At 64.0% G+C, this 230686-nt stretch carries 183 protein-coding genes, 4 tRNA genes, 3 other RNA genes and 5 pseudogenes; 63 read left to right on the top strand and 132 right to left on the bottom strand.

Features of this window, described 5'->3' with window-relative positions; genetic code table 11:
* Positions 1-22 precede the first annotated feature (22 nt).
* The 5 genes from EO156_RS20460 to uvrB all read right to left on the bottom strand — a co-directional run bounded on the left by EO156_RS20460 (position 23) and on the right by uvrB (position 5613).
* Complete coding sequence (locus EO156_RS20460) at positions 23-433, bottom strand: TcpQ domain-containing protein (protein WP_005914237.1); 411 nt, start codon at positions 431-433, stop codon at positions 23-25.
* A 333-nt stretch (positions 434-766) separates the two neighbouring features.
* On the bottom strand, positions 767-2440 hold the full coding sequence (locus EO156_RS20455; RefSeq protein WP_005920253.1) for a type IV secretory system conjugative DNA transfer family protein: 1674 nt from the start codon (positions 2438-2440) through the stop codon (positions 767-769).
* 36 nt (positions 2441-2476) lie between these two features.
* A complete protein-coding gene (locus tag EO156_RS20450) occupies positions 2477-2719 on the bottom strand; it encodes a hypothetical protein (RefSeq protein ID WP_005920251.1) in 243 nt (80 codons plus the stop codon).
* 703 nt (positions 2720-3422) lie between these two features.
* Positions 3423-3497: transfer RNA gene (locus EO156_RS20445), tRNA-Val, on the bottom strand.
* A gap of 94 nt (positions 3498-3591) precedes the next feature.
* On the bottom strand, positions 3592-5613 hold the full coding sequence (uvrB, locus tag EO156_RS20440; RefSeq protein WP_016848701.1) for an excinuclease ABC subunit UvrB: 2022 nt from the start codon (positions 5611-5613) through the stop codon (positions 3592-3594).
* Between the two features lie 138 nt (positions 5614-5751).
* Here uvrB and EO156_RS20435 point away from each other — a divergent pair, with 138 nt between their 5' ends.
* A complete protein-coding gene (locus EO156_RS20435) occupies positions 5752-6294 on the top strand; it encodes a GspH/FimT family pseudopilin (protein ID WP_016848700.1) in 543 nt (180 codons plus the stop codon).
* Positions 6295-6338: 44 nt separating this feature from the next.
* On the opposite strand, the gene EO156_RS20430 is transcribed toward EO156_RS20435, so the two are convergent.
* The 12 genes from EO156_RS20430 to grxD form a co-directional block, all read right to left on the bottom strand.
* Positions 6339-6415 (bottom strand) — tRNA-Asn (locus EO156_RS20430).
* A 60-nt stretch (positions 6416-6475) separates the two neighbouring features.
* Entirely contained in the window at positions 6476-6883 is a 408-nt protein-coding gene (locus tag EO156_RS20425) for a type IV pilin protein (RefSeq protein WP_005920246.1), read from the bottom strand.
* 32 nt (positions 6884-6915) lie between these two features.
* Complete coding sequence (locus EO156_RS20420) at positions 6916-10662, bottom strand: PilC/PilY family type IV pilus protein (RefSeq protein ID WP_005920244.1); 3747 nt, start codon at positions 10660-10662, stop codon at positions 6916-6918.
* Positions 10663-10672: 10 nt separating this feature from the next.
* The gene (locus EO156_RS20415) at positions 10673-11200 is read right to left on the bottom strand and encodes a PilX N-terminal domain-containing pilus assembly protein (protein WP_005914246.1); all 528 of its coding nucleotides are present in this window, start codon (positions 11198-11200) and stop codon (positions 10673-10675) included.
* Between the two features lie 2 nt (positions 11201-11202).
* Positions 11203-12363, bottom strand: coding sequence for a PilW family protein (locus EO156_RS20410; RefSeq protein WP_016848697.1), 1161 nt, complete (start codon positions 12361-12363; stop codon positions 11203-11205).
* A gap of 5 nt (positions 12364-12368) precedes the next feature.
* Complete coding sequence (gene pilV, locus EO156_RS20405) at positions 12369-12848, bottom strand: type IV pilus modification protein PilV (protein WP_005920241.1); 480 nt, start codon at positions 12846-12848, stop codon at positions 12369-12371.
* Positions 12845-13363 carry a Tfp pilus assembly protein FimT/FimU gene (locus EO156_RS20400; RefSeq protein ID WP_005914249.1) on the bottom strand — a complete coding sequence of 173 codons (519 nt, stop codon included), beginning with the start codon at positions 13361-13363 and terminating at the stop codon, positions 12845-12847. The genes pilV and EO156_RS20400 overlap by 4 nt, the downstream gene beginning before the upstream one ends.
* Positions 13364-13487: 124 nt before the next feature.
* The gene (gene ppnN / locus EO156_RS20395) at positions 13488-14873 is read right to left on the bottom strand and encodes a nucleotide 5'-monophosphate nucleosidase PpnN (protein WP_016848695.1); all 1386 of its coding nucleotides are present in this window, start codon (positions 14871-14873) and stop codon (positions 13488-13490) included.
* A gap of 106 nt (positions 14874-14979) precedes the next feature.
* A complete protein-coding gene (locus EO156_RS20390) occupies positions 14980-18204 on the bottom strand; it encodes a TonB-dependent receptor (RefSeq protein WP_011051760.1) in 3225 nt (1074 codons plus the stop codon).
* A gap of 627 nt (positions 18205-18831) precedes the next feature.
* The gene (locus EO156_RS20380; RefSeq protein WP_003485603.1) at positions 18832-19431 is read right to left on the bottom strand and encodes a YhgN family NAAT transporter; all 600 of its coding nucleotides are present in this window, start codon (positions 19429-19431) and stop codon (positions 18832-18834) included.
* The gene (locus tag EO156_RS20375; RefSeq protein WP_016848694.1) at positions 19428-20171 is read right to left on the bottom strand and encodes an SDR family NAD(P)-dependent oxidoreductase; all 744 of its coding nucleotides are present in this window, start codon (positions 20169-20171) and stop codon (positions 19428-19430) included. Before EO156_RS20375 ends, EO156_RS20380 begins: the two co-directional genes overlap by 4 nt.
* Positions 20168-20488, bottom strand: a complete 321-nt coding sequence (gene grxD / locus EO156_RS20370; protein ID WP_003485599.1) for a Grx4 family monothiol glutaredoxin — start codon at positions 20486-20488, stop codon at positions 20168-20170. Before grxD ends, EO156_RS20375 begins: the two co-directional genes overlap by 4 nt.
* 121 nt (positions 20489-20609) lie before the next feature.
* Between grxD and EO156_RS20365 the strand changes: the two genes are divergently transcribed.
* Positions 20610-21188 carry a Fe-Mn family superoxide dismutase gene (locus tag EO156_RS20365; RefSeq protein ID WP_016848693.1) on the top strand — a complete coding sequence of 193 codons (579 nt, stop codon included), beginning with the start codon at positions 20610-20612 and terminating at the stop codon, positions 21186-21188.
* Positions 21189-21328: 140 nt separating this feature from the next.
* Here the strand turns inward: EO156_RS20365 and EO156_RS20360 are convergent, their stop codons facing one another.
* Positions 21329-22474: a 5-(carboxyamino)imidazole ribonucleotide synthase gene (locus EO156_RS20360; RefSeq protein ID WP_016848692.1), complete on the bottom strand. Its 1146-nt coding sequence runs from the start codon at positions 22472-22474 to the stop codon at positions 21329-21331.
* Positions 22471-22974 carry a 5-(carboxyamino)imidazole ribonucleotide mutase gene (gene purE / locus EO156_RS20355; protein ID WP_003485592.1) on the bottom strand — a complete coding sequence of 168 codons (504 nt, stop codon included), beginning with the start codon at positions 22972-22974 and terminating at the stop codon, positions 22471-22473. The genes EO156_RS20360 and purE overlap by 4 nt, the downstream gene beginning before the upstream one ends.
* A 58-nt stretch (positions 22975-23032) precedes the next feature.
* Here purE and EO156_RS20350 point away from each other — a divergent pair, with 58 nt between their 5' ends.
* The 3 genes from EO156_RS20350 to EO156_RS20340 all read left to right on the top strand — a co-directional run bounded on the left by EO156_RS20350 (position 23033) and on the right by EO156_RS20340 (position 25301).
* Positions 23033-23302, top strand: a complete 270-nt coding sequence (locus tag EO156_RS20350) for a Trm112 family protein (protein WP_003485590.1) — start codon at positions 23033-23035, stop codon at positions 23300-23302.
* Entirely contained in the window at positions 23299-24186 is an 888-nt protein-coding gene (gene nadC, locus EO156_RS20345) for a carboxylating nicotinate-nucleotide diphosphorylase (RefSeq protein WP_016848691.1), read from the top strand. Before EO156_RS20350 ends, nadC begins: the two co-directional genes overlap by 4 nt.
* Before the next feature lie 62 nt (positions 24187-24248).
* Positions 24249-25301, top strand: a complete 1053-nt coding sequence (locus EO156_RS20340; RefSeq protein ID WP_016848690.1) for a DUF2272 domain-containing protein — start codon at positions 24249-24251, stop codon at positions 25299-25301.
* A gap of 223 nt (positions 25302-25524) precedes the next feature.
* Here the strand turns inward: EO156_RS20340 and pnp are convergent, their stop codons facing one another.
* From pnp to tpiA, 25 genes are all read right to left on the bottom strand, one after another.
* Positions 25525-27639, bottom strand: a complete 2115-nt coding sequence (gene pnp / locus EO156_RS20335; RefSeq protein ID WP_016848689.1) for a polyribonucleotide nucleotidyltransferase — start codon at positions 27637-27639, stop codon at positions 25525-25527.
* A 168-nt stretch (positions 27640-27807) separates the two neighbouring features.
* Positions 27808-28068, bottom strand: a complete 261-nt coding sequence (gene rpsO, locus EO156_RS20330; RefSeq protein WP_003485583.1) for a 30S ribosomal protein S15 — start codon at positions 28066-28068, stop codon at positions 27808-27810.
* A 156-nt stretch (positions 28069-28224) separates the two neighbouring features.
* Complete coding sequence (gene truB / locus EO156_RS20325) at positions 28225-29151, bottom strand: tRNA pseudouridine(55) synthase TruB (protein ID WP_016848688.1); 927 nt, start codon at positions 29149-29151, stop codon at positions 28225-28227.
* Positions 29152-29230: 79 nt separating this feature from the next.
* Complete coding sequence (gene rbfA / locus EO156_RS20320; protein ID WP_005914265.1) at positions 29231-29623, bottom strand: 30S ribosome-binding factor RbfA; 393 nt, start codon at positions 29621-29623, stop codon at positions 29231-29233.
* A gap of 140 nt (positions 29624-29763) precedes the next feature.
* Complete coding sequence (gene infB, locus EO156_RS20315) at positions 29764-32478, bottom strand: translation initiation factor IF-2 (protein WP_029829186.1); 2715 nt, start codon at positions 32476-32478, stop codon at positions 29764-29766.
* Positions 32479-32573: 95 nt separating this feature from the next.
* Positions 32574-34085: a transcription termination factor NusA gene (gene nusA / locus EO156_RS20310; RefSeq protein WP_005914268.1), complete on the bottom strand. Its 1512-nt coding sequence runs from the start codon at positions 34083-34085 to the stop codon at positions 32574-32576.
* A 4-nt stretch (positions 34086-34089) separates the two neighbouring features.
* Positions 34090-34680, bottom strand: a complete 591-nt coding sequence (gene rimP, locus EO156_RS20305) for a ribosome maturation factor RimP (RefSeq protein ID WP_005914269.1) — start codon at positions 34678-34680, stop codon at positions 34090-34092.
* A gap of 197 nt (positions 34681-34877) precedes the next feature.
* Positions 34878-34954 (bottom strand) — tRNA-Met (locus EO156_RS20300).
* A gap of 199 nt (positions 34955-35153) precedes the next feature.
* Complete coding sequence (nuoN, locus tag EO156_RS20295) at positions 35154-36614, bottom strand: NADH-quinone oxidoreductase subunit NuoN (RefSeq protein WP_003485567.1); 1461 nt, start codon at positions 36612-36614, stop codon at positions 35154-35156.
* A gap of 36 nt (positions 36615-36650) precedes the next feature.
* A complete protein-coding gene (locus EO156_RS20290; protein WP_005914270.1) occupies positions 36651-38153 on the bottom strand; it encodes an NADH-quinone oxidoreductase subunit M in 1503 nt (500 codons plus the stop codon).
* A 20-nt stretch (positions 38154-38173) separates the two neighbouring features.
* A complete protein-coding gene (nuoL, locus tag EO156_RS20285; protein WP_005914271.1) occupies positions 38174-40318 on the bottom strand; it encodes an NADH-quinone oxidoreductase subunit L in 2145 nt (714 codons plus the stop codon).
* Positions 40319-40325: 7 nt separating this feature from the next.
* Positions 40326-40631, bottom strand: a complete 306-nt coding sequence (nuoK, locus tag EO156_RS20280) for an NADH-quinone oxidoreductase subunit NuoK (protein ID WP_005914274.1) — start codon at positions 40629-40631, stop codon at positions 40326-40328.
* Positions 40628-41290 (bottom strand): NADH-quinone oxidoreductase subunit J, encoded by a 663-nt coding sequence (locus EO156_RS20275; RefSeq protein ID WP_016849582.1) that lies wholly within the window; start codon positions 41288-41290, stop codon positions 40628-40630. The genes nuoK and EO156_RS20275 overlap by 4 nt, the downstream gene beginning before the upstream one ends.
* Positions 41291-41294: 4 nt before the next feature.
* On the bottom strand, positions 41295-41783 hold the full coding sequence (nuoI, locus tag EO156_RS20270) for an NADH-quinone oxidoreductase subunit NuoI (protein ID WP_003485557.1): 489 nt from the start codon (positions 41781-41783) through the stop codon (positions 41295-41297).
* 3 nt (positions 41784-41786) lie between these two features.
* Complete coding sequence (gene nuoH / locus EO156_RS20265) at positions 41787-42878, bottom strand: NADH-quinone oxidoreductase subunit NuoH (protein WP_011051773.1); 1092 nt, start codon at positions 42876-42878, stop codon at positions 41787-41789.
* Entirely contained in the window at positions 42875-45109 is a 2235-nt protein-coding gene (gene nuoG / locus EO156_RS20260; protein ID WP_016849581.1) for an NADH-quinone oxidoreductase subunit NuoG, read from the bottom strand. Before nuoG ends, nuoH begins: the two co-directional genes overlap by 4 nt.
* Positions 45106-46440 (bottom strand): NADH-quinone oxidoreductase subunit NuoF, encoded by a 1335-nt coding sequence (gene nuoF / locus EO156_RS20255; RefSeq protein ID WP_016849580.1) that lies wholly within the window; start codon positions 46438-46440, stop codon positions 45106-45108. Before nuoF ends, nuoG begins: the two co-directional genes overlap by 4 nt.
* A 3-nt stretch (positions 46441-46443) precedes the next feature.
* Positions 46444-46971, bottom strand: coding sequence for an NADH-quinone oxidoreductase subunit NuoE (nuoE, locus tag EO156_RS20250; protein ID WP_003485548.1), 528 nt, complete (start codon positions 46969-46971; stop codon positions 46444-46446).
* A complete protein-coding gene (locus EO156_RS20245) occupies positions 46968-48275 on the bottom strand; it encodes an NADH-quinone oxidoreductase subunit D (protein WP_003485545.1) in 1308 nt (435 codons plus the stop codon). Before EO156_RS20245 ends, nuoE begins: the two co-directional genes overlap by 4 nt.
* A complete protein-coding gene (locus EO156_RS20240; RefSeq protein ID WP_003485543.1) occupies positions 48272-49024 on the bottom strand; it encodes an NADH-quinone oxidoreductase subunit C in 753 nt (250 codons plus the stop codon). The genes EO156_RS20245 and EO156_RS20240 overlap by 4 nt, the downstream gene beginning before the upstream one ends.
* Positions 49025-49060: 36 nt before the next feature.
* The gene (locus EO156_RS20235) at positions 49061-49615 is read right to left on the bottom strand and encodes an NADH-quinone oxidoreductase subunit B (protein WP_005914280.1); all 555 of its coding nucleotides are present in this window, start codon (positions 49613-49615) and stop codon (positions 49061-49063) included.
* Positions 49606-49962: an NADH-quinone oxidoreductase subunit A gene (locus tag EO156_RS20230; RefSeq protein ID WP_003485539.1), complete on the bottom strand. Its 357-nt coding sequence runs from the start codon at positions 49960-49962 to the stop codon at positions 49606-49608. The genes EO156_RS20235 and EO156_RS20230 overlap by 10 nt, the downstream gene beginning before the upstream one ends.
* 102 nt (positions 49963-50064) lie before the next feature.
* Positions 50065-50149, bottom strand: a tRNA-Leu gene (locus EO156_RS20225).
* Positions 50150-50198: 49 nt separating this feature from the next.
* Positions 50199-50672, bottom strand: coding sequence for a preprotein translocase subunit SecG (gene secG, locus EO156_RS20220; protein ID WP_005914281.1), 474 nt, complete (start codon positions 50670-50672; stop codon positions 50199-50201).
* A gap of 33 nt (positions 50673-50705) precedes the next feature.
* On the bottom strand, positions 50706-51461 hold the full coding sequence (gene tpiA, locus EO156_RS20215; protein ID WP_003485534.1) for a triose-phosphate isomerase: 756 nt from the start codon (positions 51459-51461) through the stop codon (positions 50706-50708).
* A gap of 112 nt (positions 51462-51573) precedes the next feature.
* Between tpiA and EO156_RS20210 the strand changes: the two genes are divergently transcribed.
* Positions 51574-52374: an SDR family NAD(P)-dependent oxidoreductase gene (locus EO156_RS20210; protein WP_016849578.1), complete on the top strand. Its 801-nt coding sequence runs from the start codon at positions 51574-51576 to the stop codon at positions 52372-52374.
* A 202-nt stretch (positions 52375-52576) separates the two neighbouring features.
* Here the strand turns inward: EO156_RS20210 and EO156_RS20205 are convergent, their stop codons facing one another.
* The 10 genes from EO156_RS20205 to trpB form a co-directional block, all read right to left on the bottom strand.
* Positions 52577-53005 (bottom strand): group 1 truncated hemoglobin, encoded by a 429-nt coding sequence (locus EO156_RS20205; RefSeq protein ID WP_005914286.1) that lies wholly within the window; start codon positions 53003-53005, stop codon positions 52577-52579.
* Positions 53005-53877 (bottom strand): DUF3034 family protein, encoded by an 873-nt coding sequence (locus EO156_RS20200; RefSeq protein WP_016849577.1) that lies wholly within the window; start codon positions 53875-53877, stop codon positions 53005-53007. Before EO156_RS20200 ends, EO156_RS20205 begins: the two co-directional genes overlap by 1 nt.
* On the bottom strand, positions 53874-56240 hold the full coding sequence (locus EO156_RS20195; protein ID WP_005914288.1) for an EAL domain-containing protein: 2367 nt from the start codon (positions 56238-56240) through the stop codon (positions 53874-53876). The genes EO156_RS20200 and EO156_RS20195 overlap by 4 nt, the downstream gene beginning before the upstream one ends.
* The gene (locus EO156_RS20190) at positions 56237-56920 is read right to left on the bottom strand and encodes a methylamine utilization protein (RefSeq protein ID WP_016849576.1); all 684 of its coding nucleotides are present in this window, start codon (positions 56918-56920) and stop codon (positions 56237-56239) included. The genes EO156_RS20195 and EO156_RS20190 overlap by 4 nt, the downstream gene beginning before the upstream one ends.
* Before the next feature lie 206 nt (positions 56921-57126).
* On the bottom strand, positions 57127-58065 hold the full coding sequence (locus tag EO156_RS20185) for a 2-oxoglutarate and iron-dependent oxygenase domain-containing protein (protein ID WP_016849575.1): 939 nt from the start codon (positions 58063-58065) through the stop codon (positions 57127-57129).
* A 123-nt stretch (positions 58066-58188) separates the two neighbouring features.
* Positions 58189-59538, bottom strand: a complete 1350-nt coding sequence (gene glmM / locus EO156_RS20180; protein ID WP_016849574.1) for a phosphoglucosamine mutase — start codon at positions 59536-59538, stop codon at positions 58189-58191.
* Positions 59535-60422 carry an acetyl-CoA carboxylase, carboxyltransferase subunit beta gene (gene accD, locus EO156_RS20175; RefSeq protein WP_003485520.1) on the bottom strand — a complete coding sequence of 296 codons (888 nt, stop codon included), beginning with the start codon at positions 60420-60422 and terminating at the stop codon, positions 59535-59537. The genes glmM and accD overlap by 4 nt, the downstream gene beginning before the upstream one ends.
* A gap of 264 nt (positions 60423-60686) precedes the next feature.
* Positions 60687-61493 (bottom strand): tryptophan synthase subunit alpha, encoded by an 807-nt coding sequence (gene trpA / locus EO156_RS20170; protein ID WP_005914293.1) that lies wholly within the window; start codon positions 61491-61493, stop codon positions 60687-60689.
* Between the two features lie 43 nt (positions 61494-61536).
* A complete protein-coding gene (locus EO156_RS20165) occupies positions 61537-61917 on the bottom strand; it encodes a hypothetical protein (protein WP_016849573.1) in 381 nt (126 codons plus the stop codon).
* 44 nt (positions 61918-61961) lie between these two features.
* Complete coding sequence (trpB, locus tag EO156_RS20160) at positions 61962-63179, bottom strand: tryptophan synthase subunit beta (RefSeq protein WP_016849572.1); 1218 nt, start codon at positions 63177-63179, stop codon at positions 61962-61964.
* Between the two features lie 105 nt (positions 63180-63284).
* Between trpB and EO156_RS20155 the strand changes: the two genes are divergently transcribed.
* The gene (locus tag EO156_RS20155) at positions 63285-64211 is read left to right on the top strand and encodes a LysR family transcriptional regulator (RefSeq protein WP_016849571.1); all 927 of its coding nucleotides are present in this window, start codon (positions 63285-63287) and stop codon (positions 64209-64211) included.
* A gap of 178 nt (positions 64212-64389) precedes the next feature.
* Here EO156_RS20155 and EO156_RS20150 read toward each other — a convergent pair whose 3' ends face one another.
* The 9 genes from EO156_RS20150 to prmB form a co-directional block, all read right to left on the bottom strand.
* Positions 64390-65058, bottom strand: a complete 669-nt coding sequence (locus EO156_RS20150; protein WP_003485511.1) for a phosphoribosylanthranilate isomerase — start codon at positions 65056-65058, stop codon at positions 64390-64392.
* Positions 65055-65828, bottom strand: coding sequence for a tRNA pseudouridine(38-40) synthase TruA (gene truA, locus EO156_RS20145; protein ID WP_003485510.1), 774 nt, complete (start codon positions 65826-65828; stop codon positions 65055-65057). The genes EO156_RS20150 and truA overlap by 4 nt, the downstream gene beginning before the upstream one ends.
* Before the next feature lie 174 nt (positions 65829-66002).
* On the bottom strand, positions 66003-66410 hold the full coding sequence (locus tag EO156_RS20140) for a VOC family protein (RefSeq protein WP_016849570.1): 408 nt from the start codon (positions 66408-66410) through the stop codon (positions 66003-66005).
* Complete coding sequence (locus EO156_RS20135; RefSeq protein WP_029829196.1) at positions 66407-68338, bottom strand: FimV/HubP family polar landmark protein; 1932 nt, start codon at positions 68336-68338, stop codon at positions 66407-66409. The genes EO156_RS20140 and EO156_RS20135 overlap by 4 nt, the downstream gene beginning before the upstream one ends.
* 428 nt (positions 68339-68766) lie before the next feature.
* Positions 68767-68843, bottom strand: a non-coding RNA gene (locus EO156_RS20130) — sX9 sRNA.
* Positions 68844-68893: 50 nt separating this feature from the next.
* Positions 68894-69919: an aspartate-semialdehyde dehydrogenase gene (locus EO156_RS20125; protein ID WP_016848677.1), complete on the bottom strand. Its 1026-nt coding sequence runs from the start codon at positions 69917-69919 to the stop codon at positions 68894-68896.
* A gap of 83 nt (positions 69920-70002) precedes the next feature.
* Entirely contained in the window at positions 70003-71076 is a 1074-nt protein-coding gene (locus tag EO156_RS20120) for a D-glycerate dehydrogenase (protein ID WP_016848676.1), read from the bottom strand.
* Positions 71069-72172, bottom strand: a complete 1104-nt coding sequence (gene aroC, locus EO156_RS20115) for a chorismate synthase (protein WP_011051786.1) — start codon at positions 72170-72172, stop codon at positions 71069-71071. Before aroC ends, EO156_RS20120 begins: the two co-directional genes overlap by 8 nt.
* Before the next feature lie 10 nt (positions 72173-72182).
* The gene (gene prmB / locus EO156_RS20110; protein WP_005920215.1) at positions 72183-73109 is read right to left on the bottom strand and encodes a 50S ribosomal protein L3 N(5)-glutamine methyltransferase; all 927 of its coding nucleotides are present in this window, start codon (positions 73107-73109) and stop codon (positions 72183-72185) included.
* A gap of 80 nt (positions 73110-73189) precedes the next feature.
* On the opposite strand from prmB, the gene EO156_RS20105 reads away from it, so the two are divergent.
* Positions 73190-73840, top strand: a complete 651-nt coding sequence (locus tag EO156_RS20105; RefSeq protein ID WP_005914307.1) for an SCO family protein — start codon at positions 73190-73192, stop codon at positions 73838-73840.
* The gene (gene asd / locus EO156_RS20100) at positions 73837-74679 is read left to right on the top strand and encodes an archaetidylserine decarboxylase (protein WP_011051788.1); all 843 of its coding nucleotides are present in this window, start codon (positions 73837-73839) and stop codon (positions 74677-74679) included. Before EO156_RS20105 ends, asd begins: the two co-directional genes overlap by 4 nt.
* Positions 74680-75082: 403 nt before the next feature.
* Here the strand turns inward: asd and EO156_RS20095 are convergent, their stop codons facing one another.
* Entirely contained in the window at positions 75083-76666 is a 1584-nt protein-coding gene (locus tag EO156_RS20095; protein ID WP_016848675.1) for a transglycosylase SLT domain-containing protein, read from the bottom strand.
* 292 nt (positions 76667-76958) lie between these two features.
* Here EO156_RS20095 and EO156_RS20085 point away from each other — a divergent pair, with 292 nt between their 5' ends.
* Positions 76959-78464 (top strand): helicase HerA-like domain-containing protein, encoded by a 1506-nt coding sequence (locus EO156_RS20085; RefSeq protein WP_016848674.1) that lies wholly within the window; start codon positions 76959-76961, stop codon positions 78462-78464.
* 53 nt (positions 78465-78517) lie between these two features.
* Here the strand turns inward: EO156_RS20085 and nudK are convergent, their stop codons facing one another.
* Complete coding sequence (gene nudK / locus EO156_RS20080; protein ID WP_016848673.1) at positions 78518-79138, bottom strand: GDP-mannose pyrophosphatase NudK; 621 nt, start codon at positions 79136-79138, stop codon at positions 78518-78520.
* A 354-nt stretch (positions 79139-79492) separates the two neighbouring features.
* Between nudK and EO156_RS20075 the strand changes: the two genes are divergently transcribed.
* Positions 79493-80767, top strand: a complete 1275-nt coding sequence (locus tag EO156_RS20075) for a DUF4013 domain-containing protein (RefSeq protein WP_016848672.1) — start codon at positions 79493-79495, stop codon at positions 80765-80767.
* A gap of 137 nt (positions 80768-80904) precedes the next feature.
* Here the strand turns inward: EO156_RS20075 and EO156_RS20065 are convergent, their stop codons facing one another.
* Positions 80905-82371, bottom strand: coding sequence for a rhomboid family intramembrane serine protease (locus EO156_RS20065; protein WP_016848671.1), 1467 nt, complete (start codon positions 82369-82371; stop codon positions 80905-80907).
* A gap of 110 nt (positions 82372-82481) precedes the next feature.
* Here EO156_RS20065 and greB point away from each other — a divergent pair, with 110 nt between their 5' ends.
* Positions 82482-82988, top strand: a complete 507-nt coding sequence (gene greB / locus EO156_RS20060; RefSeq protein WP_003485476.1) for a transcription elongation factor GreB — start codon at positions 82482-82484, stop codon at positions 82986-82988.
* 321 nt (positions 82989-83309) lie between these two features.
* On the opposite strand, the gene rimO is transcribed toward greB, so the two are convergent.
* Positions 83310-84710: a 30S ribosomal protein S12 methylthiotransferase RimO gene (gene rimO, locus EO156_RS20055; protein ID WP_016848670.1), complete on the bottom strand. Its 1401-nt coding sequence runs from the start codon at positions 84708-84710 to the stop codon at positions 83310-83312.
* Between the two features lie 173 nt (positions 84711-84883).
* On the opposite strand from rimO, the gene EO156_RS20050 reads away from it, so the two are divergent.
* Complete coding sequence (locus EO156_RS20050; protein WP_313905335.1) at positions 84884-85249, top strand: helix-turn-helix transcriptional regulator; 366 nt, start codon at positions 84884-84886, stop codon at positions 85247-85249.
* A 153-nt stretch (positions 85250-85402) separates the two neighbouring features.
* Here the strand turns inward: EO156_RS20050 and EO156_RS20045 are convergent, their stop codons facing one another.
* The 11 genes from EO156_RS20045 to EO156_RS20000 form a co-directional block, all read right to left on the bottom strand.
* Positions 85403-85636, bottom strand: coding sequence for an AbrB/MazE/SpoVT family DNA-binding domain-containing protein (locus EO156_RS20045; protein WP_016848667.1), 234 nt, complete (start codon positions 85634-85636; stop codon positions 85403-85405).
* A gap of 272 nt (positions 85637-85908) precedes the next feature.
* Positions 85909-87090 (bottom strand): hypothetical protein, encoded by a 1182-nt coding sequence (locus tag EO156_RS20040; protein ID WP_016848666.1) that lies wholly within the window; start codon positions 87088-87090, stop codon positions 85909-85911.
* 72 nt (positions 87091-87162) lie between these two features.
* Positions 87163-90924, bottom strand: a complete 3762-nt coding sequence (locus EO156_RS20035; RefSeq protein WP_033482774.1) for an SbcC/MukB-like Walker B domain-containing protein — start codon at positions 90922-90924, stop codon at positions 87163-87165.
* The gene (locus EO156_RS20030; protein ID WP_016848664.1) at positions 90921-91610 is read right to left on the bottom strand and encodes a DUF4194 domain-containing protein; all 690 of its coding nucleotides are present in this window, start codon (positions 91608-91610) and stop codon (positions 90921-90923) included. The genes EO156_RS20035 and EO156_RS20030 overlap by 4 nt, the downstream gene beginning before the upstream one ends.
* A 6-nt stretch (positions 91611-91616) precedes the next feature.
* Entirely contained in the window at positions 91617-92615 is a 999-nt protein-coding gene (locus EO156_RS20025) for a Wadjet anti-phage system protein JetA family protein (protein WP_016848663.1), read from the bottom strand.
* Entirely contained in the window at positions 92509-93069 is a 561-nt protein-coding gene (locus EO156_RS24205; RefSeq protein ID WP_197687822.1) for a Wadjet anti-phage system protein JetA family protein, read from the bottom strand. The genes EO156_RS20025 and EO156_RS24205 overlap by 107 nt, the downstream gene beginning before the upstream one ends.
* A gap of 156 nt (positions 93070-93225) precedes the next feature.
* Entirely contained in the window at positions 93226-94995 is a 1770-nt protein-coding gene (gene herA / locus EO156_RS20020; protein WP_016848661.1) for an anti-phage-associated helicase HerA, read from the bottom strand.
* On the bottom strand, positions 94992-96224 hold the full coding sequence (locus EO156_RS20015) for a DUF4297 family anti-phage-associated protein (protein WP_016848660.1): 1233 nt from the start codon (positions 96222-96224) through the stop codon (positions 94992-94994). Before EO156_RS20015 ends, herA begins: the two co-directional genes overlap by 4 nt.
* A 37-nt stretch (positions 96225-96261) precedes the next feature.
* Entirely contained in the window at positions 96262-98946 is a 2685-nt protein-coding gene (locus tag EO156_RS20010) for an AAA family ATPase (protein WP_016848659.1), read from the bottom strand.
* Positions 98943-100067, bottom strand: coding sequence for a DNA repair exonuclease (locus EO156_RS20005; protein WP_016848658.1), 1125 nt, complete (start codon positions 100065-100067; stop codon positions 98943-98945). Before EO156_RS20005 ends, EO156_RS20010 begins: the two co-directional genes overlap by 4 nt.
* A 264-nt stretch (positions 100068-100331) precedes the next feature.
* The gene (locus EO156_RS20000; RefSeq protein ID WP_016848657.1) at positions 100332-101663 is read right to left on the bottom strand and encodes a hypothetical protein; all 1332 of its coding nucleotides are present in this window, start codon (positions 101661-101663) and stop codon (positions 100332-100334) included.
* Between the two features lie 917 nt (positions 101664-102580).
* On the opposite strand from EO156_RS20000, the gene EO156_RS19985 reads away from it, so the two are divergent.
* The 4 genes from EO156_RS19985 to EO156_RS19970 all read left to right on the top strand — a co-directional run bounded on the left by EO156_RS19985 (position 102581) and on the right by EO156_RS19970 (position 104643).
* A complete protein-coding gene (locus EO156_RS19985; protein WP_003486902.1) occupies positions 102581-103243 on the top strand; it encodes a dienelactone hydrolase family protein in 663 nt (220 codons plus the stop codon).
* Complete coding sequence (locus tag EO156_RS19980; RefSeq protein ID WP_005912999.1) at positions 103240-103674, top strand: HIT family protein; 435 nt, start codon at positions 103240-103242, stop codon at positions 103672-103674. Before EO156_RS19985 ends, EO156_RS19980 begins: the two co-directional genes overlap by 4 nt.
* Positions 103675-103701: 27 nt before the next feature.
* Positions 103702-103869 carry a DUF5668 domain-containing protein gene (locus EO156_RS19975; protein ID WP_003486900.1) on the top strand — a complete coding sequence of 56 codons (168 nt, stop codon included), beginning with the start codon at positions 103702-103704 and terminating at the stop codon, positions 103867-103869.
* Positions 103870-104457: 588 nt separating this feature from the next.
* A complete protein-coding gene (locus EO156_RS19970; protein ID WP_003486896.1) occupies positions 104458-104643 on the top strand; it encodes a DUF5668 domain-containing protein in 186 nt (61 codons plus the stop codon).
* 156 nt (positions 104644-104799) lie between these two features.
* On the opposite strand, the gene dcd is transcribed toward EO156_RS19970, so the two are convergent.
* Positions 104800-105369 (bottom strand): dCTP deaminase, encoded by a 570-nt coding sequence (dcd, locus tag EO156_RS19965; RefSeq protein ID WP_005912996.1) that lies wholly within the window; start codon positions 105367-105369, stop codon positions 104800-104802.
* A 96-nt stretch (positions 105370-105465) separates the two neighbouring features.
* Positions 105466-106317: an iron-sulfur cluster carrier protein ApbC gene (apbC, locus tag EO156_RS19955; RefSeq protein WP_005912994.1), complete on the bottom strand. Its 852-nt coding sequence runs from the start codon at positions 106315-106317 to the stop codon at positions 105466-105468.
* Between the two features lie 336 nt (positions 106318-106653).
* Here apbC and EO156_RS19950 point away from each other — a divergent pair, with 336 nt between their 5' ends.
* Together EO156_RS19950 and EO156_RS19945 are read left to right on the top strand one after the other, a co-directional pair.
* Entirely contained in the window at positions 106654-109644 is a 2991-nt protein-coding gene (locus EO156_RS19950) for a TonB-dependent receptor (protein ID WP_016848655.1), read from the top strand.
* 363 nt (positions 109645-110007) lie between these two features.
* On the top strand, positions 110008-113100 hold the full coding sequence (locus tag EO156_RS19945; protein WP_016848654.1) for a TonB-dependent receptor: 3093 nt from the start codon (positions 110008-110010) through the stop codon (positions 113098-113100).
* Positions 113101-113208: 108 nt separating this feature from the next.
* Here EO156_RS19945 and EO156_RS19940 read toward each other — a convergent pair whose 3' ends face one another.
* Positions 113209-114804: an NAD(P)/FAD-dependent oxidoreductase gene (locus tag EO156_RS19940; RefSeq protein ID WP_016848653.1), complete on the bottom strand. Its 1596-nt coding sequence runs from the start codon at positions 114802-114804 to the stop codon at positions 113209-113211.
* A 449-nt stretch (positions 114805-115253) separates the two neighbouring features.
* On the opposite strand from EO156_RS19940, the gene EO156_RS19935 reads away from it, so the two are divergent.
* The 3 genes from EO156_RS19935 to EO156_RS19920 all read left to right on the top strand — a co-directional run bounded on the left by EO156_RS19935 (position 115254) and on the right by EO156_RS19920 (position 122042).
* Positions 115254-117356, top strand: a complete 2103-nt coding sequence (locus EO156_RS19935) for a M13-type metalloendopeptidase (RefSeq protein ID WP_016848652.1) — start codon at positions 115254-115256, stop codon at positions 117354-117356.
* 386 nt (positions 117357-117742) lie between these two features.
* Entirely contained in the window at positions 117743-119842 is a 2100-nt protein-coding gene (locus EO156_RS19925) for a M13 family metallopeptidase (protein WP_016848651.1), read from the top strand.
* A 184-nt stretch (positions 119843-120026) separates the two neighbouring features.
* Positions 120027-122042 (top strand): M13 family metallopeptidase, encoded by a 2016-nt coding sequence (locus tag EO156_RS19920; protein WP_003486881.1) that lies wholly within the window; start codon positions 120027-120029, stop codon positions 122040-122042.
* A gap of 219 nt (positions 122043-122261) precedes the next feature.
* Here the strand turns inward: EO156_RS19920 and EO156_RS19915 are convergent, their stop codons facing one another.
* From EO156_RS19915 to EO156_RS19890, 6 genes are all read right to left on the bottom strand, one after another.
* On the bottom strand, positions 122262-122957 hold the full coding sequence (locus EO156_RS19915; RefSeq protein ID WP_003486879.1) for a rhomboid family intramembrane serine protease: 696 nt from the start codon (positions 122955-122957) through the stop codon (positions 122262-122264).
* Between the two features lie 40 nt (positions 122958-122997).
* Positions 122998-123405, bottom strand: coding sequence for an MGMT family protein (locus tag EO156_RS19910; protein WP_033480569.1), 408 nt, complete (start codon positions 123403-123405; stop codon positions 122998-123000).
* A 440-nt stretch (positions 123406-123845) separates the two neighbouring features.
* Complete coding sequence (gene gorA / locus EO156_RS19905) at positions 123846-125216, bottom strand: glutathione-disulfide reductase (protein WP_003486876.1); 1371 nt, start codon at positions 125214-125216, stop codon at positions 123846-123848.
* Entirely contained in the window at positions 125213-126463 is a 1251-nt protein-coding gene (locus EO156_RS19900) for an FAD-dependent oxidoreductase (RefSeq protein WP_033482838.1), read from the bottom strand. Before EO156_RS19900 ends, gorA begins: the two co-directional genes overlap by 4 nt.
* A 7-nt stretch (positions 126464-126470) precedes the next feature.
* Positions 126471-127715: a DUF418 domain-containing protein gene (locus tag EO156_RS19895; RefSeq protein ID WP_016848649.1), complete on the bottom strand. Its 1245-nt coding sequence runs from the start codon at positions 127713-127715 to the stop codon at positions 126471-126473.
* A gap of 235 nt (positions 127716-127950) precedes the next feature.
* Complete coding sequence (locus tag EO156_RS19890; protein WP_003486870.1) at positions 127951-128430, bottom strand: peptidylprolyl isomerase; 480 nt, start codon at positions 128428-128430, stop codon at positions 127951-127953.
* Positions 128431-128539: 109 nt separating this feature from the next.
* On the opposite strand from EO156_RS19890, the gene EO156_RS19885 reads away from it, so the two are divergent.
* Together EO156_RS19885 and EO156_RS19880 are read left to right on the top strand one after the other, a co-directional pair.
* A complete protein-coding gene (locus tag EO156_RS19885; protein ID WP_029829207.1) occupies positions 128540-129082 on the top strand; it encodes a C40 family peptidase in 543 nt (180 codons plus the stop codon).
* A gap of 109 nt (positions 129083-129191) precedes the next feature.
* On the top strand, positions 129192-129941 hold the full coding sequence (locus EO156_RS19880; protein WP_003486867.1) for a C40 family peptidase: 750 nt from the start codon (positions 129192-129194) through the stop codon (positions 129939-129941).
* 207 nt (positions 129942-130148) lie between these two features.
* Here the strand turns inward: EO156_RS19880 and EO156_RS19875 are convergent, their stop codons facing one another.
* The 3 genes from EO156_RS19875 to EO156_RS19865 form a co-directional block, all read right to left on the bottom strand.
* On the bottom strand, positions 130149-130640 hold the full coding sequence (locus tag EO156_RS19875) for an acyl-CoA thioesterase (RefSeq protein ID WP_003486865.1): 492 nt from the start codon (positions 130638-130640) through the stop codon (positions 130149-130151).
* Between the two features lie 233 nt (positions 130641-130873).
* Positions 130874-131710 carry a class I SAM-dependent methyltransferase gene (locus EO156_RS19870; RefSeq protein ID WP_016850436.1) on the bottom strand — a complete coding sequence of 279 codons (837 nt, stop codon included), beginning with the start codon at positions 131708-131710 and terminating at the stop codon, positions 130874-130876.
* Between the two features lie 9 nt (positions 131711-131719).
* Positions 131720-133060 carry a dicarboxylate/amino acid:cation symporter gene (locus EO156_RS19865; RefSeq protein WP_016850437.1) on the bottom strand — a complete coding sequence of 447 codons (1341 nt, stop codon included), beginning with the start codon at positions 133058-133060 and terminating at the stop codon, positions 131720-131722.
* 143 nt (positions 133061-133203) lie between these two features.
* Between EO156_RS19865 and EO156_RS19860 the strand changes: the two genes are divergently transcribed.
* The 5 genes from EO156_RS19860 to EO156_RS19835 all read left to right on the top strand — a co-directional run bounded on the left by EO156_RS19860 (position 133204) and on the right by EO156_RS19835 (position 139295).
* Positions 133204-134910 (top strand): alkaline phosphatase, encoded by a 1707-nt coding sequence (locus EO156_RS19860; protein WP_029996341.1) that lies wholly within the window; start codon positions 133204-133206, stop codon positions 134908-134910.
* A gap of 348 nt (positions 134911-135258) precedes the next feature.
* Complete coding sequence (gene tilS, locus EO156_RS19850) at positions 135259-136581, top strand: tRNA lysidine(34) synthetase TilS (RefSeq protein ID WP_016849599.1); 1323 nt, start codon at positions 135259-135261, stop codon at positions 136579-136581.
* 31 nt (positions 136582-136612) lie between these two features.
* Entirely contained in the window at positions 136613-136873 is a 261-nt protein-coding gene (locus EO156_RS19845; protein ID WP_003486852.1) for an exodeoxyribonuclease VII small subunit, read from the top strand.
* 1 nt (position 136874) lies between these two features.
* Positions 136875-137750: a polyprenyl synthetase family protein gene (locus EO156_RS19840; RefSeq protein ID WP_016849600.1), complete on the top strand. Its 876-nt coding sequence runs from the start codon at positions 136875-136877 to the stop codon at positions 137748-137750.
* 456 nt (positions 137751-138206) lie between these two features.
* A complete protein-coding gene (locus EO156_RS19835) occupies positions 138207-139295 on the top strand; it encodes a M35 family metallo-endopeptidase (protein ID WP_016849601.1) in 1089 nt (362 codons plus the stop codon).
* Positions 139296-139364: 69 nt separating this feature from the next.
* Here EO156_RS19835 and EO156_RS19830 read toward each other — a convergent pair whose 3' ends face one another.
* Together EO156_RS19830 and pmbA are read right to left on the bottom strand one after the other, a co-directional pair.
* Entirely contained in the window at positions 139365-139832 is a 468-nt protein-coding gene (locus EO156_RS19830; protein ID WP_016849602.1) for a DUF4870 domain-containing protein, read from the bottom strand.
* Between the two features lie 318 nt (positions 139833-140150).
* The gene (gene pmbA / locus EO156_RS19825; RefSeq protein ID WP_016849603.1) at positions 140151-141518 is read right to left on the bottom strand and encodes a metalloprotease PmbA; all 1368 of its coding nucleotides are present in this window, start codon (positions 141516-141518) and stop codon (positions 140151-140153) included.
* A gap of 147 nt (positions 141519-141665) precedes the next feature.
* On the opposite strand from pmbA, the gene yjgA reads away from it, so the two are divergent.
* Entirely contained in the window at positions 141666-142247 is a 582-nt protein-coding gene (yjgA, locus tag EO156_RS19820; RefSeq protein ID WP_005912958.1) for a ribosome biogenesis factor YjgA, read from the top strand.
* Between the two features lie 169 nt (positions 142248-142416).
* Here the strand turns inward: yjgA and tldD are convergent, their stop codons facing one another.
* Positions 142417-143862: a metalloprotease TldD gene (gene tldD, locus EO156_RS19815; protein ID WP_003486839.1), complete on the bottom strand. Its 1446-nt coding sequence runs from the start codon at positions 143860-143862 to the stop codon at positions 142417-142419.
* A gap of 99 nt (positions 143863-143961) precedes the next feature.
* Between tldD and EO156_RS19810 the strand changes: the two genes are divergently transcribed.
* Positions 143962-144714: a DUF6065 family protein gene (locus EO156_RS19810; RefSeq protein WP_005912956.1), complete on the top strand. Its 753-nt coding sequence runs from the start codon at positions 143962-143964 to the stop codon at positions 144712-144714.
* A gap of 15 nt (positions 144715-144729) precedes the next feature.
* Here the strand turns inward: EO156_RS19810 and EO156_RS19805 are convergent, their stop codons facing one another.
* From EO156_RS19805 to EO156_RS19795, 3 genes are all read right to left on the bottom strand, one after another.
* Positions 144730-148650, bottom strand: coding sequence for a YhdP family protein (locus EO156_RS19805; protein WP_029829214.1), 3921 nt, complete (start codon positions 148648-148650; stop codon positions 144730-144732).
* A 169-nt stretch (positions 148651-148819) separates the two neighbouring features.
* Complete coding sequence (gene rng, locus EO156_RS19800) at positions 148820-150319, bottom strand: ribonuclease G (RefSeq protein WP_003486835.1); 1500 nt, start codon at positions 150317-150319, stop codon at positions 148820-148822.
* Positions 150319-150891, bottom strand: a complete 573-nt coding sequence (locus tag EO156_RS19795) for a Maf-like protein (protein ID WP_016850257.1) — start codon at positions 150889-150891, stop codon at positions 150319-150321. The genes rng and EO156_RS19795 overlap by 1 nt, the downstream gene beginning before the upstream one ends.
* Positions 150892-151029: 138 nt before the next feature.
* On the opposite strand from EO156_RS19795, the gene EO156_RS19790 reads away from it, so the two are divergent.
* The 3 genes from EO156_RS19790 to EO156_RS19780 all read left to right on the top strand — a co-directional run bounded on the left by EO156_RS19790 (position 151030) and on the right by EO156_RS19780 (position 156212).
* Positions 151030-151764, top strand: coding sequence for an SIMPL domain-containing protein (locus EO156_RS19790; RefSeq protein ID WP_016850256.1), 735 nt, complete (start codon positions 151030-151032; stop codon positions 151762-151764).
* A 351-nt stretch (positions 151765-152115) separates the two neighbouring features.
* Positions 152116-155226, top strand: coding sequence for a TonB-dependent receptor (locus EO156_RS19785; protein ID WP_003486829.1), 3111 nt, complete (start codon positions 152116-152118; stop codon positions 155224-155226).
* 380 nt (positions 155227-155606) lie between these two features.
* Positions 155607-156212 carry an energy transducer TonB gene (locus EO156_RS19780; RefSeq protein ID WP_016850255.1) on the top strand — a complete coding sequence of 202 codons (606 nt, stop codon included), beginning with the start codon at positions 155607-155609 and terminating at the stop codon, positions 156210-156212.
* 78 nt (positions 156213-156290) lie between these two features.
* Here EO156_RS19780 and rlmH read toward each other — a convergent pair whose 3' ends face one another.
* Positions 156291-156761: a 23S rRNA (pseudouridine(1915)-N(3))-methyltransferase RlmH gene (gene rlmH / locus EO156_RS19775; RefSeq protein ID WP_003486825.1), complete on the bottom strand. Its 471-nt coding sequence runs from the start codon at positions 156759-156761 to the stop codon at positions 156291-156293.
* A gap of 121 nt (positions 156762-156882) precedes the next feature.
* On the opposite strand from rlmH, the gene EO156_RS19770 reads away from it, so the two are divergent.
* A complete protein-coding gene (locus EO156_RS19770) occupies positions 156883-158418 on the top strand; it encodes an alkaline phosphatase PhoX (RefSeq protein ID WP_016850254.1) in 1536 nt (511 codons plus the stop codon).
* Positions 158419-158574: 156 nt separating this feature from the next.
* Here the strand turns inward: EO156_RS19770 and rsfS are convergent, their stop codons facing one another.
* From rsfS to EO156_RS19740, 6 genes are all read right to left on the bottom strand, one after another.
* Entirely contained in the window at positions 158575-158988 is a 414-nt protein-coding gene (gene rsfS, locus EO156_RS19765) for a ribosome silencing factor (RefSeq protein WP_005912943.1), read from the bottom strand.
* A gap of 56 nt (positions 158989-159044) precedes the next feature.
* Positions 159045-159914: a nicotinate-nucleotide adenylyltransferase gene (gene nadD / locus EO156_RS19760; RefSeq protein ID WP_029829218.1), complete on the bottom strand. Its 870-nt coding sequence runs from the start codon at positions 159912-159914 to the stop codon at positions 159045-159047.
* Entirely contained in the window at positions 159911-160939 is a 1029-nt protein-coding gene (holA, locus tag EO156_RS19755) for a DNA polymerase III subunit delta (RefSeq protein ID WP_005919407.1), read from the bottom strand. The genes nadD and holA overlap by 4 nt, the downstream gene beginning before the upstream one ends.
* A gap of 22 nt (positions 160940-160961) precedes the next feature.
* Positions 160962-161606: an LPS assembly lipoprotein LptE gene (gene lptE / locus EO156_RS19750; RefSeq protein WP_005912936.1), complete on the bottom strand. Its 645-nt coding sequence runs from the start codon at positions 161604-161606 to the stop codon at positions 160962-160964.
* 577 nt (positions 161607-162183) lie between these two features.
* Complete coding sequence (gene leuS, locus EO156_RS19745; RefSeq protein ID WP_016849485.1) at positions 162184-164826, bottom strand: leucine--tRNA ligase; 2643 nt, start codon at positions 164824-164826, stop codon at positions 162184-162186.
* A gap of 67 nt (positions 164827-164893) precedes the next feature.
* Complete coding sequence (locus EO156_RS19740; protein WP_003486809.1) at positions 164894-165511, bottom strand: DUF998 domain-containing protein; 618 nt, start codon at positions 165509-165511, stop codon at positions 164894-164896.
* Between the two features lie 206 nt (positions 165512-165717).
* Here EO156_RS19740 and trxA point away from each other — a divergent pair, with 206 nt between their 5' ends.
* The 4 genes from trxA (at position 165718) to xopN (ending at position 170916) form a co-directional block, all read left to right on the top strand.
* The gene (gene trxA / locus EO156_RS19735) at positions 165718-166578 is read left to right on the top strand and encodes a thioredoxin (protein ID WP_016849484.1); all 861 of its coding nucleotides are present in this window, start codon (positions 165718-165720) and stop codon (positions 166576-166578) included.
* A 329-nt stretch (positions 166579-166907) separates the two neighbouring features.
* Positions 166908-167357, top strand: a complete 450-nt coding sequence (locus tag EO156_RS19730; protein ID WP_016849482.1) for a DUF4442 domain-containing protein — start codon at positions 166908-166910, stop codon at positions 167355-167357.
* A 426-nt stretch (positions 167358-167783) separates the two neighbouring features.
* Positions 167784-168170, top strand: coding sequence for a hypothetical protein (locus tag EO156_RS24060; protein ID WP_154138554.1), 387 nt, complete (start codon positions 167784-167786; stop codon positions 168168-168170).
* Between the two features lie 544 nt (positions 168171-168714).
* Positions 168715-170916: a type III secretion system effector XopN gene (gene xopN, locus EO156_RS19720; protein ID WP_016849481.1), complete on the top strand. Its 2202-nt coding sequence runs from the start codon at positions 168715-168717 to the stop codon at positions 170914-170916.
* A gap of 103 nt (positions 170917-171019) precedes the next feature.
* Here the strand turns inward: xopN and EO156_RS19715 are convergent.
* Positions 171020-171150, bottom strand: a pseudogene (locus EO156_RS19715) (DUF1328 domain-containing protein); the annotation flags it as partial.
* A gap of 526 nt (positions 171151-171676) precedes the next feature.
* On the opposite strand from EO156_RS19715, the gene EO156_RS19710 reads away from it, so the two are divergent.
* Both EO156_RS19710 and EO156_RS19705 read left to right on the top strand, forming a co-directional pair.
* Positions 171677-171919: a DUF378 domain-containing protein gene (locus EO156_RS19710; RefSeq protein ID WP_003487614.1), complete on the top strand. Its 243-nt coding sequence runs from the start codon at positions 171677-171679 to the stop codon at positions 171917-171919.
* 70 nt (positions 171920-171989) lie between these two features.
* A complete protein-coding gene (locus EO156_RS19705) occupies positions 171990-172961 on the top strand; it encodes a peptidylprolyl isomerase (RefSeq protein ID WP_003487613.1) in 972 nt (323 codons plus the stop codon).
* A 74-nt stretch (positions 172962-173035) separates the two neighbouring features.
* Here EO156_RS19705 and EO156_RS19700 read toward each other — a convergent pair whose 3' ends face one another.
* On the bottom strand, positions 173036-173923 hold the full coding sequence (locus EO156_RS19700; RefSeq protein ID WP_016849480.1) for a DMT family transporter: 888 nt from the start codon (positions 173921-173923) through the stop codon (positions 173036-173038).
* A gap of 170 nt (positions 173924-174093) precedes the next feature.
* On the opposite strand from EO156_RS19700, the gene EO156_RS19695 reads away from it, so the two are divergent.
* The 3 genes from EO156_RS19695 to EO156_RS19685 all read left to right on the top strand — a co-directional run bounded on the left by EO156_RS19695 (position 174094) and on the right by EO156_RS19685 (position 175782).
* A complete protein-coding gene (locus EO156_RS19695) occupies positions 174094-175086 on the top strand; it encodes a LysR substrate-binding domain-containing protein (RefSeq protein ID WP_003487609.1) in 993 nt (330 codons plus the stop codon).
* A 90-nt stretch (positions 175087-175176) separates the two neighbouring features.
* Positions 175177-175410: a hypothetical protein gene (locus tag EO156_RS19690; RefSeq protein WP_026006913.1), complete on the top strand. Its 234-nt coding sequence runs from the start codon at positions 175177-175179 to the stop codon at positions 175408-175410.
* Positions 175411-175488: 78 nt separating this feature from the next.
* Entirely contained in the window at positions 175489-175782 is a 294-nt protein-coding gene (locus EO156_RS19685) for a hypothetical protein (RefSeq protein WP_005912915.1), read from the top strand.
* Positions 175783-175978: 196 nt separating this feature from the next.
* On the opposite strand, the gene EO156_RS19680 is transcribed toward EO156_RS19685, so the two are convergent.
* Positions 175979-176782 carry a DUF4349 domain-containing protein gene (locus tag EO156_RS19680; RefSeq protein ID WP_016849479.1) on the bottom strand — a complete coding sequence of 268 codons (804 nt, stop codon included), beginning with the start codon at positions 176780-176782 and terminating at the stop codon, positions 175979-175981.
* The gene (locus EO156_RS19675; RefSeq protein WP_016849478.1) at positions 176779-177177 is read right to left on the bottom strand and encodes a hypothetical protein; all 399 of its coding nucleotides are present in this window, start codon (positions 177175-177177) and stop codon (positions 176779-176781) included. The genes EO156_RS19680 and EO156_RS19675 overlap by 4 nt, the downstream gene beginning before the upstream one ends.
* Positions 177178-177514: 337 nt before the next feature.
* On the opposite strand from EO156_RS19675, the gene EO156_RS19670 reads away from it, so the two are divergent.
* Positions 177515-179320, top strand: coding sequence for a DUF885 domain-containing protein (locus tag EO156_RS19670; protein WP_026006912.1), 1806 nt, complete (start codon positions 177515-177517; stop codon positions 179318-179320).
* Positions 179321-179615: 295 nt separating this feature from the next.
* Here EO156_RS19670 and EO156_RS19665 read toward each other — a convergent pair whose 3' ends face one another.
* Positions 179616-181448, bottom strand: a complete 1833-nt coding sequence (locus EO156_RS19665) for an ABC transporter ATP-binding protein (RefSeq protein WP_016849476.1) — start codon at positions 181446-181448, stop codon at positions 179616-179618.
* Positions 181449-181618: 170 nt separating this feature from the next.
* The gene (locus EO156_RS19660; protein WP_026006911.1) at positions 181619-182215 is read right to left on the bottom strand and encodes a plasmid pRiA4b ORF-3 family protein; all 597 of its coding nucleotides are present in this window, start codon (positions 182213-182215) and stop codon (positions 181619-181621) included.
* A 126-nt stretch (positions 182216-182341) separates the two neighbouring features.
* Here EO156_RS19660 and EO156_RS19655 point away from each other — a divergent pair.
* A non-coding RNA gene (locus tag EO156_RS19655) (sX9 sRNA) lies at positions 182342-182418 on the top strand.
* Between the two features lie 4 nt (positions 182419-182422).
* Here the strand turns inward: EO156_RS19655 and EO156_RS19650 are convergent.
* Genes EO156_RS19650 through EO156_RS19635 form a run of 4 tightly spaced genes read right to left on the bottom strand, consistent with a single transcriptional unit; the run spans position 182423 to position 188933 of the window.
* Complete coding sequence (locus tag EO156_RS19650) at positions 182423-185482, bottom strand: efflux RND transporter permease subunit (protein ID WP_016849474.1); 3060 nt, start codon at positions 185480-185482, stop codon at positions 182423-182425.
* Entirely contained in the window at positions 185479-186585 is a 1107-nt protein-coding gene (locus EO156_RS19645; RefSeq protein WP_029829223.1) for an efflux RND transporter periplasmic adaptor subunit, read from the bottom strand. Before EO156_RS19645 ends, EO156_RS19650 begins: the two co-directional genes overlap by 4 nt.
* A gap of 22 nt (positions 186586-186607) precedes the next feature.
* Positions 186608-187444, bottom strand: coding sequence for a MipA/OmpV family protein (locus tag EO156_RS19640; RefSeq protein WP_005929347.1), 837 nt, complete (start codon positions 187442-187444; stop codon positions 186608-186610).
* Between the two features lie 19 nt (positions 187445-187463).
* Positions 187464-188933, bottom strand: coding sequence for an efflux transporter outer membrane subunit (locus EO156_RS19635; RefSeq protein WP_016849207.1), 1470 nt, complete (start codon positions 188931-188933; stop codon positions 187464-187466).
* 105 nt (positions 188934-189038) lie between these two features.
* Here EO156_RS19635 and EO156_RS19630 point away from each other — a divergent pair, with 105 nt between their 5' ends.
* Positions 189039-189728, top strand: a complete 690-nt coding sequence (locus EO156_RS19630; protein WP_005912893.1) for a response regulator — start codon at positions 189039-189041, stop codon at positions 189726-189728.
* Entirely contained in the window at positions 189725-190918 is a 1194-nt protein-coding gene (locus tag EO156_RS19625; RefSeq protein ID WP_029829227.1) for an ATP-binding protein, read from the top strand. Before EO156_RS19630 ends, EO156_RS19625 begins: the two co-directional genes overlap by 4 nt.
* A gap of 64 nt (positions 190919-190982) precedes the next feature.
* Here the strand turns inward: EO156_RS19625 and EO156_RS19620 are convergent, their stop codons facing one another.
* From EO156_RS19620 to rraA, 3 genes are all read right to left on the bottom strand, one after another.
* Entirely contained in the window at positions 190983-192248 is a 1266-nt protein-coding gene (locus EO156_RS19620; RefSeq protein WP_011051842.1) for a cation:proton antiporter, read from the bottom strand.
* Positions 192249-192393: 145 nt separating this feature from the next.
* The gene (locus EO156_RS19615; RefSeq protein ID WP_016849884.1) at positions 192394-193989 is read right to left on the bottom strand and encodes a serine hydrolase; all 1596 of its coding nucleotides are present in this window, start codon (positions 193987-193989) and stop codon (positions 192394-192396) included.
* 22 nt (positions 193990-194011) lie between these two features.
* Positions 194012-194512 carry a ribonuclease E activity regulator RraA gene (rraA, locus tag EO156_RS19610; RefSeq protein WP_011051844.1) on the bottom strand — a complete coding sequence of 167 codons (501 nt, stop codon included), beginning with the start codon at positions 194510-194512 and terminating at the stop codon, positions 194012-194014.
* A gap of 591 nt (positions 194513-195103) precedes the next feature.
* Here rraA and EO156_RS19600 point away from each other — a divergent pair.
* Positions 195104-195937 carry a DUF72 domain-containing protein gene (locus EO156_RS19600; protein ID WP_026006989.1) on the top strand — a complete coding sequence of 278 codons (834 nt, stop codon included), beginning with the start codon at positions 195104-195106 and terminating at the stop codon, positions 195935-195937.
* 401 nt (positions 195938-196338) lie between these two features.
* Complete coding sequence (locus tag EO156_RS19595; protein ID WP_016849881.1) at positions 196339-197286, top strand: DMT family transporter; 948 nt, start codon at positions 196339-196341, stop codon at positions 197284-197286.
* A gap of 163 nt (positions 197287-197449) precedes the next feature.
* On the opposite strand, the gene EO156_RS19590 is transcribed toward EO156_RS19595, so the two are convergent.
* The 4 genes from EO156_RS19590 to EO156_RS19575 all read right to left on the bottom strand — a co-directional run bounded on the left by EO156_RS19590 (position 197450) and on the right by EO156_RS19575 (position 204185).
* Positions 197450-198481: a sensor domain-containing diguanylate cyclase gene (locus EO156_RS19590; RefSeq protein WP_230577976.1), complete on the bottom strand. Its 1032-nt coding sequence runs from the start codon at positions 198479-198481 to the stop codon at positions 197450-197452.
* Positions 198482-198784: 303 nt separating this feature from the next.
* A complete protein-coding gene (locus EO156_RS19585; RefSeq protein WP_016849880.1) occupies positions 198785-199507 on the bottom strand; it encodes a pseudouridine synthase in 723 nt (240 codons plus the stop codon).
* A gap of 112 nt (positions 199508-199619) precedes the next feature.
* Complete coding sequence (locus EO156_RS19580) at positions 199620-202025, bottom strand: EAL domain-containing protein (protein WP_016849879.1); 2406 nt, start codon at positions 202023-202025, stop codon at positions 199620-199622.
* Positions 202026-202286: 261 nt separating this feature from the next.
* Positions 202287-204185 carry a DEAD/DEAH box helicase gene (locus EO156_RS19575; RefSeq protein WP_005912886.1) on the bottom strand — a complete coding sequence of 633 codons (1899 nt, stop codon included), beginning with the start codon at positions 204183-204185 and terminating at the stop codon, positions 202287-202289.
* Positions 204186-204352: 167 nt separating this feature from the next.
* Between EO156_RS19575 and EO156_RS19570 the strand changes: the two genes are divergently transcribed.
* Genes EO156_RS19570 through EO156_RS19555 form a run of 4 tightly spaced genes read left to right on the top strand, consistent with a single transcriptional unit; the run spans position 204353 to position 206123 of the window.
* Complete coding sequence (locus EO156_RS19570) at positions 204353-204850, top strand: sigma-70 family RNA polymerase sigma factor (RefSeq protein ID WP_003487563.1); 498 nt, start codon at positions 204353-204355, stop codon at positions 204848-204850.
* 29 nt (positions 204851-204879) lie between these two features.
* Positions 204880-205527, top strand: coding sequence for a hypothetical protein (locus tag EO156_RS19565; RefSeq protein ID WP_026007058.1), 648 nt, complete (start codon positions 204880-204882; stop codon positions 205525-205527).
* A 36-nt stretch (positions 205528-205563) separates the two neighbouring features.
* Entirely contained in the window at positions 205564-205806 is a 243-nt protein-coding gene (locus tag EO156_RS19560) for an RNA-binding S4 domain-containing protein (protein WP_003487558.1), read from the top strand.
* Positions 205803-206123, top strand: coding sequence for a hypothetical protein (locus EO156_RS19555; protein WP_016850297.1), 321 nt, complete (start codon positions 205803-205805; stop codon positions 206121-206123). Before EO156_RS19560 ends, EO156_RS19555 begins: the two co-directional genes overlap by 4 nt.
* A gap of 26 nt (positions 206124-206149) precedes the next feature.
* Here the strand turns inward: EO156_RS19555 and EO156_RS19550 are convergent, their stop codons facing one another.
* From EO156_RS19550 to EO156_RS19535, 4 genes are all read right to left on the bottom strand, one after another.
* Positions 206150-206551, bottom strand: coding sequence for an MAPEG family protein (locus EO156_RS19550; protein ID WP_003487555.1), 402 nt, complete (start codon positions 206549-206551; stop codon positions 206150-206152).
* Between the two features lie 25 nt (positions 206552-206576).
* Positions 206577-207113: a DUF4019 domain-containing protein gene (locus EO156_RS19545; RefSeq protein WP_015471842.1), complete on the bottom strand. Its 537-nt coding sequence runs from the start codon at positions 207111-207113 to the stop codon at positions 206577-206579.
* Positions 207114-207503: 390 nt separating this feature from the next.
* Positions 207504-207758: a hypothetical protein gene (locus tag EO156_RS19540; RefSeq protein WP_003487551.1), complete on the bottom strand. Its 255-nt coding sequence runs from the start codon at positions 207756-207758 to the stop codon at positions 207504-207506.
* Between the two features lie 76 nt (positions 207759-207834).
* Positions 207835-209091 carry a hypothetical protein gene (locus EO156_RS19535; RefSeq protein WP_029829229.1) on the bottom strand — a complete coding sequence of 419 codons (1257 nt, stop codon included), beginning with the start codon at positions 209089-209091 and terminating at the stop codon, positions 207835-207837.
* Between the two features lie 147 nt (positions 209092-209238).
* On the opposite strand from EO156_RS19535, the gene EO156_RS19530 reads away from it, so the two are divergent.
* The 5 genes from EO156_RS19530 (at position 209239) to EO156_RS19510 (ending at position 215285) form a co-directional block, all read left to right on the top strand.
* Entirely contained in the window at positions 209239-210702 is a 1464-nt protein-coding gene (locus EO156_RS19530; RefSeq protein ID WP_005912870.1) for an AlkA N-terminal domain-containing protein, read from the top strand.
* The gene (locus EO156_RS19525; RefSeq protein WP_003487545.1) at positions 210699-211244 is read left to right on the top strand and encodes a methylated-DNA--[protein]-cysteine S-methyltransferase; all 546 of its coding nucleotides are present in this window, start codon (positions 210699-210701) and stop codon (positions 211242-211244) included. Before EO156_RS19530 ends, EO156_RS19525 begins: the two co-directional genes overlap by 4 nt.
* Positions 211245-211280: 36 nt before the next feature.
* Entirely contained in the window at positions 211281-212579 is a 1299-nt protein-coding gene (locus EO156_RS19520; RefSeq protein WP_016848959.1) for an ectonucleotide pyrophosphatase/phosphodiesterase, read from the top strand.
* Positions 212580-212705: 126 nt separating this feature from the next.
* Positions 212706-214148 carry a chloride channel protein gene (locus EO156_RS19515; RefSeq protein ID WP_016848958.1) on the top strand — a complete coding sequence of 481 codons (1443 nt, stop codon included), beginning with the start codon at positions 212706-212708 and terminating at the stop codon, positions 214146-214148.
* 72 nt (positions 214149-214220) lie between these two features.
* On the top strand, positions 214221-215285 hold the full coding sequence (locus EO156_RS19510) for a zinc-dependent alcohol dehydrogenase family protein (protein ID WP_016848957.1): 1065 nt from the start codon (positions 214221-214223) through the stop codon (positions 215283-215285).
* 109 nt (positions 215286-215394) lie between these two features.
* Here EO156_RS19510 and EO156_RS19505 read toward each other — a convergent pair whose 3' ends face one another.
* The 3 genes from EO156_RS19505 to EO156_RS19495 form a co-directional block, all read right to left on the bottom strand.
* Positions 215395-215577, bottom strand: a complete 183-nt coding sequence (locus EO156_RS19505; protein ID WP_003487537.1) for a 30S ribosomal protein THX — start codon at positions 215575-215577, stop codon at positions 215395-215397.
* Positions 215578-215884: 307 nt separating this feature from the next.
* Positions 215885-215959: non-coding RNA, sX9 sRNA (locus EO156_RS19500), on the bottom strand.
* A gap of 61 nt (positions 215960-216020) precedes the next feature.
* The gene (locus tag EO156_RS19495; RefSeq protein WP_003487534.1) at positions 216021-216437 is read right to left on the bottom strand and encodes a MerC family mercury resistance protein; all 417 of its coding nucleotides are present in this window, start codon (positions 216435-216437) and stop codon (positions 216021-216023) included.
* Between the two features lie 162 nt (positions 216438-216599).
* On the opposite strand from EO156_RS19495, the gene EO156_RS19490 reads away from it, so the two are divergent.
* Both EO156_RS19490 and EO156_RS19485 read left to right on the top strand, forming a co-directional pair.
* Positions 216600-218663 carry a TonB-dependent receptor gene (locus EO156_RS19490; protein WP_016848955.1) on the top strand — a complete coding sequence of 688 codons (2064 nt, stop codon included), beginning with the start codon at positions 216600-216602 and terminating at the stop codon, positions 218661-218663.
* Between the two features lie 289 nt (positions 218664-218952).
* On the top strand, positions 218953-220470 hold the full coding sequence (locus EO156_RS19485; protein ID WP_124632086.1) for a hypothetical protein: 1518 nt from the start codon (positions 218953-218955) through the stop codon (positions 220468-220470).
* Between the two features lie 720 nt (positions 220471-221190).
* Here EO156_RS19485 and avrXacE2 read toward each other — a convergent pair.
* The 4 genes and pseudogenes from avrXacE2 to EO156_RS19460 form a co-directional block, all read right to left on the bottom strand.
* Complete coding sequence (gene avrXacE2, locus EO156_RS19475; protein WP_011052114.1) at positions 221191-222261, bottom strand: type III secretion system effector avirulence protein AvrXacE2; 1071 nt, start codon at positions 222259-222261, stop codon at positions 221191-221193.
* Between the two features lie 84 nt (positions 222262-222345).
* Entirely contained in the window at positions 222346-223623 is a 1278-nt protein-coding gene (locus EO156_RS19470) for a lytic murein transglycosylase (RefSeq protein ID WP_029829234.1), read from the bottom strand.
* Positions 223624-223755: 132 nt separating this feature from the next.
* Positions 223756-225900: pseudogene (locus EO156_RS19465) on the bottom strand (Tn3-like element TnXax1 family transposase); the annotation flags it as partial.
* A gap of 19 nt (positions 225901-225919) precedes the next feature.
* Positions 225920-226882, bottom strand: a complete 963-nt coding sequence (locus EO156_RS19460) for an IS1595-like element IS1595 family transposase (RefSeq protein ID WP_016849979.1) — start codon at positions 226880-226882, stop codon at positions 225920-225922.
* 390 nt (positions 226883-227272) lie between these two features.
* Between EO156_RS19460 and xopC the strand changes: the two are divergent.
* Positions 227273-229728, top strand: a pseudogene (gene xopC, locus EO156_RS19450) (type III secretion system effector protein XopC).
* Positions 229729-229852: 124 nt separating this feature from the next.
* Here the strand turns inward: xopC and EO156_RS19445 are convergent.
* Positions 229853-230287 (bottom strand): annotated as a pseudogene (locus tag EO156_RS19445) (transposase); the annotation flags it as partial.
* A 197-nt stretch (positions 230288-230484) separates the two neighbouring features.
* Here EO156_RS19445 and EO156_RS24195 point away from each other — a divergent pair.
* Positions 230485-230686 (top strand): annotated as a pseudogene (locus EO156_RS24195) (hypothetical protein); the annotation flags it as partial.

Genomic DNA, 230686 nt, shown 5'->3' with positions numbered 1-230686 from the left:
GGCATCACGCAGACGGCAGCCCTTAGAGCTTGGCGCCAGACGACACCGGCACTGGTTGGACCAGCAACTTGTTGGCAGAAACCGACACCGAGACTCCTTGGGCTGCGTACACGGCACTCAGCTCGGTGGCAGCCTGTTGGACGCTGGTCGTGCTGATTGCGGAAACTGGCCCGATCAAGGTGTAGTCCGATGGCAAGTTGTAGGACAACTGCATATTGGAATCCGCCGCCCAGCGCTCCAGCATGGTCTTCAGCGTGCCGTCCATGGGCGTGGCCTGATACGTGTACGAGGTGTAGAGCGGGATTTCGGTGGGCGCCTCGTCAAAGTGGTTGACGTGCTTCCAACGACCACCAAAGTCAGGAGCAGGCTTGGTCGCGCACGCGCCTACCAATGCTGCAGCCACTAGCACCAACGACAGCTTGGACACATACATCGGATTCACTCTGACTTCTCCAACTCATGAGATTTCGGGCTTAAGACGGACAGCACTAAGCCTCCGCGCACCAGTGGGTACCGGAGGAAACTTGTTATTGATGCGTTTTTCGCAGTCCTACGACCCGCTGGGTCGCCCCAGTTGCAAGTGTGTGCTGCTGAAAAAAATGAATACGCTGACAAACCATCCATAGCCTTACTCCAGTACGGCCCCATCCGGCGCCGCTCCCCTACGACCATCGATCTAAACCGCAGACTCTTGCTAACTTTGCCCTTAACAAGCAGATCCGTCAAGAATTGCGCACCAAGCCCTGCGCTGCAAACGAGACACAAATCACACTCTGATGGTAAGCGTCTTCACTTCGGTTTTCGGCAACAAGCGCGCAGTGAAGTGGCGATCCTCGTAGTAGCGGATCTTGTCGCACTTCACCGGGTGCGGGATTCCCTCGTACAAGAACACTTCCTTTTCATTGCCCATCGCCTTGAGCTCCTGCGGCAACATCAGCGCCCGGCGTTCTTCTGACACGCTATGGGTGGTCTCCCGCCCTCTGGTGACGTTCTTCTTCTTGATGGTGGTGTATCCCAGCATCTCGGAATAGTCGTTGGCGTCCTGCTGTTCGCGTGGTGCGTAAAGGATCTGCAGGGCGTGATTGGTGATGATGGTGCGTGACAGATCTTTGCCGTAGGTCGCGTCCAGCTGGGCCATGCTTTGGATGATGGGCAGCAGGCGGATGTTGTAGCCGGCCATGTAGGCTACCGCGGTCGCGATGATGTCCACCTTGCCGATCGAGGTGAATTCGTCCATCAGCAGCAGGCACTGATACTTGAGCTCAGGGTTGGATTTGGGCAGTTCGCGGGTGTTGAGGTTGATGATCTGGCTGAAGAGCAGGTTGATGATCAGGCGGCTTTCGGCCAGCTTGTTGGGCTGGATGCCGATGTAGATGCTCATCTTCTTCTTGCGAAGGTCCGTGAGCACGAAGTCGTCCGCACTGGTGGCAGCGTCCAGAACCGGATTGATCCACGCATTGAGCGGCTCCTTCAAGGTGCCCATGATCGAGGCGAAGGTCTCATCCGCCTGTGACAGCAGGTTGGCAAAGGCCGACTTGGCGTTGCTGCTGAGGAACCGCCGCTCGGACAGCGACTTCAGATATTTCTTGAGATCGGTGCCGTCACCCGACGAAAGGCGATAAATTCCGCCCAAGGTGGGTGCCCCTGCCCCACCCGGAAAACCGAGCGAGAGCTCCTCGTCCCAGTTTTCGAACAGGTACAACGCGAACGCCATGAAGGCGTTGCGCGCCTGGCTCACCCAGAACTTCTGGTCGTCGGACCCGTCCGGGTACAACATCGCTGCGATGCTCATCAAATCCGAAACGCGAAATGCGGGATCGTTCGACACATAGGTCAACGGATTCCAGCGATGCGTGCGACGGTCTTCGGCGAACGGATTGAACAGGAAGACCTCGTGGCCCTGGCTGGCACGCCAGCCACTGGTCAGGTCGAAGTTCTCCTGCTTGATGTCCAGGACCACGACCGACTCTTGATACTCCAAGAGGTTCGGGATGACGACACCGACGCCCTTACCCGAGCGCGTCGGTGCAGCAAGAATCACGAATTGTTGGCCGCTCAATCGCACCAGCTTGCCGTTGAACTTGCCGACGACGATGCCGTTTCCGCTGGGCTTGAACAGCCCGTGCTTGGAGAGATCGGCGGCGCCGGCGAAGCGCGCGTCACCGTGCAGGGCGCGCGCCTTGGGCTTGACGATGAGCACAACGGCAATCGCCCAGACCAGCACCGGCAGCCCGAATCCAAGCACGCCCGCAATCTTGATCTTGGTCGCGTAAGGCGCCACTTGGGGCAACCCAAGCGCGCTGAAATAGCGGTAGTAGGTGTCCCACCCGTACAGACCGGTGTCGAGCCGCAGCAACAGCAGGGTCAGATAGCCGGACAGGCAATATCCGGCTAGCACCGCCACCAGCGTGGCAATTGCGATGATTTTTGGTTTGGACATGCGCCCTTCTCCTTAGGCTTGCATCACGATGGCGGGCTAGCGACGCACGACCGGCTTATGGTCGACAAGGCCGGACTTGCGCCCGCCACTCTCGCTCTCCACCAGCGAATCGATCCAGACCTTGGCCTGGTCGAGGGACAAATCCGGAGTGATTCGCGTACCCGCATCGGTCACAACGGCGTATGCCACGACGGCGTCGGGTGCGTACACCTCGTCACGCGTAATCGCCACAACACGGTACCCACCCCTGGTCAGCACAGTGTGCTGATATTCGTCCATCGCCAGCCTTCCTTTCCGTCAGCGCGGTGGCGATGCTAAAGCAAGACGTGTGACGGTGAAAGCGATATCGACTGACTGGGCTGCGGTAGGCAGCGCTGACCCGCAAAACAACCGCGCTGAGCGCGTATTTCCCACAGCCGAGGCACTCTCGGTGCGCTTTCGAAGACGCGTACGGGCGGCCGAAGACCTGGACTGCCTACGCCTTCGCGTGGAAAGGCACTGCGATAGCCTGGCTTACCGAACGAAGCGCCCACTTCGCAGTGAACGCACCCACCAGCCCCGGCGCTCAACTGACATCCGGCGACGATCGATCAAGCCACTTTTTCAAGATAGGAGGAAGAGAACGGCATCGGGACTTCACCCGTCAGATAGGGGCAAGAAGTCGCTAGCGTCACGCATCATCCGTAACGTGTAGATCAGACAGGTGGCGCGGCACGATTGGCACCGCTCGAGCATCGCCGCGTACCTCGCCGGCGACGTTTTGACCGCCACCAGCCAACTTCCATACACCAGTGCCGCGTTTCCGCATCGCCAGTCGATACGCAACGCGCAGCGCAAGAAGGTGGGGATTCCATTGCAGCAGACCCGAGCTGACACATGCCCACGCTGCAAGAACTTTTGCGCAGGGTCACTTTGGTGTCAGTGGCAAACGTCGCTGCCGATCTTGAAACCACTCAAGCCCCTGTACTATCTGGACTTGGAGTGGTGGGCGGTACAGGGTTCGAACCTGTGACCCCTACCATGTCAAGGTAGTGCTCTACCGCTGAGCTAACCGCCCGTTCGCTGCATAGCATTGCGCTGTGCAGGGCGCGCATTCTAGCGCAGGGATTTAAGGACCACAAGCCCTCCCCGCGCCCCAAGACTTCCCTACCCTAGCCCAGACTTGCCGCTTTCAACTTCTGGATCTGGTCGCGAATCTGGGCTGCGGCCTCGAACTCGAGATCCTTTGCGTGCTGATACATCTTCTGCTCCAGGCTCTTGAGCTTGCCAGCGATTTCCGCAGGCTTCATGGCACGGTAATCGGGCGCCTCCTCGGCTACATGGCGTGATTTCGAACGGCCCTTGCCCGACTTCTTCTCGGCCGCATCGTCGCGCGCGCCTTCCATGATGTCGGCGATCGGCCGCTCGACGGATTTCGGAGTGATGCCATGTTCCAGGTTGTACTCGACCTGCTTCTCACGGCGACGATCGGTCTCGTCGATCGCCGCCTGCATCGAACGCGTCATCTTGTCGGCATACAGGATGGCCTTGCCGCGCAGATTGCGTGCGGCACGGCCAATGGTCTGGATCAGCGAACCGGTCGACCGCAGGAAGCCTTCCTTGTCGGCGTCCAGGATCGCCACCAGCGAGACTTCCGGCATGTCCAAACCCTCGCGCAGCAGATTGATGCCCACGAGTACATCGAACTTGCCCAGACGCAGATCGCGAATGATTTCCACGCGCTCGACGGTGTCGATATCCGAATGCAGGTAGCGCACCCGAATCCCGTGTTCGCCCAGGTACTCGGTGAGGTTTTCGGCCATGCGCTTGGTCAACGTGGTCACCAATACGCGATCGCCAAGCTTGATGCGCTCGTGGACTTCGGACATCAGGTCGTCGACCTGTGTGCCGACCGGGCGGATCTCCACGACCGGGTCGATCAACCCGGTCGGGCGCACCACCAGCTCCGTGACTTCGCCAGCCGACTCGCGCACCTCGTAAGGACCGGGCGTTGCCGAAACGTAGATGCTGCGTGGCGAACGCGCCTCCCACTCTTCGAAACGCAAGGGACGGTTGTCCAGTGCGGAGGGCAGCCGAAAACCGAACTCCACCAGCGTTTCCTTGCGCGAACGGTCGCCGTTGTACATCGCACCGATCTGCGGGATCGTCACATGCGACTCGTCGATGACCAGCAGTGCGTCGGGCGGCAGGTAGTCGAACAAGGTCGGCGGCGGCTCTCCCGGCGCCTTGCCGGTGAGATGCCGCGAGTAGTTTTCGATACCGTTGCAAAACCCAACCTCGGCCATCATTTCCAGATCGAATTGCGTGCGCTGCGCTAGGCGTTGCGCCTCGACCAGCTTGTTCTGCGCGTAGAGTTGCTCCAGGCGCTCTTTCAGCTCTTCCTTGATGGTGTCCACCGCACTCAAGGTACGCTCACGCGTCGTGGCGTAATGGGTTTTCGGGTATACGGTGTAGCGCTGCAACTTGCGCAAGGTTTCGCCAGTGAGCGGATCGAACAACGTCAGTTGTTCGATGTCGCCATCGAACAACTCGATGCGCAAGGCTTCGGTATCCGACTCGGCCGGGAACACATCCAACACCTCGCCGCGCACGCGAAAGGCGCCGCGCGTCAGTTCGAACTCGTTGCGGGTGTATTGCAAATCGGTGAGATGGCGGATCAACTGGCGCTGATCGATGTGCTCGCCAACCGACAGGATCAGACGCAGCGATAGGTAGTCCTCCGGCGCGCCAAGGCCATAGATCGCCGACACCGTCGCCACCACCAGCGAATCGCGCCGAGACAGCAAGGTCTTGGTCGCCGACAAGCGCATCTGCTCGATGTGTTCATTGATCGAACTGTCCTTCTCGATGAAGGTGTCAGACGACGGCACATAAGCCTCCGGCTGGTAGTAGTCGTAGTAGCTGACGAAGTACTCGACTGCGTTATGCGGGAAGAACGACTTGAACTCGCCGTACAGCTGCGCCGCCAACGTCTTGTTCGGCGCCATCACCAGCGTCGGCTTCTGCACCTGCTGGACCACATTGGCAATGGTGTAGGTCTTGCCCGAGCCCGTTACACCCAACAAGGTCTGCTTGGCCAAGCCAGCCTCGAAGTTGGCGACCAGCTTGTCGATGGCTGCAGGCTGGTCGCCCGCTGGCGAATAAGGGGATACGAGCTGAAAACGGTCGGTCATGGAGCGGATCTCGGGGAGGCTGCACGAATTTACGGAGGCCAGCATCGGTAGAACCCTGACAGCCATGCAAGTGGAGGCAGCGTTACCTTGCAAGCAACCGATGTTGAGACTGCTTGCTCCACTTCAAGGAGACGCGCAATGGACGCAGCAGGCTATTCGAGCGCGAGAGGGTACACCGCAGCCCAGTTGCTCATCGTGATGGCGATCATCGGAATCAGCGCAGCCATCGGCATGCCCAGCTTCAAAAGCCTCATCGAGTGGCAGCGAGCGGCTACCCGCGTGCACCTGCTGACTGCGCACCTTGCGATGGCCAGAAGTCTTGCCGTTACCCAAGGCGAGCCCATCAGCCTTTGCCCCTCCGTGGACGGCACACGTTGCCGAACAGATCGCATCTGGAGCCAAGGATGGATCCTCTTTAAGGATCCAGGGCGCGACGGGCAGCCGCCAAGCGCCGCATCCGTGGTCAGAGTGGAGCACGACTTCGCCACCGGCGGCATCGATATCGTCAGCACAGCTGGACGATCAATCGTTCGTTTCCTGCCGAACGGCCGTAGCAGCGGCACGAACATCACTATCAGCCTCTGCAGCAACGCCAGGCGACTCGCTGACGTGGTGGTCAACAACTCCGGAAGGGCACGCACCGTGCGCTACACCAGCCCTACCGGCTGCACAGCCCGATGACGAGGCAAAAAAAACCGCGACACGTCGCGGCTTTTTGAACATCTTGGCGCCCGAAGTTGGACTCGAACCAACGACCCCCTGATTAACAGTCAAGTGCTCTAACCGGCTGAGCTATTCGGGCGGGGTCCGCATTGTAGCAGGATCCAGACCCGATGCAACACCCTTCAGACGCTTTTTTCCACTACCAACAATCCGATTTGGTGCCCCTTGAGTTGGTCTTGCGAGACGCCTGATCGATGCTCAAGGTGCCGCACTTGTCGGCGGCCTGGGCAGCAGCCGGCGTTGCCGTGATGACATATCCGGACTGCGTCTGCTGCGTCAAGGCAAGAGTATAAGCCGCCGTCCCTCCCTCACGCGGCGACACGTTCGTCGGCAGAGTAAAGCCCGAGTAAGTGTTCTGGACCGTGTGGAACCGCTCTGCCAGCTGCCCATATTCCACCAGGTCAACCTTTGCCTGTGCGCGCCTCGACTTCCGCACATGCTCGGTGTAACTGGGGTACGCAATCGCTGACAAGATTGCAACCACCGCAACCACAATCATCAGCTCAATGAGCGTAAAGCCACGCACTTGCGCCGCAGCGCGCTTCATAACTCTTGCACGGGAACGTTCGAATAGCATCGTCACTGGATCTGCCTCCACGACTGTCTTCCGCAGGGATAAGGAACATACATCGGCTGCGCGCCAGCCACATTGATCACCATCCAGCAAGAGCTACCGCCGGGCGGCAGAGACCCGCCCGTCTCGGAGGGAGTCAAGCGTGGAATCGCTGAAACACCCACGTCTTTCACGGGTGTCGTCCCCTGCGTGGTCAACGACGTCGCCGCAGTCCCGGAGGCAAAAGCTGCCCCGGAGGGAGAGCCGTTTCTTGCGACATCCAGCGCCGCACCACCTGTGCGGGTGTTCAAGCCAAACAGCCAGTTGCTCCCCTGGGATGCGCAACCCACGCTGTTGGGATTGGGGACATAAGTGGGTATGAAAACGATACCCGACGCGACACTAGGATTTCCCACCATACGCTCGCCAGCCGGCAGATCCACATACCACCCCTGCCCGCCTGCCACACTGGAGCCCATCACCAGACTGCGAGATGTACCAGAGGTGGCGATCGAGTTGGCCTGAAGGTTCGAACGCGTAATCGTGCTGGTGACGCTTCCCGCAGAGACGTCGTTGATGCCATAGAGGGACTGGATCGCTGTATCGAACGGGTCGTTCTGGAAAGAGAAGCTGCCAGTACCGAAGAACAACGTCACACCACCATTTTCACCGGCACTGGCCACCAAGCCACCCGTGATCGGCTGCCGGTATGTCGCGCCATTCTCCACAGACGTGCGACTGGTGAACAGCGGGACCGTCAGCGCAGTCGTGGTGTTGCGCAAATCGAATTTCCAGATAGCTCCCTTTTGATCGGCAGCATAGACAGTATCTGCGTAGCCATCACGCACCCTTTGCGTCTGGCCCGTGCCGCCCCACCGATCAACAACCACGATATTGCCCAAACCGTTGCTACCGGAAACAGTACTGCCGCTCTCGGCAGCTTCGATCATGGTTACGGTCGGCGTACCTGTCTTGATATCTACAAGAAACAGGACGGCTTTCCCGCTAGCGCTGTTGTAGCCATTGCCGAAGACCGCCTTCCAGGTCACCGTGCCATTCGAACTCAAGATCGGCACGATGACCGGCTTGCCGAGCACAAATCCGATATTGGCACGTATCGCAGCGGACAACGAGCTGTCGAGATCGCTGATCTCCCAAAGCCGGCTGGCCGCCGTCACACTGGTAGGCGTCGTGACGTCCATCGCAAAAACGCTTCGGCCGCCAGCGCCAGCAGTGCCGACTAGGCTGGTTTTCCATGCGCCGCCATAGTACGTGTCGGAGATGGCCAAGGGTCCATCGACATAGTAGCGGTGACCGAATTTCTGATCGCTTTGATTGGCCGGGTCATACGGCAAGAGCAGATTGCCCATATGGCCCAGTGCGGTCGACGGGATATATGCAAAACGCTCGACCCCGCCGTTGGAGGCCATAACGCCATCGCCATTCATACCACCGTCGAAACCGTGCAGCATTCCATCATTGGCCCCCACATAGACCATATAGTTACGGCCGGCCTTTTTCGTATTCAAATAGGCCTGATAGGTAGCCCCCGGGTTGCCCGGCAGGCTGCCGTAACCATAATCATCCAGTGGAGAACTGATCACGGGAGTCGAGTTGACGATGTCGCCCAGAACGGTCGTTCGGTCACGCAAGCGACCTCCGCTTCGCACTTCTCCAGACGCGTCCCCGCGCAGATATGCGGTCGCCGTCGCTGCATTCGCTCCAAGAGTTGCAAGATCCGAAGCAGTGCACAGGGACATGCCCGGGTAGAGTGCAGTCGACTTGGTGCACAGATCCGACAAAGAGATATTCGTCTCGTTGAACGCCGAAACCACCCCGGCTTTGCTCACCAGCACATTACGAGCCGCAGCGGACGGCATGCGCGCGCTAGCTTCCCATGCAGCAGTGCTGACCGCCACGCGGGTCTGCGGGTTGACCGAGACAGTGTACCCGGTGAGCCGCCCAAACCAGTCGGTGCCCTCATTTGCAATTTCATAGTTCGGGGCAACCGAGAAGGATCCCACGCCGATACGGGCACCACTTTGAGCCAGCGTCCCTGAAGGCGAAGAGCCCGCCGTCACCGACGAAAGCACACGTCGCATTGCTTGAGTGATTTCAGCCGGGGTCCGGGCATTGATGTACTGGCCGCGCGTGTTCGTAGCCGCATGCCAGATATCGTCGACAGTGCTTCGCTCATCGTTCTCGCGCGGCGGCCAGTTTTGGTAAATCGCCGGTGTCGTGTACGCGTCCTGTACAACATTTGGGTTGAAAAGATCACCGCGCGCACCCAGCGTGATGCCATAGAAGTTAACATGCAGATTCTTCTGACAATCCAACCTCACACTTGCATTAGCGGTGTTGCATGAGCTTGGAACGGGCACCAAGCCAGACGGCATATCCGCTCGAATGGGAGAGCCACCGTTAATATTATTATAATACTTGGCAGCAATGTCGCCCATGGTGTTGTCGTACGCGTCGGCAAAAGGAATTCCCATATTCCCGTCGCCGCTCGCGTTACTTACGGATGGGCCATCCTGATTGCTGTATCCATCCGTAAACAGCATGACCGCATTTTTTTGGCATGCCAACTGGACAGGAGCCGCACTATCAGTCCGCTGAAACTGGATACCAGCCGCGTTGACCGCCTGCCGATTTGGCGTGCCGCCACTAGCGGGCAGGGCTAGAATCGAATTATATAGGGCGGTCTTCTCGCTCTGCGTACCCATGTCGCGCATGGGCAATTTTTCATTGACCGAGTCATAACTTGCGTTCTGGTTGATCCTGAAAAAACCAACCCGCATATTATTGACGTTAGCCAACGACCTGGTCATGCCAGCAATGATGGCTCGATTTCGATTTCCATAGAATGAAAACCAATTTGCAAAGTTTTGAAGGGCATCAGTATTTGCGGCCTTTATTGTGTACTTCCACATATCGCAGCCGGTACCACATACATTACGCACCCGATCACGCTGGACCGCATCGTAAGCGGCAGCGCCAGCGAGAAGCGGCCTGGCGTCCGTGTCGCTTGTATAAGGCACAAAGAAGGTCGCCGGCCAGAACCTGATCAGCAGCGTCTGCGAACCACCATTCCAGGTTACGTCGGAAGTCGTTACCTGTTCATTTCCGAAGTAGAGATTGCCATTGTTATCCTGGAAACGCTGCTTGTATCCCGTACCGCGAGGGAGCACCATTCCGTTCTGAATTCTGAAACTGCTGCTGAAATCATCCCCCATATAGTTGGAGGCAAGCGCTACAGTGGCACCTGCCTGGAGCGGGTTGATCCGCGTATTGACCAAATCCGCCTGAGGGAAAGGATTCCCATCGTTATTTATCCACGGGTCGTATTTGACCACAGGATCGTAATAGGTGGGGTTGTAGGCAGCAGAGCGCGCAAACCCAAGGCTGTCCAGGGGTGGGATGCCGCGACGGTTTTCATCGATACGAACGCCGGGCAGGACATGGTTGTAACCACACCCCACGCTTGGCGAATCCTCGGTGTTCAATGCGCCTTGAGCAGAAAAGAAGCTTTGCCTGGCCGTGCTCCAGCATCCCTGACCATCCTGTCCCGGAAACTGAGTCTGAAATGTCATCGAGCCCGAGTCATCCACCGCCATGATGAACGCGGGAGGCGTCTGCACCTGGTCGTTCATCGGCGCCTGAGCCAGTACGCCCTGTCCCTGCGCAGCAATCAAGGTGTAGATGAAGAACCCCAACCCAACCGCACCCGTCAGTGCCGAAGCAAGGACCACTTTTTTTCTGTGAGCTGTCATGTGCGTTTCTTCAGAGTTTGAAAACGGTATCTATCGCCGCTTCGGAACTGGCATTGTCGTTGTCATCGGCAGCAACACCTGTGATTTGAAAAACCGGAGATGCCGGATCGACTGGCTGGCCCATCCCGATGTTTGCTTCGCCCTGGATACATTGATCGATCTGACGGACATTGACAGCACGATTGGATGTCTGCGCCTGGGCCCATTGCATCGGATCGAAGCCATCGTCGCATACCCGCTTGATGTCGCCCGAAGCCACCAGACCAGAGGTATCGCTCGAAGACGTGGTTCGATTGGAGATTTTCTCCACAGAATTCTCGGCGTTTCTAACGGTTCCCTCTGCCTCCTCGAACGCACGATTCACTGCCCGGTAATTCGACGCCATCTTCTCCTGCATGCCGGAGACTTGAATGCCTGCGATACCGATTAATGCCAATAGCACCAAAATTATCAGCGCAACATATAGGACAGCACCCTTTTCCCGTCCAGGTCCGACTCTTGACATCATGCGCTCTTCGAACACGGGTAGCATTCTCATGATCAATTTCCGAACAATCGGTTACGGAGAGCCACGGAAAGTTCATAGCTGGCTCGATATCGTCCATCGTTGGTCGTAGGCGGGATCACCGTTACTCCCAATACGCCAAGACGATTTTCGGTACGCTGCGCTGCTGCGGCAGCAGGAGTCGGACTGCGCGCAAGAACGCCGACCTGTACCTGACCGACCCGCCGCCATTGATTAGCGGCTGCTGCATCGGTGGTAACGGCAACATCGCTGGCAACCCTCTGCACGGTGATGTTTCCAACGGGAGGGGTCTGCGTCGCAATTGTTTCGGTAGTGTCCAGTCCATAAAGGAATTGCAGGCTTTCGATGCCTTCTACCAGTTCTTCACTGGTGTATTGGCCATTACCTCCGGCCCGAGCCCGGCGCAGCGCAGGCTCTCCTGTATCTGGATTGTTGGCGACGTAGTAGACAAGCGATTCGGCACGGTAAACCATGGTCTGCCCGGTGGGCTGTACGACATATCGGCCGGACAGGTTGACTCCTGAGGCCACCACGGTTCCGGCCGTGGTCGTGCCGGCAAAAACGTCGGCGTGCGCGCAATCGGCAATTCCGAACAGGGTCGGTGCGGCAACGCCATCATCCGTCAGCCGCGCCCAACGGGTGGCATCCATTGTCAATGTCGTATTGGAACCCGCCGCCACGATGCCCGTTGCAGGAACCCCCTCGGCGGAAAGAAAACGCAAGACGATGATATCGCTACCCGCTCGTGGCGCTGGACTGAGGTTCTGGATTGCCGCAGGCAATCCAGTGAAAGAACCTGCGCTCGCCCCGATAGTGACCGCTTGCCCCGGAGAAGTACCCGGCGCCTCGTATCCTTGAATTGATACAGAAAAGTCAAGAGGTGTGCCGCTCCCCGTTGTGGCAGAAAGATTGACCCGTGGATCGCCTTGCCCCTTCACAAACTGCGCCTGATCGTTGACGCATCCAAAGTGCCCAGCCATCCGGATATCACGCGCCAGATAATCCAGCGCGAAGCGCCCATTCTCCTGAGCGCGCGAGGCACCCTCGGATAGCTGTGCAGCAGTACGCGATGCGGAAAAAACCTGGATGACGCCCAACAGCAGCACCAGCCCGATCACCATCGCAATCATGAGCTCGATCAGGGACACACCCGCATTGCGCCTATACATACTCATCGCAGTCAAATCTCCGTACGCAAGGCAAAACTTGTAATGGTGTCGGGATTATCCTTATCCCAACGCTGATCGCCCCAGCTGATCGACACTGTCGCCACTCCATTTACATAAGTGACCGTAGCCGCAGCTTTATCTCCCAACGCTTTTGCGACCTGACACTGCCATCGCGCAATGTTTTGAGCGACAGGAACCGCAGTGCCGGTGGGGTAAGCACAAGCACCCGCCGGGGTAACAGAACCGGCAGCGAACGTAGCAGCAGTGTATTGCGTCACCAGGTACCGGTTTGATCGCATTTGATCGATAAGGTCGTATGCGAGATTGGTTGCTTGCGTCCGGTAATTTGCACTTTGTACGAACCGTACATTCATGGTCTGCAGCAATGCGAACCCAAGTAAACCGAAGGCCAGCACAAGAATGGCGATCAGCACTTCGATCAAAGTGAAGCCCCGCGACGGCCGCGCGTTGAAGCGAGCAAGCTTCCTCATACACAGGTCTCTTTTTTGCTACGAATTTGCCCGGATGCATTCACGGTTAATGACCGCCTCAGGGGCTGACTACCGCACTGATCCGGCCGGAGAGTGACTTGCTGGTCTGCAGCTGCACGGCGTCGACCACGGGCATCGAAGGCAATTACCGTCCCGCTGGTTGGCCCCTGGACAACAAGCAAGGGATTGCCGGTCGAGTAGCGCAGCACCGTTTCCCCGGCGTCAAAGCCGCCGTTCCCGTTGGTGTCGCTCCAAGCCATGACTCCCCCACTCCAGTTGCCGTCGCAGCTACTCCCGTTAGAGCTGCCACAGATGCCTCCGCCTTGACCGTTGCGGATGGCCTCGCTTCTCGAAAGATTCAGAAGAGCAATGAGCTCGTTGTTGGCGGCAGCCACCCGGTTTGATCGCAAGACTCCCTGGAAGCTCGGGTAAGCGATGGCGGCCATGATCGCAAGCACAGCGATAGTGACCATGAGTTCAATCAGAGTGAACCCGCGTGAACGGACAACAGGCATTAAGACGCTCCCCAGCGTTGGCCCTAGCAGCTTCGTCAAAGTTCACACCCGACGCAATCGGCCGCGGATGGGCGGTAAAAATGGCCGACGAACGACGTCGGCCAGCCCGTAACTCTGCAAATCCTTAGGTCACCACCCGATAACAAGGCCGATAGTCCCCAGAGATCTTCATTCGGCGCTGCTCGACAAAGCCGCGCAGGAGTTCGTCCAGGGCCTGCATGATCTCGGGGTCGCCGTGGATTTCGAAGGGGCCGAATTCCTCGATGCGACGCATGCCGTCTTCCTTGACGTTGCCGGCCACGATGCCGGAGAAGGCGCGGCGCAGGTCGGCGGCCAGGGCCGGCGCCGGGCGGCCGTGGTGCAGGTCCAGTGCGGCCATCGCTTCGTGGCTGGGCTCGAACGGTTGCTGATACTCGAGCGGGATGTGCACGGACCAGTTGAAGTAATACGAGTCTTTCTGGTCCTTGCGGTGCGCGCGCACTGCGTGCACCCCTTCGGCCATGCGGCGCGCCACGGCGACTGGGTCGCCGACGATGATCTCGTAGCGCGAGGCGGCAGCCTCCCCCAGGGTGAGGCGAATGAAACGGTCGATCTGCTCGAAGTACGGCGCCGCGATGGTTGGGCCAGTGAGGATCAGCGGGAACGGCACGTCCGCGTTTTCTTCGCGTAGCAGGATACCGAGCAGGTAGAGAATTTCCTCCGCGGTGCCGACGCCGCCCGGGAATACCAGGATGCCGTGCCCGATGCGGACGAAGGCCTCGAGGCGCTTCTCGATGTCCGGCATGATCACCAGATGGTTGACGATCGGGTTCGGCGATTCGGCGGCGATGATGCCGGGCTCGGTGACCCCGATGTAGCGGGTATTGTGCTTGCGCTGCTTGGCATGCGCGATGGTGGCGCCCTTCATCGGACCCTTCATGGCGCCTGGGCCGCAGCCGGTGCAGATATCCAGCCCGCGCAGGCCGAGCTCGTAGCCGACCTGCTTGGTGTACAGGTATTCGTCGCGCGAGATGGAATGGCCGCCCCAACACACGACCAGGTTCGGGTCCAGCGGCTGCAGGATGCGCGCATTACGCAGCTGACCGAACACGGCATTGGTGATGCCTTCGCTGGTGTCCAGATCGGCGCGTTGCGCTTCGAGCTCGATGGCCATGTAAGCGAGGTCGCGCACGACGGCAAACAACAGCTCCGCCACGCCGCGGATGATCTCGCCATCGACGAAAGCCATTGCCGGCGCGTTGGTCAGATCGATGCGGATGCCGCGATCCTGCTGGTTCACCTGGATATCGAAATCCGGGTAGAGATCGCGTGCGGCGCGCGGGTCGTCCGATGCGCTTCCGCTGGTCAGCACGGCCAGCGCGCAACGGCGCAACAGCTCATGCATGCCACCACTGGATGCGTCCCGCAACCGGGCTACTTCTGCCTTGGACAACACATCCAGACCACCACGCGGGTAGATCCGCGCATCCACCACCGGCAGCGCCCGTGCTGCCGTACTGCTGAGTTCCATAGCATGCTCCTGTCGTATGCACGGAACTTTAGCGTACTCACCCGCACAAAAGAAAACGGCCGGGAGACCCCGGCCGTTTTTGCAAACATCGACACGCTAGCCGGCTTTAGAACTGGTAGCGGAAGCCCAGCTGCAGCGCCCAGCGGGAGATGCCCTTGTCGTCGTAGATGGTCGCGGCATCCGGCTCGTTGAAGCGGTAAACGTACTTGCCAGTTGCTGCATCGATACCGCCGTATTCAGCAACGCCCTTGAAGCCCGGGAATGCGTACTCATCGACGCGACCCCATTTTTTGTTGAGCAGATTGCCGACATTCATGACGTCGACCCAGATCTGCGCTTTGTTGCCATCGAAGAAGCCAGGAAGCTCCTGCTCAATGTGCAGATCGAATTGGTTGACCCACGAATTACGTACCGCATTGCGGCCGGCAACCTGGCCCTTGTGCGTGGACAAGTACTGGTCGTTGTTGACGTAGTTCCAGAACGCGTTTTCTTCAGCCGCGTTACGGAACAGCACATCGCCACGCGCCGCGGGGATGTACAACAGGTCGTTGGAGCGACCGTCGCCATTGGCGTCGTTGTCGAACGTATAGCTGTAGGGACGACCGCTGCGGCCTTGATACACAAGACCGACCTTCGTTGCAAAATCCCCGAAGAAATTATGCTTCCACTGCAGCGTACCCAGGAAACTGTCCTTAATTTCGTACGCGGAGGTTGCATTGACCTCTTCATTCGCCTGGAAGGTTGCGGTGTTGAGCAACTGCGAACTCGAAGTGGAACTGGTCAGACCACTGACTTCCTTCGCGTTCGAGTAGGTGTAAGCCAAACTCCACGACCAGTCGCTGTCATTGAAAGGCTTGTTCAAGCCGACAGTGAAACTCTGCGAGCCACCCTGATCGGTGGAGCGCGCGATGATGGCATCGTTGAAGCTCGTGTTGCGACCAGCACGGATATCGGTACCGCTGTTCACACATGACGAACCAGCCGCCACGCCGGTCTCACGAAGACAGGCATTACCGAGGGAATTCCAGTTAGCCGGATTGCGGCCATTGGCATTCCAGTAGATATCACGACCATCCTGGCCAACTGCCGTCGGATTACCAAGATTGAGCTGCTGGTAATAAATCGCTTCCTTGACCTTGGTCACCACACCTTCCATCGAGGCGACGATGCCGTACCACGGCAACTCGGTATCGAACGCGAGGTTTGCTTTCCAAACGGCCGGCTGACCCAGATCCTTGTCAACAAAGTCGACCGACTGCGTGGCGCCCGATGTTCCGCGCGGCTGGTTGTTGATATCCGGCGTGAAGCGGATACCACTGTTGGACGCGTTGTTGAAGTTGTAATCGGTATAAGCCAAACCAGTGTTGGAATACGGGTTGGACAACCAAACCGACGCGGCAGCACCCTGGAACAGACCAACGCCGCCACGCAGCTGGGTAGGACGATCTGCATCGAAGGTGTAGTTGAAACCAAAGCGCGGCTGCCACAAGCCGTTGCCGTCAATGGTTTCATCATTGCGGAGACCGAATGCGTTGAACGCAGCCTGGTTGAACTGCGGTGAGTTCTTCACCATCGGCTCGTCATAACGCAGGCCGAAGTTCATTGTCAGGTTGCTATTGACGGCCCAAGAATCCTGCAAGAACACGCCCACGTTCCGCATGCCCCACTTCGCAGCGATATTGTCGATCCCGGTGGGCGAATACGAGTAACGATACGCGTTCGGCAAATTTGCCTGGTAATTGGCAACCGAATTGAAGGTGTAGCTACCGAAGACACGCGGCCCATACAAGTTGTAGATGTCGTTGTCTTCGTAGTCGAACCCGAACTTGACCGTGTGGTCGTTCAAGAACAGCGTGCCGGCGAAGAACGCGTTCCAGGTTTCGGTACGCAACTCGTTAGCCTGGGTATTGGCCTCAGTACCGAGGTTTAAGGTGTTGTTGCCGAAACGCACAGCGATAGCCGGCAACTGCGATGCCGCAGTACGAACTGCCGAGTAATCGCGATACGACACCTTGGCTTCGGTCGAGAAGGTATCGGTCCAGTCGCTGAACAACTGACCGGTGTAGGTCTCGAGTTCGAAGTCGCGCACATAATGGTACGAGTTCAACGCCAGCTGGTTGTTGCCGAAACCGTTGAGATTGGCCGTGCTCTGCTCGGACTTGCCATAGCGGAACGAACCACGATGCTTGTCGCTGATGTTCCAATCCAGCTTGAAGCCCTTCTCTTCCGAATCAGAATCCAATGCCGGCAAGGCCAGGGTCCCTGGGTCGAAGCCATAGACATTGCGCGAGATATCGATCACCTGATCGACCTGCGCCTGGGTAATACCGACTTCATTGCTGGCACCAGAACCGGTCGGACCGTAGCCACTGTTACCGGTAAACACGCCCTTGCCCTTGTACTTCTCGTAGTTCGCGAAGAAGAACAATTTGTCCTTGACGATCGGGCCACCCAGGGTCAGACCATACGTCGCTTCGTTGTCGAACAGCTGCGGGCGGATATTGTTCTGGTTCTTGCCCGACCAATCGTTCTCGCGATATGTGCCGTAGACCGAGCCGTGGAATTCGTTAGTACCCGATTTGGTGACGGCATTGATCACGCCCCCGGTGCCGCCACTGATCGTGACGTCGTAGTTCGCTACGTCCACCGAGATTTCATCGATGACGTCCATCGAGAACGGCTGGCGCGGGGTCGGCAGGCTGTTGGATTCCAGGCCGAAGGCGTCGTTGGTGCTGATGCCGTCGACGCGGATCGCGTTGTAGCGCGGGTTCTGGCCGGCGATGGAGATTTCGTTGCGCGCCTTGTCGGTTTGCGCAACGCGCGGATCCAGGCGCACATAGTCCTGCAGGTTACGGTTGATCGACGGCAGCGACTCGATTTCTTCGCGGGTCACGTTGGTGCCGGTGCCCATCTTGTTGGCGCTGAAAATGGCCGAGCCGTAGTTGCCGGCGATCGCCTGCACGGTGCCAAGCGTCGCCAGATCGCCGCCCAGGGCGGCATCGACCTGGTTGACCTTGTCCAGATTCAGATACACACCTTCGCGGGTGGTGTTGCCAGCGCCCGAGGCGGTGATGGTGATGGTGTACGGGCCGCCCACACGCAAGCCGCGCGCGTTATAGCGTCCGCTGGCATCGGTGGTGGCGCGGCTGACCGTTCCGGACTCCACGTGCGTAATGGTGACTTCGGCGTTCGGGACGGGCTGGCCGCCGCTGCCGGTCACCAGGCCGGCGACGCCAGCCGAGGTGCTTTGCGCAAACACAGGAGCGGCGGCGAGCGCGGCGACAAGGCCAAGCGTCAGCTTGGACATGCGGAGATAACGGGGGTGGGTCATTTCGGTAGCCTCGATACAGGTTGGGCAGTGACAAAAAGGCGCAGTCAGCCCAACCGTTCCCGGGGGTGGGCTGCCGATGATCTGGGGTCCCTTGCCGCGCGACTGGTTGCTGCCGCAACGGTTAACAACAGATTAACACGCTAAGGCCTGATTGTGACGGCGGCGTGACAAACTTCGCGCGCTGCTACATGAATTGCGAAGGTAAAGGCGGAGTCGCCAAATCGTGCAAGATCGCAACCGGAGCGAGACGCACGTCGCGCCTTTGGAGCTGCCGAGTCGGCAGATACGATCAACAGGCCCAAACGCCTGCCTTCGGCCAATGCATGCGTGCCGCACATGGGGTTGCCACATGGCCATGCACTCCGCCGACTATGACACTCCACTTGCCGTCTTGCTTCACTGACCGATCGACCTCAAGACAGTCGCCAGCGGCCAAGGGCGACCCGTCCCCATCGTCCAGAAACCATCACGTGGCACCGCGACTGTCTGGGCGCCACGTTGCGCTAGTCAGTCGCTGGAACCATGGGCCGCGAGCACGTAAACCACGCCAGTGCGGGTTGAGACCTAGCCCATCGGCGCACATTGCGGCCATACCCCGAGGTAATCGGCAAGCCGCCGAGAGCTGCGCTATATCGACACCGGCAGCTTGAAGTACGTGCCCAGGCCGTCCAGGAACATCTGTACCGAGATGGCGACCAGCAGCATGCCCATCAGGCGCTCGATGGCCGTCAGGGCGCGGTGGCCGAGCAGTTTGTACAACAGCGGCGCGGCGGCCAGGATCGACGAGGCGCCGATCCAGGCGATCATCAGCGCAAGGCTCCAGTCCCACAGCCGCGTGGGCTCGTTGCTGCCCATCAGCATCACCGCGGCCATGCCGGACGGGCCGGCCACCAGCGGGATGGCCAGCGGCACGATGAAGGGCTCGCCGTCGGGGATTTCGCCCATCAGGCCCTCGGGCCGCGGGAAGATCATGCGGATGCCGATCACAAACAGCACGATGCCGCCGGCAATGGCCACCGATTCCTGCCGCAGGTGCATCAGCTCCAGCGCGTACTTGCCGCCCCACAGGAACGCCATCAACACGCACAGCGCGATCAGCAGTTCACGCGCAAGCACGAAGCGCTGGCGCTTGGGCGGCAGCGGCTTGAGCACGCTGAGAAACACTGGAATGTTGCCCAGCGGGTCGAGAATCAGGAACAGCAGCAGCGCCGCGGAAAGAATGGTCATACCGGCGGACTCCAGATCGCACCGCGATGCGTCGCCCCCGCGGCTGACAGTACGCCGACGCACGCAGGGGCGTAACGTGCGGCATCGACCGCGTCGTTGTCTTCGTGATGGGTGAAAGCGCGTGCGCGCAATGCGGTGCGCATCGGGCCGGGCTGCAGGCCGCTGACGCGCACCGGGCCGGCGGCGGTTTCATGATGCAAGGTGGCGATCAAGCCGCGCTGCGCATGCTGGGCGGCGCCATACGCTCCCCAATAGGCCTGACCCACACGCGCGGGGTCGTCCACCACGAAGACGACTGCCGCATCGTCCTGCTGCCGCAACAGCGGCAAGCATGCCTGGGTCAGCCAGGCGCGCGCGGTCAGGTCGACGTGCAAGGTGCGTGCGAAATCGGTAGGTAAGACGAGTTCGGTTGGCGTCAGGCCGGAAAAGTCGGCGGCGCAGTGCAGCAGGCCATGCAGGCCACCAAGTTCGGTCTGCAACCGTTGCGCAAGCGTGGCGTAGTCGTCCGGCGTGGCGCCGGCCAGATCCAGCGGATATAGCAGCGGCTCGTCACCCAGCGCTGCAACCGCGTCGTAGATGCGTTCCAGCGGGCGCACCTTGCGACCAAGCAGGACCACCGTGGCGCCTGCCGCCGCGCATGCCTGCGCCGCAGCGGCGCCGAGGCCACCAGCGGCGCCGGTGATCAGCACGACACGTCCCGACAAGGCAGCCGACTGCGACTGGGCCTGCACCGAACTCACGGCTGGTACGCCTCGCTGACGATGCGCTTGAGCTCGCCGGCTTCGAACAGCTCCAGCGTGATGTCGCAGCCGCCGATCAGCTCGCCATGGATGAACAGCTGCGGAAACGTGGGCCAGTTGGAGTAGCGCGGCAGATTGGCGCGCACTTCGGGTTCTTCCAACACGTTGACCGTGCGCAGTTGGTCGGCACCGGCGGCGACCAGGGCCTGCACGGCGCGACTGGAAAACTCGCACATCGGAAATTGCGGGGTGCCTTTCATGAACAGCACGATCGGGTGTTGTTCGACTTCGGCCTGGATCCGTTCCATCACCGGCATTGGACTCTCCTGACTGGGAGCGGCAGGCCCGACCGCCGGGTCGGATAGACTTCCGCAAAGGCGCGCATTGTAAGCCTTCAGCGCGACCTATCGCCGCACTCCCTTCGCTGCCACTGACATCATGCCGATCGAACACGTTGCACTGCCCTACTCCCGCGCTGCCCTGGAACCGCATCTGTCGTCTGCGACACTGGAAGCGCATCACGGCGTCTGTCACCGCAGCGAGGTCGAACAGCTCAACGCGCGCCTGGAAGGCAGCGAATTGGCCGAGCTGACGCTGGAAGAAATCATCGCCCAGGCGCAGGGCACGTTGTTTCATCTCGCCGCGCAGGTGTGGAACCACAATTTCTATTGGCAGTGCCTGCGTCCGCGCGCTGGCGGGGAGCCGCTTGGGCGGCTGGGCGAGGGCATCGCCAAATCGTTCGGCGACTTCTTGCATTTCAAGCAGGAGTTCAATCGTGTGGCCTTGACCAGCTTCGGCTCGGGCTGGGTGTGGCTGGTGCAGCGCCCGGACGGCGCGTTGGCGGTGGTCGCCACACCCAATGCCTCCACCCCGCTCACCGGGCCGGACGTTCCGCTGCTCGCCTGCGACATCTGGGAGCATGCGTATTACCTTGACTACCAGCAGGATCGCGCGCGCTACCTGGAGGCTTTCTGGAAGCTGGTGAACTGGGATTTTGTCGCAAGCCGACTGGGCTGACCTGCCCGCTCAGCTTTCAGTCGCAGATGCAGACTGGCTCATCTGCTGAAACATTGCAGGACGGGTCCGCGTCCGACACCGACTTGCCTCGCAGACAGCGCGTGACGTCGCACATCATGGCCACCGACATGCTGCGCCCATCACCCTTCGTTCAAACGCGCAATCACCGGCCGGGCTTGCGCATCGCGCTGCAGCGCCGCGCCGGCATCGCTCACTGCCAGCGCAAGCGCCTGCGCCGTCTCCGCGCGCAGCGTTGCGTGCCCCACCTTGCGTCCATCGCGCGCTTGCTTGCCGTAGTCGTGCCAATGCCCACCGGGCACCGCCAGAAACGCCCTGGCGTCTGGCATCGCACCCAGCCAGTTGAGCATGCAGGCGTGGCCACGCATCGCAGTACTGCCCAGTGGCAAGCCAAGGACCGCCCGCACATGATTTTCGAATTGCGAGGTCTCGGCGCCTTCGATGGTCCAATGCCCCGAGTTATGCACGCGCGGCGCCATTTCGTTGGCAAGCAACTCACCGTCGCGCACGAACAGCTCCAGCGCAAATACGCCGACGTAGTCGAGCTTTTCCGCCACGGCACGCGCGTGCGATTCGGCCGAGGCTTGGAGTGCCGCCTCCACGCTGGCCGGTGCCAGGCTGGCCGACAGCACACCGTCCACATGCCAGTTTTCGGTCAATGGCCAGGCGCGGAATTCGCCATCGCGCCCACGCACTGCAACCACGCTGACCTCGCGCTGGAACGGCACGAACGCTTCCACGATCAATCCGACGTGCGCCGCCTGTGCGCCCAGCGCGTCCCACGCTGCATCGGCATCGGCGAGCGACTTGATACGGAACTGGCCCTTGCCGTCGTAGCCGAAGCGGCGCGTCTTCAGCACGCAGGGCGTGCCGATCCGTGCGAGCGCTGCATCCAGGCCGGCGCGGTCGTCGATCGCGGCAAACTCCGGCACCGGAATGCCGAGCTCGCGGAACAAGGTTTTTTCGCTGAGCCGGTCCTGTGCAACCGCAAGCGCAGCCGGACTGGGAAACACCGGCACCTGGGCGGCAAGTTGCTGCGCGCTGGTGGCCGGCACGTTTTCGAAATCGAAAGTGATCACATCCACCTGCTCGGCGAATGCGGCAAGGGTCGCCACGTCATCGAACGCGCCAACCTGCAGCGGTGCCACCTGGCCAGCGCAGGCATCGGCTGCCGGATCGAAGACCGCAAAGCGTATGCCGAGCGGCGCACCGGCCAGTACCAGCATGCGCGCCAGCTGGCCGCCACCCAGAATGCCGAGCGTGCTCATTGGCGCGGGTCGTCGCTGGCCATGACATCGTCGGTCTGCTTGGCGCGGAACTGCGCCAGCGCCTGACCGATCTGCGTCTGCTCCGGCGCCAGCATGGCCGCCGCAAACAACGCCGCATTGGCCGCACCCGCATTGCCGATGGCGAAGGTGGCCACCGGAATACCGGCCGGCATCTGCACGATCGACAGCAGCGAATCCATGCCGTTAAGCGCCTTGGACTGCACCGGCACACCAAGCACCGGCACTGCAGTCTTGGCAGCCAGCATGCCCGGCAGATGCGCCGCGCCGCCGGCGCCGGCGATGATCGCGCGCAGTCCACGGGCGCCCGCCTGTTCGGCGTAGGCGAACAAGACGTCCGGGGTGCGGTGCGCCGAGACCACCTTGACTTCGTACGGCACGCCCAGCGCGTCGAGCTTCTGAGCTGCGTGTTGCATGGTCTCCCAATCCGAACGGGAACCCATCACGATGCCGACCAGCGGCGCGGAGTGGTTGGAGGTCATGGCCCTGCCCTGCGGTAAAGACGTATTCTAGCCAATCTCCACGCAAGACAAGACTTCGATGGATCGCAAATTGCTCGACCTGCTGTGCTCGCCCGACACCCGCCAGCCGCTTTCGCTGCTCGACGGCAAGGGCCTGGAAGCACTCAATGCCGCCATCGCAGGCGGAGCCCTTCAGCGCGCCGACGGCGCCGCACAAACCCAGCCGCTGCGTGAAGCGCTGATCACCCGCGACCGCAAGCAGATCTTCCGCGTCGACGACGGCATTCCGGTGCTGCTGGCCGAAGAAGCCATCGCCACTGCACAAATCGCCGACTTCCCCGAGAAGTGAGCCTGCCCGTGCGCACGAACGTGCCGGACGCGCCGCCCGTCGAATCGATCGAAGCGGATGTGGCGCGCGCCCTGGCCGAAGACATCGGCAGCGGCGATGTCACCGCCGCGCTGCTGCCCGACCAGGCCGACAGTGCCTACCTGCTGTGCAAGCAGGATGCGGTCATCGCCGGCCGTCCCTGGTTCGATGCCACCCACCGCGCGCTCGACCCGCAGGTACGCATCGACTGGCAGGTGCACGAAGGCCAGCACGTCGGGGCCGGCACGGTGCTTGCGCTGTTGCAGGGGCGCAGCCGTAGCCTGGTCAGTGCCGAACGCACCTCGCTCAATTTCATGCAGACGCTGTCTGCCACGGCGACCACCACCGCGGCGTATGTGGCTGCGGTGGCCGGGACGCACGCGCGCATTCTGGACACACGCAAGACGCTACCGGGCCTGCGCGCCGCGCAGAAATACGCTGTGCGCTGCGGTGGTGGCGACAATCACCGCATAGGCCTGTTCGACACGGTGATGCTCAAGGAGAACCACATCCGCGCCGCCGGCTCGTTGAGCGCTGCCGTGCATGCCGCACGCGCGCGGCAACCGCAGTTGCCGCTGGTGGTGGAAGTGGAAACGCTGGAGCAACTGCATGAAGCACTGCAGATTGGCTGCACGCGCATCCTGATCGACGACTTCGACCAGGCCATGCGTCGAGAAGCGGTGCGTATCGTTGGCGCATTACCGCCAGAACGGCGCATTCCGCTGGAAGTTTCCGGCAGCGTGGATCTGGCCGGCATTCGCGCGATTGCCGAAGACGGGGTGGACTGCATTTCGATTGGCGGGCTCACCAAGCATGTGCAGGCAGTGGATCTGTCGCTCAAACTCGGCCCGCCGCCAGCGCGCTGATTTCACGCGTGCGCGCAGCCGGCTCTGGCAGCCTGCTGCGATGTTTCCATGCAGGACCTGCAATGACCGTCAAACCTTGGCCGTGGATCTGCTTCTTGCTGGCAGGTATCGGAAGTAGCGCTGCGGCTGCGGAGGTGTGCGATATCCCGCCACGGTTCGGAACGAGTCCCGCCGCGACCGCCATCGTGCGCAGCGCCTGCAATGAGCACCGGCTGTGGCAACGTCCGTTTATCGATGCCAAGGGGCGCCTGGCCAGCCTGGGCGTCACCGAAGCCGAATCGGGCTATCTGGCCGATCACGGCGTGGTCGCCTGGCAACGCGTTGCAGGCTACTGGCGCGACAGCGGCACGCTTGCGTCGATGGGCGGCAGGCCTGGCGCATCGAGCTGCGTGGCATTGGATGGCACGCGCTACACCGCCAGCGACTGCCGTGCATTTCTGATCGACAACCCATGGTCGGCCGCTTTCATTTCCTGGGTGATGACGCAGTCGGGGCTGAGCGGTTTTCATCGCTCCGCGCGGCATCTGGATTACATCCGCAGCGCCTACAACGACGGCGCTACCGGGCCGTACCGGTTCACCGATCCGGCGGCCGAGAAGCCGGCGCCCGGCGATCTGCTGTGTCTGCTGCGCGGCCGCAGCGCCGCGATGGGCTATGCCGGCCTGAAGGCCGCGTTGGGCGGCAGCGCACCGATGCCATGGCAGTCGCATTGCGATGTGGTGGTGGCTGCCAATGTTGGCGGCGATCGCACGCTATACCTGATCGGCGGCAACGTGTTCAACACGGTGATGATGCGCAAGATGCCGTTGGATCGTGCCGGCCGCGTCGTGTTACCGACACCGCAGTCGGACAGCACCCAGGACCAGAACGAAGACAGCCTGGGCATCGCTAGCGAATGCACGCCGGCGCACGAAGAATTGTGCGACTTCAATCGCCGCGACTGGGCCGCACTGTTGAAACTGCGTCCCGATGCGGCAGTGGCTGCGCCGCCGCCGACGGCGCCGCTGCCGACACCCGACACCGCGCCTGCAGAACAAACGATGCCGCCGGGCTTCCCGCGGGTCGTACCGCCGCGCCCGGAAGCACAGCCTTCGCCGACACAACAACCTGAGTAAGGTGAGATAGCCCTTGTCCTGTGGGAGAGGGGTTGGGGTGAGGGTACGTGACGGAGGCTTCGTTCAGCTCACAGCACGAAGCTCCGCCCGTACCCTCATCCGGCGCTGCGCGCCACCTTCTCCCGATGGGAGAAGGAATTAATACCAATCCCACACAACAAAAAAGCGGGCCGAAGCCCGCTCTTTCGTCATGCATCACGCGTGATGCATCAGCGCGCAGCGATTACTCGGCCGACGCCTGCACGCCTTCGCCTTCTTCCACTGCCTTGATCGACAGGCGGATGCGGCCCTGCTTGTCCACTTCCAGCACCTTGACGCGGACCAGATCGCCTTCCTTCAACTTGTCGCCGACCTTCTCCACGCGCTCGCTGGAAATCTGCGAGACGTGCACCAGGCCGTCCTTGCCCGGCAGGATGGTGACGAACGCACCGAAGTCCATGATCTTGGCGACCTTGCCTTCGTAGATGCGGCCCGGCTCCACGTCCGAGGTGATCTGTTCGATGCGCGACTTCGCAGCCTGCGCAGCGATGGCATTGACCGAGGCGATAATGATCGTGCCATCGTCCTGGATGTCGATCTGCGTGCCGGTTTCCTTGGTGATGGCCTGGATGGTCGAGCCACCCTTGCCGATCACTTCGCGGATCTTGTCCGGGTGGATCTTGATGGTGAGCAGGCGCGGCGCGTAGTCGCTCAGCTCCTGACGCGGGGTGGTCAGCGCATGCGCCATCTCGCCCAGGATGTGCAGACGGCCAGCCTTGGCCTGCTGCAATGCCTGCTTCATGATCTCTTCGGTGATGCCTTCGATCTTGATGTCCATCTGCAGGGCGGACACGCCTTCGGCAGTACCGGCCACCTTGAAGTCCATGTCGCCGAGGTGATCTTCGTCACCCAGGATGTCGGAGAGCACGACGAAGTCGTTGCCTTCCTTGACCAGGCCCATTGCGATACCCGCGACCGGCGCCTTGATCGGCACGCCAGCATCCATCAGCGCCAGCGAGCTGCCGCAGACCGATGCCATCGAGGACGAACCGTTGGATTCGGTGATTTCCGAGACCACGCGGATGGTGTACGGGAATTCTTCCAGGGTCGGCATCACTGCCAGCACGCCGCGCTTGGCCAGGCGGCCGTGGCCGATTTCGCGACGCTTCGGCGCACCGAAACGACCGCACTCGCCCACCGAGTACGGAGGGAAGTTGTAATGGAACAGGAAATTTTCCTTGTACTCGCCCGACACCGCGTCGATGACCTGACCGTCGCGCGCGGTGCCCAGCGTGGTGATCACGATCGCCTGCGTCTCGCCGCGGGTGAACAGCGCCGAGCCATGGGTACGCGGCAACACACCGGCCGTGGCGCTGATCGGACGCACGGTATCCAGTGCACGACCGTCGATACGCACCTTGGTGCTCAACACCGAGCCACGCATGGTCTGGTATTCCAGCTCGCCGAATTCCTTGGCCAGATCACCGGCAGCCCAGCCTTCGATGGTGGCGCGCGGCGCCAGTGCGCCCAGCACGTCCTTCTTGATCGCGGAAATCGCATCGCGGCGCTGCAGCTTGTCGCGCACCTGGAACGCCGACGCCAGCTGGTCGCCCACCGCTTCCTTCAGGGCAGCGATCATGCCGTCGTTCTTCGCCGGGGCCACCCAGTCGGATGGCTGGGTGCCGGCCTCGACGGTCAGCTCGTTGATGACGTTGATGACCTTCTGCATCTCGCGATGGCCGAACGTCACTGCGCCCAGCATGACTTCTTCGGACAGCAACTCGGCTTCGGACTCGACCATCAGCACCGCGTTGGCGGTACCGGCCACGACCAGCTCCAGCTGCGAATCCTTCAGCTCGGTCACGGTCGGGTTGAGGATGTATTCGCCGTTCTTGTAGCCGACCTTGGCGGCGCCGATCGGGCCCTTGAAGGGAGTGCCGGCCAGCGACAGTGCAGCCGAGGCGCCGATCAGCGCGGCGATATCGCCGTCGATGTCCGGGTTCATCGACATCACGGTGGCGATGATCTGCACTTCGTTCTTGTAGTCCTCCGGGAACAGCGGACGGATCGGACGATCGATCAGGCGCGAGATCAACGTTTCCTTCTCGGTCGCGCGTCCTTCGCGCTTGAAGAAGCCGCCCGGGATGCGGCCGCCAGCGTAGAACTTCTCCTGATAATCGACCGTCAGAGGAAAGAAGTCCTGCCCTTCGCGCGCGCTCTTGGCGGCGACGGCGGTGACCAGCAGTACGGTGTCGTCGACCTTGACGATCACGGCGCCGCCTGCCTGGCGAGCGATTTCGCCCGTCTCAAGAGTGACGGTGTGCTTGCCGTACTGGAAGGTTTTGGTGATTTTTGCCACGGAGGTTTTTTCCCTTAGGTATTGCTGTCTGCGTTGGACCGTCGTCGACCCATGCCGAGAACGGGCGGCCGGGAGGCTCCGGCCCAAGAGTGCGTATTGCTTGAAACGTCGTGCGATTGAACAAAACAAAACCGCGGCGCATCGCTGCGCCGCGGCGGTAGGACTCGATTAGCGGCGCAGGCCGAGCTTCTCGATCAAGGACTTGTAACGCTCGTTGTCCTTCTTCTTCAGGTAGTCGAGCAGGCTGCGGCGACGGTTGACCATCTGCAGCAGACCACGACGGCTGTGGTGATCCTTCTTGTGGGTCTTGAAGTGGCCGGTCAGCAGCTCGATGCGCGCGGTCAGCAGAGCCACCTGCACTTCCGGCGAACCGGTGTCCTGGGCGCTGCGCTTGTTGTCTTCAATAACTTTCTGGGTGTCGACGGACATGATGTTTTCTCGATAGATGCGTGGTCGACAGGAACGTGCATGACGCACCGTCGGACTCGCCGTTTGCTTAGGATGAGCGCGCTTGGCGCTAAGGTGCCCCGATCGGGGCCGCGAAATTGTAACGTCGCCCGGCCCAGGGAACAAGTTGACAAAATCTTAACAGGCCGGAATTTCGTTCAGTCCATTGAATAATCGTTGTGGCGACAAGCGCCCGTCGGCGTCCACCAGGCCTAGTCCCGAGGGGGTTCCGTCAGGTCCGAATACGGCCACCTGCCCCGTTGGAAATGCGGCATCACGCAAGCGCTGGCCCATGCGAAAACGCGCCGCGCGGGTTTGATCGAGCACGATTCGCGCAAAATCGGCCAGGCCGGCCTCGATCGGCAGCAATAGTGTCTGCGCCTCGGCACCCGCTTCCAAAACTGCCGACAACGCCTCCAGCGTGATCATCTGCGGAGCGCGAAACGGCTCCACCCACAGCCGACGCAGCGAGGCGATGTGCGCTCCACATCCCAGCGCCTCGCCCAGGTCACGCGCCAGGCTGCGGATATACGTGCCCGAACCGCAGGTCACGCGCAGGCGCAGACGTGGGGCGCCGTAGCCCAGCACCTCGATCGCCTGCACATCCACCTCGCGCACCGGCGCTTCGATACGTTCGCCGCGTCGCGCCTTGGCGTACAGCGGCTCGCCGCCCTGCTTGAGCGCGGAATAAATCGGCGCCTGTTGCTGGATACGGCCGATGAAAGGCGCCAGCGCCGCCTGGAGATCGGCCTCGCTCAGATCCGGCACCGCACGCTCGCGCAGCGACTCGCCGTCGGCATCGTCGGTGTCGGTGGTGATGCCCAACACGATCTCGGCGTCGTACGCCTTGGCTGAACCGAGCAGCAGTCCGGCGATCTTGGTCGCTTCGCCAAAACAGAGCGGCAACAGGCCGGTGGCCAGCGGATCCAGGCTGCCGGTATGGCCGCCCTTCTCTGCACGCAATAACCGGCGTGCGGCCTGCAGTGCATTGTTGGAGCTCAGCCCCGACGGCTTGTCCAGCAGCAGGATGCCGTGCAACGGGCGGTAGACGATGCGGGGTTTCAAAGGATCGGTGCTCGAATCAGGCGCAGTGCGCGCCCGCGGGAATCAGGGCCGCGGCAGAAGCGGCAGGCCGTGACAGCGCTCAGCGCTGTTCGGCATCTTCGTCGCTGGACGTGGCCTCGGGGCCAACGTCGTCAAGGTCACGCAGCAGATTGTCGATGCGTTCGCCGCGATCGACCGAATCGTCGTAATGGAAGTGCAGCTCGGGTACGTGGCGCAGCTTCATCGCGCGCGCCAACTGCGTACGCAGCTGGCCGGCGATTTCCTTGAGCCCCTTGACCGCTTCGGCCGAACGCTCCTGCTGCAGCGCGGTGACGAAGACCTTGGCGTGCGCCAGGTCGCGACTGATTTCGACGTCGGACACGCTGACCGACGGCAGGCCGTGGTCGCGCACGGCCGCGTGCACGATCGTGCCGAGGTCGCGACGCACCTGCGCAGATACGCGGTCGGTGCGATGGAATGATTTGGTTGGCATGGTCGTGGACCTGGTTGATTCGGAGGGCCAGTAGGCACCGAAGCCAAAAACAAACGCGGGCGGCCATGCCGCCCTCGCCTTGCAGAACCTGCATTGGACAACGCAGGGCGGAGTCCGGGGCCCGCGGGCCCCGGCAGCCGTTACAGCGTACGGGCCACTTCGATACGCTCGAAGCACTCGATCTGGTCGCCGGCCTTGACGTCGTTGTAGGCCTTCACGCCGATACCGCATTCGGTACCGTTGCGCACTTCGTCGACGTTTTCCTTGAAGCGACGCAGCGATTCCAGCTCGCCTTCGAACACCACGACGCTGTCGCGGAGCACGCGGATCGGCTTGCTGCGCTTGACCACGCCTTCGATGACCATGCAGCCTGCAACCGCGCCGAACTTCGAGCTGCGGAACACATCGCGCACCTGTGCGATACCGATGATCTCTTCGCGGATTTCCACGCCGAGCAGACCGGAGGCCACCTGCTTCACCTGATCGATCACGTCATAGATGATCGAGAAGTAACGCAGGTCGATCCCGTTGGACTCGACGATCTTGCGCGCCGAGGCATCCGCACGCACGTTGAAGCCGATGATCGTCGCCTTGGAAGCAGCGGCCGAATTCGCGTCGGATTCGGTGATGCCGCCCACGCCGGAGTGGATCACGTTGATGCGGATGTCCTCGTTGGACAACGCAACCAGCGACTGCTTGAGCGCTTCCACCGAGCCCTGCACGTCGGCCTTGATCACCAGGTTCAACACCTGCTGGCCTTCGCCCTTGCCCATCTGGGCCAGGATGTCTTCCATGCGGTTGGTCGCCGAGGCAACCAGACGCGACTCGCGGCGCTTGGTTTCGCGCTGCTGCGCCACGTCCTTGGCCAGACGCTCGTCGTCGACGACCACGAAGTCGTCGCCAGCTTCCGGCACGCCGGACAACCCCAGGACCTGCACCGGAATCGACGGGCCCGCCGAGGCCGGCTGATGGCCGGTTTCGTCGAACAACGCACGCACGCGACCGTACTGGATGCCGCACACCAGATAGTCGCCACGCTTCAGCGCACCCTGCTGCACCAGCACCGTCGCCACCGGGCCGCGGCCCTTGTCCAGCGAGGATTCGATGACGGTACCGCTGGCGCGGCCCTCGGCCACGGCCTTGAGTTCCAGCACTTCGGCCTGCAGCGAAATCGCGTCCAGCAGCGTGTCCACGCCGGTACCGAGCTTGGCCGACACTTCGATGAACTGGGTGTCGCCACCGAACTCTTCGGCCACCACGTTTTCGGCCAGCAGCTCGTTCTTGACCCGCAGCGGATCCGCGCCGGTCTTGTCGATCTTGTTGACCGCCACGATCAGCGGCACGCCTGCCGCCTTGGCATGCGCAACCGCTTCCTTGGTCTGCGGCATCACGCCATCGTCGGCGGCAACCACCAGCACCACGATGTCGGTGATCTTGGCGCCACGGGCACGCATCGAGGTAAACGCGGCATGGCCGGGCGTATCCAGGAAGCTGATGACGCCACGACCGGTTTCGACGTGGTACGCACCGATGTGCTGGGTAATGCCGCCGGCTTCGCCGGAGGCGATCTTGGTACGGCGGATGTAATCCAGCAGCGAGGTCTTGCCGTGATCGACGTGACCCATGATGGTGACCACCGGCGGACGCGACGTGGCCTCGCCCTGCGCATCCTCGGCATGCGCCAGCAGCGCGTCCTCGAAGTCGGCATTGTCGGCACGCACGGCTTTATGGCCGAGCTCTTCGGTCACCAGTGCCGCGGTGTCGTGATCGATGCTCTGGGTGATGGTCGCCATGACGCCCATCTTGAACAACGCCTTGACCACGTCGCCGCCCTTGAGCGCGAGTTTCTGCGCCAGGTCTGCAACGGTGATGGTCTCGCCGATCGCCACTTCACGCACCACCGGTGCGGTGGGGCGCTCGAACCCGTGCGGGCCGCTGTTGGCCTGGCTGCCGCCACGGCCGCTGTCGTTACCGCGGCGCGAGGACGACGAACCCGGGCGACCGGTCGGCTTGCCGCGCACATTGGAACGCCGTGCGCGATCGGCCGCGGACAGATGCAACTGCCCGGCGAAGCGCTTGGTCGCATCGTCGTCCTCGACCCCGGCCACCATGACGTGCGAACCGCGCGTCTTGTGCTTGGCGGCATTGCTGCGGTCGTCCGCACGTGCCGGCGCTGCCGGACGAGAGGCCGGAGATGCACCCGCCGGGCGTGCCGCACGCGGTGCGGAGGACGGCGAAGAAGGCGAACGCGCAGCCGGCGCCGCGGCAGACGGCGTCGGCGCATCAACAACCGGGGCCGGCGCACTGGCAGCCGCAGCGGCTTCCTCGGCAGCCTTGCGCTCGGCTTCTGCGCGGTCCTTGGCGGCCTGCTCTTCCTCGCGCTTGCGCTGAATTGCTTCGTCGCGCACGCGGTCGCTTTCGGCCAGGCGCTGCTGCTCTTCGAGGTTGCGCTGACGCGATTCCTCGAGCTTACGCAGGATATCGGCGCGTTCTTCGTCCGGCGTCATCGGCGCGGCGCGGCCGCCACCTTCGTTCTCGGACTTCACGTAGGTGCGCTTCTGCCGCACTTCCACGTTGACCGTGGTCTTGGTGCGGCCGGCGTTGACAGTGACTTCCTGCAGCTTGCGCCGGTTGAGCGTGATTTTCTTGGCTGCTTCGCTCGCCGCTTCGGCAGACGTTTCGGCCTTGCCGTGCGTGCGACGCAGGAAGCCAAGCAGTTTCATCTTCTCGGTGCTGGTCACGACCTGGTCGGGACCGCTGAACTTCATTCCGGCCTCGGCCAGTTGAACCAGCAGTTTATCGACCGGCGTATTGACCAGTTCGGCAAGCTTGCGGATGGTGGTTTGCTGCGACATTCGGATCCTATGATCTGGTTGGCGCCCCCTCGCCCAGAGCAAGGGATACGCTGATTCTAAGCCCTGATGGGGTCAGGGCGCGGTTCATTGCCGGCTCATTCGCCGCGCTCCAAACGGGCGATCTCCTCGGCGCGGGCCGCCAGGATCAGCGCCGCAGCGCGCTCCTGGGTCATGCCCTCGATGCCGAAGTCGACGATCTCGTCCGCTGCCAGGTCGGACAAGTCCTCGCTGGTGCGCACGCCGTGCTCGGCCAGCGCAAAGGCCGTTTCCTCGTCCATCCCCTCCAGCGCCAGCAGGTCCTCGGTGGGCTGAGTTCCTTCCAGGCCCTCCTCCTCGGCCAGCGCGGCGTTCAGCAGCGCATCGCGGGCACGGGCGCGCAGTTCTTCAACGATGTCTTCGTCGAAGCCCTCCACCGCCAGCAACTCGCCGACCGGCACGTAGGCGATTTCTTCGACCGTGTTGAAACCTTCGGAGACCAGGATCGCGGAGATTTCCTCGTCCACTTCCAGGCGGTCCATGAACAGCTGGCGCGCCGCGGCCTGCTCGGCCTCGGACTTGGCGGCCACCTGGTCGGCGGTCATCACGTTGAGCTGCCAACCGGTCAGGCGGCTGGCCAGACGCACGTTCTGGCCGCCCTTGCCGATCGCCTGCGCAAGGCGGTCTTCCGCCACGGCCAGGTCCATCGAGTGCTTGTCTTCATCGACGATGATCGACTGCACTTCGGCAGGCGCCATTGCGTTGATGACGAAGTTGGCCGGGTTCTCGTTCCACAACACGATGTCCACGCGCTCGCCATTGAGTTCGTTGGACACCGCCTGCACGCGCGAACCGCGCATGCCGATGCATGCGCCGATGGGGTCGGTGCGGGCGTCGTGCGCGATCACGGCAATCTTGGCGCGGTCGCCCGGATCGCGTGCGCAAGCCTTGATCTCGACCAGGCCCTGGCCGACCTCCGGCACTTCGAGCTTGAACAGTTCGATCATGAATTCCGGTGCGGCACGGCTGATGAACAGCTGCGGGCCACGCGGCTCGGAGCGCACTTCGGCCAGATAACCGCGCACGCGGTCGCCGGGACGCAGCACGTCGCGCGGAATGCCCTTGTCCTTCGGAATGAAGGCTTCGGCGTTGCCGCCAAGATCGACAAAAATATTGCCGCGCTCTGCGCGCTTGACCACGCCGGTGATCAACTCACCCACACGATCCTTCCACGCATCCACCACCTGCTGACGCTCGGCCTCGCGCACACGCTGCACGATCACCTGCTTGGCGGCCTGCGCGGCGATACGGCCGAAGTCGGGATTCTCGATCTGTTCTTCGATGTAATCGCCCACTTCCACGCCATCGGCTTCGTCGATGGCATCCATCAGACGCACCTGGCGGTCAGGGGATTCCATCACCACATCATCGGCAACCACTTCCCAGCGACGGTAGGTTTCGTAAGTACCGTCCTTGTGATCGATGGTGACGCGGGCCAGCACGTCCTGGTCGGGATAGCGCTTCTTCGCTGCGGAAGCCAGCGCGGCCTCGATCGCTTCGAAGATCACCTCGCGCGGCACGCCCTTCTCGTTGGCGACCGCATCCACTACCAGCAAAAGTTCCTTGCTCATTTCGTCACTCCGCGCGCGGCTTGCCAGCCGCCGACTCGTTGGATGGTTTCTTCTTTTCGTGCCCGGGTTTTTTCGGGCCGGGCTTGTTCGGTTTCTGCGGTGCCAGACCCAGCGCAACCCAATCCGGCACGATGCGCGCTTTGTCGATATTGTCGTAGCCGATCTGCACGTCCTTGCCATCGACGGCGAACACCACCGCAGCTGCCTCGGCATCGATGCGCAGGATCTCGCCCTGGAAGCGGCGCCGACCATCCTGCGCCAGCTTCAAGACGATCTTTGCCGACTCACCGGTGTGGCGCGCGAACTGTTCAAGCGTGAACAGCGGACGATCCACACCCGGAGATGACACTTCAAGCGTGTAGTTGCCGCTGATCGGGTCTTCGACGTCGAGCTGAGCGGAGACTTCACGGCTCACGCGCTCGCAGTCGTCGACATTGATGACACGCTCGGGCTGTTCGGCCAGCGGCACATCGATATATAGGCGCAAAGTGGCGCCGCCTGGAGCGGGAAGATATTCCACGCCCAGCAGTTCCAAGCCCAGGGACTCAACCGTTGGACTCAGCAGATTCGCGATTTCGGTCGCTTTTTCGCTCACAGACTGCCCTGATCAGATGATTGCCAGTAGAACCCCGGCAACCGGCAGCAAACTTTCCGGTTCCGGAAAAAACAAGGGGCCCGATGGGCCCCTTGCGTGAAAAAAGCCCGACCTCTTAGGGTCGGCGTAAAGACGGGAACATGCGTCCTTACGATCCAAGAAGCTGAATCACTGCGATGAAGCAACAATTCGAAACTTGGTAGCGGGGGCAGGATTTGAACCTGCGACCTTCGGGTTATGAGCCCGACGAGCTGCCAGACTGCTCCACCCCGCAGCAGAAGCGGAATTATGAAGAACTTGAGCGACAATTGCAAGCCCTAGTTTTTCATCTGTTGGACAGCGTGGCGGCTGTTCAACGTCGCGGCGAATAATACCCGCAATGCAACAAAAACGAAACAGTAAACACGGTTTATTTCAGTGCGATGCCAAACCGCACGATGTGGCACTGCGAGACCCAGCGTTGCGTGGAGGCCTTACGCGAGGCCGGCGAACGCGCGCTGGCACCACACCATGATCGGACTCCAGGCTAGGCCAAGTGCAAGCAGGGCCAGCGCATTGACGCCGAGCACGGTACCCAGCACACGATCGTTATTGGCCGGCAACGGCTCGCCTACCGGCTCGTCGAAGTACATGACCTTGATGACGCGCAGGTAGTAGTACGCGCCGATCACTGCGCAGATCACGCCGACCAACGCCAGCCACAGCATGTCGCCCTTCACTGCCGCGCCCAGCACCGCCAGCTTGGTCCAGAAACCGAGGAACGGGGGGATACCTGCCAAAGACGCCATGATGCACAGCACCAGGCCAGCCATCCACGGATTGCGCGCGTTGAGTCCCTTGAAGTCGTCGATGTTTTCCGCTTCGAACCCGTTACGCGACAGCGCGATGATGGCGCCGAACGAAGCGGTGGACATGATCGTGTAGCTGACCGCATAGAACATCGCGGCCGCGTAGCCTTCTTCCCCGCCGCCAGCCACGCCCATCAGCAGGAAGCCGATATGCGAGACCGTCGAGTACGCGAGCATGCGCTTGAGGTTGCTCTGCGCAATGGCCATCAGGTTACCGACCACCAGCGACACCGCCGACAAGCCGCCGATCAGCAGATGCCACTGCGGCGACAACGGACCCATGCCGACTTCTAGCAGGCGATAGGCCATACCGAACGCTGCAAGCTTGGGCGCCGAGCTGATGAACAACGCGATCGGTGCAGGCGCACCCTGATACACGTCGGGCAGCCACATGTGGAAGGGCGCAGCACCGAGCTTGAAGGCGACGCCGGCGATCATGAAGATGGTGCCGGTCAGCAGCAACGTGCGCTCGTTGGAGCCTTCGATCGCATCATGGATGCCGGCCAGGCTGAGCGTACCGGTGGCGCCGTAGACCAGCGACATGCCGTACAGCAGCAGACCCGACGCGAGCGAGCCCAGGACGAAATACTTCATCGCCGCTTCGGTGGCCAGGCCATTGTCGCGGTTGGAGGCGACCAGTGCGTAGGAGCACAGCGCCAGCAGCTCCAGACCCAGATACACCATCAGCAGGCTACCGGCCGATGCCAGCAACATCATGCCGGCGGTGGCGAACAGTACCAATACCGGGATTTCGCCCTGGTAGAGATTGCGCTCGCGCAGGTAGGTCCAGCCGTAGACCAGGCTCAGCCCGCTGACCAGCACGATCACGGTCTTCATGACATCGGCCGCCGTGTCGCGGACGAACATGCCGTTGAAGATATCGCCCTGCCCGCCCGTGCCGGTCGCAAGCAACACGAGCACCACGGCAAGCACGGCAACGGAGAACAGGTGGGTCCAGACCTTGTTCCGCTGGCTCACGAACAGGTCGAGCATCAGCAGTGCGAAGGCGCCGCCGATCAGCACCAGCTCCGGTACGAGCGGAGCCAGGTCAGCGGTGGTCAACGGCGCGAGCGTTGGCGTGGTCATCATTAAATCCTGGAAATCAAAACGTACGGCAAGCGGTCAGAGCTTGGTCGCGGCAATCTGGGTTGCCAGCTTGGCGATCGAGGGTTCCATCAGATCGGTCAGCGGCTTCGGATACAGGCCCAGGGCGAGCACGCCGGCGGCGAACACCCCCAGCACGAACGCTTCGCGGCCATTGATGTCCTTCAGCTCGGCCACGTGTGCATTGGCCACTTCGCCGAAGAACACGCGCTTGTAGAGCCACAGTGTGTACGCCGCGGTGATCACCAGCGTGGTGGCTGCAGCGAAGGCAACCAGCGGATGCTTCTGGAAGCTGGCCAGGATGACCATGAACTCGCCGACAAAGCCACTCGTTCCAGGCAAGCCGGCATTGGCCATGAAGAACAACATGGAGAACGTGGCGAACCACGGCATCACGTTGACCACGCCGCCGTAGTCGGCGATGCGACGGGTATGCATGCGGTCGTAGAGCACGCCGATGCATGAGAACATCGCACCGGATACGAAACCGTGGGAAATCATCTGCACCATCGCGCCCTGCAGGCCCAGACGGGCAGCATCGGTGCTGCCATACTCGCGCACCAAAGTGAAGGCGATAAAGGTACCGAGCGTGACGAAACCCATGTGCGCGATGGACGAATACGCCACCAGCTTCTTCATGTCGTCCTGTACCAACGCCACCAGGCCGACATAGATCACCGCAATCAGCGAAAGCGTGATGACCAGCCAGGCGAACTCATGACTCGCATCCGGCACGATCGGCAGGTTGAAGCGCAGGAAGCCGTAGCCGCCGATCTTCAACGCAATCGCCGCCAGGATCACCGAACCGGCCGTCGGCGCCTCGACGTGCGCGTCCGGCAACCAGGTGTGCACCGGGAACATCGGCACCTTGACCGCAAAGGCGATCAGAAACGCAAAGAAGATCCAGGTCTGTTCCTTGGCGGTCAGCTGCAGCGCGTAGAGATCGGCGAGCTGGAAGCTGCCGCCCTTCAAATACAGATACACCAGGCCCACCAGCATCAGCACCGAGCCAAGGAAGGTATACAGGAAGAACTTCATCGCCGCGTAGATGCGCCGCGGGCCGCCCCAGACACCGATGATCAGGAACATCGGGATCAGCATGGCTTCGAAGAACACGTAGAACAACATCGCGTCGGTGGCGGCGAAGATGCCAACGGTGACACCTTCCAGGATCAGGAAGGCAGCGACGTACTGATTGACGCGCTTGTCGATCGAGCGCCAGGCACCGATCAAAGCCAGCACCGTCACCAGCGTGGTCAGCACGATCAACGCGACCGCGATGCCATCCACGCCCAGGTTATAGCCGATGTTATAAGCCGGGATCCAGGCATGCAGTTCGATGAACTGCATGGCGTCATTGGCCGTGTCGTAGCCCAGCAGCGGCAGACTCAGCGCAAAGGTCGCCACCGCTACCGCCAAAGACGCCCAGCGGGCAGTCTCGGCGTTGCGCAACGCAAGGATCAGGGCGCCACCGATAATCGGCAGCCAGATCAAGATAGACAGTAAAGGCCAGTTCGACACGTTTTCTTATTCCGTACAGGTCAACGCCAGAAATGCATCAGTACCGCCAACAAGGCGATCAAACCGATGATCATTGCGAAGGCGTAGTGATAGAGGAAACCGGATTGCGTGCGACGCAGCAGATTTGCAGCCAGGTCGATCAGTCGGGCAGAACCGTTGACGACAGCGCCGTCGACCACATGGGTATCGACTGCACGTGACGCCTTGCCAAGCACAACGCCACCACCGGCGAAGCCATTGATCCAGAGCTTGTCGAAGCCGTACTTGTTTTCCAGCAACCACACGATCGGCGCGAATGTCTTGCGCGACTTGGTGGCCAGTTCCGGCTTCCACAGGTAGAACAGCGCTGCCAGCAACAGCCCGGCTACCGTCAGGAAGAACGGAGCGGCCAGCATGCCATGCAGTGCGAATGCGACCGGACCATGGAACTCTTCGGCCAACGCACCAACGGTATCGCGTGCCGGATCGTAGAAATCGACGATACCAGTGAAGAACGAAACTGCCTGGCCCTTCATGGCGTGCGCTGCATGGTGGCCCTGCCAGTCGGTCCCGAACAACATCGGACCGATCGTGAAGAAGCCGATCGCGATCGAGGGGATTGCTAACAAGACCAACGGCAGCGTTACCACCCACTTGGACTCATGCGGCTCGTGGGCGCCATGGTGACCATGTCCGTGATCGTCGTGGGCATGCGCATCGTGTGAGTGAACCTGCGCTTCGGCATCGGTATGCGCGCTGTCGTGATGCGAATGCGCGTCGTGCGCATGGGCGTCGCGGAACCGCTCCTTGCCGTGGAAGGTCAGGAACAGCAAACGGAAGCTGTAGAAACTGGTCACCAGTACGCCGCCGAGCACGGCCCAGTAGCCATAGGTTGCGACCCAGCTATGCGACTCATGCGCATGATGCGCGGCCGCTTCGATGATGGTGTCCTTCGAGTAGAAGCCAGAGAAGAACGGCGTACCGACTAGTGCCAGCGTACCGATCACGCTGGTCCAGTAGGTCACCTTCATGTACTTGCGCAGGCCACCCATCTTGCGCATGTCCTGCTCGTGGTGCATGCCGATGATCACCGAGCCGGCAGCCAGGAACAGCAGTGCCTTGAAGAAGGCGTGGGTCATCAGGTGGAACACGGCTGCCGAATACGCCGACACGCCCAATGCCACCGTCATGTAACCCAGCTGCGACAGCGTGGAGTAAGCGACCACGCGCTTGATGTCGTTCTGCACGATACCGATCAGGCCGGTGAAAAACGCCGTGGTCGCACCGATGAACAGGATGAAGTTCAACGCCGTTTCCGACAGTTCGAACAGCGGCGACATGCGCGCCACCATGAAGATGCCGGCGGTCACCATCGTTGCTGCGTGGATCAGCGCCGAGATCGGCGTGGGGCCTTCCATCGAGTCCGGCAGCCACACATGCAACGGCACCTGGGCCGACTTGCCCATCGCACCGATGAACAGGCAGATGCAGATCAGCGTCATCACGCTCCATTCGTGGCCCGCGAACAGCTGCACCTTGGCACCGGCCATGGTGGTCGCATTGGCGAACACGGTGGAGTAATCCAGCGAGCCGAACCACAACAGCACACCGGCGATACCGAGGATGAAGCCGAAGTCGCCGACGCGATTGACCAGGAACGCCTTCATGTTGGCGAACACGGCCGTCGGACGCTTGAACCAGAAACCGATCAACAGGTACGACACCAGACCCACCGCTTCCCAGCCGAAGAACAGCTGCAGGAAGTTGTTGCTCATCACCAGCGTGAGCATGGAGAAGGTGAACAACGAGATGTAGCTGAAGAAGCGCTGGTAGCCCGGATCTTCTTCCATGTAGCCGATGGTGTAGATGTGCACCAGCAGCGACACGAAGGTCACCACCACCATCATCATTGCGGTCAGGCGATCGACCATGAAGCCGACATGCGCAGAGTAATTGCCGACGTCAAAGAACGTGTAGAGGTTCTGGTTGAACGGGCTGGCGCCCTGCTCGACCAGCTGATACAGCGTCACGCACGACAGCACGCAGCTCACCGCAACACCGAGGATGGTGACGTACTGCGCGCCCTTGCGCCCGACCTGGCGCCCGAACAGGCCGGCGATGATGCTGCCGACCAGCGGTGCAAGCACCACTGCGATCAACAGACTCTTGGAGAGAGTGATTTCCATCTACAGGTCAGCCCTTCAACGTATCGACTTCGGCCACATTGATCGTGCGGCGCGTGCGGAACAGAGTCACCAGGATCGCAAGGCCGATCGCAGCCTCCGCAGCGGCAACCGTCAGAATGAAGAACACGAACAACTGACCGGCGGTATCGCCAAGCTCGCGCGAGAACGCAATGAAGTTGACGTTGACCGACAGCAGCATCAACTCGATCGACATCAGCAGCACGATGACGTTCTTGCGGTTGAGGAAGATGCCGGCCAGCGAGATGCAGAACAGCACCGCGCCCAGTCCAAGCAGGTGGCCCAAGGTAATCAAGACTTCGCCTCCTGTCCGTCGGCCGCGTCGATCTGCGGCGCAACCTGTACCGGCTTTTCAACCGCCATTTTGACCATGCGCAGACGGTCGCCCGCCTTCACCCGCGACTGCTCGCCGGCATTCTGCAACTTGATGCCAGTGCGCTTGCGCAGGGTCAGCATCACTGCAGCCACCACCGCCACCGTCAGGATCACCGCCGCAAATTCGAACGGCAGCAGAAATTCGGTGTACAGGCTCTTGGCCAACCAGGTCAGGTTGGAACTGTCTGCAGCTTGCGCAGCTGCGTTGTCTGCAGGGAACGGCGTGGCGCTACGCGCCTTGACACCGATCAGCGTGACCATCTGCGCGAGCATGGCAACCGCCACGATGACGCCGAGCGGCATGTACTTGACCCAACCCTCGCGCAAGCGGCTGGTATCGATGTCCAGCATCATCACCACGAACAGGAACAGCACCATCACCGCGCCGACGTAGACCAGCACGAGGGTCACGCCGAGGAATTCGGCCCCGACCAGCAACCAGATGCATGCCATCGAGAAGAACGTGAGGATCAGGCACAACACGGCGTACACCGGGTTGCGCACGCTGATCACCGCACCGGCGGACACGACCGCGACGGCGGAGAAGGCGTAGAAAGCAATAGAGACCCAGTCCATCATGACCTCAACGGAAGGCGGCATCGGCAGCGCGACGCTCGGCGATCTCGGTTTCTAACCGGTCTCCGATCGCCAGCAGCTGCGGCTTGTTGACAATGTTTTCGCCACGCTTCTCGAAGTGGTACTCGAGGATGTGCGTTTCGACGATCGAGTCCACCGGGCAGCTTTCCTCGCAGAAGCCGCAGAAGATGCACTTGAACAGGTCGATGTCGTAGCGCGTGGTGCGGCGGGTGCCGTCTTCGCGCTTGGCCGAGTCGATGGTGATCGCCAGCGCCGGACACACCGCTTCGCACAGCTTGCAAGCGATGCAACGCTCTTCGCCGTTGGGATAGCGGCGCAGCGCGTGCAGGCCACGAAAGCGCGGCGACTGCGGGAATTTCTCCATCGGGTACAGCACGGTGTACTTGGGCTTGAACGTGTATTTCAACGTCAGCCACAAACCGCCGAGCAATTCGAGCAGCAGCAGGCTCTTGAAGTAATGGGTGATCTTGTTCATCGATTACACGCCCTTCTGGATCACGCCGTAAAACACCATCAACGCCGTCACTGCGATCCACACGATCGTGAGCGGAATGAAGACCTTCCAGCCCAGACGCATGATCTGGTCGTAGCGGTAACGCGGGAAGCTGGCGCGGAACCAGATATAGGCGCTGGCGAAGAAGAACACCTTCATCAGCAGCCACGGCCAGCCGCCCTTCCACAACCAATCGATCCACGGCGAAATGTCCGCATTGACCCAGCCCTGGATCGGGCTCAACCAACCGCCGAGGAAGAAGATCGAGATCAGGAAGCTGACCAGGATCATGTTGGCGTATTCGGCCAGGAAGAACAGTGCGAACGCACCGCCCGAATATTCCACCATGTGACCGGCGACGATTTCCGATTCGCCTTCCACCACGTCGAACGGCGCGCGGTTGGTTTCGGCGACGCCAGAAACCCAGTACACGATGAACAACGGGAACAGCGGAATCAGGAACCAGTCGAAGAAGCCGGAATTGCCGGCCTGAGCGAACACGATCTGGCTCAGGTTGACGCTGCCGGAGGCAATCATCACACCGACCAGCGCAAAGCCCATCGCAATTTCGTAGCTGACCACCTGCGCGGCCGAACGCATCGCGCCCAGGAAGGCGTACTTCGAGTTCGACGCCCAGCCGGCCAGGATGATGCCGTACACGCCCAGCGAGGTCATCGCCAGCAGATACAGCAGGCCGACGTTGGCATTGGACAACACCAGCTTCGCATCGAACGGCACCACCGACCACGCGGCGAAGGCCGGCGCCAGTGTCAGCAGCGGTGCGATGACGAACATCGCCTTGTGCGAGCTGGCCGGTTGCACGATCTCCTTGAACAGGAGTTTGAACACGTCGGCGAAGGCCTGGAAGATGCCCATACCCACGTACATGGGCCCGTGGCGCACGTGCATCCAGCCGATCAGCTTGCGCTCCCAGACCACGTAGAAGGCCACCGTCACGATCACCGGCACGGCGATCAGCAGGATCTTCAATACCGACCAGAGCACTGCGCCGCCATCGCCCAGTCCAAGGAACCACTGGTGCAACGGGTCGACCAGGTTCAACAGCAATTCGTTCATGCAGCCACCACCGTTACACGACCGGCACCGAGCGGCGCGGTTGCACCATGGCCGGATTCGATCCACACCGTGCCCGGTGCGACGCGCTTGTCCAGCACCACCGGCAACGTCGCCTTACCGGCATCGGTACCGACCTTGACCATCTGACCAGCCTGGACCTGCAACTGCGTCGCCTGCTCCGGATGCATCGCCACGCACGGCGCAATATTGAGCGGATGCGACTGCAGCGCGGCAGCCCGACGCACCACCGCATCGGTGCGGTAGATCGCCGCAGTTGCAGCGACTTCCAGCCCGTCGCTGGCGGCCGCTGGCTGCGCCGACGTCGTCGGCGTCACGCTGCGGTTCTGCATGCCGGCGCGCAGACCGACCAGGTCGATGAATTCGAAACCGGCCAGACCCAGTTCACCGCCAAGTGCACGCAGCACGCGCCATCCCTCGCGCGCTTCCACCGGCAAGCGGCCGGCAGCGCGTGCAGTCTGCACACGACCATCGAGATTGGTCAGCGATGCATCGATTTCCGGCAACGCACCGATCGGCAGAATTACATCGGCCACATCGCGCGTCGACGCACAGGCAAACTGACTGAAGGCAACCACCTTGGCACCTGCCAGCGCGCTGCGTGCAGCGGCGGCGTCGGCAAAATCCAGGCCCGGCTCGATGCCATACAGCACGTAGGCCTGACGCGGCTGGGCCAGCATGCCGGCGACACCGCGCGCGGTGGGCAGCACGCCCTGCGAGACCAGACCGACGGCATTGGCGCCCTGCGGGATGCGGCACAGCGACGCGCCGGTTGCGGCAGCAAAATCGCGTGCGGCCGCGCGCAACGCGGCAGCCTGCGGATGATTTTCGGCCAGCGCGCCGACCACGATCACGGCGCGGCTTGCAGCCTTGACCGTATCGCGCAGCGCCGCATCGCTCAGTGCATCCGCCAACTGCGAGGGCGCCACCACGGTGCGGCTTGCCTGGACGAAGGCGAAATCGAAGTCGACCGGGTTGACCGAATGAATCTGCGTACGGTTCTGGATTTGCGCCTTGCGCAGACGTGCGTGCAGCAACGGGAGTTCGTGTCGCACATTGGTGCCGAACAACACCACCACATCGGCCTGCTCGATCTCGGCCAGCGGCGTGGCGAAGGCTTCGGCCACCGCAGCGTCGGAGAAATCACGGTTGAGCAGACGATGGTCCAGATTGCCGCTGCCCAGACCCTCGGCCAGACGTGCGAGCAATGCGCCTTCTTCGTTGGACGTGGACGGATGCACGAGGACGCCAAGCGAATCGCCGGCGTTTTCGCGCAGGATTTGCGTGGCGGCGGCCAGGCCTTCGGCCCAGCTCACTTCAGTCCACTGCCCGTTGACCTTCTTCAGCGGCTTGACCGCACGGTCTTCGGCATACAGGCCCTGATGCGAATAACGGTCGCGGTCGGACAGCCAGCATTCGTTGACCGCTTCGTTCTCGCGCGGCACGGTGCGCAGCACTTCGCCACGACGCACGTGCAGAAACAAGTTCGAGCCCATCGCATCGTGATAGCCCAGCGATTCGCGCGCCATCAGTTCCCACGGACGTGCGCGGAACTGGAATACCTTGTTGGTCAACGCGCCCACCGGGCAGACGTCGATGACGTTGCCGGAAATTTCGGTGGTCAGCGGCTTGCCGTCGTAGGTACCGATCTGCAGATTCTCACCACGATACATGCCACCCAGCTCATAGGTGCCGGCAATGTCTGCGGTGAAACGCACGCAACGGGTGCACTGGATGCAGCGAGTCATCTCGGTGGCGACCAGCGGACCGATGTCCTCGTCCGGCACCACGCGCTTGCGCTCGTTGAACCGGCTCACCGAACGGCCATAGCCGAGCGAGACGTCCTGCAGCTCGCACTCGCCGCCCTGATCGCAGATCGGGCAGTCCAGCGGGTGGTTGATCAGCAGGAACTCCATCACGCTGCGCTGGTACTTCAGCGCCTTCTCGCTACGCGTGGTGACCTTCATGCCGTCCATCACCGGCGTGGCGCAGGCAGGCGACGGCTTGGGCGACTTTTCGACATCGACCAAGCACATGCGGCAGTTGGCCGCGATCGGCAGCTTCTCGTGATAGCAGAAGCGCGGGATCGGGATGCCGGCCTTGTCGGCCGCCTGGATGATCATCGAACCCTTCGGCACCACCAGGGATTGCCCGTCGATCTCGACGGTGACATGGTCCGGTGGCACGTGCGGGTTCACTGGTTGGGCGCTCATGCAGCCACTCCGACTTGCGTATCGACGATCGAACGACCGTTGACGATGTAGTACTCGAACTCGTCCCAGAACTGGCGCAGGAAGCCCTGAATTGGCCATGCCGCCGCTTCGCCGAACGCACAGATGGTGTGGCCTTCGATCTGGCCGGCGACTGTGCGCAGCTGATGCAGGTCTTCCATCGTGGCCTTGCCGGCGACGATGCGCTCCAGCACGCGGTGCATCCAGCCGGTGCCCTCGCGGCACGGGGTGCACTGGCCGCAGGATTCCTTGTGGAAGAACTGCGAGATGCGGCAGGCGAAGCGCACGCAGCAGACGCTGTCATCCAGCACCACGATCGCACCCGACCCCAGGCCGGTGCCGAGCGCACGCAAGGTGTCGTAGTCCATCTGCAGCCCGGCGACCTGGTCGGCCTTCAGCACCGGCATCGACACGCCGCCAGGCACCACGCCCTTGAGCTTGCGGCCCGGACGCAGGCCACCGGCCATTTCCAGCAGTTCGTCGAAGGTGGTGCCGAGCGGCACCTCGAAATTGCCGCCCTTCTGCACGCAACCGGACACCGAGAAGATCTTCGGGCCGCCGTTCTTGGTCTTGCTCAGCCCGAGGAACCACTCCGGGCCGTTGCGAATGATCGCCGGCACCGACGCGTAGGTCTCGGTGTTGTTGATGGTGGTCGGCTTGCCGTACAGGCCGAAATTCGCCGGGAACGGCGGCTTGTAGCGCGGCTGGCCTTTCTTGCCTTCCAGCGATTCCATCAATGCGGTTTCTTCGCCGCAGATGTAGGCGCCAGCACCCAGCGCACCGTAGATGTCGATATCCACGCCGCTGCCGAGAATGTTCTTGCCCAACCAACCGTTGGCGTACGCGTCGGCCAGCGCCAGCTCGAAGTTTTCGAACGGCTCGTGGTGGAATTCGCCACGCAGGTAGTTGTAGCCCACCGTCGAGCCGGTGGCGTAGCAGGCGATCGCCATACCCTCCACCACCGAATGCGGGTTGTAACGTAGGATGTCACGGTCCTTGCAGGTGCCCGGCTCGGATTCGTCCGAGTTGCAAAGGATGTACTTCTGCATCGTGCCCTTGGGCATGAACGACCACTTCAACCCGGTCGGGAAGCCTGCGCCGCCACGGCCGCGCAGGTTGGACGCCTTGACCATCTCGATGACATCGGCGGGCGGGATCTTCCCTTCGAGGATCTTGCGCAGCGCGGCGTAGCCACCGGTTTTCAGATAGCTCTCGTACGACCACGGGGTGTCGTAGTGCAGCGTCGTGTAGACGACCTGATGCGGCAACGGCGCCGGACCGACCGGGCCTGAGGGTGCGTGATGATGTGCCATGTCTTACTCCAGCCCGTCCAGCAGCGCGTCGACCTTTTCTTTCGTCAGGTGCTCGTGGTAATGGCCGTTGATGACCATCATCGGGGCTGCAGAGCAGGCCGCCAGGCACTCTTCTTCGCGCTTGAGGTAGACGCGGCCATCGGCCGTCGACTGCCCCAGCTTGCAACCCAGCTTCTTTTCCGCATGGGCCAGCAGGTCTTCGGCGCCATTGAGCCAGCAGCTGATGTTGGTGCAGAACGCCACGTTGTGGCGGCCGACGCGTTCGGTCTCGAACATCGAATAGAAGCTGGCGACCTCATAAGCCCATACCGGTGGCAGCTCCAGGTACTTGGCCACGCCCACGATCAATTCGTCGGTCAGCCAGCCCTGGTTCTGTTCCTGCGCAGCATGCAGACCCTGCAGCACCGCCGAACGCTTGCGGTCCGGCGGGAACTTGGTCAGCCAGTGATCGATGTGCGCGCGCGTCTTGTCGCTCAGCACCACCTGCGGATCGACGTCGCGCGCCGCTTCGAAATTACCCGTCGCCTTCATCGGTCAACCTCACCGAAAACCAAATCGTAAGTACCGATCATCGCCACGACGTCGGCCAGCAAATAGCCTCGCACCACTGCGTCCATCGACGACAGATGCGCAAAGCCCGGCGCGCGCAGGTGCACGCGGAACGGCTTGTTGGCGCCGTCTGACATCAGGTAGCAACCGAACTCGCCCTTGGGCGCTTCGACCGCACTATAGGTTTCGCCGGCCGGTACGCAGTAGCCTTCACTGAACAGCTTGAAGTGATGGATCAGCGCTTCCATGTCGTCCTTCATGCCTTCGCGGCTGGGCGGGGCGACCTTGAAATTCGTGACCATGACCGGGCCGGGGTTGGCCTTCAGCCACTTCACGCACTGCTTGATGATGCGGTTGGATTCGCGCATCTCGGCCACGCGCACCAGGTAGCGGTCATAGCAGTCGCCATTGGTGCCGACCGGGATATCGAAATCCACCGCGTCGTACTTGGCGTAGGGCTGCTTCTTGCGCAGATCCCACTCGATACCCGAACCACGCAGCATCGGACCGGTCATGCCCCAGGCGCGTGCCAGATCCGGGCTGATGATGCCGACGTCGACGGTACGCTGCTTCCAGATGCGGTTATCGGTCAGCAGGGTTTCGTATTCGTCCACGCGTGCCGGGAAGGTATTGGTGAACTCCTCCAGGAAGTCCAGCATGGTGCCTTCGCGACCGGCATTGCGCTTCTTCAGCGCCCCGCCCTTGTGCCAACGCGACTCCTTGTACTGCGGCATGCGATCGGGCAGATCGCGGTAGACGCCGCCGGGACGGTAGTAGGCAGCGTGCATGCGCGCGCCACTGACCGCCTCGTAGACGTCCATCAGTTCTTCGCGCTCGCGGAATGCATACAGCATCACCGCCATCGCCCCCAGATCGAGCGCATTGGAACCGACCCACATCAAGTGGTTCTTGATGCGGGTGATCTCGTCGAACATGGTGCGGATGTACTGCGCACGCTCGGGCGCTTGGATCCCCATCAGGGATTCGATCGCGCGCACGTAGGCGTGCTCGTTGCACATCATCGAGACGTAATCCAGACGATCCATGTACGGAACCGACTGGTTGAACGGCTTGGACTCGGCCAGCTTCTCGGTGCCACGGTGCAGCAGACCGATATGCGGATCGGCACGCACCACGGTCTCGCCGTCCATTTCCAGGATCAGGCGCAACACGCCGTGCGCCGCAGGATGCTGCGGGCCGAAGTTCATCGTGTAATTGCGGATTTCCTGCTTGCTTTCGACAGGATTGCTCGCGAAGGCATCGGTTGCCTGGCGGAACTCACTCACTTGGCAGTCTCCGACTTGCCCACTTCACCAGCGGCAGTCTCATAACGGGCATCGTCGCGAATGACGCGCGGCACGCCGACGCGCGGCTCGACCGAGGTCACCGGCTCGTACACCACGCGCTTGCGCTCCTCGTCGTAACGCACTTCGACGTTGCCGATCAGCGGGAAGTCCTTGCGGAACGGGTGGCCGACGAATCCGTAGTCGGTCAGGATGCGGCGCAGGTCCGGGTGCCCGTCGAACACGATGCCGAACAGGTCGAACGCCTCGCGCTCGAACCAGTTCACGCCCGGCCAGATATCGGTCACCGACGCCACCACCGGCACCTGCTCGTCCGGTGCGTAGCAGCGCACGCGCAGACGCTGGTTGTGCTGGTAGGAAATCAGCTGCGCGACCACCGCAAAGCGCTGCTTGGGCAGCTGCTGCGGCTGCGCGCCAGCGGAGCTTTCCTGGCTGGGGAATTCGCCCCAGGCGAAACGGCCGACCGCCTTGCCTTCGACGCCGCGACTGAAGCCCTGCGACGACACGTCGGCGGTATCCCACTCGTCGCTGCCGTAGCCGAGGTAATCGACGCCGCACAGGTCGCTGAGCTGCTCGAAACCGAGCTCGTCACGCAGTGCAAGACAGGTGGCGTGCCAATCGGCGGCAGCGACTTCCAGCGTCACTTCGCCGCGCGGCAATGCCACGGCAATCTGCGCACCGGCGAAACGTGCCGCAAGTCGGTCAGTGAAGGAGGATGCTTGCTCTGCCATGGGGGCTTGGCTGCTCTCGGTAGAAGAAGACGGGTGTCAGCGCGCGATCGTCTGGGTACGCCAGATCTTCTTCTGCAGCTGCAAGATGCCGTAGACCAGCGCCTCGGCGGTCGGCGGGCAGCCCGGGACGTAAATGTCCACCGGCACGATGCGGTCGCAACCGCGCACCACCGAATACGAATAGTGATAGTAGCCGCCGCCGTTGGCGCAGCTGCCCATCGAGATGACCCACTTCGGATCCGGCATCTGGTCATAGACCTTGCGCAGCGCCGGGGCCATCTTGTTGACCAGGGTGCCGGCCACGATCATCACGTCGGACTGGCGCGGCGACGGGCGGAACACCACGCCGTAGCGGTCCAGATCCAGGCGCGAGGCGCCCGCATGCATCATCTCGACGGCGCAGCACGCCAGGCCGAAGGTCATCGGCCACATCGAGCCGGTGCGTGCCCAGTTCAGCAGCGCATCGACGCTGGTGGTCACGTAGCCCTTTTCGAGCAACGGGTTTTCGCCTTCCGGGCGCAGGATGTCTTCCACCCGGCCTTCCGGCATCGGGTTGGTCATCAGACTATCCAGGGTCTGAATCACTCCCATTCCAGCGCTCCCTTCTTCCACACGTAGATAAAGCCGAGGAACAACATACCGACGAACAGCCCCATGGTGACCAGCGAACGTGCGCCGATCTCCATGAACACCTGCGTCCACGGCACGATGAAGATGATTTCCAGATCGAACACGATGAACTGGATCGCGATCAGGTAGTAGCGCACATCGAACTTCATGCGCGCGTCTTCGAAGGCCTCGAAGCCGCACTCGTAAGGCGAGAGCTTGCGCGGGTCCGGGCTACGCGGACCGAGGAATCGACCGACCAACATCAGCACGATGCCGATACCGGTGGCGACGATCAGAAACAGCAGACTCGGCAAATATTCGGCCAGCACAGCGATTCTCTCTTGCCTCTGCCCGCACGCGCCGCGTGCCGGCATGGGGTATAGGCAGACCCCGCGCGCGACAAGCGATGCGCAGGAACTGCAGCCAAACAATGGTGCCCAAGAGGGGACTCGAACCCCTACGACCTAAGTCGCTACCACCTCAAGGTAGTGCGTCTACCAATTCCGCCACCTGGGCATACGTTGCGCCGCTGGGCATCCCAGTGCGCAGCGTATTGTAACCGGCTTCAGCGTTTTTGTGCTGGTTCTGAAGCGTTTTCTTCGCTTGCTGCAGGCGCTGGCTGCGCCGGTGCGGACTGTGCAGGCGCGACTGGCGGAGCGGCGGCCGGAGCCGGCTGCGACGGAGCAGTCGGCACGGCACCTGCGGCCGGAGCCTGCGGCAACGGCTGGGTGAGCTCGCCGGCGGCGGCAGGAGCCGGGGTTGCCGACTGCGACATCACACCCAGGTTCTGATCCGTGGGACGTGCGCCGTGCGTGGCGTACCACGCCATGAACAGGCTGATGCTGAAGAACACCACCGCCAGCCACTTGGTCGACTTGGACAGGAAGTTCGACGCACCCTGCGAACCAAACACGGTGCCCGACGCCCCGGCGCCGAAGCCGGAACCAGCCGCAGCGCCTGCGCCACGCTGCATCAGGATCAGCGCAATCATCGCCAGGGCGACCAGCACGTAGACCACATTGAGGATCAACATCAGCATTTCGAAATCCGTCCCCGGACAAAACTTAATGGGTTAGCACGCGGCCGCCGCGCGTGCGATGGCCAAGAAATCTTCGGCGACCAGTGATGCGCCTCCGACCAGCCCGCCATCGACGTCAGGCTGTGCGAACAGCTCGCCGGCGTTGTCGGGCTTGACACTGCCCCCGTACAGGATGGGCAACGAATCGGCGATTCTAGCATCCGCCTTCGCGACTTCGCCACGCAGAAAAGCGTGCACCGCCTGGGCCTGCTCCGGGGTGGCGGTGCGGCCGGTGCCAATGGCCCAGATCGGTTCGTAGGCCAGCACCGCGCCCGCAAAACCGGCACTGCCCACCAGCGCCAGGACCGGGTCGAGCTGGGCACGTAGGATTGCCTCAGTCTGACCGGCTTCACGCTGTTCCAGCGATTCGCCCACGCACAGCACCGGAATCAGCCCGGCATGGAGGGCGGCGGCGAACTTGCGCGCTACCAGTTCGCTACTCTCCTGATGGTATTGGCGGCGCTCGGAGTGGCCGACCAGCCCGTAGCCAGCACCGACATCGACCAGCATCGAGGCCGATACCTCGCCGGTGTAGGCGCCCTTCTCATTGCTGCTGACGTCCTGGGCTCCGAACGACAGGTGATGGGCCTCGAAATCCTCGATCAGGTCGCCCAGGTAAGGCAGTGGGGGCAGGATGACGACTTCGACACCCTCCAGGGGCATGTGCGCGGCCACCTTGGCCACCAGTTCGGTGGCGAAGGCGCGGCTGCCATGCAGCTTCCAATTTCCGGCAACGATCTTTCGACGCATCAGGCGCAGGTTCCTGAGTTGAAGACAGGCGACAGAATAGCCCAAGGCCTGTCGGCAACCGGCACACTTCTGTCCGCCAGATGTCCTCCCGCTTCCCTTACAGGAACATGCCATGTCCGTTTCGCCTGTCTTCGCCCTGATCACCGGCGCCTCCAGCGGCATCGGCCGCGAGATTGCGCGCGCATACGTCAGGCGCGGCATGCCGTTGATCCTGACCGCACGACGGGTGGACCGGCTGCTGGTATTGGCCGAGGAATTGCGCAGCACGGTTCGGGTGGAAGTGCTGCCGGCCGATCTGGCCGACCCTGCCGCGGCCGAAGCGCTGGCAACGCAGATCCAGCGCAACGGCTGGACCGTGGGCACACTGGTCAACAACGCCGGTTACGGCGTGCCGGGCCGCTATCTGCACAACGACTGGGCCACGCATGCGCGCTTCCTGCAGGTGATGGTAGGCGCGGTGTGCGAGCTGACCTGGCGACTGCTGCCAATGATCCGTGCCAGCGGCCAGGGCCGCATTCTCAACGTGGCCTCGTTCGCCGCACTGACGCCCAGCGCCGATGGGCAGACCCTCTATGCGGCCAGCAAGAGCTTCATGCTGCGCTTCAGCGAATCGCTGGCGCTGGAAAACGCCGATTGCGCGCTCAAGGTGTGCGCGCTGTGCCCGGGCTTTGCCTGGTCCGAATTCCACGACGTGACCGGCACCCGCGAGGCGATGTCCACCCTGCCCGCCTGGGCCTGGCTGCAGGCCGATGCAGTGGCCGAATATGGAATCGCCGCACTGGAACGCGGCCAGGTGCTGGCCGTGCCGGGCTGGCGCTATCGCCTGGTCAATGCGGCCTTGCGCGTGATGCCGCATGCGCTCGCACTGCGCCTGATGGCGCGCGGATCGCAGCGGGTGCGTCCGCTGGATTGACGCGCCGGCAGACTGCGTATGCAGGAGCGATCGCCCGTGCTCGGCAGCGCTTCGTGCGTGACTTCAACCTGGGCGACCGCAGGGCTTGCGATGACCACGCAAGCGCATGTATCGAGCGTCGGTGATTTGGATGCAGCGCATGCCCGTCCAAATCGACATCAGCTCACGCGCCCTACGCCAGCGCTAACGCCACCCGCTGGCTTCAGTGATTGACGATCTCGCCGTGCATGGCCGCCAGGCGCGCCAGCAGGCGGTTTTGCGTGCGGCGCGGAATCTTGCGCTGATCCATGGCCCAGTTCAGATCCTCGACCAGGGCATTGAAGTCGCCTTCGCGGATGGCCAGGTGCGCGTGCGCCTGCTGCATCGACTTGGCCGTATCAGGGCATGGGCCGTCGGCGACATGGCAGAACTTCTGCACCAGGCGCTCGTTGAGCATGACGATATTGACGCGCGCGAATTTATCGACGATGCGTGGGTCGTCGGCGATGCGCGAGAGCATGGTTTCCACCAGTGCTTCGATGCCGGCCTGCCCGCCAAGTTCGTCGTACAGCGTCTGCCGCGACTGCGTGCTGGCGCAGGCGCTCGTCAGGCCCAGCATGCAGAGCAACGACCAGCGCAGCCATCGGTTCATCAGAACGCCACCTGCAACGAGAGATAAGGGCCGCGCTGATCGGCAAGCGTGGCGATATCGCCAAGATCGGCCCAGGCGGCGGTCAACGAAACATGCTTATTGGGGAACCAGGCGACGAATGCATCCGCCCACGCTTGCTCGCGCGCGAAACCGAGGTTATTGGGTTTGTCGCGATATTCCACACCCACCGCCCAGGACGGCGACAGCACCACTGCAGCACTGACCTCGGGCACCAGACGATAGCTGTTGCGGCGATCGCCGCCAAAGCCGAGCAAACCGGCCTGGTTGGCGCGGGTAGCGCGCAAGGCGCCGTTGAGCAGCAGCTGATATCCCGCGGCGCCCTGCAGCAACAAGCGGCTCGCGCTGAGGTAGATGTCGGTGCCGTGGTCGTCGCGCGCACCGATCGCCAATGGCAAGGTGCCGTTGCGCAGGCGTTTGTATTGCACGCCCAAGCTGACTTGCGGCGCATGTCCGTACACAAGATCGCCGGCCAAGCGCACCTTGGCGCCGAACACGTCCTGGCCAAGCGCATTCCACGGCAAGCCGAGCTGGTCCTGCAGAGTGCCCAGATCCAGACGCTGGCGGGCAAGCGACAGCTCCAGCCGGTTGCCGACCGTGAGCGCGGCGCCCTGCACGTCGAGACGGTAATCGCCGCTGTCGACGTGGGTTGCGAACGCGACGGTGCCAAGCTCGTCGCGCGTGCCGTACCCAGACAAGGTGGCCCACGGCACGATGCCGCCGCCACTACTGCCTTCGATCATCGATACGCCGCCGGTGGCGAGCAGGCGCCCGTCGCCGGCCAGGGCATGCAGCGGCGCGAACACCCCGGCCACCGCAGCAGCAAGCAGCGCGACACGCAGATGCCCGCTCATCGCTGCACACCTGCATGTGCTGGCGTGGTCATGCCGAGTTGGCGCATGCACCAGGCCACCAGCGGCGCTTCTTCCAGCGGTGGCGAATACAGATAGCCCTGCACCATGTCGCAGCCGTAGCCGCGCAGCAGCGCGAGGGCGGCGGTGTTTTCGACGCCTTCGGCAATGACGCTCAGCCCCAGGTTATGCCCCAGATCGATCGTGCTGCGGACGATGAAGGCATCGTCGGTGCCGTCGGCCAACTGCATGACGAAACTCTTGTCGATCTTCAATTCGTCCACCGGCATGCGCTTGAGTTGTGCCAACGAGGAATAGCCGGTGCCGAAATCGTCGATGGACAGGCGCACTCCGACACTGCGCAACTGATGCAGCATGTGCAGCGCGAATTCGACATCGCGCATCAAGGCGCTTTCGGTCAATTCCAGTGTGACCGACTGCGCTGGCACGGCGTGATGCTCCAGGCAGCCGCGCACGAAGTCGGGCAAACCGGGATCGGACAGATCCAGTGCTGACAGATTGATGGCCATGCCCAGCTGCAGCCCCTGCTTGCGCCATTGCGCCTGGCAGCGCAGCGCTTGGTCCAGCACGAAGCGGGTGAGCGGATGGATCACGCCGGAGTGTTCGGCAAGCGGGATGAATTCGTCCGGACCGATCGGCCCGAGCACCGGATGATGCCAGCGCACCAGCACTTCGACCTGTTCGACATGATCGGTGCGCAGACAGATCTTGGGCTGGAAGCGCAAGGTGAGTTCATTGGCGCCGATGGCCTGACGCAGATCGCCGGTGAGGCGCAAACGCCGCAGATGCTGTTCGTCCTGGCCCATGCGGTAGACGCTGGCGCCGAAGGTGGCTGTCGTACCGACTTGCCGCCGTGCGATGTCGGCCCGGCGCAACAAGGTGTCCGGATCGGCGCCGTGCTCGGGAATCAAGACGATGCCGATGCTGGCTTCGAGCTGGATGCGCGCCTGCGGCAACACCAGCGGGCGGCGCAACTGCAGCAGCAGGCGCTGCGCATCCTGCTGCACGCTGGCCGCATCCGCTTGCGCCACCACCACCATGAATTCATCGCTCCCCAGCCGGCCCACCAGATTGGGCTCTTGCACGACATCGACGAGCCGGCGCCCGGCTTCCACCAGCACCTGGTCGGCGAAGTCGTGGCCCAGGCTGTCGTTGAGTTCCTTGAAGCGTTCCAGATCCAGGATCAGCACCGCGGCGGTGCCACCGGATGCGACGGTCTGATCCACCACGTCCTTCAGGCGCTCCAGCAACCAGATGCGGTTAGGCAACCCGGTCAAGGCGTCGTGGCGGGCCTGATGCAGGATGTGCTGTTCGCGGCTGGCGATCTGGTGCTGCATGCGCCCGAAACTGTCGGCCAGTTCGGCGAGTTCGCGGCCCGGCGGCACCTGCACGGCGGTGCGGTAATCGCCGCGCTGAATGCGCCGTGCGGCCTGGACCAGTTGGGCAACCGGCTTGCTCACGCTGCGCGCAAGAACAATCGCCACGCCCAATGCCGCGACCGTGGCCAAGCCTGCCAGCAGCAGGATACGCAGCTTGAGGCTGCGGTACGGCGCCATGGCACGATCCAGCGATGCCTGCAACGCCACCCGCACCTGGCTGTCGCCCTGGATCGATTGCAGCCTGACCAGATAGCGCGACTGGTCCAGCGTCAGCGGGATCGATGCAGCCTGCACCTTCGCTGCCAGGGGCAGTTGCTGCGCGAATTGGGCGCGCGCCGAGGGCTCCAGGGTGGAGGCCAGCACGCGCACCGGTGGACCATCGGTGAAGAAGGTCGCATCCAGCCCGGTGGTGGTGCGGAAATCCTGCGCCAGGCCATCGCCGGATTCGTTGCCGATCCCAATCCAGCCGACCCGGTTCGGCGCCAGCACCTGCACCACTGCCAACCGCACGATGTGCTGATTCAGCGCCACCACACCGACCGCGCGTCCATCGCGCTGCGCTTGTTGCAGCAAGGCCTGCACCGCACGCAATTGTTCGGCCTGCGGTACGTCGGCCAGGCCGGTCAGGAATTCGCCATCGGGCGACAGCAACAGCGCGGTTTGCGCCGACATGCGCGCGGCGTGATTGCGCAGGGCCGATTGCATGGTCGGCACGTCGCCACTGGCCACGGCCGCACGAAACCCGAAATCGTCGGCCAGCACCGACGCCGACTGCAGCAGCTGTTCGTCGCGGCGCATGTTGATGCGTTGCCAGACGCGCTGCCCGATCTCCAGCTCTTCGCCAAGCTGCGCCTTGACGCTGCGCTCGGTCGCCACCTGCACGGCAAGGAATGTCAGCGCCTGCGTGGCAAGCACGACCAGCACGAGCAAGGCCGCGATGCGGGTATGCAGACGCATCGACCTCATGGGCGCGGCTTCTTCGGGTCGGCGTTACGGAACTTGTCCTGCAGCGCGCGCACGCGCGCATCCGGTGGCGCCGCGGCCGGCTCGGCGCCGGTGGTCTGCAGGGTCACGCGGCGCTGCACTGGCTCGCGCGCGATCACCAACGGCTCGCTGCTGGCAGCGCCCTTGATGCGCGGGTGCCAGACCCGCAGCGTGTAACTGCCCGCAGGCGCCTCAAGCTGGGCGCGACCATCGCTGCCGGTCTTGCCGAAATACGGGGTCTCCAGCACCACGATGTACCCCAGCATCCAATCGTGGATATTGCAGCCGATGGTGACCACGCCCGCCTGATCGAAACGCACCGGCGTCGCGGTGGTACCTTGAAACAGCGGCAGCTCGAAGCGCTTGGCCGGAGAGAACGAATACACCTGATGGCGAATCTGATCGTTATTCGGAAAGCGCACCAGGGTACCGGTGCGCACTGCCAGCACGGCAGGCACGAACTGCGAATTGACCTGATCCATTTCCGCGGTCCTGGTCGCGGTCGGCGGAGCAGGCCGCGCCGGCTCCAGGCTCACGACCGCATCGACCAGCACGCCGCCTGCATCGGCGACGGTCACATTGACCGCTGTCGCCGACACCGATCCTGCGGCGGCACAGGCCGCCAGCACCGACACGATACCCAGCCATTTGATCCATCGCATGCGCACGCCCCCAGCCCTGTGCAATCGGCAGCGGGCGCCAGGCGAGTCCGACGTCGCGCTAGCGATTAGCCTCGGTTATCGGCCCGAGTGAACGCAAGCTTTAACCAGGCGCGTGCGGAATTTTATGAACAAAAATGCGGCGCCGGTCACCGGTCGTGTTGCGGGCGCGGCTATTGGCGCCGCGCAACGCGTCCCGACGCGCCGGATTACTTCAGCTTGATTTCACGCAGACGCTCTTCCAGGAAGCCATGCGCCGTGATCGGCTCCGGATAACGGCTGGGATTGTCCGCGCTGATGCACGAGGGCAGCACGTCGATGAGGAAATCCGGATTGGGGTGCAGGAAGAACGGCACCGAATAGCGCGGTTGGCGCGCCTGCTCTCCCGGTGGATTGACCACGCGGTGGATGGTGGACGGATATACATGGTTGGTCAGGCGCTGCAGCATGTCGCCGATGTTGACCACGATGGTGTCGGCGTCGGCCGTGAACGGCACCCACTCGCCCTCGTGGGAACGCACTTCCAGGCCGGCGGCACTGGCACCCACCAGCAAGGTGATGAAATTGATGTCGCCATGCGCGCCGGCACGCACGTTGGGGATGTCGTCGCTGGTGATCGGCGGGTAATGGATCGGCCGCAGGATCGAATTGCCGTTGTTGGTCTTGTCGACGAAGTAGTCCTGCGGCAGGCCGATATGCAGCGCCAGCGCCGACAGCACGCGCGAACCCAGTTGATCCAGTTGCTGGTACAGCTGGTAGCCGCGCTCGCGGAAACCAGCCACTTCGCTGGGCCACAGGTTCGGCGGCATCACTGCGCGGTACGGTGAATCGTCCGGAATCTCGCGGCCGATGTGCCAGAACTCCTTGAGATCGAAGTGCTTGGAATCCTTGGCGGTTTCCACGCCGAACGCGGTGTAGCCGCGCGCGCCGCCGCTGCCTTCCACGTGATAACGGCGCTTGGTCGCTTCCGGCAGCGCGAAGAACGCCTTGAACACTTCGTAGGCGGCGTCGATGTCGGCCTGGGCGATGCCGTGATTGCGGATGCCGGCAAAGCCCCACTGCCGATAAGCCGCTCCGAGCTCGGCGACGAAGGCGTCGCGATCGGTGTCGAAACGGGTGATGTCCAGCGTGGGAATGCGCGCGCTCATACGGATGTCTGCAGTCAAGGTCGAAAAGGTCGAGAGAAACCTGCGGGTCAGATCAGCAGGCGATACAACAGGTAAAACGTCGCGGCCTTGGCGATGACCACGCAGATGCCAATGACGATCGACTCACGCCGCGTCACGCACTGCACCCGAGAGCCGGTCGAGCGTGTCCTGCATCAGGCCGGCGTCGTCGGCTTCCACGGTCACCCGCACCACCGGCTCGGTGCCCGACGGGCGCAGGAACGCGCGGCCACGGCCTCGTACGGCGGCCTGCGCCTGTTGCAGCGCCTGTTGCACGTTGGCCGCTTCCACAACGGCCTTGGCGGCGCCACCATCCAGGCGCACGTTGACGGTCTTCTGCGGCACCTTGCTTAGGCTCGTCAGCGCGTCGCGCAGGCTCTGCCCATCGCGACCCAGCGCTTCGAGCACCTGCAGCGCACTGACGATGCCATCGCCGGTGCTGGCACGGTCCAGGCACAGCAGATGGCCGGACGTTTCGCCGCCCAGCGTGCCGCCGCCTTCGACCAGGGCCTGATGCACGTAGCGGTCCCCGACCTTGGCGCGCTGGAACGGGATGTGCAGCGCGGCCAATGCCTGTTCCAGACCGTAATTGGTCATCAAGGTGCCGACCACGGTACCCGTCAGCCGGCCGCTGGCCTGCCACGAGCGCGCGAGCACGTACAGCAGATCGTCGCCATCGACCGGGTTGCCCTGGTCATCGGCCATCAGCACGCGGTCGCCGTCGCCGTCGAAGGCGATACCCAGGTGCACACCGCACTCGCGCACCTTGGCGGCGAGATTATCGATATGGGTCGAGCCCACGCCGGCGTTGATGTTAAGCCCATCCGGCGCGGCGCCGATGACCACCACCTCGGCACCCAGCTCGCGGAACAGCATGGGTGCGATGTGATAGGTGGCGCCATGCGCGCAATCCAGCACCATCTTCAGCCCGTGCAGGGTGAAACCACGCGCCACGCTTGCCTTGCAGAATTCGATATAGCGGCCGATGGCGTCACGCGTGCGGATGGCCTTGCCCAACCGCTCCGATTCCACCGTGTGGAATGGCTCGTCCAACGCCGCTTCGATCGCCGCTTCGGTGGCGTCGTCGAGCTTCTCGCCTTCGGCGGAGAAGAACTTGATGCCGTTGTCGTAATGCGGATTGTGCGAGGCGCTGATCACCACTCCCGCGTCTGCGCGCAGCGTGCTGGTCAAGAAGGCGATGGCCGGGGTCGGCATCGGCCCGATCAGTTGCACGTCGGCCCCGGCGGCAACCAGGCCAGCTTCCAGCGCCGCTTCGAACATGTAGCCGGAAATGCGGGTGTCCTTGCCGATCAGCACCAGCGGCCGCTTGCTGCGGCCCTGGGTCAGTACACGGCCGAGCGCATTGCCCAGGCGCAACACGAAGTCGGCCGAGATCACGCCCTGCCCGACCCGACCGCGGATGCCGTCGGTGCCGAAATACTTGCGTGCGCTCATGCGGCGTCGGCGTCTTGCGGATGCGGCTGACGCATCATCATCGCGGTGAGCTCGGCGATGCGGTCGCGCATCTGGCGGCGGTCGCAGATCTGGTCGATGGCGCCGTGGTCGAGCAGGAACTCCGAGCGCTGGAACCCTTCGGGCAGCGTTTCGCGCACGGTCTGTTCGATCACGCGCGGGCCGGCAAAGCCGATCAGCGCATGCGGCTCGGCGATGTTGATATCGCCGAGCATCGCGAACGAGGCCGACACGCCACCGGTGGTGGGATGGGTGAGCACCGAGATATACGGCAGGCCGGCTTCGCGCAGGCGGCCGAGCGCGGCCGAGGTCTTGGCCATCTGCATCAGCGAGAACAGGCCTTCCTGCATGCGTGCGCCGCCACTGGCGGAAAAGCACACGAACGGGCAGCCGACTTCCAGCGCCACTTCTGCCGCACGCGCAAAGCGCTCGCCGACCACCGACCCCATCGAGCCGCCCATGAAGGCGAAATCGAACGCAGCGGCGACCAGCGGATTGCCCTTGAGGGTGCCGCGCATGGCGATCAGCGCGTCGTATTCGCCGCTGGCCTTCTGGCTGGCCTTGATGCGCTCGCCGTAGCGCTTCTGGTCCTTGAACTTGAGCGCGTCGACCGGCCCGAGTTGAGCGGCGATTTCAGTGGTCGCGGTATCCGGGTCGAACAGCGAATTCAGGCGCGCGCGGGCGCGGATCGCCATGTGGTGATCGCATTTCGGGCACACCTCGAGGTTTTCTTCGAGTTCCGGGCCGTACAGCGCACTCCCGCAATTGCTGCACTTTTCCCACAGGCCCTCGGGGACGCTGCGCTTCTTGGCCGGGGTGTTTTCGGTGCGGATGCCGGAGGGCATCAATTTGCTGAGCCAGCTCATGCGTGTATGACAATCCATGCAGGGCGGCCTGGCGGGCCGCAGAGGGGCGACAGTCTAACGCGCCGTGGGAATGCCAAGGTAGCCGGTGTCATGAATGCGGGGTCTGGCGCAGAGACTCCGGGCTTGGGCGGCGGTATGTCCCTGCAAGCGATGGCCGCGAATGGATCGCGGCGGCTGCCGTGGCGCGATGCGGCGCAGGCACTGGCTACGCCTGCGCCCGCCCCTTCGCCCCATACCTCTAGCGTTGGGAGAGACGCTCGGTTCTCATCCCTGGTCGAGCGCCTGGCGCAAGGGGGCCAGGAACGCTTCTGCGCGTTCACGGGCGCTACGCACGTCGCTCACTTCCGCCAAAGCAGCGACCAGGGCACTGCCCACCACCACGCCGTCGGCATCCACGGCCATGGCAGCGGCGCTGGCCGCATCCTTGATGCCGAAGCCGGCCACCACGGGCGCGCCGGCACGCCGACGCAGCTGGCGCAGGCGGTCGCTGGCGGCGTGGGTGTCGAGCAGATTGGAGGCGCCGGTGACGCCGGCAAAGCTGACGTAGTACAGATAGCCCTGCGCGGTGCTGCACAACATATCCAGGCGCTGCTCGCTGGTGGTGGGCGAGGCCAGTGCGATCAGCGCCAAGCCGACCTCGGTGAAGATGGTGCGCGTCTCGCCGGCTTCTTCCGGCGGCAGGTCGACCAGCAGCACGCCATCCACGCCCGCGGCGACCGCGGCCTCGGCGAAGCGTCGCGTGCCATGGATCTCGATCGGGTTGAGGTAGCCCATCAACACCACCGGGGTGGTGGCATCTTCGCGGCGGAACTCGTGCACCGCTTCCAGCACATACGCCAGGCCAGCGCCACGAGCCAGCGCGCGCTCGGAGCTGCGCTGGATGGTGGGGCCGTCGGCCATCGGGTCGGAGAACGGCACACCCAGCTCGATCACATCGGCACCGGCGCGCACCAGCGCGTGCATCACCGGCACGGTGGCTTCCAACGATGGGTCGCCGGCGGTGATGAAAGGGATCAGTGCCTTGCGCCCATTGGCACGCAGCTCGGCGAAGCAGGAATCGATACGACGCATGAAATCACTCGAACAAGGGAGGAAAGCCGGCCGCCATCTGACCTCAGGCGGCAAAGAAATACCGCATCAGCGCAAAGCACAGCGCAAACAGGTAGCCGTAGGAAAATCGATCGATGCGGAACACCGGGTCGCCACGGCGCGCACGCCACGCACCAAGCGCGGCCATCAAGCCACCAGCGACCAGCGGCGCGATCACTAGCGCTGCCAGTCGCGCGCCAAAGGTCGCAGTGAGGTGCTGCGGCAGCAGCCAGAGACTGACACCGCCAAGTAACGCACCCACGATGGCGTAGCCGACTGCCGCCAGTCCTGGCGAGGGCCTGCGCTCGAACGACTCGGCGACAGAGTGCAGGCCAAGTTCGATCAGCAGCTCGGCCAAGGCCTGCAATAGCACCTCGGCCACCAACTGGAGCATTCCTTCGATCATCGCCGCGTCCCTGCATCCGGGTAGAGAAGTCGCCGCCGCCACTCCTAAAGAGCGATCCCCTCGCGCGCCGCGATGGTGTGCACATCCTTATCGCCACGCCCCGACAGATTGCAGAGCACCAAGGCATCCCTGGGCAGCTCGCGCGCAAGCTTGATCGACTGCGCCACCGCATGGCTGGACTCGAGCGCGGCAAGAATGCCTTCGGTATGCGCCAGCAGATGGAAGGCGGCCATCGCCTCGTCGTCGGTGATGCCCTGATACACCGCGCGACCGCTGTCCGAGAGAAACGAATGCTCCGGGCCCACACCGGGGTAATCCAGGCCAGCGGAAATCGAATGGGTCTCGGTGATCTGGCCGTCGTCGTCGCAGATCACATAGGTGCGATTGCCGTGCAGCACGCCCGGGCGCCCGGCGGCGATGGAGGCGGCATGGCGGCCGGTGGCGATGCCATCGCCGGCCGCTTCGGCGCCATAGATCTTGACGCCCGGATCATTGAGGAAGGCATGGAACAAACCGATCGCGTTGCTGCCGCCGCCCACGCAGGCACTGATCGCATCCGGCAGCCGGCCATAGTCCTGCAACATCTGTTCGCGCGCCTCGCGGCCGACAATGGCGTTGAAGTCGCGCACCATGCGCGGGTATGGGTCCGGGCCAGCCACGGTGCCGATGATGTAGAAGGTGTCGCGCACGTTGGTCACCCAGTCGCGCATGGCTTCGTTGAGCGCGTCCTTGAGCGTGGCCGAGCCGGAGGTCACCGGGATCACCGTGGCGCCGAGCAACTTCATGCGGTAGACGTTGATCTTCTGCCGCTCGATATCGGTGGCGCCCATGTAGACCACGCATTCCAGGCCCAGGCGTGCCGCCACGGTGGCACTGGCGACGCCGTGCTGGCCGGCGCCGGTCTCGGCGATGATGCGGGTCTTGCCCATGCGGCTGGCCAGCAGGGCCTGGCCGATGGTGTTGTTGATCTTGTGCGCGCCGGTATGGTTGAGGTCTTCGCGCTTGAGCAGGATCTGCGCCCCACCCACTTCACGGCTGAGCCGTTCGGCGTGGTAGATCGGGCTGGGCCGGCCGACGTAATGCTTGAGGTCCTTGTCGTATTCGGCGATGAAACTCGGATCTTGCCGCGCCTGATCGTAGGCGACGGACAGTTCCTGCAACGGGCCGATCAAGGTTTCGGCGACGAAACGGCCACCGAACTTGCCGAAGTGGCCGGCAGCATCCGGATAGGCGTAAAAGTCACTGATGGGCTGGGCCGACATGGAAATCCTCTGCAGCAATGCGTCATACGAGAGGCATCACTCTAGCGCAGCCGCGGCATGGGATAAATCGATAAGATTGCTGCAACCTGTGACCTGGAATCACATATGAATGCTTCGCTTCCCCCGTTGGCGGCGCTGCGCGCGTTCGAAGCTGCCGCGCGCTTGCAGAGCGTCAGCCGTGCTGCCCAGGAACTGCACGTCACTCATGGCGCCGTCAGCCGGCATGTGCGTTCGCTGGAACAGGCATTGGGCACCGCGCTGTTTGCGCGCCAGGGCCGCGGCCTGATGCTGACCGCTGCAGGGGTTCGGCTTCGCAATGCCACCGGCGAAGGCTTTGGCGTGATTGGTCAGGCCTGGGCGGCATTACAACGCCCGGCCGCCGGAGCGCCGCTGGTGCTGGGATGTTCGGGCAGCTTGTTGGCGCGCTGGGTGATTCCGCGCCTGGGACTGCTGCAGCAAGAGCTGCCGGACGTGCGCCTGCATCTGTCGGCCAGCGAACAGCCGCCTGGACCGGACCTGGACGGTCTGGATGCCGCCCTGCTGCTGGACACCCCACCCTGGCCGGGCGAATGGCAGGTGCACGCGCTGGGCGTGGAGTGGATTGGGCCGGTGCTGAGTCCGCAGCTTGCATCGACCTTGCAGATCGAGGGGAGCGACCCGGCCGTGCTCGGCGATCACGCGCTGCTGCACACCCGCTCGCGCCCGCAGGCTTGGCCGGAATGGGCACAGGCGCACGGGCTGGCACCTGAGGCGCTGCGCTTCGGCACCGAATTCGAGCACCTGGTGTATCTGCTGGAAGCCGCTGCCGCTGGCCTGGGGATCGCGATTGCGCCGCAGCCGTTGGTCGCCGCGGACCTGGCAGCCGGGCGCCTGCTGGCGCCGTGGGGATTCGCCGCCACGCATGGCCGCTGGGTATTGTGCGCCGCCAAGCGCAACCCCGATCCACGCATCGAACGGTTGGCCGGCTGGCTGGGTAGAACACTGGCGACAGACCAGCACACCTCTTCGACCATGAATGTGGCGAAGAACTGAGCCACCATCGCGCGCGATCGCCACATGGCCACATCACCAATAGCAGGGGATTGCGAACACACGCAGGGAGGAAGCGACTGCCCAGTGGACCCAGACGCAGCGGCGCTGCGCGCAACAAGCAGCGCTCAGACGCCTTGGCGTAGCCGCTGCTGCGAATCCCGAATCCCCACCCCCACCTTCACGACATCTCGTGACAATCCGCCCGCCGTACTTCCTCGACGAACTTGCGCATCTTGTGGCCGTCCTTGATGCCAGGCGCCAACTCCACGCCACTGGAAACATCCACGCCCCAGGGCAACGTGGCCACGATGGCGTCGAACACGTTGTCGGCGTTGATGCCACCGGCCAACAGGAACGGACGATGCAAGCCGGTGGGCAAGCGCGACCAGTCGAAGGTCTTGCCGGTGCCGCCGCCAGCGCCGGGCGCATGGCTGTCGAACAGAAAACCCGCGGTATTGGGATAGGACAGTTGCAGCGTGCGCGCGTTGGCGTCTTCGCCATTCACGCCGCTGCTGCCCATCGGCACCGCCTTGAGATACGGCAGGTTGAAGCTACGGCAGAACGCGTCGTCTTCCTCGCCATGGAACTGCAACAGGGTCGGACGCACGGTGCGCACCACTTCGCGCACTTCTTCTTTCGAATTGTTGCGAAACAATGCCACCACATCGACCATCGGCGCGGTGGCCTGGCGCATCGCGCGCGCCTCGGCCGGCGCCACGCGCCGCGGGCTGCCATGCGCAAAGATGAAACCTACCGCGTCCACACCCAGTTCGCCGGCCAGCCGGATATCGCCGGCGCGGGTCATGCCACAAAACTTGATACGGGTGCGGTACAGCGATCGATTCATTGGGTCACCTCAGCAGGCAGATGCCACTCTGCAGGATACAGAGGTCCGATAAATACCAGACCTTGTGGCGGCGCTGTCGGGCCGGCCACAGTGCGGTCGCGGCCGGCGAGCAACGTCGCGATCCAGTCGGCCGGCTGTTCGCCGGTACCGACCAAAATCAGCGAACCCACAATATTCCGCACCATGTGATGAAGGAATGCATTGGCCTGGACCTGCACCTCCACCACCTCGCCGATACGCTGCACATGGATGGCCTGCAGGTGACGGCGCGCGTGCAAGGCCTGACATTGCACGCTGCGGAACGCGCTGAAATCGTTCTCGCCCAATAACGCCTGCGCTGCGCCATGCATGGCATCGGCATCGAGCGGGCGACGCTCCCAGCTCAGGGTCTGCCGATACAGGGCCGGGCGAATCTGCCGATTGAGCAGGCGATAGCGGTAACGACGCGCGCGCGCGGAAAAGCGCGCGTGGAAGTCATCGGCGGCCGGTACGCACCAGCGCACGGCGATCGACGGCGGCAGGCGCGCAGTGGTGCCCAGCATCCAGCCACGCGGCTCGCGGCGCGCATCGCTGTCGAAATGCACCACCTGGCATTCGCCGTGCACGCCGGCATCGGTGCGGCCTGCGCAGACCACCTGCACAGGGGCATCGGCGACCGACGACAAAGCTGCCTGCAGGCTGGCCTGCACGCTCGGCCCGCCATGCTCGCCCAACTGCTGCCAGCCCTGGAACTCGCTGCCGTCGTATTCCACGCCCAGCGCGTAACGCATCGGTACCTGCCCTATGAGTGAATCGATGAAATCTGCGTCCGGTCATGCTGCCGCCATCGCCGGCGATTGCCAGCACAGCCCCGCCGCTGCAAAGAAGGTGAAGTGTACGAGCCGCATTGCCTGGTGTGTGCCGAGCCGCTGCGACGCGCGCGCGGCCGGCACGCAAGCGCGTGGTCAGTCGCCGGACGCGACGCTGCGCTCGGACCACACGGCCAACGTGGTGCCGCCGGGCTCGCGGAAATGAAACCGGCTGCCGCCCGGAAAGCCGAAGACCGGCTTGACGATCACCCCGCCTGCGCCACGCACGCGCTCGATCACCGGGGCCAACGCGTCGGCATACAGCACAACCAATGGTCCACCCTCGTCCGGCGCTGGCGCGGCTGCACGGTAGAAGCCGCCGTCCAGGCGGCCATCGTTGAAGGCCAGATAGTCCGGGCCGTAGGCCTGGAATTGCCAACCGAACACCGCTTCGAAGAACGCACGGCTGGCGTCCGGATCGATGGATGCGAACTCCACATAGTCGATCCGGCGCTCGCGTGCGTCACTTTCCAGCGCCGGGAGGCGATCGATCGCCGGGCTCATGCCAGGCGTTCCAGCAGTTCGGCGGCTTCGGCGCGGGTGGCGTCGTCGCCGGTGGCGGCAACTTCCAGCAGCAGGCCGCGCGCGGTGTCCTTGTCGCCCAGGTCCAGGTAGGCCGCTGCCAGTTCCAGGCGATCGCGCCCGGCCGAGGCGACGTCCCGGCTGCTGGCCGACGGGCTGGGCGCGGTACCCGGTGTCGCAGGCGAACGCTCGAAATCCAGGCTGTCTTGCGTGGCCACCGCGACAGGGGACACCGCAGACGGGACATCGCGGATCGTAGGCGCGACGTCTGCGTGGCTCGTCTCCACGGCCTCGGACGCCAGGTGCGGCGGAGCCTGCGCCTCGTCGACGGGCGTGGTATGCGGCGCCGGCGTTGCCGCCACCGGCGGCGTGGCACGCAGCGCACGCCAATCGTCGCTATTGACCGCCGTGGGCGCAGCAGCCGGTTCAGACGGCAGCGGCTCGCGACGCAGCACGTCCGACAACGGTTGGTGCGCGTCCTGGGCGCGCTCTTCGTCGCGCCGATCGGCCTGCTCGAATTCGGTCTCGTGCACCGCATCGCGCTCGCTGGGCTCGGCGGTTTGCGTCGCCTCTTGCGGTTCGGCGGCCTGCACCGGCGCGCCAGGCAGGACGAAGTCGAACTGCCGACGCGGCAACGGCGGCAGCGGTGAGGGCTTGCGCCGGCGCGCGGCCAGCCACGCCACAAAGGCGGCGACGATCAACACCAGCCCGCCGATCAACCACAGCGGAAAACCGCCCCCCTGTTGTGCGGCCGCAGGGGTTTCCGACAGGCGCTTCTGTGCGGCCGCCAGATCGCTGTCCTTCATGGCGATCAGCGCTTGCTGTTGCTGCTTGAGCTTTTCCAGATCCGCCACGCGGCTCCGCAGGTCCTGCAACTCCGCATCGCGGGTGGCGATGTCTTCCTTGGCCTGCTGCAACTGTTGATTGGCCGCCATCTCGCCCTCGCCTTCGGCACTGGTGCCGGACGTAACGCCGGCCTTGTTGGTCTGACTCGCCGCTGCGGGGGCGATTTCGAGCCGCGCGCCGTTGCTGGCCGCTGCGGCAGGCGTGGCGGCCGGCGGCGTTGCGGCAGCGGCAGCGCCGGCCTCGGCCGGTTGCGGCACCGCCGATCGCGCCTGCCGCCACTGGGCGGCCTGCTCGCGCACCATGACCGCCGCTTCGACCGCACCGACCTGGGCAAGCGCATCTTCCTGCGGCGTGCGCAGCACCGCGCCCTGCTTCAGGCGGTTGATGTTGCCGTTGATGAAGGCGTCCGGGTTGGTGCGCAGCAACGCCAGCATGGTCTGGTCCAGCGAATGCCCGCTGGAACGCGCCACCCCCGCGGCGATCTCCGACAAGGTCTGGCCCGCGCGCACGGCCGGCAACGCATCGCCGGCCTGCGTGGCAGCCGCAGCAGATGCACTGGCAGTTGCACGCGCGGCGGCTTCGGTCCTGGCGTTGTCTTGCGCGGCGCGGTCGGCGACCGGCGCCGGCTCGCGTGCAATCGCATTGCTGGAACCGGCACGCGGCGCTTCGATGGCCGGCTCGGCAATCGCGGCCGCGGTGTTGGGCGCATCGACCAAGGCGGAATACTCGCGCACCAGCCGGCCCTGGCCCCACTCCACTTCGATCAGGAAGTTGATCGCCGGCTGGTCCACCGCCTGGCTGCTGGTCACGCGGATCACCGCACGCCCGCGCGCGTCCTGCGCGAACTGGAACTGCAGATTGCTGACCAGCCCTTGCGGACGCTCCAGGCCGACGCGCGCAAACGTAGTGGCCGATGCCAGTGCCACACGCGCGCTGTCGAGTTCGCCCGGCTCGTTGGAGATGACCGGAATCTCGGCCACCAGCGGTTGCCCGGGCTTGGACAGCACCCGGATATCGCCCAGTCCCAACGCCATTGCAGCGCCGCTGCAGGCCATCAGCAGCAACGCACCTATGCCTTGTATCGGACGCATCGCGCCCCCGCCCCTATGTTTCATGGGCATCAATATAGCCGCTGGATGAGCGAAAAAGTCGGTACCGTGACGCAGAGCGCTGCGACGGCGACACTGCCGCAGTGCGGCATGCATGCGTGGCCAATGCAAACCGGCACGCGCTAATGGGCGATGACACTGCGCGAGGCATCGAGCGTGCAACGGCTTGTCGGCAGTTTGCGTGGTGCGAGGCGACACGCGCACGTGCGTATGTCTGCAGGCGCGCGATGGGCAGCGCGCCTGCAGGTTGAACTTTGGTTGAGAATCGAGCCGACCTTCCACGCGCCGACCTGCACCCTGCCGGAGCGCTTGCGCGCGGTGAGCCTCTTTGGAAAGCATCGTCGCGCGCCGGAACGCTCCAGCACGTGCACGGCGGTCCAGAACGCCAACAACACGTCTCGACCGGTCGTCATGCGGGTGCGGACGGCGCGCTCGGCACCGCTGTGGCCGGGTGATGCCTGCACCGGCCACGCCCGCATAGCGGCTGCGCGGTCGCTTTTATCGCGACCCTCAGCCTTCCTGTGCGACCAGTTCGGCCAACTGCACGGCGTTGAGCGCGGCGCCCTTGCGGATGTTGTCGGAGACGATCCACAGGTTCAGGCCACGCGGGTGCGAAAAGTCTTCGCGGATGCGACCGACGAACACCGCGTCCTTGCCCGAGGCGTGCGTGACCGGCGTCGGGTAGCCGCCGGGCGCGCGCTCGTCCACCACTTCCACGCCCGGCGATGCTGCCAGCAGCGCGCGCGCCGCTTCCACGGTGATCTTGTCGCGGGTTTCGATTGCCACGGCTTCGGAGTGGCCATAGAACACCGGCACGCGCACCGCGGTGGGGTTCACCTGGATGCTGTCGTCGCCGAGGATCTTGCGGGTTTCCCAGACCAGCTTCATCTCTTCCTTGGTGTAGCCGTTGTCCTGGAAGTCGTCGATGTGCGGAATCAGGTTGAAGGCGATCTGCACCGGGAACCGCTGCGGGTCGATGTCCTGGAAGCTCAGCAGCTCGCTAGTCTGCTTGCCCAGTTCTTCCATCGCCGAGCGCCCGCCGCCGGAGACCGACTGGTAGGTCGCCACATTGATGCGCTCGATGCCGTAGGTGCGGTGGATCGGGCCCAGTGCCACCAGCATCTGCATGGTCGAGCAATTGGGATTGGCGACGATGCCGCGCGGGCGCTGCTTGAGCGCTTCCGGGTTGACCTCGGAGACCACCAGCGGCACGTCGTCGTCGTAGCGGAACGCCGACGAGTTATCGATCACCACCGCGCCGGCAGCGGCGAACTTGGGGCCGTATTCCTTGGACACGCTGCCACCTGCAGAGAACAGCGCGATATCCACGCCGGCGGGCTCGAACTCGGCCAGGTCCAGCACATCGACCTTGCCGCCATTGAACTCCACCTGCCCGCCGGCCGAGCGCGCCGACGCCAGTGCGTACAGGGTGGCGACCGGGAAGTTGCGCTCGGCCAGGATGCTCAGCATGGTCTCGCCGACAGCGCCGGTGGCGCCCACGACCGCGACGTTGAAACGACGGTTTTCGTTGCTCATGAGTTTGTCTTTATCGAAAGGAGAAATGAGGAAGCACTGCGCGCTGGGTTCGGGGAACCTCCAACGCTGGCCGCGGAGGTTCCCTATCGTTTGGTCGAAATGCCGCCGGTGACGCCGGTTTTTTTCGCGTCCACGCCGGTGCCGCCACGTTTGGCAGCGGCAACTGCATCGGTATTGAGCGCGCTCGGCGGATTGCCGGCATGCGGGCCCTTGCCCAGCGCAGCGATCAGGTTGTCGACCGCCAGTTGCACCATGGCGCGGCGCGTGGCCAGGCTGGCGCTGCCGATATGCGGGGTGAGCACCACGTTATTGAGCGCCAGCAGCTCCGGCCGCACGCGCGGCTCGCCCTCGTAGACATCCAGGCCGGCGCCAGCCAAACGCCCGTTGGCCAGCGCATCGGCCAGCGCCAGCTCATCGACGATGCCGCCGCGCGCGATGTTCACCAGTGTGGCGGTGGCGCGCATCTTGCCCAGCGCCGCCGCGTCGACGATGTGGTGCGAGTCCTTGGTGTATGGCAACACCAGCACCAGATGATCGGACTGCGCCAGCAGGGTGTCGAAATCCACGTACCGTGCGCCCAGCGCCTGTTCGGTAGCGGCCGGCAACTGGCTGCGGTTGTGATACAGCACGCGCATGCCGAAGCCGTGCGCGCCGCGCCGTGCGATGCCCTGCCCGATCCGGCCCATGCCCAGGATGCCGAGCGTGCTGCCATGGATATCGGCACCGAGCATGGTCTTGAACGACCATTGCCCCCATTGCCCGTCGCGCAGCCAGCGCTCGGATTCGGTGATGCGGCGCGCGGTGGCCATCAGCAACGCAAAACCCAGGTCGGCCGTGGTTTCGGTGAGCACGTCGGGCGTGTTGCTGGCCAGGATGCCGGCCGCGCTCAGCGCATCCAGATCCAGATTGTTGTAGCCCACGCCGACATTGGCGATGGCGCGCAACTGAGGCGCCGCCGCGATTTCGGCCGCGCCGATGCGCTCGTTGAGGGTGATCAGGGCGCCGTCCAGCGGTGCCAGCTGCGCGGCCAGTTCGGCCGGCGAATACGCGCTGACGCGCTGCGTGGTGGTCAGCTCGAAATGCTCGCCCAGCTGCGCGACGACATCGTCGAACAACGGCTGGCTGACCCACACCCTGGCGCGACGGCCGTCAGACATCGACCTGTCCGGGAATGCGCGGCGACACCTCACCTACATCGCCGCACTGCGCACGGTGGCGCAGCGCCTGATCCATCAGCACCAGCGCCATCATCGCCTCGGCGATCGGGGTGGCGCGGATGCCCACGCACGGGTCGTGCCGGCCGGTGGTGATCACATCGACCACGCTGCCATCGGCATCCACCGTGGCGCCGGGCAGGCGCAGGCTGGAGGTGGGCTTGAGCACCATCGAGGCGGTGACCGCCTGGCCAGTGGAGATCCCGCCCAGGATGCCGCCGGCATGGTTGCTGAGAAAGCCTTCCGGGGTGATCAGGTCGCGGTGTTCGGTGCCCCTCTGCGCGGCGCTGGCGAAGCCGTCGCCAATCTCCACGCCCTTGACCGCATTGATGCTCATCAACGCAGCGGCAAGTTCGGCATCGAGCTTGCCGTAGATCGGCTCGCCCCAGCCTGCGGGCACGCCGCCGGCCACCACGTCCACGCGCGCACCGACCGAATCGCCGGATTTACGCAGCGCGTCCATATAGGTTTCCAGCTCCGGCACCTGCGCGGCATGCGGCCAGAAAAACGGGTTGTCTTCCACCGCATCCCAGTCGAAACCAGCGGGACGGATCTCGCCCAGCTGCGACAGGAACCCGCGCACCAGCACGCCATACCGTTGCTTGAGCCACTTCTTGGCGATCACGCCCGCGGCGACGCGCATGGTGGTTTCGCGCGCCGACGAGCGCCCGCCGCCGCGCGGATCGCGAATGCCGTACTTCTGCCAGTAGGTGTAATCCGCATGGCCCGGACGGAACTGCTGGGCGATGTTGCTGTAATCCTTGCTGCGCTGATCGGTATTGCGGATCAGCAAGCCGATCGGCGTGCCGGTGGTACGGCCTTCGTACACGCCGGACAGGATCTCGATCTCATCGGCCTCGCGGCGCGCCGAGGTGTGCCGGCTCTTGCCGCTGGCACGGCGCTGCAGATCGTGGGTGAACTCTTCCGGCGCAATCTCCAGGCCGGGAGGGCAGCCGTCGACGACGCAGCCGATCGCCGGCCCGTGCGATTCGCCAAAGGTGGTGACAGTGAACAGCTTGCCGAACGAATTGGCACTCATGCGCGCAGGCTCATCGCTGCGCGGCCAGCTCGGCGATGCGGGCGCCGTGGGCGATCAATTCGCGGCATTCCACCGCGAAGATGCCCATCTGCCCGACCTTGAACTCGACCCAGGCCAGATCCACTTCCGGCAACAGCCTGACCAGGTGCTGCTCGGATTCGCCCACCTCGCAGATCAGCAAGCCGTCTTCGCTCAGGTGCTGCGGCGCATCGCGCAGGATTTTCAGCACCAGGTCCAGGCCATCGTCGCCGGCACGCAGGCCGAGTTCGGGCTCGTAGGAATACTCCTGCGGCAGCGCGTCGGTTTCCTCGTTGGTCACGTAGGGCGGGTTGGTGACGATCAGGTCGTACTGGCGACCGCCCAGACCGCTGAACAGGTCCGACTTGAGCAAGGTGACGTTGTCGGCATGCAGGCGCGCCTTGTTTTCGGCCGCCAGCGCCAGCGCATCGTCGCTGATATCCACGCCATCCACGTCCCACTGCGGGTTGTAGTGGCCCATCGCAATGGCGATACAGCCCGAACCGGTGCACAGGTCCAGCGCTCGGGTCACTTCGCGGCCGCCCAGCCAGGGCTCGAAGCCGGCTTCGATCAGTTCGGCGATCGGCGAACGCGGCACCAGCGCACGCGCATCGCTCTTGAAACTCAGGCCGGCAAACCAGGCCTCGCCGGTCAGGTACGCCGCCGGCACGCGCTCGCTGATGCGGCGCTCGAACAGGCCGAGCACCTGCTCTTTTTCCGAGCGCAGCAGGCGCGCCTGGCCATAGGCCGGACCCAGATCGTGCGGCAGATGCAGGCTGTGCAGGACCAGTTGGGTGGCTTCGTCCAACGCATTGTCGTAGCTGTGGCCGAAGGTCAGACCGGCTGCATTGAAACGGCTGGTGCCGTAGCGGATCAGGTCGATGATGGTGTGCAGTTCGTCGGCCGCGGCGGCAGTCATGGCAACAACTAAAGAGGAATCGGCCCCCGATTATAGAGGTCGGATCGGTATCATGAGCGTCCGTTGCACTGGAAACCGCCATGTTCAATCGCAATACCGGCATCGTGCTGCTGGTGGCCCTGGCCGCTGGCCTGGGGATGTTGCTGGGCCAGAAGTTCCTTGGCGGCGCGCCCAGTTCGCCATGGCCACCCACCAGGACCATCACCTTTTATCCGCAGCCGCGCCCGCTGCCGCAATTCAGCCTGCGCCAGTCCGACGGCACCCAACTGGTGCCCGGCGAGCTCAAGGGACATTGGACGCTGGTGTTTCTGGGCTTCACGTTCTGCCCCGATGTCTGCCCCACCACCTTGACCGATCTGGCGGTGGCGCAACAGCAATGGGAAGCCATTCCCGATGGCTTGCGCCCGCGCGTGCTGTTCGTGTCGGTGGACCCGCAGCGCGATCCGCCTGCGCGCCTGGGCGAGTACGCGCATGCCTTCCACAAGGACACCCTGGCCGCCACTGCCGACGTGCCGGCGCTGGAGCGCTTCGCCACCGCGCTGGGCTTCGTGTTCCAAAAGGTCCCTGGCAAGGGCTATGCGCAAAATCCCAACGACTACAGCATGGACCACTCGGCCGGCATCGCCGTGCTCGATCCGCAGGGCCGCCTGGCCGGCCTGATCCGCCCCCCGCTCGACCCGAAGGCGATTGCCGCCGACCTCCAACAGCTGACCAAGGTAACCGCTCCGTGAGTCTTGTCACTTCCCTGACCTACGTGCTGCCGCACCGGCTGCTGTCGTCGCTGGCACGCGCGCTGGCCTATTCGCAGACACCGTCCACCAAGCAGTGGTTGATCGACACGGTGACGCGCAAGTTCGGTGTGGATCTGAGTGAAGCGCAGGAGCCGGATCCGCACGCCTACCCCACCTTCAACGCGTTTTTTACCCGCGCCTTGAAGCCCGGCGCGCGCGTGCCGGATGCCGACCCTTCGGCAGTGCTGATGCCGGCCGACGGCCGCATCAGCCAGCTCGGCCCGGTCGAGAACGGCCGCATTTTCCAGGCCAAGGGGCAGTCGTTCACTGCTGCAGAATTGCTCGGCGACGAAGCCGCGGCAGCGCCATTCAACGACGGCGTGTTCGCCACCGTGTATCTGTCGCCCAAGGACTACCACCGCGTGCATATGCCGTGGACCGGCACCCTGCGCGAAACCGTGCACGTGCCCGGCCGGCTGTTCAGTGTGGGCCCGGATGCAGTGCGCAAGGTGCCGCGCCTGTTCGCGCGCAACGAGCGGCTGGTGTGTCACTTCGACACCGAGTTCGGCCCGATGGCTTCGGTGATGGTTGGCGCGTTATTGGTCTCGGGCGTGGAGACGGTCTGGAGCGGCGTGGAGATTCCGCGCTATGGCGACCGCATCACGCGCAAGGACTATCGCGGCAAGGGCGTCGTGCTGGAGAAGTTCGCGGAGATGGCGCGCTTCAACTACGGCTCGACCGTGATCGTGTTGCTGCCGCCGGGTGTGGCCACGCTCGATGGCGGACTTGCGGCCGAAACATCGGTTCGTCTTGGCCAGGCACTCGCCCGTCGTCAGTGAATTGCAACGACGCCTCGTAGGAGCGGACCTGGCACGGCCAGGCATTCCCGACGATGCGCCGCCCTACGCGCACGCCATCTTGCTCAGCTTCAGATGAAGAACATCCGGCATAAAACGGGCTATTTGCACGGCTTCGTCGCGGCCGGGTCCGCTCCTACCGCAACCGGGCTTGTCGTGCGCTCGCCACCATCGTAGGAGCGGACCTGGCCGCGACGAAGCATTCCCGACAACGCGTCGCGCACCCGCGCGCCGTTTGCCAAACCTTCGACTGCAAACACGCTGCCCGTGCCGGGCTAGCAAAAACGGCGTTCGCGCGGCTGGCCTGCCCCACGCCAGGGTTCAGGCCGATGCGCACCGCCGTCTAGAGGGTGCGGCGATCAGCACGGCACCGCCAGCGCACGGTTCAGCGATCGCAACCCGCCAGTTTGATGCTCTGACCCGGCTTGAGCGCATATGACGGCGCCTTCAAGTTGTTGGCCTTGGCCAGCTCCTTGATCTCGCATTGGTATTTCTGCGCAACGCGACCGAGCGTGTCGCCCCGGGCGATGGTGTAGCTGCGCACCTGCTTGGCCTTGGGCTTGGCAACTGCCGGCTGACCGGTGGCGACGGTGGTCGGGACGCCCGCCATCTGGCTAACATCGCCTACCGCCACGCTTGGCACGTACTCGGGCGCGCTGCTGCTGCGCACGATCGCGCTGTTGAGATCGGCAGTGATCAGGGTGCGCGCCAGATCCGCACGCGGGCCATTGACGCAGTAACGGGTGTAGAGGTTGACGATGCGGTTGGTGGCATTGATGACCGTGCCGGCCGGAATCCAGCCATCGGATTCGTAACGCGGGTTGAGATTGCGCAGCGCACGCATGTAGCCGTCGCGTGTACCCATGCTGCCCAGGCAGATGGTGAGTTCGTAGATGGTGGTCGACTTGGCCAGCTTGAGCGTGGCCGGCTGCGCATCGAGCTTGGGGAAGTCCACCCCATACTGGCGCGGGTGCAGGAAGATCCACGCCGCCGCGATCACCATCGGCACGTAGTCCTTGGTTTCGGCCGGGAACTGGTTGTAGACGTCCTGATCCCAGAAGCCGCGCCCGCCGCTCTGCGAAAACACGCGCGCGGCACGGCCTTCGCCACCGTTGTAGGCGGCCAGCGCCAGTTCGATGCTGCGGTTAAGCCCGGCCATGCGCTCGTTGAGGTAGGCGGCGCTGGCTTCGGCGGCGCTGCGTGCATCGAAGCGCGTATCGAAGCCGGTGCCGTCCGGGCCCAGCCCGAAGCGACGTCCGGTGGCGGGCATGAACTGCATCAACCCGGCTGCACCAGCGCGCGAGCTGGCGTGCACCTTGCCGTTGGATTCCTTGGCCATGATGCCGAACAGCAACGCTTCGGGAAGGCCGCGCTTCTGCCATTCCGGCCACATCACGCCGCGCAGGTTGCTGTAGTTCTCGTAGCTGGTCAGCAGCGCCGGGCGCATATCGGTGAGCCAACGCCGGATACCGGCCTGCACGGCCGGGTTGTACTGCACCATCTTGTCGAAGTCGTGGCGCTGGTCGTTGAGCAGCGTGGCGGCACGCGCGGCCTCGGGCACGCCGTTCGACGCCGGGCCGAGATGGTCCGGGTCGGCTTGCAACAGGGTGTCGTCGTCTTCCGGATCTTCGGCGGCCGGCGCCTCGGCATCGGCGCGCGCCTTGAGCAGTCGCTTGTAGGTGGCCAACTGATTGGACACCAGGCAACCACGCTGCTTGATGCAGGCGTCGATGATGTCTTCCATGTCCTCCAGCGCGGCATCGCCTTCGGCAGTGCCCTTGGGGTCGGAGTTGTTCACCAGCACCAGCGCATCGCGATAGCGCTTTTCGGCGGCGGCCATGCGCGCATCGAGCGCGGCGGCCTTCTCCGTGTCGCGTTTGGAGATGGCGTGGGCGGCGGGGACGACAGACATCAGCGCCACCACGGCCAGGACAGGCCATGGGCGCAAACCAAAATGAGCGAGCGGCATCGTAGGCAGTACAGCGGAAAGGCAGGCAGGGTAGCTGCCGGGGCAACATCGGGGCAAGGCAGCGGGGCCGCCGGGGTCAGTGGGCCGTTAGCTTGGTGGGCGCGATCGATGCAGGCGACACCTGCAAACCGGCTCATCGCCGCGATGATTTGAGTGAGCCTGCGGCGCAGCGTGGCGTGTGCGTGGTCGCCCGTTCGACCCAGCCTGCCTGCCAGAATCCGCTGAGTTGACGGATGGCGTTGCCCGCCGGGATTGCCCGCTAGAATCGACCCTTTCCCACCGGATCAGCGCAATGGCCTCGTTCCTGCTCGGCAAAGGCGTCACCGACGACATCCCGGTTGTGCTGGAAGCCCGCTTCGGCAATCGCCACGGGCTGGTGGCCGGCGCCACCGGCACCGGCAAGACCGTGACCCTGATGACCCTGGCCGAAGGCTTCTCGCAGCTGGGCGTTCCGGTGTTCCTGGCCGATGTAAAAGGCGATGTCGCCGGCCTGGCCGTGGCCGGCGACGGGGCACCCGGCGTGCTGCAGCGCGCCAACGATACGGGCATGACCGACTACGCCCCAGCGGCTAACCCGGTGGTGTTCTGGGACCTGTATGGCCAGCTCGGGCATCCGGTACGTACCACCGTCAGCGAGATGGGCCCCACCCTGCTCGCCAGGATTCTGGAGCTCAACGACACCCAGTCCAGCGTACTCGACATCGTGTTCAAGCTGGCCGACGACCGCGGCTTGCTGTTGCTGGACCTGGACGACCTGCGTGCACTGCTCGCGCTGGTGGTCCAAGAGCGCAAGGAGCTCTCCACCAGTTACGGGCTGGTGTCCAGCCAATCGGTGGCCGCCATCCAGCGCGCCTTGCTGCGCCTGTCGCAGGACGGCGGCGAACAGTTCTTCGGTGAACCCGCGCTGGAGCTGGCCGAACTGATGCGCGTCGCACCGGATGGCCGTGGCGTGATCGGCATCCTGGCTGCCAACCAATTGGTGCTCAAGCCGAAGCTGTATTCCACCTTCCTGCTGTGGCTGCTGTCGGAACTGTTCGAGCGCTTGCCCGAAGTGGGCGACCTGGAACAACCCACACTGGTGTTCGTCTTCGACGAGGCGCACCTGCTGTTCGACGATGCGCCGGCGGCGCTGGTGCAGCGCATCGAACAAGTGGTGCGCCTGATCCGTTCCAAGGGCGTGGGCGTGTATTTCTGCTCGCAGTTTCCCGATGACATTCCCGACAATATCCTCGGCCAGCTCGGCAATCGCGTGCAGCACGCCTTGCGCGCCTACACGCCGCGCGACCAGAAGGCGGTGAAGACCGCCGCGCAGACCTTCGTCGGCAATCCCAAGCTCGACGTCGCCACCGCCATCTCCAGCCTGGGTACCGGCGAGGCGCTGGTGTCGCCGCTGCAGGGCAAGGGCGTACCGGCGCCGGTGCAGCAGACATTGATCGCCCCGCCGCGTTGCCGCATGGGCGCCATCAGCGAGACCGAACGCGCGCAGGTGCGCGCCACCAGCCCGGTCGGCACCCGCTACGACACCGCGATCAATCGCCAATCGGCTGCCGAATTGCTGGCGCGCCGTGTCGAACAGGTGGCCGAACACAACGCAGCCCCACCCGCCCGCACTCGCGCAGACGACGACGCGCACGACAGCGGCTTCGGTCAGGCGGTCAAGGACGCGGTCTTCGGCACCAGCCGCCGCCAGGGCATGCTCGAAGCGATGGCCAAGCAGACCTCACGCACGGTGGGCAACAAGATCGGGCAGCAGATCGTGCGCGGCATCTTCGGCAGCATTTTTGGTGGGAAGCGTTGATCGGCTTGATCATCGCCGCCGACACGGCTCGATGACGCCGTCGCCCTGAAGGGCTACCGGGTGCTGGCGTGGACGGACTCCAACACACCATGCAACTTGGCGTACTGCAACAGCATGATGGTCTTGGCATCTGCGATCTCACCTGAATCGATCATCGCCAATGCTGCATCCAGGGACAGCTCCAGCACTTCGATCTCTTCGCCGTCTTCTTCGAGTCCACCGCCATCACCAACCTTGTCGTCGTCGACGTATTCGCCGACGAAGAAGTACAGGCGTTCGGTGACCGAGCCAGGGCTCATGAAGGCCTCGAACACCTTGCGCACGTTGTCGATCCGGTAGCCGGTTTCCTCTTCGGTTTCCTTGCGGATGCAGGTCAGCGCATCGTCCTGGTCGAGCAGGCCTGCGCAAGCTTCGATCAACATGCCATCCGGGTTGCCATTGAGCAGCGTCGGCAGGCGGAACTGGCGGGTGAGCATCACCGTCTGCCTGGCGCGGCTATACAGCAAAATGGTGGCGCCATTGCCACGGTCGTAGGCCTCGCGCGACAAGGACTGCCAGCGGCCGTCCTTGCGCTGGAAATCGAACGTCACCTTGCGTAGCACATACCAGTTGTCCGAGAGCACATCGATGCTGCGAATGCGGACCTGCGGGTTGCCGGTGGCAGAGGGAATCAAGCGACACTCCTTGTGATGCGAGCGATGGCGGTGCCATGGTTGCGGCGCGCGCGGTCGCTCGTAGGACCGCGAGCGTGCGGCGGGCCACCATTTTACCCGTCGCTCCGCTGGAACCTCAGACAGTCTCGCACGCAACGCATCGACGGTCTGCCGATGCGCTCGCGGTACTGTCGGACACAGCATGCTCCGATGCAATGCCGGCACTGATGCATGGCCTGGCCAGCACTATCCAGACCATACCCGCGACATGTCGCCGGTCGCTGGCGATCCTGGTTCGTCGGCTTGCCTTGCCTCAATTGCATGGGGGCGCACCTCACCGCACAATCCGCTCACATCACACGCCTGGGGAGCGTCATGGAAGACCGTTTTCGCGCACGCACGGTGGCCGCGCAGGCTGCGCCTGCACCGTTCTGGACCCGCATTCCCGCCATCGCCACCTACCCGCTGCGTGGCTCGGCGCTGTATGCGCTGATCGCATTGACGCTGTGCGGCGCATTGCTGGTGCTGCCGGGCATCCTGAAACTGGTGATTGCCGGTGTGCTGGGCATGGCGACCTACACCTATGCCTTCGACATTCTGCGCCACACCGCCGATGGCCAGACCGACGCGCCGCGCCTGGGCTATAACAGCTTCGACAGCGCGGTACTGCGCCTGATCCTGCTGGCCATCGCGCTGGGCATCGTGATCGGCGCGGGGGCCGTGATCGCCGGCCCGTTCGGGCTGACCATCGCCTATCTGGGCACCATGTTGCTGCTGCCGGGCATGCTGATCTCGTTGGCCATCGACGGCAGCCTGCGCCGGGCGCTCAATCCCGCCGTCTCGATCGACATGGCGCTGCGGATCGGCTGGCCATATCTGGCCGCCTACGGCCTGCTCTACGTGATCCAGGGCAGCGGTACGGCAGCGGTCTTTTTCGCTACCAGATACCTACCCCCGCTCGTGCGCGAAGCCACGGTCATGGCGACCTCGATCTGGACGCTATTCGCCAGCTTTCACCTGCTGGGGTATCTGGTGTACCAGTACCACGAGGAGCTCGGCTACGTGCCCAGCAGCGGGGCCGCGCACGAACGCCGCGACCCGGATCAGCGCCTGCTCGACGAAGCGGAACAGTATGTGCGCGACGGGCATTCCGACGAAGCCTTTCAGGCCTTGCGTGGCGCGGTGCGCTCGCGCGCGGTGAGCCTGGCGGTGCACGAGCTGTATCAGCGCCTGCTGCGCCAACACCATCGCAACGACGAGCTACGCGAACACACCCGCCAATACATCAATCGCCTGTTGCAGGAAAAGCAGGAACGGCGCGCGCTCGCGCTGCAGCGCGAAGCGCTGGACATCGACGCCACGTTTACGCCGCTGACGCCCGAGCAGGCCAACCTGCTGGCCGAGCGCGCAAAGATGGCCGGGCAGTTCCAACTTGTCACCGATGGCCTGCTGGCCGCCATCGCTGCATGGCCGCGCGACCCGATGCTGCCCGCCTGGTCGCTGGACGCCGGCGTGCTGCTGGCCGAGCGCTTCGGTCGCGACGATCAAGCGCGCGCCGTATTGCAGGACGCCATGGATCGCTGCGACGACGAAGCACTGCGCGCGAAGCTGGATGCAGCACTGAAAGCGGTGACGATTCAGCCGGCGTGATCGGCTGAAGACCCCTTCTGCAGGATCCAGGCGGACAGATCCCATCAAGCGCAGAACCATGCATGCCAGCCACCTCGACTGGCCTTTGCCCGCCCAGCGTCGCGCGAGTCAGAGAGCACGCCTCGAGCAGAAGCCGCTCACCCGTTCTCAAGCAAAAAGCGCGCCTTGTTCGCCTGTCCCTGCTCGGGAAACTGATCCAGCACTTGTCGCAACAAGCGCGTACGTTGCGCACCGTCTTGCAGTTCACCGTGACGCAAGGCAAGCACGAACCACTGTTGGGCCAATTCGTCGCGAGGCGTACTCAGTTCGCTTTCTTTCAATAGACGCTCGGCATCGGCCAACAGGCCGTTACGCATGCACGCAGCGATCAGCGCCCTGCGCGCCGTCAGACTGCAGGCAGTCTTGGCCTTGCTGAGTTCGGCGGCGACTGCCAGCTGGATGCGTGTCTGTTCGGCGCTATGGGCCTGCAGGGCCAGCAGCGTCTCGGCATGGCGCAGGCTGTCCTGGCTGCGACCTGCATGACGCGCCGCGCGATAGCGCGCAAGCGCAACCTCTAGATTGTGCGGCTGCTCGCGCGTCAACTCCGCCAGCAAATGTTCGGCCTCGGCGTTTTCCATCCGGCCCAGATGGCGCTGCGCACGCTCCCAGCGATCGTCCACCGCAACCGTGTCGCCCTCCTCCATAAACGCCGGCCGGGTTTGCCGCAATACCACCAGCAAGGCGCCCAGCAACGCACCGCTCAGCAGTCCCCCCGCATGCGCTTCGAAGGCGACTGCACCGTCGTCGCTGGATGCCAGGCTGTACAACTCCCAGCCCAGCCACAGCGGCAATAGCAGGATCGCTGGGCCACGCGCGTAATTGAAGACCACGAAGAACCAATAGAAAAAGCGCACCCTGCGCCTGCCCCATACCATGCAGAACGCGCCCATCAAGGCGGCGATGGCGCCGGACGCACCCAAGCCGCCGCCAGGCTCGCCCCAACGCCACCACAAGCTGGCCAGGCTGGCGCCGAATCCGCCGAGCAGATACAGCGCCAGGAACCAGCCGCTGCCGATTGCGCCTTCCAGCAAGGTACCCAGGGCAAGCAGAAACAGCATGTTGCCCAGCAAATGATCGAAGCTGCCGTGCAGGAACGTGGCGGTCAGCATGCGCGCTGGCGACCATTCGGAACTGCGCTGCACATGGCGCAGCGTAAATATCCTGGACAGCCGCGTGTCGTAAGGCGCACGCAATGCGCGCCATTCGCGCAGACGCGCGTCGTCGTTGAACAGTGTGCCGCTGCGCAGTGCGTGTTCGAAGGCGACATCGTGCATCGTCAGGTGCGCCAGATACGCGATGCGTTGCGGTTCAGGCACGCTGCCCAGCTTTGCCTGGCGCGCCGCGCGCAGCTTGGCGTCGGCGGTCTGCTGCAGGTAACGGGTATGTGCATCGGCCTCCAGCGCGCCCAAGCCGGAGTGCACGTAATAGTGCACGGCGCTCTCGACCAGGCCGTCGTCCTTGCGCTGGTAGCCCATGTAGACCGCCACATTGATCAGCACCAGCAGCAGCGTCACCCAGGGGATGTTCTGGCGCGACCAGGGTTTGTGCAGCGGCATGATCAGCATGACAACGTCCGTGTCCGAGAATGGCGCAAAGCTTCGCTGTGCGGCGGAAGATGCGCAAGCACGTCATGCGCGCTAGCATCGCGGGCCCGCCGTTCTAACCTGCCTGCCCCATGAGCCGCTGGCGCCCACCTGCCGAAAAAAGCACTGCGCTGATCACGCCCGAAGGCCACGCCCGCCTCAAGGCCGAGCTGGACGACTTGTGGCGCGTGCGCCGCCCCGAGGTGGTACGGGCCCTGGCGGCAGCGGCCGCCGAAGGCGATCGCTCGGAAAATGCCGAATACACCTATCGCAAGAAGCAGCTCGGTGAAATCGATCGGCGTGTGCGCTATCTGAGCAAGCGACTGGAAGCGTTGCGCGTGGTGGATACCGCACCTACCGACGCGAACGCAGTGTTCTTCGGCGCACAGGTGGAGCTGGAAGACGCCGGCAGTGGCGAGCTGCTGCGCTACCGCATCGTCGGCCCGGACGAAACCGATGCCGGACGCGGCTGGATCAGCATCGACTCCCCCCTGGCGCGCGCCCTGCTGAAAAAGCGCGTGGACGACGAATTCGACGCACACTTGCCGGCCGGCAAGCACACATTCGTCGTGGTGTCGGTGGATTACGCCTCGCTGTAGGGGATACCCAAGGCGCGGATCGATCCTGGCGCCGTGCATCAGCAACGACAGTGATCGACACCCGGAGAACCGAACACCCATTGCCCCAGGACTGCATCGTGGCCTGCTGATACGCACACACGCCGGCTACCCTCATCCGGCGCTATCATGCCTAGCGGCGATGTTGGCATTGCAGCGCGTCGTGCCGGGACGGATGCGCGTGGCAAGCCTCGTCGCGCGCAGGCAGGCTCCTACGGGTTGGCGTGCCCACCGGGGCATGTGCGGCGACGGTTCGGCACAGTCTGGCGCCGACGCCATCGGCCAGCCGGCGCCCTGCTGCGGCTAAACGATCTGCAGGTTCAATGTCCGCCCTGGCTGCACCGCATGGCCAGACGGCAGTGCATCGCCAAACAGATCGTGCTCGTCGCTGTCGGTGATTTCAACATCCACCAGATCGCCCACCTTCAAGCCGAGCTCGCCACCGTTCTGGATGTGCACCAGCCCATCGATTTCAGGCGCATCGGCACGCGAGCGGGCCACCGCGATGTCGTCTTCGATCACATCCACCAGGCACTGCTGCACGCTGCCGATCTTGGATTCCAGACGCAACGCAGAGATCTGCGCCTGCTTGGCCATGAAGCGCGCCAGGCGCTCCTGTTTCACTTCTTCGGGCACCTGATCCGGCAGCGCGTTGGCGCTGGCGCCATCGACCGGCGAATACGCAAACGCACCGACGCGGTCCAGCTGCGCCTGATCCAGGAAATCCAGCAAGGATTCGAATTCGGCATCGGTCTCGCCGGGGAAGCCGACGATGAAGGTCGAGCGCACGGTGATCTCCGGGCACATCGCCTTCCAGCGCTGCACGCGCTCCAGGGTTTTTTCCACCGCGCCGGGGCGCTTCATCAACTTGAGAATGCGCGGGCTGGCGTGCTGGAACGGAATGTCCAGATACGGCAGCAGCTTGCCTTCGGCCATCAGCCCAATCACATCGTCCACGTGCGGATACGGGTACACGTAATGCAGGCGCGTCCACACGCCAAGCTCCGACAAGCCCTCGCACAGCGCCTTCATGCGGGTCTGGTACAGGCGGTCCCGCCACGGACGCTCGGCATACTTCAGGTCCACACCGTAGGCCGAGGTGTCCTGCGACACCACCAGCAATTCCTTGACGCCACCGCGCACCAGCCGCTCGGCTTCGCGCAGCACTTCATCGACCGGACGCGACACCAGATCGCCGCGCATTGAGGGAATGATGCAAAAGCTGCACCGGTGATTGCAGCCTTCGGAAATCTTGAGATACGCGTAATGGCGCGGCGTCAGCTTGATGCCGTAGTCCGGCACCAGATCCACGAACGGGTCGTGACGCGGCGGCAACGCGGCGTGCACTGCCTCCATGACGCTCTGGTAGTCCTGCGGGCCGGATACCGCCAGCACTTGCGGGTACGCCTCGCGAATCTGCTCCGGGCGCTTGCCCAGGCAGCCGGTGACGATGACCTTGCCGTTGGCGTTCATCGCCTCGCCGATCGCGTCCAGCGATTCGGTCACTGCCGAATCGATGAAGCCGCAGGTGTTGACCACCACCACATCGGCAGCGTCGTAGCTGGGCACGATGTCGTAGCCCTCTACGCGCAGCTGGGTGAGGATGCGTTCGGAATCGACGAGCGCCTTCGGGCAGCCTAGTGACACGAAGCCAACTTTGGGCACTTGATTCTTCACCGGATCCACGTAATCTATTGATTTCATTTAACTTTTTCCGTCCGTCATGCCGGCATCGAAGGTGGCTAATTGTATTTCTACTGTGATACCACCCCAAAGCACACACGTACTCATCTCGAAGGTCGCGCTCATCTTACCGAACGAGTGCAAGAACACCTGACCTAGCATGGGCTACCACCCGGAGAGCTCAGATTGCAAGGATGCAAAGAAGAACAATGGCAAAGTTCCGGCAAATGACCATCGGCGAGCGCATTCGGTGGCTACTGGTGATCCGACACCTCACCCAGCAAGAGCTGGCGTCAAAGATCGGGATCACGCAAGGCGCAGTCTCGAACATCGTAGGGAGTGCCTCGCGCCACCCGAGCGCACGAACGCTCCTCAAGATGGCTGATGTATTGGAATGCTCTGCGGAGTTCATCCTGTTGGGCGAAGGTAGCCCCTTCGCGCAGGTAGCGCCACGCAATGCGCGAGAGACCAAACTGTTGAGTCTCTATCGGAGACTCAAACCTACCGAACAGTCCACTCTCACGGCGTTCGCGCGGATTCTTGCTCGCAGCTCGAAATAGCTGCCGTGCAGCGAATTGGAACAGCGTGCCGAGTTGCGACCACCGATGCCAGCGACACGGCCATAGACGCAGCCAACGAATCGCCCGATCAAGCTGACCTACTCGCTAGCAATCCGAGTCGTCGAGAACATCAATGCCCACATGCGAATCACGTCACCCGTGGCCATTGGCCTCATCTCGGTAAAACTTGAAGTCCGCCGGCAACCTACCGCGGAAGGAGTGAAGCCGTTCCAGCATGGCCTGCAGCCCTGGCTTCTTGCGGACCGTGAAGAGTCGAGGACCGTTAACGATGACCTCGATCTCATCGCCTTCCCGCAATTCCAGTGCTTCGACCAAGCTAACCGGCAGGCGTATAGCCAAGCTATCACCCCACTTTGCGACTCGCATAGTGAATCAGCACCATATCTGTACGGATGTGTATTCTGCCGCTTACCGATTTCGCTGCACCAGGCCTTATCTATTGGCAAGAAATGATGGGGCGCTGCCAAGCGAAACGGTAGTAAAGGGAGCATCATGGGCAAAGGCTCAATCCGAAAGAGGGTAAGAGCCAACGACACGAGCTCCGATGCCCCGTGCATCTATACAAAGCCTTTCTTCGCCTCAGATAGCTTCAATATCTCAAAGCAATGCTGTTGTCCTGAGTGATCTTGGATGCCACGTCACTTCAGTTTGATGTCGCTGAAATCAAGAGCCTCCTGGTCAATGAAGCGTCCTTTACTGCGCAGCAGTGGAAGTAATTCATCATCCGCGTAGGCGCACCCAGTGTGGCCGGGGTCCACTTGCTGAGCCTTTGTGGCCATTTCTGGCAAGTGACCTCCGCCAACTACCAGCAAACTCGACAGTTGTACGTAGCCAGGATGCCAAGCCCTAGCCTTGGGAAATACCTCGCGAAGGCTTGCAAGTATCTGCATGCCAGAGTAATCAAGGTCTCCGAAGAAGTGCACAGACACTGTTGGCAAGTTCCGATCATCATCTCGCGAACCGAACAGCCACGCTTCGATCACTGGCAACCACGCTGCGAAAGCGGGCTCACGCAGGTACAAGCGGCAGCCAATGCGCGAGCGCAACCTCCGGGCACTGCCACGGAAACCCGCCGCATACACCAACAGACTACTCTCCCAACCTGGGATCCGTGCATCAGCCATGTGTTCAAAGGTGACCAGATTCTCGATGAAAAGAACCTCAGTAAGGGCTCTTGTTTCACCATCAATGGCGTCCGTCAGCTTCCTGGAGGATGGTGGCGCGAGCAACAGCTGAATCGGTGCCTCGGTGAACTGTCCCGCAGACGAACCGAGCAGCCTTAGCAATTCCTCCCGGTGATCCAGCACCTTAGAGCGGCCCTGGAAAGCACGCGCGGAAGCTTCGCGCAAGGCCATCGTTTGACCCAAACGACATAACTCGATCAAGACAGTGAGGCTGTAGGTAGCCTCTTCTACTGGGAGCCCCTCCACCGGAATTAAGGGATTCCGGGTAAGGTAGTCCAGTACGGAGGCGGGTTCGACTGGCGCTTCCTGCGGATATGCTGCCCAGTGCGCTGCAAGGTGCGTTCGCCATTGCTGGCGCCAGCGCTGGGCTTGCGGAGTGTAATCAGCCCAAGCTGCCAAGGCGTCAAAATCACGCAGCTCCAGCCGGGGCCTACGATCGCAGAAACCAGCAAATGCACGCGGCGCCTCCAACAGCAAAACGACCCAGCCCGTGGCGCACAGGTCATCAATCTGCATGGAAAGCAACTGGACCTGGTCGGCGTCCACTGCGTCGTGCAGCTCGGGGGCAACCTTACGGTCCACCAGCAAGCGCACTGGCCCCTGGCCTGTGCTGCGTTCGACCTTGGCGAGCAGCATCCGGGCCAGGCGCAGCGGAAAGGGATGTGGCAAAGGGGCAGTCATCGAGGACGATGTCGAGGTCTCCATTGATCAAGGCCTCGGACCGCTGTTGGCTTGATGAGCTTCGCTCTCTTCAGCTACCGGATCGGGCACCTGCAACTCCATCGATGGAGAGGCTAGCGGCATGGTCGGCTGAGGGACCTGCGCCACAAGTTTCGCTGCCTGCCAATGGGCACGTGCAGCCTCGCGGGCCTGTTCGGCATGCGTACCCCATAGTCTCGCCAGCGCCGGGCGGTTGAAAGTCTTCTCCTGCGCTTCGCTGATGAACAGCTCCTGGAGACCTTCGCCGGCTCTGCGCGCCATCACCTTGGAGAAGGTGAATTCCTTGTCGAACTCGGGCTTGACCGCACCTGATTTGGAGGTCGGCATTGCCACGACGAGCTGAAGCCCCAGCGTCTGCGACAGGAACTGCAACACGTTGCGAGAGCGCGTTTCATCCATCTTGGAGAAGGCCTCATCACTCAGCATCAAGCGTAAAGCCGGCGCCTCGCGACGGTCCCGGCCGAAGTGCCCAAGCGCATGTGCCAGCACCGCCGAGCGCACGACGTAGAACGGCGTTTCCAGTTCACCGCCCGAACCGGTACCCCAGGTAGACAGCCTCGTGGTGCCCACCGGACTAGTACGCAGGATGTCATAGCGCCGATAGTTGCGATAGTCGGCTAATTCGCGCAACGCGCGTTCGCTAGCGCCCTGGTCGTTTGCCAGTAGCAGCCCCCGAATCTCTTTTGCGGTGGCGTGCTGCTCGTCGGTGAGCATGGACGAGTTGAAGATCGATCCACCGTCATGTTCCAGCCCTTCGACCGCGCCTTCCACCGCCTCAAAGAACTCCTGTACTTTCTGCATGCGCGGCACCCAGTCCCATTCCAGTCTGAAAGTGTCGCTACCGAAGCGGATGTCCTGAAGGTGCCGATTGAGCCGTTGAAGCGTCAGCGCGCCCTGCTTGACGTCGTCGCGCACCTTAAAGCAGAAGCTACTGGTGAACACGTGGTTGAACTGACCTTCTGCCTCACGCAGCGCTCGCGCGTTGTCTGCTAGTCCGATTGCACGCTGGCGCTGAGTCTGCTCGAAGATGGCAGCACGGGTGCGCTCAACCAGGGGCAGCAGTTCCTCCAGGCGGTCTACGCTGCGAGGCGCATCGACCCAAACGACACGCTCGCTATCGTCGCGTGCTCCGGACAGGTAGACTCCCACGGCCTGGGCCAGTTCTCGCAAGGTACGAGGCAGTCCGTCGCGCAGACTCTGTACACGATGGCGCAGCGCGTCCACGCTGATTTCAAGTTCGCCGGCGAGTTTCCAGGACTCTTCCAGCAATTGCGCCTCGGTGGCTAGGGCCGGCACAGCCCCCACAAAGCGCGACGCCCAGACAGTAGCATTGGTACAGGCGATTTCGAGATCGGGGAGGCGCTCGATCAAGACTTTCTCGCGGCGGCGCAATTCTGCGATTTCCTTATCCGTTGCCCCGACCTGCTTCAGCTCTTCGTCACGTTGCCGTGTCACACCGCTGATACGAGCCTTCAGCTCGCTTTGCTCGGCTAGTAACGCGTCGATGGCCGACAGATCCAATGCCTTAAGCGCCTGATCGGCATGCGCATGCTGGACTTGGCTCTCAAGCACTGCAAGCACCAACGGAGTCAGCGGCGAGAATACTGCGCCGTTAAACATACGAGTGATCGCCAGCAGCGACTGCCGTAACGCGTCGAGGACCCGTGTCTGGGACGCTAGCCGCTTCAGCTCATCCTCGCACCACTGCCGACGTCGTTGGCGCGCCGCTTCGCCGAAAGCCAATTCGCCATCGGGGGCACGGCAAGCAAACATGCCGTAGCCCCGACTGCCCAAACCTTCTTCCATCAGACCCTGTGGGGTACGTGCGAGCTCTTCTTCAGTATTCACTTTACGCACGCGGCCATACTGTGCAAGCAAGAAGGCATAGGCCACAGAGTGTTGGCAGATGAGTTCATGAAGCACAGAACGGGCTTCCAACTGGCGCCCCTCTGTGTCTTCCATCGCTTTTCGACCTTGCACGACTTTGGGCGAGCGGATGCGGTAGTGCTGCTTGACTAACCGGGCACACTGCGCCTCCATGCCGGCTTCGACGATGATGGCGAAGCGATCACCCCCCATGTAGCCCTCGATGGCGTTTTGCCAGCGGGTTCCGGGGCTAGGCTCCACCAGTTGCGCCAGCAAGTGTGGATGAGCCGAAGGAATTTCACGCTCGATCAATGCAACCGCATCATGTGCATCCTTCGGGCCTTGTACTCGGCCGGACTGCAGACGACGCAGCTCAGCATCGCACTGCTCGATGTCGTCTTTCAACTGGTTCAGCTGCATATTCACATCGGTCAAGGCTTGCAGCACCGCTCCCTGTACTGAGGCATCGTCGTCGTGGATACCCTGGCGCAACGCCGCCAACTGTGCGTCGAAAGCTTCCAGTTCAAAGGCCGGCAACACCACATCCAAGGTCGCGCTGCGCCCATAAGCATCGGCCATTGCCGGCCAAGATTGGAGTATCCGCAGTGCGGCTGGACGCAAGACTTCCACCGCAACAGCCAAAGCCGGCACGACCGACAGATCCAGCGCCATCAATTGTTCAAGCTGCGTAGCCATTGCGCTAATCCCGCGTACCACCTCTTGCACACGCCCCCAGTGCAGACGGAACTGGTCTGAGTGCAGGCGGATCTGGTTCTCCAATGCCTGCTTCTCACCTGCCACATCGCTATCATCCAGGCGCTTGTCTACTACGCGCAACTGTTCCCGCAACTGGTCTTCCTGAGCTCCGAGAGATGCTAGCTTTTCTTGCAATTGCGCCTGCTTCCGGCCCTGGGCGGCAATCTGGCGCTGTACCGAAGCTAACTCATCCTGTGCTTCGCTACGTGTGCGCAGGGCATGGGCGATGGTGGTGGTGACAAAACGCCGCGCCTCGTCCAACGCCTGATCCGCGCTGGCGCTGGCGGCACCGAGCCGCTCCAAGTTCAGCGCCAAGCGCTCGGCTTCAAGCTTCAGGCTGGCGATGGAGCGCATCAGCTCGCGCATCTTGTCGAGATCTTTGCTGAAGTCGTGTGGCTCCAGGATCTCATCGCGCACCAAGTCGTTGACGTTACCCAACTCCTTATAGGCCATCGCTTTGACGAGTGACTTCGCCGCACGTGTGGCATCGTGCTCGCCCACCGCTGTTTTTCCGGTCAGCGCGCCGTACAGATGCTGCAAGTAACCGCCCTTGTCCGGAAAACGTTGCACTACCGCTACAGCCTTTTCTGCATGCGCCTGAAGGCGGTGCTGGAGTTGCACGTACAGTTCCTTGAGCGGCAACGGAGACGGGGCCAGTGCCTCCCCCACCCGACGCGCCAGATGATCCAGCGACAAGGTCCGACGCACGATGAAAAACTGAGGCGTTCCCTGCAGGACGGCGCGTCGACCATCCTCAAAGGCCTCCACGCCAACCAGTGCAGTGAAGGGCTCGACCTGCTCGCCTGCGTGTTCTGAAGCCTCGAACACGATCCCGGCATAGCTGGTCGAACGGGTACGCAGGTATACGCCATCAGCCTGTTGTCCCAGGGCGTAAGCCGCCAGGGTACGCGGCTCCTTGCCGCCACGACGACTCTGCGTGGATTCGTCCTGACCAATATTGAACTGCACCACATGTTGGTGCGCGGCTGTCAGTACGGTCTGGATGGCATCGAGAAGCGTGGACTTGCCTGAACCCGATTCACCCGTCAACAACACGGCGTCAGCAAAGGGCCATTCTCGGTCTTCCAGCGATCCCCAGTGCCAAGTGAGCAGTTTGGCGATTTTCATGCACCATCCTCGAGTGCCGCCTGGATCGCAGGCGCAGCGGGAATCTTGCGCCCCACCGTTCGTAGGGCCTCTTCCAACGCCTCGTCGCTGACAAAGCTCATCACCGGACGCAGCACCGCCAGACCCATCTGCATGTCCCCGGCGTCATCGCCCTCGACGAAATACAGAACGCGATGTTTGCGCAGTTCTCGCAACAGTGCCATGCGTTCGCTGACCGCATTGGGAAGTTTGTGCGCGAGAAGTGACACAACCGTCTGTGACAGTTCCTCCAGACTAATGGCCAGGCGCTCGTCCACAAGCGTACGGCGCCCTGTCAGCGCCTCTGTGTAAAGAAAGCGCAGGGCAATCACCGCAGCCACAAAATCACGCGACAGGCGGGCACGCAGGCGCCGTACACCATCTTCCTCGTCATCGCCGCCGCCTTCGCCAGGGGGGTACAGCCTCAATAGTCGAGCATCGCTGTCATGGACCAGCACGAAGCCGATGCATCCAAACCATTCGCGCAACAGTTGTTCACACTGGATAGCATCATCGTATAACCCGGCTTCTGGTCGGGAGTGCTCGCGCCAAACCACACCGCTCGCTAGCAGTCGCCCAGCCAGTTCAGCGAAGCGTGCAGGCTTGACGTTGGCGGCGCCCTCGGTTGCCAATCGCTGTTCAAGATACTGGGCAAGGGACTGCAACATGGAGATTCAATGCTCCTCGCTGGTGTGACCGGGACTCATGCCAATTCCATTTATTGGTTCGGCACACAGCTCGTAGTCGTCTGCCTGAAAATATGGCGTGCACACCTGCCCTGCCGTCTTGCGAGCCTGCAACAGACGCCGCCCCTGGGTCGAACGCGCTGCGCCCACAGCATGCAACAGGAGTACCGCGTCCTCGGCGGTGTCCACCGGCAGTGCCGCCAGTGTGATGGGACCTTCTCGCAAGTGCGGTAGCAGGCCTTGCAGGACCTGCTGATCGCTGAAGGCGAACGCCTCGGCTTCGGCTCTGCGCAGCAAGGCGTTCAGGCGGCTAGTCTCATCCACAACCAGCGGAGCCTGCGCAACGGCCTCGGTCTCCCGGTCCCGCACCGACCAGCGAAGCACACCGCCGGGAATGCGGATCTCACTGGTGGCCAATCGCAGGGCCAGAACGTCGAGCAACCCTTCACGGCCTGGCTCCGGCCTCTCCTTCAGCCAAGTCATGGTTCGACCCAGCGGAGATTCGGCACCATAGTCCAGGGACAACGCCTGTCGCAGCAGACTGGTGAAGCGACGCACATAGTTGTTCATCTCCGATCTCAGCATCGGCAGTTTCAGGCCGCAGGCAGCCTCGACCATGCTCTCGATGCGATCGGCAAGCCACAGCATCGGGCTGCGGCCCTGCGTCGTCTGTTCCAGCCATGGTGCGCGCTGCAACAGGTGGGCGTCCACCAGGGCGCGCTGCTCCCCATCGAGTGCACGCACCTGCTCTAATGCCTCGTTGATTTGACCGCGGTGGCGTTCGGCAGAATCGGCCACTAGACGTACAGCATACTCGCGTGCGAAGCGCTTCTCGATGAAGTCATTGAATTCGTTCCAGGCTACCTTTTGAGCTAGCGCCTCACGCGTCAAGCTCTGAATAAGATGGCGAAAGTATTCGATGTCCTCCTGCAGATCTTGTACCACGCGACTGGCAAATTCGTGTGCATCCAGGATGCTCGTCAGCATCACGAGTGGCGATGAACGCCGCCAGCGCCTTGCGGGCTGAACGCATGTTGCGCTGGCGGGTCTTCGCGCGGGAATCATCGAGATTGGAAAAGGTCTCGCTGAAAGCCTTACCAGCCCGGCTGAGCTTGAGCGTGGGCCGAAGGTCGATCGGATCGCGGTAGTCTTCTAGCCAGCCGTGCTCCTTGAGCTTGCGCAACAGATCGCTGGCATAGGCACGTTCCTCTTCTGCCCGCACCGCCTGCCCGTCCACGAAGGCCAAACTCCGCAGTACCGGATCGGCCAGCGCATGCTGTATCACCTCAAGCACCAGTTCACGTGTCAGCACCTCCGCGTAATCGGCATTGGCACCGTGCACCCGCTCATGCAAAGCCCGTAGGACCGCAGCACACATTTCACGATTGTCATGCGTAAGCGGTCGAAAGAAATGCTCACGAGGGGGGACGAAGAACTGCATGCTGCCTCAGGAATACTCGGCTAGAACGAACTTTGGTTATACCCACGGATACCAGCCCCATTGGATACCAGGACGTACGGGTAGCCACAAGCCTAAACCACGATGGATGTCCACCTGTCGGGTAGGCAGTACATGGGAATTCGACCAGGCTCACACTCATTCCTTGAGCCAAACCTTCTTGATCCCGTCAAAGTTGAGCTGTTTCCACTCTTCCTTCCAGAGCTGGTAGTACGGAATGTCGGTCGACGAAGGCGGTGGGTCGCAGCGCTGGACCTTGACCAGCGACGGCATTACCACGGACTCACCGATCAGCAAAGCCTCGCCAGCACCCAATGTCGGTAGTTTGTCGCACAAGTTACCGAGCGTATCTGGCAACAGGCGCGCAACGTAGCCCTGGTCACTGGGGTTGGTCAGCCGCATAGCCAGGAAATTGCTACACTGAGAGAAGATCGTTTCAGAGATCTCCGAGGGGCGTTGGCTGGACAAGAGCAGTGTTACGCCATACTTGCGCCCCTCTTTGGCGATGCGCTCGATCGATAGCTTCGACGCACGAAAGCGAGCCATGTCGCTGTTGGGCACGTACTTATGGGCCTCCTCGTATACGAGGAGGAGCGGCGCGTCAGTGTTGATCTTCTCGTTCGCTGCCGTTCGCATCACCTTATAGTGGTACCCGTACTCGAACAGAATCCGCGAGATCAGCGACACGGTGATGCTCAGGACCTCGAACGGGACGCCGCTCAGATCCACAATCGTGACATTGGAATTTTTTTCGCCATAGCCGATCAGACTCTTCAGAACCCCTTCAAGCGTGGCCGTGTCCGCAGAGGGGCCGAAGAGGAACTGCAGACGATCCTGCTGCACCTTACCCTCGAATCGCGTGAAAAACTTGTCCAGCGACTTATCGGCGTAGCTCCCTCCGGTGATGCTCTGAGATTTGGTTGGGTGGAACTCAAGCCGCTTCGCAAAGTACCGATCAAGGCGCTCATCCGCAGTGAGCAACAGACCGTGGCCGCTATCGGTCTTTCCCTCGGCCAGTAACGCGTAGCTGGTGTCCACCACCATGTACCGGGCCTCGTTCTTCGAGTTCACGGTCTCGTTCTTGATGTTGTACAGCGCGTGCAGCACCTCATGGATGTTGAACTTGAGCGGACTGTCGTAGAAGACGTTCTTCGCACCCGTGTTATGGCGCTTCTTGTTCTCTGTCACCAACTGGCGGAACACGGCCGACTGGTTGTAGTTGTCACGCTCGCCTGTATCGAGCAGCACCTCCTCCAGCTCCTCGCTGTTGAGCAGCCAGTAGGGCAAGGTCAACGTGCTGGCGTCGAGGAAGTTCGCATCTGGGAACGCCGTTCGGTACTCTGAGTGGATGTCGAAGACGACAATGTGAGAGTTATTCAGTGCGTACTGACCATCCTTCGCGCTCACCGCCGTCTGGATGATCTTGGCGATAGTGTGAGATTTGCCAGCGCCGGTCGAACCCACGACGGCCAGGTGCTTGTTGAAGAACAGGTCTCCATCCACCGGCACTGTGATCTTGTCGTTAGACACCAGAGCACTGAAGGCAAACTTCTTGGCCGGGTCTACGGACTCCTCAAAGATCTTTTTGATATCGTCATCCGTCGCCGGGGTCACGCCCGTTGGCGGAATGGTCAATGTATCGCCGCCGCGGATGAACTTGCCGTTGGCGATGATTCCCAACGGGAGTGCCTCGATGATGTGACGGCGCTCGGCCTTGTCATTCACCTCAATGCAGAAGTTCTCAATGATGGCGATGAGTGCACAGTCCTCGCTGTCGGTGATACGCAAGTACGAGCCTACCTTGAGGCTTTTGTCGTTGGCGAACGCCGATATGTTGCCAACCGAGATCTTGACCTTGTCCGGAAAGACCGCGATCACTTCGGCCTTGATGTCTTGAGAATCGCTCATGCCTGCATGACCTCCTGAAGTAGATAGGCACTGTTACTCTTAATCGAATGAAGCCCTCTACCCCCCGACACGAGAGTGCTGTCGAGCGGCGAGTCTCGGTAAAAGTCGTAGACCTCGACGAGCGATCCTTTGCAGGCTGCGATGGTCAACGCTAGCTGCTCATTGGGGACGAACTTGATCGTCCAAAGGTTATCCTTGGTGGGATCAGCCGCCAGCATGGCGGGCGAGAACTCAGAATCCCGGAAGGGATAGCCGTCTGTGAAGGCCACGCGTTGGGTCCACAGACTTTCCTTTAGCTCGGCCAACTGCTCGCGCGTCACGCCTCGCAGCAGCACATAGGGGCAGAACCGGTCGGAGGCAGTGGTTCGCTGGTGCTCTTTGTGCGAGAAGAACTGACCGAGTCGAACGAGCATGCGGCTGGCCTTGTCCACTTCGTACTCATCACCCATCTCGATCACGAAGAACCTCGAGGCCTTTGGCATCTTCGTCCTGCCGAAGTAAAAGTACTTCCTGCGGATCATCCGTGCGAAGTACTCGCGCCCCAAGTGCTCTCGCAGCCAGGCGCTGAAAACAACGTCCTTGCGGTTGATGGCCTTCAAGAACTGATCCTTGGTGATCTTTCGCTTAGCCTCGTCCGCATTGATGGCCAGCTCCTGAACTACATTGATCGCCATCGGATAGAAAAAGCTCTGCGCGTCGCTGGCCGTGCATTCTTGGATCTCGGCCTCCAGGAGCCTGAACATCTTGGCCTGCTGATCGTCGTAGGACAGTGCGTTCACGTCGATGTCCAGCAACGCGCGAAACGCGGCGAGCTGCCCATCAGTGATCGCCAGTTCCTCATGCACCTTGTGGACCAGCTTGTCTCTTGTGTAAGTCAGGAAGTGTTCTTTAAGGAACTCGTCCGTCAGTGGGAGTTTTAGCTTGTGCTGACCGCCGCGGTAATGGCCGTGCAGCCGATACCGAAACACCTGGTCGCTGGAGCAGTCCGCCGCATGGAAATGCCGCAGCATATGGATGACCGCCTCCTTGATCACAGAGTGGTTGTACTCCGTGCCTTCGTAGTACTTGCACTGCACGAAGGCACTCTCATTCCCATCGTCCAGATCGATGTCCTCCACCCCTTCGACCGTGATGCTCCCGTGCTTGGTCGCCTCTAGCAAACGCACGATCGTCTGGTCGAACTGGTAGAAATAGCCTTTGATCGTCGCGGTTGCACTGCGGTCAGTCACTGTCGGTCCTCGGATCTTTTTCAGTGGCAGTTGGCCGTTAGGGGGAGTCGGCTCCGCCATTGGCACCAGCGCCTGGGTTCGCCACCTTCGACAACTCGCGCGCGGCGACCCCCAGGTCCTGCCAGTCCTGCGGATGGCAGCTGAAGATGAGGATCTGGTGTCTCCTCGCGGCATCGTAGAGAACGCGTTTCATCTGATCCAGGCGATCCTTATCGGTGTGAACCAGCGCATCATCGAGAATGAGCAAAGTGGGCTTGCCGGCCTCCTGCAGCAGGTCCGCGTACGCGAGCCGCGCGACGACGCCCATCTGCTCACGAGCCCCAACGCTGAGCTCTTCGAACTCTCCGGTTTCCGCGCCATTGGCGCCGACCCGGGTGATGCGCCCTGGAGAAAGATCCTCACACACCTCGATGCTCGAACCTGGGAATAAGATTTGCAGGTAGTGGTTCAGGTGACGCTGAAGCGGTGCACGCAGGCGCCGCGCCAACGCGGAGCGCTTCTCGGTGAGCAGCTTCAACAGATGACTCAGCGACTTGGCCCGTCGCTCCAGTTCGGCGTAACGTCGCCCCACCTGATCGAGCTCGCGCTGCTTGTCGGCGGCAGACTCCTCCAGCCCCAAAGCGCCCTTGGCTTCCAGATCGGCCTCAAGCCGGATGATCTCGCCCGCACGCTGGTTGTGCGCAAACTCCAGCTGCCTGGCGCTTCGCTCGAACCGCTCAACATCCTGCTGCAGGACTGACATGTTAAGCGTGCGAAGTTGTTCGGCGAGCACGTCTAAACCGGCCCGGGCCGTGGTCTCGCGCGCGAGTGCATCGGTCAGCGCGTGGCTGGCGGCCGCCTTCTTGTCTGCTCGTAGCGGGTCGCTAAGCGTGGACTTGGCCGCCGCACGCTCATCTTGCGCGGCGCTGACCAGGGTCTTCGTTTCACTAACGGCGAGTTTTGCCTCGTTCAGTTGGGCAGAAGCGTCGTCCAGGGCCGTCCTCGCCGACGATTCGGCTGACTCCGCTTGCGACACGGGCATGCTGGCGGTCTCAGCCTCGACCGTCAGCGCTAAGGCCTCCAACGTCTGCTTGGCCTCGATCAACTTGACCGACAGCGCAGCCACCTCTGCATCCAAGGTCGCCAGCCCCTTCGGGGCATGTGCCTCGAGCACGGAGGTAGCCGCCTTGACCTCTGCCGCACGTTGCGCGTGCAGCCGCTCCCGCGCTTCCGCGGCAGCCAGATTCGCAACGCCCAGGCTTTGCAACAGCACAGAAAGGTCATCGCGCTGACGATCGCGGTCACCGATCAGGCTATGCAGATCCTCGCCACCTGGCAGCACCGTGATGTGCCCCACCTCCTCAATGTCGATGCCTGTGCGCGCCACCACGATCAGGCGGTCGGCGCCATTCACCTCGGTGCCGGCCACCCGCACCTTGACGCCTGGCTCAAGCTCGAACTCGAGCGCGGTTGACACGGCATCCAGCTTGGCCTGCGCCGCGAGCAGGCGGCCGGCACCCTCGCGCAGTCGCTTGAGCTCAGCGCTGGGCAAAGCGAGCGACAGCACCTCAGCCTGCAACTGAGTCAGCTTTTCCTGCTTGAGCCGCGCCTGGCTCTGGCTGCGTCGTAGAGCCTGCAACTGAATGGTGAGGTCGGCGACGGACTTCTCCTGTGCCTGCCATGTGGCAACTTGGCGCGCCACCGCCAGTTGCTGGCGTGCTTTCTTGCTCGCGAGCGCGGCTTCCGCATAGCGGGGCTCCCAAGCCTGAAGCAAGCCCAGTGCCTTGATCAGCGCGCCCTGGGCCGCCTCCAGCTTCGCTTCGCGCAAGGTCAGCGCTTCCTCGTCACGCTCCATTAACTGGAGCTGTTGGCGCAATGCGACGACCTGCACCGTAGCCTGTTTGAGCAGCAACTCTTGCGCGGGCCGTTTTTCGGCTAGCCCTGTGGCGTCGTCCAGCCTAGCTTGAGCCTGCGCGAGTTGCTCACGCAGGGTCAGCCAAGGCTTCACCTCGCCATCTCGCTCATGATCGCGGCGTAAGGTCGCCAAGCGGTCAACAGCGTTTCGGTACGAGTCAATCTCCGTAAGCAGGACTTCGAGCTCGTCCTCAAGCGCCGAGCGGCGCTTGAGCGCCTCCGCGTAAGCACCACGAGGTGACTCGGTCAACGGCGTCAGGAGTTGATTGCGCTCCGACTCCACAGCCTTTATGACATTGTCGCCGCTCGTGGAGGCCAACTCGCCCAGCGAGTCCCCCAGTGCATTGCGCAGATGGTCGCTGGCAAAGCTGACGGCCTTAGCGAGTTCATGCGAGGTGCCCTGCTTGATCCAGAGCAGTCCAGGAATACCCATGTGCTCGGGCGAACTGCCGCCCCTGCCAGCAAAGCTGAACCCGAGCAATTCTCCAAGGCGATCCTCTGCCTCAACACCGTCCAAAACCTTACCGTCGATGCTCAGTTGACATCGCTTTTTGCCCAGGAATGCCTTGCTGAGCCGCGCGGGCTTGCCGCCGAGCTCGAACTCGATCTCCACCGAGGGCGTCGCGGAGCTATCACTCCATGGACGCAAGCCGCTGACCGAGCTGGACTTGTACCGCTCGAAGAAGGCCGCCCGAACGGCTTCGGCCACAGTGGACTTGCCAGCTTCGTTCGGGGCGACGAACAGGTTCAGCCCATCGGCGAAGTCGCCTAACTCCAGGGGCGCCCGAAAGCGCTTGAAGTTCTCGATTCGCAACCGCTTCAGCTTCATGCGCCTGCTCCCCGCCCAGGGCCTTGGTCGTCCAGGATTCGGGCCAGCGTCAGGATTGCGTCCCGCGCCAGCTCTGGTTCGGTGCCAACTTGCTGCTCGCGCAGCTCCTGCAGCGCCTCACCCACGAAGCCATCGGCCTGCAACGCTTGAATGTCCTCCTCGGTGGGCTCTAGCTTCAGTGCCACCGTATCCCAGAGGACGGCCCGCGCCTTAGCGCGAGCCGTCCCGAGCGAGGCCGATAGTTTGCGGTGCCCCGCCAAGTTGCAGGTCCCGGACAAGCGCACGTGAAGGACATCACTGCCCCCAACCGCCTCAAGCATCCGCACAACCTCGTCGACATCAGAATCGACGGCCATCTGCTGCTCGATTTGACGCCAACCGAACTTACCGGTGGGAATCGCGGTGACAACAGGCTCCAGCGTCGCCGCCTCGATGCCTACAAGCAGCGCCTGACCCGACTCGTTGGCCTTGAACCGCTCCGACTCTGGCGTACCGGCGTACCAAGTCTTGCCATCCACACGCTTGGTGCCGTGCCAGTCCCCTAGCGCCAAGTAGGTCAGTCCCGCGCCTTGTGCACGGCCCGCAGCGATCGGATTGGCGGAGTCCACGTCCTCAGGCAGAATCCCCTGAACGCTGCCGTGTGCTAGGCCGATTCGTGGCAGATCGTCTGTTGAGATGTGCGCCGCGAACCACTCGGTGAGGTCGACGTAGGTATGGCGCTGGGTCAAGGGCGCCGGCAGCAAAGTGAACTTGCCGGTCACAACAACAGGCTTGGGCTCCAAACACACGATGACGTTGCCGGGGACAGCCCCCAGGCGCTGCGCCCGGCTCCACACCGACTCCGCAAGCGCTGCATCGTGATTGCCCGGCAGGAGGACCCAGGTACCGGTAAAGCCTTGCATCGCGTTGAAGAGCCGACGGATCGTCTTGTCGGATACCGTTTGGGCGTCAAATACATCGCCTGCGACCAAGATGGCATCAACACCGCGGTCGGTCGCGATAGCGGCCAATCGCTCCACCACGGCAAAGCGGGCTTCGGACAGCGCAGCCGCGTCGTCAGGCTCGAACTGCGAGAACACCCGGCCGATCTGCCAGTCGGCAGTATGCAAAATTGAGATCAATTCGCCCCTCCCCGATCGTTGTGCTTTGCAACAACCCTCCCGCGGCGGCAACTCAACGCGCCGCTCTAGACCAGTTTAACCTTTTGAAATACCGACGCCCCCTCGCCTTCAGTAGCGTGGTTCTTTGGGTGTGGGTCATGGCGTATGAATTGGAAGGACTGTTGCGGAGTCCACTACCGTTCGCGGCAGCGATCATCGCCGCATCGCCGGTCGGTTATGAAGCCAACATGCCGCGCGGTCAAACCACTGCAAGTACCGCGACGCTCACACTCCCATTAAATAGGGCGCACGCACCTGTATGTAATCGGATAGCCATGGCGAGGGAATCACACCGTTGTTCGCCAACATGGATTCAACAGTCCTCTCGCTGACGCCGAAATGCGCGGCCGCATCCTCAATGCCCGATTCTGAATAGTCGCCCTCAAGGAAGTTGGCCACCTGATCAAACGGGCATAGGAACTCCGCCGCAAACGCCCTCTGAAACTTCTGGCGCGAAGTCGAAAGATCGGTTGATGTCAACCACTGTGGCGCATCCTGCACCAGGATCAAGTCCGCAATAAAACGCGAGTACTCGAAGCGCTTGCCTAAGGGATGACGTTTGCGGGGGATGAACTTGACTTGGCCCGCTTGCTGGGGGATGCCAATGCCGGCACATCCCGGGATTTCGGTCCCAGCAAGGTCGAACTCTGGCAGACCGAGAAGATCCAGCAACAGTTCGTTGTCGATCCTGCCGTCGTCCACGCCAACCTCTTCACGCAACCTGCGTGCGGCGGCTACTGCACGCACCCACGGCGGTTCATTCGCAAAGCCTTGCAGTGCGACGTCTATACGAGGTAGCGCTGGCGTGCCAAGCAATCCGGGATGCTCACGAAGTTCAAACAGCAACTCCAGGGACGCATCTTCTCCGAAGCGACCATAGATGGGCGCGAGTTCTGCCAGCGACCCACCGCCCATTTCCTCATCGAGCGCCTGCGCCTGACGCATTAAAGCTTCAGGCGCCTCATCGGGATCGTAGCCTAGGGCTGCTTCTATTCTACGGTAGCTCGCCGCTTGCTTGTCGGCCCGATCTTCTTGCACAAGCTGCCACAACTGCGCGAGCGCGGATTCTGGCTGGCCCACCGCGGATAGACGTCTCAAGACCGCTTCAATGAAACCGTCGACACCGGAACGGAAGTCCACCAACGGCATGGAGGCCTGAGCAGCAGCCATGTAGCGGACCGATTGTTCGTGGGTAGGCTCTTGCACCGTGGACCAGATTTGCATCATCTCGTTGTCCGACGCGAACACCACATGCGGCCACACATAACCCTCGTTGGCTGCCCCCATCTCGTGCGCCATGCGCCAGTACGCATCTGGGCGCATCCCCTGCTTAGGCAATGGTTCCCAGTTCAGCCGCCACCACGATGATGCCAGCCACATGGCCAACGGATATGTGGAGACCAGCACGCTGTCTCGCACGGTTTTGGACCACACATCCTCGTTGCGCGTCACCACGGTGTCGCCAACACGGACAGTCAGGAATGCCGAGGTCTCCCGCTGTTCGACGGGACCCGAACCCGTGGACTGCCAATCGGCTGCAAATTCGAGCCTAGCCATGGTGCATAGCCCAACGCTGTGCCACAACGCTAGAAAAGGGATCACTGTCGGGCATTGGATAGCCATGATAGGAACCCAACTCGGGATTCTCGAGCTGGGCCTCTAGCGGACGCCCCTGCGGTGTCATCGACCAAATGTTCCTTGGCCACTCGCCGACGCACCGATCGCTGACCAGGCCTCGGGACAGGCCCGCCTGGAGTAGCGCCAGTGCCTCTGCTCTAGTAAAAATGGAAACTCCGTCACACAGAGACTTCCCTGGCCGAGGGTCGGCAGGCGGGGTTAAGCCGAAGTCGCCCGGATTCTTTTTGTGTTCTGGATTGCCGCCGTACTGCACCTTTTGGGCAAGTTCGCGCAGGCGAATCAGTTCCGACTCATCACACGACTTGAGTCTGCGCTTCGGATTGAACTGACCATATCGGGGCTTCACAAGAACTAAGGTTACCTAGACTGAATACCTTAAGGACGAACTCTAGCATGCGGTATGTCTCTTGCTGCACGCCCAGTAATGGCGCTGCAGGACCCGCAGCATGCCGGTGATGGACGGCTCATGGTTTTTCCTGTGTGCAACGTCCCGCTTGAGTCAGCGAATGACAGAAAGGCGCGCGGCACTAAGGGAAGCCATGAACCAGCATAGGCATTGACGTTGCTCAGGAGACGATGTTGAAAATTGGTATATATACACTTGCCTTCGGGCAGCCAAGGCTGACGAAGCCGACTGTAGGGTTCAGCTGGGACATGGAAGCAGGAGCCTGGGAAGCGGAGCGGCCTGGGGCCTGAGCGGGCCAATTATAGCGGTGCGGGGGCGGCGCTCTGAACCGCATGCCGCGCACGCGGGGTCATCTTAGCGGAACCCTCACCTTCGCCCCCGCCGATCCGGTCGATAATGCGCGCCTCCCCGGACTGCAGCAGGAGTTTCCATGGGTCACTGGACCACGCTCGACACCCCCGACGGCCAGGTTGCCGCCTGGCACGCCACGCCCGCTTCCAGCCCGCGCGGCGGCCTGGTGGTGATTCAAGAAATCTTCGGCGTCAACGAACATATCCGCGCAGTGGCCGACGACTACGCCGCACGCGGCTATGAGGTGCTGGCACCGGCCTTTTTCGATCTGGAAGAGAAGGACGTGCAGTTGCCGTACGACCAGGAAAGCCTGCAGCGGGGCCTGGCGCTGGCCAATGCGGTGGGCCTGGAGCGCGCGGTGGAGGTGGTGAAATCTGCCGCCACCCTGCTGACCCGCGCCGGCAAGGTGGGCACGGTGGGCTACTGCTGGGGTGGCTCGGTCGCACTGCTGTCGGCGATACGCCTGGGACTGCCGTCGGTGAGCTACTACGGCGGCCGCAACACCCAGCTGCTGGACGAAACCCCCAAGGCACCGGTGATGTTCCACTTCGGCGAGCGCGATGCCAGCATTCCGCCCGAAGCGATCCAGGCCCACCGCGAGAAACTGCCGCAGATGGAAACCTTCGTGTATCCGACCGGACATGCCTTCAACCGCAGCATCGACCCCACCCACTACGACGCCGACAGCGCCGAGCGCGCATTGGAGCGCACCCTGGGCTTCTTCGCGGCGCATCTGGGATGAGCGACACCGCACCGGGCACGCCGGCGGGCGGTTTCCTGCTCGATCCGCGCCTGGCGGCCGACACGGTGTTCGTCGCCGACGGGCCGCTGTCGCAGGTGCGGCTGATGGACGACGCCCGCTTCCCGTGGCTGGTGCTGGTGCCACGGGTGGCCGATGTCAGTGAGTGGATCGATCTGGATGGCGGCCAGCAGCGTTTGTTGCTGGCCGAAATCAACCAGCTCTCGCAGTTGCTGCGCGCCGAACCTGCGGTCAGCAAGCTCAATATCGGCGCGCTGGGCAATATCGTGCGGCAGCTACACGTGCATCTGGTCGGCCGTCACCCCGGCGATGCCGCGTGGCCTGGGCCCGTCTGGGGCAGCGGCAGTGCGCAGCGGTTTGTGCCCGAGACGTTGCAGCAGCATGTCGCGGCGTGGGCGCAACGGCTACGATAGGCGCCTGTCCTTCAACCAGTCTCCCGCATGAAATCCAATGTCGTCGCCGCGCTGATCCTGATCCTCGTCGGCCTGCTGTTCCTGGCCAACAACCTGGGCTGGACCAATCTCAGTCTTGGTCGCTTGATCGCCACCTGGTGGCCGGCTGCGCTGGTCGCTTGCGGGATCGGCATGCTGTTCGGGCGCGGCAAGTAGATGGAGCTGGGCTTGGGGAGTTGGGAGCCGGAATTGGTCACAGCGGGCTATCGGCGCTGCTGACATTCCAGCGGAAGGGCGGAATGGCAGATTGGCGGATTGGCGCTTGCGAGTTGAGGTGCGGTACTGCGCTCGGGTGGCGCGGTCGCTGACTGCGCTGGCGGCAGTTCGGTTTGACGGCCGATCTGTTATCTACGCTGACCACAGCATCAGTGGCGACGGAGTTGGGCGGATTTAGCCCTCACTGATCTGGCATCGCCGTCGCCCGTCGCTTGCCCGCAGTCTTCGTCGCCTGTTGGGACATTGTCCTCCTTCATGGAAGTGCAGGTGCCCCAAGGGCCGGACAGGGGTACGGGCGACGCCTGGTGGGCTATCGATTGCGCCTCAAAACGTTGGGGCTGCGACCGGACTGCGTCGGCTATCGCATCGGCAACGGCCAATCACCTGCGGCACAGCGCCCTCACCTCTGCCCGTCCCGCCGGTGAGGCGACCGACATGACGTTTGTCATCTGCGATTGTTGACTTCCGGCACCTGATCGTGGGGCGCATCCGGCGCAGCATGGCCTCATACCCAACGAGGACCTCGCCATGAACTACCGTCTGATCCCCGCCCTGTTCCTGATTGTCATGGGCGCGCTGTTTCTGCTGGACAACCTGGGGCTGGCCCATATGGACGTGGGCAACCTGATCGCGACCTGGTGGCCGGTGTTTCTGATCGCCGCCGGCGTGCGCCAACTGCTGCGCTACCGCCAGAAGGCTGCCGCGACCTGCTGAAGGTCACGGCCGCGCCATTGCACCAGGAGCGGCCAAAAAACCCGGCGAGCAGCCGTCAGACGGGCATGGACGAACCGGAGTGCACGCGTGGCACAGCCGATTCCGAGTATCGGTTGCGCCCGCCTGGCGGCGAGCGCAGTCGTTTCGGTCGCTGCTCTAAGTGCGCGGCAGGGTTACGCCGGTCTGGCCCTGATACTTGCCGCCGCGGTCCTTGTACGAGGTTTCGCACACTTCGTCGGACTGGAAGAACAGCATCTGCGCCACGCCTTCGTTGGCATAGATGCGCGCCGGCAGCGGCGTGGTATTGCTGAATTCCAGCGTCACGTGGCCTTCCCACTCCGGCTCCAGCGGGGTCACGTTGACGATGATGCCGCAGCGTGCGTAGGTACTCTTGCCCAGGCACACCACCAGCGTGTCGCGCGGGATGCGGAAATATTCCACTGTGCGCGCCAGTGCGAAGCTGTTCGGCGGAATGATGCAGACATCCGATTCGATATCGACAAAGCTGCCGGGATCGAAGTGCTTGGGATCGACGATCGTCGAGTTGATGTTGGTAAAGACCTTGAACTCGCGCGAGCAGCGTACGTCGTACCCATAGCTGGAGGTGCCGAAGCTGACGATGCGCTGCCCGGCGGCATCGTGCTTGATCTGGCCGGGTTCGAACGGCTCGATCATCGCGTGCTGTTCGGCCATGCGCTTGATCCAGCGGTCGCTCTTGATGCTCATGCGGTGTTCCTTGAAGACGGAAGGCGGCGGGCCGAGCGGCCCGCGCGAAGACGGCGAATTCTACCAGCGGCCGGCACCCGCAGCCGGCCGGACGCGTTACAGCAGCGACGCCGAAATCGGGATGCTGGCGCGTGGGCGCTTGCCCAGTTCCTCGGCAAGCCGCGTCGCCGCCGCCAGGTAGGCCTGGGCTGCCACCGACTCCGGCGCGGCTACCACGATCGGCTGACCGACATCGCCTTGCTCACGGATTGCAATCACCAGCGGCAACGACCCCAATAACGGCACGCCGTACTGCGCCGCCATGCGCTCGCCGCCGCCTTCGCCGAACAGATGCTCGCGGTGACCGCAGTTGCTGCAGGTATGCACCGCCATATTCTCGACGATGCCGAGCACCGGCACCTCGACCTTTTCGAACATCTTCAAGGCCTTGCGCGCGTCCAGCGTGGCGATGTCCTGCGGCGTGGTGACGATCACCGCACCGGCCACCGGAATCTTCTGCGACAGGGTCAACTGGATGTCGCCGGTGCCCGGCGGCAGGTCGATCAGCAGATAGTCCAGGTCGTCCCACAGGGTGTCGTTGAACAGCTGGGTCAGCGCGGACGTCGCCATCGGCCCGCGCCAGATCATCGGGGTGTCCTGATCGACCAACAGGCCGATCGACATCGCCTCGATCCCGAACGCACGCAGCGGTTCGATCGACTTGTTGTCCGGGCTATCCGGCCGCCCGCTCAGGCCCAGCATCGCCGGCACGCTGGGGCCATAGATATCGGCATCCAGCACGCCGACGCGCGCGCCCAACTGACGCAGCGCCAGTGCCAGATTCACCGCAGTGGTGGACTTGCCCACGCCGCCCTTGCCGGACCCCACCGCAATCACGTTGCGGATGCGCGGGTGCGGCGCCAACGCCCCCTGCACCGCATGCGCGGCGATTCTGCGTTCGCCCGTCATGCGCCAACCGCCTTCGCAACAGCGCGCGCCGCCCAGAAACCACTTTGCACCATCGTGTTCATCGCCTACCCGAGTTGTCGTGTGCCACCGCGAGCGACTCAAGCATCGCTTTGCGCCGCATCAAAGAGGGGCATGAGTGTACCGGCTCGGTCGGAAGCAGCCGGCCTGTCTGCCAACGCGACACAAACGCACGCGCAGCCAGTACGTGACATTCAGTGACAAATTTCGCAGATATGGACACAAGATTAAAGAATTGTTACGGTCAAAACACAGTTCAGCTGGCGCTCAGCGAGCCCAACTGCGCGAATCGAATCTCAGCAAGGAATCTGCGAAATCATGTCGAGCCGTACCTCGCAACGCATCCGTCGCCACCGCCTTAGCACTGCACTTTTCGGCGTACTAGCCGCATCCGCGGGCAATGCCGCCGCCCAGTCCGAAAACGGGGTCGCACCCGATACGACCGATCTGGACAAGGTCACCGTCACCGGCTCGCGCATCGCGCGTACCGGATTTGTCACGCCTTCGCCCGTGACTGCCATCAGCGCCGAAGAAATCCGCGCCACCGGCGCGACCACCATCAGCGACCTGATGGCGCGTATGCCGGCGCTGGCGCCGAGCTACACGCTGGGCAACTCCACCCGCTTTATCGGCACTGCCGGCCTGGGCCTGCTCGACCTGCGCGGCATGGGCGTTGACCGCACATTGGTGCTGGTCAACGGGCGTCGCCATGTGGGCTCCAGCCCTGGCTCGACTGCGGTGGACGTCAACACCATTCCGGTGGAATGGGTCGAGCGCGTGGAAGTCATTACCGGCGGCGCGTCGGCGGTGTACGGCGCCGATGCCGTGGCCGGCGTGGTCAATTTCATCCTCAAGAAATCGTTCACCGGTTTCGAGACGCGCGCGCAGACCGGCCTGGCCGACGAAGGCAATTACAACCGCTCATTTGCCAGCTTTTCTGCCGGCACCGATTTCGCAGGCGGCCGCGGCAATATCGCGGTGTCCGGCGAATACAGCAAGCAAGATCGCTTCGGTCGCGGCAACCGCGCCATCGGCCGCGAGTACCTGGTGAGTGTGCCCAACCCCGCGTTCGACCCCACCCTTCCGCCGAGCGAGCGCAACCCGCAGAACGTGCTCAGCGGCCCCGGTGGCAACCATTCGACCTCCTACGGCGGCACCTTCAATCTGGGCACGTTCGATTTCCGCAACCCGGCAAGCTACGGCAACCGTTATCTGTTCAACGACGATGGCAGCTTCCGTCGCAACCGGTACAACGGCACGGTGGTGAGCAACACCTCGTGCGTGGATTGCGATTTCGTCGACCTCAACGCGGTGGCCGACCTGCAGCCCGGCTTCGATCGCAAAAGCGTCAACACCATGATCAACTTCGAGATCAGCGAAAACCATCGCGTGTTCTTCGAAGGCAAGTACAGCGAAACCGATTCGGAATTCTTCGGCCAGCCCGCATTCGACAGCTCGCTGCGCGTGCGTCGTCAGAACCCCTATGTCAGCCCCGAACTCGGCGCCCTCATGGATTCGCGCGGCGCCACGCAGATCCTGATGAACCGCTTCAATGTCGATGCCGGCCGCCGCGGCGAAAACATCGAACGCAAGACCTACCGCGCCGTTCTCGGCGCCGAAGGCAACGTCACCGACAACTGGACCTACGACGTGTCGGCCAACTACGGCAAGACCACGGTGGACCGCCTCAACCTCAACAACCGCATCAACGAACGCTGGCAGGCCGGCATCGACGCCGCACGCGATGCCAGCGGCAACATCGTCTGCCGCACCACGCTGGATCCGACTGCGGTCAATCCCCATACCGGTCGCGTGTACTCGGCACTGGCCCGCGAAGGCTGCGTGCCCTTCAGTGTCTTCGGTAACGGCGCGGTCACCCCGGAAGCAGCTGCGTGGTTCAACACCACCGCGCGCTCGCAAGCCAAGATCCAGCAGACCGTGTTCAGCGCCTCGGTGGCCAACAGCAACCTGCTGTCGCTGCCGGCAGGCGACATCGGCTTCGCCGGCGGCGTGGAATACCGCAAGGAACAGAGCGAGGAAGTCACCGACCCGTTGGCCGCGTCGGGCGCGACCTTCCTCAACGCCATCCCGAACAGCGGTGGCGACTACAGCGTCAAGGAAGTGTTCGTCGAGAGCACCATCCCGTTGCTGGCCGGCCTGCCGGGCGTGGATCGTCTGGCGCTGGACGTTGCAGGACGCTATTCGGACTACAGCAGTATCGGCTCGACCAAGACCTGGAATATCGGTCTGGACTGGACCATTATTCCGTCGCTACGGTTGCGTGGCACCCTGGCGCAGGCGGTGCGTGCGCCCAGCATTGGCGAGCTGTACGACTCGCAGAGCGAAAACTTCGCCACCATCAACGACCCCTGCAATTACCTGCCCACCAATACCAACCGTCCGGGCACTGCGGGCGATGTGGGGTTGCGTCAGGCCAACTGCAGCGCACTGGGCATTCCGGTGGGCTGGATCGACACCTACACCGCTACCCGCCCGGGCGTGAGCGGCGGCAATCCGGAACTCAAGCCGGAACGTGCGCGCAGCCTGTCGTACGGACTGGTGTGGCAGCCGGAGTTCTTCGAAGGGTTCGGCATGTCGATCGACTACTGGCGCATCGACCTGCGCGATGCCATCGGCGCCGTGACGGCAGAGACCAATGCCACGCGCTGTGTGGATAACCCCGGCGGCATCGGCAATAGCTTCTGCGGTTTCGTGCAGCGTGCACCGCTGGGTGGCTTCACCGACCCGCAGGGCCGCATCTATCCCGAACACAGCATCATCGGGTGGCAGGCGCTGAACGAAAACCTGGCGCGTTCGCGTCGCGTGGGCGTGGATCTGGAAATGGACTACCGCTTCCAGCTCGGCCAAGGCAATACCGTGCTGCGGTTTGTCGGCACCCGCCTGATCCAGTCGCGCGAGTGGGTATTCCAGGACTTTCCGCAGGAATACGACGAGTACGTGACCTACGTGACCGACCCGCGCTGGCGTGCGCAGTTCCAGACCAAATACAACTGGAACGCGTGGCGCGCTTCGTGGGACATGAACTACGTGGACGGCAACCTGCGCGTGACCCCGGAGAGCTATAACAGCAATCCTGGTTCGGCCAGCCCGATCAAGAACGGCTCGTACGTGTACCACAACTTCCAGTTCGGCTATCAATTCCCCGGCTCGAAGATCGACGTGTACCTGGGCATCGACAATGCCTTGGACAAGGATCCGCCGCGCAACTACTTCGGCTCGGATTTCACCTCTGCGCTGTACGACAACGTGGGCCGGTTCTTCTATCTGGGAACGACCGTGCGATTCTGACGGCCTCACGCGTGTCGAAAAAGCCCCGCGTGTCGGGGCTTTTTTTGTTGCGGCTTGGCAACGCGGTGGATCTTTCGCTCGCGACAACGGACACCCAGGGACGTTCGATCTGGTCGTACAGGCGACGCAATCTGTATCGAACGTAACTATTAATCCGAGAGCCCGCTCCAGGTCGTTTGCCCAGGTGTGCGACACAACGCCATTTTGTGCCGAATTCCTCACTTTCGATGCGGATTTGAGTTATTTCATTAACAAATCATGTCGGATGCTTGCACTCGGTAGCAGGCATTCATTACGTTCGGGTTAAGGCCATCTGACTCCCCGATGACCGCCCTTATCCGAACTCCAGTTGAAAGGTCAGGAATGAGCAATCAGTTTCGTCGCCAAGTCCTCAAACGCACCGCCCTTGCTGTCGTGCTCGGTGCTTGCCTAACCAACGGCGCTGTCTATGCGCAAAGCACCACCGGCAGCATTTACGGCAGCGCCCCGTCCGAAGCCGGCAGCACGATCGTAGTGCAGAGCGACACCGGTCTCAGCCGCACCATGACGGTGGATGCCAATGGCCGCTACAACCTCGGCTCGCTGCCGGTGGGCGCCTACACCGTCACCCTGAAGCGCGGCGATCAGGTCGTCGACACCCGCAAGAACGTGCAGCTGCGCGTCGGCTCGGGCACCGAGGTCTCCTTCGCCGGCGCGGCCGCATCGGGCGGCAATGCCGATGCAACCACGCTCGGTGCGATCACCGTCACCGCCGCCAACGCGCCGAAGATCGATGTCAGCTCGACCAGCTCGCGCTCGGTGATCACGTCCGAGCAGTTGGCTACCCTGCCGCTGGGCCGTAGCGCCGAAGCGATTGCGTTGCTGGCGCCGGGTGCGGTGTCGGGCGCAGGCGCATTCAACAATGGCTCGCGCTCGGTGGTGTCTTTCGGTGGCTCAGGCGTCACCGAAAACGCTTACTACATTAACGGTTTCAACGTTAGCAACCCATTGAGCAACCTGGGCGGCGTGAGCTTGCCATACGGCGCCATCGACCAGCAGGAAACTTATACCGGCGGTTACAGCGCCAAGTACGGCCGTTCTACGGGCGGCGTCATCAACCAGCTTGGCAAGCGCGGCACCAACGAATGGCATTTCGGTGCACAGGCGGTGTGGGAGCCGAAGAACCTAGCGAGTTCGGTCGGCGATGTTTGGTACCCAAGCAATACGCTCAACTCCAATCCGCGCTACAAGTATGAGGATCCTGATCTGCCGGGCACGATCTATCGCAGCGGCAAGGGCGACGTGCAAAGCCGCACGGTCTATAGCGCCTATGCCGGTGGCCCGCTGATTGAAGACAAACTGTTTATCTTCGTTGCTGGCGAAACCGACAAGACCGACGGTGCGGCAACCAACACAGCGACTGCGGCTACCGCGCAAGGACGCAATCATTACGAGTACAGCTCGCCAAAATTCTACGGAAAGATCGACTGGAACATTAACGACAACAATATTCTCGAGTACACCCGTATCGAGAACACGGATCGTCGTGCTGGCGCTTACAGCAACTATGACTACGAGACACGATCCGATGGTGGTCCGTCCGGCCTCTACGCGGATACTTACAAAATCAAAGATAGCTACGACATCTTCAAGTACACCGGCTACATCACCGACGACCTAACGGTGAACGCTACCTGGGGCCGCAGCACGCAGCACAACCAACAGTTCAACCCGCTGGTATCTTCGCTGCCCTTCATCGCTGGCTTGAATTTGCAAAATCCGGCCATCACCGGCGGCACGCCGATCTCCAACAATCAGGCGACCAACCGCTCCAAAGCGGATGACCCGATTAACAAGACCCGCAATCTGCGTCTGGAGTTGAACTACCGGCTAGGCGACCACGACCTGACCGCTGGTGTGGACAACATGTACTTCAACGCTTACGACGAAGGCGTGCGCACGACTGGTCCAGGGTATCAGTGGATCTACGGCAGCGCGGGTGACGAAGTTTCGCCAGTTCGCGGAACGCTGGGCGTGGGCGCCACCGGCCCGGGCACCGACGGCTACTACGCGCAACGACGTATCTTCACTACCACCACCAGCATGGCGGTGGAGCAGAAGGCGTACTACCTGGAAGACCGCTGGCAGGTCAACGACCATTGGTTGCTGACGCTGGGTATCCGCAACGACAAGTTCACCAACTTCAATAGCGATCATGTGCCCTATGTCGACAGCGGCGACCAGTGGGCACCACGCTTGGGCGCTAGCTGGGACGTGTTCGGCGACTCCTCGCTGAAGATTTTCGCCAATTTGGGACGCTACTACCTCGCCCTGCCTAATCAGGTCGCGATTCGCGGTGCGTCTGCTTCGACCTACACGGACGAGTATTTCGCCTATACCGGTATCGATGCCAACGGCGAACCGACGGGCCTGCGGCCAATCGGCCCTGGTCCAGTGTCGAGCAATGGGGAATACGGCCAGGCTCCGGATCCGAATGCCTTTGCGCCAACCGATTTGAAGTCTCAGTATCAGGATGAATTCATCTTGGGCTTCGAGAAGACGTTAGGCGAAAGCTGGAACTCTGGCGCAAAAGTCACCTACCGCAAATTGCAGGCCGCCATCGACGATGTTTGCGATACCGGACGTATTGCAGACAAGTTAGAAGCTAGCGGCGGCAACCCGGATGCGGTAGACATTCCCGGCTGCGTAATGTTCAACCCAGGTAAAACCAACACCTACAATCTCGCTAACGTGGATGGCTCCGGATATACCCAAGTATCCATGTCGCAGTCCGACTGGGGCTTCACCGACAAGGCCAAGCGCAGTTATGTGTCGGTCGACCTGTTCCTGGAACACCCGTTCGATGAGAAGTGGTACGGCCGCATCGATTACACCTGGTCGCATAGCTACGGCAACACCGAAGGTCAGGTGAAGTCCGACCTCGGCCAGGCCGACGTATCCAAAACGCAGGATTGGGATTCGGCCGAGTTGATGTATTACGCCGGCGGCAGCCTTGCTAATGATCGGCGCCACCAGATCAAGGCGTTCGGTGCCTACCAGATCAACCCGGAATGGATGGCCTCCGCTACCCTTCGTGTGATGTCGGGCACACCGATCAGCTGCTTGGGCTTCTACGGCGGGCCGGATGCGGCGGCGGTCGACTACGACCCGATCGGCTACGGCTCTTCGTACCACTATTGCGGCCTACAACCATCGTCTCCTGGCGACGCAGGCCGTACGCCGTGGATCAAGAACCTCGATCTGGGCTTGACCTACCGCCCGACGTTCGCCGATCACAAGCTGGCTTTTGGCGTGCAGATCTTCAACGTCCTCAACGATCGAACGGTTAATCGTGTCGATGGCGTCTACGAAGGCGATGTTCCCTTCAACGTCTCCAACACCTACCGGGTAGGTCTGCAGCCTTACAACTACAACACGCCACGCTATGTACGCCTAACCGCCTCGTACGATTTCTGATGCGAGAAGACGATCGAAGACGTCACGACGTCTTCGATCCGTCATCGGTACTTGCTCCAGGCCCCGGCTAGTTCGGGGCTTTCTTTTGCAGATGGGTAGCGGTTTGGCTCAGCCGCGGAGAATCACCCGCGCCGCGTTATGCCCAGGCGCACCCGTCACGCCTCCACCGGGATGGGTCCCGGAGCCGCACAGATACAGCCCTGGCACCGCGCCGCGATACGCACCCTGGCCCAGTAGCGGGCGTGCGCTGAACAGCTGATTGAGGCTGAGGGCGCCGTGGAAGATGTCGCCGCCCACCAGGCCGAAGATGCGTTCCAGATCGAGCGGGCTTAGCACTTGCCGGCCCAGTACCGATGCGGCGAACCCGGGCGCGTAGCGCTCCACCGTGGCGATCATCAGATCGGCCACCTCTTCGCGGTGATCGTCCCACCGCCTGCCGTCGGGCAGTTGCGGGGCCACGTGCTGGCAGAACAGGCTGGCGACATGCTGGCCAGGTGGCGCAAGGGTGTCGTCCAGGGTGCTGGGAATGAGCAGTTCGACCACCGGCTCACGCGACCACCCGAAAGCGCGCGCGTAGTGCCAGGCGCGGTCCATGTAGTCCAGGCTCGGCGCCAGGATGATGCCGGCGGTCAGATGATCGCCATTGCCGGGTAATGCCGCGAAGTCCGGCAGGCGCGAGAGCGCGACATTCATGCGGAAGGTGCCCGACCCGCAGCGGTAATGCGCAATACGTTCGCGCGTTGTCGCAGGCACGTCGTCTGGCCGCATCAGGCGCTGATACAGCAGTTTCGGGTTGACGTTGGCCACGACCGCGCGAGCGCGGACGGTTTCGCCGGCGGTCGTGACGACACCGACCGCATGCCCCTGCTCTACCAGCACGCGCTCCACCGCGCAGCCGGTACGCAGTTGCGCCCCGTGCTCGCGCGCGCTGGCGGCCATGGCCTGAGTGATCGCGCCCATGCCGCCAATGGCGTGGCCCCACGCCCCCTTGACCCCGTTGCTCTGCCCGAACACGTGGTGCAACAACACGTATGCGGTGCCCGGCGTGTGAGGGCTGGCGTAATTGCCGACGATGCCATCGAAGCCGAACAAGGCCTTGATCGGCGCGCTTTCGAACCAGCGATCCAGATACTCGGCCGCTGAAATCGTGAACAGGTCCAACAGCTCCTGACGCAATGTCAGCGGCAGGCCCTGCAACTGCAGTCCGAGCTTGCCTGCCCGCCATAGCTGAGGCAATGCCTGCAGCCAGCCGCCATCGGTGACATCGGGCGGTGGCTGCAAGGCCAGCGCACGCAATACATCGGCCAGTTGCTCCAATCGCGCTTCGTAGGCGGGCAAGGCAGCCGCATCCCGCGCCGAGAACCTGGCGACGTCCTGTGCCGTGCGCCCTGCCCCGGCAAGCAGATAGTCGCCGTTCGGCAACGGCAGAAAGTTGTTGATGCGTCGCGGCACCACGTGCAGGCCATGGCGCTCCAGTGCCAGATCGGCGATGACCCTGGGCTGCAGCAACGACACCGTGTACGCCGCCACCGAATTGCGGAAACCGGGATGAAACTCCTCGGTCACCGCCGCACCGCCGACCACCTCGCGCGCTTCCAGCACCAGCACCCGTTTGCCGGCCCTGGCCAGATAGGCAGCGCACACCAGCCCGTTGTGGCCGGCGCCGATGATCAGTGCATCCAGGGGTTCAGAGGCAATGGCCATGCACCGGTATATAGCACCGCTCACCCGCGCCCACCATCTGGCAGCGGCAGCGCATGCACGCCCGCCCGTCGCTACCGACGCAACACCGCGCCGGCGCGTGCAGTGGTAGGCGAGGAGCAGCCGCTGCAAAGTGCGGCTGGTGTTTGCTGCAGCAAGTGCCGCGCTCGATGATTCGAGGTTGAGTCCACCGATGCGTCCAGCCGGCAGCTGCACGTTGTGTGATCGGCAGTGCCGCCGTTGCCTGTTGGCGATGACGGGGCGGCTCAACTCGTGTAAGGCACCACCGCGCCCTAAAAGCTGGTGCCTCGCCCGGCCCCCTACGCCCCGCACCCATGACCTTCGACACCATGCCATCCGGCTGGCGAGGCGTAGAGTGCCGGCCACGGCCCCGGCGACGGGGCTTCCCATTGATGCCTCTGGAGTCCTTCGTGATTCGTACACCTCATTTATTGACGCTGACCCTGGCCGTGGCCACCGCCCTGAGCGGTTGCAAGAAGTCCGAAGACGCCGCACCTGCGGCCCCGGCGGGCGACACCGCGGCCGCCAACCCGGCGGCACCCAAGACGCTGACCCTGGACCAGAGCAAGCTGCCGGCAGTGAACCAGTTCACCGCGGCCGACCTGGACCCCAACAGCAATGCGTGTACCGATCTGAACGCCTACGCCAATGCCAAGTTCCTGGCCGCCAACCCGGTACCGAGCGATCGCACCAGCTGGGGCGCGTTCGAGATGCTCGACGAGCGCTCCAACGCGATCCAGCGGCAGTTGGTGGAACAGGCCGCCGCCGACAGCAAGGCCACCGGTGTGGAAAAGATCGTCGGCGACCTGTGGTCGACCGGCATGGACGAAGCAAAGATCAACGCACAGGGCATCGAGCCGCTGAAGCCGGAGCTGGCCGCCATCGACGCCATCAGCGACCAGGCAAAGCTGGTCGACTATCTGCGCAGCAGCGCGGCCAAGGGCAACAACGCGCTTTTCGGCTTCGGCGCCGAAGCGGACTTCAAGAAGTCCAGCCAGAACATCGCCTATGCCATGCAGGGCGGCCTGGGCCTGCCGGACCCGGAGTACTACACCAGCCCCGCCAACAAGGCCAAGCTGGAGGCGTATCAGGCGCACGTGGCCAAGGTGCTGGAACTGTCCGGCGTGGCTGCGGCCGATGCCGCCGCGCAGGCCAAGCAAGTGGTCGCTTTCGAAACCCGCCTGGCCAAGGTCTCCAAGACCAGCACCCAGATGTCGCGCGACGCCTCGCTGGCCTATAACCCGATCTCGCCGGCCGAGGCCGACAAGCTGACCCCGAACTGGTCGTGGACCGAGTTCTTCAAGTCGCAGGGCGTGGCCACACCGGAGATGTTCTCGCTGGCGATCCCGGCCTTCCACCAGGAAGTGAGCAAGATGATCGCCGACACCGACCCGGCGATCTGGCGCGCGTACCTGCGCTTCCACACCGTCGATGGCGCTTCGCCGTTCCTGAGCCAGCCGTTCGTCGATGAGAACTTTGCGTTCTACAACAAGACCATGCGCGGCCAGAAGGAAATCAAGCCGCGTTGGAAGCGCGTGCTGGCCACCATCAACGGCCAGGCCGGCGAAGCGCTGGGCCAGCTGTACGTCAAGGTCGCCTTCCCGGCCGATTCCAAGGCCAAGATGGAAACCCTGGTGACCAATCTGCGTACCGCGCTGAAGGCCCGCATCGAGAAGCTGGACTGGATGAGCCCGGAGACCAAGACCAAGGCCATCGCCAAGTGGGAGAGCTTTACGCCCAAGATCGGCTATCCGGAAAAGTGGCGTGAGTGGAACGGCCTGAGCACCGGCCGCGACAGCTACCTGGGCAACGTGATGGCCGCCCAGGAGTTCAACTACAAGTGGAACCTGTCCAAGATCGGCAAGCCGGTGGACAAGACCGAATGGGGCATGAGCCCGCAGACGGTCAACGCGTACTACAACCCGCTGCAGAACGAAATCGTGTTCCCGGCCGCCATCCTGCAGCCGCCGTTCTTCGACCCGAATGCGCCGGAGGAAATGAACTACGGCGGCATCGGTGCAGTGATCGGCCATGAGATGACCCACGGTTACGACGACCAGGGCAGCCGCTTCGGCGCCGATGGCAACTTCATCCCCGATCCGGGTTGGTGGACGCAGAAGGATCTGGACGCGTTCAAGGCACGCACCGGCAAGCTGGTGGCGCAGTTCGACGGCTACCGCACGCCGGCCGGCGACAAGGTCAAGGGCGACCTGACCCTGGGCGAAAACATCGCCGACCTGGGTGGCCTGAACACCGCCTACGACGCCATGAAGGCCGCCACTGCCGGCAAGGACGACCCCAAGACCGACGGCATCACCCGCGACCAGCGCTTCTTCCTGAACTGGGCCACGGTGTGGCGTCGCAACTTCACCCCGGAAGAACTGGTCGTGCGCCTGAAGACCGACCCGCATGCACCGGCGAACTTCCGCGCCATCGGCGCACCGTCGAACATGCCGGCATTCGCCGCCGCGTTCTCGTGCAAGGCGGGCGATGCGATGGTGCGTCAGGGCGACAAGCAGGTCGTGATCTGGTAATTGCGCAGTCGCGGTAAAACGACGGGCGGCCATCGAAAGACGGCCGCCCGTTTTCTTTGTACGCCCGGTATTTCCCGCATGGTCTTTTCCATATCCGCCAACCGGCGCCAACGACCGATGCAGGCCATGCCCCGGCAATGGATGACCTTTCCTGCACACACGCGTCGCCAGACGCGTGCCGACCAACGCGTACAACGCACATCCTGCTGCCACGCCATCGCTGCGCCTGGCCGCAAGCGCAGGCTGTACGCAAGACCCGCAAACACCAGCTGCAATGCGGTGCGATCTGCAATCGCGCCTGCATGCAAGCCTCAACAAACCTCAACACATGCGCCCCTGTTGATGGGTCCGCTTATACTCGGCGTTTATCCCAGCCACTGGCGCCCATGTCACCGACCAACACCTCCACGCTTGCCCTTGCCCTGCTGGTCGCCCTGACAGGCTGCCAACGCGAAGCGCAAACCAGCAGCACACCGGAAAAAACCGCAACCTCGGCACCCGCAGCGACGCCAGCGGCAGCGAAACCTGCGTTCGATATCGGCGAACTGGATGCAACCACCAGCGCGTGCCAGAACCTGGACGATTTCGTCAATGGCCGTTGGAAAAAAGCCAATCCCATCCCGGCCGACCGCACCAGTTGGAGCGTCACCGACGTGCTCGTGGAGAACAGCCTGACCACCCAACGCCAGATTGTCGAAGACGCCGCAACGCAGTCGGGTACCCAACCCAATCCTGTCGCCCACAAGATCGGCATGCTGTACGCCTCGGGCATGGATGAAGCGGCCATCGAAGCGGCTGGCGACCAGCCGATCAAGCCACAGCTCGACGCCATCGCCGCGCTGACCTCAGGCAAGGCCGTTGCCGACTACATCACTCATCGTTTTGCCGAAGGCGATAAGCATGTCTTCGACTTCGGAGCGGCTGCCGACTTCAAACATGCAGACAGGCAGATCGGGTTCGCGCAGGAAGATGGGCTAGGCCTGCCGACCAAGGAGTACTACACCGCGCCCGAATACGCGCCCATTCGGAAGGCATATCTGGCGTATATCGCCAAATCCTTCGAACTCACTGGCAGCACCGCCGATGCCGCCAAGGCGCAGGCGAGCCAGGTCCTGGCGCTCGAAACGCGGCTGGCGGCCGCCTCGCTCACACGCACCGAGGCGCGCGACCCCAAGAACCAGTATCACTTCGTCAGCACGGCCGAGGCCGACAAACTCACGCCGCACTTTGCATGGAGCAATTTCTTCGCTGTGCAAGGCCTCGACAGCGGTGCCGGCTTTTCCCTGTCGCAGCCGCGGTTCTTCGCTGAATTCGATCGTCAGCTGGCGAATGCTCCGATCGCACAATGGCAGGCCTACCTGCGCTTCCACACCATCGACGATGCATCCAGGCAGCTCAGCAAGGCGTTCGTCGACAACAACTTCGCCTTCTACGGCAAAACGCTATCCGGGCAACCCGAACAGCAGCCACGTTGGAAACGCGTATTGCGCACGGTCAACGGCGCAATGGGCGAAGGGCTGGGGCAACTCTATGTCGCCAAGGTGTTCACGCCGGAAGCAAAACAGCGTGCCAGCGACCTGGTCGACAACGTGCGTGCCGCGCTCAAGGCACGCATCGAACGCGTCGACTGGATGAGCCCGGAAACCAAAGCCAAGGCCATCGCCAAGTGGCAAACATTCCTGCCAAAAATCGGCTACCCCGACACCTGGCGCGACTGGTCGGGGCTGGAGATCGTGCCCGGCGCGTATTACCGCAACCTACAGGCGGCAGCGAAGTTCAACTATCACGACGACATCGCCCGGATCGGTAAACCCACCGACCGCATGCGTTGGTCGACGACGCCGCAGACCGTCAATGCGTATTACAACCCCAGCACAAATTCCATCAATTTCCCGGCCGGAATTCTGCAGCCGCCGTTCTTCGACGCCAGCGCAGACGATGCCTTGAACTACGGCGGCATCGGCGCGGTGATCGGGCATGAAGCCACGCACGGCTTCGACGATGAGGGCAGGCAGTTCGACGGCGCCGGTAACAATGTCGACTGGTGGACGCCGCAGGATCGCAAGGCCTTCGAGCAGCGTGCCGACCGACTGATCAAACAGTTCGATGCCTACGTGCCGCTACCCGACCACCCTACGGTGCACGTCAATGGCAAGCTCAGCCTGGGCGAGAACATCGCCGATCTGGGCGGCCTCAACGTCGCCTACGATGCGTTGCAGGCAGATCTGCGCGCGCACCCGGAACGCGCCATCGCGATCGACGGGTACAGCCCGGATCAACGCTTTTTCCTGAACTACGCACGCACTTGGCGTGGGCAGACACGCGAGCAGCAGCAGCTGGTCTACCTGGCGAGCGACCCGCATGCGCCGGACAACCTGCGCGCCATTGCCCCGCCCTCGAACATGCCCTCTTTCGCCAAGGCATTTTCCTGCAAGGCCGGCGATGCGATGGTGCGGCCAGAACAAGACCGCGTGGTGATCTGGTAAGCCTGCACAGGCGGCGGCTGCAAGCGCTTCCACCACGATGGCACCCGGCACAGGCCCGCACGCGCGGGCCTGTCGCATTCATGCAAGCGGCCGGCAGCGAGCACGAACCGGCGCGCGCGCCTGCCTGCGCGGCACGCAGCCTTGCTAAACTCCGCCGACTTCAATCTGGCCACCCTTCTTCTCGATGCCCACCATTCGTCCGCTTGCCCTCGCTCTTGGCTTCAGCCTGATCTCGCTGCTGTCCGCCCCCGACGCCGACGCCGCTCGCAAGAAGAAGGCCGCGGCGCCCAAGGCTCCGGCCGTCTCGGCGGCCTGCACCAATTTCTACGACTACGCCAACGCCAGCTGGCTCAAGGCCAACCCCGTGCCGCAGGCCGGCGCCGTCACCGCGCTGGGTCAATTGTCCGAGCGCGCCCTGCAGCAGCAGCGCGAGTTGCTCGACGCATCGATGAAGTCCCCGCAGGGCAACGTGCAGAAGCTGCTTGGCGATTTCTGGGCCAGCGGCCTGGACGAGGCGGCTGTCGAAAAGGACGGCTCCAACCCGATCGCCCCCCTGCTCTCGCGCATCGACGCGATCAAGAAGGCCAAGGATGTGCCCGCTTCCATCGCCGCGTTGCATCAGGTCGGTATTCCGGTCGGCTTCAATTTCGGCCCGGACGTGGACCTGAAGGCGCTCGATCGCCATATCGGCTACTTCATGCAGGGCGGCATGGGCCTGCCCGACCCGGCCTTCTACACCCGCACCGACGCCGACACCCAGGCGCTGATGGGCCGCTACCGCGCCTACGTCAAGCAGATCCTGGCGCTCACCGGCACCGCCGCCGACAAGCTCGACGCCGACGCCGCCTCCGTGCTGCAGATCGAAACCGCGCTGGCGCGTAGCGCGCAGTCGGTGCAGGGCATCAACAACCCGTTCAACAACTACGCACCGATCGCCACCAAGGAACTGGGCAAGCAGTACAAGAACCTGCGCCTGGCCGACTTTCTGGAAGCGCAAGGCGTCAAGGACGACCTGGTGTCGATGGCCGACCCGGCCATGTTCAAGCAACTCGACAGCATGATCGTCAGCATCAAGCCGGACCAGTGGAAGGCCTACCTGCGCTGGCGCGTGGGCGATGCGATGGCGCCGTACCTGTCCAAGAGCTTCCACGATGCCGAATACCAGTTCCGCGGCCGTCTGCTGCGTGGCGATGCGGTGCCGCCGCAGCGTTGGCAGCAGGTGCTGGACGCGATCAACGTAGCCGCCGGCCCGATGCTCGGCCGCGAGTACGTGTCGCGTTATCTGAGCAGCGACACCCGTCGCCAGGCCGAAGCCATCGCCGACCAGGTGCGCGATGCGCAGCTGGCCGCGCTGGAGCGCACCGGTTGGGGCAACGGCGAGGTGGTGGCCGAAGCCAAGGCCAAGCTGGCTGCGATGAAGATCGAAGTCGGCGCGCCGCGACGCGACCTGGATTACACCGTGCAGCCGATGGGGCGCGGCAGCTTCGGCGGCAACATGCTGATCGCCTCGACCTGGCGCCACCGCGAAGAGATGAAGCGCATCGGCAAGGGCAACGCCGACCGTCGCTGGGACGTGCTGCCGCAACAGCCGGCGGTGGCCTACGACATCGCGCAGAACCGCCTGATCGTCACTGCCGCCGTGTTGCAGGCGCCGGTGTTGACCACCGGCGGAACGCAGGCGGCGCAGTACGGTGCGTACGGTGCGCTGGTCGCACACGAGATCACCCGTGCGATCGATGCCAAGGGCTCGCTGGTCGATGCCAAGGGTGAATTGCGCAGCTGGTGGACGCCGGCCGAAAAGGCGAGCTGGACGATGCTGACCAACAAGGTCGCCACGCAGTTCTCGGCCTACCCGTATCCGGGCGTGCCCAACGCCAAGGTCAATGGTGCGCAGACCGCCGAAGAGAACCTGGCCGATCTGGCAGGCGTCGAATTGGCCTGGCAGGCATTCAGCAAGGCGCAGCCGGCAGCCACCGAGGCCGACAAGCAGGCCTTCTTCACTGCCTGGGCCGGGCTGTGGGCGCAGCAGTTGTCGCCCAACGAAGCGGTACAGCGCGCAAGCGCCGACATCCGCGCACCGGGCCAGTGGCGCACCAACGGCCCGCTTTCGAACCTGCCCGAGTTCGGTGCAACGTTCAGCTGCAAGGCCGGCCAGCCGATGCAGCGCGTGGATGCGGACCAGATCAAAGTCTGGCGCTGATCCTCGCCGAGGTTAGGCAATCAAAAAAGAGCGCGGATCCCGCGCTCTTTCTTTGTCTGTGGCATTCGCGGGAAAGCGTGTCAGCTACGATCCGTGCTGGCTTCTGCGACGTCCATCCATGTAGGAGCGGCCCTGGCCGCGCTGAGGTGTTCCCGATGATGCCCATCGCGGCCAAGGCCGCTCCTACGGATCACGCGCAACGAAGCAGCATTGCCCGACTCAACGCACCACGCGTAACGGCGGCTTGCGCTTCCCACCGCCCTTCCTTCCGCCGCTGCCGCCGAATGGCGACTGGCCGCGCCAGTAGCGGATCATCAGCCAGCCGAACAGCATGCCGCCCAGATGCGCGAAGTGGGCCACGCCAGGCTGCCAACCGGTCGCCCCCAGCAATAACTCGATTGCGCCGAACACGATCACGAAGGTCCGCGCCTTCATTGGAATCGGCGGGAACAGCAGCATCACGCGCTGATTGGGGAACAGCATTCCGTACGCCAGCAGCAAACCGAACACGCCACCCGATGCGCCCACGACCGGCGCACCGCTTTGCGTGAACCAGGCCATCAACAACTGGCACAGCCCGGCGCCGGCCACGCACACGAGGTAGTAGGTAAGAAAGCGCTTCTGGCCCCAGGTCTGTTCCAACGGCGCGCCAAACATGAAAAGCGCCAGCATGTTGAAAAACAGATGGTTGAAGCCGCCATGCAGGAACGCGTAGGTCAGCAGCTGCCACGGCATGAAGCTGGCGCCCGGCGAAAATGCATCGAAGCCGTTGGACAGCGGCCACAACATCAGCCACGACAACACGCTGTCCGATGGCAACACGCCGGCGCCCAGGTCGCCCACCGCCCATTGCAGCAGGAACAAGCCGATGTTGGCGATCAGTAATGCTTTGGTGATGGGCGGTAGTTGAGGCATGGTGGCTTCCTTCGGAATGCTGCCGATGATAACGGCAGGCTTATGAAGGCCCCCACACGGCCGCATCCAGCCGCTGTGCGGCGCTGGCCCGGCGCACACGGCCCCGTTCCACCTGGACGCCCTCGGCGCGCAGGCGCTGGCATTGCTCCCGGTAGCCTGCCGAGCCTTCGGGCAAGGCAATCCGGCCATCGCTACGCAATACGCGATGCCAGGGAAGCTTTGGGTCGTCGTTGCCGCTGAGCACGCGTGCCACCAGACGCGCACGGCCCGGCAGGCCGGCGCGCCGGGCAACTTCCCCATAACCGGCGACCTCGCCCGCGGGAATTGTGCGGATTATCTGGACAATCCGCAGCCGCGCCTGCTCGCCGGACAGTGACTCACCCTTGGAGCCGGCACGCACAGGCGGGCCGGCAGTGCCGCGCGGCGTTGGATGGCGAGATGTGGGCATCGTGCAAGCATGCCAGCTGATCGGCGTGCGTGTGCGGATCGGCTTGCACGCGAAGGGAAACTTGCCAGCCCCTCTCCCCCGGGGAGAGGGGCTGGGGTGAGGGTACGGGCGAAGCAAGCAAACCAATGAGGCAACGCAATAAGTCGACATCGCCCCCGGGTAAAAAATACAAAAAGCATGAATATCAGATCGAGGGGATTAATAAGTCGCTTCTACCGAACCCTTCCCCTAATCCCTCTTCCATGGGAGAGACGCTTCAATCCTTCCCATCAAGACACTGCCCCCCCCCCTTTACGGAGACAAGGTGGCGCGCAGCGCCGGATGAGGGTACGGCTGCCACTGGATATCGCAGCCTGGCATCGATCAAGGCATCGCCTTATGCGCCGCCACATGGCAACCAATTATCGACAGCGGCGGCGACGCCATGGCGCAAGCAACGCTCAGTGCATCAACACAATCTCTTCAGACGAGGTGGGATGAATCGCCACGGTTTCGTCGAAGTCGCGCTTGGTCGCGCCCATCTTCACCGCCACCGCAAAGCCTTGCAGCATTTCGTCGGCGCTTTCACCCAGCAGATGCACGCCGACCACACGTTCTTCTTCGCCCACGCACACCAGCTTGAACAAGCTGCGCTGCGGCGCGTCCGCCAGTGCGTGCAGCATCGGGCGGAAATTGCTGCGGTACACGCGCACCGCCCCGTTGTAGCGCGCACGTGCCTGTTCTTCGGTGAGCCCGACATTGCCAAGCGGCGGGTGCGAAAACACCACGCTGGGCACGTTTTCGTAATCCATGCGCGCATCCGGTTGGTGACCGAACAGGCGGTCCATCAGCTTGCGCCCCGCCGCAATCGCCACCGGCGTCAGTCCGACCTTGCCGCCCACATCGCCGATTGCGTGAATATTCGGCACGTTGGTGGTCTGCCTGTCGTCCACCACCACTTCGCCCTTGTCGCCAAGCGCAACACCCACGGTGTCCAGACCCAGCCCTGCGGTATTGGCGCGGCGGCCCACCGCGAAAAACACCTTGTCGAAGACGTCGTTGCCCTGCTCGCGCGGATGTACGGAATGCCCATGCACGCGCAGCGCACCGTGCATATCGCGCTCCAATGCGGTGGTGGTGAAACCGAAGTGCAGCCGCACGCCCAGATGGCGCAGGTTGTCGGCCAACTGCAAGGTCAGTTCCGCATCGAAGCGTTCCAGCAAGCGCTCGCCCTGCACGAATAGATGCACGCGGCTCCCTAAGGCCTGCAGCAGCCCAGCGATTTCCACCGCGATATAGCCGCCGCCGATAATCGCGACCTGCTCGGGCGCATGGCAGAGATTGAAGAAATCGTCGGAGACCTCGCCATGCTCTGCGCCCTCCACGTCCGGGCGTAACGCGTGCGCGCCAGTGGCGATCACGATGTGCCCGGCGGTTACCGGCACGCCGTCGCTGCCCATGACGGTATGGCGGTCCTGCAATACGCCGCGCTGCGGGATCAAGACCACGCCATCTTCGTTGAGGCGGCGTCGATAGCTGGCGTGGATGTTGGCGATGTACCCCTGCCGATGCGTGACCAGCTCCTGCCAGGCCAACGTCGGGCGCGGCACATCGAATCCCAATGCGCTGGCCAACTCGATCTTGCCGGCCAGATCGGCGGCCAGCCACATCGCCTTCTTCGGCACGCAACCGAGATTGACGCAGGTGCCGCCCAATTCGTCGGGCTCCATGATCGCCACGCGCGCGCCATGTTTTGCCGCGCGAAATCCCGCCGCGAGGCCGCCGGACCCGCCGCCCAGAATCACCACGTCGTAGTCGTAACGCGCACTCATGCGAAACGCTCCGCCCGGTAAGGATGCGGGTCCAGCGCAGGTGCGCGGCCCGTGATCAGGTCGGCCATCAATTGTCCGCTTGCAGTGCTCATGCTGATGCCGAGCATGCCATGCCCGGCTGCGAGCCAGACGTGAGGATGGCCTGGCACCGCGCCCAACACCGGCACGTCGTCCCAGGTCATCGGCCGCCATCCGTACCAGCGTTCGATCACTGCAGGTCCGCGTGGCGTATGCAGATATTCGGCCGCCGCGCGCTCCAACGCAGCCAGGCGTGTGGCATTGAGCTGCGTATCGCGCCCGGAAAATTCCATCGTGCTGCCGATGCGCAGGCGGTCGCGCCACGGCACCACGAACACCCAGCGGTCCTTCAACACCACCGGGCGACGCGGCATCAGATGCGGCGCGCTGTAGGTAATCGAATAGCCCTTGCCGGCCTGCACCGGCAGGCGCAGACCAAGTTGCGCCGCCAGCGCCGGCGACCATGGTCCGGTTGCGATCACCACCTCGCGCGCACGGCGCTTGCCGTGCTCGGTCTGCACGTAGCTGCCGCCTCCATCGGGCACGATTGCCTGCACGCGGCAGTGCGCATCGATCACCCCGCCACGTGCGCGCAGCACTCTCGCAAGCTCTGCGGTGTATTGCTCCGGGCGTAGATGCGCATCGCCCGGGAAGTGGATCGCGCCAGCGATTCCATCGCGAAATGCGGGATCCTGACGCATATAGTCCGCACCATCGATGACCTCTGCCCGGATACCCCACTGCGCCAGCAGCGCGCATTCGTCGCGGTATTGCGCAAAGCGGCGCGCATCGCCGAACACGTAATCCAGCCCGTCGTTGCGAAACTCGCACTCCAGCGCGTACCGCGCCACCCACGCGTCGAAACGCTGCCGTGCATCGTGCAACAGCGCCGCCCGCGCCTGTGCACTGGACTGCCAATCGCGTGCATTGCAGCGCCGTGCGAAGCGCAGTAGCCAGCGCCACAACTCCGGATCCAGACGGGGCGGGATATACAGCGGGGCATCCGGGGTGAACATCCATTTCAATGCCTGCGCGATCATGCCGGGCGCCGCCAGCGGCGGTGCATGGCTCGGCGTGATGGTGCCGCAATTGCCGTAGGAGGTCGCCGCCCCAGTCGCACCGGCATCGAGCACACGCACCTGCCGGCCCGCTTCGACAAGTGCCAGCGCGGTGGCCAGGCCAATCGCGCCCGCGCCGATCACCAGCACATCATCGCGGCTGCCGTGCATGCAGGCGCTACCCGGCGCGCCCGGCGCCACGCCACATCGGCGGCACCTGCAGATAGGTCACGCTGCGCCATAGCCATTCCATCGGCCCGAAGCGGAACCAATGCAGCCAGCACCGGCTCAGCAGCACCTGCAGCGCGAACAGTGTCAGTGCGAACGGCAGTTGCCACACCCGCGGCAGCTGTTCGAAATAGCCCAGCCCGTAGCCGTAGAAGATGCCGGTGCAGACCAGCGATTGCAGCAGATAGTTGCTCAATGCCATCCGCCCTGCTGGCGCAAGCCATGCCAGGCGCGATGCCAGGCGCACCACCCATGCGGCGTAGCCCAGGCACATCAACGGCCCTGCAATCAGCGACAGCGCGAAGGCGCCGGACAGGCGCAGGTCCAGACGCGCCGGATCGATCCACGGCTCCAACGCATAACTTGCCAGCATCACGCCCAGCCCGAGCGGCAATACGCCATAGCGTAGCGTCGCAAACAAGCGTGGGAAGCGCTCGGGCGTGGCGATCGCACCGCTGCGCACGAACCAGCCACCGAGCAGGAACATGCCGAGCATGGCCGGGCCGTTGATGCTGAGGCCGGTCATCGCTTCCTGAAAGTCATGCCAGCGCTGCACCGTCGCTTGCAGGTAAGTGCCACTGCCGAATGCGGCGCGCTGCGCCTGCACATTCGCCAGCGCCTGCTGCGCGGCGTCGGCCATCGCCGCTTTCCACTGCACCGTCGCGGCAGGATCGGCCTGCGCCAGCTCGCCTGCCACGCCATACAGCAGGGTCAACCCAGGTGCACACAGGTACACCAATGCAGCGAACCACGGCAGCGTCACCGTCGGCACGTTGCGCGCGCTCAGCAGCAACAACGCCAGCAGGGCATAGGTCACCAGAACATCGCCGGACCACACCAGCAATGCATGGGCAAGCCCGATCGCCAACAGCCCGAGGGTGCGGCGTAGATACAGGCCGAAGAATGCGCGCCCGGCCTGTGCGGCGCGCTGCGCCATCACCGCAAAGCCCATGCCGAACAACAGCGAAAACAGCGTGTAGAACTTGCCTTGCACGAACACGTAGACCAGCGCATCGGCAACCCGGTCGGCGCCATGCCAATGCGGCTCCACGCCGGTCATGGCCAGATCGAGCGGCCCGACGAAGGCTTCCATGTTCATCAGCAGGATGCCCAGCAGCGCCACGCCGCGCAGGACATCCAGCACGACGATGCGTTCGGTCGCAGCAATGGGAAGCAGCACGTCGCGGGATGTCATCACGGCTCAGGCAACCAGATGCGGCGGCGCGCGCCGCAGAATGCAGACGGCCCGCCGATGGGGCGGGCCGTCAGGAACAGCAATCATGCACGCACCGCGGCAACCCACAGGCATGGGCCGATGTGCGTGTGGCGCGCATGCACCACCGTCGCGCCGGATGGCCGGCCTACGTCAGTGGTGCGCATGCGTCCCATCCGTCCAACCGCCACGCGAGCGCGTGCGTGCGTGACCGACCTTAGTGGTGATGACCGCCGTCGCCGTGCACATGGCCGTGGTCGCGTTCTTCCGCGGTGGCTTCGCGCACTTCGACGATCTCCACGTCGAAATGCAGATCCTTGCCGGCCATCGGGTGATTGAGGTCCACATCGACCACGCTCATGCCGACCTTCTGCACCGTCACCGCGCGCGGGCCGAAGTTGGTCTGCAGCACGACCTGGGTGCCGGGCACCAGTTTGGTGGCGCCGAAATGCTTCTTGGGCACGCGCTGGCTCAGGCCTTCGCGGTATTCGCCATAGGCTTCGGTGGCCTTGACGTCAACGCCGAAGCTCTCGCCGGCTTCCTTATCCATCATGGCCGCTTCCAGGCCCGGGATGATGTTGCCGTGGCCGATCATGATCGCCAACGGGTCACGCTCCTTGGAGCTCTCGATCGGCTCCTGGCCGATCTCCGAAACGGTGTAATGGAAGCGGACGACGCTGTCTTTTTCGATCTTCATGCCTGGCTCTGAATGGGCTGCCCGGTGGCAGACGGTTGAGGACGGCTTGTCGGCCGCCGGGTGCGCCGCCATCATGGCGACCTTTCGAACCGCCCATTATCCCGGCTCCATGCATATCACGCCAGTTTTCGCCGCCAGCGCCCGACGCGCCGCGGCCAGCCTGTTGCTGGGCCTGCTGCTCCTGGGGGGCTGTTCGTCGCATGCGCCAGTGCGGCGCCCGGCCGTGCCACCACCGGCTGCGCGCGTATGGCCGCAGGTGCCGCCGGCCGACCCGGCCGCCGCCAACAACATCCTGATGCGCGCGCTGGGGCTGGTGGGCACCCCGTACCGGTTTGGCGGCAATACGCCTCAGACCGGCTTCGACTGCAGCGGGCTGGTCACCTATGTCTACCAAGACGTATTGGCCCTGGCGCTACCGCGCACCTCGCGCGAACTGGCCGCGATCCAGGGCCCGCGCATCCCGCCCGAGCGACTTGCCACCGGCGATCTGGTGTTTTTCGGCGCTGGAGGCAACGTGACCCATGTTGGCATTTATGTAGGTGAAGGCCGCTTCGTGCATGCCCCTACCACCGGCGGTACGGTCCGCTTGGATTTTCTGGATGGAGCTTACTGGCGTGACCATTATTCAGGTTCAAAGCGGGTTTTGCACTAAAATGTGATGAACATCACAAGTCATAAAACGGAAAGTTAACTTTTTTTGAACGTAACGATTCTTTCACCAGGGCATCATCTCGCATCGACAGCAGAACTGTGATTCCCGCGTGACGAACGACGAACAGATCAAACCTGGCGCCGCACCGCTTCCGCCCCGGAAACCGCTCCGCCTGCTATGCGCCACCGCGTTGTTGATTGCAGCACTTCCTGCATTCGCGCAGACCGCCAGCAGCACGCCATCCGCTCCGCAGACGACCACGCCGGACAGCGCCGTCGCCGCCGAGAAGGCCGCAACCCGCAGCCGCGCCGACGCCGCTGCCACCGCAACACTGGCCGCCCTGCTTCCGCACCTGGCTGCCAACGACGCCATTCCGCTGATGGACCGCTCGGCGATGTTCGCTGGCGATCTCAGCCGCCTGCTTGCCAATTACGACGTGTCGCAGAGCGCAGCCAATGCTGCTCAGAACGCCGTGGCCGATAGCCGCGTGCAGGTGATCCTGCAGCGCGCCATGGCCCTGCTCGGCACTCCGTACGTCTGGGGCGGCGAATCCACCGAAGGGTTCGACTGCAGCGGCCTGGTCGGCTATGTATTCAAGACTGCGCTCGGCATCGACCTGCCGCGCGTCTCGCGCGACATCGCCCGCGACGAATCGGCCGAACTGATCAAGGACCCGAGCGCGCTGAAGGCTGGCGACCTGGTGTTCTTCGGCAAGCGTGGCCGTATCGACCATGTCGGCCTGGTGGTCGGCGACGGCAAGTTCCTGCACGCGCCCAGCCGCGGCAAGGACGTGCGCGTGGATTCGCTGGCCAGCGGCTACTGGAGCGAGAAGTTCATCCAGGCGCGCCGGGTGCTGTAACGCTCGGTTGCTTTCGACTCATTCGAAGAGGGCCGCGACGATCTCGCGGCCTTTTTGTTGCGCGGAACCGGGCCGCGACGTCCATGTGCGACCGCGCAGCCTCTATCGGCGCCTACCGGCCCACGCGCCAGGCGCACCAGGAGCCGCGCTGCCCGCACCGCCTACGCCGTCATCGGGCAGATGATCTACCGGTACACGGGATGCGGCTTACTGCGAGGCGTCGGCCTTGTACCGTGCCATGGTGTCCTCGATGCCCTTGCTCAACTCCATCACCTTGAGCGCGTATTCCGCCAGGCGTTGATCTTCCGGGGTATCTGGCCGCCAGGACGGCACTTCCACCGGGGTGATCCCGTCCGGATCCATCGCCACGAACACGATGATGCAATGCGTGCACAGGCGCGAATCGCCGCCCATCGGACTGCGCGCGCGTACATCGATCGCGAAATGCATGCTGCTGCGGCCGGTGTAGACGAGCTTGGCCGACACGGCCACCAGATCGCCGATGCGCACCGGCGCCACGAAGCGGATACCGCCCACCGCCACGGTGACGCAGTAATGCCCACTCCAACCACTGGCCGCCGCAAAACCAACCTGGTCGATCCACTTCATCACCACGCCGCCATGCACCTTGCCGCCGAAGTTGACGTCGCTGGGCTCGGCCAGAAAACGAAATGTCAGATCACGCTGTTGGCCAATCACCGCCCGCCCTCGTCAATGGATGAGCTGGAAGTGTGCCATGTGGGTGGAACTCGTCGTACCCACGACGCGATTGCCGTACCGGTCGACGTGAGCGCAACGAAGATCGGCACAAGACCTGTCATCAGCCAAGATGCGGGATGCCTTGAAATTCGTCCCGTGAGCCTGAGCAGCGCCATCGTCAGATCGCCCGACTCCCCCTGCCCCACGTGATCGAACAACGTCAACAAGCACGCTCAACCGCCAATCACCTCAAGGTTGTCCCGCTTGCGCAGACACAGCCACGGGAAATGCGGCTGCGGCAACCCGAGCGCCTTTCGCATACGGGCGCTCCAACGACGCGGGTCGAACAACCACTGCACCGCAAAGCGGTCGAACGTCGCGTAGGTATGCTGGTGGTAATGCGCAGCCAGTTCCGGAACGCCCAGCTCGGTGAAGTAGCGCAGGCTGCGTGCGGCGCTCTCTTGGCCCTGCTGCGGCGTGGCGTAGAGCGGGCTATCGAGAATATGCAGCACGCCATCCTCGCGCAGATGCGCGAGCAAACGCTCGATCAACGCGCCAGGATCAGCGAAATACTGCACGCAGGCGGGCAGCACGATGATGTCGAACACCTCGCGCGGCAGTGCCACGGTCTGGATGTCGCCAGCGATGAAACTCAGGCCCGTTGCATGGCCGAACACGCGTGCGGCCTGGCTGAGCTCGGTGCGATTGACGTCGATGCCGCACACCTCGCGTTGCAGCGACTGCGCCAGCAAGTGCGATAGCCAGCCATTGCCGCAACCGAGTTCGAGGATGGCGCCCTCGCCGGCATGCGTGGCCAGGTGCTGCGCCAGCAAACTGCTCGACAGCGCGCGCACGCGCCATTCCAGCGTTGCCCCCAGTTTTCCGCCCGGACGCGGCAGGCCGCGCACCTGCGCATCGGTATAGAGTCGGCCTTCCTTGCGCCGGATCTCCAGGTAGTGCGTCTCGAAGGGGTCATCGGCCAAGCCGCGCTGCACCAACACGCCATCCATGCGCTCCAGCTCGGGCAACTGCTGCAGCCGTTCGCGCAGGTGTGGAGATCCGGCACGCATCAAGCTGCCTCAGCGCAGTGGTTTGGCGCTGTCAGCCGGCGGTTCTTCCAGTCCCACATTGGTGGAGGCGGATTCGTAGATGCTCTTGTCGAGCAGGCCGGTTTGCTTGGCCACCAGCACCGGCACCAGCATCTGCCCGGTGACGTTGGTCATGGTGCGCATCATGTCCAGGATGCGGTCGATCGCATACAGGTACCCGATCACTTCCAACGGCAGATTGGCCGCACTCAGCACCACCGTGGCCATGATGACCGCCGTGCCCGGTACGCCGGCCGTGCCGAAGCTGCCGAGCACCGAGGCGATCAGCACCACGAAATACTGGTTGGCGGTCAGGGGGACGCCGGTGTATTGCGCGATGAACACCGCGCACAACGCCGGAAAGATTGCGCCGCAGCCGTCCATCTTGATGCTGGCGCCCAGCGGTACCGCGAATGCAGCGTAATCCTTGCTGACCCCCAGGTTGTGGGTAATCGAACGCATCGCCACCGGCATTGCCGCAAAGCTCGACGAACTGACGAACGCCACCTGCATGCCAGGCGCGGCACCGCGGAAAAACTTCCACGGGTTGAGCCCATGTGCGAGCAACAGGCTGCTGTAGACCACCACAATGTGGATCGCGCAGGCCACATACAGCGCCAGCACGAAATTGCCGAACGGCAGCAGCTTCGAAAAGCCGTAGCTGCCGACCAGGCCAGCGATCAGCCCAAAGGTGCCGAGCGGAGTCATCTCCAGCACGAAGCGCGTCACCTGGATCATGATGTCGCTCATCTGCCCGGTGAGCTTGCGCGCCTCGGCCACACGCTCGCCAAGCTTGACCATCGCAAAGCCCAGCAACGCGGCGAAGAAGATCACCGGCAGGATCGAGCCACGCCCCGCCGCCAGCACCGTTTCGCCGGCCGCGTTGGTCTTGGTGCCGATGCCGGTCAATGCGTAGAACGGGTTGGACGGCACCACATCCAGCAGCACTTGGACCGGGCTGGGCACATCGCGCGGTTTCCAGCCCGAATCCACGCTCAAGCTGAAATGGCCGGCACCCGGCTGCATGATCGTGCCGACCGCCAGGCCCACGGCCACCGCCAATGCTGCGGTGATCACAAACCACAAGAACGTGCGCCCGCCGAGTGCGGCAACCGACTTTTGCCCGTGCAACGACGAGATCGCATTGATCACCGCAAAGAACACCAGCGGGATGGCGATCATCTTGATCAGCGTGACGTACAGGTCACCCAGGGGACCGAACCACACATCGGTCGCCGGGCCCATGGCCCAGCCGACCAGCGCGCCGAGGACGAAGCCGGCCACCACGCGCTGCCAGAACGGAATGCGCAACCACGCCGCAACCAGTTTCATGTCGTCGAATCTTCTGGGGGAAAGTGCATGCACCATAGCCCAGGGCTGCCCTGCTCGCGAGACCACAGCTGGAACAGCGCTGTGTCATCGGTGTGACACCACCCAGCGCGGCATAATGGGGATTGGATTCAGTCACGAGTTCGATGCCGATGCGTTACCGCCTGCCTACCCTCGCCGCCCTGACCACGCTGTGCGTCGCTGCCTGCGCTTCCACCACCGGGAGCGGCACCTCCGCACCCGCGTCGGTCCGCGTGGAGGTGCCGCCGGTCACGCACCCCGCCGGCGAAACCCCGCAATGGTGGTACCGCTCGGGCGCCGCCCGCGCGGCCGGCAACGGCGCCATGGCCGGCAAGGCGCGCAACGTGATCCTGTTCCTGGGCGATGGCATGAGCCTGACCACGGTGGCCGCCGCGCGCATCCTGGACGGCCAGCGCAAGGGCGGCCCGGGCGAAGAGAACCTGCTGTCGTGGGAGCAGTTTCCCGCCACCGCTTTCAGCAAGACCTACAACACCGACTCGCAGACGCCGGATTCGGCCGGCACCATGACCTCCATCACCACCGGCGTGAAGTCGCACATGGGCGCGATCGGCGTCAGCAGCGGCAACCGCAGCGACTGCGCCGACAGCTTGAACAAGGGCCTGCTGAGCTGGCTGCAGCTGGCCGACAGCGCCGGCATGGCCACCGGCATCGTCACCACCACGCGCCTGACCCATGCCACGCCGGCGACAACCTATGCGCATTCGCCGGACCGCAACTGGGAAAACGACACCGACCTTCCCGAGTCGGCGCGTGCTGCCGGTTGCCAGGACATTGCCCAGCAATTGCTCTCCACCGCCCGCTACGGCCGAGGCCCGCAGGTGGTGCTGGGCGGAGGACGCAGCCAGTTCCAGAGCGTGCAGGAGCGCGACCCGGAATACGACGACAAGGTGGGCCTGCGCCTGGACGGTCGCGATCTGGTCGCCGAGTGGAAACAAGCGCACCCGCAGGGCGCCTATGTCTGGAACGAGCAGCAATTGCAGGCAGCGTCCGGTGCACCTGCGCTGCTGGGGCTGTTCGAACCGGACCACATGCAGTTCGATCACGACCGCAACCGCACCCCGCAGGGCGAGCCCAGCCTGACCGAGATGACCCGCACCGCGATCCAGTCGCTGTCGCGCGAGCCGAATGGGTTCGTACTGATGGTCGAAGGCGGCCGCATCGATCACGCCAACCACGCCGGCAACGCCTACCGCGCGCTCGATGAAACCGTGTCGCTGTCCGAAGCCGTGCGCGTTGCTGTGCAGACTGCGCCACCGGACACGCTGATCATCGTCACCGCCGACCATTCGCACACGCTCAACTTCGTCGGCTACCCGGTGCGCGGTAACCCGATCCTGGGCAAGGTGCGCGGCACCGGCGGCGAAGAAGGCGACCGCAGCCAGCTGGCCACCGACCTGGCCGGCCAGCCGTACACCACGCTCAGCTACGCCAACGGCCCCGGCTATACAGGTGCCAGCAACGCGCAGCCGGCCGGTCCCAAGAAGTATCCGCACGAACCCAGCAGCAGCGAGCCGGCCACTGGCCGCCCGGACCTGAGCCATGTCGACACCGAAGCCCCCAGCTACATGCAGGAAGCGCTGGTGCCGACCAAATCCGAAAGCCACGGCGGCGAAGATGTCGGCAGCTGGGCCACCGGCCCCGGCAGCGCGGCATTCCGCGGCACGCTGGAAGAGAACGTGATCTACCACGTCATCGTCCAGGCCACTCCGCGCCTGCGCGAGCGCCTGTGCAAGGCCGGCACCTGCAATGCCGCTGGTGTGCCGGTGGAATTGCCCAAGCCGGCCACGTTCGAGGCTGCGGTCAAGCGCTGATGCGCAGGCGGCGCTGCAGCGATGGCGGGCGAGCCGGCGCATGATGCGGTCGACGCAGCGCCGCTCGACCTGCCTGCCTGGCTTCGCCAATGCCGTGTGCGAGCACGTCTGCAAACGGCCGCAGTCCCCGGCTGTCGGTGTGGTGCTCAGACGGGCCGTCGCGGAGCGATGCGGTAACCGCGCACGGCAGCCAATTGCAGCCAAGGCTGCAGCTGCGCACCGTTGTTCGCGCTGTGGGACGCCGAGAACACTGGAATCGTCGCTGTATCTTCAGCAGGCAACACCGCAGGCAGGCGACCGACCGGCCATCACGCAGCCGGGACGGCATCTGCTCACCAGGCGCGCAGGATGCGCTGCGAGGTCGCGCCTGTGCTGACCGGCACCCCGCTGCTGCCAGCCACCCCGCCTGGCCCGGTGCTGCTGGCCTACAGCGGCGGGATGGATTCCAGCGTACTGCTACATCTGCTGGCGGCGAGGCCGCGCTATCGACACGCAGGATTGCGCGCGCTGCATGTGCATCATGGGTTGCACGCCGATGCCGACGCCTGGGCGGCGCATTGCCAACGCACGTGCGACGCGCTGCAGGTGCCGTTGCAGATCGTGCGGGTGCAGGTGGCACGCGACAGCGGGCTTGGGCTGGAAGCGGCAGCACGCAATGCGCGCCACGCGGCTTTTGCGCAGGCCCTCATTGCTGGCGAATGGCTGGCGCTGGCGCATCATCGCGACGACCAGGCGGAAACGTTCCTGCTGCGTGCGCTGCGCGCGTCCGGCCCCGAAGGCCTGGCGGCGATGCGCCCGCAGCGCCCGTTCGCCAGCGGCACGTTGTGGCGCCCGATGCTGGCGCATGCGCGCGCCGATCTGCTTGCTTACGCGCATGCGCACCGATTGCGCTGGATCGATGACCCCAGCAACACCGACCCACGCCACGACCGCAATTTCCTGCGCTCCCAGGTGTTGCCGTTGCTGCAGCAACGCTGGCCGCAGGCGACCGACGCGCTGGCGCGCAGTGCGCAACTGAGCGCCGATGCCAGCGCGTTGCTGCTGCAGCAAGACATGGCGTTGCTGCCAGGCGTGCTTACCGCCAGCGGCGCGCTGGATCTGCAAGCATTGCGCGCGCAATCTGTGGAACGAAGGGCAAGGCTGTTGCGCGCCTGGGTGAGTGCGGCGCACGCGCCGCCGCTGCCTGCGCACGGCGTGGCCGCACTGGAGCAGGAAATCGACAATCACGCTGCAGATCGGCACGCCTGCTTTGCGTGGCAGCAGGTAGAAGTACGCCGCTGGCGCCAGTGCCTGTTTCTGCATCGCCCCGCTGCGGCCTGGCCGTCGGACTGGCACGCGCAGTGGGACGGCGCAGCGCCCCTGCAACTCCCCGACGGTGCGCAGTTGCGGTTGCTCGGCGCACCGGGCCTGCGCTTTGCGCAACCGCTGCTGGTTCGGGCCCGCCAGGGCGGCGAGCGCATCGTGTTGCCGCAGCGCGGGCATTCGCACCAACTCAAACATCTGCTGCAGGCGCTGGATCTACCGCCGTGGGAACGCGAGCGCCTGCCGGTCCTGTGGGAAGGCGCGCAGGTGCTCGCGGCCGGCGACTGCATCATTTCCGGCGCCTTGGACGCATGGCTGCAGGCCAATGCCGCAGCGCTGCAGTGGCGCACGGCTGCCGATGCGAATTGACCCGCCTGCGCGCGCGCCGCACACTTTAGCGATGGCCAAGAAGTCCTTGAACGAAACGTCCCCGGTTGCCCGCTTCGAACAGTCGCTGGAAGAACTCGAGCAACTGGTGCAGAAGATGGAAGTCGGCGATCTGAGCCTGGAGCAATCGCTCACGGCCTACGAGCGCGGCATCGGCTTGTACCGTGATTGCCAGCAGGCGCTGGAACAGGCCGAACTGCGCGTGCGCCTGTTGACCGACCCCGCCCGCCCCGAGCTTGCCGAAGCCTTCGAACCCCCGTCGCTGGACGGCTGAGGTGAGCTCGGCGTTGTTCGACCACTGGATCGCCCGCACCGAACGCAGCCTGGAGGCCGGCTTGCCGAGCGCCACGCATGCGCCGCAGCGCCTGCATGCAGCGATGCGCCACGCCGTGCTGGGCGGGGGCAAGCGCATGCGGCCGCTGCTGGTCTACGCAAGCGGCGCATTGTTCGGTGCCGCTGAGGATCAGCTCGACACGCCCGCGGTGGCAGTAGAGCTGATTCACGCTTATTCGCTGGTGCACGACGATTTGCCGGCGATGGACGACGACGCGCTGCGACGCGGCCAGCCCACCGTGCATATCGCCTTCGACGAGGCCACCGCGATTCTGGCCGGCGATGCCTTGCAGACGCGCGCGTTCGAATTACTCGCCGCTGCCGCTGCCAGCGCCGAACTGCGCGTGGGCTGGATGCAGAGCCTGGCCACCGCGGCGGGCGCGGCGGGCATGTGCGGCGGCCAGGCGCTGGACATCGATGCGACCGGGCAACTGCAATCGCTGCAGCACCTGCAACGCATGCATGCGCTCAAGACCGGCGCGTTGATCCGTGCAGCGGTACGGATGGGCGCACTGACCGGAGGCGCAGCGTTGGCCGACCAGCAGCGCCTGGACGAATTTGCCGACGCGCTGGGCCTGGCCTTCCAGGTGCGCGACGACATCCTGGATGTGGAATCGAGCTCGGCGCAGCTGGGCAAGACCGCCGGCAAGGACGCGGCGCAATCCAAATCCACCTACCCCGCCCTGCTGGGGATGGACGGCGCCAAGGCGAAGCTGGCCGAACTGGCCGCGCGCATGCACGACGTCCTGCAGCCCTACGGGCAACCAGGCGAGACATTGGCCACCTTGGGCCGGTTTGCGGTGGACCGCGCGCACTAGGCGCCGTTGCCAACGCCGCTACACCGCAGCAAGCGGGGGCGGCCGATGCCCAATGGATCTGAAGTTCCTGCGTGCCGCGACGGCGCGCTGGTCGCTCGCGGCCACATCTCGACCATTGACGACATAAATCGGACGCAAAGGACATGATTTGCGCACTCCGTGCGCCAGCGCACGGTCAACGCCTGCAGCAGCGGCGACCAACCAGCGAACTCGGTCACACATTGCAACTTTTCTTGGGTGCGTTTGTGCCAGTCGTTGACACATTCGAAGTCGCAGAACGTGACCGAATGCACATTCAAAGCTGAATTGTCGACATTTTTGATATTTCGGCACCGTACATAAGTTCGATACGAACAAAAATATTCGCAATTGAATAACTTGTCGCGTTCGCTCGTCCTGCCTAGGTTTGGCTTGCCCGCATCCGCGGACATCCCCCGATCACACGGAGAGTTACTGGTGAAGAACGTTTTTTTTGCATCGTTTGCAGCAGGCACGCTGGCCGTTGTTGGCGTCCTCGGATCGGCGCAGGCGCAGTCTGTGCGCGGCCCGGTTCCATTGACCATCGAACTGTCGCCAGTGGCCGACCAGGCCGGGCGTCATCAGGGCAAGATCGCCGTCACCGTCACCAATAACGGCAGCCAGATCGCGCGCGTGCCGACCTATCAGCTGCCGCTGAAATCACTGGATAACGGCATTCTGGAAGTGAGCCGCGACGGCAAGCCAGTGGATTACACCGGGCGCCTGGTCAAGCGCGGCCTGCCCAAGGCCGCCGACTTCACCATCCTGCAGCCGGGTCAGAGCGTGAAGGGCGAGGTCGATCTGGCCGGCGCCTACGATCTGTCCACCAGCGGCAACTACACCATTCAGGTGCGCTCGGCGCTGCAGTACGCCTCCTTTTCCGACGGCAGTCTGATGAAAGCGGCCAACGGCGAGCCGGCCGTGGCCACCAGCACCCCGCTCACCGTGTGGCTGGACGGCGTCAGCCGTGGGGTACAGCGCCAGCTTGCAGTCGGCCCGACCGCCGTGGTCAACGGCATCAACTACCTCAACTGCAGCACTACCCGCACTAGTCAGGCCGGCAGTGCAGTGACCGCCGCGCGCAATTACTCGCAGAACGCGCGCAACTACCTCAACGCCGGCAGCACTGGTGCGCGCTACACCACCTGGTTCGGCGCCTATAACGCCTCGCGCTACAGCCGGGTGAGCTCGAACTTCGTCAACATCGATAATGCGCTGGACCAGAACAACGGCCAGATCACCATCAATTGCGGTTGCACCGAAAGTGCCTACGCGTACGTCTATGCCAACGCGCCTTACGAGATCTATGTCTGCAATGCGTTCTGGAGTGCATCGACCACCGGCACCGACTCCAAGGCCGGCACGCTGGTGCACGAGATGAGTCACTTCACGGTCGTCGCCGGCACCCAGGACCGCGTCTACGGCCAGTCCGGCGCGCGCAGCCTGGCGATCAGCAACCCCGCGCAGGCCATCACCAATGCCGACAGCCATGAGTACTTCGCAGAAAACACCCCGGCGCAGAACTGATCGCTCCATCGCCTGATACGACAAAGGCCCGGCATCGCTGCCGGGCCTTTGTTGTTTCCACTGCACCAGTTACTTGATCAGACGCAGCGCGAACGGGTAACGGTAATGCTCGCCATTATTGGCCTTGACTGCGGCCAGGATGCACAGCACCAGGTTGGCAATCCACACCAGCGTCGGCAAGAAGAACAGGATGCCGAACGAGACAATGGTCAGAATGATCGCTGCCACGGTGGCAATGAGCACGGTAATCTGGAAATTCAGCGCTTCCTTGGCTTGATCGGTCGCAAACGGCTTGGACGGGCTGGCGTCCTTGCTGATCAACCAGATCACCAACGCGCCGACGAACGAGCTCACGATGCCGAGCAGATGCGCGGCCAGCGCGAGCGTGCGCTCCTCCGACGGACTGCTGGTGCCCACCGGCGGCGGTGGTGGCGGTGCGGCGTGCGATTCGAATTCGCTCATCATGTCTCCCCGTGCATGGTTGTGGTGCGGCGGACTATAGCAACGATTCAACCAGCCACCAGTGCGGAAAGACATGGGCGCACGGCCCGGCCGTGGCTGCAATGGGCGACAAGACCGCCCTGCCTTGCGGCGAGCTAGCGCCGCCCACGAGACGCAGATGGCTTATTCAATAGCGTCGTAAAATGCGCGGGATAGCGCTCGCACGTCGCGCGCGCCGCCGCATGATCCATACCCTCTTGCATCGCGCGCCCGAGAACGCGGGCGGCGAACCGTGACTGCCCGCTTCGGCCCCACGCGCATGCACCGTCAGGCTCGAACGACTGCTCGCGCGACGCTCTCCGACACAACAAGCCGCCGCTCGGAAACCGGTGAAGCCGGTACAGCCGATGCCGCTCAGCTGTCGCCTGCCACCGTCATGCGGTTGATCAGCACCGAGCCGATCTTGACGTGCGAGCGCGGATCGACATCGCTGCCCACCGCTTCGATGCCGGCGAACATGTCGCGCAGATTGCCGGCGACGGTCAGGCCATCGACCGGATAGGCAATCACGCCATTCTCGATCCAGAAGCCACCCGCCCCGCGCGAATAGTCGCCGGTGACGGGATTGACGCCATTGCCCATCAATTCGGTGACCAGCAGGCCGCGCGACATGCCGGCAATCATCGACGCCAGATCGCCTGCATTGGCGGTGACCTGCAGGTTGTGGACGCCGCCGGCATTGGCGGTGGTCTGCAGGCCCAGCTTGCGTGCCGAATAGCTGCCCAGCACATAGCGCTGCAGCACGCCGTCGGTGATCAGCGCCGAACGCCGCGTCGCCACGCCTTCGCCGTCGAAGGCGGCCGAGCGCAAGCCGCGGCGCAGGTGCGGCAGCTCTTCGATGTTGAACCAGTCCGGGAACAACTTGCTGCCGACGCTGTCGAGCAGGAAGCTGGCGCGGCGATACAGCGCGCCGCCGGACACCGCACCGAGCAGGTGGCCGACCAGCGAGCGCGCCACTTCCGGAGCGAACAGCACCGGCAACTGGCCGGTGGGCAGCGAACGCGGCTGCAAGCGCGCCACGGTACGCGCGGCGGCATGGCGGCCGATGGCGTCGGGCGCTTCCAGGTCCTCGCGTGCCATTGCACTGCTGTACCAGCCGTCGCGCTGCATGCCGTCGCCCTGGCCGGCGATCAGCGCGCAGCTGATCGAATGATGGGTACCGCGCTCGCGGCCGACGAAGCCATGCGAATTGGCGTACACCGACAGGCTGAGCCCGGTGCTGGCCGAGGCGCCGTCGGAGTTGCTGATGCGCGCATCGGCGTCGCGGCCGGCGGTTTCGCAGGCCAGCGCCAGATCCACCGCGGTGTCGGCGTCCAGCGCCCACGGGTGCCAGCCATCCAGCTCGGGGAACTCGCGCGCCATCAACTCCGGGTCGGCCAGGCCGGCGGCCACGTCGTCCTCGGTGAAGCGGGCGATCGCGCAGGCCTGCGCCACGGTGGATTCCAGGCTGGAATCCTGCAGGTCGGCGGTGCTGGCACTGCCCTTGCGCTTGCCGAAGTAGACCGTGACCGCAATGCCGCGATCGCGGGTGGATTCGACCGTCTCCACATCGCCCAGCCGCACATTGACGTCCAGGCCGCGCTCTTCGCTGCAGCTCACTTCGGCCTGCGTGGCGCCGGCCGCACGCGCGCGCTCGAGCAGGCGCTGGGAGATGTCGGTGAGCGCATCCAGGCGCTGCAGGCTGTCGTCGGTGACGCGGATTTCGGAGGAGAGTACGTTCAATGCTTTATCCTTGGAAACGCGGATCCGTCCGCGAAAGCCCGGCTGTCCATGGCCGGAGTGTTTGAATTCGGTGCGGAGTTGTTCCGCCGACGCCCGGCCGTTCGAGGCCGGAGATGTTTATCAACCAAGTTTCGGGATGTGGTGGCAATGCGCGGACGCGATGAAGAGACCGGTGAATTTCGCGGCGCCAGCCGCAGCCAGCAGCGGCGCGAGGCGCTGGAGATTTTCGACCTGGGCGAAAAGCTGGTGGCGCTGACCCCGGCGCAGTTGGCCAAGTTGCCGGTGCCCGAATCGCTGATCCCGCATATCGAAGAGAGCAAGCGGATCACCTCGCATATCGCGCACAAGCGGCAATTGGCGTTTCTGGCCAAGCACATGCGCCGCGAGGACGAGCAGACCCTGGCCGCGATCCGCGATGCGCTGGACGCCAATAGCGACACCGCGCGCCGCGAAGTGGCGGCGATCCACCGGGTCGAGCGCTGGCGCGAACGCCTGCTCGCCGAAGGCGACGTGGCGCTGGCCGAACTGCTGGAAGCCTACCCGGCTGCCGACCGCCAGCAACTGCGTCAGCTGGTACGCAACGCGATCCACGAACGCGCCAAAAACAAGCCTCCGCGCGCCTACCGCGAACTGTTCCAGGTGCTGCGCGACCTGTCTCAAGAGCAGGGATTGGAGAGTGGGGATTCGGGATTGGAAGACGGCGAATCGGCGTCGGAGGACGACGAATAAGGATCCGCTGGATCCATCAATCGAGGCAACGGCCATCCCAGCCGTTGCCAATTCCAAATCCCGACTCCCGATTCCCCTCTGCTGAACCGGCAAACGGCAAAGGCCCGACGCGCTGCTCTGCGCTCCTGCCGCTGCGATTCCCCTATCCCGATTCCCGATTCCCCGCATCTCAGGCCTGCGTTCCGCCAACCGTGATGCCGTCGATCAACAGCGACGGTTGACCGACGCCGACCGGCACGCTCTGCCCGTCCTTGCCGCACACGCCCACGCCTTCATCCAATGCCAGGTCGTTGCCGATCATGCGCACCTTCTGCATGGTCTCCGGGCCGTTGCCGATCAGGGTGGCGCCCTTGACCGGCGCGGTGACCTTGCCGTCTTCGATCAGGTAGGCCTCGGTCGCGGAGAACACGTACTTGCCGCTGGTGATGTCGACCTGGCCGCCGCCGAAGTTCACCGCGTAGATGCCCTTCTTGACCGAGCGGATCATCTCTTCCGGGTCGTGCTGGCCGGCACGCATGTAGGTATTGGTCATGCGCGGCATGGTCAGGTGCGCGAACGATTCGCGGCGGCCGTTGCCGGTGGGCGCAACGCCCATCAGGCGCGCGTTGTGGCTGTCCTGCATGTAACCCACCAGCACGCCGTCTTCGATCAGCGTGGTGCACTGGCTGGGCGTGCCTTCGTCGTCGATATTGAGCGAGCCGCGACGGCCGTCCAGGGTGCCGTCATCGACGATGGTCACGCCCGGCGAGGCCACGCGCTCGCCGATGCGCCCGGCGTAGACGCTGGTGCCCTTGCGGTTGAAGTCGCCTTCCAGGCCGTGGCCCACCGCCTCGTGCAACAGCACGCCGGGCCAGCCCGGGCCGAGCACTACCGGCATCACCCCGGCCGGCGCCGGGATCGCATCCAGATTCACCAGCGCCTGGCGCAGCGCTTCGCGCGCGAAGCCTTCCGGGCGGCCGTCGGCGAACAGGTCGGCATAGCCATAGCGCCCGCCGCCGCCGGAATAACCGGATTCGCGCCGGCCGCCCTGTTCGACGATCACCTGCACGTTCAAGCGCACCAGCGGACGCACGTCCGCTGCCAGCACGCCATCGCTGCGGGCGATCAGCACCGTGTCCACGCCGCCGGACAGGCTCACCATCACCTGCTTGACGCGCGGGTCGGCAGCGCGCAGGAACTGGTCGATCCGGCGCAGCAGGTCCACCTTGGTGGCGCTGTCCATGTCGTCGATCGGGTCGGTGGCCGGGTACAGCGCACGGCCACTGCCGCGCACCAGTGAGCGGGTGGATTGCGCGCCGCCCTCGCGCGAGATCGCGCGCGCGGACTGTGCAGCTTCGAGCAGGGCATCGCGATGGATATCGTCGGAATAGGCGAAGCCGGTTTTCTCGCCGGCGATTGCGCGCACGCCCACGCCTTGCTCGATGGAGTGCGCACCGTCCTTGACGATGCCGTCTTCCACGCTCCAGCTCTCGCGCCGCGAATGCTGGAAATACAGATCGCCGAAGTCGATGCCCGGGCCCAGCAGGGCGCCGAAGGTGCGGTCGAGATGGCCGGCGTCCAGGCCGGAGGGAAGCAGCAGCCGGGTTTCGGCCAGAGTGAGAGCGTTATCGGTCATGCGGTCAGGATGGGGCCCGCGCGCCGGGGAGACAAGTCGTTCGGCTGAACATGCGGCGCAGCTATCATCGTCGGTCAGCTCTTCACCGATCGCCCGCGCATGAAGCTCATCGCCCACGTTCTGGACGGCCACACGCTGGACATCCGCCCTGCCCCGCACGAGCGCGCGTGGATGGACGCCACCGAACAACGCTACGCCTACCGTTGCCTGCCGCTGGCGATCGCCAACGCGCATGGCTGGGAGCTGCTGTGCCAGTCCGGCTTCGAGGCCAGCTGGGACGGCAGCAACGCGCTGGCGGCGATCACCATCAGCGCCGATGCAGACACGCAGGCACCGGCGATCAGCCACTTCGGCTATGGCGTGCTGACCTTCCACGTCCCGTGCCTGTTCCGCACCGACACCGGCATCGACCTGTTCGTCACCGGGCCCCTGAACCGGCCCAAGGACGGCATCGGCGCGCTGAGCGGCATGGTGGAAACCGACTGGAGCCCGCATACCTTCACCATGAACTGGCGCTTCACCCGGCCCGGGCGGGTGCGCTTCGAGGCGGGCGAACCGTTCTGTCATCTGTTCCCGCTGCAGCGACAGTTGATCGAGCAGGTGCAGCCGCAGTGGAAGCCGCTGTCCGAGGCGCCGCAGCTGGCGCAGCAACACGCCGACTGGACGCGGAGCCGCACGCGTTTTCTCGATGACCTGCCCGATGCGCAATCGGCCGCGGCGCGCGAGAAATGGCAGCGTGGCTACTTTCTTGGCGTGGCTGCACCCGCGCAGCCGCCAGTGCCGGGGCATCGGTCGCGACTGCGCTTGCCGATGTTTACCCGTGCCGGCAGCGAGGACACGCCCGCAGAGTGAGGCGGACGGACTCCGTCAGCGCTGCGTCGGATCGGTCTTGCCGGACTTGCCGGAGGGTGCGGCCGGTTTGCTCGGCGGCCGCTCGCGCGCCTCGCGCTCCACCACGTCCACCTGCGGGTCTTTCCACGGCCCGGTGACGTGATAGGTCTTGGCACCGATGGCACCGAGCGGTTTGCCGAGCACTGCGTTGGCCGCTGCGCCGACGGCGGCACCCACCGGGCCACCGGCAACCGCACCGACCACGGTCAGCAGGTTGCCGGCCTTGGGGTTCACGTCCACGGTCTGGTCGAAGGTCTGCGCGCGCAGGTCGGTCTGGCCGCGGATCGCGATGTCGGCGGCCGGGCCTTCGATGCGGATGGCATCGGTCCGCGCGAAGCCCTCGCCGAAGCGCACCTCGCCGGCCAGCTTGTTGAAGGCCAGCCCCTTGGAGAAGAAATCGCGGAAGTCGAACATCAACCGGCGCGGCAGCTGCGCCACGCTCAGCAGGCCGAGCACGCGACCGGCGCCCGGGTCCACTTCCAGCAACTGGCCGTTGCGCACATCGACCTTGAGGTTGCCGTCCAGCGAACCGAGCGCGAAACCGGTTGGTGAGCCCTGCCAGCCGGCATTGAGTTCCAGTTGCCCCTCACCGCCGCGCAGTTGGCCGCCCAGGGTGAGGTTCTGCAGCAGATTGCCCAGGTTGCGGCTGTCCACGCGCGCCGACAGGCGCGTGCTGGCCGCCTCGCCCTTGCCGCGCCAGGCCCCGGTGAGGCCGATGTTCTGATCGTCCGAGCGCAGCTGCAGCTGATCCACCTGCATGCCATCGGTGAGCCGGCTGCTGCGCAGGGTGGCCGCACCGAAGGTCATTTTGCCGATCTGCAGATCGTCGATATCCAATGCCAGCGGGGGGATCGACACCGGGTCGAATTCGGCCACTGCACGACGCGCGGGCTCCGGCAACGCGCCTGCCAATGGGTCGCCAGGTTCGGGCGCGGCCGGCTCGGCAGGCGCCTCCACCGGCTGCCAGTGCACGGTCTTCAACGTGCCCTGCACCGTTGCGCCGTCGGCATTGGGAACGGTGAGCTGGCCGGCCAGCGAGGGTCCGTCCAGCGTCACCGCCACGGTATCGCGGGTGGGGCGCAGACGCAGACGCGTCTGCGGGAACACCCCACCGATCATCAGCAACCGGTCTGCCTGCACATCCACCTGCTGCAACGGCATCGGGTCTTTGCTGGGCACGGCCGGCTGGCCGGGCAGCGGTGGCATGTCGGCGTCGCCGCTGCTGCCGCGCGCCAGGCTGATCCAGTCGATCGCATCCAGCGACGCAGCGCGGCCGGTGACCACCAGCCCGTTGGTGGGTGGCCGTTCGGTGACGGCGTCGGTGCCCATCACCACACGCACGCCGGTCTGCGCGCCATGGCTGCTGGCCTTGAGCGCCACCAGCTTGCCGAACCCCACATCGATGTCGCCATCGCCCAGCGGCAGCGCAACCTTGACCCGGGTATCCAGTGGCTCGCTGGCTGCCTTGTCCAATGGCGCGGGCAGATCCAGCGTGGTGCCGACCAGAGTGGAACGCAGCGTCAGTACCGCGTTCGCATCGGTCTGTCCCGGCGGCGGCAGCGGCACATCCACGCCCACCTGCCAGGGCGCACTGCCATGCACGTAAGGGCGCAGCCATTCCATCTGGGGTGCACGGTCGAACAGCTCCTTGGCATCCAGGGTGGCGCCAAGACGTGCTTCGAAGGCTTGCTTCGGGTCCTGCACCAACCCGCCAGCGCGCAACGACAATTCGCCGCTGCGGCCTTCGTGCTGCACGCTCAACCGCTCGGCGGCAAAGCCGGTGTCGCGATACTCGGCCTGCCCGCTGACCTGATCGAAGGCCAGATCCCAACGCGCGTCGGCCAGCTTGGCGCCCTGTAGAGCCACCGTGCCCTGCAGATGGCCACCGACGCCATGCGTCCGCAACGGACGCAGCAGGTCGAAGGTCACGGCGGCCGGCCCGGACACGGTGAGATTGCGCAAGGTGTCGCCATAGCGCCGCTCCAGCGGACTCTTGCGCAGCATGCCGAGCAATTGCGCCGCATCGGCCTGCGTGGAGGCGCGGACGTAGAGTTCGGAGGTGGCAAAGCTGGGAATGCCAGCTTCCAGCTGCGCGATCGGGGTACCGGCAAGATCGCCCTGCCCGTGCAGCGAGAAGCCGTTGCCGATGAAGCTCAGGTTGGCCTGGACCTGCTCCATCGCCGGCCAGTCCGGCTGGAAGCGGATCACGCCATCGCGGATCTGCCCGAACGCTTCGAAGCGCCCGTCGTTATTGTCGAAAGGCCAATCGTCCAGATCGCCGCTGACCAGGCCAGTGCCGCCGGTGACGGTACCGCCGGCGACGGCCATGTCGAGCCAGTCGATGGCGGCCTCGCTCATCTTGGAGCGGATCCAGAACTTGCGCGCCACCGGCAGCGCCACATCGTCCAGCTGGGCCGCCAGCTGCATGCGCGGGCGGCTGCCATCGCCCTGGAACCACAGCCCGCCACGCACGTTGGCGCCGTAGTCCTTGCCCTGCACACGCAGCGCCGGGGTGGCGACCTGCCAGCCAGCACCTTCGCGCCAGCCGACGATCTTGCCGGCCAGTTGGATCTCGTGCACCACGCCAAAGCCGGTCGGCCAATCGAAACGCAGCGTGGCGTCGGGCGCGGGGTCCAGCTCGACGCCCTGCGCATCGCCATCGATGGTGCCGCGCAGGCCACTGATGCCAGGCGCATTGCCCACCGGCAAAAACCCCAGCTCCTCGATCTGGCCCTGCGCGCGCAGTGCGCCGCCCGGCTCGCCGGCGACCTGCAGGTCGGCCATGCGCAGCTGCGGTTTGGACAGGCTCAGCCAGCGCCGCAAGGCCGGCGACAACTGCTCGCTCAGGGCGGCCGCTGCGATCAGGCCCGAGGCATCCACATGCCTGCCCATCACCGCGTAGCGGCGCCCGCCGGCAATGCTCAGCCCGTCCAGGCGCTGCAGTTGCGCCGCCTGGCCCAGGCGCAGTAGCGGCGCGTCCACGCGCCAGCCGCCATCGATGGCCTGCCAGCGCGCACGCGCCTGCAGCCGTTCCCAGGTGAGCGTGCGCCGCGCGGTCTCGTCCGGCAGCGCGGCCCCGGACAGGCGTAGCTGCTGCAGGTCGACATCCACGCTCACCGCAGCGATCCGGCGTGCGCGCAGTTGCGCCCAGGCCTGCAAGCGCCCCCCACCGCCATCCACGCGCATGCCGCCGAACTGCAGCAGCGATGCCCATGCGGACAGGTCGGCCGGGTCGGCTTGCACATAAGCGCTGCCGCCGCCGCTGTCGCGATCGAATTCCAGCACCGCCGTCAGCGGCGCGCGCTTGAGATCGATCCAGCTACGGCTGCCCACTTTCACGGTCGAGCCGCTGACGCGCAGGCGCAGGTCGATGCGCGGCAGCGTGGTGTCCAAGCCGATCGAAGGCGCGGCCACATGCAGGCGCGCTTCGGCCAGCTGGATCTCGCCAAGCCGGCGCAGCGCATCCAACGGATCGGAGTTCCCGCCGCTGGGCATGCCCTGGACCGACCACACACCGTCATCGCTACGCTGCAAGGTCAGCGCCAGGCCACGCAGGCGTATTTCGGTCAGCGAATGGCCCGGCAGCAACCCGGCGTACATCGCCAGCAGCACCTCGGCCTGGCCAATGCGCACCTCGCCGTGCCGACCGATGCGCAACCCATCCAGCCGCAGCAGCGGACCGCGCCGGGTCCATTCGGTTTGCAGCCGATCGAACGCAATCGGCTGACCGGCACGCTGGCTCAGCCACTGCGCAATCTGCTGCGGATGTTCCTCGGCCAACGGCAGCGCCTGGCTGGCCGCGCCCACCAACAACGCGACCGCCACCAGCGCAAGCGCGCAGGCAGTGATCGCATAGCGGCGAAACAGACGGAGACGGCGGCGCAGCGGGGTGGGCATTAACGGCTGGGAATGGGGAATGGGGAATAGGGAATCGTAAGAGCACCAGCGCAGGCGCACGACCGGTCAGCCGCCCGCCTGCGCAACGAAGTTGAAGTGATACCAAAGGTCCCGTGGAGCGGCTGTTGCTCCATACCCATTCCCCACTCCCGATTCCCCATTCCCGGCCTCACAGCAGCACCACATCGAACTGCTCCTGCAGGTACTGGTCGTCGGACTGGAAGCGGATGCTCTTGCCGAGGAACTCCTCCAGCTCGGCGACGGCTGCCGATTCCTCATCGGTGATGCGCGCGACCACCTTGGACGAGGCGATCACCAGCAGGCGCGCGGCATCGAACTGGCGCACGGCGCGGGTGATCTCGCGGAAGATTTCGTAGGTCACCGTTTCGGCGGTCTTGATGGTGCCTCTTCCGCCGCACTGGCCGCAGGTTTCCGAGAGCTGGCGCTCCAGGCTTTCGACGGTGCGCTTGCGGGTCATCTCCACCAGGCCCAACGGCGAGAACTCGTACACGGTGGTCTTGGCGTGATCGCGCGCCAGCGCTTTTTCCAGGGTGCGCAGCACCTGCCGGCGGTGCTCGGAGTCGTCCATGTCGATGAAGTCGATGATGATGATGCCGCCCAGGTTGCGCAGGCGCAGTTGCCGCGCCACCGCCTGCGCGGCTTCCAGGTTGGTGCGGAAGACGGTTTCTTCGAGATTGCGCTGACCGACGAACGAACCGGTGTTCACGTCGATGGTGGTCATCGCCTCGGTCTGGTCGATCACCAGATAGCCGCCGGATTTGAGCGGCACCTGCTTGTTCAGCGCGCGCCCGATCTCGTCTTCGACGCCGTACAGGTCGAAGATCGGGCGGTCGCCGGTGTACAGCTCCAGCCGCTCGGCCAGCACCGGCATGTACTTGGCCACGAAGGCCTGCAGTTGCACGAAGGTCTCGTTGGAATCGACCTTGACCTTTTCCACGTCGCGGCGGATCAGGTCGCGCACCGCACGCAGCGGCAAGCTCAGGTCTTCGTAGATGATGCTGCACGGCGGCGCTTCGCGGCCGCGGCGCTCCACCACGTTCCAGACCCGCGACAGGTAGGCGATGTCCTCGGCCAGTGCCTCGGCCGGCTGGCCTTCGGCATTGGTGCGGATGATGTAGCCGAAGCCGCCATGCTGGGCCGAGACCTCGCTGACGATGGTCTTCAGGCGCAGCCGCTCGGCTTCGTCTTCGATGCGCGCCGACACCCCAACGACCTTGGACTGCGGCAGCAGCACCAGATAACGCGAAGGAATGCTGATCTGGGTGGTCAACCGCGCACCCTTGGTGCCGATCGGATCCTTGACCACCTGCACCACGATCTCCTGGCCGTCGCGCAGCAGCTCCACGATCGGCACCGACGCCGGCGGCGGCGGCGGGATCGGGGTCTCTTCGGTATCGACCACGCTGGCCGGCGCCGGCGCCAGACGGACCACGTCGTTGGCGTGCAGGAACGCGGCGCGCTCCAGCCCCACTTCGACGAAGGCAGCCTGCATGCCCGGCATCACCCGCTGCACCTTGCCCTTGTAGATATTGCCCACCACGCCCCGCCGCCAGCCGCGCTCGATATGCAACTCCTGCAGCATGCCGTTCTCGATCACCGCCACACGGGTCTCGCGCGGGGTGACGTTGACCAAAATCTCTTCCGACATCAATGCGCTCCGAAGGCTGTGAGCAACTGCGAGGTGTGGTACAGCGGCAATCCCATCACGCCGGAATAGCTTCCGGACAGATGGCGGATGAAGCGCTCGGCGCGGCCCTGGATCGCATAGGCGCCAGCCTTGCCCATCGGCTCGCCGCAGGCGGCGTAGGCGGCGATCTTCGCATCATCGAGGGTGTCGAAGGCGACCTCCGACACCACCAATGCCTGCGCCGGCGCGCGCTGTGCGCAGACTAGAACCACCGCCGTGAGCACCTGGTGGGTGCGACCGGACAACTCACGCAGCATGGCGATGGCATCGTCCACGTCGACCGGTTTGCCGAACACCCGCTCGCCCAGCACCACTTCGGTATCGGAACCCAGCACGATGGCGTCGGGGTCGGCGGCCTGTACCAGCGCCAGCCCGGCGTGGGCCTTCTCCAACGCGACGCGCTGCACGTACTGGTCGGGCGATTCATCGGCTGCGCGCAACTCGGGCACATCCAGTTGCAATGTCTGGAACGGCACATCCAGGCGTTGCAGGAGTTCTTGCCGGCGCGGCGAACGGGAAGCGAGATAGAGCATCCGTCCAGCATACCTGTTGCCCGCACTCGCCCGCTTGCCTGGTGAACGCACACACCGTTGCCGACGGCGTGGCCGTGCTCGACTCACAACATATTCATCGACCTGCCAACACGCTCGCCACACAGACAAGGAGATCTCATGCGTACCCATCTCAAGCCGTTGTTGCTGGCCCTGTCCATCGCTGCCGGAACCGCCATGACTGCCCACGCCCAACCTGCGTCGAGCTATACCATTCCCAGCGACGGCACCCTGCTCAACGTGTCGGCCGAGGCCGAGGCCAAGCGTGTGCCGGACATCGCCACGCTGTCTGCCGGGGTGGTCACCCAGGCCGCCGACGGCAATGCCGCCATGCGCCAGAATGCCGAGCAGATGAGCAAGGTCATGGCCGCCGTCAAGGCCGCCGGCATCGCCGACAAAGACGTGCAGACCAGCGGCATCAATCTGAGCCCGCAGTACACCTACAAAGAGAACGAAGCGCCCAAGATCAACGGCTACCAGGCCAGCAACACGGTCAGCCTCAAGGTGCGCGACATCACGCGCCTGGGCAAGGTGCTGGACGCCCTGGTCGCGCAAGGCGCCAACGACATCAACGGCCCCAGTTTTTCGATCGACCAACCCGAGCCGGTCTACGATGAAGCCCGCGTTGCCGCACTGAAGAAGGCCCAGGCGCGCGCCGACGCTTATGCGAAATCGCTTGGGCTGAAGGTGCGCCGCATCGTCAGCATCTCCGAGGGCCGCAGCGGCGGCGCGGTTCGCCCGATGATGATGGCCGCCTCGATGCGCTCGGCAAAGGCCGAGATGGACACCCCGGTCGCCCCCGGCGAGAGCACCTTGTCGATCAACCTGGATGTGACGTTCGAACTGGGGCGTTGACAGGGTAGCCCCACCCTCAAGCCTCACGTGTTGCGTTTGCATTGCCCTCTTCGGAGGGCAATGTCGTTTGCACGCTTGGTAGAGCGCACCTCACTTCTGGCCGCCGCCAGTCGATGGTGGTTGCCAGTGACTGGGAGCGAGCCAGATTTCCCCTAAGAAACAAAAAGATTGCCTGGCTGCAAGTGCCCTGAGTCATGAGGACCTGGTCTGAATACGCGTTTTTAGCTGTTTGTGCTTAAAAAAACATGAAATTTAGCGAAATTATTCTTTAAGCAGGCGCGACCGCTCTCTAGCATCGGTTGTCAGCGCACCGTCATCTTCGTGACGGCGCCCATCTGGAGAGCGATAGAGATGACCAGCCACGCCGCGCGGCAACGCCGCCCGTTTCGTTCCACGTCGCCTGCGCGCTATGGCCGCATCAGCATGCTTGCGCTTGCCCTGAGCGGCGCCGTGGGCATGCTCGCCACCGGCACTGCGGCCGCGCAAAGCACGACCGCCGGCATCTACGGAAGCGCGCCGGCCAGTGCAGGCGCCACGGTCACCGCGCAGAGCGACACCGGTTTGACGCGCACTGCAACCGTCGATGCCAATGGCCGTTATGCCATCGGCAACCTTCCGGTGGGCACCTACACCGTCACCCTGCAGCGCGAAGGCCAGGCCGCCGAGACCCGCAAGAACATCGCGCTGCGCGTCGGCGCCGGCACCGATGTGTCCTTCGGCAGCAGCAATGCGTCCGACGACACTGCCACCCTGGGCACCATCACGGTGACCGGCAAGAACATCTCGCCGGTGGACGTCTCCGCCACTGCTTCACGCACCGTCATCACGGCCGAGCAATTGCAACGCCTGCCGCTGGCGCGCTCGGGCGAAGCGATCGCGCTGTTGTCGCCCGGCGCGGTGCAAGGCAGCGGCTATTTCGGCAACGCCATTTCCTTCGGCGGCGCCGGCGTTACCGAAAACGCCTACTACCTCAATGGCTATCTCAGCTCCAATCCGCTGACCAACATCGGCGGTGTCACCCTGCCGTTTGGTGCCATCGATCAGCAGGAAACGTATACCGGCGGCTATAGCGCCCGCTACGGCCGCTCGGCCGGTGGCGTGCTCAGCCAGGTCGGCAAGCGTGGCACCAACGAGTGGCATTTTGGCGCGCAGGCCTTGTGGCGTCCGAGGTCGCTGTCCAGCGACTACAAAAATGTCTTCTACCCCGATACCGCACCGCCTGCCGGCTATGAGTACAGCGACGAAAGCCTGCCAGGCACGCTCTACCGCAGCCGAAAGGACGACACCTTCTGGAACACGGTCTACAGCGTCTACGCTGGCGGCCCGCTGGTCGAAGACCGCCTGTTCGTGTTCGTTGCCGCAGAGCAGGAACGCACCGAAGGCGTTTCCACTGCACGCAGGGACGACCCGGTCATCGGTCGCAACAACTATCGCATTGATGAGCCGAAGGTCTACGCCAAGATCGACTGGAACATCAACGACAGCAATATTCTCGAACTGACCGGCGTCAAGAACAATTCTCGCGAAGGCGGTGCGTATACCGATTTCAACGGATACCCGGACGTTGTCAGCGACGCCAACGGCGCATTCGCCGATACGGTCAAGGTCAACGACCGCTACTACATCGGCAAGTACACCAGCTATATCACCGACGATCTGACACTGAGCGCCACTTACGGCAAGAGCCGCCAGACCGACTTCCGCAACAACCCCAGCACCGCACCGCTGCTGACCAACACGAATCTGCAGGACCCGGCCATCACCGGTGGCAGCGAGATCCGCAACAACCAGACCTCCAGCCAGGCACGCGACGGCGAAAACAAGACGCGCGGCCTGCGCATCGATCTGGAATACGTGCTGGGCAGCCACACACTGACCGCAGGCGTGGACAACATGTATTTCAATGCCAACAACGAGGGCGTCATCACCACGGGTCCAGGCTACCGCTGGATCTATGGCCGCTCTTCCCGCCCCACCTCGCCCATCAGCGCTGCACTGGGCGTGGGTCCGGCCGGTGGCAACGGCTACTACGTGTATCGCTCGGTGTTCAATACGGCGACCAGCATGTCAGTCGCGCAGAAGGCTTACTTCCTCGAGGACAAGTGGCAAGTCAACGACAAGCTGCTGCTGACATTGGGTATCCGCAACGACAAGTTCACCAACTTCAACGATGCGGGCGAGGCTTACGTGACCAGTGGCGACCAATGGGCGCCGCGCCTGGGACTGAGCTGGGATGTGTTCGGCGACTCGTCGCTGAAGGTGTACGGCAACGCAGGTCGCTATTACCTGGCGTTGCCCAACAGCGTGGCCATCCGTGGCGCATCGCCGTCCACTTTCACGCGCGAATACTTCACCTACTCCGGCATCGATGCGCAAGGCAGCCCGACCGGGCTGACGCCGGTCGCAGTGGATCCATCCGCCGGGTTCTCCTGTTCGGGCAACATCGTGTCGTCCAATCTGGAATGCGGCCAGGCACCGGATGCCGCCGGCATCGCCGCCACCGACCTGAAGTCGATGTACCAGGACGAGTTCATGCTTGGCTTCGACAAGACCTTGGGCGAGAGTTGGGTCACCGGCGCCAAGGCCACCTATCGCACGCTCGGCGCCACCATCGACGACGTCTGCGATGCGGACCGCATGCGGACAAAGTTGACGGCATCGGGCGTCGACCCGAGCACCGTCAACGTGCCCGGTTGCATCATCTTCAATCCCGGCGAAACCAATTCCTTCAGCCTCGCCAATCTCGATGGCTCGGGCCGCACCTCGGTGACGATGTCGCCGTCGGACTGGGGCTTCGACAAGAAGGCCAAGCGCACGTACCTGGCGGTGGACCTGTTCCTGCAGCATCCATTCGACGGCAAGTGGGAAGGCCGTATCGACTACACCTGGTCGCGCAACTTCGGCAATACCGAGGGCCAGGTGAAATCCGATATCGGGCAGACCGATGTGTCCAAGACCCAGGATTGGGACGCTGCTGCGCTGATGTGGTACTCGGGCGGGTATCTGGCCAACGATCGCCGCCATCAGATCAAGCTTTACGGCTCCTATCAGATCGCACCCGAATGGCTGATCGCGGGCAATATCCGCATCCTGTCCGGCACCCCGAAATCCTGCCTGGGATATGTGAGCATCAACGGCATCAGCGAAGATTCCGATGCCGGCGATCCGGTGGGCTATGGTTCTTCGTACCACACCTGCAATGGCCAACCGTCGCGTCCGGGCGATGCGGGCCGGTTGCCGTGGACCAAGATCGTCGACCTGGGCCTGACCTATCGCCCGGCGTTCGCGGACAACAAGCTCGCCATGACCTTGCAGGCCTTCAACATCTTCAACGAACGCAAGCCGCTGCAGGTGGATTCGACCTGGGAGGATAGTGCCTTCACGCTGTCCAATACCTACGGAATGGGGCTTTATTTCACCCAGCCGCGTTACGCCATGTTCTCCGTGTCGTACGACTACTGACGCACTCTCCCGTCAGCGTCGCTTCCCCAGCCCTGCAAAGGGCTGGGCTTTTCTTGCATCCACGCCCAGCTTCGGCTGGGCGTTTCGTTTGCGCGGATGATTGCCGCGGCTGACCCATGCGACACGCGTGAGCGGCGAGGTATCGCCGAGCACTACTAAGGATGACGCGTGCCGCGTTGACGGTTCGGCGCAGCCACGCAATCTTGCGTGGCGCTTGTGCGGTCGTTACCGCTGCGGTAAACCTACGCTACCGGATAGTGATGTGCGTCCGGGTCGCGCTGGTCCTTTCCGCAGTTCCGTTCTGGAGGTGGATGATGGTTCGCACGCAATCGCAGGTTTCTTCCCGTCCCCTTGGCATCGACCCCTCGCGCGTTCTGGCGATGAGCACGGCCGTGGCATTGCACCTCCTGGCGGGCGGGTTGATGTTGATTCCGCTCTCGCACCGGGCCATTCCACAGCAGACCGCGCCAAAAGAGCGCTGGCTCATGCCGGTCAGCATCCCGACGCCACCACCACCGCTGGCGTTTCCAGTCGAAGTAACGTTCACGCCGAAAACGCATTCACCGACCAAGTCGCTCCCGCTGCCGGTACAGACTCCGGTGGTCAGTGAAACATCCCTGGTCGACAGCGCACCGTCTGCCGTTGCCGCAACGGTCTCCGACGTCGTTGCAGACAGTGCCCCGACGACCACCGCACCCAGTGGACCGATCGAAGCAGGTCGATTGCAGTATCTGAGTTCGCCAGCGCCGAGCTATCCGGCGGCCGCACTGCGCGCCGGTCAGCAAGGCACGGTCCTGCTGCGCGTCCTGGTCGGCACCGATGGGCGTCCGGCCGAAGTCAGCGTGCAGACCAGCAGTGGTCATCGCATGCTCGACCTGGCCGCGCGTAGCCAGGTGCTGCGCAACTGGCGCTTCCAGCCGGCGATGCAGAACGGTCAGGCCGTGCAGGCCTATGGTCTGGTGCCGGTGAGTTTCTCGCTGAATTGAGCGGCGACCGGATGCGGCGGCCTGCAACCGCAGCCGCCGCATCGATATGGCGCTGCACACACGTTTCGTCAGCCGCTCTTATGCGCGGTGATACGGATGGTTGGCCAGCATCGCCGCGGCGCGATACAGCTGCTCGGCGACGATCAGGCGCACCAGCATGTGCGGCAGGGTGAGTGGGCCGATCGACCAGCTTTCGCTGGCGCTCTTGAGCACCTCTGCCGCGTGGCCTTCCGGGCCGCCGATGAGAAACGCCAGGTCGCGGCCCTGCCCGCGCCAATGCTCCATGCGCTGGGCGAGCTGTTCGGAACTGAGCGGGCGCCCCGGCACATCAAGCGCCACCACGTAGGCGTTTTTCGGCAGCGCGGCGAGCACGCGGCGGCCTTCGTCGTCGGTCGCGCGCTGCGCATCGCGGCCCTTGCCGCGCAGGCCGGGTTCGATCTCGACCAGCTCCAGCGGCATCCAGTGCGAAAGACGCTTTTGATATTCGGCAAAACCTTGCGCCACCCAGCTCGGTGCGCGCTCGCCGGTAGCGATGAGTCGGCATTTCATGGCGACATGATATCCGCGTCACAGCCCGGGCAGCCCGCGGCGATTTGTCACTGCGTGTCATGGCGTGGTTACAGCTGGCAATTAGTGTCGCCCGACCACCCAGCCACGCAGGAGTCGTTCGATGCCGATTTTCGATCCCGCCCGCCGCCAGGTTCTCAAGGGCAGTGCTGCCGTCATGGCCGCCGGCGCCCTTGGCAGCTTGAGCGCGTTGCAGTCGCGCCAGGCCCAGGCCGCCACCTCGCCCTCCACGCAACTTGCACCGGTCCCGAGCCGGTACGGCCCACTCGCCCCGGTCGCCGACCAGAGCACCGGTTTGCCGCTGCTGCAGCTGCCACAGGGTTTCAGCTATCGCTCGTTCGGCTGGAGCGGCGACCGCATGGACGACGGCCAGCCCTGCCCCGACCGACATGACGGCATGGCCGTGGTCGGCCTGCGCCGACCCGACTGGCGTCCCGGCAGCGACCCGTTGCGCGGCCTGGAATACGTGCTGATCCGCAACCACGAACGCGGCGCAGGCAGCCCGTTCCGCGCCCCGGCGATGTACGACACCGGCATCGTCAGCGGTACTCAGCAGGCCGGCGGCGGCACCACCACGCTCAGTTATGGCCGGCGCGGCTGGGGCAGCCTGGAGCCGAGCCTGGGCGGCACGCTGGTCAACTGCGCCGGCGGCCCTACGCCATGGGGCACCTGGCTGAGCTGCGAAGAGATCAAGACCAATGCGGTCTCCAGCACCGGCCGCAAGCATGGCTATGTGTTCGAGGTGGACCCGGACAGCCACCGCACCACCGGCCGCCCGCTGGTGGGACTTGGCCGTTTCAGCCACGAAGCGGTGGCGGTCGATCCGCGCACCGGTATCGTCTATCTCACCGAAGACGACCGCAACAAGGCCGGCCTGTACCGCTTCATTCCCAACGACCGCCGCGGCCGTCATGGTTCACTGGAAAACGGCGGCCGCCTGCAGGCCGCGCGCGTGCGTGGACGCCGCAATGCCGACCTCACCGTGGCCGGCATCGGCCAGCAATTCCAGCTCGAATGGGTGGATATCTCCGAGCCCGACCTGGACAGCATCGCCGCGCCGGCCGGCTTTGCCGATATCGGCGCCAACGACACCCTGAGCGGCCCGTTCGCACAGGCCTGGGCCGATGGCGCGCTGCGCATGAGCCGCGGCGAAGGCATCTGGTACAGCTACGGCAAGATGTTCATCGTCGACACCAGCACCGGCGTGGATGCGCAGGGTCGTCGCGGTTACGGCAACGGTGCGGTGTGGGTGCTGGACCTGTTTACCCAACGCCTGAGCGCGCTGTTCGTCAGCGGCAATCAGCTGGCCGCGCACAATCCGGACAATGTGACGGTGAGTGCGCGCGGCGGCGTGGTGTTGTGCGAAGACGGCGGCGAAAGCCCGGACGAATACGGCCCTGGCGCGCGTCTGCTCGGCCTGACGCGCAACGGCCAGTCGTTCTATCTGGCCAAGAACAACGTGCAGCTGACCTCACAGCAGATTGCCGATGCCGGCAAGACCATTGCCGAAGGCGACTACCGCGACACCGAGTTCTGCGGCGCGTGCTGGGACCCGTTGGCGCGTACCTTGTTCGTCAACATCCAGACGCCGGGCATCACCCTGGCCATTACTGGACCGTGGGAACGCGGCCCGCTGTAAGTGGGGGCGCTGCGCGCCGGCGGTGCGCATGTTCCGAACGGCGCGTGGCTCAGGAATGCACGACGCCGGCCGATTGCGCAGTGAACGTCCCAAACGATAACGGCGCCCAAGGGCGCCGTTATTGACTCTGCACGCCTGCGGCGCGCCTGCGCAGACTCAGCGCAGTTCGTCGGACTCGTCTTCGTCGGACGGACGTTGATCGCCCACGGTCCACAGACGCTCCAGCGCATAGAACTCGCGCACGCGCGGCAGCATCACATGCACCACCACATCGCCCAGGTCGACCAGCACCCATTCGGCTTCGCGCTCGCCTTCCACGCCCAGCGGCATCACGTCCAGGCGCTTGGCGAACTTGACCACTTCGTCGGCGATCGACTTGACGTGGCGGGTCGAGGTGCCGGAGACCACCACCATGTAGTCGCAGACGCTGGACTTGCCGCGCACATCGATCTCGACCACGTCCTTGGCTTTGAGTTCTTCGACAGCCTCGCGCACGGTCGCCAACAGGGCCGGCACGGATGGCGGCGGGTTCGGGAGGGAGGTCTTGATGACTTGGGCTTGGCTGGTCAAAGCGGCAACTCGATGGAATTGGCGTGAATTATAGGCCGGTCCGGCCGGACGCGTGTTCAGGTAGCCGGGCGGACGCTGCGGTACAGGCCTTCGCGCTGGATCATTCCGGCCACCGGCGGCGGCACCAGACTCTGCCATTGCGCACCGGTGGCGATGCGTGACCGGACCGCACTGGCCGATTCGCCACGCAGGGGCTGATGCAGCAGATACAGGCGGCCGGCCGGCGCGCCGACCAGCTCGTCGGCGCCGGCGACCCAGCGGCCCTGCACCGCCGTGGCCAGCTGCGGTGCGTCGGCCAGCGTCAATGGTGTGCCCGGTCGGGCGGCAACCACGAAATGCGCCAGCCCGAACAACGCCTCCCACTGATGCCAGTGGTGCAGCCCGGCGAAGGCATCGGCGCCGAGCAACCAGGCGATCGGCGCCGCAGGGCCGAGTTCGGCACGCAGCCCGCGCAGGGTATCGACCGTGTAGGACGGCGCATCGCAATGCGCGGCGCGCTGCAGTTCGCGGGTATCCAGTTGCAGCCCTGGATAGTTGGCCAGCGCCAGTTTCAGCATCTGCGCACGTTGCGTGGCGGTGGCACCGGGTGCAGGACGATGCGGCGGGTCGGCAGCCGGCACCAGCCGTACGCACGCGCCCAGTTCGTCGCGCGCCGCGCAGGCGATGGCCAGATGGCCCAGGTGGATCGGATCGAAGGTGCCGCCGTAATAAAGATGGAGCTGGGAATCGGGATTCGGGATTCGGGAATCGGAAGAGCCGGGGTCCGCAACGTGGTCGGGATGGGAGCGTTGCTGTTCCTGCGATCCGGAAGCGCTGATTGCAGGGCTGGCCTGCGCAAGCTGGTCGGAATGGGCTCGCTGCCGGTCACCCTGCCCTTCCCGGCTCCCCGGTCCCGGGTCCCGGGTCCCGGCATCCCTGGCCTTCACGCCAACAATCTCACCGCGCGGGCTTCGGCCACGGCCACCAGCAGGCGTTCCAGACCAACCCAGGCATCGCCGTCGGCGCGGCCCTTGGCCATGCGATCGACCAGCCCGGCTTCGGCGACGAAGCGTTCCCAGCGGTGCGGTTCGGGGTGACGCTGCAGCGCGCGCTTGAAGGGCGCCTGGCGCGACTCCCACAGCCCCTGCGCCTTCATTTCGGCAGCCAGGTTGCCGCCGTTGGCCTGCACCTTCGCCAATGACGCGGTGCGTAGCAGTTCCTTGATCAGGATCGGCATCAGCGCGGCAACCGCCTCGCCTTCGCCGCGCAGGCCGGCAAGCATGCGGATCACCGCGGCCGGCTGCCCGGAAAAAGTGGTTTCGGCCAGCCGGAACACGTCGTAGCGCGCGGCATCGGCCACCAGCGATTCCATCGCCTCCAGATCCAGCGTCTTGCCGTCGGCCAACAGGGCGAGCTTGTCGATTTCCTGCGCGGCGGCGAGCAGGTTGCCTTCCACCCGCTCGCTCAGGCGCTGCACGGCAGCGGCGTCGGCGCGCAGGCCGTGCGCGCGCAGGCGGCGCTCGATCCAGTCGGACAGTTCGTGCGGTTTGATGGCCCAGGCCACCGCGATGGTACCGATGCGGCCGACCGCCTCCGCCCACTTGCCGTGATGCGCCTTGCTCCAGTCGTTGGCGGTGATCAGCAGCACCACGTCCGGCGGCGGGTTGGCGCAGAAGCGGCTGATGACCTCGGCCCCGTCCTTGCCGGGCTTGCCGCTGGGCAGTCGCACTTCGACCAGGCGGCGCGGACTGAACAGGCTGGGCGCATTGAAGCTGGCGTCAAGCTGATTCCAGTCGAACTCGCGGCCATCGGCATCGAACACTTCGCGTTCGCCGATGCCTTCGGCGCGCGCGCGCGCGCGCACCGCATCGGCGGCCTCAAGCACACGCAAGGTCTCGGGGCCGGCGATCAGATACACCGGCTGCAATGGCTGGCTGGACTGGCCGGCCAGCTGCTCTGGGCGAAGTTCCATGACCGGAAACGCGGGGCGCGGCTTAATTGCCCGACGTGGGCGCGGGCGGCAACGAGGCCGGCACGCTGGATTCGGGCGTCGTGGTCGGCTGCGCTGGCGCCGTCGGGGCCGGCGGCAATGGCGCGGTCGGCGTGCTCTCCAGACCTTCCCCGCGCTGCAGGCGTGCCCGCACCACGCTGTCGATACGGCGCAGGATCGAGGCCGACATGTCCCTGCGCAGTTCGTCGGCAAGGATTTCGCGCTCGGTTGCCGTACCGGTGGCGTCCACCGGTGGCGACACGTAATCGCGCGACAGCTCGATCACCTGCTGCGGCACCAGCACCGAGCCGTTGGCGGTGGTGACGGTGAAAATGGCCGCGTAGCGCAGGCTGTATTCCTGTGCACGGCCCTGGCTGTCGATGGCGATCGGCAGATCGCCCCAACGCTCGGACAACACCTGCACCTGCGCAAAGCCGGTCTTGGCATCATCGTCGGCCAGCGTGGCACCGGAGGCCTTGAGACCCCGCCGCAACAGCTTGGCCAGCTCGCTGTACTGCACGGCGGACTGCACCTTCACCGCCGGTGTATCGGGCGGCAACGCCAGCGCATTGCGCAAATGGAAGCCGCAGGCGGTGAGGCTCGAGACGAGCACGAGGGACGCAGCGAAGGCAGTAGGAAATCGAATCATGGGCACAGTCTGGATGAGCGCCCCGGCGGCGGCAACAGGCGGCTAGCCTGCCCGAGACCGCGTGAACGGGGCTTGAGAGGGCGCCGCGAAAAACTGCGGCGCCCCAGGAATGAAAAACGCGTCGCCACGCGCCAGTGAAACGGATGGTCAGAAACCGCTGCAAACTCCCCCAAGCGCCCGTGCGCGCCAGCGAAGGGCAGTGTCGAAAACGAAAGCCGTGCCCACGTAAGCCACGCCACGCGCCGATGCAGTGGTTTCCCTAAAAAGCCCAGCAGCGCGTCGTCACGCACTGATGGAACAAACGCCGCAGACGCCTGGCGCTTCGCGCCGATCACCTCTCGCCTTCGGTGTTGCCGCGCGCCCACGCAGTGCATGACCAGAGCCGTCGCAACGGCACGCCCGCACATCGCACGCCGGTGCGGTCTGCAGCAGCCACAGCGGCAACATCACCGATGCGTCCTGACCGCGTCAGCACACACATGCGCGCTGGAACGCCCCGCCACCATACAACCCCGTTGCCACGCCGATCCGGCGCATTGCCCGGACCGGCGAAGGCAACCCGCCGGACCAGCACGACTTAGCCGGCGACGATGTTCACGATCTTGCCCGGCACGATGATGATCTTGCGCACGCTCAGGCCTTCGAGGAACTTGGCGGCGTTCGGCTCGGCCTGCGCCAGCGCTTCGATCTGTTCGCGGGTCGCGTCGGCAGCGACGTCGATCGTGCCGCGCAATTTGCCGTTGATCTGCACTGCCAGCGTCAACGCATCGCGCACCAGCGCGCTGGCATCGGCCTGCGGGAAGGCCACGTTCTCCAGCAGCGTCTCGCCACGGCCCAGGACCTGCCACAACGCGTGGCTGGCGTGCGGGGTGATCGGATTGAGCAGCAGCACCATCGCTTCCAGCGCTTCCTGGCGCACCGCGCGGCCCTGTTCGCTGGCGTCGTCGAACTTGGCCAGCGCGTTGGACAGTTCCATCACTGCGGCAATGGCGGTGTTGAAGCTGTGGCGGCGGCCATAGTCGTCGCCGACCTTGCCGATGGTTTCGTGGGTCTTGCGGCGGATCGCCTTTTGTTCGGCACTCAATGCGGCGACATCCAGCGCGACCGCCGTGCCCTCGCCCACATGCTTGTGTACCTGCGCCCACAGCCGGCGCATGAAGCGCGCCATGCCGTCCACGCCGGCCTCGTTCCACTCCAGCGACTGCTCCGGCGGCGCGGCGAACATCGAGAACAGCCGCACCGTATCGGCGCCGTACTTGACCACCATCGATTGCGGGTCCACGCCGTTGTTCTTGGACTTGGACATCTTCTCGGTGCCGCCGATCTGCACCGGTTGGCCGTCGGCGACCAACACTGCGCCAGTGACACGGCCACGCTCGTCGCGCTGGATCTCGACGTCGGCCGGGTTGATCCAGTCCTTGCCGCCATTGTCGGCATCGCGATAGAAGGTGTCGGCGATGACCATGCCCTGGGTGAGCAGATTGGTCACCGGCTCGTCGCTGTCCACCAGCCGCGCATCGCGCATGAGCTTGTGATAGAAGCGGAAGTACATCAGGTGCAGGATCGCGTGCTCGATACCGCCCACATACAGGTCGGCCGGCATCCAGTAATTGGCGCGGCGGTCGACCATGTCGCGCGCCTTCGGGCTGGTGTAGCGCGCCACGTACCAGCTCGATTCCATGAAGGTGTCGAAGGTATCGGTTTCGCGCTCGGCCGGGCCGCCGCAGTCCGGGCAGGTGGTCTGGCGCCAGGTCGGATCAGTCTTGATCGGCGAACCGGTTCCGGAGAATTCCACGTTCTCCGGCAGTACCACCGGCAACTGGTCTTCCGGTACCGGCACTGCGCCGCACTTGGCGCAATAGATCACCGGAATCGGGCAGCCCCAGTAACGCTGGCGGCTCACGCCCCAGTCGCGCAGGCGGTAATTGACCCGGCGCTGGCCCTGGCCCTTGCGCTCGAAGCGCTCGGCCAGTGCTTCGAAGGCGCCGCCGAAATCCAGGCCATCGAACTCGGCCGAATTGATCAGCTCCAGTTCGCGGCTCTTGTCGGTGTACCAATCGCGCCAGTGGGTGGCATCCCAGGTCTGCTCTTCTTCGTTGCGCGGCTCGCGCAGCTTGACCACCTGCACGATCGGCAGGCCGTACTTGTTGGCGAATTCGAAATCGCGCTGGTCGTGGCCGGGAACGGCCATCACCGCGCCGGTGCCGTAGCCCATCAGCACGAAGTTGGCCACCCACACCGGCACCTGCTCGCCGCTGATCGGGTGGACCGCGGTCAGGCCGGTGGCCATGCCGCGTTTTTCCTGGGTTTCCAGCTCGGCTTCTGACACGCCGCCGTGCTTGAGCGTTTCCAGCAGCGCGGCCAGTTCCGGGTTGGATTTGGCCGCGTGCAACGCCAGCGGATGCTCGGCGGCGATCGACACGAAGGTCACGCCCATCAACGTGTCCGGGCGGGTGGTGAACACACGCAACGGGTCCAGTGTGGCGCCATCGGGGTCGCGCACGTCGAACTGGATTTCCAGCCCTTCCGAGCGGCCGATCCAGTTGCGCTGCATCGTCTTGACCGAATCCGGCCAGCCGTCCAGCTGGTCCAGGCCGTCGAGCAGTTCCTGGGCATAATCGGTGATGCGCAGGAACCACTGCGGGATCTCGCGCTTTTCCACCACCGCGCCGGAGCGCCAGCCGCGGCCGTCGATGACCTGCTCGTTGGCCAGCACGGTCTGGTCGATCGGGTCCCAGTTCACCACCGCATTGCGGCGGTACGCCAGGCCCTTGCGCATCAACCGGGTGAACATGCGCTGCTCGTGCACGTAATAGTCCGGCGTACAGGTGGCGAACTCGCGCGACCAGTCGATGGCGTAGCCCAGCGATTTCAGCTGCGCGCGCATGTGCTCGATGTTGGCGTAGGTCCACTTGGCCGGCGCGGTCTTGTTCTTGATGGCAGCGTTTTCCGCCGGCAGCCCGAACGCGTCCCAGCCCATCGGCTGCAGCACGTTGTGGCCGGTCATGCGCTTGTAGCGGCTGACCACGTCGGAGATGGTGTAGTTGCGCACATGGCCCATGTGCAGCGCACCGGACGGGTACGGCAGCATCGACAGGCAATAGAACTTGGGTTTCTCCGAGTTCTCGTCGACCTGGAAGGCGCGGGTGGCATCCCAGAACTGCTGGGCGGAGGTTTCGACCTGCTGCGGGTCGTAGACGTTCGGTTCGACGGTGGACATTGGGAGCGGATGCTCGGGCGGTGCAAAGCGGTACAGGGTACCGCAGTGCAGCAGGTGGACCAAACCGTTACCGCAGCGTGGCCGGCTTCTGCGGCCAGCTCCAGCCCGCCACTGCCAGCCAGCCGACCCAGGCCAGGAACGCCAGCCGTTGCGCAATGGCCTGGCGCATCAGGCCCGGCGGGCCGAATGCCAGCACCGCCACCAACAGTCCTGCCGCCAGGCTCAACCAGGCCAGCCTGCGGGTCGTGGCATCGTTGAGCAGCGCGGCGGCAATCAACAACATACCGGGCACGAACGCCACGGCCCACAACAACCAGGCGGTGGCGTGGGCCTGGCTGGCGCGGCCATCCAGATCGGCGGGGTCCAGCGGCAGCATGCCCATGCCCAGAAAGGCCAGGCCGGCCAGCACGATCAACTGCCCGCCCACGCGCAGACTCCAGCTCGCCTTGGGCGGCATGCGCGCCAGAAGGCTGACCCCGGTGGCCATGCCCAGCGCGCCCACCAGCACGAAGGCGACCAGATTGAAGCCCAGCGCATGCGGCACCCCCTGCGCGCCCAGCAGCGCCACCGGATGGCTGGCCTGCAGATAGCCCGGCAGCGTGACGCCGAAACCGGCCAGCGCCAGCACGAAAACCGTTGCGGCGATCAGGCCCATGTAGCGCTGTGCGCGCTCGGTGGTTGCCATTGGCTTACTCCCACTCGGGGCGCGAAGCGCCACCAGAACGCGGCATTGTCGTGCCGGTCGGGCGCGGCGTGAACCCCTGACGCTGCCACGGCCATGCGGAAGGCGCCTGACCCGGGCACGTGCGCGGGTCATCGCGGCTAGGCTTGTGTCAGCCGCGTTTGCCACCATTACCTCCCACTGTTGCCGCACTTAACTTCTGGAAGCCCATGTCCGACAAGCCGCATGTATTCGATGCCACCACCGACACCTTCGAGACCGAGGTCCTGCAGAAATCGTTGACGACACCGGTCCTGGTGGACTTCTGGGCCACCTGGTGCGGCCCCTGCAAGTCGCTGACGCCGATCCTGGAAAAGCTGGCCGGCGAGTACAACGGTGCGTTCGAGCTGGGCAAGGTCGATGTGGACAAGGAACAGCAGATCGCTGCGGCGTTCCAGATCCGCTCGGTGCCGACGGTATTCCTGGTCAAGGGCGGCGAGATCGTCGACGGCTTCCCCGGCGCGATGCCGGAAGGCCAGGTGCGCGAATTCCTGAGCCAGCACGGCGTGCTGCCGGCCGAACCGCAGGTGGCCGAAGAAGACGTGCCGCTGGCGCCGCTCGACCCGCAGGCGCAGGCCGCGGCGCTGCGTGAGGCGATCGCTGCCGAGCCGGACAAGGACGAACTCAAGCTGGACCTGGCGCTGGCGCTGCTCAAGACCGGCGACACTGCCGAGGCCGAGCGGTTGATCGACGCCCTGCCCGCCAACCTGGCCACCGACGACCGCGCCGTGCGCGCCAAGGCGCGGCTGAGCTTTGCCAATGTCCTCAAGGACGCCCCGGACGCCGGCACCTTGCAGTCCGCCGTGGATGCCAACAGCGCCGACCTGCGCGCGCGTCACCTGCTCGGCGTGCGCCATCTGCTCGACGGCAACGACGAAGCGGCGCTGGAGCAGTTCCTGGAAATGCTGCGGCAGGACCGCACGTTCGACGACAACCTGCCGCGCCGTAGCCTGATCGATGCGTTTCGTGTGATCGAGGACGAAGATCTGGTCGGCCGCTATCGTCGCAAGATGTCGGCGCTGGTGTTCTGACAGCCGATGGCGCTTCGGCGCCACACGGACACGTAGGAGCGGACCCGGCCGCGACCAGGGGGTACTCGCCAGTCCCCGATAAGGTATTCCCGGGAGCGCGCCGTCGCGGCCAGGTCCGCTCCTACGAAGGCTGCACCACCACGGTGGGCTCTTGCCCGGTGTGCACAAAGCGGCAATGCACACCATGCGACTGCGAACCGGAGATGACACATCGTCTGGACCGGGCTTGCAGTACGAACACGACCGCCTCGATGTCGGCATGCGGCAAAGCCTCCATACGCATGCGAATGTTATGCTGAGCACTTCCCTCGCCAAGGAAACAGGCCCGCATGCGCCCATCGCTGTTCAAGTTAGGCATCAATCTATGGCCGCCGTTTTTATTCGCCGGCATCCACGTCACCGTGCTCTCGGCCGACTATCGTTTTGCGCGGGTGGAGCTGCGCCAGCGCCCGTGGAATCGCAACTATGTCGGCACCCATTTCGGCGGCAGCCTGTTTGCGATGACCGACCCGTTCTGGATGCTGCTGACCATGCACAGCCTGGGCCGCGATTATTATGTGTGGGACAAGGCCGGCAGCATCGAATTCGTCAAGCCCGGGCGCGGCACGGTAACGGCGGATTTCGTTATCGACGACAGCGTGCTGGCGCAATTGCGCCAGGCCACTGCAAACGGCGAGAAACATCTGCGCTGGTTCGAGAACGACGTACATAACCGCGACGGCGAGGTGGTGGCACGCGTGCGCAAGCAGCTCTACGTCAAACGCAAGCCGGCACGTTGAGGATGACGGCAGTGATCGCTGCCACGCCAGCTGATCCGACGATACATGCTTTCGCTCGACCCGCCGCTCATGCAACGGATGATGCCGGAGCGAGACACCTGCACGCCCTCATGACCAGGTGCTAATGCCGTAGCAGGAACGCGCAGAACCTTTGCGATGTGAGCAGCGCTAGTCGCTCCCCCGCAGCCGCAAGCGTGCTGGCCCATTGCTGCACTTGTCGCGCAACGCACATCGGTTTCGTATCAGGCCGTAGGCGGCATTCACGTGGAACCCGTTGCGCAGAGACAAGCCTGCGTGCCGGCATGCAGATAACGACGAGCTGACGCAGGCGCTACGGGCCTCAGTCCAAGCTGCAACTCATAGCGCTTGCGTTTGGTGATGGCCCTGGCCAGGCCCGCGTCTGGGCGGCGCTCAAGGTCTACCCTGTTGCCACTGCTGCAGCCCCTCCTTCTGACGCAAAGCCGCGCCAAGCGCGTTCAATTGCGCAGACGATTCTGCGATTACCGCGCGGCCTTCGCCTTCAACCGCGACGGGGAGATCGGCCAGCCGGCCAAGCGCATCGCCGATGGTCGCAATCGAGACCGCTTGCGCAGCCACCTGGCCTCTCAGCTGCTGCAACGCATCGCGCAATCGGCCGACGTCGGGGCTGAGCGGCACAGGCACGCCCATGCCCTCTTCCATGGCGCGCGCCAGCTCGCCCTGGGCCTGCGGCCAAAGCAAGCCAAGCGCCGTGTCCAAGGGCCCCGGCGAGCTTCTGCAAAGGCGCGTGAGATCGTTCTGTCCTGCTCGGCCGCCGCAATGGCGCGCTCCTGATCCAACTTGCCTGTTTACTCAAGTCAGCTATCAAGGCTGTAGTGGCCGCAGATTTTTTCCGCACCTCAGGCCATACCACTCTCGAATGACCGGCGCTTCGCACGCAGTTCGGTGCGGCCATCCCGAAGCCCAGCGCCATGGCATGCATCCGCGACGACCTGCTCGCCATGGACGCGCATCTTGGATAGTGCCGACGAGACAGGGACGGGCCGATCGCCGAATTCCAGTGCATTAAAAACCGCCCTTCTATCACGCACCAAACATTGATTGCGTACCAAGCGCCGTTGCGGAACCTGATTTGGTTCGCGTACGGCGATAGAAAATCTGCTGTTCAGACAGGTGGCATGCGCGTCTGGTAGTTCAATTTTCGCGCAGTGCATTCACCACTTCGCTTCCATCAATACCGGCAGGCTCCGGATTGCAACAGGAACTTCGCCAAGGGAGGGAGGTTCCACGGCATCTGCGATGCAATCCATGCGATGCGCACCAATCGTCTGGTACGCAAGCAATCTATCTGCCGTATACACGTCAGGAGATATATCCAATGAAGTCATCTGCATCCGTCGATCCGGCCAGCCGCAGTGCGAGGACGCACTCGCAGGAGATTCAGGAAACAGAGCTCGCCGTTCCCTCCACCTCTGCGGGGGTTACCCACCAATCCTCGCCTGATCCCGCACTCAGCCCACTTGGGCGCGCGCCCGTCAGGCGCAGTAGCGGAACCACGTTAGAGGCGCTGCTAGCCAGGCCCGAGCAAGACGCACAGGCCCTCGCTCCGCAACCGGTCACCTCATCGACTGCAACCAGGGCGACGCTGGCACGGCTTCGTCGGCAGTTGGCCTCGGACAATGCACGCGCAATCGCACCGGACTTGGCGGCCGATCTGATCAGCAGGCTCAGGCCGATGAAATCGCCCGGCGCCACGGGTGCGCAGGCACGCGCGGCCACGCATGCGGACCTGGTCAGCCGCATCAGCGAACACGATGTGATCGATTGGTACAAGGCGCAGGGGCTGAACGAAAACGACGTGGCCACGCTGCGACGCACCGCGCTGCTCTCCGGCCTGCCCAACCCGAGCGGCAGCTTCCTCACCAACGCCATGCAGTACATCGTCTCGCCGTGGATCAACTATGCGACACGCCAGCCTTGGGCCGGCGCTGGGTTCGGCCTGGCCACCATGCTGGTCGCCGCACCTGTGAATGCCGGCCAACAATCGGCGGTTGTCAGCCTGTGCGAGTCGATTCGCGAACACGGCGCCCACGTCATCGTGCCGGACAAGAAGCAGATCAATGACAAGCACTGGCTCCCCGAACTGGCAAGCGCCCTCGAGGAAAAGATCGAAACGTTCGCCAACGCCTGCGACAGGTTTCGCGAGATTCAGCGTGACCCAAATTCCCCACATGCAGAACGCGCGGCAGCAGCCGAGGTCTTGCTAACAGCAGAGAAGGACCTGCACCAGGCCCAGCATGATTTCGTCATGACCCAGGGCGCGCACGATCGCCAGTGGCAGGGCAACCGCTGGCAGGCGATTCCACGCATCTTGCGTTCGCCGGTCGCCAGCACGCTGGGGCTGCTCAGCAAGACAGGCGCGATGCGTGCGCTGTCGCCGACGGCGCAGACCGTTGGCGCGATGTTGATGACGGCTGCGCAACATGTGGCCGCCGGCTTCGACGAGCAGGCCAAGCAGGAAGCCAACAACAAGCTCAACCTCCTGTACGCCGATGTCCTGCCCCCCGCAGGCAAGCAGAAGCTGACCAGCGGCGCGGCGGTCAGCCGAGATGACATCAAGACCGACAAACTACGCAGCCTGATCCAGTCGCCCACCCAAGCCCTGGTCAAGCGCGTCACCGCCGGGGTCGCCGAGCTGGAGAAGCTGCTGGCGGATGCGGTGACAGGAGAGGATGCGCAGCACGGCGCAATCACGGCAGACGACCGCGACATCGAAGCCGGCGACGCCAGCAAGGCCATGCAGGACCTGCGCTTGCTGCGCAACGACCTTGAGGCTTTGCGTGAGGGCAGGCTCGACGAAATCGACCCGAACGGCACCGCATCCAAGCTGCTTATCGGTGCCGAAAAATCCGTGCTGTCGCAGCAGCTGTTCAACGATATCGCCAAGAAATACAACTATCTTGAGTTCACCGCGCAAACCGCACAGCGCATCGGCCAGATGTTCCATCTGGTCTTTTTGGGCAGCGCCGCATCCTCGGTGATCAGCAAACTCGTTTCGGCCGCCCAAGGCGGGACCCGCAATGTTCCGGTCGGGGAAAGCCTGGCGGTGTCGGCGATATCCGGGGGCATGGCCGCCGTTGGCGCCCTGAACCAGCACACCGCCATCACCATCAAGAACAACCGTCGCGAGGGAAGCACCGACATCGGGCTGCGGGAGCAGGTCAGCCGCGGAATCATGGGCGCCATGCATGAAACGCTCTCCCAGCGCCGTGCGACCAAGGCCAGCAAGGCAATCAACGCCTTGTTGGATGGCAATGATGTTGAAGCGCTGCTAGCAGCGGCAAGAGCGTTGCCTGCGCAGGAGGCAAGCGCCTCTTCCAGCCAGCCACAGGATTTACCATCGACATCCAGGGCGGCACCGCCGCGCCGGGAGCATGTTTCGGCCCCGAGTAGCCCGAACCGATCGAGGCTGGGGCAGACGAGCAACGAGATAACGCGGTCCAAGAGTGCTCGGGACTTGGGGATGGAACTCCACCAGTTCGCCCGCATGGCCGGCAAACACGCCAAGGACTTGATGTGAGGTGATCATCCGGCATGTTGCGAAGGCTTTGCCTGCCTGCAACATGCCGGATGACGTGCCCCGAGCGCTGGACAAAGCCATCGATCGGCAAAGCGCAAGCCGCACGCACTGCCGACATGCAGACAGCGTGGTCCCGATGCGGGCTCTGTTCGATAGATGCCGCGATTGTGGAGCCGCCCGACTATTCATCGCAGCGCAGGTGCGCACCTTACTGCAGTGTGCGAAGGCCGTTCGACTGCCGGCTTCATCACGCCTCGCAGTCGACGGATGCAAACGCCAGTTCACAGCGGTCGGAGTGTCGCTCACGCTGTTTCGCTCGCCGGAACGATTTCGGAAACCTGCGAAGCCAGCCGCCGCACCGGACTCGGCCTTATCCGTTGTCTTTGTCGTTGTCCATGTCGATGTCGATGAGTGTGCTGCTCCCTTGGCAGCCGCGCTGGCGGGCGGACGCCGAAGCGGACTCAGTGCCGGATCAGAGGCAGCGTCAGGCGGAAGATGGATGCCGCTGCATCGTTCGCCTCGACGGTGAACGATGCGATATCGCCCCGATCTGAGGTCGGATCGCCTCCGGTCTGCCAAGGCATCGATCATTCGGCGCTCGTGCGGCTGGCGACCGTTGCCTGGGCGCGCCGACACCGCGTGCAGGTCAGGCGGTTGTGAGCGACATGTGTGCAAAGCGCACCGCAAGTGGGCGACGCTCACGGGCCGCTCGCTGGGGCATGCGGAGTCTGGGGTCTCCCAACCCACATGGAATGCTTTCATGAAAACGATCAACGTCATCACTCTGGTGCTTCTTATCGTCGGTGGCCTGAACTGGGGGCTGGTCGGCCTGTTCCAGTTCGATCTTGTCGCCGCACTATTCGGCGGGCAGGACGCGCTGCTGTCGCGCGTGGTCTACACGCTGGTCGGCATCTCTGCGCTGTGGCAGCTGGTACCGTTGTTTCGCAACAACCATGACACTGCCGAGCATCACACCAGCCCGCACGTGCGCAACAATCCGTAACCTCCTGCCTGCGGCAGGTCTTCGCATCTCGGGATGACGCCGGCGCACTGCGTCGGCGTCATGCCATGCGATGCATGCTTTGCGTCCGGGCGCGTGGTCGGCAAGAATCGCAGGCACCTCCCTGCTGGCTGCCTTCATGCCCCTGCGCACCGTTGCTTCTGCCTGCCTGCTCGCCCTGCTGTTACCCGCAGCCGCCAACGCGGCTTACCGTAGCCCGCAACAGATTCTCGACAGCTCGCCGGCCAGTGCGTGGCGCGTGCTCGATCCGGACCGCACCCTGTACCTGGAACTGGATGCCGGGCGGGTCATCATCGAGCTGGCGCCGCAATTCGCGCCAGAGCACGTCGCCAACATCGGTACGCTGGCGCATGAGCGCTTCTGGGACGGGCTGAGCATCTATCGCTCGCAGGACAATTTCGTGGTGCAGTTCGGCGACCCGGATGGCGAGACGCCAGCCAAAGCCAAATCGCTCGGCTCGGCCAAGACGCATCTGCCGGCCGAATTCGAACGCGCATCGCAGGGCCTGGATTTCCAGCGCCTGCCCGATAGCGATGGCTGGGCGCCGCAGGTGGGCTTTGTCGACGGCTTCCCGGTCGGCCGCGACACGACCACCGGCAAGACCTGGCTGGCGCATTGCTACGGCACCCTGGGCGCGGGCCGCAACAACGACGAAGACAGCAGCATCGGCGCCGAACTGTATGTGGTCACGGGGCAATCGCCGCGCCAGTTGGATCGCAACATCACCGTGGTCGGGCGTGTGGTCAAAGGCATGGAATTGCTCAGCGTCACGCCACGCGGTCCCGACCCGATGGGCTTTTACGAAGACCCCGCGCAACGCGCACCGATCCGCGCAATTCGGCTGGCCAGCGAAGTGCCTGCGCCCGAGCGCACACCGCTGCAATTGCTGCGTACCGACAGCCAGACCTTCCGCGATGTGGTCGAAGCGCGCCGCAACCGCAAGGACGATTTCTACAAGCGCCCGGCCGGGCACATCGACCTGTGCAATGTGCCGTTGCCGGTGCGGGTGCCGCCTGCTGGTTGAATCGGGAATCGGGAATCGGGAATCGGCAAAGCAGAACCGGTTTCGGACATCTGCGGAACGACGAGCGCGCTCAGTCAGCGGGCGCGCTGGCTGAAGGCGACGCTGCCGAGGATCAGCACCGCAGCGACCAGCATGGTCCAGGTGAGCGGTTCGCCCAGCAGCGACCATGCCAGCAGCGCGCCGAACACCGGCACCAGATAGGTCACCGTGGACGCACGCGCCGGGCCGATGCGCTGGATCAGCCGGTAATACATCAAGAACGCCAGCCCGGTGCACACCACGCCCAATGCGGTGGCGCAAGCCCACGCCACCGCCGGCACCGGCGTGGTCGGCCATTGCCACCAGGCCAATGGCGCCAGCAATAGCGCACTGCAGCCCAGGGTCGACGCCGCCGACGCAGCAGGCGGCAAATCGCCCATATGGCGCTTCACCAGGTTGTAGCCGATGCCATACAGCAGCGAGGCAGTCGCGCCAGCCAGCGCTGCCGGCCCGACGCTCAAACCGGCGGATTTGCCGGTGGCCAGCACCAGCACGCCGATGAACCCCACCAGCAAGGCCAGCGCGCGGCGCGTGCCGATCCGTTCGCCGAAAAACAGGAAGGCGATCAGCGCGGTAAACAACACCGTCATCGCATTGCAGATCGCCCCGACTGCCGCCGGTGCGTGTTGCGCGCCCCAGGCGAACAGCAGGAACGGCAATGCCGAGTTGAGCACACCGATGGCCGCCAGTATCGGCCAGCGATGCAGCGGAAAACGTTCGCGCGCCAGCCACAGGAACGGCAGCAGCACCAATGCACCCAGCGCCAGGCGAATTTCCACCAGCACCACGGTGCCGAACTTGGGCGCGGCCACGCGCATGAACAAAAACGAGCAGCCCCACACGACTCCCAGAAAACCAAGCTCAAGCGGCGTACGCCATTGGCGTACCGCAAGCTCGGGCTGCACCGACGATTGGGCGCTCATGACCGTGCTCCCGAACCCCGCCATGCGGGGATGAAACGGCGGAAGACAGCAGCGGGCAGACTGAGAGACATGGCACGATCGTCGCGAGGGGATGACGCAGCATCGGTTGCCACCGTGGGCGCGACAAGCGCGTAGTATCGGGGCGAGCCACAAATCTCACTCATGCCTCGATGAATCTGCGCCCTACCCTGTTGCCCGCGTTGGGCGTGTTCGCCGCTGCCGCCCGCCACCAGAATTTCGCCCACGCCGCCGAAGAACTGCACCTTACCGCCAGCGCAGTCAGCCACCATGTGCGCAAGCTCGAAGCGCTGCTGGGTGCGACCTTGTTCCAGCGGCTACCGCGCGGCGTCAAACTCACCGCCGAAGGCCGCCAGCTGGCCGATGCGGCCACCGCCGCGCTGGCAGAGATCGCTGCGGTGGCAGGCAACCTGCATCCACGCGAAGACGCCATTCCACTGCGGGTCACCACGTTGCGGTCGTTGTCGTACTGCTGGTTATTGCCGCGGTTGCCGCGCTTTTGCCGCGCCTATCCGCATATCCGCATGGACCTGCAATCGGATACGGCGTTTTCGCGTTTCGAAGAAGGCGGCCCGGACCTGGGTATTCGTTATGGCCAAGGCGCTTGGCCCGGGCTAACCTCGCACCATCTGATGGACGACGAGCTGTTCCCCGTGGCCTCGCCGTCGTTGCCGGAAGTGGCTGCACTGCGCACGCCGGCGCAGATCGCGCAATTGCCGTTACTGACCGATATGTCGCCGCAGGGTTGGCGCGACTGGTTCCGCGCAGCCCAGGTCCGCGGCACCACCGTGCCGCCGATGCATACCTTCAACGACAGCACCGACGCGATGCGCGCCGCCGTGTATGGCCTGGGCGCGGTGCTGGCGCGCAAGCACATCGCCCAGCCCTACCTGCAACGTTACGAGCTGGTACGCCTGCCCGGCCCCACGCTCAAGGCGCGTTACGCGTACTACATCGTGCACCCCAGCCACCGCGAACTCAGCCCGGCCGCGGCATTGTTCATCGACTGGCTCAAGCGCGAAGCACAGGACGAACGCACCCCGATGCCGGCACTGCCTGCCGAATTGGTGGCGTTGCCGCCGGGCGAAGGCGTGCAGGAGCCGCGTACGCGGCGGCGTTTGCGGCAAGCACCGGCAACGGAATGAAGGAAGCGGCAATCTGGCCTTCGCTAAGAACGGGGCGATCCCGGGCGCTTCCCGGTGCTGGCACAACGCAGCGACGCCGATGGACAGCAAGTGCAGATCGCCCTGGGCGCCGACGACAACCATCTGCGCTTCCGCTCGTCGGCTGCATTGCGGCGGGTCGGCACGCACGAGATCGCGCTGACCATGGCCACACGGGTGAGCTGCCGCAACATCCATCATGCGCATCACCATGACGTCATGCCGACGATGCTGCGCGCCGCAGTAGGCCGCGCGTTGCATGCCGAGCCCCTCACAAGCCAGGCATGGCCGGCACAGCCCGCGTGACGCAAGCAACGCACACCATCACCTCGTTTTGTCCTCGCGATGCCTAGGCTTGATGTCCCCAATCCACAGGACACTCCCATGCCTACCCTCCGCATGCGCATCACCGGCACCGACGACGACGCGCGTGCCATTGCCAACCTGCTGCAAAGCATCGACGGCATCGAGCACGTGGAAGAAGTGGACGACCTGATGCCGCACCTGGACGACGAAGATTCCAGCTCGGCAGGCCTGTCGGACGACGAAGGTCCGGGCAGCCACGAGTTCGAAGTGGAAGCCGGCAATGAGGCCACCGCGCAGAAGGTCCGCGACGCGGTGCAAGAACTGGCACTGCAGCTGGACGTGTTTGTGGAATACGAAGTCGACGAAGGTTGAGCCGGGCGCAGCCTACGTGCGGCCACAGTGCTGCATTGCTGGATCGCACGTGATGCCGTGATGCGTCCTGCTGCGTTTGGGCATGCCGCCAAGCCTCTCAAGCGACGTGCGACCCAGCACCAACGACGCACGCCGCATGCAATGACAAGTCGGACTTTCCCGCAGCTGCACGGCAGGGCCGCGCAGCTGCGGTGCCTCAGGACATCCGGCGCCGACGTACGCGCCAGCGCCATGCCTGCAGCAGCAACCAGCCGGCGATCAGTGCGAGCGCAGCCACCGGCAACAGCGCCGCCACTGCGCGGATGACGAATGCCACGCTGCTGGAAAATACCTCGCCGGATTCGGCGGCGGCTTCTGCGATCTCGCCCCTGCCCTGCGCGCCACCGGTACTGCGGAAATTGAGGGTCAGCAACTGCGTGCGCACCCGGCGTTGCTGCTGCGCGGCCTGCTGTTGGGTCTGCTGCGCTTCGGCTTCGATCTCGGCCAGCCGCTTGGACAAGGCCAGCAGATCGGTCACCGCCAGATCGCGGCGCTGCTGCAACTCGAGCAGGCGCGCATGCTCTTTCTGCAATCGCGCCTGCGCCAGGCTGGTGTCGGCGATCTGCTGCGCCAGATCTTCGGCCCGGGTGCTACGCGCGGCGACATCGCCATGCTGGCCGGCCAACTGCACCATGGGTTCGATCCCGTCCGGTGCCAGCCGTACGCTGACGCGCCCACTGGGATCGCGCCCGCCTTCCTGCTCGACCGCCAGCAAGGCGCAATCGCCGAACTGCGCGCCCTGGCAGGCAGTGCGTATCGCGGCGATGCGCTGGCCGATCTGGTCGGCAGGCAGCTCGATGCGCACATCGTGCTCGTAGGCCAAGGCATTGCCCTGCGCGGCGGGCGGTGCCGGCGCCGCAGCGCCGCCGTCGGCCGCCATCTCTGCGCGATGCTTTGCACACCCGCACAGCGCCCATCCCAGCAGCATGGCCGTGGCATACCGCTGCATGGCGCGGCTCATCGGCTGGCTCCGTCGACTGCATGCACCTGCAGCCCGGCAAGATCCAGGGCCGGCAGGCAACGCACGTTGACCGCGACGCCCATTGCGCCGGTCTTGGGGTTGAGGCCCTCGCTGAAGGGCGCGATCCCGCACTGCGGACGATCGTGGTGATCGATGTGGTGCTGATTGAAGCGGTAGCTGCCGAGAGCTTGCGGCACGGCCTGAAGCTGCAGCTGCGTACGCGCGCCGAACCAGAGCAAACCGCCGCGGCGGCGACACAGCGAACAGTTGCAGTCGTAGACCTCGGTGATGGGCGCTTCGGTCTGCAGATCGAACGCAATGCGTCCGCTATGACAGGTACCGGCATAGTGCATGTGATCCTCCTTGGCACAGGCCACCGTGCGGGTGGCAAGCATGATGTTGCGTGTACGCGCCGCCTGGGTAGCGAGGCGGCGCCCGGGAACCGGAGTGTACGAACGATCGCGCCCGCAAGGTGCACCCGTCGTGTGCCCCGGGCGATCGCGCCGCTGCACGGCTGGCAGAATCGGAGCGGCCACCCACACGTGCGAGCACCTGTAAGGGAACGTGGAAGATGCGCAAAAGCCCGGTGCAAGCGGCACAAGCTGGTCCAGGCCTCGGCCGCGCCCGCCTGGCGGTGAGCGCCATCGACTTATTGGCTGCCCTACACCAATGGCGGATGCGCCCGCGCGCGCAGATGCCTATGCTGGCGGTTTGATTCCACCAGGACCCACGATGCGTCAACGCCTGCTTGTCCTCGCCCTGCTCACCGGCCTCACCGCCTGCCAGCAACAGCCCCAATCGCCGCGCGCCGATGCAACCGCGCCTGCCGCCAACCAAGCACAGACCCCGGATGCGCGCTTTGCCGCATTATCCAAACAGGCCCTGGACACCTGGATGCAGCTGTCGCCGGTGACCGCCACCCAGACCGGCGACCACCGCTTCGATGCGCAGATCGACGACCTGAGCGCCGGCGGCCGTCAGCGCAGCGTGGACGCGGGCAAGAAGCTGCTGGCCACCCTGGATGCGATCGAGGTAGCCAAGCTCTCGCGCGAGAACCAGGTGGATGCGGCCATTCTGCGCAATCAACTGCAATCGGAGATCTGGAACACCGAGGTGCTGCAAAGCTGGGCCTGGGACCCGCAGGTCTACAACGGCTTGGCCGGCAGCGCGCTGTACAGCCTGATGGCGCGCGAATTCGCGCCGCTGCCCGAGCGCCTGACCGCGGCCACCCAGCGCATGGAAAAGATCCCGAGCATCTTTGCGCAGGCACGCGAGAACCTGGATCCGGCGCGCGTGCCGAAGATCCATGCCGAAACGGTGGCCAAGCAGAACAAGGGCATCCTGAGCATCGTCGACAGCTTCATCGCCCCCAACATCAGCCAGCTTGGCCCGATCGAGGCGGCGCGTGCGCAGGCGGCCATCGACAACCTGCGCAAGGCAGTGACCGAGCAGCAGACCTGGCTGGACACCGTGCTGGTGCCAAATGCCAAGGGCGACTTCCGCATCGGTGCCGAAAAATACGACCAGAAGCTGAAATTCGCGCTGCTGTCGTCGCTGTCGCGTGCCGATATCAAACAGCGTGCCGAATCCGAGCTCAAGCGCGTGCGCAGCGACATGTACCGGATCGCGCGCACCGTGCTCAAGGACACGCCCGGCGCGCCCAAGTTGCCCGAATCGCCCAACGACGACCAGCAGCAGGCGGCGATCGAAGCGGCCCTGGAACTGGCGTATGCCGACAAGCCGGCGCGCGACAAGGTCGTAGACGCGGCCAAGGCGGCGCTGGCCCAATCGACCGAATTCGTGCGACAGAAGGATTTGATGACGCTGCCCGATTCGCCGGTGGACATCATCCTGATGCCGGAATTCCAGCGTGGCGTGGCGGTTGCGTATTGCGATTCGCCCGGCCCGCTCGACAAGAACCTGAAGACGTTCTACGCGGTGTCGCCGATTCCCGACGACTGGAACGACAAACAGGTCGATTCGTTCCTGCGCGAATACAACACCCGCATGATCCAGCTGCTCAGCATCCATGAGGGCACGCCGGGGCACTACCTGGAAGGCTGGCATTCGGCCAAGTTCCCCTCCACGCTGCGCGCGGTGCTGCGTTCGGGCATGTTCGCCGAAGGCTGGGCGGTATACACCGAGCGCATGATGCAGGAGCAAGGCTACCTGGATAACGACCCGCTGTTCCATCTGGTGCAGCTCAAGTTCTACCTGCGCACCATTGCCAATGCCATTCTCGACCAGGGCGTGCATGTGGACGGCTGGGATCGCGACAGGGCGATGCGCCTGATGACCCACGACACCTTCCAGCAGGAAAGCGAAGCCTCAGGCAAGTGGGTGCGTGCGCAGCTCTCCTCCGCGCAGCTCCCGACCTACTTCGTCGGCGTGCAGGAACATCTGGACACGCGCAAGGCGGTACAGGACAAGCTCGGCGAGACGTTCAACCTGAAGGCCTATCACGACAAGATGCTGTCGTACGGCGCCCCGCCGGTACGCTTCGCCCGCGAGCTGATGCTGGATCAGCCGATCGAGTGAGCAGGCTCGCTTCTCCCTCTGGGACATTGCCCCCCTTCATGGGGGAGAAAGTACCCCGCAAGGGCGGATGAGGGTGCGGGCGCAGCCTCGTGTGGCTAACGGAGGACGCACCGTCTTTGTGCAAATTCAACCGACAAAAAAGCGCTGCGTCATCCAACCTTGCGAGTGGCTTCGCCCCGTACCCTCACCCCAACCCCTCTCCCGCAGGAGAGGGGCTTGGATCCTTGCTGATTTCCCTTGGCAAGTTTCAAGCCGTACCAATGCAGTCGCGTATCCTCACGCGTCGCTTTTTTTGTCACGCATCCGCCGCAACAAATCCACCGGTCTGCCGCGCCCAAAGCCGCGCGTAAAGGCCGCCATGCGCGATCAGTTGCGCATGCGTGCCTGTCTCGACGATCTTGCCGCCGTCCATCACCACCAGCCGGTCCATCCGCGCGATGGTCGAAAGACGGTGGGCGATCGCGATGACGGTCTTGTTGCCCATCAGCGCGTCCAGGCTGTCCTGGATGGCGGCCTCCACTTCCGAATCCAGCGCCGAGGTGGCTTCGTCCAGAATCAGGATCGGCGCGTCCTTCAGCAACACCCGCGCAATGGCGATGCGCTGGCGCTGACCGCCGGAGAGCTTGACCCCGCGCTCGCCCACATGCGCATCGAAACCGCGGCGGCCTTCGCCATCGATCAGCGTGTCGATGAAGCTGTCGGCGCGGGCCTTGCGCACGGCGTCGAGAAGTTGCGCCTCGCTGGCCTGCGGCCGCCCGTACAGCAGGTTATCGCGGATCGAACGATGCAATAGCGAGGTGTCCTGCGTCACCAGGCCGATCTGTCCACGCAGGCTCTCCTGCGTCACGGTTGCGATGTCCTGCCCGTCGATCAGGATCCGGCCCTGCTCCAGGTCGTACAGTCGCAGCAACACATTGACCAGGGTGGATTTGCCGGCACCGGACGGCCCGACCAGGCCGATCTTCTCGCCTGCACGCACTTGCAGGTCCAGCCCGGCGATCACCCCACCGCGCTTGCCGTAATGGAAATGGATGTGCTCGAACCGCACCTGCCCCTGCGTTACCTGCAGCGGCACCGCATCGGCTGCATCCTGCACCTGCACCGGCTGCGAGATGGTCTGCATGCCGTCCTGCACGGTGCCGATGTCCTCGAAAATGCCGTTGACCGTCCACATGATCCAGCCGGACATGTTGTGGATACGGATCACCAGACCGGTCGCCAGGGTGATCGCGCCCACGCTGATCTGGCCGCGGCTCCACAGCCACAGCGCCAGCGCGCAGGTCCCCACGATCAAGAAGCCGTTCGCCACTGCGATGGCGGTGTCCATGGCGGTGGTCACCCGGGTCTGACCGCGGTGCTTCACTGCCAGCTCGTCGATGGCATCGCGCACATACGCCTGTTCGCGGCCGGCATGGGCGAACAACTTGAGCGTGGAAATATTGGTATAGCCATCGACGATGCGGCCGGTCGCCTTGGAGCGCGCGTCCGATGCAACCCATGCGCGCGCCTTCATGCGCGGCACGAAGAACGCCATCAGCGCCACGTACACCACCAGCCAGAGCAGCAGCGGCGCCATCAGCCAGGGGTCTGCCTGCGCGAACAGCCACAGTGCACTGCCGGTGTAGACCACGATGTACCACAGCGCATCCACCATCTGCACGGCCGATTCGCGCAGCGAGGTGCCGGTCTGCATCACCCGGTTGGCGATGCGCCCGGCAAAATCGTTGTTGAAGAAACCCAGGCTCTGGCGCACCACGTAGTTGTGCATCAACCAGCGCGAACGGTTGCTCAGGCCCGGCACGATCGCCTGGTTGACCAGCAGATTATGCAGGCCGGTGAAAAGCGGCCTTGCCACCAAGGTGATCACCGCCATCCAGATCAGTTCGCCCGCATGCTGCCGGAAAAAGTCCGGCCCTGGCTTGCCGGCAAGCATGTCGACGATGCGGCCGAGGAAGTCGAACATCGCCACTTCCACCAGCGCCAGCAGCAGCCCGGCGATCAACGTGGCCAGCAGGATCGGCCACAACGGCCGCAGATAATGCAGATAAAAGCGCCACACGCTGCGTGGCGGCATCTCCCGCTCGATGGGCGGGAAAATATCGATCAGGGACTCGAACCAGCGGAACATTGCGCAGACTTCGGAAACACCGGGATCTCAGGCTAGCCGATCGGGCGTCAAGCCGCAGTGGCGCTGGTCGGCAGGCGCGGCCTGATCAGGCCACGCAAGGCGTCAAGCCCTGGCGAGGAGAACAAGAGGCGAGGTTTGTAGCGCCTTCGCCCATGAGGCGCCCACCGCTATCACTCGCGCACGCGCGCGAGCAAGCGATTGACCTCTGCCAGATCGAAATGCCCGGGCTCGAAGCGCCCGCCCAAGGTCGCCAATTCCTGCACATGCTGCGGATGGTCCGGGTCGGCGATGATCTGCACCAGCGCCTGATAATCGGCAATACCGCCACTGCTATCTGGCGGGCAGGCATGGGCCCCGTCCACGCAGCGCGCTACGCGCAGACTCGCATCTGGCGGCAACAGCGCTTCCACTTGCAGGCGATGCTGCCAGCCAGGGCCGGCGCCGTAGAAGTAATCGAAGCCATTAAGTTCGCCCACCGCGCTTTCCAGCGTGACACGCCCGGCGTGCTTGAGCCGGGGGCGCTCGGGCACATCCAGCCCGGATTCGCCGTAACGCCCGCCGCCGAAGTCGAACTCGTACGGATGGGCGCCATTCCAGCCCATCACCGGCTGCAACACGCGATGCAGCGTGGCCAGGCGTACTGCGCCCGACACCAGCAGGCGCCGCCAGATCGGCGGCGCACTGCCTGTCAATGCCACATGCAGTTGATACAACGGCGCAGGTGATTGCAGCGCTTGCTGAGCGGATTTCTTTTTTGCCTTGGTCATCGTGTCGTGCATTCGTCTGCCCGTTATCAGTATGGCGTGCGAGGCAGGCGAATGCAGACGCTGTTTAGATCAGCGATAAAACAACAGCGCAACCGCCAGGCGGGCGCGGCCGGTGCCCAGGTCGGGATGTACCGCTTGTACATCCCGGTTCCGAGTGCCCCGGCCACGCCCGCGTGACCATCGCTCGCCACGGTTTGTTCGCCACGCTCAGGCACTGCGGCGCAGGCGCAAACCGAACAGCAGGTCATACAGGATCGGAATCAGGCCCAGCGTCACCAGCGTGCCCAACGCCAACCCACCGATCATGGTGATGGCCATGCCCGTCCATAGCGGACCCGCGAACAGCATCAGCGGCACCAGGCCAACGATGCAGGTGAGCTTGGTCATGACGATCGGGCGCAACCGTTTGACCGCGGCAGCCACCACCGCTTCGCGGCGCGGCAGGCCGTCGGCAAGTTCGGCTTCGATGCGCTCCAGCAGCAACACCGCGTTGTTGACGATGATGCCGGCCAGCGCCAGCAAGCCGAAGGTCGCCATGAAGCCGAATGGGTAACCGGTCATCACCAGCGCCAGGGCCGCACCGATCAACACGAACGGCACCGCCGACAGCACGATGAACAACTTGCGGAACGAGTTGAACTGCCAGACGAACAGCAACAGGATCGCGCCCAGCGCATGCGGCATGTAGTGCAGCAAGGCCTGATTGGCTTCGGCCGAATCTTCCAGCTCGCCACCAATCTCCACGCGGTAGCCGGGCGGCAATTTGAGCGCGGCGATTGGCGCCGACAACCGTTCGACGATCTCGGTCGCGGTCAGTTGCGGGTTGCGTGCGGTCACGGTGATGGCACGGCTGAGATTGCGCCGCTGGATCGCCGACGGCTCGCTGTCGCGCAGCACCGTGGCGACCGCCGCCAACGGTACCGGTGCGCCGCCTGCCTGCGGGTACACCAACGTATCGGCGGGATTACCGTTGGCGGCACGCTCGTCGGTGCTGCCGCGCACGACAACCGGCACACCGGTGCCATCGTCGCGGATCAACGTGGCATCCACACCGCTGTATCGCCCCTGCAATGCCTGCGCAATGTCTTCGCTGCTGACACCGGCGCGGCGGGCCTTGAGCTGGTCCACCTGCACCACATAGCGCGGAATGCGCGCCTGCCAATCGTCCTGCACGTCCACGGTGCCCGGCACGGCCCGCAAGGCCCTGGCAATCGCAGCAGCGCTGCTGCGCAGGACCGACTCGTCCGGACCCACCACGCGATACACCGCCATCCCGGCTTCGGTGGCGCCCAGCGAAAAGCGTTTGGGCTCGGCGCGCAGCGCGGGGAAGTGGCTACGCACATGCGAGCGCACCCGTGCGATCACCGCATCGATGTCGGTCCCCGGCCGCACGCTGACCGTGAAGTACGCCTGGTTGGCCGCCGGCAGCGGCGGGTTCAGGCCCAGCACGATGCGCGGCCCGCCATCGGCAACATACCCGATGCTGTCCACCACCTCGGGGTTGGCGTGGCGGTCGCCCAACCAGCGGCTGAGTTCACTCACCATGCGCAGGGTCTGGCGTGCATCGCTGCCGGCCTGCAATGTCACCGGCATCTGGAACTGCAGGCGGTCGGACTTGGGCAGGAAATCGTATGGAATGGACACCAGCACCGTGACCGCCACCGCCAGCATCGCCGTCATCGCACCGATGAACAGCAGCTTGTGCTGCAGCACGCGTTCGATCACGCGGCGGTAGCCGCGATAGAACCGCGATTCGGCTGCGTCGCTGTTCTTGGTGACATGCACCTTGGCGAAGTACATGCACAGCAGCGGCGTCACCGTGATGCTCAGCAACCACGAGCCCAGCAGCGTCACGCCGAGCACGGTGGCCAGCGAGCGCAGATATTCGTTGGTACTGGTCTGGCCGAAGAAGAACGGCGAGAACGCCAGCACGATGACCAACGACGAGGTCAGCAAGGGTGTCGCCAACGTCCGGCCCGCATCGATACAGGCCTGGCGGCGTTCCTCGCCGGCCACCAGACGGCGCTCGATGTCTTCGGCAATCACGATGCCGTTGTCCACCAACAAGCCCAGCGCAAGAATAATGGCGGCGATCGAGACCGTTTGCAGCTCCACGTTCAGCACACGCATGACGATCAACGAGGCGAAGATGGTCAACGGCACGATCGCGCCGACGATCAACCCGGTGCGCCAGCCCAGAAACAGCATCACCACCGCCATGACGATGACGATGGTCTCGCCCATGACGTGATGCATCTTGCCCATCTCGCGCTCGACCACATCGGCCTGGAAGCTCACCACGTGCTGGGTGAAGCCGACAGGCAGCTCGTGTGCGGTGTCGTCGAGCTTGGCGCGCAGCGCCTTGCCGAAGTCGGCGACATTGGTGCCCGGCTGCATCGAGACCGAGACCACCACCGCCGGCTGGCCCTGGTACACGGCCGCGCTTTGCGGCGGGTCGGCCGGCATCACCTGCACCTGTGCCAGCTCGCCCAGGGTCACGTCGCGGGCACCGCCCGCAGGTGCGCCAGGCACGCTCAGCAGGACGCCGCGCAACTGCTCGGGCGTGCGGATTTCGCCGGACGTGGCCACGGTCAGCGCCAGCCCGGACACCGCGACCTGCCCACCGGAACCCACCACATTCTGCGCGCGCAACTGCGCCATGACGCTGGACGGCGTCAAGCCGCTCGCCAGCAACCGCGCACGGTCAAACGACACGTACACCGATTCGTCCTGCAGGCCATACAACTTCACCTGCTCCACGCCGGGCAGGGCGTACAGCTGTTCGCGCATACGCCGCAACGGGCCGCGCATTTCGCTCATCGAAAAGCCCGGTGCGGTCACCGCGATCGACGCCACCGACACGCGCCCGAAGTCGTCGTCGACAAAGGGACCAAGGGTGCCCGCAGGCAATTGCGCGCCGGCCTCTGCGGCCTTGGCGCGCACGCGCTGCCAGAGCGCCGGCAGATCCTGCACATCGTCATAGGCGGTCAGCTGCACGATCGCGCTGCCCGGATGCACCGTGGTGACGATGCGCTTGATGCCGGCCAGCTCGCGCAGACGCTCCTCCACCGGTCGCGCCAGCAGGTTCTCCACCTGTTCGCTGGGCATGCCCGGATAGGCCACCGACACCAGCGTGTCGCGCACGGTCACCGACGGTTCTTCCTGCGATGGGAAACCGAGAAACGCCACGATGCCGCCGATCAGGATCATCGCTGCGGCAAACAATGTCAGGCGGCTCGAGCGCATCGCCATCTGGGTCAGCTTCATGGCGTGCGACCTCCGCTCAACTGCGTCTGCGCCTGCAGTGGCGTCACCGGCTGGCCGTTGACCAAGAAGCCCACGCCGGCGCTCACCACCTGCTCGCCGGCACGCAGCCCGCGCAGAATCTGCACGCGCTCGCCGACGATCGTTCCCAGGTCGACCGCGCGTTCGATCACGGCCCGCGTTGCCGGCTGGTAAACGAACACGCTGGCCTGTTGCCGGTTGAGCCGGGGCAATACCGCCGACAACGGCACACTCGGCGTGGAAGCGGCAGGCGTCGGCAGCGTCAGCATCACGCTGTCGCCGCTGCGCAGCGAAGGCGCGGCGCCGAACGGTTCCAGCAAGGCCTGTACCGTCGTGGCATTGTCCAGGCGGCTGGAAAGACTGCGCAGACGCAGTTCGACCGGCGCGTCGCCCGCATCCACCACGCGGGCATGCACGGTTTGCCCTGGCACCAGACCGGCACCGGCAGTTGCCGGCAGCGTGGCGACCAGTTGCACATGGCCCTGCCCTTCCACCTGCAGCACCGTCTGCCCTGCCGCCACATCGGCCTGCGGTTGCTGCAGGCGCGCCACCACGCTGCCATCGAAGGGCGCGCGGAGCTCGCCCAGACGCGTGCCGCGGCGCGCCATGGCCAGGTCGGCCCTGGCCACCTGCAGCTGCGCGGCGGCCGCATCTGCCGCCGCGCGCGCGGCAGTCAAGGAGGCGTTGGAACTGGCACCGTCATCGAACATTGCCTGTTGCTGGCGCAATTGCAGCTGCCGTTCGCCGGACTGCGCCAGCGCCGCGCGCACGTTGGCATCGGCCTGCTGTTCGCGCAGGCGCAGCGGTTCATCGTCCAGCCGTGCCAGCAGTTGCCCGCGGGTCACCCGGTCGCCGACATCCACCAGCACTGCCGACAGACGGCCTGCCCCTTCGAACCCCAGCTCGGCGCGTTGTTCCTGGCGCACCAGCGCCGGCACCTGCAGCGGGTTATCGCTCCCGCTGCCGAAGCGCTCCAGCTTCACCGCGCGCGGTGTCTCGCTGGCCGGCGCATCCGGCCCGCTGCATGCGGCCAGTCCCAGCAGCAACGTGCCGCACACCAGGCCGCGATAAAACATCGTCATCATTCGATCCCCCGGTCCATGCCGCTCAGCGGCTGTAGGTCAATGCGAGATTGCCGCTCACCACGCTGCGGCGTGCCACCAGCGGGCTGTCTTCGGCGTTGTCCAGGTAGCGCGTCCCGGTAACCCCCAACGTGGTGGCCCAGTGCTCGCCCAGCGAGTGCGTCCAGCTGCCACCTACCGCGGCGGCATACGCACCGGACCCGGCATTGAAGGCGGCAAAGCGGGTGCGCGCGGCTTGCGCATCGGTGACGCCGAAGTAAGCCTGATTGAAGCGGCGGTCGCCGCCATGCACGTCCAGGTCCAGGGCGACCGTGTCGCTGGCGCTATGCAGCAGGGTGAACTCCATCCCGGCGCGATAGCGGTTGCGGCGCGCAGCATCCTTGAGCGTGAATTCCGCCTCCGCATTGACGTTCATGTAGGGCGTCACTTGCTGCATCACCAGCGTGCGCGACGTCACCGAGCCAGGCACATCGCCCATGCCGGCCAGCAGGCGCGAACCCGGCCGCCAGTTGCTGTCGCTTTGCAGCCGTCCCAGGTCGTAATACAGCGATTGCGATATGTAGAAACCGGACTTGCTCTGGAATTGCAGGCCGCCGCCGCGGGAGGTGTCGAAGAACAGCACGCCGCGCTGCACCACCAGCACCGGGTTGAATTGCACGCGCGCGCGCTCGGCGCCGGCATACTCCGGCGTGGCAACCGCTGCGGCGCCTGCCGTGATCTCGGTGCGGTCTCCCAGCAGGCGCGAACTCCCGGTCAGATCGGTTTGTGCGTGCGCGACGCACGGAATGGCGCTCATGCAGGCAAGGACGCCGGCGCGAACGGTATGGTTGCCACGCAGGCGATTGAAGGACGATACGTTCATCGAAGGTCTCCGTCGGAAGTCAGGAAGCGGTGGGCAGGCGCACGCCATAGAACGCCTGAAACAGCGCAATACGGCTCAGCACGCGTTGGCGTGCGGTATCCAGGTAATCGAGTTCGGTCTGAGCGATGCGGGTCCGCTCGGCCAGCAGCGCGCTGCGGTCTTGAAGGCCGGCATCCACGCGTTCATGCATTCGCGCAAGGCGCAGTTGCTCGCGTTCGACCTGCTCGCGCGAGCGCGGTTCGGCCTGCGACAAGGTGGCGTGGGCGTCGAGCGCGTTGGCGACCTCGCGGAATGCAGCTTCGATTGCCTGTTCGTAGGCAACGACATCGGCGAGTTCGCGCACCTGCGCCAGATCCAGATTGGCGCGATTGCGGCCGCCATCGAACAACGGCAGGTTCAGCTGCGGCATGAAGCTCCACACACCATGGCCTGCAGAAAACAAGCCGTTCAATCCGTCGCTGGCAGTACCCACGCTGCTGCTCAAGGTGATCGACGGAAAAAACGCCGCGCGCGCCGCACCGATGTCGGCATTGGCCGCGCGCAACTCCAGCTCGGCCTGCTGGATGTCCGGGCGTTGCAGCAACAGCGACGAATCCAGGGCACGCCACGCACTGGCAGGCGTATCAGCGGCGATCAGACCCTGCAGATCGCCGGGTACCGGAGTGCTGTCGTAGCCGGCCAGCAACTGCAGCGCACGCACCGCCGCAGCGTGGTTGTCGTTGCCCTGCAGGGCCGTCACATGGGCCTGGTCGGCCTGGCGCCGCTGCGCATCGCGCTCGTCGCGCGCAATCAGCCCTACCTGATATTGCCGCTCGGCAACGGCAAGCAACGCAGCGCTGTCGGCATCCAGCGATTGCAGCTGTTGCAGCGCCTGCGCCGTGGCACGCTCGGCAGTGTAGGCGCGCAGTACCTCTGCAATCAGGGCGCCACGCGCCGCGTCGCGGCCATAGGTACTGGCCAGGTAGCGCTGGCGTGCGGCCTCGGACATCGCCTGCAGCTTGCCGAAAAAGTCCACTTCTAAATTGCCGATCCCCGCATTGGCAATCACCAGATCCTGCTGGTACCGCGCATCCAGCGTCGGGTTGTCGAAATGTTGCCGCAGCTGCTGTGCGCCGACGGCGAGCGTCGGCAGGCGCGACGCCTGCGCGATGCCGTACTGCGCACGCGCCTGTTCTACCTGCAACGCCGCACGGCGGAAATCGCCGTTGTGCGCCAAGGCACGCTCGATGAGGGGCCGCAGGTCGCGGTCTGGCGCGAAGGCCTGCAGAAACGCGCGCTCTTGCGCGTTCAGAGCGACGGCGGCGGTCGCATTGGCGTCGGGCTGACCGGATGCCGGTGCGGATGCCGCCTGCGGGCTGCCGAAGGTGGCCGGTACGCTGACCACCGGGCGCTGGTAGGCCGGCGTCAGCGAGCAGCCAGCCGCCAGCACCGCACTGGCGGCGACCAGGCACAGGCAAGACCAACGATGCGGAATAATTTGTGGAATCATGATGTCGGAGCACAGAGCCAATCTCGACCGACATCCTCGACCCGCAGCGTCCAGGTTGTTTTCGGGAATTATCCAGATTTGATCGAGACGACAGGGCAACACGCCATGACAGGCAAAAAGGTTCTGCTGGTGGAAGACGACAGCGATAGCGCCAGCATTCTGGAGGCCTATCTCCGCCGCGACGGCTTCGATGTGGCGGTGGCCGGCGATGGCGAACGCGCCATCCAGCTGCACCGGCAATGGGCACCGGATCTGGTGCTGCTGGACGTGATGCTGCCCAAGCTCAGCGGCATCGAGGTGCTGTCGACGATCCGCCGCGCCGGCGACACGCCGGTGATCATGGTCACCGCCATTGGCGATGAGCCGGAAAAGCTCGGCGCCCTGCGCTACGGCGCCGACGATTACGTGGTCAAGCCGTACAGCCCCAAGGAGGTGGTGGCGCGCGTGCATGCCGTGCTACGCCGGAGCGTGGCGGTGCGCGCGCCGGGCGAGCCATTACAGCACGGTCGGCTGAGCGTGGATCCGGCCGCCGTGGTCGCCAGCGTGCAGCACGAAAACGGCGACAGCGTGGCGCTGGATCTGACGCCGACCGAATTCAACCTGCTCGCGCTGCTGCTTAAGACCCCATTCAAGGCCTTTACGCGCAGCGAACTGCTCGACGCCTGCCTGCCCGACAGCGATGCATTGGAACGGGTGGTGGATTCGCACATCCACAACCTGCGTCGCAAACTCGAAGTGCATGGCATCACCGGTGTACTGGTCACCGTGCGTGCAGTGGGATATCGCTTTCAATGAACGTGCTGCGGCGGTTTCATGCCTGGCGCAACCAGGCGCCCCTGTGGTGGTGGGTCGGACTGCGCATGAGCGCGCTGGCGGTGGTGACCATGATGGTCATCGCGTTCGGCATGTGGTGCTATTTCAATCTGCGCTACAGCCTGATCCTGAGCAATGTGCCGGCCGAACCGCGTGCCGAGATTTCCCAGCTGATCGAGCAACCCAGGGCCAACCAGGCCCGCCTGTGGGAGCTGTTCCAGCGCTATTACGACATCGAAAATTTCCTGCCCGGGCTGGCCAATCCGGACTGGTGGATGCTGGGCGCCATGATGACCATCTCGGTGCCGGTCATCCTGTTCTGCGGCCTGCTCGCGTCGCGGCCGCTGTCGCGGCAATTTTCGCAGGTAGCTTTCGCGGCGCACCGGGTCAGCGATGGCGATTTCGGCGCACGCGCACAAATGGTGCGCGGCGCGCCGGACGAGCTCACTGCCCTGGCCGACGACTTCAATACGATGAGCGGCAGGCTGCAGCAGTACGAGCGCGAATTACGCGACTCCAGCGCGATGCTGGCGCATGAATTGCGCACCCCGCTCAATGCCGCGATGGGACGCGTGCAAGGCATGCTGGATGACGTCTTCCCGCGCGAACCCGAGCAACTGCGGCTGGTGCATCGCCAGCTGGAGCAGATCAATCGCCTGATCGGCGACCTGCACCTGGTCTCGCTGGCGCGTGCCGGCCAGCTGGTGCTGGAGCCGGAAAGCGTCGAGCTGCGGGAGCTCGTCGCCGAGCGCATCGAATGGGCGGGGCCGGCGCTGCGCGAGGCGCAGATGACCATCCACTATCCCACGCATCCGGCGCTGCGCCTGCATGCCGACCGGCACCGGCTGGGCCAGGTGCTGTCGATCCTGATCGATAACGCGTTGCGCTACGCCGCCGCCGGCAAGCTGCTGGAGATCGAGGTGCGCCGCGATGGCACCGGCGTGCAGCTCACCGTCGGCGACCGCGGCCCCGGCGTGGCGCCCGCGCAATTGCCGCACCTGCTGGACCGCTTCTGGCGCGCCGACAGCTCGCGCGCGCGGCATTCCGGCGGCAGTGGCCTGGGCCTGGCGATCGCCTCGGCCATCTGTCAGGCGCACGATGGCCAACTGGTCGTCAGCAATCGCCCCGGCGGTGGCCTGCTGGCCAGCGTGCAGTTACCGCTGGGGCATTGACGCAACGCCCGGCCACGCGCACGCCGACGCAACTGCCCGCACCTGCGGGCAGTTGCGCAACCGATCACCGCGACTGCAGGCTCGGCACCGCGTCGCTCACATGGGCGTGGCGGCGCATGATCCAGTTGAACAACGGCGTGGCCATCAGCGTGGACAGGATCGCCATCAGCACCAGCACCGAGAACAGGCCCTGCTCGATTACACCCGCCTGCAAGCCGATGTTGATGATGATCAGCTCCATCAACCCGCGTGCATTCATCAGCGAACCGATCGCCATGGCGTCGCGGTTGTTCTCGCCGGTGGCACGCGCCGCGGCCCAGCAGGCCACGCCCTTGCCGATGAACGATGCGGCCAGGATCGCCACGCCGGCCAGCATGATCTGCGGCTGCAGCAACACGCTGAGCTGGGTTTTCAAGCCCGAATAGGTGAAGAACATCGGCAGCAACAGCACCACGACGAACGGCTGCAGCATCTCGCGCAGCTTCTCGGTCAGTGCGCCCCTGGGCAGGCAGACACCGAGCAGGAAACCGCCGAACACTGCATGGATGCCGATCGCATCCATCGCCCAGGCGCTGGTGCAGAACAGGATCAGCACGACCGCCAGGACACTGTTGCTCAGCGGCTGGCCGGGCACCACATGATCGGCCAGCCGCTTGAGCAGATGCCGGCCGACGAAAATCATGAAGACCGCATAGCCGATGCCGCCGCCGATGGCCAGGTAGGCACTGCCCCAACTGCCGCCGAAGCTGGCCAGCACCACGGCCAGAATGCACCACGCTGCGGCATCGTCGAACGCGCCAGCGGTCAGCGCCAAGGTGCCCAACGGGCTATTGGTCAGACCGCGTTCGTGGATGATGCGCGCCAGCATCGGAAAAGCGGTGATCGCGATCGCCGCGCCCAGGAACAACGACGCTTCGGTCAGCTTGGCCTTTTCCGAAAACAGGCCATCCACGTTGATCAGCCACGGGCACATGGCGAACGCCAGCAGGAACGGCACCGCGATGCCCGCCATCGACACGCTCATGGCGCTGCGATAGCGCGCGCGAAAGTGGTCGCCGCGGAAATCGGTTCCGACCAGGAACATGTACAGGCCCACGCCGAACTGCGCGAATACATACAGCACGTCCATGGTCTGCTTGGGGAACAGGGCCGCCTGCACGCCCGGCGCCAGCAAGCCGAACAACGAGGGCCCCAGCATCACGCCGGCAATCATTTCCCCCACCACCTGCGGTTGCCCGAGGCGCTTGGCCAGCATGCCGACCAGCCGGCATACCAACAAAATCGCGGCCGCCTGCAAAAAGAAGTACACCGACATCTGCGGAGTGGTCATGCGTGCGGCAACATCCCTGAAAAGTGCGCAGATCGTAACCGGAGCTGCCGCACTTCGATAGCGTGCGGCTGCCGTGGCGATCCAAGCCCATCTGCGCGCTTGGGCCCGCCAGGCGCAGCGCGAAGGTCATCCGCGCTTGCCTGCATCATTTGCCCGCAGCGGTCGGCATCGGCACCGGCGTCAGCACTAGGTCCTGGAAATCGAAGCTGAAATCGGTCAACGGCGAAATCGGCTCCATGCGCATCTCGCGCACCGCGCCATCCGGGGTCAGCGCGAAATTGACGAAGGCATCGGCATTCAAGGAGCGGTCGTCCCAGCGCACGATGAAGCTGTCGTGCTGCCAATGCTCCAGCGTGCCTACCAACTGGGCGGTCCTGGCGAACTGCAGGCGCAGCCGCTTGCCGTCCCGGACAATCGCCACATCGCCGTACCAGGGGTCGCGATAGGTGGCCGCGTAACTGCGCAGCGGCAACGACGGCGTGGACCGCGACGCACGCGCGTCCTGGTGCTTGTTCCAACTCGCGTCCGCATCGCTATCGGCCTTCTCCACCAGCTTGGCGTAAGCGGCGGTCCAATCGGTGGACGGCACCTGCAAGAACGCATCCAGCACCTGGAAGGTCACCGCATTGAACGCAGCCCCCACCTCCTGATTGGTCAACACCACCACCCCCAGCTTCTGATCCGGCAGCAGCGTCAGGCGCGACACCATGCCGGGCCAGCCGCCGGTGTGCCAGACCATGCGATGGCCGCGGTAATCGCTCAGGCTCCAGCCCTCACCGTAGCCGGCGAAGTTCGGCCGCGCCGCGGCAAGCTCGGGCACCTGCACCTCGCCGATCGGGATCGGCGTGATCATCGACCACATTTCCTGCTGACGCTTGGCGCTGAACAGGGGTTTGCCATCGGGCAGGATGCCGCCGGCCAGTTGCACATTCATCCACAGCGCCATGTCGTGCACGCTGGAATAGATGCCGCCGGCGCCGGAGTTGTTGGACCAGGTCAGCGGCGCCACCGTGCGCAGCTCGGTAAAGTCGTACTTGGCATGCCCGACTGCGGCGTGATCGCCGGGCTGCAGATGGTCGGCGTTGAAGCGCGTGCCGCGCATGCCCACCGGGTCGAAGATGCGTTGCTGCAGAAATGCCGCGTAACTCTGCCCGGAGACCTGCTCGATCACCTTCTGGGCGACTGCGTACAGGATGTTGTCGTACGCATAGCGGTCGCGAAAACCGCCCTTCAGCGGCACCTTGGCCAGGCGCTGCACGACCTCTTCGGTGGTGTAGCTGGTGCTGGGCCAGAACAATAAATCGCCTGCACCCAGGCTCAGGCCGCTGCGGTGCGCCAGCAGATCGCGGATGCGCATCTGCCCGCTCACATACGGGTCGGACATGCGGAACCACGGCAGATGGTCGATGACCTTGTCATCGAGCGAGAGCTTGCCTTCATCGGCCAGAATCGACAGCGATGCGGCAGTGAACGCCTTGGTATTGGAGGCAATCGCAAACAACGTGTCGGCCTGCACCGGCGCGGGCTTGCCGGTCTCGCGCACGCCGTAGCCGCGCTCCAGCACCACCTGGCCGTCCTTGACGATGGCCACCGCAATACCGGGCACGTCGAACTGCTTGCGCACGCGTTCCATCTGCGCATCGAACTGCTGCATGCCGGCGGGGAGTTCGGCCGCGTGCGTTGTCGTCGCCAAGCTTGCCACCATCAGCACGCCCCCACTCAGCCATCGGTTCAAGGTCACTGCATCACCTTCAGGTTATTGGTCAGATCGATCCGCCGGCGCCATCCAGCGCCAACGGTTGCGGCGCCACCAGCACGCCATTGGCATCGGCGTACAGCCAATGGCCCGGAACGAAGGGCACGCCGGCAAAATTCACCGGCACATCCACATCGCCCAGATCGCGTCGCTCGGTGCGGCGCGGACAAGCCGCCAGCGCCAGCACCCCCAGCGGCAACGTGGCAAGAATCTCGACATCGCGCACGCAGCCGTGAATCAGCACGCCGGCCCAGCCGTTCGCGACCGCGTTGGCCGCGATCTGGTCGCCCAGCAGCGCATGCTTCAGCGAGCCCTGCCCGTCCACCACCAGCACGCGGCCGTCGCCCGGCGTTGCGGCCAGCTCGCGCACCCGCGAGTTGTCTTCGAAACAGCGCACCGTGGCCAACGGTCCGGCGAATGCCGTGCGCCCGCCGAAGTGGCGGAACAGCGGCTCGGCGATCATCGCGTCGGGGTAGCGGTCACACAGATCAGGCGTGGTCCAGGTCATCGGGGCGATCTCGCGCGGCAGAGCTGGCATGGTAGCCGGCTGTGGCGGCGCGCGGGCGATGGGTGACCGATGACCGATACCCGATAAAGCGACATGCAGGCGCGCACGCGCAGCGAAGGTGCGCGCACGCGGACAACGCTGCGTTCGCCGTGTCGTGATGGTCGCTGCAAGGCAGACGCCATGCGGCGCTTGCCGCGCATGGTCTCCGCCAATGCGCTGCTGCGCTAGCGTCCAGGGCATCGGCTTAAAGTAAGCACTGCGAATGCGCCGAACTGCGGCATCGAGACGCGTGATGCAGCCGACGCGGGTGGCGGCAGCTGCGCCGTTGGCGTCTTGCGCAGCCCACCTCGAGCCGTTTGCAACGCCGACACGGCAGACCCGCGCAGGGGCAACGCCCTGGCACGACGACCGCCAGACTGCCATGCAACGTTGCGCCGTGCAGGCTCAACCATTGCACTGCGCAACGGCGCCCCATTGGCAACCGCATCTTCTCATCGCGCAACGCGCGCCACGGCTATGATCGGGCGGCGCGCGTTGCATCCACTGAAGCATCCGCAATGGCGCACGACCTCGCCAGCGAGTATCCATGCAATGACCGATCTGTTCGCTTCCGCACCGCCCGCCCTCGAAGGTATCCACATCGGCATTGGTGGCTGGGTCTATGCGCCGTGGCGCGCGGGCATGTTCTACCCGGAAGGGCTGGTGCAGCGCCGCGAACTGGAATACGCAAGTCGCCACGTCACCGCCATCGAGATCAACGGAACCTATTACGGCACGCAGAAGCCGGCCACCTACGCAAAGTGGCGCGATGAAGTGCCGCCCGGCTTCGTGTTCTCGGCCAAGGCGCCGCGCCGCATTACCCAGTCGCGCAAGCTGGCTGGTACCCAGGCGCAGGTGGAAGATTTCATCGGCGGCATTGTCGAGCTCGGCGATACCCTTGGCCCGCTGGTGTGGCAATTCGAACAAGGGCACCGGCTGCAGGCCGACGATCTGGACGCGTTTTTGTCGTTGCTGCCCAAGCGTGCAGGCACGCGTGCGCTGCGCCATGTGCTGGAGATCCGCGACCACGATGCGGTGGATGCCTCGCTGCTCGCATTGGTGCGCGGCCATGGCGTGGCCACGGTGTTTACCGATTCGGACGAGTACCCCTCATTCGCCGATCTCTCCACGGATTTCGTTTATGCGCGTCTGATGCGCAGCCAGGCGCGCCTGACTGCGGGGTATCCGGCGCCGGCACTGGCGCGCTGGGCGGAGCGCATCCAGGCCTGGCGTCGTGGCGAAGACCCGGCCGACCTGCCGCACGTGGATGCTTCCACAGCGCCGGCACGGCAGCCGCGCGAGGTCTTCGTGTTTTTCATCAGTGCGGCGAAAGAACGCAACCCGGCGGCGGCGATGGCGCTGTTGAAAGAATTGTCGGCGCGTTAGAGCAGTTCGCAACGCGACTGCGCAGCCGCGATGCGGGCGCCGCCGGCACTCGGACCCGGCAGGTTCCACGCGTGCGCTCGGCGTCTGCATGCGGCATCCACAGCCATCTGACGACGGGTTGCTGTTGTATCAGCCGCTCTTGGTCCGCGCATGCAATCGGCGACGATCGATGCGGCCGTCTCTGGAGCGCAGCGTTGATCGAAGAGGTGCAGCGATCGATCGCGGCGCGAGGCGATGCATCGCTCGTCGGCCATCTTGCCGTGATGCAGGCCGGTCGATGGCTGGGGGGTCGCGCGATGACGGCTCGACAGCCGGGTCAGCCATCCCCTCGCCCGGCCGCTGCACACTGGCGCCGCTTCCCTCGCAGCGCAACATCACGCACTTTTCGGCGACAATGGCGCATGCCCACGACCGACCTGCGCAAGGCGCAACTGCAAATCCACTTCTGCGTCCTGCTTTGGGGCATCACCGCGATCCTGGGCAAGCTGATCACGCTGCAGGCTTTGCCGCTGGTGTGGTGGCGCATGTTGATCGTGGTGGTGGCACTGGCCTTGTGGCCACGCGTGTGGCGCGGGCTGCGCGGCTTGTCCGGGCGTGTGGTGCTGGGCTATTGCGGCATCGGCGCGCTGGTGGCCTTGCACTGGCTCACCTTCTACGGCGCGATCAAGCTGGCCAATGCGTCGGTGGCGGCGACCTGTATCGCACTGGCGCCGGTTTTCACGGCAGTGATCGAGCCATTGGTCACGCATCGCCCGTTCCGTCCGCGCGAGTTGTTGTTCGGGCTGGCCGTATTGCCCGGCGTGGCGCTGGTCGTCGGCGGGGTGCCGGACGGCATGCGGGCCGGCGTGGTGGTGGGCGCGATTTCGGCGGTGTTCGTCGGGCTATTCGGCTCGCTCAACAAGCGCATGGTGGCGCATGCCGACCCGCTCACCGTCACCGCGCTGGAACTGGGCGCCGGCACGTTGACCCTGACCCTGCTTGCACCGGCGATGCCGCTGCTGCTGCCGGCGTTGCATGGCGATCTGCTGGTGGTGCCCAGCCTGCACGATGGCGTGTTGCTGCTGGCGTTATCGCTGGCCTGCACCTTGCTGCCCTTCGCGCTGGCGCTGGTGGCGTTGCGGCATCTGAGCGCCTATTCGGTGCAACTGGTGACCAATCTCGAACCGGTCTACGCCATCGTGCTGGCGATCGCGCTGCTGCGCGAACAACGCGAACTGACCCTGCAGTTCTATCTCGGCGTGGCGATCATTCTCGGCGCGGTGTTCCTGCATCCGGTCCTGGAGCGTCGGCGCACCGTTGCGCACCCGGAATTGCTCGGCACAGCCGAGGCGAAGAATATCGTCGACTGATTGCACGGCGCTGCAAGACCACGCTTCTCCACAGCGACCGCTGCGTTGAAGCACGCCGATGTTCAAGCGGCATCGCGCGGCGTCAGCATCCCGGCGCGCAGCAATCGACGTTCGATGCGCTTGCCAGGCCACCTGCATCGGCAGGCGCGCAACCACGCCCACCCTACTCCAGCGCAACCACCTGATCGCGCCCGCCGCGCTTGGCCGCATACAGGGCCTGGTCGGCGCGCTTGATCACCGCCTCCACGCTTTCCTGCGGGTACAAGGTCGCCACACCGATACTCACCGTCACCGGAAGCGCGATCGTCATCGCCGCCACGCTCTGGCGCAGGTATTCGCATTGCACGCGTGCCTGCAGCAGATTCGCATTGGGCAGCAGCAACACGAATTCCTCGCCGCCATAACGGGCGATGGTGCCGGCACCGGCCATATGCGCACGCAGCAGGGTAGACAGTTCGCGCAGCACGGCATCGCCCTGATCGTGCCCATGCACATCGTTGACGGTCTTGAAATGGTCCACGTCCAGCAGCGCGACCGACAGCGGTTGGCCCACCGCGCGCGTCTGTTCGGTGGCCGCCGCCAATGCCACCGCGAACGCACGCCGGTTGGGCAGGCCGGTCAAGGGATCGGTGCGGGTCTGTTCGACCAGGTCGGCGTGCAACGCATCCATCTGCGCGTAATAGCCGGCCATCTGCTGTTCGTACCATTCGCGCTCGTGCAGCTGCTGGCGCAACTGCCGGCCGGCCAGCCGCAACTCAAGCAGCTGCGAGGCCTGCCGCGACAATGCCTGCAAGGCCTCGCGCTGGTCTTCGCGCAGATGCGCCGGGGCCCGGTCGAACACGCACAGCGAACCCAGCGCCATGCCCTGGCTGGTCACCAGCGGCGCGCCGGCGTAGAAGCGCACCCCACCGCTGCCGACCACCATCGGGTTATCGTGGAAGCGTGGGTCCAGCAAGGTGTCGTCCACCATCAGCACCTCGTCCGGGCGCAGGATCGCGTGCGCGCAGAACGAGATATCGCGCGGTGCTTCGCTGCGCGGCGCACCGTGCGCAGACTTGAACCACTGCCGGTCTTCGTCCACCAGCACCACCGCCGCCATCTGCGTCTCGCACAGCGTGGAGGCAATCATGGTCAGGTCGTCGAATGCCCGTTCGGCCGGCGAATCCAGCACGTCGTACTGGCGCAGCGCGGCCAGCCGCTAGGCCTCGTTGCTCGGCAATTCCGGTTTGATCACTGCCGCCCCCTGGCTGTTATCTGTGAAAGTATGCCGGAGCCCAGCCAGTGCCACCATCGGGCGGCCCCCCACTCTGCGGCACCGCAAGCGCCGCCCTGGCCGGCATCGGATGTTTCGAAGCGTGATCCATAGAGCGGGCGCAAACGCCCGGCACGGCGTTGCCCGTTGGGCGCGGCAGCACGGCACTGCAGCGCGGGCATGTGCCGTGTCCGAAAGGCCGGCTGCGCTGGCCTAACAGCGATGCAGTCGGCCCGACACAGGCGCTTACCAGTCGGTGCGTTGCGGCAGCAGCCCGCGCAATTCCGCATCGCTGAGGTTGCGCCACTGCCCCGGCTTGAGCGCAGCCAGCTTGATGTTGTCGATGCGCACCCGGCGCAGTTGCGTCACCCGGTAGCCGAACTCGGCAGCCATCAGGCGAATCTGTCGATTCAGGCCCTGCTCCAGCACGATGCGGAAGCCGAACTTGGCAATGCGCGCGGTGCGGCACGGCAGCGTGGTTTCGTTGTGGATGCGCACGCCGCGCGCCATACCGCGCAAAAATTCGTCGGTGACCGGCTTGTTGACCGCGACCAGGTATTCCTTCTGGTGACGATTTTCCGCGCGCAGGATCTCGTTGACGATGTTGCCGTTGCTGGTCATCAGGATCAGCCCTTCGGAGTCCTTGTCGAGCCGGCCGATCGGGAAGATGCGCTGCTCGTGACCGACGAATTCGACGATATTTCCCTTGACCGAACTCTCGGTGGTGCAGGTGATGCCCACCGGTTTGTTGAGCGCGATGTAGACGTGCTTGCGACCACCGAGCTTCTTGGCCTCGCGTATGCGTAGCGGCTGGCCATCCACCAGCACGGTATCTTCCTCGCCGACCACCGCGCCGGTACCGGCGGGCAGGCCATTGACGGTGACCCTGCGTTCGCCGATCAGACGATCGGCCTCGCGGCGTGAGCAAAAGCCGGTTTCGGCGATGTATTTGTTGAGTCGGATCGTCATCTGCCAATTATCGGCGATTTAGAGCAGCCAACAAAACTACCGTGCAGCCGCCAGAGGCGTGTACACGCAGCACCGGCATGACGCTGCGGGAAGTCGCCTGGGTCAAGCGCGCTTACCCGGAGACGGCCACCAGCTGCGGCGTGTGCAACAGCTCTTCCAGCGGGCATGGACGATGCAGGCTGAAACCCTGCACCTGGCCCACACCGGCTTCGCGCAGCCCGGGGATGTCGGCCTCCGATTCCACGCCTTCGGCGACCACCTCGATGCCCAGCGCCAGCCCGACCTGGGCGATCGAATGCACCGCCGCACGATCCACCGCATCGTGCGCATAGTTGCGGACGAAGCCGCAATCGATCTTCAACACGTCCACGGTGAATTGCTTGAGATAGCCGAACGAGGCCAGGCCGCTGCCGAAATCGTCCAGCGCCACGTGGCAGCCGCGCGCGCGCACGCTCTGCACGAAACGCTGCGCGTGTTCCAAATCGCCGATGACCGCGGTCTCGGTGATCTCCATGCACAGCTTCGGCACCAGTGCCGGGTAGCGCTCGAACAGGGCGCAGACGACGTCGAGAAAATCCGGTTGCGCGATCGATTGCGCAGACAGATTGACGTGGCACAGGTCCAGCGTCGCCACATGCATCGGGTTGGCCGACAACTGCGCGCACAGCGCTTCCAGCACATAGGTATCGACCATGCGCCCCAAGCCGTAACGCTCCACTGCCGGCAAGAATTCACCCGGACTCAGCACCCGTCCGTCGCTGGCACGCATGCGTACCAGCACCTCGTACTGTAGGCGTCCCGGGTCGTTCAGCACCTGGATTTTCTGCGCGTACAACAGCAAACGCTCTTCGGCGATCGCCTGTTGCACCGCACTGATCCAGCCGCCATCGTGGCGGCGCTGCGCCAGTGCCAGATCGTTTTCGTTGAAGCAGCGAATGCGGTTGCGCCCTTCTTCCTTGGCCGCATGACAGGCCAGATCGGCGGCGGTCATCAAGGCATTGAGGTCGTTGACGCCCTGGCGAATCTCCACCACGCCAAAACTGCAACTGGGCGTCAGCGGCCGCCCGCCTTGATGGCTCCACGGTTGCCCGAGCGCGCCGTGCATGCGTTCCAGCACGATTTGAGCCTGCGCCAGATCGGTATTGGCCAACAGGATGGCGAACTCATCGCCGCCCAGGCGCCCCAACCAATCGCCGGAACGCAGCTGCATGGTGATCACATCGGCGAAGTGGCACAGGAATCTGTCGCCGACCGCATGCCCGAAGGTGTCGTTGACCAGCTTGAAATGATCCAGGTCGACAAAGCACAGCGCGTGGCACATCTGCGGCGATTGCGGCAGCTCGATCAGGCGCAGCAGCCGGCGTTCGATTTCATGCCGATTGATCAGGCCGGTCATCGCATCGTGGCGCGCATGGAAGGCCACTTCGTCGGCCAGCTCATGGGCGTGCGAGACATCTTCGATCACCGCCAGCACCAGGGTCGGCTCTTCCGGCCCCGGCTCGACCAACGACGCGCTCCAGCGGCCCCACATCACCCCGCCATCGGCACGCACGAAACGCAACTCGCCGGACTGCAGCAGCTTGGGCCAATCGAGCATGCCGCGGCTGTCCAGCTTGATGTCTTCCGGATGCATCACCTCGGCCAGCGTGCAGGCCTGCAGCTCTTCGGGGCGGTAGAGCAGCACATTGGCCATCGACGCGTTCGCATCCAGCACGTTGCCGCGCAGATCGAACTTGACCATGCCCAGCGCCGCCTGCTGAAACGCGGTGCGGAAGCGGCCTTCGTGCGACAGCAGATAATCGCGAATGCGCCGCATCGCCAGTACGCAGGTGATCAATACCAGCAGCAAGGTGGCCAGGCTGCAAACCACCATCACATCGTGCAGCAGCCGCGCGCAGCGGGTCAGGTAGGCCAGGAATTCGGAGGCGTCGCGGCGCATGCGGCCGTCCAGCAGATGCAGTTCATCGCGCAGTGCCTGCAGCGCAGGCGGGTCGGGCCGGTTGGCGGCCTGCACCGAAGCGGCACGGTCGGCCAGGTCGCTCAGTTGCAGGATGCCGACATCGGTGCGCTTCCACAGCGCGATGGCGTCGCCGAGATACGGAATTTGGTGCCCATAGCGATACAACCGCACCATTTGCGGCATGTCTTGATGAGCATTACGCCCAGCGCCCAGACCGGCGTAGACCGCGTCCCAATCGATCACCGGTTGTTCGATCGCCACGCGTGCGGCACGGTCGCCCAGCGGCACTTCCAGCGCGCGGCAGGCGGCCTGCAGATCGGCCGTATCGCCGCTGCCCAGGTAGCGCTCCATCCAGTACACCGATTCTTGCTGGGCGTTGGACCAATGGTTTTGGCCGACGATCCAGGCAGTAGCGCCGGACTGGACTTCGATCACCAGCGCCGACACCACCGTCATGCAGACGGCGATACCGATCAACAGCGCCAGAGGAAGCGTCAGCCAGCCACGCACCAGATGCATGGTCTGCCCACCGCCCTTGCCGCGTATCGCCTGCGCCATCGCCGTCCGTCCTTCGCCGCCCTAGTGCGATTCAGGCGCCCACTGGGCGCCTGAAGGCAGTAACGGCCGCAACGGCCGAGTCTGTATGGCTATGCCCGCTTGGCGTAGTGCACTCGGGGTTAGCGACGCTGACTAGATCAGCCTGATCGCCGCCGCCTTCAGGCGCCGTAGCGCCCCACCCGCTCGCTATGCTCTTTAATGCATAGAGATACTGGGCAACCCTACCGTCTGCAGGGTCCCTGCGGGCGGTGCCGAACAGGCCTACTCGCCGCGCGGCTTTGGCGGACCCTTGCGGTGCGGTGCGCCGGCGCGGTCCATCGGACGGCCCGGGCCGTTCGGACGACCGGACGGCTTGCCGCCACGCGGGAAGCGCGGCTTGGACGCCGCAGCGGCCGCTTCGCCGTCTTCCAGCTTGCGCATGTTGAGCTGCTGACCGGACACCCAGACCTTCTTCAGGTGGGCGAGCAGTTCGCGCGGCATGTCGGCCGGCAGATCCAGGATCGAATAATCGTCCTGGATGTCGATACGACCGATATAACGGCTTTCCAGCCCGGCTTCGTTGGCGATCGCGCCAACGATGTTGGCCGGCTTCACGCCGTGGCTGTGGCCCACTTCGATGCGGTAGCTCTCCATGCCGAACTCGGGCTCTCCGCGTGGGGCCGGCTCGCGGCGCGGACGCTCGCCGGTATCGTCGCCGCGCGGCGGACGCGCAGCGCGTTCGCCGTCGGCACGCGGGCCACGTTCGAACGTGGGTTCGAAACGCGGGCGCTCGCCCCGGTCGGCACGCTCGTTGCGCTGGCGCGGAGCGGACTCTTCGCGCGCACCGCGCACCGGCGGGGTCAGCAGGAACGGGGCATCGCCCTGCAGCAGCTTGGCCAGCGCGGCAGCGATATCGATCGCCGGCACGTTGTTTTCGGCCTCGTAGCGCTGCAGCAGATCGCGATACATGTCGATCTGACCACCGGCCAGGGTCTCGGTGATGCGGGTCATGAAGCGCGCGACGCGGGTGTCGTTGACCGCGTCCACGCTCGGCAGCTGCATCTCTTCGATCGGCTGACGGGTGGCGCGTTCGATGGAGCGCAGCATGCCCTTCTCGCGCGGCGTCACGAACAGGATCGCGTCGCCGTTACGCCCGGCACGGCCGGTGCGACCGATGCGGTGCACGTAGCTTTCGGTGTCGTAGGGAATGTCGTAGTTCAGCACGTGGCTGATGCGCTCCACGTCCAGACCGCGTGCGGCCACGTCGGTGGCGACCAGGATGTCCAGCTTGCCGTCCTTGAGCTGGGCGATGGTCTTCTCGCGTGCGGCCTGCTGCATGTCGCCGTTGATGGCCGCTGCCGCCATGCCGCGCGCCTGCAGCTTCTGCGCCAGCTCTTCGGTGGCCGCCTTGGTGCGCGCGAAGATGATCATGCCGTCGAACGGCTCGACCTCGAGAATGCGGGTCAACGCATCCAGCTTGTGCAGCCCGCTCACCCACCAGTAGCGCTGACGGATGTTGGCCGAGGTGGTGGTCTTGGCCGCGATGGTGACTTCGGCCGGGTCCTTCAGATAGGTCTGCGCGATGCGGCGGATGGCCGGCGGCATGGTGGCCGAGAACAACGCCACCTGGCGCTGCTCCGGCAGTTTCTTCAACACCGCTTCGACATCATCGATGAAGCCCATGCGCAGCATTTCGTCGGCTTCGTCCAGCACCAGCGTCTTGAGCTGGGACAGATCCAGGGTGCCGCGGTCCAGGTGATCGATCACCCGGCCCGGGGTACCGACCACCACATGCACGCCGCGCTTGAGCGCGCTCAGCTGCTGGGCATACGGCTGGCCGCCGTAGACCGGCAGCACGCGGAAGCCGGGAATGGCTTCGGCATATTTCTGGAACGCCTCGGCGACCTGGATGGCCAGCTCGCGGGTCGGGGCCAGTACCAATGCCTGCGGCTTGACCTGGTTGAGATCGGCGTTGGACAGCACCGGCAGCGCGAACGCGGCGGTCTTGCCGGTGCCGGTCTGGGCCTGGCCGAGCACGTCGCGGCCGGCCAGCAGCGCGGGGATGGTGGCGGCCTGGATCGGCGACGGCGACTCGTAGCCCACGTTGGCAACGGCCTTCATCACAGCGTCCGAGAGGCCGAGATCTGCAAACAGCAGCGGCGCGGAAGATTCTTGGGTCATGGGTAACTCCGGAGGCGCCGCACGGAGCCGGCAGGCGCAAAGCAGCATAGTGTGCCTCTTCAGCCCCCTTGCTGTCGAAATTTTCGTGACAGTCCATTCAGGTTGTGAGGAATCGCGCTCCTGCGCGAATCATCCCGTGTCGTCCCTTCACCTGCCCGACCGGAGCCATGCCCCTGGACACAAATCTGCACACCCGCTTCAGCGCCCTGCTGCAGCAGCATCGCGCCATCGTGCTGAAGGTGGCGGCCAGCTATTGCCGCGATCGCGACGACCGCGACGAACTGGCGCAGGAAATCGCTACGCAATTGTGGCGGGCATTTCCCGGCTACGACCCGAGTCGGCGCTTTTCCACCTGGATGTACCGCATCGCCCTGAACGTGGCGATCAGCGATCTGCGCGGCCGCCGCGCGGCCGGCGAGCCGATCGCGCTGGACGCGGTGGTGGAGCGCATCGCCGATCCATGCGCACACGACCCTGTACGCGAGCAACAGGTGGCCGCGCTGTATGCCTTCATCGCACACCAACTGCCGCTGGAACGCGCGCTGCTGTTGCTCTATCTGGACCAACACAGCTATCGCGAGATCGCCGACGTGCTCGGCATCAGCGAAACCAATGTCGCCACCAAACTCAGCCGCCTGAAATCGCGCATCCGCGCCGAGCTGTGAACCCCACCAATCCGCAACCGGAGCAAGACATGGAACTGGACGACATCGCCCTGGCCTGGCGTTCGCTGGAACAACGGCTGGATCAACACGCCGCACTCGCCGGCCAGGTGCTCGGCGACCTGCGCAGCCACGCAGCCCGCGCGCACCTGCGCCCGTTGTGGCTGAGCCAGTCGGCGCAACTGCTGTGCGCCATCGCATTGAGCGGCCTCGTTGCCCACAGCTGGCTTGCGTTCCCCGAACAGGCGGCAGCCATCGTCGGCGGAGTATTGCTGCAGATATGGTGCGTTGCGCTGGCAGCCTCTGCGGCCCGTCAACTTTGGCTGTTGTCGCAGTTGGATTTCGCCAGGCCACTGCTGCAGACACAGCGCGCGCTTGCACAGCTGCGGCGCTGGCGCACGCGCGTGGCGCCGTGGCTGGGCGTAGCGTTCTGGGTGCTGTGGGTAGCGGTGGCAGACGCTGCGTGGCGGGCCCTCACCGGCCGGTCGTTGCCGTACGCCTGGCTGCTATGCAACCTGCTGGTCGGCGTACTCGGCGGCATCGGCACCTGGCTGGGCTATCGACGGCTGCAGCGCAGCGGTCACCCCTGGCTGGAACGCCTGGACACCGTGCACGCCGGCCGCAGCGTCGCTCGTACCGAAACCCTGCTGGAACAGATCGCGCGTTTCCAGCGCGAGTAGGCGGATAATCGCGGCCTCCCTGCGACCGAGCGCACCATGCAATACCTGGAATTCGACCTGGACGGCGATTACATCGAACTCAACCAGTTGCTCAAGCTGGCCGGCATTGCCGACAGCGGCGGCCAGGGCAAGGCGATCGTCGCCAGCGGCGCGGTCAGCGTCGACGGCATGCAGGAGCTGCGCAAGACCGCCAAGATCCGCCCCGGCCAGCTGGTACAGCTGGACGGTGTGGAAATTCGCGTACTGGCATGGAACCCGGACGCCGAGCCTGACGCATGAAGGTGGTGGAGATCAGCCGGCGCAACAACGCACCTTCGGCCGACGATCCGATCCACGACGTCTGTGTTTTTTCGATCGCCATCGACTCGGACCAGCCGTTCTGGCTGGAGCAATCCATCGGCGGCGGCCATGCCGAGCGAGGCGGCTGCAGCATGCTGGCCTTGCACGAACTGGACACCTGGCGCGGCCACTGGTGCGCACATGTGACCAGGGCCGGTTGCGCCTGGGTGATTCCGATCCTGGAACAAGCCCTGCGTACCGACGATGCGCAGGCGGCCATCGCTGCAATCTTGGCGCGGGTGCAAGCGACTGATTGAAGCTCGCACCTGCCGGCGACGCTGCATCAAATGCCCAGCAGTGCACGCACCAGTTTGATGATGCCCCAGAACGACACCACCCAGATGGCGCTGCGCAGGTACGCAATACCCGCGGCATACACCGGCACATAGGCCACGCGCGCCCACAGGTAGAGCTGCACGGCGAGTGCTGTGTCTGCGCTGGTGCGCCCGGCCACGCTCACCGCCAGCACGGCGGCCGCGAAGATCGGAAAGGTCTCCAGATAGTTGCGGAACGCGCGGTCCAACCGGGCGGCCACGCCGGTCAGCGGCTTGGCCTCGCCATCGCGTGCGCTGGCGTTCCACTTGGTGCCGCGTTGGGCGGTCATGCCGGCCGAGGCAGCCAGCAATTGCACCAACCCGAGCACCATCGCCCAGCCCAGCATCTGCAGTTCGATCGTCAGTTGCATACGTTTCTCCCGGCCGATGGAAACATCACTTCACCGCCGTGCGCAGGCTGTAACCGGCCAACCGCCAGGTCTTGTCTTCGTCCAGACGGAACGACACCAGCTCGCGGACCGGCTGCTGTGCCTTGGCGAAACGGGTCGGAAAGCTGACGTTGACATACAGGCCTTCGGGCACCTGCGCGCCGGGACCGTATTTGACCCGCGTGACCGAGCCCTGCCCGCGCCCCACCACCGCACCCAGCCGCGCGCGTTCGGTACCGATCTGGCTGACGAAGACATCGCGCTTGACCGCGGTCTTGGCCACCTTGGACGCGCCATCCCACAGCGAAGCGACCTGGTTGCCGTCCACCATCTGCGCCACGCGCAAGGCGGCCTGGGTCATCTCGGTGTTCTGCTTGGTCAGCTGCGCCTGCTGCGCCGGGCTGAGGGCCGGCTGCCCGGCGGGCGCTGCAGGTGCCGGTTGCGCCGCAGCCGGGCTGGCGGGGCGACTGGCGGCCTGCGGTTGTTGAGCGAACGCCAGCGCTGGAGCCAGTGCCAACACGATAACCAGACGAGAACGAAGCATGGGACGGGGACCTTGTACGGATCGGGTGGAAAGGAAGAGGCGCCGCCCCCCCCTTTGGTGGGTAGCGCAGTCTAGGACGCGTCGTGCGCAACACAAGTCTGCGGATGCAGGTCCGGGGGACGGCGCTGAAGGCAACACGGCAAGCGCCGACGCGCCTCTTGGACAACGCACTTCTCGAGCACGCAAGCGGCGAGCAGGGACCTCTGGCCACGGCCGCGCGCATTCGACGTCATCAGTCTGGCAGCGGCGTTTTCATCCTTCTGTTGAAGTGGCAGGCATGCTGCAGATGGCAGCATCGGCTGGGTGCGATGCGTGCGGCAATGTCTTGGAGTCATCAGGGGCCAGTCGCGAACAGGGCCCTTGAAGTCCCATCGCCGTTGTCTGCGCGATCTAGGCCTCGCCTCCGGAAGCCGGCGGCACGGCCGTCACGCCACGCGGCCGCCACAGACGCCAACTGACCCAGAAGGCACGCGCGATCGCCGCGATCAGCGCCGCCAGACTCAGCCAGGCTGCCAGCGTCGCCGGCCATTGTTCGTGCATGGCGGCAGCGGCCAGGCGCAGCAACTCGGCCACGCCGAAGCCAACCAGCACCAGCAGGGCCGACGGTAGATATGCCAATAACACACCCTTGGTCTTGCCTCGCATACGCCCCCCGGCTCGGTTGTGATGCAGCGACGATAGGCAGCGCGCAGTGCGATGCGCGTGAAGCCCATCACTGCGCTCAGCCGTCGGGGTGCGGCGCGGACGGCGGGCCGGCCTGGGCGGCATCCTGCGCTGGCGCGGAGTCCGGCTCGGCTGCAGGCGTTGCCGCACCTGCGGCATCGCGCTGGGCTTGGCCGTTCTGGGCTTGGCCGTTCTGCGCCTGGCCGTTCTGCGCCTGGCCGTTCTGTGCCTCATCGGTCTGCGTCTCGGCCGTCGGGCTGGCCGGTAGCGCCGCGGCATCGGTTTCGGCCAGCGGGCTTTCTTCCGGGCAGGCCGCATCCGGAAAGCCGAAGCGCTGCTTCAAGGCCAGGCCGCAGGCATTGACCGCATCCAGGTCCGCGCCTTCGCCCTTGCACTTTTGGTCGAAGGCGACCAGAAACGCGTCCTTGCGGCGCACGAAGGCATCGCCGCACTTGCGCATCTGGCGGATGCGTTCCAGATCGTCCTGCACGGCATTGGTGCCATCCAGCCCGTATTCGCGCAACTCTTCCATGCTGAGCAGGCGCAGGCTGCGGTTGGGCACGGTCATCATCAGGTCGGCCACCGCCACCGCCACGCCGTTGCGCTCCAGGTAATCCTTGACGTTGCCGTAGACCTCGCGCAGTTCGCGATTGAGCTCGGCGCGCGAGGTCGCCTTGGAGCTGATCCGCATCATGCGGTGAATACCGACCTTGCCGGCGACCAGGCGGTTGTCGCCGGCCGCCAGCACGAACACGCAGGCGCTGTGGCAGATCGAGCCTTCGCGCACCCAGATAGTCCAGTTGGATTCGCCGATGGTATCGCCGGCGCGGATCGCCGCCTCCACCTGCCCGCCACTGGAATCCAGGTCCAGGATGCGATGCGGCAACTTCCACTGCTCCGCGACCCAGGCCAGCCGCCACACCAGGGCCGCAAAACCTGCATTGATCTTGCCGGCGTAGCGCACCCGCACCAGGCCGGTCTCACGGCACGGCGCCAGCGCCGCTTCCACGCTGGCCCGGTCCAGTGCCGGCAGTAGCGTGCCGTCGCCGGCCTCGCGGCTGTAATCGGTCGCGCAGCTGATCCAGGCCTGGCCCGATTCCAGTTCCGCCTGCGGCCAGCCTGCCTCGCCCGCCTGCGTGCGCGGGCGCGGCGGCGGGACCGGGTCGGGCGTATCCACCGACACCATGTGATCGCCATCGCCCGCCTGCCCTGCACCACTCTGCTGCGCAACCGCTGCATCGGCCGAGGTCGCCGACCGATCGCAGGCGGCCAGCAGGAGCAAGCAGGCAAGGGACAGACAAACCGATTTCAGCATGATGTGGGGCACGGAGCGCGACGGAGATCACCCGCAGTCTATGGCTGAATGGATCGATGGGTTGACCCGGCCATGAACGCGCAGGTCCGCCGCAACCGCGTCCGAAAACGGCCAGCCGGCGCGGGGGCGAGCGCATAGACTGGCGACATGCAGACCGCAACGCCCGACCGAACTCAATGCGACCGCGCCCGCCTGGCACGCGATGCACGCTTCGACGGGCTGTTTTTCACCGCCGTGCGCAGCACCGGCATCTATTGCCGCCCGGTGTGTCCGGCGCCGCCGCCGAATCCGTCCAATATCAGTTACTACCCCACTGCCGCGGCGGCCAGCGCCGCCGGCTACCGGCCATGCCTGCGCTGCCGGCCGGAGCTGTCGCCGCAGGCGCAGCAGCATCTGGGCGAAGAAAGCGTGCAGCGTGCGCTGGCGATGATTGCAGACGGCGCGCTGCAGGAGCAGCCGGTGCAGACGCTGGCCGACGCGGTGGGCTTGAGCGCGCGCCAACTGCAGCGGCAATTCGTGCAGCAGCTGGGCGCCACGCCGATCCAGGTGCACGGCACGCATCGGCTGCTGCTGGCCAAGCAATTGCTGACCGAAACCGCCCTGCCGGTCACCGAGGTCGCGCTCGCGGCCGGCTTCAACAGCCTGCGCCGCTTCAATGCGGCCTTCCTGCAGGGCTGCGGCATGCCGCCTTCTGCACTGCGCAAGCAGCGTGCCGAGGTGCCGGGCGGCGAACTCACATTGCGCCTGGGCTATCGCCCGCCGCTGGACCTGCCGGCGATGCTGGCTTTCTTGCAGCGCCGCGCGATCCCGGGCATCGAGCAGGTCGATGCGAACGGCTACCGGCGCGTGATCGGCGCGCCGGGCAACGCCAGCGTGATCGAGGTCAGCGCGGCACCGCAGCGCGCGGAGCTGCTGCTGCGCATCGGCGCCACCGACCCGCGCCAGATTCCGCAGATCGTGCGACGCGTGCGCCGGCTGTTCGATCTGGATGCAGACCTGCAGGCCGTGCACGCCACGCTCGCGCCGGAACCGCTGCTGGCCGAGGCAATCGCGCGCCGACCCGGCCTACGCGTGCCCGGTGGCTGGGACGGCTTCGAAGTGGCGGTGCGTGCGGTCCTGGGGCAACAGATCAGCGTGGCCGGCGCGGCAACGCTGGCAGCGCGGCTGGTCGACCGCCACGGCGGCCATCATGCCGACATGCCCCCCGGACTGGATCGCAGTTTCCCCATGCCCGAACAGCTGGCCGACGCGCCGCTGGAACAGCTCGGGCTGCCGCGTGCGCGCGCCGCCACGCTGCGTGCGCTGGCCTCGGCCTGCGCGCAAGGCCAGCTGCACTTCGGCGCCGGACAGCGCCTGCCTGATTTCATCGCCGCCTGCACCGCGCTGCCCGGAATCGGACCGTGGACCGCGCATTACGTGGCCATGCGCGCGTTGTCGCATCCGGACGCGTTTCCGGCCGGCGACCTGATCCTGCAGCAAGTGCTCGGCGCCCCCGAGCGCCTGAGCGAACGCGCCACCGATGCCCGTTCGCAAGCGTGGCGACCGTGGCGCGCCTACGCCGTGCTGCACCTGTGGCATCTGGCCAACGACCGCAAGGACACCCGCGCATGAGCACACTGCACTACGACACCTTCCCCTCGCCGATCGGCGCGCTCAGCGTGGCCGCCGACGACAAAGGCGTGCACCACATCCTGTTTGCACAGAACCGCTACGACGCCATCGGCCGTGCGCGCTGGTTGCACCACCCCGATGCGCCGCTGGTGCGCGAAGCACGCGAACAATTGCTCGATTACCTGCATGGCGGGCGACGCAGTTTCGATCTGCCGCTGGCGCCAGTCGGCACACCGTTTCAACTGACGGTCTGGCGCACGCTGGCGCAGATTCCGTTCGGGCAGACCTGGAGTTATGCGCAACTAGCGCAGGCGGTCGGCAAACCGGCCGCCAGTCGCGCGGTGGGCGCCGCCAACGGACGCAACCCGCTGCCGATCGTGCTGCCCTGCCATCGCGTGATCGGCGCCAATGGTGCGTTGACCGGCTTCGGCGGCGGCCTGCCGACCAAGCAGGCGTTGTTGCAGTTGGAAGGCTGGTCGCCGCGCAGCGCCGCGCGCGCCGACGATCTGTTCGCACCTGCCTCGGCAGCGCGCACTGGCTGACTTCGCGGCGTCATCGCTGCGCCGTAAACTTACGCCATGATCGACCGACGTTTTGGAGTTGCCGCAGCGGCGCTTGCCTTGTTTGCGGCCTGTAGCAGCCCCCCATCTGCGCGCAGCGCGCCCACGCAGTTGCCGACTGCAGCGGCGACTACCGCATCGGCCAGCATCCCGCACGCATTGCTGCTGATCTCCATCGACGGCCTGCGCGCGGACATGCTCGATCGCGGCATCACGCCGAACCTGTCGCAACTGGCACGCGAAGGCGTACGTGCGCGCTGGATGACGCCCTCGTATCCGTCGCTGACCTTCCCCAATCACTACACCCTGGTCACTGGGCTGCGCCCGGACCACCATGGCATCGTGCACAACAGCATGCGCGACCCGACGCTTGGGGGTTTCTGGTTGAGCAAGTCCGAGGCGGTGGGCGATGCGCGTTGGTGGGGCGGCGAACCGGTGTGGGTGGGCGTGGAGAACACCGGCCAGCATGCCGCCACCTGGTCGTGGCCAGGCAGCGAGGCGGCGATCAAGGGCGTACGCCCGTCGCAGTGGCGCCATTACCAAAAAGGCGTGCGCCTGGACACGCGCGTGGACGCGGTGCGGGGCTGGCTCGCAACAGACGGTGCCCAGCGCAATCGCCTCGTCACGCTGTACTTCGAACATGTGGACGAAGCAGGCCACGACCACGGCCCGGAATCGCGCCAGTATGCCGACGCCGTGCGCGCGGTCGATGCGGCCATCGGCCGGCTGCTGGCTGGCACGCAGCGCGACGGTACCCGCGCGCGCACCAACATCATCGTGGTCTCCGACCATGGCATGGCCGAGGTGGCGCCAGGGCATGCGATCAGCGTGGAAGACATCGCGCCGCCGCAGATCGCCACCGCAATCACCGATGGCCAGGTGATCGGTTTCGAACCACTGCCCGGGCAACAGGCCGCCGCCGAGGCCAGCGTGCTTGGCGCGCACGACCACTACGACTGCTGGCGCAAGGCGGAGCTGCCGGCACGCTGGCAGTACGGTAGCCATCCGCGCATTCCGTCGCTCGTGTGCCAGATGCATGAAGGCTGGGATGCGCTCTTCCCGGACAAGCTTGCCAAACGCGCGCAGCGCGGCACGCGTGGCTCGCACGGCTATGATCCGGCATTGCCATCGATGCGCGCCGTGTTCCTGGCGCAAGGCCCGGATCTGGCGCAGGGCAAGACACTGCCAGGCTTCGACAACGTGGATGTCTATGCGCTGATGAGCCGGCTGCTGGGTATTCCGGCCGCACCCAACGACGGCAACCCGGCAACCTTGCTGCCGGCCTTGCGCATGCCGCCAGCACCCGACGCCCGGTAGAGGCGACCGGCATCGGCAACAATGCCGGCGTGCGCACGCGTGCGGCTGCAACACCGAAAACGCGCATGCAGGCAAGACGCGGCTCCAAGTCGCCGCCGCATACCTCATGTTGGCGACAGCGCAGGAATGTGGGTCGCTGTCGACACCGCTGCGGCCCAGCAGTGCGACAATGACGCAATGTCTGGTTCCAAACTCCCCCCGCGTCGCTTGCGGCCGCTGTTGTCCAGCGAAGGCTGGCGTCGTCGCGCTGCACTGTGGGGCGGCGCGATCGCGGTGGCGCTGGTGGCGATCGTCTTCGCAAAGGCCAGCGACGCGGCCTTCCATCTTTTTCAACGCATTACCGCGCACTCGATCTGGTGGGCGCTGCTGCTGACGCCGGGCATCTTCGCCCTGCTTGCCTGGCTCACCTCCGGTGCGCTGCGGCCCACGCGCGGCAGCGGCATCCCGCAGGTGATTGCCGCGCTGGAACACCCCGACCCGGCGTTTCGCGACAGCAACCTCTCGTTGCGCGTGTCGGTCGGCAAGCTCGCGCTGACCACCTTGTCGCTGCTCGGCGGCGCATCGGTAGGACGCGAAGGACCCACCGTGCATGTCGGCGCCAGCCTGATGCATGTGTTCGGGCGCTGGTTCGGTTTTCGCGACCCACGCGAGCTCTCGCATTTTCTGCTCGCCGGCGGCGCCGCCGGTATCGCGGCCGCGTTCAATACGCCGCTAGCGGGTGTGGTATTTGCGATCGAAGAACTGAGCGGGCGTTTCGAGCACCGCTTTTCCGGCACCTTGCTCACCGCGGTGATCGTTGGCGGGGTGGTGTCGCTAGGCCTGCTGGGCAGCTACACCTATTTCGGCAAGGTGGCGGTGGCCTTGCCCTTGGGCCAGGCCTGGTTGGCGATCGCCTTGTGCGGCAGCGTGGCCGGGTTACTCGGTGGCCTCTTCGCGCGGATGGTGCTGGCCAGCGTCAGCGGCAAACCGCGCTGGCTGGGTGCGCTGCGCCAACGGCATCCGGTGCTGCTGGCCGCGCTGTGCGGCGTTGCCCTGGTCGGGCTGGCGCTGGTGTTGGGGCAAGGCGCGTTCGGTACCGGCTACGACCAGGCGCGCAGCCTGGTGCAGGGGCATGCGGTGGTCGGCCACGAGTTCGGCATGATGAAACTCATCGCCAATCTGGTCTCGTATCTGGCCGGCATTCCAGGTGGCCTGTTTTCGCCGGCGCTGGCAGTGGGTGCCGGCATCGGTCACAACCTCTCGGTGCTGATGCCCAGCGTGGATCCACGCACCTTCGTGCTGTTGGGCATGTGCGCCTATCTCACCGGCGTGACCCAGGCGCCGCTGACCTCGGCGGTGATTTCGCTGGAGCTCACCGACACCAGCCAGATGCTGCTGCCGATCCTGGCCACCGTGCTGATTGCGCGCGCAGTCTCCGGGCTGGTCTGCAAGACGCCGATCTATCGCGGCCTGGCCGAGCAGTTGCTGGCCGTGCCGGCGCCCGCTCCCGCTGCAGAGCGCGCGTCGACGTCGCAGCGCCAGACCTCGGCTGGAAACAGCGGCCAGGACGACGCTTCCCCACGAACATGAGCTGCCGCACCGCTCGCCAGCGGTGCAGCACGGTAGACCCCCTCCTCATCGTGCTGCTTCCCGAGGTTGCGTATGCGCGCAATGCACTTCGAGCGTTTTGAACAGGTTCCGGAAATTCTGCAGCTCCCCGACCCGACGCCAAGCGATGACGGCGTGGTGATCAAGGTGGCAGCCACCGGCATCTGCCGCAGCGATTGGCACGGCTGGATGGGGCACGATCCGGACATCGCATTGCCGTACGTGCCGGGACATGAGTTCGCCGGCGAAGTGGTCGCCATGGGAAAACGCATCTCGGGCTTTGCGATCGGCACCCGGGTCACCGTGCCGTTCGTGTCAGGGTGCGGGCGCTGCGCGCAGTGCCATGGCGGCAATCAGCACGTGTGCTCGCACCAGTTCCAGCCCGGCTTCACCGCATGGGGATCGTTCGCCGAATATGTCGCGATCGATTTTGCCGAGACGAATCTGGTCAGACTGCCGGAAAGCATCGACGATGCGACGGCGGCAAGCCTGGGATGCCGGTTTGCCACCTCGTTCCGGGCCGTGGTCGATCAGGCCAGAACCGGCCCAGGGGAATGGGTCGTGGTCCATGGCTGCGGCGGCGTCGGGCTTTCGGCAGTGATGATCGCAGCGGCGCTGGGGGCGCAGGTGGTTGCGGTGGACATCTTCGACGACAAGCTGGCGTTCGCCGTCGAATGCGGCGCGGTCGCAACGGTCAACGCGTCGAAAGCGGCCGATACGGTGGAGGCGATTCGCGAGATCACCAAGGGCGGCGCGCACGTTTCCATCGATGCGCTCGGCAGCCCCGCGACCTGTTTCAACTCCATTAGCAACCTGCGGCGGCGCGGCCGTCATGTCCAGGTGGGACTGATGCTGGGCGAACACGCCACGCCCAGGATCCCGATGGCGCAGGTGATCGGCCACGAACTGGAGATCTACGGCAGCCACGGGATGCAGGCGTGGCGGTACGATGCCATGTTGGCGATGATCCAGGCCGGGAAGATCGCACCTCAACGGCTCATCGGCAAAAGAGTGGGCCTGGACGAGGCCATTGCGGTGCTGACCGGCATGGACGCTACGCGCGACCTCGGCATCAGCGTCATCGATCGCTTCCAGCCCGTATCGCCGCCGGCATCCTAGGCACCTGGTGGCACACCTTGATGGGCCGGACAGGAGCGTAAACGACCGGCCTGCACAACGAAAAACGCGGCGCAAGCGCCGCGTTCCGGTGTCGCGAAGCGAGCTGGGATCAGCTGGCCTTGGCGACGGTCTTCTTGGCGACGGCCTTTTTGGCCGGGGCCTTGACCACGCCCTTCTTGGCAACCGGGGCAGCTGCACCCACGACAACCTTGCTCACCGCGTGCGAACGCGAATTGCCGTAGCTGGCGTTGTAGCGCTTGCCCTTGGCGGTCTTACGGTCACCCTTACCCATTTCGTCGACTCCTGAATGTGAATACAAATTCCCGTGCTGGCACAGGTCTGGCGAGGTTTCACCGGCGGCGCCCTCGCGCAAGGCCGACAAGCCTACCACGGCGGCCCCGGCGCGCGTAGCTGGGCAGCGCCCGCCCCACTTGCGGAGCTGGCCGACTCCAGCACGATGCCTGCGGTTGTGAACTGTGATCGGCTGCGGGTGGAAAGCCGCAGAGCAGCGCGAAGGTGCGGGTGGCAGACGTCGATGATCTCCGCTGTCCGCATCGGCGTGGCGGCGACGCAACCGCCCTACGACAGAGGCTTAGAGCGGCCAACAAACGTAGCGAGCAGCTGTCAGGTGGGCGCGGACGGCGCGCAGGAACCAGAGTGTGCGAGTGCTACATGCCGATTCCGAGCACCGGCCGCGCCCGCCTGGCGGCTGCGCAGTAGTTTTGTTAGCCGCTCTTAGTGCGCGCAGCTGGCGTCGTGCACATGCCCATGCCCGTGATTCAGGCGAAGATTGACCAGGTGGGCGATACCGACCAGGGCGCCACCCAGCGTCATCACCACCGCATGCGGCACCACCGAATGATGGAGCGGGTCGTACAGCAGGCCCAGCCACAGCAATGCCAGACCGGGCAATAGCAACGCCAGCGCATGCAGCGCTTTGTGCCGGCGATACCCGAGCACCAGGCTGAAAAGGCCCAATAGCGTCACGAACACCACGATGGCCAGTTCCACCCCGTCGCCCAGCCAGAACGACAGGCCCAGCGAAGGCGCCAGCGCCAGCACCAGTGGCAATACCGCGCAGTGCACGGCGCACAGCAGCGAGCCGGTTGCGCCGAAGCGGTCAAGAAGATGGCGAAGGGTTGGTAGAGGCATGACGTCCAGCAGGGTATTCGCGGCGACGTGGAATAATATAACATCTTGCTGTTCCAGCCCCGCATCGATGCATCGCGCAGTCATGCGGGTTCGCCGCCGGCGCAGTAGGCAAGCTGCGCCTCACCACTGATACACAGTAACAATTACAGAGTCCGGCCCACCATGCCCCCTTTTGCACACCCGTTCCGTCGTTCCGCGCTCTCACTGGCCCTGGCCAGCCTGCTGACCCCTGCCCTGGCCATGGCCGAGGACGCTCCGGTCGCTGCCGATGGGCAGACCCCGCCCAGTTCGGACACACGCCACGATGCCAGCCCCTCCAGTGGGCGCCATATCAAGGATCTGGACAAGGTGGTGGTCACCGCCAGCCCGTTGCGCGATGCGGCCGGTGAGTTGAGCCGCCCGGTGGAAGTGCTGGCCGGCGAGCGTCTGGACGAGGTGCGCGGTTCCAGCCTGGGCGAAACCGTGGCCAGCCTGCCCGGCGTACAGAGTTCCAACTTCGGGCCCGGCGTGGGCCGGCCGATCATCCGCGGCCTGGACGGCCCGCGCGTGGCAGTGCTGCGCGACGGCCTGTCGACCCAAGACGTGTCCACCGTCAGCCAGGACCATTCCCCGGCAATCGAGCCGTTCCTGGCCAACCAGATCGAAGTGCTGAAGGGTCCATCGACGCTGCTGTACGGCTCCGGCGCCATCGGCGGCGTGGTCAACGTGGTCGACGGGCGCATCGCCGAGACCCCGGTGGACGGCTTCAGCGGCCGCGCCGAAGTACGCTTCGACGGCGGCGACAAGGACGGCAACACCGACATGTTCCGCGTCGATGCCGGCAATGGCAGCGGGCTGTCGATCCACGCAGATGGCGTGTATCGCAACCAGAACGACTACGACACGCCGAAGGGCCGCCAGCTCAACAGCTGGGTCGATTCCAAGGTGGGCTCGATCGGTGCGTCGCTGTCCGGCGATTGGGGTTTCGTGGGTTTGTCGGCATCGCGTTTCCGCGATAACTACGGCAACCCGGGCGAGCCGGGCGACCCGTCCATCGGCGAGCGCGGGGTGTCGCTGAAGTTGCAGCAGGACCGCTACGACCTCAAGGGCGGGCTGACCGATCCGTGGGGCGAAGGCAGCGCGCTGCGTTACAGCTTCGGCCATACCGATTACGCGCATACCGAATTCGAAGGCGCCGAAGTCGGCACCGTGTTCACCAAGCGGGCCAACGAAGGCCGCGTGGAAGCCTCGTTTACGTTTGGTGGCGGCTGGCAGACTGCATTCGGCCTGCAGGGCAGCGACAGCACCTTTCAGGCGATCGGCGAAGAATCCTTCGTGCCCAAGACCGATACACGCTCGCTCGGCGCATTCGCCGTTGCACGCAATAGTTGGGAGCGCGTCACCGCCGAAGTCGGCGCGCGCATGGACAAGGTCAAGTACCAGACCGATATCGGCGTGGACCGTGATTTCACTCCGACCAGCTTCTCGGCCAGCGGCGGTTTCCGCTTCAACGAACAATGGCGTCTGACCGCCAACCTGGACCACGCCGAGCGTGCGCCGGCCGAAGAAGAACTGTTCGCCAACGGCCCGCATATCGCCACCCTCGCCTTCGAAATCGGCGATGCCAATCTGAAGACCGAGAAGGCCAACCAGGCCGAGCTGGGCTTGAATTTCCAGAACGAATGGGTGGATGCCAAGGTGGCGGCGTACTACAACCGCTACAACGACTTCGTCTACATCGTCGACACCGGCGGCCAGTGGTTCAACGAAGAAGACAACGACTTCCTGCCGATCCGCCAGTGGACGCAGGCCGATGCGATCTTCCACGGTTTCGAAGGCGAGGCCACCTTCCACCTGGCCAACAACGATAACGGTGCGTGGGACCTGCGCGTGTTCGGCGATACGGTGCGTGCGCGTCTGAACGATGGCGGCAACCTGCCGCGTATCGCACCGGGACGTTTCGGTGCGCAGCTGCGCTGGGATGCCGACCAGTGGCGCGCATCGCTTGGTGCCACCCGCACCCTGAAGCAGGACAAGGTGGCAGTGAACGAAACCCCGACCGACGGCTACACCTTCGTCGATGCGCATCTGGCGTATCACGTGGACCACGGCAGCGCCGCGTGGGAAGTGTTCCTGGACGGCAATAACCTGACCAATCAGGACGCACGCGTGCACACCTCCTTCCTCAAGGACGATGTGATGCTTCCTGGCCGCAGCGCTTCGTTCGGCGTGCGCTTGTTCTTCTGACAGCGGTCTCTCTCCCCTGCTGAGTGGAAGGAAGGCCGCCTTCGGGCGGCCTTTTTGTGTGCGTTGCGCCATGAGGGCGCACCTGCCCTCTGGTAGGAACGGCGGGTGTGCTACCACATAAGCGGTGCCTCTGGGGCAAGAGTTGCCCCCCCTGGAGGGCCGCGCACGTCGTTGCCAGCCTTCTCCCCCTAGGCCCCACACTCCCTAATCGATTGGTGCCCGATAAGGCCGAGATCGGGATTGCCGACTTCGGCTAATCTAACAGTGCCCGAAGTGCGGGCGCTTACTGATGGATCAGGGGGGCAGTGTGCAAAGCTTGACAGTTGACCTTGCGACGCTTGACTTGGATCTACGGAACCCAAGGATTGATCCAGCGTCGCATCAGACTCAGGCCATCTCGGAAATACTGCAGGCGGAACGGATCGGCGAGAGAATTGGCGAGAAAATTTATAGCTTGGCGAAGAGTATCTGCGAACTCGCTAGTGTAGATCCGAGCGAAAGATTGATTGTCATTGCCAATCCGCAGTCACCCGGTCGCTATATCGTTCTGGACGGTAATCGGAGAGTTACAGCCCTTAAGCTCCTTACCGAAACTACGCTTCTTGATCGTGATGATATCGGCATGTCCGCTTCGTTGAATAGGCGCATGCACGCACTGCGAAACGAGTATCCGGTCGATGAAATATCAACTCGACTCGACGTTGCGCTTGCGGATTCCCGGGAAGAGGCTCGACCGTTTATTCGCCTGAAGCACACCGTCGGACTAGATGGGGCTGGTCGAAGCTCTTGGTCGCCAATGCAGCAAGCAAGGTTCGACGATAATGGGACCTATAAGCTATTGACCCGACTTCGGGTTGATGGGCTTCTAAATTCTCAGACTTTGGATCAGCTGGATTCCAGCGAATTCGCGGTCTCGACCTTTGAGCGCGCCGCTGGAAGCTCAGAGTTCACCAACAGATTCGGCGGCCGCATAGCATCTGACGCTTATGATGAAGGATCGAATCCGGCGCGCGCACTTTTCGGCTGGGCAAGAGTCGCCAACGATACTGCGTCAGGTCAGATTACGTCGCGCACCATACAGCTGACCGAAGATGTTGCGACGTATTTGCAGCCTGTTCTTAGAGATTTCGAGAACACCACCGATATTGAGAATAATGACAACGAGGAGTGCGAGGGCGGCGACGCGACAAGTGAGCCAGTTGCGCCGGCTCCTCGGCCAGGCGTCCAAGCTATCACCCCCAACACGCCGACTCCACAAGCGACGCCGATCCCGGGCGCTGTCGCTCCAACTCACACCGCCGTTAGCCCTTCGCCTGCAACCACTACGGTCCGACCGCGTTCGCCCAGGGTTCGCCACTATCTAATTGATCGTCGAAATGCTCTGCCGGTGAACCAGCAGAAATGCCGGCGAATTCATGATGAACTTATGGGGAAGGTGAAGGTATCCGACGCCCCTTATGCCTGCGCATTCCTGGTTCGCTCATTCCTCGAACTTACGGCACATACTTACCTCAATCAATTCGGTCTTCGCATCACAAGCAATTTCACGAACAATATCACCGCGCTCGCGCAAGATCTGATGTCCCAACCCCGCATGTCGGATGAACCTGCTGATAGAGTCGTAATCGGACGGGCGTTGCTGAGTGAAGCTGGAGCGTATGAAGGCATCCTTATTCATCCGAGCATCCAGCAGCCACTTGCCCGACTGCGCTTTGCCGCCGTTTCGAGAAGTTCTACCGTCCCTCTGCATAGGCCTCGCGCTGAATTGAAATTTGACCGACTCGACGCGGTGGGTAGCCTCCTCTAGCGCGTGGCCGTACTGGTCGTGGACGTGGCCCCGCCGATCATGACGCCTGCGGCGGCATCGACCCCATAGCAGCCTCGCACACCGACCTCCCCACATCTCCCGGATCCACATTCCACTGAATAACGTGGTGTTTACACACACGGCAGCACATTTACCCACGAGGTCCAGGCACGTTGTTTAGTTTTCAGCTGCGCCCGATCACTAGGCACAATTTCGCTAGTCCAAAGAGTTTTCGCTTGGCGAAAGCAGGTTTACGCTTTTCGTGAGAAGTTAGCAGCCCGCACTCTCAAGTAGGAGTTCTTATATGGGATGCTTCAACGTCACAGGTGCCAGTGGGAAAGCGAGCGAATATGTTGTCGAGCAACACGCTGGTCGGACCACGAATGAGCAAGCGACGCAAGAGTCGGCGACTCATCGGGAGACACAGGGTGTATTGCAAGGATTGAAGAGGCAAAGCTCGATTAGGAGTCAGTCCGATACTGAAGATGATGTGCAGTTTGCCGTGTCGCAAGCGCGAGCGGGAGGGCGCTTCCGTCCCGGTCCGCTACCTGAGCAGAAGGAACTGATCGCGCCCAAGCCCGGTAATGAATAGATAGCGCTCAAAAGTGCCCGCAGGAGTTTGTGAAAAATGCTTGGCTCGACGTCTCCCGCCCTGAGTACCGGCTGGGTTTAGAGTCTTGGACTGATGTGACCCACCCGCATGGTTGGGTCCATCACCGGTTACTGGCTCTGCTCGCACAGCTGATATGCGGCAGCGGCAATGCCTTCGGCAGCTGCGCTTGCTGCTTTCTTGCCGAAACCCAGTGCGCATGCCGATTTGATGGACATCTTCTTCAAAGCCTTGCTGCTCTGCTCTGCCCGCGACAAGCCAAGCTCTGAAGAGTTGGTCAATGTAGCCAGACTTTGCCGAACCCGTCTACGAAACGCATCGCTTACCACAGGTTGCGGTTGCCAGACTTCCTCAGGCGCGCAATGGAACTCCTGGGCTTTCAGTCTCTTGAGGTGTGTTTCAGTCAGGGGGAGGCAGTTTTCCAGAAGATACTGCGCGCCTGCGGCCGTCTTGGCGGCAATATCATCTCCGTCCTTGGCATTCAAGGCCAAGCGTTCTTGGGTGTGTTGAGCATTTGCCGCAAATCTGCTGTCGGACGCAAACACCGCCGGTCCTTGAGCCCAAGGGTCTAGGACGATGGTCTTGTGATGTCCGTCCGGCACGCGCGACTCAGCCCAGTCATGGCCCTGATGGTTGTGCTGGACATAGTGGACGCTTTCTTCTGGCTGAAGCTTCTGTACATGTCGCATGGTTGCTACGGCAGCATATCCGGCGCAATGACCGCCCTGGACGAATTCAGATACGACCGCATGCCCCAGCGTCGGATTCGTGAGCATTGACGCCGGCGGCGCGGCGCGCACCAGATCGACAAACACATCATGTGCGGCCTGCGCATGTTGACTGGATGCGTGATCGCTGACGGCAATGTCGGTGGCGACGTTGCCGCGTCCGTATGGGAAGCGCGCCCGTGTCTCCTGCATCGTGTTGTTCGCCTTGTGCAGCCGAGGGATGTCCTGGGGCTCGACCGGATCCCCGATGACGGCTTTGCTCAGCAAGTAGCCGGCGAGGGAGATATCAGGATCGGAGAGCGACCCACCACGACGCCGACGCTTGGGCAAATCGCTCAACAGCCCATTTACGACACCCACAAAGGATTGCCGCGTCTGCGGCGGAAGGGGAGGCGCGTCCTCTTGGCGCGGCGAGTGCGGGGCGTTGTTTGTCGTTGAGATAGTGCAACCCATTTTTGAGATTCCCGCACCATTATTGATGGCCTTGCAGTACTTGTAAGTGGGTGAAGAATTGCAGCCTCCGACGTACATCCCCGATCAGGCGGCCCGCAGACGGGCCAGCAGCGACGTACTGGCGTAACCGTCCTGCGGCAATTGCTGGCTACGCTGGAATGCACGGATTCCCTGGCGAGTTTGCGCCCCCAGCACACCGTCGATGCCGCCCACGTCGAATCCCTTGTCGGTCAGCCTCTGCTGCAGCTCGGTGATCTGGGCCGTGCTATTGAGCGGCGGATCGTCTTTGGGCCAGGGTTGCTCGACCCCGGCCCTGCCCGCATAGCCGTCTGCCAGCAAGCCGACCGCCAGGGCATAGGCGGTGGAATTGTTGTAGCGCAGAATGCTGCGGAAGTTATCGAACACTAGGAAGGCCGGGCCGCGGTATCCGGTGGGCAACAACACCGATGCCAACTGCTGCGCCAGTGCGGGCGCAATCGGCCTGCGGGGCGCCACGCCCAGGCGCTGCCATTCGGCGACGGTCTTCTTGATCGTCAGGTCGGCTTGCGCGTAGTCGAAGCCGGCTGACAGCTGGACTTCCTGGCCCCAGGGAACAGCGCTGGTCCAATTGTTCTGCTTGAGATAATTCGCCGCAGAGCCCAAAGCGTCCGCCTTGGAATTCCAGACATCCCGCTTCTGGTCGCCATCCTCGTCGACGGCGTAGTCGCGATAGGTGCTCGGAATGAATTGCGTCTGTCCCATGGCGCCGGCCCACGAACCCACCAGTTGCGAGCGATCAATGCTTTTTTCCGTCTGCAGGATCTGCAGGGCCGCAAGCAGCTGCGTGTTGCCATACGTGGTGCGCCGTCCCTCATGGGCCAGTGTCGCCAGGGAGCGAATGACATAAAAGTCCCCGATCTGCTTGCCGTACCCGCTTTCCATGCTCCAGATGGCGGTCAGAATGCCCGGATCCACACCGTAGTGCTGCCGCAACTTCTCGAAGAGGGCGTGCTGGCTGATCAGCAGCTGCTGTCCTTCCTGGATGGCCGCAGGTGTGACACGCGCGTCGAGATAGTCCCATAGATACTGGGTGAATTCGGGTTGCCGCTGATCCAGTTCATGCACCGCTGGATCGGGTGTGACACCAGCCAATGCGTTATCCAGCGTGGTGGCTCCAATGCCGGCGGCAAGCGCACGTTGGCGGAAGTCTGCCAGCCACTGTTCGAAGCTCGAAGTGGGTGCGGGATCCTGCTGTTGCCCACCGGCGTCGGTTGCGGAGGATGCGGTTGTTTCGGGAGCGATGGCTTGCGCTGCTACGCTGGTTGCGGCCACACAGACGCTGACACCGAGCGTTAAACGCAAAAGGCGCGAAGGCATGATCATGAGATACCCGAGGTGGTGGTTGAGCGGCCACTCTAGTCCTCCTGTTCCCAGGATGTAATTATTGCAGTTATGCGTTTTTGACCGCGATGGGCAAGCAGGAATTCGCCCGGTAAAAAAACAGCTGATTGCGTCCTAACGCGTTGTCGCCGCAAGAATTCTCCGCGAGAAATCGATTGGCTCGACCTGCCGCTTGAGGTCCAAGGTGTAGTCACCGAACCGGTTGATATGGCTGGTCCGATACGGCGACAGGCCGGCCAGCACTTCCGGGCTGATGTTTGAGCCCTCGTCCCGCAGCTGCGCCAACACGCGGGTCATCTGCTCCACGTTGTGCAGGATGACCAGGTTGGCCACCAACTGGTTGTAACGCACGATCTTGCGCTGTTCGTGCTGGACGTTCTCGGCGATGATCCCTTCACCGCCGAAGAAGGCCCATTTGACGAAGCCGTTGAACTCCTCGCTCTTGTTGGTGGCGGCGTGGATGGTCTTGCGCACTTCGACATCGTCGATGTAGCGCAACAGGAACAGTGTGCGTACCGCCTTGCCCAGTTCGCGAAATACCCAGTACAGCTTGTTCTTGCGGCTGTAGGTGCCGAGCCGGCGCAGGATGGTGGAAGCGGTAATCTTGCCCAGTTTGATCGAGATGGCGACCCGCAGCATGTCGTGCACGTGGGTCTCGATGAGTGTCCAGTCGATGCTGTCCCCAAACAGCGCCTGGATATTCTTGTAGGTCCGACCTGGCTCCGGCCGGGAAAACACCAGGTCCTTGATGTTGCGGATGCGCGGCATGAGGTTGATGCCCAGCAGATGCGCCAGCCCGAATACCGGGAAGCTCTGCGCCTGGGTGTCGCCGTGTACGGTGTCGGGCTGGATGTCGGACCGGTTGGTCAGCATCCCGTCGAGGATGTAGACCGCTTCGTGTATGCCACACGGGATGAAGTGGCTGAACAACGCGATGTACTTGTCGGACACATGGTAGTAACCGATGCCACCATAGCCGCCGTAGCGAATGTGGTATTCCGACAGTAGGTTCTGCTCGTACACGCTCCACTTCGTGCCGTCGGCCGAGGCGCTCTTGCCACTGCCCCAGTAGCCGGGTAACTCGAACTTGTTGTACATGTTGATCACCTGGACGATCGCCTTGTCGAGCGTTTCATCGGTGACGTACTTCAAGTTCAACCACGAGATCTGGCGCCGGCTGAAGCCCTTGACCGAACGCGCGGTCTGGGTCGGCCCCAGATTGCAGCCGTAGCAGAACAGGGTGGTGATCACGCGCCGCAGCAGATCGTCGACTCGCGCGTCGGTGCCGACGATCGGGCGGAAGTGCACGTGCAGGTCCAGCCAGCGGGTGGTGTCGACCAGGACATCGACGATGCTGGTCGGCGGCAGCCGGTCGGTGATCGCGCTGTCCACTGTGGCGATGGCCTGGGTCACCTGTGCGCCCTGCAGGCGCTTGAGCACCAGCCGCCCGTCGACCATGCTGGCGTGCAGGTTGTCCGAGAACCGAGCGTCCATGGCATCGGCCAATGTCGTCAGTTCGGTGCGCAGACCCTGCACGAAGTCAGCCGCGTCGGTGGCGATGCCCGAGACCTCGCCGTAGGCGTCCAGTTCCTGCGCGAGTGTCGCCTCGTCGACCAGTTGCTCGCGGTAGTCGTCGTAACGCTCGCCGTGCGGGATGTACAGGTCGCCGGATTTGAGTTCGTCCTTGATCTGCGCGAGCACCGCCAGTTCGAAGTACTTGCGATGGATCCAGCCGGGGCTGGCGGCGGCCAAGGCTTTGGGCATCACATGCTTGCGCCAGGCTGACGATAACCACGTCAGGTCGGTTGTTGCCACGCCCAGGCTAGCGGCGTCGATCGTCCCGCGGCGCTGACTGCGCAGCGCCAGGACAGCGCCGATCATGTGCTCCATGCTGGGGTCCTGGCTGGCGGCACCCAGGCCCATGATTTCCAGGCAGTTGAACAGCAGCGGACGCAACGTCCCATAGGGTGCCAGCAGGAATGGCAGATAGTTGCGGCCGGCGTAGGCCACGTGCTCGTCGCACTCAGCCGTCAGCAGAGCGATGTCGGCGACCAGCACGCCCGCGATCGCGCCCACACGCTCGGTGTCTGTGCCCTCGACCTGATAGGCCTGCAGGATCTCCCGGAGCTGGCCGATCAGGGCATCGGCCCGTTTGCTGTGTTCGAGCTGATAAGCGATCAGCTTTTGCTGCGCGGTGTTCTCCAGGTTCTGGATCAGGCGGATGAACAGGTCGGCCGCATCGTCGAGCGTCTTGCGATAACCTGATTAGCCCTGACTCTCAGCCATGAAAATTGCTCGCTGCACGCAGGACCGGCTCTGGACATGGGTTGGATTGCATCATGGCCGTGGCAAGTCGCGGCAGCATCTCGCGCAAGCGGAATCGACGATTAAAACGATAGGCCGCTTCTCCCAGGTAGCGCCTTGCGTATTTGCCTTGCGCGATATCGTGATACACGCCGCTGATGGCGCGTTTGAGATTGCCCAGCACCACGTTGAGCCAACGTGCACCGGCCGTTTCGGTCGCGGCACGACCACCGCCAGTGTCCAGCGTGGTGTGCGCGTGGCCGGCGTCTTCCAGCCGGCGGAAGCAGGCCAGCCCATCGGTGTAGACCTCGCATTCGGGCGCCAGGCGACGGGCAATCCAGTCCTGCAGCGAGGTGTTGTCGAAGCTGCGCACCGGCTCAATCACCACAAAGCGCGGCGCGGTGAAGGTGGCATCGGTCTGCACCGCAATCAGGAACGCTTGTTTGTTCTCTGATCCGCGTCCGGCCTTGCCACCGTTACGCTCGCCGCCGAGATAGGCATCGTCGATCTGCACGAAACCCGCCAATTTCCGCGTGGCTTCACGCTCGGCCATGACCTGCATGATCTTGTGCTTCATCCGCCAGGCCGTCTTGTAGTTAACCCCCAGATGACGCATCAGCTCCAGTGCGGCCATGTTGGTTTTGGTCGAGGTCAACAGGTGCAAGGCCAGCATCCAGGTGCGCAGCGGCAGTTTGGTGCCTTCGAACATCGTGCCTGCCATCAGACTGGTCTGATGCCGGCACGCGCTGCATTGGTAGTAGATCGCAGCACGCCGCTTGAAACGCGAGCGCACGCGCCCGGCACAAACAGGGCAACGAAAGCCCTGCGGCCAACGCCACGTGTAGAGCGCGCGATAGCACTTGGCCTCGGTGCCGTAGAACGCGAAGAACTCAGGCATCGACAATCCAGCCTGGAACTGCACCGCATTGATGCTCATCACGTCACCTCGTTGGCTTCAGAGTGACAGCAGCATCCACCCAGCGCGGCGCAGATCCTGCGACTGGCGGCTGAAGGTCAGGGCTAATCAGGAACCCTTTTTTGTTAAACGCGTCACCGTCCTGCAGAATCAAATATTCGCTCTCAGACGGGTTTTTTCTCTTAAGTGTGCGTCTACTGATACCGCAAAGCTAAAATATTTCAGTCCGTCTACGTTCTTCATACAAGGACCTTTTTTATTAGCGGAAGCATGCAAGGGCGCCAGGAAAATAATAATTTATTTGAGGCGTTGTTGAGTGCTTATGGGCCATTTAAATAAAGTCAAGAAAATTTTTTGAATTATACAGCCAAGCAAATCAGGGGGTAGTTTAATCAATAGGAGTGAATCTTGATGAAAACAAGTAGTGCAAGCAAGTCTCATTATACTGGCCAATTTCCCCAGGGGGATTTGCAGCCAAAAACTCCAATTCCAGTGGGACGCAATAGCGAAATTCCAAAGGATGCGGCATTAAGCGCCCAACTAAAGGGGCTCCGCCCTCTTGATCGTAAGCCATCTAAAATGCCAACTTCTAGCAGTGATCTTCAGGCGGTCAATAAGATGATTGCCGAGAATCGCTCGAACGACGTTGGAAAAGGTCAGTTTCTTCTCTCTACCCAAAGCCTAGGTTCTGCAGAACGTGTAGATTCGCAAAACTACCATTCACGGAATGAATCGGGGAAAGCGCCTCTCTTTTTTAGCGAATTTGCTACTGAGAAGCCATCTTTACAATCAGTGAAAAGCCTCTCGCAGGGAAAGCAGGACTATTATGCAGTTAGACATGTGGGAAAGCGTGGTCGAGATTTATTCACCGATGAACCAATCGAGGGCGAAAATAGCAAACTCGGCAGACTAAAAACCAGCCCGCTGTTAAGTACTCAGAGTCAGGGAACACGTGCTATTCGAGCTTTCTGCATCGCCATGTAGTTGAGGCTTTAGGCGATGAAGGTGGTGTGGTTCATTTGCTAAGGCCGACGCGTGATCACTATGCCGAAGATAGTACATTGAACTTCTTTACCTTCTGCGAACAAACAGAGCTGGCCAGTTCACTGAACTCCTTAGAAGCTATTTCAGCTAAGAAGGAGGACAGAAAGCCTATTGTATTTACAGATCATAAGTCCCTCGTGGGTCTTTCAAGAACCTCGCGTACAGAAGCGAGTCCGATTGGCCGTTTGGTACAGCAGCCTTATTTCGTTACATCCGACCTGAAACGTGGCGATAAAGTTGTCATTACCGATGACCACATTCAGGCAGGAGGATCTATGCTGGCAATGGAAGCAGCAGCCAAGGAGGCAGGTGTGGACGTGCTTGCTCTTGCAACGCTGAGCGCCCATCCATTTTCACCGCAACTTACCATGTCCTCCGAGGTCAGCGCTTTTTTAGACGAAACCCTAGCAGCTTGGGATCCTCAAGGAAAGGTTACTGAACGCCTTGCCGCAATCGGAATGCCGCGTGAGAAGTTAACCAACAGCGAAGCGATGATTTTAATCGCCTACGCAATAGATCCGGCCAGCGATTCGGCAATCTTAAGATTCGAGTCAATTCAAAATAACTTGTTCAAAAGAGCCCATCTTCACAATGTAGGGATAGACCCGGACGCGCCAGATACGCTTGAGCAAATGCAAAAACTAAGTTCCATGCAAGAGATAGCAGGGACGGATTCTGCGCGTCACTTCGTAGATGATGCGAAAGTTCTCGAAGGTGAGCATGATTCGCTTATTCCTATCTTGAAAATGAAACCTGCTTCACCTGATGAAATCGTGAAAGAGCTCGACCAAGTTAGTTTGGCGAGCCGTTCCTCAATCCAAGCGTCTGAGGTAAAACAGGTCGTCGTATTGGATTGGGACGACTGTCTGCGTGACGAAAAAGGATTGAATTATAAGCTTATGCATAACGCGTTGGCTATCACAGCAAGGGAACATGCGTCGACATTGCCTGAACTCGGAGATGCCGTAGCGGTCCTGCACAGCAAGTTGAACGATGCAGAACCGGTCGACGAGGAAGCGCCATTGCTGATGAAAAATCAAAAAGACTTTTCATCTTATTTGATGGGTAGGCAAAGCATATATAAGCGCCACATAATTGAAGATTTTGTTCGGAAAATGCTCCCAGGAATTTCTGAGCATAAAGCAGCGTCGATAAATAATGCCGTATACTCTAACTTTGTCCGCGAATATAAAATGCTAGTAAAGCCGGAAGTTTCGAAAAAAAATTATAGTCGAGATGTTCCGTTCCCGCATATTGAGCTTTCCCTACTTCCTGGCGCAAAAGAAATTCTGGAGAAATCACGCAATGCGAATTCTCGCGTCATATTGATCAGTAATCGCGGCCATGGCGATTTGGAAAACGAGATCAATCATCTTGGCATGATGCACTACTTTGACGTGGTGTCCGGCGCGGAAGAAGTCACCCTTGAAAAGTCGCATTTGCCCCCTTCTCAAATGCCTGAAGATTTGCAGAAGCGACTTATCAATTCATTGAATGGCAGTGACGAAGAAGCACTACGGGCTACTCTTTCAGAGGCAGCAATTTACGCCCATCCGGATTCCACGACCATTGAACGGATCGACAAAAAACCAGATTCAACGAGATTGGCAGAGAGCCTTGAGCGGCTCTCGGTTCAACCTAATGTGCCGATAACCTCTTACGGCGATCAACCCTCCGATATCAAGCAATTAAAGAGTGTTGCGGAGCCAAAGAGCCGTGTACTCAAGGGGGTGATCGTCAACGCGCAGCGTGACGACGTGGGCAGGGAAATTGATGTCGACGGGGTGCCAACCCGTGTTGTATCTAAAATCACGGAACTTTAGTTGGGCAGAGGCTCGAAACAATCGTGATGCCCCTAGCAATTGAATGGTGAAGACGTTTCTCTAGCAAGCCATATGGCAAATAGCGCATCCCCCCATCTCCGATGCCGGGGATGGGGGGATTACCATCCACTGCCTTCATCACATGAGCGGTGTTGATGGTGTGCGCCAACAGCTCTTCCATCCCGGCTTCGCCCAGGCGCTGTCGCCAACGTGTCAGGGAGCTGGGATCGCACGGCAAGCAGGTCTGGAACACCACCTCACCGGTGAAGAACTGCCAATAAGGATTTTCCAGCCAGCGCTCGCACACCGCTTCATCGGACAGGCCGTAGGCGTGCTTGAGGTAGAGCAAGCCGGCGATCAGGCGCACCGGCAGTGCGGGCCGACCGCCTGTGCCGGGGGTAGCCGGCAACCGCGGCGACAGCGCCTGCTCCAACGCACTCCACGGCAGCCGATGAATCAGCTGGACCAGTGGATGGCGCAAGTCGATCTGGTTCTCCAGACGCGAACGAAACAGCTCATCGGCAGGCAACTGCTCGGCGGCAGGACGGCGTGTACGCATGGGCGAAAACTGCCAGAAACCAGGACGTAGCGTAACGAAAACTGGCAATTCCAGCACACCGATAACGCAGATGAAGCCTTGCAATGGATGTGGTCTGGGGGTTTTTCAGGGGCGACTACATAGCTTCCGAGGCCGCATGGCAGTACACAACTTCGGGTGATCCTGGCAACCCTCGACGACCGGGGTGAGGCGCAGACATGGAGGCGATCCCGGACCCGCATGGACGATCGGCGAAAGGTTGTGAAAAATTCTTTGATGACAGCGAGTTAGCTCACTTTTGGCTGTGTTTTACACGAATCCCTGCCGACCCTCTGACCGAGCCGGACACGGCCTGGGCGAGCGACTTCACCTTCATCCGTACGCATGAAGGCTGGATGTACCTGGCTGTGGTGATCGATC

The sequence above is a fragment of the Xanthomonas sp. DAR33341 genome (assembly GCF_003992815.1).
GTDB lineage: Bacteria > Pseudomonadota > Gammaproteobacteria > Xanthomonadales > Xanthomonadaceae > Xanthomonas > Xanthomonas cissicola.
This window is presented reverse-complemented; position numbering and strand designations above follow the sequence as displayed.

What these genes read in the sequence shown, in the direction of transcription:
- uvrB (WP_016848701.1), bottom strand. Translation starts at nt 5,613, where the DNA reads ATGACCGACCGTTTTCAGCTCGTATCCCCTTATTCGCCAGCGGGCGAC.
- EO156_RS20400 (WP_005914249.1), bottom strand. Translation starts at nt 13,363, where the DNA reads ATGCCTGTTGTCCGTTCACGCGGGTTCACTCTGATTGAACTCATGGTC.
- leuS (WP_016849485.1), bottom strand. Translation starts at nt 164,826, where the DNA reads ATGTCCACCGTCGAACCGAACGTCTACGACCCGCAGCAGGTCGAAACC.
- EO156_RS20050 (WP_313905335.1), top strand. Translation starts at nt 84,884, where the DNA reads ATGCAAAGAAGAACAATGGCAAAGTTCCGGCAAATGACCATCGGCGAG.
- EO156_RS19970 (WP_003486896.1), top strand. Translation starts at nt 104,458, where the DNA reads ATGAACTACCGTCTGATCCCCGCCCTGTTCCTGATTGTCATGGGCGCG.
- rimO (WP_016848670.1), bottom strand. Translation starts at nt 84,710, where the DNA reads ATGAAATCAATAGATTACGTGGATCCGGTGAAGAATCAAGTGCCCAAA.
- EO156_RS20435 (WP_016848700.1), top strand. Translation starts at nt 5,752, where the DNA reads ATGGACGCAGCAGGCTATTCGAGCGCGAGAGGGTACACCGCAGCCCAG.
- EO156_RS20045 (WP_016848667.1), bottom strand. Translation starts at nt 85,636, where the DNA reads ATGCGAGTCGCAAAGTGGGGTGATAGCTTGGCTATACGCCTGCCGGTT.
- EO156_RS19845 (WP_003486852.1), top strand. Translation starts at nt 136,613, where the DNA reads ATGGCCAAGAAGTCCTTGAACGAAACGTCCCCGGTTGCCCGCTTCGAA.
- nuoN (WP_003485567.1), bottom strand. Translation starts at nt 36,614, where the DNA reads ATGACCACGCCAACGCTCGCGCCGTTGACCACCGCTGACCTGGCTCCG.
- EO156_RS19530 (WP_005912870.1), top strand. Translation starts at nt 209,239, where the DNA reads ATGCAGACCGCAACGCCCGACCGAACTCAATGCGACCGCGCCCGCCTG.
- EO156_RS19620 (WP_011051842.1), bottom strand. Translation starts at nt 192,248, where the DNA reads ATGACCACTCCGCAGATGTCGGTGTACTTCTTTTTGCAGGCGGCCGCG.
- tpiA (WP_003485534.1), bottom strand. Translation starts at nt 51,461, where the DNA reads ATGCGTCGAAAGATCGTTGCCGGAAATTGGAAGCTGCATGGCAGCCGC.
- EO156_RS20205 (WP_005914286.1), bottom strand. Translation starts at nt 53,005, where the DNA reads ATGAACCGATGGCTGCGCTGGTCGTTGCTCTGCATGCTGGGCCTGACG.
- EO156_RS19680 (WP_016849479.1), bottom strand. Translation starts at nt 176,782, where the DNA reads ATGAGCCGCGCCATGCAGCGGTATGCCACGGCCATGCTGCTGGGATGG.
- nuoL (WP_005914271.1), bottom strand. Translation starts at nt 40,318, where the DNA reads ATGGAAATCACTCTCTCCAAGAGTCTGTTGATCGCAGTGGTGCTTGCA.
- rraA (WP_011051844.1), bottom strand. Translation starts at nt 194,512, where the DNA reads ATGACCTGGACCACGCCTGATCTGTGTGACCGCTACCCCGACGCGATG.
- EO156_RS20350 (WP_003485590.1), top strand. Translation starts at nt 23,033, where the DNA reads ATGGATCGCAAATTGCTCGACCTGCTGTGCTCGCCCGACACCCGCCAG.
- EO156_RS19885 (WP_029829207.1), top strand. Translation starts at nt 128,540, where the DNA reads ATGCATATCACGCCAGTTTTCGCCGCCAGCGCCCGACGCGCCGCGGCC.
- EO156_RS19730 (WP_016849482.1), top strand. Translation starts at nt 166,908, where the DNA reads ATGCGCCCATCGCTGTTCAAGTTAGGCATCAATCTATGGCCGCCGTTT.
- prmB (WP_005920215.1), bottom strand. Translation starts at nt 73,109, where the DNA reads ATGACTGCCGCCGCGGCCGACGAACTGCACACCATCATCGACCTGATC.
- nuoG (WP_016849581.1), bottom strand. Translation starts at nt 45,109, where the DNA reads ATGAGCGCCCAACCAGTGAACCCGCACGTGCCACCGGACCATGTCACC.
- EO156_RS20460 (WP_005914237.1), bottom strand. Translation starts at nt 433, where the DNA reads ATGTATGTGTCCAAGCTGTCGTTGGTGCTAGTGGCTGCAGCATTGGTA.
- EO156_RS19910 (WP_033480569.1), bottom strand. Translation starts at nt 123,405, where the DNA reads ATGCCCACATCTCGCCATCCAACGCCGCGCGGCACTGCCGGCCCGCCT.
- EO156_RS20340 (WP_016848690.1), top strand. Translation starts at nt 24,249, where the DNA reads ATGACCGTCAAACCTTGGCCGTGGATCTGCTTCTTGCTGGCAGGTATC.
- EO156_RS19630 (WP_005912893.1), top strand. Translation starts at nt 189,039, where the DNA reads ATGACAGGCAAAAAGGTTCTGCTGGTGGAAGACGACAGCGATAGCGCC.
- EO156_RS20185 (WP_016849575.1), bottom strand. Translation starts at nt 58,065, where the DNA reads ATGAGCGCGCGCATTCCCACGCTGGACATCACCCGTTTCGACACCGAT.
- EO156_RS19505 (WP_003487537.1), bottom strand. Translation starts at nt 215,577, where the DNA reads ATGGGTAAGGGTGACCGTAAGACCGCCAAGGGCAAGCGCTACAACGCC.
- EO156_RS19740 (WP_003486809.1), bottom strand. Translation starts at nt 165,511, where the DNA reads ATGGCAACCACCGAGCGCGCACAGCGCTACATGGGCCTGATCGCCGCA.
- EO156_RS20200 (WP_016849577.1), bottom strand. Translation starts at nt 53,877, where the DNA reads ATGAGCGGGCATCTGCGTGTCGCGCTGCTTGCTGCTGCGGTGGCCGGG.
- EO156_RS20140 (WP_016849570.1), bottom strand. Translation starts at nt 66,410, where the DNA reads ATGAGCCCGGCGATCGATCGCCTCCCGGCGCTGGAAAGTGACGCACGC.
- EO156_RS20420 (WP_005920244.1), bottom strand. Translation starts at nt 10,662, where the DNA reads ATGACAGCTCACAGAAAAAAAGTGGTCCTTGCTTCGGCACTGACGGGT.
- EO156_RS20120 (WP_016848676.1), bottom strand. Translation starts at nt 71,076, where the DNA reads ATGTCTGACGGCCGTCGCGCCAGGGTGTGGGTCAGCCAGCCGTTGTTC.
- rpsO (WP_003485583.1), bottom strand. Translation starts at nt 28,068, where the DNA reads ATGTCCGTCGACACCCAGAAAGTTATTGAAGACAACAAGCGCAGCGCC.
- EO156_RS19640 (WP_005929347.1), bottom strand. Translation starts at nt 187,444, where the DNA reads ATGAACGTATCGTCCTTCAATCGCCTGCGTGGCAACCATACCGTTCGC.
- EO156_RS19550 (WP_003487555.1), bottom strand. Translation starts at nt 206,551, where the DNA reads ATGCAACTGACGATCGAACTGCAGATGCTGGGCTGGGCGATGGTGCTC.
- EO156_RS20390 (WP_011051760.1), bottom strand. Translation starts at nt 18,204, where the DNA reads ATGACCCACCCCCGTTATCTCCGCATGTCCAAGCTGACGCTTGGCCTT.
- EO156_RS20410 (WP_016848697.1), bottom strand. Translation starts at nt 12,363, where the DNA reads ATGAGTATGTATAGGCGCAATGCGGGTGTGTCCCTGATCGAGCTCATG.
- dcd (WP_005912996.1), bottom strand. Translation starts at nt 105,369, where the DNA reads ATGAGCATCAAGAGCGACCGCTGGATCAAGCGCATGGCCGAACAGCAC.
- herA (WP_016848661.1), bottom strand. Translation starts at nt 94,995, where the DNA reads ATGAGCGATTCTCAAGACATCAAGGCCGAAGTGATCGCGGTCTTTCCG.
- EO156_RS19985 (WP_003486902.1), top strand. Translation starts at nt 102,581, where the DNA reads ATGGGTCACTGGACCACGCTCGACACCCCCGACGGCCAGGTTGCCGCC.
- EO156_RS19585 (WP_016849880.1), bottom strand. Translation starts at nt 199,507, where the DNA reads ATGACGATCCGACTCAACAAATACATCGCCGAAACCGGCTTTTGCTCA.
- EO156_RS19940 (WP_016848653.1), bottom strand. Translation starts at nt 114,804, where the DNA reads ATGGCCATTGCCTCTGAACCCCTGGATGCACTGATCATCGGCGCCGGC.
- EO156_RS20010 (WP_016848659.1), bottom strand. Translation starts at nt 98,946, where the DNA reads ATGAAGCTGAAGCGGTTGCGAATCGAGAACTTCAAGCGCTTTCGGGCG.
- EO156_RS20085 (WP_016848674.1), top strand. Translation starts at nt 76,959, where the DNA reads ATGGCCTCGTTCCTGCTCGGCAAAGGCGTCACCGACGACATCCCGGTT.
- EO156_RS20030 (WP_016848664.1), bottom strand. Translation starts at nt 91,610, where the DNA reads ATGTTGCAGTCCCTTGCCCAGTATCTTGAACAGCGATTGGCAACCGAG.
- ppnN (WP_016848695.1), bottom strand. Translation starts at nt 14,873, where the DNA reads ATGGAACTCAGCAGTACGGCAGCACGGGCGCTGCCGGTGGTGGATGCG.
- EO156_RS19525 (WP_003487545.1), top strand. Translation starts at nt 210,699, where the DNA reads ATGAGCACACTGCACTACGACACCTTCCCCTCGCCGATCGGCGCGCTC.
- EO156_RS19665 (WP_016849476.1), bottom strand. Translation starts at nt 181,448, where the DNA reads ATGTTCCGCTGGTTCGAGTCCCTGATCGATATTTTCCCGCCCATCGAG.
- EO156_RS20450 (WP_005920251.1), bottom strand. Translation starts at nt 2,719, where the DNA reads ATGGACGAATATCAGCACACTGTGCTGACCAGGGGTGGGTACCGTGTT.
- EO156_RS20210 (WP_016849578.1), top strand. Translation starts at nt 51,574, where the DNA reads ATGTCCGTTTCGCCTGTCTTCGCCCTGATCACCGGCGCCTCCAGCGGC.
- EO156_RS20425 (WP_005920246.1), bottom strand. Translation starts at nt 6,883, where the DNA reads ATGAAGCGCGCTGCGGCGCAAGTGCGTGGCTTTACGCTCATTGAGCTG.
- accD (WP_003485520.1), bottom strand. Translation starts at nt 60,422, where the DNA reads ATGAGCTGGCTCAGCAAATTGATGCCCTCCGGCATCCGCACCGAAAAC.
- EO156_RS19710 (WP_003487614.1), top strand. Translation starts at nt 171,677, where the DNA reads ATGAAAACGATCAACGTCATCACTCTGGTGCTTCTTATCGTCGGTGGC.
- EO156_RS19540 (WP_003487551.1), bottom strand. Translation starts at nt 207,758, where the DNA reads ATGCGAGGCAAGACCAAGGGTGTGTTATTGGCATATCTACCGTCGGCC.
- EO156_RS19490 (WP_016848955.1), top strand. Translation starts at nt 216,600, where the DNA reads ATGCCCCCTTTTGCACACCCGTTCCGTCGTTCCGCGCTCTCACTGGCC.
- EO156_RS20240 (WP_003485543.1), bottom strand. Translation starts at nt 49,024, where the DNA reads ATGGCAGAGCAAGCATCCTCCTTCACTGACCGACTTGCGGCACGTTTC.
- EO156_RS19520 (WP_016848959.1), top strand. Translation starts at nt 211,281, where the DNA reads ATGATCGACCGACGTTTTGGAGTTGCCGCAGCGGCGCTTGCCTTGTTT.
- EO156_RS20165 (WP_016849573.1), bottom strand. Translation starts at nt 61,917, where the DNA reads ATGATCGAAGGAATGCTCCAGTTGGTGGCCGAGGTGCTATTGCAGGCC.
- grxD (WP_003485599.1), bottom strand. Translation starts at nt 20,488, where the DNA reads ATGCCGGTGATGGAACGGATCCAGGCCGAAGTCGAACAACACCCGATC.
- EO156_RS19570 (WP_003487563.1), top strand. Translation starts at nt 204,353, where the DNA reads ATGCCCCTGGACACAAATCTGCACACCCGCTTCAGCGCCCTGCTGCAG.
- EO156_RS19770 (WP_016850254.1), top strand. Translation starts at nt 156,883, where the DNA reads ATGCCGATTTTCGATCCCGCCCGCCGCCAGGTTCTCAAGGGCAGTGCT.
- EO156_RS19495 (WP_003487534.1), bottom strand. Translation starts at nt 216,437, where the DNA reads ATGCCTCTACCAACCCTTCGCCATCTTCTTGACCGCTTCGGCGCAACC.
- EO156_RS20275 (WP_016849582.1), bottom strand. Translation starts at nt 41,290, where the DNA reads ATGATGGACTGGGTCTCTATTGCTTTCTACGCCTTCTCCGCCGTCGCG.
- purE (WP_003485592.1), bottom strand. Translation starts at nt 22,974, where the DNA reads ATGACCTCCAACCACTCCGCGCCGCTGGTCGGCATCGTGATGGGTTCC.
- EO156_RS20035 (WP_033482774.1), bottom strand. Translation starts at nt 90,924, where the DNA reads ATGAAAATCGCCAAACTGCTCACTTGGCACTGGGGATCGCTGGAAGAC.
- EO156_RS19795 (WP_016850257.1), bottom strand. Translation starts at nt 150,891, where the DNA reads ATGCTCTATCTCGCTTCCCGTTCGCCGCGCCGGCAAGAACTCCTGCAA.
- EO156_RS19555 (WP_016850297.1), top strand. Translation starts at nt 205,803, where the DNA reads ATGAAGGTGGTGGAGATCAGCCGGCGCAACAACGCACCTTCGGCCGAC.
- EO156_RS19560 (WP_003487558.1), top strand. Translation starts at nt 205,564, where the DNA reads ATGCAATACCTGGAATTCGACCTGGACGGCGATTACATCGAACTCAAC.
- EO156_RS19890 (WP_003486870.1), bottom strand. Translation starts at nt 128,430, where the DNA reads ATGAAGATCGAAAAAGACAGCGTCGTCCGCTTCCATTACACCGTTTCG.
- truA (WP_003485510.1), bottom strand. Translation starts at nt 65,828, where the DNA reads ATGCGTTACGCGCTGGGCGTGGAATACGACGGCAGCGAGTTCCAGGGC.
- EO156_RS19895 (WP_016848649.1), bottom strand. Translation starts at nt 127,715, where the DNA reads ATGACATCCCGCGACGTGCTGCTTCCCATTGCTGCGACCGAACGCATC.
- pilV (WP_005920241.1), bottom strand. Translation starts at nt 12,848, where the DNA reads ATGAGGAAGCTTGCTCGCTTCAACGCGCGGCCGTCGCGGGGCTTCACT.
- EO156_RS19670 (WP_026006912.1), top strand. Translation starts at nt 177,515, where the DNA reads ATGCGTCAACGCCTGCTTGTCCTCGCCCTGCTCACCGGCCTCACCGCC.
- EO156_RS19810 (WP_005912956.1), top strand. Translation starts at nt 143,962, where the DNA reads ATGAAGCTCATCGCCCACGTTCTGGACGGCCACACGCTGGACATCCGC.
- yjgA (WP_005912958.1), top strand. Translation starts at nt 141,666, where the DNA reads ATGCGCGGACGCGATGAAGAGACCGGTGAATTTCGCGGCGCCAGCCGC.
- trpA (WP_005914293.1), bottom strand. Translation starts at nt 61,493, where the DNA reads ATGCGTCGTATCGATTCCTGCTTCGCCGAGCTGCGTGCCAATGGGCGC.
- EO156_RS19980 (WP_005912999.1), top strand. Translation starts at nt 103,240, where the DNA reads ATGAGCGACACCGCACCGGGCACGCCGGCGGGCGGTTTCCTGCTCGAT.
- EO156_RS19565 (WP_026007058.1), top strand. Translation starts at nt 204,880, where the DNA reads ATGGAACTGGACGACATCGCCCTGGCCTGGCGTTCGCTGGAACAACGG.
- nusA (WP_005914268.1), bottom strand. Translation starts at nt 34,085, where the DNA reads ATGAGCAAGGAACTTTTGCTGGTAGTGGATGCGGTCGCCAACGAGAAG.
- EO156_RS20075 (WP_016848672.1), top strand. Translation starts at nt 79,493, where the DNA reads ATGGAAGACCGTTTTCGCGCACGCACGGTGGCCGCGCAGGCTGCGCCT.
- tldD (WP_003486839.1), bottom strand. Translation starts at nt 143,862, where the DNA reads ATGACCGATAACGCTCTCACTCTGGCCGAAACCCGGCTGCTGCTTCCC.
- trxA (WP_016849484.1), top strand. Translation starts at nt 165,718, where the DNA reads ATGTCCGACAAGCCGCATGTATTCGATGCCACCACCGACACCTTCGAG.
- EO156_RS20040 (WP_016848666.1), bottom strand. Translation starts at nt 87,090, where the DNA reads ATGCTGCTCGCCAAGGTCGAACGCAGCACAGGCCAGGGGCCAGTGCGC.
- trpB (WP_016849572.1), bottom strand. Translation starts at nt 63,179, where the DNA reads ATGTCGGCCCAGCCCATCAGTGACTTTTACGCCTATCCGGATGCTGCC.
- glmM (WP_016849574.1), bottom strand. Translation starts at nt 59,538, where the DNA reads ATGAGCGCACGCAAGTATTTCGGCACCGACGGCATCCGCGGTCGGGTC.
- EO156_RS19545 (WP_015471842.1), bottom strand. Translation starts at nt 207,113, where the DNA reads ATGCTTCGTTCTCGTCTGGTTATCGTGTTGGCACTGGCTCCAGCGCTG.
- EO156_RS19950 (WP_016848655.1), top strand. Translation starts at nt 106,654, where the DNA reads ATGTCGAGCCGTACCTCGCAACGCATCCGTCGCCACCGCCTTAGCACT.
- EO156_RS19575 (WP_005912886.1), bottom strand. Translation starts at nt 204,185, where the DNA reads ATGACCCAAGAATCTTCCGCGCCGCTGCTGTTTGCAGATCTCGGCCTC.
- EO156_RS19600 (WP_026006989.1), top strand. Translation starts at nt 195,104, where the DNA reads ATGACCGATCTGTTCGCTTCCGCACCGCCCGCCCTCGAAGGTATCCAC.
- EO156_RS19790 (WP_016850256.1), top strand. Translation starts at nt 151,030, where the DNA reads ATGCGTACCCATCTCAAGCCGTTGTTGCTGGCCCTGTCCATCGCTGCC.
- EO156_RS19580 (WP_016849879.1), bottom strand. Translation starts at nt 202,025, where the DNA reads ATGGCGCAGGCGATACGCGGCAAGGGCGGTGGGCAGACCATGCATCTG.
- EO156_RS19675 (WP_016849478.1), bottom strand. Translation starts at nt 177,177, where the DNA reads ATGCTTGCCACCCGCACGGTGGCCTGTGCCAAGGAGGATCACATGCAC.
- EO156_RS19645 (WP_029829223.1), bottom strand. Translation starts at nt 186,585, where the DNA reads ATGATGACGATGTTTTATCGCGGCCTGGTGTGCGGCACGTTGCTGCTG.
- EO156_RS20190 (WP_016849576.1), bottom strand. Translation starts at nt 56,920, where the DNA reads ATGCGATGGATCAAATGGCTGGGTATCGTGTCGGTGCTGGCGGCCTGT.
- EO156_RS19870 (WP_016850436.1), bottom strand. Translation starts at nt 131,710, where the DNA reads ATGCGTGCCGGATCTCCACACCTGCGCGAACGGCTGCAGCAGTTGCCC.
- EO156_RS19635 (WP_016849207.1), bottom strand. Translation starts at nt 188,933, where the DNA reads ATGATTCCACAAATTATTCCGCATCGTTGGTCTTGCCTGTGCCTGGTC.
- EO156_RS19900 (WP_033482838.1), bottom strand. Translation starts at nt 126,463, where the DNA reads ATGCACGGCAGCCGCGATGATGTGCTGGTGATCGGCGCGGGCGCGATT.
- EO156_RS20150 (WP_003485511.1), bottom strand. Translation starts at nt 65,058, where the DNA reads ATGAATCGATCGCTGTACCGCACCCGTATCAAGTTTTGTGGCATGACC.
- EO156_RS19660 (WP_026006911.1), bottom strand. Translation starts at nt 182,215, where the DNA reads ATGACCAAGGCAAAAAAGAAATCCGCTCAGCAAGCGCTGCAATCACCT.
- EO156_RS19865 (WP_016850437.1), bottom strand. Translation starts at nt 133,060, where the DNA reads ATGAAACTGGTTGCGGCGTGGTTGCGCATTCCGTTCTGGCAGCGCGTG.
- nuoF (WP_016849580.1), bottom strand. Translation starts at nt 46,440, where the DNA reads ATGGCACATCATCACGCACCCTCAGGCCCGGTCGGTCCGGCGCCGTTG.
- EO156_RS19860 (WP_029996341.1), top strand. Translation starts at nt 133,204, where the DNA reads ATGCCGATGCGTTACCGCCTGCCTACCCTCGCCGCCCTGACCACGCTG.
- greB (WP_003485476.1), top strand. Translation starts at nt 82,482, where the DNA reads ATGAGCCGCTGGCGCCCACCTGCCGAAAAAAGCACTGCGCTGATCACG.
- EO156_RS19470 (WP_029829234.1), bottom strand. Translation starts at nt 223,623, where the DNA reads ATGATCATGCCTTCGCGCCTTTTGCGTTTAACGCTCGGTGTCAGCGTC.
- nuoH (WP_011051773.1), bottom strand. Translation starts at nt 42,878, where the DNA reads ATGAACGAATTGCTGTTGAACCTGGTCGACCCGTTGCACCAGTGGTTC.
- nuoE (WP_003485548.1), bottom strand. Translation starts at nt 46,971, where the DNA reads ATGAAGGCGACGGGTAATTTCGAAGCGGCGCGCGACGTCGATCCGCAG.
- rlmH (WP_003486825.1), bottom strand. Translation starts at nt 156,761, where the DNA reads ATGAAATGCCGACTCATCGCTACCGGCGAGCGCGCACCGAGCTGGGTG.
- rng (WP_003486835.1), bottom strand. Translation starts at nt 150,319, where the DNA reads ATGTCGGAAGAGATTTTGGTCAACGTCACCCCGCGCGAGACCCGTGTG.
- EO156_RS19650 (WP_016849474.1), bottom strand. Translation starts at nt 185,482, where the DNA reads ATGAAGCTGACCCAGATGGCGATGCGCTCGAGCCGCCTGACATTGTTT.
- EO156_RS19485 (WP_124632086.1), top strand. Translation starts at nt 218,953, where the DNA reads ATGGATCAGGGGGGCAGTGTGCAAAGCTTGACAGTTGACCTTGCGACG.
- aroC (WP_011051786.1), bottom strand. Translation starts at nt 72,172, where the DNA reads ATGAGTGCCAATTCGTTCGGCAAGCTGTTCACTGTCACCACCTTTGGC.
- EO156_RS20195 (WP_005914288.1), bottom strand. Translation starts at nt 56,240, where the DNA reads ATGAGGTCGATGCGTCTGCATACCCGCATCGCGGCCTTGCTCGTGCTG.
- EO156_RS19920 (WP_003486881.1), top strand. Translation starts at nt 120,027, where the DNA reads ATGCCCACCATTCGTCCGCTTGCCCTCGCTCTTGGCTTCAGCCTGATC.
- EO156_RS20235 (WP_005914280.1), bottom strand. Translation starts at nt 49,615, where the DNA reads ATGGGAGTGATTCAGACCCTGGATAGTCTGATGACCAACCCGATGCCG.
- EO156_RS19595 (WP_016849881.1), top strand. Translation starts at nt 196,339, where the DNA reads ATGCCCACGACCGACCTGCGCAAGGCGCAACTGCAAATCCACTTCTGC.
- EO156_RS20125 (WP_016848677.1), bottom strand. Translation starts at nt 69,919, where the DNA reads ATGAGCAACGAAAACCGTCGTTTCAACGTCGCGGTCGTGGGCGCCACC.
- apbC (WP_005912994.1), bottom strand. Translation starts at nt 106,317, where the DNA reads ATGACGGGCGAACGCAGAATCGCCGCGCATGCGGTGCAGGGGGCGTTG.
- EO156_RS19515 (WP_016848958.1), top strand. Translation starts at nt 212,706, where the DNA reads ATGTGGGTCGCTGTCGACACCGCTGCGGCCCAGCAGTGCGACAATGAC.
- lptE (WP_005912936.1), bottom strand. Translation starts at nt 161,606, where the DNA reads ATGATTCGATTTCCTACTGCCTTCGCTGCGTCCCTCGTGCTCGTCTCG.
- EO156_RS19780 (WP_016850255.1), top strand. Translation starts at nt 155,607, where the DNA reads ATGAGCACGGCCGTGGCATTGCACCTCCTGGCGGGCGGGTTGATGTTG.
- rbfA (WP_005914265.1), bottom strand. Translation starts at nt 29,623, where the DNA reads ATGCCAACCAAATCATTCCATCGCACCGACCGCGTATCTGCGCAGGTG.
- EO156_RS24205 (WP_197687822.1), bottom strand. Translation starts at nt 93,069, where the DNA reads ATGCAGTTCTTCGTCCCCCCTCGTGAGCATTTCTTTCGACCGCTTACG.
- EO156_RS20360 (WP_016848692.1), bottom strand. Translation starts at nt 22,474, where the DNA reads ATGAGCACGCTCGGCATTCTGGGTGGCGGCCAGCTGGCGCGCATGCTG.
- EO156_RS20000 (WP_016848657.1), bottom strand. Translation starts at nt 101,663, where the DNA reads ATGGCTAGGCTCGAATTTGCAGCCGATTGGCAGTCCACGGGTTCGGGT.
- EO156_RS19705 (WP_003487613.1), top strand. Translation starts at nt 171,990, where the DNA reads ATGCATGCTTTGCGTCCGGGCGCGTGGTCGGCAAGAATCGCAGGCACC.
- EO156_RS19785 (WP_003486829.1), top strand. Translation starts at nt 152,116, where the DNA reads ATGACCAGCCACGCCGCGCGGCAACGCCGCCCGTTTCGTTCCACGTCG.
- EO156_RS19510 (WP_016848957.1), top strand. Translation starts at nt 214,221, where the DNA reads ATGCGCGCAATGCACTTCGAGCGTTTTGAACAGGTTCCGGAAATTCTG.
- EO156_RS19685 (WP_005912915.1), top strand. Translation starts at nt 175,489, where the DNA reads ATGCCTACCCTCCGCATGCGCATCACCGGCACCGACGACGACGCGCGT.
- EO156_RS19925 (WP_016848651.1), top strand. Translation starts at nt 117,743, where the DNA reads ATGTCACCGACCAACACCTCCACGCTTGCCCTTGCCCTGCTGGTCGCC.
- holA (WP_005919407.1), bottom strand. Translation starts at nt 160,939, where the DNA reads ATGGAACTTCGCCCAGAGCAGCTGGCCGGCCAGTCCAGCCAGCCATTG.
- EO156_RS19975 (WP_003486900.1), top strand. Translation starts at nt 103,702, where the DNA reads ATGAAATCCAATGTCGTCGCCGCGCTGATCCTGATCCTCGTCGGCCTG.
- EO156_RS19625 (WP_029829227.1), top strand. Translation starts at nt 189,725, where the DNA reads ATGAACGTGCTGCGGCGGTTTCATGCCTGGCGCAACCAGGCGCCCCTG.
- nuoI (WP_003485557.1), bottom strand. Translation starts at nt 41,783, where the DNA reads ATGAACAAGATCACCCATTACTTCAAGAGCCTGCTGCTGCTCGAATTG.
- EO156_RS20155 (WP_016849571.1), top strand. Translation starts at nt 63,285, where the DNA reads ATGAATGCTTCGCTTCCCCCGTTGGCGGCGCTGCGCGCGTTCGAAGCT.
- EO156_RS20455 (WP_005920253.1), bottom strand. Translation starts at nt 2,440, where the DNA reads ATGTCCAAACCAAAAATCATCGCAATTGCCACGCTGGTGGCGGTGCTA.
- xopN (WP_016849481.1), top strand. Translation starts at nt 168,715, where the DNA reads ATGAAGTCATCTGCATCCGTCGATCCGGCCAGCCGCAGTGCGAGGACG.
- EO156_RS20105 (WP_005914307.1), top strand. Translation starts at nt 73,190, where the DNA reads ATGTTCAATCGCAATACCGGCATCGTGCTGCTGGTGGCCCTGGCCGCT.
- EO156_RS19830 (WP_016849602.1), bottom strand. Translation starts at nt 139,832, where the DNA reads ATGTCTTTCCGCACTGGTGGCTGGTTGAATCGTTGCTATAGTCCGCCG.
- EO156_RS20415 (WP_005914246.1), bottom strand. Translation starts at nt 11,200, where the DNA reads ATGAGAATGCTACCCGTGTTCGAAGAGCGCATGATGTCAAGAGTCGGA.
- secG (WP_005914281.1), bottom strand. Translation starts at nt 50,672, where the DNA reads ATGCTGATGTTGATCCTCAATGTGGTCTACGTGCTGGTCGCCCTGGCG.
- EO156_RS19700 (WP_016849480.1), bottom strand. Translation starts at nt 173,923, where the DNA reads ATGAGCGCCCAATCGTCGGTGCAGCCCGAGCTTGCGGTACGCCAATGG.
- EO156_RS19805 (WP_029829214.1), bottom strand. Translation starts at nt 148,650, where the DNA reads ATGCCCACCCCGCTGCGCCGCCGTCTCCGTCTGTTTCGCCGCTATGCG.
- EO156_RS20365 (WP_016848693.1), top strand. Translation starts at nt 20,610, where the DNA reads ATGCCGATCGAACACGTTGCACTGCCCTACTCCCGCGCTGCCCTGGAA.
- tilS (WP_016849599.1), top strand. Translation starts at nt 135,259, where the DNA reads ATGCGCTGCGAGGTCGCGCCTGTGCTGACCGGCACCCCGCTGCTGCCA.
- EO156_RS19460 (WP_016849979.1), bottom strand. Translation starts at nt 226,882, where the DNA reads ATGAGCATCAATGCGGTGCAGTTCCAGGCTGGATTGTCGATGCCTGAG.
- EO156_RS20380 (WP_003485603.1), bottom strand. Translation starts at nt 19,431, where the DNA reads ATGACCATTCTTTCCGCGGCGCTGCTGCTGTTCCTGATTCTCGACCCG.
- EO156_RS19945 (WP_016848654.1), top strand. Translation starts at nt 110,008, where the DNA reads ATGAGCAATCAGTTTCGTCGCCAAGTCCTCAAACGCACCGCCCTTGCT.
- EO156_RS20025 (WP_016848663.1), bottom strand. Translation starts at nt 92,615, where the DNA reads ATGCTGACGAGCATCCTGGATGCACACGAATTTGCCAGTCGCGTGGTA.
- avrXacE2 (WP_011052114.1), bottom strand. Translation starts at nt 222,261, where the DNA reads ATGGGTTGCACTATCTCAACGACAAACAACGCCCCGCACTCGCCGCGC.
- infB (WP_029829186.1), bottom strand. Translation starts at nt 32,478, where the DNA reads ATGTCGCAGCAAACCACCATCCGCAAGCTTGCCGAACTGGTCAATACG.
- EO156_RS19695 (WP_003487609.1), top strand. Translation starts at nt 174,094, where the DNA reads ATGAATCTGCGCCCTACCCTGTTGCCCGCGTTGGGCGTGTTCGCCGCT.
- gorA (WP_003486876.1), bottom strand. Translation starts at nt 125,216, where the DNA reads ATGAGTGCGCGTTACGACTACGACGTGGTGATTCTGGGCGGCGGGTCC.
- EO156_RS20065 (WP_016848671.1), bottom strand. Translation starts at nt 82,371, where the DNA reads ATGCTGATCATGCCGCTGCACAAACCCTGGTCGCGCCAGAACATCCCC.
- EO156_RS19535 (WP_029829229.1), bottom strand. Translation starts at nt 209,091, where the DNA reads ATGCTGAAATCGGTTTGTCTGTCCCTTGCCTGCTTGCTCCTGCTGGCC.
- EO156_RS20095 (WP_016848675.1), bottom strand. Translation starts at nt 76,666, where the DNA reads ATGCCGCTCGCTCATTTTGGTTTGCGCCCATGGCCTGTCCTGGCCGTG.
- EO156_RS19915 (WP_003486879.1), bottom strand. Translation starts at nt 122,957, where the DNA reads ATGCCTCAACTACCGCCCATCACCAAAGCATTACTGATCGCCAACATC.